The organism is Bacillus sp. 123MFChir2, from assembly GCF_000383235.1.
Classification (GTDB): domain Bacteria; phylum Bacillota; class Bacilli; order Bacillales; family Bacillaceae_G; genus Bacillus_A.
The window spans coordinates 1-230,686 of sequence record NZ_KB910924.1 but is presented as its reverse complement, the minus strand read 5'-3'; the positions used below and the strand labels follow the sequence as shown (position 1 = coordinate 230,686).

At 36.7% G+C, this 230,686-nt stretch carries 209 protein-coding genes, 7 pseudogenes, 1 riboswitch and 4 other annotated features; of the genes and pseudogenes, 198 read left to right on the top strand and 18 right to left on the bottom strand.

Features of this window, described 5'->3' with window-relative positions; genetic code table 11:
- Positions 1–166 precede the first annotated feature (166 nt).
- From rsmH to pyrE, 37 genes are all read left to right on the top strand, one after another.
- Entirely contained in the window at positions 167–1,099 is a 933-nt protein-coding gene (gene rsmH, locus H280_RS0101095; RefSeq protein ID WP_028411050.1) for a 16S rRNA (cytosine(1402)-N(4))-methyltransferase RsmH, read from the top strand.
- A gap of 15 nt (positions 1,100–1,114) precedes the next feature.
- Positions 1,115–1,471: a cell division protein FtsL gene (gene ftsL / locus H280_RS0101090; RefSeq protein WP_020059257.1), complete on the top strand. Its 357-nt coding sequence runs from the start codon at positions 1,115–1,117 to the stop codon at positions 1,469–1,471.
- A 21-nt stretch (positions 1,472–1,492) separates the two neighbouring features.
- The gene (locus tag H280_RS0101085; RefSeq protein ID WP_020059256.1) at positions 1,493–3,664 is read left to right on the top strand and encodes a PASTA domain-containing penicillin-binding protein; all 2,172 of its coding nucleotides are present in this window, start codon (positions 1,493–1,495) and stop codon (positions 3,662–3,664) included.
- A gap of 83 nt (positions 3,665–3,747) precedes the next feature.
- Positions 3,748–5,664, top strand: coding sequence for a stage V sporulation protein D (locus H280_RS0101080; protein WP_020059255.1), 1,917 nt, complete (start codon positions 3,748–3,750; stop codon positions 5,662–5,664).
- A gap of 365 nt (positions 5,665–6,029) precedes the next feature.
- The gene (locus H280_RS0101075) at positions 6,030–7,505 is read left to right on the top strand and encodes a UDP-N-acetylmuramoyl-L-alanyl-D-glutamate--2,6-diaminopimelate ligase (protein WP_020059254.1); all 1,476 of its coding nucleotides are present in this window, start codon (positions 6,030–6,032) and stop codon (positions 7,503–7,505) included.
- Positions 7,506–7,529: 24 nt separating this feature from the next.
- Complete coding sequence (gene mraY, locus H280_RS0101070) at positions 7,530–8,501, top strand: phospho-N-acetylmuramoyl-pentapeptide-transferase (protein WP_020059253.1); 972 nt, start codon at positions 7,530–7,532, stop codon at positions 8,499–8,501.
- Positions 8,502–9,854, top strand: a complete 1,353-nt coding sequence (gene murD, locus H280_RS0101065; protein WP_020059252.1) for a UDP-N-acetylmuramoyl-L-alanine--D-glutamate ligase — start codon at positions 8,502–8,504, stop codon at positions 9,852–9,854.
- A gap of 251 nt (positions 9,855–10,105) precedes the next feature.
- Positions 10,106–11,203 (top strand): stage V sporulation protein E, encoded by a 1,098-nt coding sequence (gene spoVE, locus H280_RS0101060; protein ID WP_020059251.1) that lies wholly within the window; start codon positions 10,106–10,108, stop codon positions 11,201–11,203.
- 168 nt (positions 11,204–11,371) lie between these two features.
- Entirely contained in the window at positions 11,372–12,475 is a 1,104-nt protein-coding gene (murG, locus tag H280_RS0101055) for an undecaprenyldiphospho-muramoylpentapeptide beta-N-acetylglucosaminyltransferase (protein ID WP_020059250.1), read from the top strand.
- A gap of 50 nt (positions 12,476–12,525) precedes the next feature.
- Positions 12,526–13,431 (top strand): UDP-N-acetylmuramate dehydrogenase, encoded by a 906-nt coding sequence (gene murB / locus H280_RS0101050; protein ID WP_020059249.1) that lies wholly within the window; start codon positions 12,526–12,528, stop codon positions 13,429–13,431.
- A gap of 96 nt (positions 13,432–13,527) precedes the next feature.
- On the top strand, positions 13,528–14,274 hold the full coding sequence (locus H280_RS0101045) for a cell division protein FtsQ/DivIB (protein WP_020059248.1): 747 nt from the start codon (positions 13,528–13,530) through the stop codon (positions 14,272–14,274).
- A 406-nt stretch (positions 14,275–14,680) separates the two neighbouring features.
- Positions 14,681–15,991: a cell division protein FtsA gene (ftsA, locus tag H280_RS0101040; RefSeq protein WP_020059247.1), complete on the top strand. Its 1,311-nt coding sequence runs from the start codon at positions 14,681–14,683 to the stop codon at positions 15,989–15,991.
- A 39-nt stretch (positions 15,992–16,030) separates the two neighbouring features.
- A complete protein-coding gene (gene ftsZ / locus H280_RS0101035; RefSeq protein ID WP_020059246.1) occupies positions 16,031–17,182 on the top strand; it encodes a cell division protein FtsZ in 1,152 nt (383 codons plus the stop codon).
- Positions 17,183–17,496: 314 nt separating this feature from the next.
- Positions 17,497–18,414 (top strand): sigma-E processing peptidase SpoIIGA, encoded by a 918-nt coding sequence (gene spoIIGA, locus H280_RS0101030; protein WP_020059245.1) that lies wholly within the window; start codon positions 17,497–17,499, stop codon positions 18,412–18,414.
- A 21-nt stretch (positions 18,415–18,435) separates the two neighbouring features.
- Positions 18,436–19,152: an RNA polymerase sporulation sigma factor SigE gene (sigE, locus tag H280_RS0101025; RefSeq protein ID WP_020059244.1), complete on the top strand. Its 717-nt coding sequence runs from the start codon at positions 18,436–18,438 to the stop codon at positions 19,150–19,152.
- A 325-nt stretch (positions 19,153–19,477) separates the two neighbouring features.
- Positions 19,478–20,257, top strand: coding sequence for an RNA polymerase sporulation sigma factor SigG (gene sigG / locus H280_RS0101020; RefSeq protein ID WP_020059243.1), 780 nt, complete (start codon positions 19,478–19,480; stop codon positions 20,255–20,257).
- A 755-nt stretch (positions 20,258–21,012) separates the two neighbouring features.
- On the top strand, positions 21,013–21,291 hold the full coding sequence (locus H280_RS0101010) for a YlmC/YmxH family sporulation protein (RefSeq protein WP_020059241.1): 279 nt from the start codon (positions 21,013–21,015) through the stop codon (positions 21,289–21,291).
- A 116-nt stretch (positions 21,292–21,407) separates the two neighbouring features.
- Entirely contained in the window at positions 21,408–22,226 is an 819-nt protein-coding gene (gene pgeF, locus H280_RS0101005; protein WP_020059240.1) for a peptidoglycan editing factor PgeF, read from the top strand.
- Positions 22,223–22,897 carry a YggS family pyridoxal phosphate-dependent enzyme gene (locus H280_RS0101000; protein WP_020059239.1) on the top strand — a complete coding sequence of 225 codons (675 nt, stop codon included), beginning with the start codon at positions 22,223–22,225 and terminating at the stop codon, positions 22,895–22,897. The genes pgeF and H280_RS0101000 overlap by 4 nt, the downstream gene beginning before the upstream one ends.
- Positions 22,898–22,916: 19 nt before the next feature.
- On the top strand, positions 22,917–23,378 hold the full coding sequence (locus H280_RS0100995) for a cell division protein SepF (protein WP_020059238.1): 462 nt from the start codon (positions 22,917–22,919) through the stop codon (positions 23,376–23,378).
- A gap of 6 nt (positions 23,379–23,384) precedes the next feature.
- Positions 23,385–23,651, top strand: coding sequence for a YggT family protein (locus tag H280_RS0100990; RefSeq protein WP_020059237.1), 267 nt, complete (start codon positions 23,385–23,387; stop codon positions 23,649–23,651).
- Positions 23,652–23,661: 10 nt separating this feature from the next.
- The gene (locus H280_RS0100985) at positions 23,662–24,435 is read left to right on the top strand and encodes a YlmH family RNA-binding protein (RefSeq protein WP_020059236.1); all 774 of its coding nucleotides are present in this window, start codon (positions 23,662–23,664) and stop codon (positions 24,433–24,435) included.
- 92 nt (positions 24,436–24,527) lie between these two features.
- Positions 24,528–25,034, top strand: a complete 507-nt coding sequence (divIVA, locus tag H280_RS0100980) for a septum site-determining protein DivIVA (protein ID WP_020059235.1) — start codon at positions 24,528–24,530, stop codon at positions 25,032–25,034.
- Between the two features lie 51 nt (positions 25,035–25,085).
- Positions 25,086–25,305: a binding site (T-box leader), on the top strand.
- 81 nt (positions 25,306–25,386) lie between these two features.
- Complete coding sequence (gene ileS / locus H280_RS0100975) at positions 25,387–28,152, top strand: isoleucine--tRNA ligase (RefSeq protein ID WP_020059234.1); 2,766 nt, start codon at positions 25,387–25,389, stop codon at positions 28,150–28,152.
- A gap of 130 nt (positions 28,153–28,282) precedes the next feature.
- On the top strand, positions 28,283–28,615 hold the full coding sequence (locus H280_RS0100970; RefSeq protein ID WP_020059233.1) for a hypothetical protein: 333 nt from the start codon (positions 28,283–28,285) through the stop codon (positions 28,613–28,615).
- Positions 28,616–28,989: 374 nt separating this feature from the next.
- A complete protein-coding gene (gene lspA / locus H280_RS0100960) occupies positions 28,990–29,448 on the top strand; it encodes a signal peptidase II (protein WP_020059231.1) in 459 nt (152 codons plus the stop codon).
- Between the two features lie 3 nt (positions 29,449–29,451).
- The gene (locus H280_RS0100955) at positions 29,452–30,360 is read left to right on the top strand and encodes an RluA family pseudouridine synthase (protein WP_020059230.1); all 909 of its coding nucleotides are present in this window, start codon (positions 29,452–29,454) and stop codon (positions 30,358–30,360) included.
- Between the two features lie 201 nt (positions 30,361–30,561).
- A complete protein-coding gene (pyrR, locus tag H280_RS0100950) occupies positions 30,562–31,104 on the top strand; it encodes a bifunctional pyrimidine operon transcriptional regulator/uracil phosphoribosyltransferase (RefSeq protein ID WP_020059229.1) in 543 nt (180 codons plus the stop codon).
- Positions 31,105–31,251: 147 nt separating this feature from the next.
- A complete protein-coding gene (locus H280_RS0100945) occupies positions 31,252–32,535 on the top strand; it encodes a solute carrier family 23 protein (RefSeq protein ID WP_020059228.1) in 1,284 nt (427 codons plus the stop codon).
- 144 nt (positions 32,536–32,679) lie between these two features.
- Positions 32,680–33,594, top strand: coding sequence for an aspartate carbamoyltransferase catalytic subunit (locus H280_RS0100940; RefSeq protein ID WP_020059227.1), 915 nt, complete (start codon positions 32,680–32,682; stop codon positions 33,592–33,594).
- Positions 33,578–34,864: a dihydroorotase gene (pyrC, locus tag H280_RS0100935; protein WP_020059226.1), complete on the top strand. Its 1,287-nt coding sequence runs from the start codon at positions 33,578–33,580 to the stop codon at positions 34,862–34,864. Before H280_RS0100940 ends, pyrC begins: the two co-directional genes overlap by 17 nt.
- Positions 34,861–35,958 carry a carbamoyl phosphate synthase small subunit gene (locus tag H280_RS0100930; protein WP_020059225.1) on the top strand — a complete coding sequence of 366 codons (1,098 nt, stop codon included), beginning with the start codon at positions 34,861–34,863 and terminating at the stop codon, positions 35,956–35,958. The genes pyrC and H280_RS0100930 overlap by 4 nt, the downstream gene beginning before the upstream one ends.
- Entirely contained in the window at positions 35,943–39,161 is a 3,219-nt protein-coding gene (carB, locus tag H280_RS0100925; RefSeq protein WP_020059224.1) for a carbamoyl-phosphate synthase large subunit, read from the top strand. Before H280_RS0100930 ends, carB begins: the two co-directional genes overlap by 16 nt.
- Complete coding sequence (gene pyrK, locus H280_RS0100920; RefSeq protein ID WP_020059223.1) at positions 39,158–39,937, top strand: dihydroorotate oxidase B electron transfer subunit; 780 nt, start codon at positions 39,158–39,160, stop codon at positions 39,935–39,937. The genes carB and pyrK overlap by 4 nt, the downstream gene beginning before the upstream one ends.
- On the top strand, positions 39,934–40,845 hold the full coding sequence (pyrD, locus tag H280_RS0100915) for a dihydroorotate oxidase B catalytic subunit (protein WP_020059222.1): 912 nt from the start codon (positions 39,934–39,936) through the stop codon (positions 40,843–40,845). Before pyrK ends, pyrD begins: the two co-directional genes overlap by 4 nt.
- Before the next feature lie 2 nt (positions 40,846–40,847).
- Positions 40,848–41,564: an orotidine-5'-phosphate decarboxylase gene (gene pyrF, locus H280_RS0100910; RefSeq protein WP_020059221.1), complete on the top strand. Its 717-nt coding sequence runs from the start codon at positions 40,848–40,850 to the stop codon at positions 41,562–41,564.
- Positions 41,561–42,193, top strand: a complete 633-nt coding sequence (pyrE, locus tag H280_RS0100905) for an orotate phosphoribosyltransferase (RefSeq protein WP_020059220.1) — start codon at positions 41,561–41,563, stop codon at positions 42,191–42,193. The genes pyrF and pyrE overlap by 4 nt, the downstream gene beginning before the upstream one ends.
- Before the next feature lie 311 nt (positions 42,194–42,504).
- On the opposite strand, the gene H280_RS0100900 is transcribed toward pyrE, so the two are convergent.
- From H280_RS0100900 to H280_RS0100885, 4 genes are all read right to left on the bottom strand, one after another.
- Positions 42,505–42,957: a hypothetical protein gene (locus H280_RS0100900; RefSeq protein WP_020059219.1), complete on the bottom strand. Its 453-nt coding sequence runs from the start codon at positions 42,955–42,957 to the stop codon at positions 42,505–42,507.
- Positions 42,958–43,017: 60 nt separating this feature from the next.
- Positions 43,018–43,698, bottom strand: coding sequence for an HAD family hydrolase (locus tag H280_RS0100895; protein ID WP_020059218.1), 681 nt, complete (start codon positions 43,696–43,698; stop codon positions 43,018–43,020).
- Positions 43,699–43,926: 228 nt separating this feature from the next.
- The gene (locus tag H280_RS0100890) at positions 43,927–44,181 is read right to left on the bottom strand and encodes a YbeF family protein (RefSeq protein WP_020059217.1); all 255 of its coding nucleotides are present in this window, start codon (positions 44,179–44,181) and stop codon (positions 43,927–43,929) included.
- A gap of 27 nt (positions 44,182–44,208) precedes the next feature.
- Positions 44,209–44,883, bottom strand: coding sequence for an MOSC domain-containing protein (locus H280_RS0100885; protein WP_020059216.1), 675 nt, complete (start codon positions 44,881–44,883; stop codon positions 44,209–44,211).
- A gap of 305 nt (positions 44,884–45,188) precedes the next feature.
- Here H280_RS0100885 and H280_RS0100880 point away from each other — a divergent pair, with 305 nt between their 5' ends.
- Positions 45,189–45,569: a YoqO family protein gene (locus tag H280_RS0100880; RefSeq protein ID WP_020059215.1), complete on the top strand. Its 381-nt coding sequence runs from the start codon at positions 45,189–45,191 to the stop codon at positions 45,567–45,569.
- Positions 45,570–45,620: 51 nt separating this feature from the next.
- Positions 45,621–45,845 (top strand) — a binding site (T-box leader).
- A gap of 48 nt (positions 45,846–45,893) precedes the next feature.
- Positions 45,894–46,118 (top strand) — a binding site (T-box leader).
- Positions 46,119–46,166: 48 nt separating this feature from the next.
- Positions 46,167–46,391, top strand: a binding site (T-box leader).
- Between the two features lie 305 nt (positions 46,392–46,696).
- Positions 46,697–48,043, top strand: a complete 1,347-nt coding sequence (locus H280_RS0100870) for an amino acid permease (RefSeq protein ID WP_020059213.1) — start codon at positions 46,697–46,699, stop codon at positions 48,041–48,043.
- A gap of 258 nt (positions 48,044–48,301) precedes the next feature.
- Here H280_RS0100870 and H280_RS0100865 read toward each other — a convergent pair whose 3' ends face one another.
- The 4 genes from H280_RS0100865 to H280_RS0100850 form a co-directional block, all read right to left on the bottom strand.
- Positions 48,302–48,832: a DinB family protein gene (locus H280_RS0100865; protein ID WP_020059212.1), complete on the bottom strand. Its 531-nt coding sequence runs from the start codon at positions 48,830–48,832 to the stop codon at positions 48,302–48,304.
- 98 nt (positions 48,833–48,930) lie between these two features.
- On the bottom strand, positions 48,931–49,341 hold the full coding sequence (locus tag H280_RS0100860) for a hypothetical protein (RefSeq protein WP_155894954.1): 411 nt from the start codon (positions 49,339–49,341) through the stop codon (positions 48,931–48,933).
- Between the two features lie 403 nt (positions 49,342–49,744).
- On the bottom strand, positions 49,745–50,812 hold the full coding sequence (locus H280_RS0100855; RefSeq protein ID WP_020059210.1) for a M24 family metallopeptidase: 1,068 nt from the start codon (positions 50,810–50,812) through the stop codon (positions 49,745–49,747).
- 363 nt (positions 50,813–51,175) lie between these two features.
- On the bottom strand, positions 51,176–52,885 hold the full coding sequence (locus tag H280_RS0100850; RefSeq protein WP_020059209.1) for an Rqc2 family fibronectin-binding protein: 1,710 nt from the start codon (positions 52,883–52,885) through the stop codon (positions 51,176–51,178).
- A gap of 100 nt (positions 52,886–52,985) precedes the next feature.
- Between H280_RS0100850 and H280_RS0100845 the strand changes: the two genes are divergently transcribed.
- The 17 genes from H280_RS0100845 (at position 52,986) to spoVM (ending at position 71,552) form a co-directional block, all read left to right on the top strand.
- Entirely contained in the window at positions 52,986–55,706 is a 2,721-nt protein-coding gene (locus tag H280_RS0100845; RefSeq protein ID WP_020059208.1) for a calcium-translocating P-type ATPase, SERCA-type, read from the top strand.
- 97 nt (positions 55,707–55,803) lie between these two features.
- The gene (locus tag H280_RS0100840; RefSeq protein ID WP_020059207.1) at positions 55,804–56,679 is read left to right on the top strand and encodes a YicC/YloC family endoribonuclease; all 876 of its coding nucleotides are present in this window, start codon (positions 55,804–55,806) and stop codon (positions 56,677–56,679) included.
- Between the two features lie 66 nt (positions 56,680–56,745).
- On the top strand, positions 56,746–57,009 hold the full coding sequence (gene remA, locus H280_RS0100835) for an extracellular matrix/biofilm regulator RemA (RefSeq protein WP_020059206.1): 264 nt from the start codon (positions 56,746–56,748) through the stop codon (positions 57,007–57,009).
- Positions 57,010–57,022: 13 nt separating this feature from the next.
- Positions 57,023–57,640 (top strand): guanylate kinase, encoded by a 618-nt coding sequence (gmk, locus tag H280_RS0100830; RefSeq protein WP_028411048.1) that lies wholly within the window; start codon positions 57,023–57,025, stop codon positions 57,638–57,640.
- A gap of 1 nt (position 57,641) precedes the next feature.
- Complete coding sequence (gene rpoZ, locus H280_RS0100825) at positions 57,642–57,854, top strand: DNA-directed RNA polymerase subunit omega (protein ID WP_020059204.1); 213 nt, start codon at positions 57,642–57,644, stop codon at positions 57,852–57,854.
- A 378-nt stretch (positions 57,855–58,232) separates the two neighbouring features.
- A complete protein-coding gene (gene coaBC / locus H280_RS0100820; RefSeq protein ID WP_020059203.1) occupies positions 58,233–59,438 on the top strand; it encodes a bifunctional phosphopantothenoylcysteine decarboxylase/phosphopantothenate--cysteine ligase CoaBC in 1,206 nt (401 codons plus the stop codon).
- Positions 59,435–61,840, top strand: a complete 2,406-nt coding sequence (gene priA / locus H280_RS0100815; protein ID WP_020059202.1) for a primosomal protein N' — start codon at positions 59,435–59,437, stop codon at positions 61,838–61,840. The genes coaBC and priA overlap by 4 nt, the downstream gene beginning before the upstream one ends.
- Positions 61,841–62,014: 174 nt before the next feature.
- Positions 62,015–62,491, top strand: a complete 477-nt coding sequence (def, locus tag H280_RS0100810; RefSeq protein WP_020059201.1) for a peptide deformylase — start codon at positions 62,015–62,017, stop codon at positions 62,489–62,491.
- 16 nt (positions 62,492–62,507) lie between these two features.
- Positions 62,508–63,452: a methionyl-tRNA formyltransferase gene (fmt, locus tag H280_RS0100805; protein ID WP_020059200.1), complete on the top strand. Its 945-nt coding sequence runs from the start codon at positions 62,508–62,510 to the stop codon at positions 63,450–63,452.
- A complete protein-coding gene (gene rsmB / locus H280_RS0100800; RefSeq protein ID WP_020059199.1) occupies positions 63,449–64,783 on the top strand; it encodes a 16S rRNA (cytosine(967)-C(5))-methyltransferase RsmB in 1,335 nt (444 codons plus the stop codon). Before fmt ends, rsmB begins: the two co-directional genes overlap by 4 nt.
- Positions 64,784–64,787: 4 nt before the next feature.
- Positions 64,788–65,876, top strand: coding sequence for a 23S rRNA (adenine(2503)-C(2))-methyltransferase RlmN (rlmN, locus tag H280_RS0100795; RefSeq protein ID WP_020059198.1), 1,089 nt, complete (start codon positions 64,788–64,790; stop codon positions 65,874–65,876).
- Between the two features lie 4 nt (positions 65,877–65,880).
- Positions 65,881–66,633, top strand: coding sequence for a Stp1/IreP family PP2C-type Ser/Thr phosphatase (locus H280_RS0100790; protein WP_028411047.1), 753 nt, complete (start codon positions 65,881–65,883; stop codon positions 66,631–66,633).
- Between the two features lie 8 nt (positions 66,634–66,641).
- On the top strand, positions 66,642–68,603 hold the full coding sequence (gene pknB, locus H280_RS0100785; RefSeq protein WP_020059196.1) for a Stk1 family PASTA domain-containing Ser/Thr kinase: 1,962 nt from the start codon (positions 66,642–66,644) through the stop codon (positions 68,601–68,603).
- A gap of 347 nt (positions 68,604–68,950) precedes the next feature.
- Entirely contained in the window at positions 68,951–69,832 is an 882-nt protein-coding gene (gene rsgA, locus H280_RS0100780; RefSeq protein WP_020059195.1) for a ribosome small subunit-dependent GTPase A, read from the top strand.
- Between the two features lie 2 nt (positions 69,833–69,834).
- The gene (gene rpe, locus H280_RS0100775; protein ID WP_020059194.1) at positions 69,835–70,479 is read left to right on the top strand and encodes a ribulose-phosphate 3-epimerase; all 645 of its coding nucleotides are present in this window, start codon (positions 69,835–69,837) and stop codon (positions 70,477–70,479) included.
- 284 nt (positions 70,480–70,763) lie between these two features.
- Positions 70,764–71,405: a thiamine diphosphokinase gene (locus H280_RS0100770; protein WP_020059193.1), complete on the top strand. Its 642-nt coding sequence runs from the start codon at positions 70,764–70,766 to the stop codon at positions 71,403–71,405.
- A 66-nt stretch (positions 71,406–71,471) separates the two neighbouring features.
- Positions 71,472–71,552 (top strand): stage V sporulation protein SpoVM, encoded by an 81-nt coding sequence (gene spoVM, locus H280_RS22915; RefSeq protein ID WP_020059192.1) that lies wholly within the window; start codon positions 71,472–71,474, stop codon positions 71,550–71,552.
- 71 nt (positions 71,553–71,623) lie between these two features.
- Here spoVM and rpmB read toward each other — a convergent pair whose 3' ends face one another.
- Complete coding sequence (rpmB, locus tag H280_RS0100760) at positions 71,624–71,812, bottom strand: 50S ribosomal protein L28 (protein WP_000124776.1); 189 nt, start codon at positions 71,810–71,812, stop codon at positions 71,624–71,626.
- A gap of 377 nt (positions 71,813–72,189) precedes the next feature.
- Between rpmB and H280_RS0100755 the strand changes: the two genes are divergently transcribed.
- The 56 genes and pseudogenes from H280_RS0100755 to dpaB all read left to right on the top strand — a co-directional run.
- Entirely contained in the window at positions 72,190–72,552 is a 363-nt protein-coding gene (locus H280_RS0100755; protein ID WP_000021111.1) for an Asp23/Gls24 family envelope stress response protein, read from the top strand.
- A 22-nt stretch (positions 72,553–72,574) separates the two neighbouring features.
- Positions 72,575–74,251, top strand: a complete 1,677-nt coding sequence (locus tag H280_RS0100750) for a DAK2 domain-containing protein (RefSeq protein WP_020059191.1) — start codon at positions 72,575–72,577, stop codon at positions 74,249–74,251.
- A gap of 496 nt (positions 74,252–74,747) precedes the next feature.
- On the top strand, positions 74,748–76,796 hold the full coding sequence (recG, locus tag H280_RS0100745; protein ID WP_020059190.1) for an ATP-dependent DNA helicase RecG: 2,049 nt from the start codon (positions 74,748–74,750) through the stop codon (positions 76,794–76,796).
- An 87-nt stretch (positions 76,797–76,883) separates the two neighbouring features.
- Positions 76,884–77,474 (top strand): transcription factor FapR, encoded by a 591-nt coding sequence (fapR, locus tag H280_RS0100740; RefSeq protein ID WP_028411046.1) that lies wholly within the window; start codon positions 76,884–76,886, stop codon positions 77,472–77,474.
- Complete coding sequence (plsX, locus tag H280_RS0100735; protein WP_020059188.1) at positions 77,471–78,463, top strand: phosphate acyltransferase PlsX; 993 nt, start codon at positions 77,471–77,473, stop codon at positions 78,461–78,463. Before fapR ends, plsX begins: the two co-directional genes overlap by 4 nt.
- A 15-nt stretch (positions 78,464–78,478) precedes the next feature.
- Positions 78,479–79,423, top strand: a complete 945-nt coding sequence (gene fabD, locus H280_RS0100730) for an ACP S-malonyltransferase (protein WP_020059187.1) — start codon at positions 78,479–78,481, stop codon at positions 79,421–79,423.
- Entirely contained in the window at positions 79,423–80,166 is a 744-nt protein-coding gene (gene fabG / locus H280_RS0100725; RefSeq protein ID WP_020059186.1) for a 3-oxoacyl-[acyl-carrier-protein] reductase, read from the top strand. Before fabD ends, fabG begins: the two co-directional genes overlap by 1 nt.
- 132 nt (positions 80,167–80,298) lie before the next feature.
- Complete coding sequence (gene acpP, locus H280_RS0100720; protein ID WP_020059185.1) at positions 80,299–80,532, top strand: acyl carrier protein; 234 nt, start codon at positions 80,299–80,301, stop codon at positions 80,530–80,532.
- Positions 80,533–80,592: 60 nt separating this feature from the next.
- A complete protein-coding gene (rnc, locus tag H280_RS0100715) occupies positions 80,593–81,330 on the top strand; it encodes a ribonuclease III (protein WP_020059184.1) in 738 nt (245 codons plus the stop codon).
- A 55-nt stretch (positions 81,331–81,385) separates the two neighbouring features.
- Complete coding sequence (smc, locus tag H280_RS0100710; protein ID WP_028411045.1) at positions 81,386–84,955, top strand: chromosome segregation protein SMC; 3,570 nt, start codon at positions 81,386–81,388, stop codon at positions 84,953–84,955.
- 15 nt (positions 84,956–84,970) lie between these two features.
- Complete coding sequence (gene ftsY, locus H280_RS0100705) at positions 84,971–85,960, top strand: signal recognition particle-docking protein FtsY (protein WP_020059182.1); 990 nt, start codon at positions 84,971–84,973, stop codon at positions 85,958–85,960.
- A gap of 439 nt (positions 85,961–86,399) precedes the next feature.
- Positions 86,400–86,732, top strand: coding sequence for a putative DNA-binding protein (locus H280_RS0100700; RefSeq protein ID WP_020059181.1), 333 nt, complete (start codon positions 86,400–86,402; stop codon positions 86,730–86,732).
- Positions 86,733–86,744: 12 nt separating this feature from the next.
- On the top strand, positions 86,745–88,094 hold the full coding sequence (gene ffh / locus H280_RS0100695; RefSeq protein ID WP_020059180.1) for a signal recognition particle protein: 1,350 nt from the start codon (positions 86,745–86,747) through the stop codon (positions 88,092–88,094).
- A gap of 101 nt (positions 88,095–88,195) precedes the next feature.
- The gene (gene rpsP, locus H280_RS0100690) at positions 88,196–88,468 is read left to right on the top strand and encodes a 30S ribosomal protein S16 (RefSeq protein ID WP_020059179.1); all 273 of its coding nucleotides are present in this window, start codon (positions 88,196–88,198) and stop codon (positions 88,466–88,468) included.
- 14 nt (positions 88,469–88,482) lie between these two features.
- Positions 88,483–88,710, top strand: coding sequence for a KH domain-containing protein (locus H280_RS0100685; RefSeq protein WP_028411044.1), 228 nt, complete (start codon positions 88,483–88,485; stop codon positions 88,708–88,710).
- Between the two features lie 120 nt (positions 88,711–88,830).
- Positions 88,831–89,346 carry a ribosome maturation factor RimM gene (rimM, locus tag H280_RS0100680; RefSeq protein WP_020059177.1) on the top strand — a complete coding sequence of 172 codons (516 nt, stop codon included), beginning with the start codon at positions 88,831–88,833 and terminating at the stop codon, positions 89,344–89,346.
- Positions 89,346–90,080 (top strand): tRNA (guanosine(37)-N1)-methyltransferase TrmD, encoded by a 735-nt coding sequence (gene trmD, locus H280_RS0100675; RefSeq protein ID WP_020059176.1) that lies wholly within the window; start codon positions 89,346–89,348, stop codon positions 90,078–90,080. The genes rimM and trmD overlap by 1 nt, the downstream gene beginning before the upstream one ends.
- Before the next feature lie 141 nt (positions 90,081–90,221).
- Entirely contained in the window at positions 90,222–90,566 is a 345-nt protein-coding gene (gene rplS / locus H280_RS0100670) for a 50S ribosomal protein L19 (protein ID WP_020059175.1), read from the top strand.
- Positions 90,567–90,665: 99 nt separating this feature from the next.
- Positions 90,666–91,217, top strand: a complete 552-nt coding sequence (gene lepB, locus H280_RS0100665; RefSeq protein ID WP_020059174.1) for a signal peptidase I — start codon at positions 90,666–90,668, stop codon at positions 91,215–91,217.
- 22 nt (positions 91,218–91,239) lie between these two features.
- Complete coding sequence (gene ylqF, locus H280_RS0100660) at positions 91,240–92,103, top strand: ribosome biogenesis GTPase YlqF (protein WP_020059173.1); 864 nt, start codon at positions 91,240–91,242, stop codon at positions 92,101–92,103.
- Positions 92,104–92,268: 165 nt separating this feature from the next.
- Positions 92,269–93,042 carry a ribonuclease HII gene (locus H280_RS0100655; RefSeq protein WP_020059172.1) on the top strand — a complete coding sequence of 258 codons (774 nt, stop codon included), beginning with the start codon at positions 92,269–92,271 and terminating at the stop codon, positions 93,040–93,042.
- Between the two features lie 196 nt (positions 93,043–93,238).
- Positions 93,239–94,399 (top strand): ADP-forming succinate--CoA ligase subunit beta, encoded by a 1,161-nt coding sequence (gene sucC / locus H280_RS0100650; RefSeq protein ID WP_020059171.1) that lies wholly within the window; start codon positions 93,239–93,241, stop codon positions 94,397–94,399.
- Positions 94,400–94,419: 20 nt separating this feature from the next.
- Complete coding sequence (sucD, locus tag H280_RS0100645; RefSeq protein ID WP_020059170.1) at positions 94,420–95,322, top strand: succinate--CoA ligase subunit alpha; 903 nt, start codon at positions 94,420–94,422, stop codon at positions 95,320–95,322.
- 89 nt (positions 95,323–95,411) lie between these two features.
- Positions 95,412–96,299, top strand: coding sequence for a DNA-processing protein DprA (dprA, locus tag H280_RS0100640; protein ID WP_020059169.1), 888 nt, complete (start codon positions 95,412–95,414; stop codon positions 96,297–96,299).
- A 381-nt stretch (positions 96,300–96,680) separates the two neighbouring features.
- A complete protein-coding gene (topA, locus tag H280_RS0100635; protein WP_020059168.1) occupies positions 96,681–98,759 on the top strand; it encodes a type I DNA topoisomerase in 2,079 nt (692 codons plus the stop codon).
- A gap of 51 nt (positions 98,760–98,810) precedes the next feature.
- Complete coding sequence (gene trmFO / locus H280_RS0100630) at positions 98,811–100,115, top strand: FADH(2)-oxidizing methylenetetrahydrofolate--tRNA-(uracil(54)-C(5))-methyltransferase TrmFO (RefSeq protein ID WP_020059167.1); 1,305 nt, start codon at positions 98,811–98,813, stop codon at positions 100,113–100,115.
- 65 nt (positions 100,116–100,180) lie between these two features.
- Complete coding sequence (xerC, locus tag H280_RS0100625; protein WP_020059166.1) at positions 100,181–101,086, top strand: tyrosine recombinase XerC; 906 nt, start codon at positions 100,181–100,183, stop codon at positions 101,084–101,086.
- Positions 101,087–101,530: 444 nt separating this feature from the next.
- A complete protein-coding gene (gene hslV, locus H280_RS0100620) occupies positions 101,531–102,073 on the top strand; it encodes an ATP-dependent protease subunit HslV (protein WP_020059165.1) in 543 nt (180 codons plus the stop codon).
- Between the two features lie 22 nt (positions 102,074–102,095).
- Positions 102,096–103,493 (top strand): HslU--HslV peptidase ATPase subunit, encoded by a 1,398-nt coding sequence (hslU, locus tag H280_RS0100615; RefSeq protein ID WP_020059164.1) that lies wholly within the window; start codon positions 102,096–102,098, stop codon positions 103,491–103,493.
- Positions 103,494–103,569: 76 nt separating this feature from the next.
- Positions 103,570–104,349 carry a GTP-sensing pleiotropic transcriptional regulator CodY gene (gene codY / locus H280_RS0100610; protein ID WP_020059163.1) on the top strand — a complete coding sequence of 260 codons (780 nt, stop codon included), beginning with the start codon at positions 103,570–103,572 and terminating at the stop codon, positions 104,347–104,349.
- A 558-nt stretch (positions 104,350–104,907) separates the two neighbouring features.
- Complete coding sequence (rpsB, locus tag H280_RS0100605; protein ID WP_020059162.1) at positions 104,908–105,609, top strand: 30S ribosomal protein S2; 702 nt, start codon at positions 104,908–104,910, stop codon at positions 105,607–105,609.
- An 80-nt stretch (positions 105,610–105,689) separates the two neighbouring features.
- The gene (gene tsf, locus H280_RS0100600) at positions 105,690–106,577 is read left to right on the top strand and encodes a translation elongation factor Ts (protein WP_020059161.1); all 888 of its coding nucleotides are present in this window, start codon (positions 105,690–105,692) and stop codon (positions 106,575–106,577) included.
- Between the two features lie 65 nt (positions 106,578–106,642).
- Positions 106,643–107,365 carry a UMP kinase gene (gene pyrH / locus H280_RS0100595; protein ID WP_020059160.1) on the top strand — a complete coding sequence of 241 codons (723 nt, stop codon included), beginning with the start codon at positions 106,643–106,645 and terminating at the stop codon, positions 107,363–107,365.
- A 1-nt stretch (position 107,366) separates the two neighbouring features.
- Positions 107,367–107,924 (top strand): ribosome recycling factor, encoded by a 558-nt coding sequence (frr, locus tag H280_RS0100590; protein ID WP_020059159.1) that lies wholly within the window; start codon positions 107,367–107,369, stop codon positions 107,922–107,924.
- Positions 107,925–108,009: 85 nt separating this feature from the next.
- The gene (locus H280_RS0100585; RefSeq protein ID WP_020059158.1) at positions 108,010–108,786 is read left to right on the top strand and encodes an isoprenyl transferase; all 777 of its coding nucleotides are present in this window, start codon (positions 108,010–108,012) and stop codon (positions 108,784–108,786) included.
- A 17-nt stretch (positions 108,787–108,803) separates the two neighbouring features.
- Positions 108,804–109,592, top strand: a complete 789-nt coding sequence (locus H280_RS0100580; RefSeq protein WP_020059157.1) for a phosphatidate cytidylyltransferase — start codon at positions 108,804–108,806, stop codon at positions 109,590–109,592.
- Positions 109,593–109,615: 23 nt separating this feature from the next.
- Positions 109,616–110,758: a 1-deoxy-D-xylulose-5-phosphate reductoisomerase gene (gene dxr / locus H280_RS0100575; protein ID WP_020059156.1), complete on the top strand. Its 1,143-nt coding sequence runs from the start codon at positions 109,616–109,618 to the stop codon at positions 110,756–110,758.
- 18 nt (positions 110,759–110,776) lie between these two features.
- Positions 110,777–112,033, top strand: coding sequence for an RIP metalloprotease RseP (gene rseP / locus H280_RS0100570; RefSeq protein WP_020059155.1), 1,257 nt, complete (start codon positions 110,777–110,779; stop codon positions 112,031–112,033).
- Positions 112,034–112,048: 15 nt separating this feature from the next.
- Positions 112,049–113,746, top strand: coding sequence for a proline--tRNA ligase (locus tag H280_RS0100565; protein ID WP_020059154.1), 1,698 nt, complete (start codon positions 112,049–112,051; stop codon positions 113,744–113,746).
- Positions 113,747–113,828: 82 nt separating this feature from the next.
- Complete coding sequence (locus H280_RS0100560; protein ID WP_020059153.1) at positions 113,829–118,130, top strand: PolC-type DNA polymerase III; 4,302 nt, start codon at positions 113,829–113,831, stop codon at positions 118,128–118,130.
- Positions 118,131–118,470: 340 nt separating this feature from the next.
- The gene (gene rimP, locus H280_RS0100555; protein WP_020059152.1) at positions 118,471–118,941 is read left to right on the top strand and encodes a ribosome maturation factor RimP; all 471 of its coding nucleotides are present in this window, start codon (positions 118,471–118,473) and stop codon (positions 118,939–118,941) included.
- 17 nt (positions 118,942–118,958) lie between these two features.
- Complete coding sequence (gene nusA / locus H280_RS0100550; RefSeq protein ID WP_020059151.1) at positions 118,959–120,059, top strand: transcription termination factor NusA; 1,101 nt, start codon at positions 118,959–118,961, stop codon at positions 120,057–120,059.
- Positions 120,060–120,070: 11 nt separating this feature from the next.
- Positions 120,071–120,343 carry an RNase P modulator RnpM gene (rnpM, locus tag H280_RS0100545; protein ID WP_020059150.1) on the top strand — a complete coding sequence of 91 codons (273 nt, stop codon included), beginning with the start codon at positions 120,071–120,073 and terminating at the stop codon, positions 120,341–120,343.
- Entirely contained in the window at positions 120,344–120,655 is a 312-nt protein-coding gene (locus H280_RS0100540) for a YlxQ family RNA-binding protein (protein ID WP_020059149.1), read from the top strand.
- A 4-nt stretch (positions 120,656–120,659) separates the two neighbouring features.
- Positions 120,660–122,726 (top strand): translation initiation factor IF-2, encoded by a 2,067-nt coding sequence (gene infB / locus H280_RS0100535; protein ID WP_020059148.1) that lies wholly within the window; start codon positions 120,660–120,662, stop codon positions 122,724–122,726.
- On the top strand, positions 122,723–123,004 hold the full coding sequence (locus tag H280_RS0100530; RefSeq protein ID WP_020059147.1) for a DUF503 domain-containing protein: 282 nt from the start codon (positions 122,723–122,725) through the stop codon (positions 123,002–123,004). The genes infB and H280_RS0100530 overlap by 4 nt, the downstream gene beginning before the upstream one ends.
- A 15-nt stretch (positions 123,005–123,019) precedes the next feature.
- Complete coding sequence (rbfA, locus tag H280_RS0100525; protein WP_020059146.1) at positions 123,020–123,376, top strand: 30S ribosome-binding factor RbfA; 357 nt, start codon at positions 123,020–123,022, stop codon at positions 123,374–123,376.
- Positions 123,377–123,453: 77 nt separating this feature from the next.
- Positions 123,454–124,377, top strand: a complete 924-nt coding sequence (gene truB, locus H280_RS0100520; RefSeq protein ID WP_020059145.1) for a tRNA pseudouridine(55) synthase TruB — start codon at positions 123,454–123,456, stop codon at positions 124,375–124,377.
- Between the two features lie 43 nt (positions 124,378–124,420).
- Positions 124,421–125,392: a bifunctional riboflavin kinase/FAD synthetase gene (gene ribF, locus H280_RS0100515; protein ID WP_020059144.1), complete on the top strand. Its 972-nt coding sequence runs from the start codon at positions 124,421–124,423 to the stop codon at positions 125,390–125,392.
- Positions 125,393–125,492: 100 nt separating this feature from the next.
- Positions 125,493–125,762 (top strand): 30S ribosomal protein S15, encoded by a 270-nt coding sequence (gene rpsO / locus H280_RS0100510; RefSeq protein ID WP_020059143.1) that lies wholly within the window; start codon positions 125,493–125,495, stop codon positions 125,760–125,762.
- A gap of 160 nt (positions 125,763–125,922) precedes the next feature.
- Positions 125,923–128,070 (top strand): polyribonucleotide nucleotidyltransferase, encoded by a 2,148-nt coding sequence (gene pnp, locus H280_RS0100505; protein ID WP_020059142.1) that lies wholly within the window; start codon positions 125,923–125,925, stop codon positions 128,068–128,070.
- Between the two features lie 257 nt (positions 128,071–128,327).
- Positions 128,328–129,221 (top strand): polysaccharide deacetylase family protein, encoded by an 894-nt coding sequence (locus H280_RS0100500; RefSeq protein WP_020059141.1) that lies wholly within the window; start codon positions 128,328–128,330, stop codon positions 129,219–129,221.
- Between the two features lie 88 nt (positions 129,222–129,309).
- The gene (locus H280_RS0100495) at positions 129,310–130,554 is read left to right on the top strand and encodes a M16 family metallopeptidase (protein ID WP_020059140.1); all 1,245 of its coding nucleotides are present in this window, start codon (positions 129,310–129,312) and stop codon (positions 130,552–130,554) included.
- 386 nt (positions 130,555–130,940) lie between these two features.
- Entirely contained in the window at positions 130,941–131,192 is a 252-nt protein-coding gene (locus H280_RS0100490) for a YlmC/YmxH family sporulation protein (RefSeq protein ID WP_020059139.1), read from the top strand.
- Positions 131,193–131,360: 168 nt separating this feature from the next.
- Entirely contained in the window at positions 131,361–132,263 is a 903-nt protein-coding gene (gene dpaA, locus H280_RS0100485) for a dipicolinic acid synthetase subunit A (protein ID WP_020059138.1), read from the top strand.
- Positions 132,260–132,685, top strand: a pseudogene (gene dpaB, locus H280_RS22910) (dipicolinate synthase subunit B); the annotation flags it as partial. The gene dpaA and the pseudogene dpaB, both read left to right, overlap by 4 nt.
- A gap of 32 nt (positions 132,686–132,717) precedes the next feature.
- On the opposite strand, the gene H280_RS0100475 reads toward dpaB, so the two are convergent.
- From H280_RS0100475 to H280_RS0100455, 5 genes are all read right to left on the bottom strand, one after another.
- Positions 132,718–134,265: a recombinase family protein gene (locus H280_RS0100475; RefSeq protein ID WP_020059136.1), complete on the bottom strand. Its 1,548-nt coding sequence runs from the start codon at positions 134,263–134,265 to the stop codon at positions 132,718–132,720.
- 109 nt (positions 134,266–134,374) lie between these two features.
- The gene (locus H280_RS0100470) at positions 134,375–135,946 is read right to left on the bottom strand and encodes a hypothetical protein (protein WP_020059135.1); all 1,572 of its coding nucleotides are present in this window, start codon (positions 135,944–135,946) and stop codon (positions 134,375–134,377) included.
- A 16-nt stretch (positions 135,947–135,962) separates the two neighbouring features.
- Positions 135,963–136,997, bottom strand: coding sequence for a nucleoid-associated protein (locus H280_RS0100465; protein WP_020059134.1), 1,035 nt, complete (start codon positions 136,995–136,997; stop codon positions 135,963–135,965).
- Positions 136,998–137,286: 289 nt separating this feature from the next.
- Positions 137,287–137,721, bottom strand: a complete 435-nt coding sequence (locus H280_RS0100460) for an ImmA/IrrE family metallo-endopeptidase (RefSeq protein WP_020059133.1) — start codon at positions 137,719–137,721, stop codon at positions 137,287–137,289.
- Positions 137,722–137,733: 12 nt separating this feature from the next.
- Complete coding sequence (locus H280_RS0100455) at positions 137,734–138,171, bottom strand: helix-turn-helix domain-containing protein (protein WP_020059132.1); 438 nt, start codon at positions 138,169–138,171, stop codon at positions 137,734–137,736.
- A 175-nt stretch (positions 138,172–138,346) separates the two neighbouring features.
- Between H280_RS0100455 and H280_RS0100450 the strand changes: the two genes are divergently transcribed.
- The 11 genes from H280_RS0100450 (at position 138,347) to H280_RS0100400 (ending at position 143,695) form a co-directional block, all read left to right on the top strand.
- Positions 138,347–138,538, top strand: a complete 192-nt coding sequence (locus H280_RS0100450) for a helix-turn-helix transcriptional regulator (RefSeq protein WP_020059131.1) — start codon at positions 138,347–138,349, stop codon at positions 138,536–138,538.
- A 36-nt stretch (positions 138,539–138,574) separates the two neighbouring features.
- Positions 138,575–138,823 carry a hypothetical protein gene (locus H280_RS0100445; protein ID WP_020059130.1) on the top strand — a complete coding sequence of 83 codons (249 nt, stop codon included), beginning with the start codon at positions 138,575–138,577 and terminating at the stop codon, positions 138,821–138,823.
- Between the two features lie 90 nt (positions 138,824–138,913).
- Complete coding sequence (locus H280_RS0100440; RefSeq protein ID WP_020059129.1) at positions 138,914–139,501, top strand: hypothetical protein; 588 nt, start codon at positions 138,914–138,916, stop codon at positions 139,499–139,501.
- A 14-nt stretch (positions 139,502–139,515) separates the two neighbouring features.
- A complete protein-coding gene (locus H280_RS0100435) occupies positions 139,516–139,797 on the top strand; it encodes a hypothetical protein (RefSeq protein WP_020059128.1) in 282 nt (93 codons plus the stop codon).
- Entirely contained in the window at positions 139,794–140,015 is a 222-nt protein-coding gene (locus H280_RS0100430) for a hypothetical protein (protein WP_020059127.1), read from the top strand. The genes H280_RS0100435 and H280_RS0100430 overlap by 4 nt, the downstream gene beginning before the upstream one ends.
- A gap of 185 nt (positions 140,016–140,200) precedes the next feature.
- Positions 140,201–140,485 (top strand): hypothetical protein, encoded by a 285-nt coding sequence (locus tag H280_RS0100425; protein ID WP_020059126.1) that lies wholly within the window; start codon positions 140,201–140,203, stop codon positions 140,483–140,485.
- Between the two features lie 101 nt (positions 140,486–140,586).
- Positions 140,587–140,763 carry a hypothetical protein gene (locus tag H280_RS25985; protein ID WP_020059125.1) on the top strand — a complete coding sequence of 59 codons (177 nt, stop codon included), beginning with the start codon at positions 140,587–140,589 and terminating at the stop codon, positions 140,761–140,763.
- Between the two features lies 1 nt (position 140,764).
- Positions 140,765–141,694: a DnaD domain-containing protein gene (locus H280_RS0100415; RefSeq protein WP_020059124.1), complete on the top strand. Its 930-nt coding sequence runs from the start codon at positions 140,765–140,767 to the stop codon at positions 141,692–141,694.
- Positions 141,691–143,022, top strand: a complete 1,332-nt coding sequence (gene dnaB, locus H280_RS0100410) for a replicative DNA helicase (RefSeq protein WP_020059123.1) — start codon at positions 141,691–141,693, stop codon at positions 143,020–143,022. The genes H280_RS0100415 and dnaB overlap by 4 nt, the downstream gene beginning before the upstream one ends.
- A 35-nt stretch (positions 143,023–143,057) precedes the next feature.
- Complete coding sequence (locus tag H280_RS0100405) at positions 143,058–143,420, top strand: hypothetical protein (RefSeq protein WP_028411043.1); 363 nt, start codon at positions 143,058–143,060, stop codon at positions 143,418–143,420.
- Positions 143,421–143,503: 83 nt separating this feature from the next.
- The gene (locus H280_RS0100400) at positions 143,504–143,695 is read left to right on the top strand and encodes a DUF3954 domain-containing protein (RefSeq protein ID WP_020059121.1); all 192 of its coding nucleotides are present in this window, start codon (positions 143,504–143,506) and stop codon (positions 143,693–143,695) included.
- Positions 143,696–144,558: 863 nt separating this feature from the next.
- On the opposite strand, the gene H280_RS0100395 is transcribed toward H280_RS0100400, so the two are convergent.
- Both H280_RS0100395 and H280_RS24545 read right to left on the bottom strand, forming a co-directional pair.
- On the bottom strand, positions 144,559–145,068 hold the full coding sequence (locus H280_RS0100395) for a hypothetical protein (RefSeq protein ID WP_020059120.1): 510 nt from the start codon (positions 145,066–145,068) through the stop codon (positions 144,559–144,561).
- A 518-nt stretch (positions 145,069–145,586) separates the two neighbouring features.
- The gene (locus tag H280_RS24545) at positions 145,587–145,742 is read right to left on the bottom strand and encodes a DUF4021 domain-containing protein (RefSeq protein ID WP_020059119.1); all 156 of its coding nucleotides are present in this window, start codon (positions 145,740–145,742) and stop codon (positions 145,587–145,589) included.
- A gap of 1,355 nt (positions 145,743–147,097) precedes the next feature.
- Here H280_RS24545 and H280_RS0100380 point away from each other — a divergent pair.
- The 63 genes and pseudogenes from H280_RS0100380 to mutL all read left to right on the top strand — a co-directional run bounded on the left by H280_RS0100380 (position 147,098) and on the right by mutL (position 215,594).
- Positions 147,098–147,292, top strand: coding sequence for a hypothetical protein (locus tag H280_RS0100380; RefSeq protein WP_020059117.1), 195 nt, complete (start codon positions 147,098–147,100; stop codon positions 147,290–147,292).
- Positions 147,289–147,453, top strand: a complete 165-nt coding sequence (locus H280_RS25980) for a DUF6877 family protein (protein WP_020059116.1) — start codon at positions 147,289–147,291, stop codon at positions 147,451–147,453. Before H280_RS0100380 ends, H280_RS25980 begins: the two co-directional genes overlap by 4 nt.
- 213 nt (positions 147,454–147,666) lie before the next feature.
- Positions 147,667–148,131 carry an ArpU family phage packaging/lysis transcriptional regulator gene (locus tag H280_RS0100370; protein WP_020059115.1) on the top strand — a complete coding sequence of 155 codons (465 nt, stop codon included), beginning with the start codon at positions 147,667–147,669 and terminating at the stop codon, positions 148,129–148,131.
- Positions 148,131–148,673 carry a site-specific integrase gene (locus H280_RS0100365; RefSeq protein WP_020059114.1) on the top strand — a complete coding sequence of 181 codons (543 nt, stop codon included), beginning with the start codon at positions 148,131–148,133 and terminating at the stop codon, positions 148,671–148,673. Before H280_RS0100370 ends, H280_RS0100365 begins: the two co-directional genes overlap by 1 nt.
- A 165-nt stretch (positions 148,674–148,838) precedes the next feature.
- On the top strand, positions 148,839–149,114 hold the full coding sequence (locus tag H280_RS0100360; protein WP_020059113.1) for a stage V sporulation protein S: 276 nt from the start codon (positions 148,839–148,841) through the stop codon (positions 149,112–149,114).
- Positions 149,115–149,336: 222 nt separating this feature from the next.
- Entirely contained in the window at positions 149,337–149,498 is a 162-nt protein-coding gene (locus tag H280_RS25560; RefSeq protein WP_020059112.1) for a hypothetical protein, read from the top strand.
- A gap of 651 nt (positions 149,499–150,149) precedes the next feature.
- A complete protein-coding gene (locus tag H280_RS0100350) occupies positions 150,150–150,485 on the top strand; it encodes an HNH endonuclease (protein ID WP_020059111.1) in 336 nt (111 codons plus the stop codon).
- Between the two features lie 125 nt (positions 150,486–150,610).
- On the top strand, positions 150,611–150,922 hold the full coding sequence (locus H280_RS0100345; RefSeq protein ID WP_020059110.1) for a P27 family phage terminase small subunit: 312 nt from the start codon (positions 150,611–150,613) through the stop codon (positions 150,920–150,922).
- Positions 150,919–152,586, top strand: coding sequence for a terminase TerL endonuclease subunit (locus H280_RS0100340; RefSeq protein WP_020059109.1), 1,668 nt, complete (start codon positions 150,919–150,921; stop codon positions 152,584–152,586). Before H280_RS0100345 ends, H280_RS0100340 begins: the two co-directional genes overlap by 4 nt.
- Before the next feature lie 10 nt (positions 152,587–152,596).
- Positions 152,597–153,760: a phage portal protein gene (locus tag H280_RS0100335; RefSeq protein WP_020059108.1), complete on the top strand. Its 1,164-nt coding sequence runs from the start codon at positions 152,597–152,599 to the stop codon at positions 153,758–153,760.
- Positions 153,744–154,538 (top strand): head maturation protease, ClpP-related, encoded by a 795-nt coding sequence (locus H280_RS0100330; RefSeq protein WP_020059107.1) that lies wholly within the window; start codon positions 153,744–153,746, stop codon positions 154,536–154,538. Before H280_RS0100335 ends, H280_RS0100330 begins: the two co-directional genes overlap by 17 nt.
- 3 nt (positions 154,539–154,541) lie before the next feature.
- On the top strand, positions 154,542–155,693 hold the full coding sequence (locus H280_RS0100325; RefSeq protein ID WP_020059106.1) for a phage major capsid protein: 1,152 nt from the start codon (positions 154,542–154,544) through the stop codon (positions 155,691–155,693).
- A 12-nt stretch (positions 155,694–155,705) separates the two neighbouring features.
- Positions 155,706–155,999 carry a hypothetical protein gene (locus tag H280_RS0100320; RefSeq protein WP_020059105.1) on the top strand — a complete coding sequence of 98 codons (294 nt, stop codon included), beginning with the start codon at positions 155,706–155,708 and terminating at the stop codon, positions 155,997–155,999.
- A 1-nt stretch (position 156,000) separates the two neighbouring features.
- Positions 156,001–156,354, top strand: a complete 354-nt coding sequence (locus H280_RS0100315; RefSeq protein WP_020059104.1) for a phage head closure protein — start codon at positions 156,001–156,003, stop codon at positions 156,352–156,354.
- Positions 156,355–156,360: 6 nt separating this feature from the next.
- Positions 156,361–156,723, top strand: a complete 363-nt coding sequence (locus H280_RS0100310) for a hypothetical protein (protein ID WP_020059103.1) — start codon at positions 156,361–156,363, stop codon at positions 156,721–156,723.
- Positions 156,720–157,037, top strand: a complete 318-nt coding sequence (locus H280_RS0100305) for a hypothetical protein (protein WP_020059102.1) — start codon at positions 156,720–156,722, stop codon at positions 157,035–157,037. The genes H280_RS0100310 and H280_RS0100305 overlap by 4 nt, the downstream gene beginning before the upstream one ends.
- Positions 157,038–157,631, top strand: coding sequence for a major tail protein (locus H280_RS0100300; RefSeq protein WP_020059101.1), 594 nt, complete (start codon positions 157,038–157,040; stop codon positions 157,629–157,631).
- Between the two features lie 5 nt (positions 157,632–157,636).
- Complete coding sequence (locus H280_RS0100295; protein ID WP_020059100.1) at positions 157,637–157,981, top strand: hypothetical protein; 345 nt, start codon at positions 157,637–157,639, stop codon at positions 157,979–157,981.
- Positions 157,982–158,243: 262 nt separating this feature from the next.
- Entirely contained in the window at positions 158,244–161,606 is a 3,363-nt protein-coding gene (locus tag H280_RS0100290; protein ID WP_020059099.1) for a hypothetical protein, read from the top strand.
- Positions 161,607–161,611: 5 nt separating this feature from the next.
- Positions 161,612–162,439, top strand: a complete 828-nt coding sequence (locus H280_RS0100285) for a phage tail domain-containing protein (protein ID WP_020059098.1) — start codon at positions 161,612–161,614, stop codon at positions 162,437–162,439.
- A gap of 17 nt (positions 162,440–162,456) precedes the next feature.
- Positions 162,457–162,624 (top strand): hypothetical protein, encoded by a 168-nt coding sequence (locus tag H280_RS25555; protein WP_020059097.1) that lies wholly within the window; start codon positions 162,457–162,459, stop codon positions 162,622–162,624.
- Positions 162,625–162,687: 63 nt separating this feature from the next.
- Entirely contained in the window at positions 162,688–164,655 is a 1,968-nt protein-coding gene (locus H280_RS0100275; protein ID WP_020059096.1) for a pyocin knob domain-containing protein, read from the top strand.
- Position 164,656: 1 nt separating this feature from the next.
- Positions 164,657–169,120 carry a phage tail protein gene (locus H280_RS24325; RefSeq protein WP_020059095.1) on the top strand — a complete coding sequence of 1,488 codons (4,464 nt, stop codon included), beginning with the start codon at positions 164,657–164,659 and terminating at the stop codon, positions 169,118–169,120.
- Between the two features lie 138 nt (positions 169,121–169,258).
- Positions 169,259–170,686, top strand: coding sequence for an outer membrane protein assembly factor BamB family protein (locus H280_RS0100265; RefSeq protein WP_020059094.1), 1,428 nt, complete (start codon positions 169,259–169,261; stop codon positions 170,684–170,686).
- A gap of 73 nt (positions 170,687–170,759) precedes the next feature.
- Positions 170,760–171,161 (top strand): phage holin family protein, encoded by a 402-nt coding sequence (locus H280_RS0100260; protein ID WP_034303079.1) that lies wholly within the window; start codon positions 170,760–170,762, stop codon positions 171,159–171,161.
- The gene (locus tag H280_RS0100255) at positions 171,161–172,180 is read left to right on the top strand and encodes a GH25 family lysozyme (RefSeq protein WP_020059092.1); all 1,020 of its coding nucleotides are present in this window, start codon (positions 171,161–171,163) and stop codon (positions 172,178–172,180) included. The genes H280_RS0100260 and H280_RS0100255 overlap by 1 nt, the downstream gene beginning before the upstream one ends.
- A 269-nt stretch (positions 172,181–172,449) precedes the next feature.
- A complete protein-coding gene (locus H280_RS25550) occupies positions 172,450–172,587 on the top strand; it encodes a DUF3956 family protein (protein ID WP_020059091.1) in 138 nt (45 codons plus the stop codon).
- A gap of 509 nt (positions 172,588–173,096) precedes the next feature.
- Positions 173,097–175,067, top strand: coding sequence for a M6 family metalloprotease domain-containing protein (locus H280_RS0100245; RefSeq protein WP_020059090.1), 1,971 nt, complete (start codon positions 173,097–173,099; stop codon positions 175,065–175,067).
- A 306-nt stretch (positions 175,068–175,373) separates the two neighbouring features.
- A pseudogene (locus H280_RS0100240) lies at positions 175,374–175,682 on the top strand (leukocidin family pore-forming toxin); the annotation flags it as partial.
- A 134-nt stretch (positions 175,683–175,816) separates the two neighbouring features.
- Positions 175,817–176,005: pseudogene (spoVFB, locus tag H280_RS0100235) on the top strand (dipicolinate synthase subunit B); the annotation flags it as partial.
- A 149-nt stretch (positions 176,006–176,154) separates the two neighbouring features.
- On the top strand, positions 176,155–177,201 hold the full coding sequence (asd, locus tag H280_RS0100230) for an aspartate-semialdehyde dehydrogenase (RefSeq protein WP_020059087.1): 1,047 nt from the start codon (positions 176,155–176,157) through the stop codon (positions 177,199–177,201).
- A 22-nt stretch (positions 177,202–177,223) separates the two neighbouring features.
- Positions 177,224–178,456 carry an aspartate kinase gene (gene dapG, locus H280_RS0100225; protein ID WP_020059086.1) on the top strand — a complete coding sequence of 411 codons (1,233 nt, stop codon included), beginning with the start codon at positions 177,224–177,226 and terminating at the stop codon, positions 178,454–178,456.
- 11 nt (positions 178,457–178,467) lie between these two features.
- Entirely contained in the window at positions 178,468–179,346 is an 879-nt protein-coding gene (gene dapA / locus H280_RS0100220) for a 4-hydroxy-tetrahydrodipicolinate synthase (protein WP_020059085.1), read from the top strand.
- Positions 179,347–179,794: 448 nt separating this feature from the next.
- Entirely contained in the window at positions 179,795–181,465 is a 1,671-nt protein-coding gene (locus H280_RS0100215) for a ribonuclease J (RefSeq protein WP_020059084.1), read from the top strand.
- A 119-nt stretch (positions 181,466–181,584) separates the two neighbouring features.
- A complete protein-coding gene (locus H280_RS0100210; RefSeq protein ID WP_442852810.1) occupies positions 181,585–182,316 on the top strand; it encodes a ClpP family protease in 732 nt (243 codons plus the stop codon).
- Positions 182,313–182,519, top strand: coding sequence for a YlzJ-like family protein (locus H280_RS0100205; protein WP_020059082.1), 207 nt, complete (start codon positions 182,313–182,315; stop codon positions 182,517–182,519). Before H280_RS0100210 ends, H280_RS0100205 begins: the two co-directional genes overlap by 4 nt.
- A 166-nt stretch (positions 182,520–182,685) precedes the next feature.
- Entirely contained in the window at positions 182,686–185,049 is a 2,364-nt protein-coding gene (locus H280_RS0100200) for a DNA translocase FtsK (protein ID WP_020059081.1), read from the top strand.
- A gap of 197 nt (positions 185,050–185,246) precedes the next feature.
- Positions 185,247–185,349, top strand: a riboswitch (purine riboswitch).
- A gap of 236 nt (positions 185,350–185,585) precedes the next feature.
- On the top strand, positions 185,586–186,311 hold the full coding sequence (locus H280_RS0100195) for a GntR family transcriptional regulator (protein WP_020059080.1): 726 nt from the start codon (positions 185,586–185,588) through the stop codon (positions 186,309–186,311).
- A gap of 89 nt (positions 186,312–186,400) precedes the next feature.
- Positions 186,401–187,483, top strand: a complete 1,083-nt coding sequence (locus H280_RS0100190) for a BMP family lipoprotein (RefSeq protein WP_020059079.1) — start codon at positions 186,401–186,403, stop codon at positions 187,481–187,483.
- A gap of 244 nt (positions 187,484–187,727) precedes the next feature.
- Positions 187,728–189,260, top strand: coding sequence for an ABC transporter ATP-binding protein (locus tag H280_RS0100185; RefSeq protein WP_020059078.1), 1,533 nt, complete (start codon positions 187,728–187,730; stop codon positions 189,258–189,260).
- The gene (locus tag H280_RS0100180) at positions 189,253–190,311 is read left to right on the top strand and encodes an ABC transporter permease (protein WP_020059077.1); all 1,059 of its coding nucleotides are present in this window, start codon (positions 189,253–189,255) and stop codon (positions 190,309–190,311) included. The genes H280_RS0100185 and H280_RS0100180 overlap by 8 nt, the downstream gene beginning before the upstream one ends.
- Complete coding sequence (locus H280_RS0100175; protein WP_020059076.1) at positions 190,312–191,271, top strand: ABC transporter permease; 960 nt, start codon at positions 190,312–190,314, stop codon at positions 191,269–191,271.
- A 131-nt stretch (positions 191,272–191,402) separates the two neighbouring features.
- Positions 191,403–192,677: an EF-P 5-aminopentanol modification-associated protein YfmF gene (yfmF, locus tag H280_RS0100170; protein WP_020059075.1), complete on the top strand. Its 1,275-nt coding sequence runs from the start codon at positions 191,403–191,405 to the stop codon at positions 192,675–192,677.
- 1 nt (position 192,678) lies between these two features.
- Entirely contained in the window at positions 192,679–193,965 is a 1,287-nt protein-coding gene (gene yfmH / locus H280_RS0100165; protein ID WP_020059074.1) for an EF-P 5-aminopentanol modification-associated protein YfmH, read from the top strand.
- A gap of 21 nt (positions 193,966–193,986) precedes the next feature.
- On the top strand, positions 193,987–194,700 hold the full coding sequence (gene ymfI, locus H280_RS0100160; protein ID WP_020059073.1) for an elongation factor P 5-aminopentanone reductase: 714 nt from the start codon (positions 193,987–193,989) through the stop codon (positions 194,698–194,700).
- 108 nt (positions 194,701–194,808) lie between these two features.
- Positions 194,809–195,057: a DUF3243 domain-containing protein gene (locus H280_RS0100155; protein WP_020059072.1), complete on the top strand. Its 249-nt coding sequence runs from the start codon at positions 194,809–194,811 to the stop codon at positions 195,055–195,057.
- Between the two features lie 151 nt (positions 195,058–195,208).
- Positions 195,209–195,994 carry a DUF3388 domain-containing protein gene (locus tag H280_RS0100150; protein ID WP_020059071.1) on the top strand — a complete coding sequence of 262 codons (786 nt, stop codon included), beginning with the start codon at positions 195,209–195,211 and terminating at the stop codon, positions 195,992–195,994.
- A gap of 21 nt (positions 195,995–196,015) precedes the next feature.
- The gene (locus H280_RS0100145) at positions 196,016–196,906 is read left to right on the top strand and encodes a helix-turn-helix domain-containing protein (RefSeq protein ID WP_020059070.1); all 891 of its coding nucleotides are present in this window, start codon (positions 196,016–196,018) and stop codon (positions 196,904–196,906) included.
- A 64-nt stretch (positions 196,907–196,970) separates the two neighbouring features.
- Entirely contained in the window at positions 196,971–197,549 is a 579-nt protein-coding gene (pgsA, locus tag H280_RS0100140; RefSeq protein ID WP_020059069.1) for a CDP-diacylglycerol--glycerol-3-phosphate 3-phosphatidyltransferase, read from the top strand.
- Positions 197,550–197,570: 21 nt separating this feature from the next.
- On the top strand, positions 197,571–198,809 hold the full coding sequence (locus H280_RS0100135; protein WP_020059068.1) for a competence/damage-inducible protein A: 1,239 nt from the start codon (positions 197,571–197,573) through the stop codon (positions 198,807–198,809).
- A 152-nt stretch (positions 198,810–198,961) separates the two neighbouring features.
- Positions 198,962–199,570 (top strand): annotated as a pseudogene (gene recA / locus H280_RS22900) (recombinase RecA); the annotation flags it as partial.
- Positions 199,571–199,898: 328 nt separating this feature from the next.
- Positions 199,899–200,324: pseudogene (locus H280_RS22895) on the top strand (recombinase RecA); the annotation flags it as partial.
- Positions 200,325–200,918: 594 nt separating this feature from the next.
- Positions 200,919–202,481, top strand: coding sequence for a ribonuclease Y (gene rny, locus H280_RS0100125; protein ID WP_020059067.1), 1,563 nt, complete (start codon positions 200,919–200,921; stop codon positions 202,479–202,481).
- A 183-nt stretch (positions 202,482–202,664) separates the two neighbouring features.
- Complete coding sequence (locus H280_RS0100120) at positions 202,665–203,459, top strand: TIGR00282 family metallophosphoesterase (RefSeq protein WP_020059066.1); 795 nt, start codon at positions 202,665–202,667, stop codon at positions 203,457–203,459.
- 148 nt (positions 203,460–203,607) lie between these two features.
- Complete coding sequence (gene spoVS, locus H280_RS0100115) at positions 203,608–203,868, top strand: stage V sporulation protein SpoVS (protein ID WP_020059065.1); 261 nt, start codon at positions 203,608–203,610, stop codon at positions 203,866–203,868.
- Positions 203,869–204,065: 197 nt separating this feature from the next.
- Positions 204,066–204,989: a dipeptidase gene (locus H280_RS0100110; protein WP_020059064.1), complete on the top strand. Its 924-nt coding sequence runs from the start codon at positions 204,066–204,068 to the stop codon at positions 204,987–204,989.
- Between the two features lie 247 nt (positions 204,990–205,236).
- The gene (locus tag H280_RS0100105; protein WP_020059063.1) at positions 205,237–206,994 is read left to right on the top strand and encodes a 2-oxoacid:acceptor oxidoreductase subunit alpha; all 1,758 of its coding nucleotides are present in this window, start codon (positions 205,237–205,239) and stop codon (positions 206,992–206,994) included.
- Positions 206,981–207,847, top strand: a complete 867-nt coding sequence (locus tag H280_RS0100100; RefSeq protein WP_020059062.1) for a 2-oxoacid:ferredoxin oxidoreductase subunit beta — start codon at positions 206,981–206,983, stop codon at positions 207,845–207,847. Before H280_RS0100105 ends, H280_RS0100100 begins: the two co-directional genes overlap by 14 nt.
- Positions 207,848–208,175: 328 nt before the next feature.
- Entirely contained in the window at positions 208,176–209,705 is a 1,530-nt protein-coding gene (gene miaB, locus H280_RS0100095) for a tRNA (N6-isopentenyl adenosine(37)-C2)-methylthiotransferase MiaB (RefSeq protein WP_020059061.1), read from the top strand.
- A gap of 3 nt (positions 209,706–209,708) precedes the next feature.
- Positions 209,709–210,134 (top strand): RicAFT regulatory complex protein RicA family protein, encoded by a 426-nt coding sequence (locus tag H280_RS0100090; protein ID WP_020059060.1) that lies wholly within the window; start codon positions 209,709–209,711, stop codon positions 210,132–210,134.
- Between the two features lie 197 nt (positions 210,135–210,331).
- Positions 210,332–210,874, top strand: coding sequence for an outer spore coat protein CotE (gene cotE / locus H280_RS0100085; protein WP_020059059.1), 543 nt, complete (start codon positions 210,332–210,334; stop codon positions 210,872–210,874).
- Between the two features lie 128 nt (positions 210,875–211,002).
- Complete coding sequence (gene mutS, locus H280_RS0100080) at positions 211,003–213,672, top strand: DNA mismatch repair protein MutS (protein WP_020059058.1); 2,670 nt, start codon at positions 211,003–211,005, stop codon at positions 213,670–213,672.
- 8 nt (positions 213,673–213,680) lie between these two features.
- Positions 213,681–215,594 (top strand): DNA mismatch repair endonuclease MutL, encoded by a 1,914-nt coding sequence (mutL, locus tag H280_RS0100075; protein ID WP_020059057.1) that lies wholly within the window; start codon positions 213,681–213,683, stop codon positions 215,592–215,594.
- Between the two features lie 332 nt (positions 215,595–215,926).
- Here mutL and H280_RS0100070 read toward each other — a convergent pair whose 3' ends face one another.
- Positions 215,927–216,607 (bottom strand): hypothetical protein, encoded by a 681-nt coding sequence (locus H280_RS0100070; protein WP_020059056.1) that lies wholly within the window; start codon positions 216,605–216,607, stop codon positions 215,927–215,929.
- Positions 216,608–217,206: 599 nt separating this feature from the next.
- Here H280_RS0100070 and H280_RS0100065 point away from each other — a divergent pair.
- The 5 genes and pseudogenes from H280_RS0100065 (at position 217,207) to H280_RS26875 (ending at position 221,476) form a co-directional block, all read left to right on the top strand.
- Entirely contained in the window at positions 217,207–217,878 is a 672-nt protein-coding gene (locus H280_RS0100065; protein ID WP_020059055.1) for an O-methyltransferase, read from the top strand.
- 293 nt (positions 217,879–218,171) lie between these two features.
- Positions 218,172–218,819 (top strand): TetR/AcrR family transcriptional regulator, encoded by a 648-nt coding sequence (locus H280_RS0100060; protein ID WP_020059054.1) that lies wholly within the window; start codon positions 218,172–218,174, stop codon positions 218,817–218,819.
- Between the two features lie 219 nt (positions 218,820–219,038).
- Positions 219,039–220,295, top strand: a complete 1,257-nt coding sequence (locus tag H280_RS0100055; RefSeq protein WP_020059053.1) for an MFS transporter — start codon at positions 219,039–219,041, stop codon at positions 220,293–220,295.
- Between the two features lie 251 nt (positions 220,296–220,546).
- A pseudogene (locus tag H280_RS26880) lies at positions 220,547–220,939 on the top strand (PAS domain-containing protein); the annotation flags it as partial.
- A gap of 93 nt (positions 220,940–221,032) precedes the next feature.
- Positions 221,033–221,476 (top strand): methyl-accepting chemotaxis protein, encoded by a 444-nt coding sequence (locus tag H280_RS26875; protein ID WP_442852809.1) that lies wholly within the window; start codon positions 221,033–221,035, stop codon positions 221,474–221,476.
- Positions 221,477–221,612: 136 nt separating this feature from the next.
- Here the strand turns inward: H280_RS26875 and H280_RS0100045 are convergent, their stop codons facing one another.
- Positions 221,613–222,956, bottom strand: coding sequence for an APC family permease (locus H280_RS0100045; RefSeq protein ID WP_020059051.1), 1,344 nt, complete (start codon positions 222,954–222,956; stop codon positions 221,613–221,615).
- Positions 222,957–223,416: 460 nt separating this feature from the next.
- On the opposite strand from H280_RS0100045, the gene ald reads away from it, so the two are divergent.
- From ald to H280_RS25975, 7 genes and pseudogenes are all read left to right on the top strand, one after another.
- The gene (gene ald / locus H280_RS0100040) at positions 223,417–224,526 is read left to right on the top strand and encodes an alanine dehydrogenase (RefSeq protein ID WP_020059050.1); all 1,110 of its coding nucleotides are present in this window, start codon (positions 223,417–223,419) and stop codon (positions 224,524–224,526) included.
- Between the two features lie 54 nt (positions 224,527–224,580).
- Positions 224,581–225,579, top strand: a complete 999-nt coding sequence (gene tdcB, locus H280_RS0100035) for a bifunctional threonine ammonia-lyase/L-serine ammonia-lyase TdcB (protein ID WP_020059049.1) — start codon at positions 224,581–224,583, stop codon at positions 225,577–225,579.
- Positions 225,580–225,884: 305 nt separating this feature from the next.
- On the top strand, positions 225,885–227,300 hold the full coding sequence (locus H280_RS0100030; RefSeq protein WP_028411040.1) for an amino acid permease: 1,416 nt from the start codon (positions 225,885–225,887) through the stop codon (positions 227,298–227,300).
- Positions 227,301–227,844: 544 nt separating this feature from the next.
- Positions 227,845–228,564 carry a YebC/PmpR family DNA-binding transcriptional regulator gene (locus H280_RS0100025; protein WP_020059047.1) on the top strand — a complete coding sequence of 240 codons (720 nt, stop codon included), beginning with the start codon at positions 227,845–227,847 and terminating at the stop codon, positions 228,562–228,564.
- 145 nt (positions 228,565–228,709) lie between these two features.
- Positions 228,710–229,942 carry a peptidase T gene (pepT, locus tag H280_RS0100020; protein ID WP_020059046.1) on the top strand — a complete coding sequence of 411 codons (1,233 nt, stop codon included), beginning with the start codon at positions 228,710–228,712 and terminating at the stop codon, positions 229,940–229,942.
- 495 nt (positions 229,943–230,437) lie between these two features.
- Positions 230,438–230,593, top strand: coding sequence for a MerR family DNA-binding transcriptional regulator (locus tag H280_RS24540; protein WP_020059044.1), 156 nt, complete (start codon positions 230,438–230,440; stop codon positions 230,591–230,593).
- Positions 230,594–230,596: 3 nt separating this feature from the next.
- A pseudogene (locus H280_RS25975) lies at positions 230,597–230,686 on the top strand (transposase); the annotation flags it as partial.

Genomic DNA, 230,686 nt, shown 5'->3' with positions numbered 1-230,686 from the left:
GTAAAACTATTATTTAGTAGGAAGCTGAATTCTTACTAATTACAAACCTCACCAATCGAACTCTTATGGGAATTTAATTCAATTCTTTATCGTTTGTGGAATTGACTTTTAAAGAGGAATAAACGGATGATTCAAGAGGATTATTTTGCAAAAAGTAGGTGCAACAATGTTTAAACATGTAACAGTGCTTTTAAAAGAAACAGTAGACGGTTTAGAAATTAAACCAAATGGTACATATGTAGATTGTACGTTAGGAGGTGGAGGACATAGTGCTTATTTACTATCTCAACTTTCTGAAGAAGGAAAACTAATTGCATTTGATCAAGATGAGGTTGCAATTCAAAATGCAAAAGAAAGATTCTCTTCTTATAACGGTCAATTTATAGCTGTAAAAAGTAACTTTCGCTATTTAAAGGAAAAGTTATTTGAATTAGGAATAACGGAAGTAGACGGTATTTTATTTGATTTAGGTGTTTCTTCCCCGCAATTAGATACGCCAGAACGTGGATTTAGTTATCACCACGATGCTCCGCTCGATATGCGTATGGATCAAGATGCCCCGCTAACAGCATATGACGTTGTAAATAGTTGGTCATATGAACAACTTGTAAGAATCTTTTTTCAATATGGTGAAGAAAAGTTTTCAAAGCAAATTGCAAGGAAAATTGAAGCATACCGCGAAAAACAACCAATTAAAACAACTGGAGAACTAGTGGAGTTAATTAAAGAAGGGATTCCAGCTCCGGCAAGGCGGACTGGAGGACATCCTGCGAAGCGAGTATTTCAGGCAATTCGTATTGCAGTTAATGATGAATTGAAAGTATTTGAGTACGCGTTAGAAGCGGCAATTGACATAACGAAAACAGGTGGCCGAATTAGTGTGATTACATTCCATTCATTGGAAGATCGGATTTGTAAAACGACATTTAAAAGATACAGTACAACACCACAGCTCCCACCAGGGTTGCCAATTATTCCTGATGAATACAAGCCGAAATTAAAACTGATTACAAGAAAGCCAATTTTGCCTTCTGATGAAGAGTTAGAAGAAAATAATCGAGCGCGTTCTTCGAAGCTGCGAATTGCTGGAAAATTATAAAAAGGAGAGAGAGGTATGACAAATTTAGCTGTTAAGTATAAAAAGCAACAAGTAGAAGTACAATCTCAAGCTCCGCAGCAAGTAGTACAGACAGCTGTAAAAACAAAAATTACAAGACTTGAAAAATTATTGTATGTTGCATTTATTGGTTTTTTACTATATGCATGTGTAGCTTTTATTGGTAATAAAGCTGCGTTATATGAAGCTGATGCTAAAGTAACAGAAATGGAAAGCAATCTCATAAAACAACAAAAAGAAAATAAGGAATTACAAGCGGAAACTGAAAAGCTAACACGTTATGATCGCATTGCAGAAATTGCCCAAAAACATGGACTTGAAATTAATGCGAATCATGTGAAAGGCTTAAATTAATAAAATAGGTGTGAAGAAAAGATGAATATACGTAAATTTCATACCAACAAAGGAGCAGGGTTCTTCATAAAAGTGTTTCTCCTGCTCTTTTTTCTGTTGTTAGCACGCTTTCTATATATTCAAGCAACAAAAACAGTACATGGAGTAGACTTAAAGCCACTTGCACAGCAAAAGCACAATAAAGAGGGTGTGCTTGAAGCAAATCGAGGAACGATTTACGATCAAAATGGTTACGTACTTGCCCAAGATGCAAACTCGTATAAGATGGTTGCTGCACTTAAAGGGCAAGAGCCTGTGAAAGACAAAGAAGATGCGGCAGAGAAAATATCGAAAGTACTTGAGGTTGATAAAAAAGAGATTTTACAGTATTTGAATAAAGATGCTGCACAAGTAGAGTTCGGATCAATTGGAAAAAACTTAACGAAAGAAAAGAAAGATCAAATTAAGAATCTGAAGATAGATGGAATATCTTTTGTTACAGAAAAAGCAAGAATATATCCGAATGGAGATTTTGCTTCTTATATACTTGGATTTGCAAAACCGAATGATGAAGGAATTGCAGAAGGAAAATATGGACTGGAACAAAGCTTAGATAAATATTTACGAGCTTCTAACGGAAGCGTGAAGTATACAGGAGATACGAAAGGTATCGCGTTAGAAGGTGAAAAACAGTCTGTAAAGCCTCCTAAAAACGGAGATAATGTATATTTAACAATCGATCAACGGATTCAAGGTTTTCTAGAAGATGCAATGGAAGAGGCAGAAAAACATTATGATCCGTCTATGTTAATTGGAGTCGTAGCAGACCCGAAAACAGGAAAGATTTTAGCGATGTCTAGCAGACAAAGTTTTGATCCGAATAAACGAGATATTCAATACTTTTTAAATGATCCGATTGCTAATGCTTATGAACCAGGTTCAACGATGAAAATCTTCACGTTAGCAGCTGCCATTAATGAGGGTGTATACAAAGGACAAGATTACTATCAATCTGGTAGATACAAAGTTGGGAATGAGGAAATTAAAGACCATAATGGCGGTGCAGGATGGGGTTCTATTACGTTTGATGAAGGAGTTGAGCGCTCATCGAACGTTGCTTTTGCTATTTTAGGAAATGAAAAGCTAGGACCTGATCGTTTCCGCCAATATATTCATAAGTTTGGTCTAGACGAAAAAACAGGTATTGATTTAGCTGGAGAAGGCGAAAATACAATTTTATTTGATAAGAAAATCCAACAAGTAACAACAGCATTTGGACAAGGCTCTACTGTAACTCCGATTCAGCTTGTACAAGCAGCTACTGCAATTGCTAATGAGGGGAAAATGATGAAACCCTATGTGATTGATCAGGTTGTAGATCCGATGGATGATAAAGTCGTCTTGAAACACCGTCCGGAGGAAGTAGGAAAGCCGGTTACAAAAGAGACTGCAACGCAAGTAAGACAACTGTTAGAACGAGTTGTAACATCGCCAAAAGGGACTGGAACGATGTATAAACTTGATGGTTATTCCGTTGGTGGTAAAACAGGAACAGCACAAATTCCAGATGGAAAAGGCGGATATATGACAGGGAAAAATAATTATATTTTCTCCTTCCTTGGTATGGCACCAATGGATGACCCGCAGCTTGTCGTATATTTAGCAATTAAACAGCCTAAATTGAAAGACACTGAAAATGGTGCACAGCCGTTATCAGAAATGTTTAAATCTGTAACGAAAAATAGTTTGGAGTATTTAAAAATTAAGCCGAACAAAATAAAAGATGTGAAAAAGCAAGTAAACCAGCAGCAAGCTACTGTTCCAAATATAACAGGTAAAACAATGGAAGAAGCAAAGGGAATATTGGAAAAGGCGAAGTTCCGACCTGTTGTTTTAGGAGAGGGGAAAATCGAGCAACAAGTGCCAAAAGCAAACGAAAAAACATTAACGGGTGATCGTGTATTCTTAGTAGGAAATCAACCGAAAATGCCGAATATTAGCGGTTGGTCACTTCGTGATGTGATGAATTTAGCAAAAATATTAAATCTTGATTTGAAGCTATCTGGTACAGGGTATGTAACAGAACAAAGTGTCGCTGAAGGCACGCCTTTACAAGAAAGAACACAGGTAGAAGTAAAACTTGACCCGCCTCTTGAACCGCAGCAAGAAGCAGAGCAGGAACCAAATAAGAAGGAAAAGAAAGAGGACACGTAAAATAGGAGAAGTGTACGTGTTCTAATGAAACAAGTACAAGCATATATTGGAACAAGCTAGGCGTAAAGGAGGCTTGTTCCAATATGCGTGTATCAAATGTAACAGTAAGAAAAAGACTTATTTTTGTACTGATTTTTGGTATACTTATTTTTACAATTATTGATATTCGTCTTGGATATGTGCAGTTTTTTCTTGGGAATATGTTAACAGATCGTGCGAAAGATTCATGGAGTCGTAATATTACATTTGAACCTGAACGGGGGAAAATTGTAGATCGTAATGGTGTGGAACTTGCAACAAATAAAAGTGCACCAACTGTCTTTGTGGTACCAAGGCAAATTGAAAAACCAGCAGAGACTGCAGAGAAATTAGCTGCAGTTTTAGGTGTGTCGAAAGAAGAGGTTTATCAACGCCTTACGAAAAAAGAGTCTATAGTCAGATTAGACAAAGGCGGACGGAAAATTTCTCATGATAAAGCGAAAGAAGTTAGAGCTTTAAGTTTAAAAGGTGTATATATTGCTGAAGATTCAATTCGATACTATCCGTTTGGTAAGTATTTATCACATGTTCTTGGGTTTGCTGGGAGTGATAATCAAGGGCTTATGGGACTAGAGTCGTTTTATGACAAAGAATTAAATGGTGACAAAGGATATGTCCGTTTTTTTGCCGATGCGAAAGGACAACGCATGCCGAATATTGGCGATGATTATAAAGAACCTGGTGACGGCTTGAATTTAAAGTTGACAATTGATTCGCGCATTCAGACAATTATGGAGAGAGAATTAAATATTGCAGAGTCTACGTATCATCCAGATGGAATCATCGCAATTGCTATGAATCCGAACAACGGTGAAATTTTAGGTATGTCCAGCCGTCCAAGTTTTGATCCGACAGATTTCAAGAGTGTCTCACCAGAAGTGTTTAACCGAAATCTTCCAGTCTGGAGTACATATGAACCAGGGTCCACATTTAAAATTATTACCCTTGCAGCTGCTTTAAATGAAAAATTAGTAGACTTGGAGAAAGATACGTTTTATGATGATGGAGCGGCAGAAGTTGGCGGCGCAAGGTTGCGTTGCTGGAAAGCGGGAGGGCATGGCAGCCAAACGTTTTTAGAGGTTGTTCAAAACTCTTGTAACCCAGGTTTTATAGAACTTGGAGACCGTTTAGGAAAAGAAAAGCTGTTTCAATATATCCGTGATTTTGGATTTGGACAAAAAACAGGTATTGATTTACAAGGAGAAGGTAGAGGAATATTATTTGATCTAAAAAAAGTAGGACCTGTTGAACAAGCGACTACAGCGTTTGGTCAAGGAGTCTCTGTTACCCCGATTCAACAAGTAGCAGCTGTAGCGGCTGCTGTAAATGGAGGCACGTTATATCAGCCTTATATTGCGAAAGAATTCTTGGACCCAACTACGAACAAAGTAATTAGTAAAAAAACGCCTGTTGCAAAAAAAGAAGTTATTTCCAAGGAAACGTCTGAAAAAGTACGTTATGCACTTGAGAATGTTGTTGCGAAAGGCTCAGGTAACAAAGCGTATATTGATGGATATCGTGTTGGAGGGAAAACTGGTACAGCACAAAAGGTTAAAGATGGAAAGTATTTGGATAACAACTATATCGTATCATTTATTGGGTTTGCACCAGCGGATGATCCGCAAATTGTTGTATATGTTGCTGTAGATAATCCGAAGGGAATTATACAATTTGGCGGAGTTGTTGCTGCGCCAATTGTTGGAAATATTCTTCGTGATGTCTTACCGGTTATGGGAGTAGAGCCTAGAAAAGAGCAAATTGAAAAGAAATTAACTTGGGATGAGACGCCTTTAGTAGAAGTCCCTAATATAGTAGGGATGGATCGAAAGGAATTACAAAGTCAACTTATTGACCTACAAATTGACGCCAGTGGTGATGGAAGTAAAGTGGTTGAACAGTCTCCAAAACCAGGTACGAAAGTAAAAGCAGGATCCAAGGTTCGAATATATTTTAATAAGTAAGTATGAAGGCATGTGTGTACGATATAATAACATTCAACTAACTATATAAATACAATTTGAAGGGCTGACATAAAAACCTTTTCCTTTTAGGGGGGCGAGAGCATCTGGCCGTGCATAGAGGCGGTCAGGGCCTTTTCTTGCCACATGCGAGGTTTTAAAACAAAAGGAGCAAGCAAGTGACGGTTATGTTTTATTCTGCACAGCAGTGGCCTATATGTTGAAAAATCAAGATGGCTTTTTATATAGTAGTGAGTTGTTGGATTCACATTGTCTGATGGATAAATATATGACGTTCTTAATTAATGGAGCGTTTTGAACGCATCCATTAATAAGAAGTAAATAAAGAGTAGAGAGGATTTAAAGAAATGAAGTTGCATACACTCGTATCAAGTTTGCATGATTTTCCGGTCATTCCAAAAGAAAATCCAGAAATTACATCTATTGAAGCAGATTCACGTAAAGTGACAACTGGGAGTTTATTTGTATGTATAAAAGGTTTTACGGTTGATAGTCATGAATTAGCTATGCAAGCAGCCGCGCAAGGTGCGGCTGCTATTGTTGCGGAAAGGCCTATTGATGTTGACGTTCCAGTTGTACTTGTTAAAGATACAGTACGTTCTTTAGCAATGTTAGCTGATTATTTTTATGGACAGCCAACGCAAAAGTTACACTTAATTGGAATTACAGGTACAAATGGAAAGACAACAACATCGCATATAATGGACGAAATTATGCGCGCACATGGACATAAAACAGGGCTAATTGGAACAATTAATATGAAAATAGGTGATGAAACGTATGAGGTGAAAAACACAACACCTGATGCATTAACATTACAAAAGACATTCGCTAAAATGGTCGAACAAAATATAAATAGCGCTGTTATGGAAGTATCTTCACATGCTTTGCATCTTGGAAGAGTGCATGGATGTGACTATGATGTAGCAGTGTTTACAAACTTAACACAAGATCATTTAGATTATCATAAAACGATGGAAGAGTATAAATACGCAAAAGGCTTGCTATTTGCTCAGCTTGGTAATAGTTATCATCATAATCGTGTAAAGTACGCTGTATTAAATAATGACGACGCTGCAGCAATAGACTATACGAAAAATACAGCAGCAACAGTGATTACGTATGGGATTGATACAAAAAGTGATATAATGGCGAAAAACATTGAGATGACAAGTGCAGGCACAGCGTTTACGCTTGTAACCCCAAGTGAAAATATCGATATCACGATGAAATTGATTGGGAAGTTTAATGTATATAATGTATTAGCTGCAACAGCTGCATGTCTTGTTTCTGGTGTAGCGCTGCAAACTATTATTGATGTTGTGAAAGAATTAAAAGGTGTACCTGGTCGCTTTGAAGTTGTTGATAGAGGGCAAGATTTTACTGTCATTGTTGATTATGCGCATACGCCAGACAGTTTAGAAAATGTATTGTTGACAACGAAACAATTTGCAAAAGGAAAAGTGTATTGCATTGTTGGTTGCGGCGGAGACCGAGATCGTACGAAACGACCAATTATGGCCAATGTTGCATCGAAATACGCAACGCATGCGATCTATACATCAGATAATCCGCGCAGCGAACAGCCACAAGCAATTCTTGATGATATGATTGAAGGTATAAAAGGAAATAATTATGAAGTAATTGTTGATCGAAAAGAAGCAATATTTCATGCTGTATCAGAGGCAAAAGCTGGAGACATTATTGTAATTGCGGGTAAAGGGCATGAGACATATCAAATTATTGGTGCAGAAGTACATCATTTTGACGATTGTGAAGTTGCTGGAGAGGCAATTGCACAACGTTTAAGCATGAAAGAATAACACCAAGAGAGGGGGGGACTGAATATGCTTGAACAAGGATTATTAATTACAGTTGGGGTGGCATTTTTAATTTCGGTTGCGTTGTCACCAATTTTTATTCCATTTTTACGTCGTTTAAAGTTTGGCCAGAGCATTCGTGATGAAGGGCCAAAATCACATCAAAAGAAATCGGGAACACCGACTATGGGCGGAATTGTTATTTTCATTTCAATTATGATTACGTCTATTATTATGATGTTTAAGTTTCAAAAAGGTGCCGAGATGTACTTATTGCTTCTTGTTACATTTGGTTATGGGGTAATCGGATTTTTAGATGATTACATTAAAGTTGTTAAAAAAAGAAATCTTGGTTTAACATCAAAACAAAAATTAGTAGGCCAATTTATTATTGCGGTAGCTTTCTTTATCATTGCAAAAGGCCAAGGATTTGACACGCATTTAATGATTCCAGGGACGGAAATTAAGTTTGACTTGCACTGGGCGTACTTTATTCTCGTGCTCTTTATGTTGATAGGAGCTTCAAACGCAGTGAACTTAACAGATGGTCTAGATGGATTATTAGCAGGAACAGCTGCCATCGCATTTGGTGCGTATAGTATTATTGCGTTTGCTCAGGAACATTATACAATTGCTATTTTTTGTATGGCAGTTGTAGGAGCTGTATTAGGATTTTTAGTATTTAATGCTCATCCTGCGAAAGTATTTATGGGGGATACAGGATCTTTAGCGCTTGGCGGTGCTTTAGCTGCTGTTTCTATTTTAACGAAAACAGAGTTATTATTAGTTATCATTGGTGGAATGTTTGTTATTGAGACACTCTCTGTTATTATTCAAGTTGTGTCGTTTAAAACGCGAGGAAAGCGTGTATTTAAAATGAGCCCGCTTCATCACCACTATGAATTATGTGGTTGGTCAGAATGGCGAGTGGTTGTAACATTCTGGTCAGTCGGACTTTTATTTGCAGTGTTAGGAATTTATATCGGAGTGTGGATGTAATTGAAAACGATAACTGACTATCAAAATAAAAATGTTCTTGTATTAGGTATGGCAAAAAGTGGGTTTGCTGCAGCTGTTTTATTAAAGAAACTTGGCGCAAATGTGATTGTAAATGATAGCAAGCCGCTAGCTGAGAATCCGTTAGCGACAGAATTGCAAAATCAAGGTGTGGAAGTTGTATGCGGCGGTCACCCCTTAGAACTATTAGAAAAAAATATTTCTGTCGTTGTAAAAAATCCAGGGATTCCGTATTCGAATCCGTTACTTGTAGCAGCTAAAGAAAAAAATATTCCGATTGTCACAGAAGTAGAATTAGCGTATCGCGTTTCGGAAGCTCCGTTTATTGGGATTACAGGATCAAACGGGAAAACAACGACAACAACATTAACATTTGAAATGTTAAAAGAAGGAGAAAAACACCCTGTTATTGCTGGAAATATTGGCACGGTAGCATGTGAAGTTGCGCAAAATGTAACGAAACAAGAAGTGGTTGTAACAGAACTTTCTTCTTTTCAATTAATGGGGATTGAAGCATTTCAACCGAAGATTGCGGTGTTGTTAAACTTATTTGAAGCACACTTAGATTATCATGGTACGAAGGAAGAATACGGTTTAGCAAAAGCGAATATCTTTAAAAATCAAGTTGAAACTGACTATAGCGTCATTAATGCTGACGATGAAGATGTAATGATGTTTTCTGAGAAAAGTAAAGGACAAAAGGTGTACTTTTCTACGACGAAAATAATTGAAGACGGTGCTTGTGTAAAAGACGGTGCTCTTTACTTCAAAGGTGAGAAAGTAATTGATATTCAAGATATCGTATTGCCGGGGAAACATAGTTTAGAAAATATACTAGCTGCTATGAGTACTGCGAAGCTCATGGGGGTTGCAAATGAAGCGATTATAGCGGTTTTAAAACGCTTTACAGGTGTAAAGCATCGTTTAGAATATGTAACGACGATTCAAAACCGTAAGTTTTATAATGATTCGAAAGCAACAAATATGCTAGCGACAGAAAAAGCATTATCTGCATTTACGAACCCAGTTATTTTATTAGCTGGTGGACTAGATCGTGGGAATGAATTTGATGATTTAATTCCATACTTTGAGCATGTGAAGGCGTTATTTACATTTGGACAAACTGCACCAAAGCTTGTCAAAGCTGCAGAAAAGGCTGGAATGAAAGTTATTAAATGTGTCGATAATGTGGAACAAGCGGTGCAAGAAGCATTTGCTTTGTCTGAAGAAGGAGATGTAATTCTCTTATCTCCTGCATGTGCAAGTTGGGATCAATTTAAAACATTTGAAGAAAGAGGAGACATGTTTATACAAGCTGTGCATAAGCTAGTATAAAGTGAAAGAATCATCAGTGGATTATTTCTACTGATGATTCTTTTATAGGTAGGATAATGTGAGATTTCTATAAGTGGGAGGTTTCAGCGTTCACTAATGGAAAGTTTACAGGCAGTTATTTCGCACATATCTTCTTTGATTTTGCACAATTTTGAGGTGGGAATCAAGCTGCTAGATGGATGAATAAATGAGGCTTCGGTTGTGAAAAAAGTATGGTCAATCAAAAGCTGCATTCAAAGAGGTGATACTCATTGCGGACAAAGAAGACTCCTGACTTTATTCTTATTATTGTAACATTGTTACTTTTAACAGTAGGAATGGTGATGGTGTACAGCGCTAGTGCTGTATGGGCTTCGTATAAAATGGGAGATTCATTCTTTTTTGCAAAGCGTCAACTGTTATTTGCTGGGCTTGGTGTCGTTGCTATGTTTTTCATCATGAGAATTGATTATTGGGTGTGGCGTACATATTCTAAATTGATTTTACTCATCTGTTTTGTTCTCCTTATTTTAGTTTTGATTCCTGGTATTGGGCTAGTGCGCGGCGGAGCTCGAAGTTGGATTGGGATAGGGGCATTTTCTATTCAGCCTTCTGAGTTTATGAAATTTGCGATGATTATTTTTTTAGCGAAATTTTTATCGGAAAAACAAAAAGTGATCACATCTTTTAAACAAGGTTTACTTCCTTCCCTTAGTTTTGTATTTGTAGCATTTGGTATGATTATGCTGCAACCGGATTTGGGAACAGGAACTGTAATGGTTGGAACTTGTGTTGTTATGATTTTTGTTTCGGGAGCACGGATTTTTCATTTTGCCATGTTAGGACTTATAGGAGTTGCGGGATTTGTAGGGTTAATTGCATCAGCACCGTATCGAATAAAACGGATTACATCTTATTTAGATCCATGGTCAGATCCACTTGGAAGTGGATTTCAAATTATTCAATCACTACTTGCAATCGGACCGGGAGGATTATTTGGCCTTGGTCTTGGCCAAAGTAGACAAAAATTTCTTTACTTACCGGAGCCGCAAACAGACTTTATTTTTGCGATTCTATCTGAAGAATTAGGTTTTATTGGTGGTTCGTTTGTGTTATTATTATTTAGTCTGTTGTTATGGCGCGGCATTCGTGTAGCGTTAGGGGCACCAGACTTATACGGTACTTTTTTAGCAGTCGGGATTGTGGCGATGATTGCGATTCAAGTAATGATTAACATCGGTGTTGTAACTGGATTAATGCCAGTAACAGGAATCACCTTACCATTTTTAAGCTATGGTGGGTCCAGCTTGACCCTTATGTTAATGGCGGTTGGAGTGTTACTAAATATAAGTCGTCATTCTCGCTACTAAACCCTGTTTTTATGACAGGGTTTTTCGTATGTAAAAATAGAAATTATGCGATTGATATATGAATAGCAAACAGTGAATTTTACTATGAGCAAGGTTAGCTCAACAAATTGTACTTTTATTGTCCCAAAGTAGTGGGATAATAGAAAAAAGGAAGCGGAGGAATAGGCAGTGCGAGTATTAGTCAGTGGTGGCGGAACGGGCGGGCACATTTATCCGGCTCTTGCGTTAATTCGAGAAATTAAAAAAATACATCCAGAAGCAAGATTTTTATATATTGGTACAGAAAATGGTTTAGAAAGTAAAATTGTTCGCAAAGCTGGTATTCCATTTCAATCTATTGTTATTAGTGGTTTTAAGCGGAAATTATCAATTGATAATGTGAAAACGGTGATGCGTTTTGTAAAGGGTGTACAGGATAGCAAACGATATATTCGTCGTTTTAATCCAGATGTTGTAATTGGAACAGGTGGTTATGTATGTGGTCCAGTTGTATACGCAGCAGCAAAACTTGGTATTCCAACAATAGTACATGAACAAAATAGTGTACCCGGTGTAACAAATAAATTTTTGAGTCGTTACGTGAATAAAGTAGCGGTGTGTTTTGAAGCCGCAGCAGAACATTTTCCGCAAAATAAAGTTGTGATGACAGGAAATCCTCGTGCTTCAGAAGTGATGAATCAAAATGGTATGAGAGGCAAGCGCTCTGTCGGTTTATCTCTTTCCAAAAAATCAGTGCTAATTTTTGGTGGAAGTAGAGGCGCTAGACCAATTAATGATGCATTTTTAGAAGCAATTGAACAATTTGGTAATAAAACTTATGACGTATTGTACGTTACAGGTGAAGTGCATTATGATAAAGTAATGGAATTAGTGAAACAAAAAGGGAATCCACACAATGTTATCATTAAGCCGTTTATTGATAACATGCCAGAAGTACTTACTGGTGTGGATCTTGTTGTTTCGCGTGCAGGTGCCACAACGCTAGCTGAATTGACAGCTTTAGGAAAACCAAGTATCTTAATTCCAAGTCCATATGTAACAAACAATCACCAAGAGAAAAATGCTCTTTCTGTCGTTGAGAAAGGAGCAGCGAAGATGCTTCTTGAGAAAGAGTTAACAGGTGAAACACTTCTTGGTGATATTGATGAAATTTTATTGAATATACAGAAATTACAAAGTATGAAACTAGCTGCAAAACAGTTAGGAGTTCCAGATGCAGCAAACAAGTTATTTGAAGTAATGAAAAAACTTGTAGAAAATAACGTAAGGTGAATGCCCTGCATACTACTGTAGTATGGAGATTTAATATGGGGGAGAGCATCATGAAACAATTAGCAAACGAACTTATGGAAGCACAAGTAGGAAAAATATTAGAAAATGAACCATTAGCTCGTTATACAACGATGAAAATAGGTGGTCCAGCAGATATTTTAGTAATTCCAAGTAGCGTGGAAGGTGTAGAAAAATCGTTAGAGCTTGTGCAAAAGCATGGAACAAAGTGGACTGCAATTGGTCGTGGGTCTAATCTGCTTATCTCAGATAACGGAATTGAAGGTGTTGTCATTCGATTAGGAGAAGGTTTGGATCATTTAGAAGTAACTGGAACAAATGTCCGTGTAGGCGGAGGATATCCTCTTATCAAGCTTTCAACTTTACTAAGCCGTCAAGGACTTGCAGGATTAGAGTTTGCTAGTGGAATCCCGGGAAGTGTAGGTGGATCCGTTTATATGAATGCAGGTGCTCATAAATCGGATATGTCTGAAATTTTGAAGAGAGCTCGTGTGTTATTTGAAGATGGAAAGATTGGATGGCTAACGAAAGAAGAACTAGAATTTTCTTATCGTACATCTGTATTACAAAAGAAGTGCCCTGGTATTGTACTAGAAGCAGAATTGCAGTTAAAAGAAGGAAATCGTGACGAAATTATTGGTATTATGCAAAAAAATAAAGATTATCGTCGTGATACACAACCCTGGAATCATCCTTGTGCAGGAAGTATTTTTAGAAATCCGCTACCAAACTATGCAGGTAATCTAGTTGAAAAGGCTGGACTACGTGGGTATCAAATTGGTGGTGCGAAAATTTCAGAAATGCATGGGAATTTTATTGTAAATATGGGGACAGCATCAGCTCAAGATGTTCTTGATTTAATCGCTTTTGTAAAGAAGACAATAAAAGAACAATTTGGGGTAGATATGCACACTGAAGTAGAAATCATTGGAAGATAACAGTTGTCTGTCCCGCTTATTATCATTTATGATATAATAAGAAGAAGAACGGCATGCATAACATGCCGTTCTTTATGTTACATAGGGGGAGCGTACATGAAGAATAGTAAAGTTATTAAGCTACAAGATCGTGTACCAAAGTTAAAAAATCAAAAGAAGAAAAAACAAGTAAATAATCGATTAATTTTATATGTATCGATTTTATTCTTATTGGTGCTTTTTTTAATTTATTTCCGATCTCCGCTTAGCAATATAAAGCAGATTACAGTTCATGGTAATCATTATATGACGGATGAACAAATCATGGAGCAGTTAGGAATTACATATAAAACAAGTTATTTTCGTGTAGTCGGGTATCAAGCGGAAGAGAAGTTAAAAAAGCAAAAGGAAATTAAAAATGTCCATGTGAAAAAACAATTTCCAAATAAAATTGTTATCGATATTGAGGAATATGTGACAACTGGCTACATTAATAAAGATGGGAAATTATACCCCCTTTTACAAAATGGAAAATCATTAGATGCTCTTCCAAATGGGAAGCTGCCAGTTGCTGCACCGATTTTTGTTCCTTTTGAAGAAAAGAAAATGAAAGAATTGATTGCTGAACTAGAAAAATTAACACCAGCTGTTCTTCGATCCATTTCAGAAATTCAATACAAACCAACAGATTTGTATGCAGATCATCTTACATTGTATATGAATGAGGGATACGAAGTAAGCACGGTGATTCAAGACTTTGCAAAACGAATGGAAGCTTATCCTCTTATTATTAAGAATTTACCGCCAGATAAAAAAGCAATTATTCATCTAGAGGTAGCTACTTATACTGAATATATCAATTAAATAATATAAAGAGTGGTAAAGTAGATACTTTAATTGTAAAATATGTTTTGTTAGGAAAAATGGGAATGTATTCTTGGGAATTATGTGATTTAATCATATTTTTTCCTATTTTCTTTTTTAATATAATCTTAGGTGCAAGTTTCACTTTTCTAGAAGTACATCTTAGTGTAGACTTATAATTGGCGGTAATCTTTGTAGTTAGAGAAGATTATTTTAAAATATAACAGCGATTTGCATATAATTGTTATAAAAGTGAATGAATGCCAAATAAAAATAAGAAAAATATAGTGTTAAAAAAGGGAAACTCATAAATACGTTGAATATTTTTCTTATAACATAGTAAAGCAACGATTGTTGTTCCATATATTGATTTTTATGGTATAAATAAAGAAGGAGGTGCCAGAGAATGAACAGCAATGAAATATATGTGAGTCTTGACATCGGTACATCCAATGTTAAAGTCATAATTGGCGAGATGGTCAATGACGCTTTAAACATTATTGGTGTTGGAAATGTAAAGTCAAATGGTTTGAAAAAGGGCTCCATTGTTGACATAGATGAGACTGTGCAATCGATTAAAAAGGCGATTGAACAAGCTGAACGCATGGTAGGAATACACATTGAACGAGTTGTTGTAGGTGTAAATGCAAATCAAGTACAGCTTCTTCCTTGTCATGGAGTAGTCGCTGTTTCAAATGAAGACCGTGAAATTGGAAACGAAGATGTGCTTCGGGTACTTGATGCAGCACAAGTTGTGTCAATTGCACCAGAGCGCGAATTTATTGATGTGGTACCTCGACAGTTTATCGTAGACGGTCTCGATGAAATTAATGATCCGCGCGGAATGATTGGTGTACGTTTAGAAATGGAAGGTACATTAATTACAGGCTCGAGAACATTGTTACATAATTTACTTCGATGTGTAGAAAAAGCGGGCCTTGAAATAATTGATATTTGCCTTCAGCCATTAGCAGCATCAGCAGTTGCTTTATCGAACGATGAAAAAAATCGAGGGGCTGCTCTTGTTGACATCGGTGGAGGTTCGACGACATTATCGATTTTTCAAGATGGAGAATTACAAACCACAAGTATATTACCGATTGGCGGAGATCATATTACAAAAGATATTGCCATCGGTTTGAAAACATCAACTGAAAATGCAGAACAAATTAAGCTAAAATATGGACATGCTTTTTATGATACAGCATCTGAGGAAGAGGTATTTACTGTTTCAATGATGGGTAGTGATCAAACAGAGCAATATTCTCAATTAGAGTTAGCTGATGTCATTGAAGCGCGTGTAGAGGAAATTCTTATGCTTGTACAAGATGAGGTACAAAAATTTGGCATTAAACAGTTACCAGCTGGTTATATACTTACTGGTGGTGTTGTTTCTATGTCTGGTATTCTTGATCTTGCAAATGACATTCTACATCAAAATGTTCGTATTGCAACGCCAGATTATATTGGTGTACGTGAACCACAATATACAATTGGCGTTGGACTTATTAAAAATGCATATCAAAAAGCTAAGTTGCGAGGAAAGGGTGTGCAGGAAAAGCAGGAAAACTTTGAATTACAGCATACACATGCACCAGTACCTGCTGCAGTGCAACAACCAGCAAAGCAAAAGCCTCGTACTACTAATAATAACGATAATAACAATGAACGAATGATGTCAAAAGTGAAGCGTGTATTCCGTTATTTATGGGATTAGATTTGAACGCGAAAAATGAGGTTCTAGGGGGATTTCGACATGTTAGAGTTTGATACTACACAAGATCAATTAGCAAATATAAAAGTTATTGGTGTTGGCGGCGGCGGAAACAATGCTGTCAATCGTATGATTGAAAATGGTGTGCAGGGCGTGGACTTTATCGCCGTAAACACAGATGCACAAGCACTAAATTTATCAAAAGCTGAAACAAGAATGCAAATTGGTGGTAAATTAACGCGCGGACTTGGTGCTGGAGCAAATCCAGAAGTAGGAAAAAAAGCTGCTGAAGAAAGTAAAGAACAAATTCAAGAAGCACTTCGCGGTGCGGATATGGTCTTTGTCACAGCTGGTATGGGCGGTGGAACTGGGACAGGAGCAGCTCCAGTTATTGCACAAATTGCAAAAGAGCTAGGTGCATTAACAGTTGGAGTTGTAACTCGCCCATTTACATTTGAAGGTCGCAAGCGTTCAACACAAGCTACATCTGGAATTGCTGCGTTTAAAGAAAATGTAGATACAATTATTGTTATCCCAAATGATCGTATTTTAGAAATAGTGGATAAAAATACACCAATGCTTGAAGCATTCCGTGAAGCGGATAATGTTTTACGTCAAGGTGTTCAAGGTATTTCTGACTTAATTGCAACGCCTGGTCTTATTAACTTAGACTTTGCAGACGTAAAAACAATCATGTCTAACAAAGGTTCTGCTTTAATGGGGATTGGTATCGGAACTGGTGAAAACCGTGCGACAGAAGCGGCAAAACGCGCGATATCTAGTCCATTGCTAGAAACATCTATTGATGGTGCACAAGGTGTTATTATGAACATTACAGGTGGCACAAATTTAAGTTTATATGAAGTACAAGAAGCAGCTGATATTGTAGCTTCAGCTTCAGATCCGGAAGTAAATATGATTTTCGGTTCAGTAATTAATGAAGGTTTAAAAGATGAAATTGTAGTAACAGTGATTGCAACAGGTTTCGATGATAGCATCTCAATGCAACCACCTAAGCCACTTGCTCGTCCTACAGCAACTTCTACTAAAAATGTACAGCAATCAGTACAACCGGTTAAACAACGTGAAGTAAAGCGTGAGGTTATGCGTGAAGAGCCAGTTGTGAATGATCGTCACACAGATGTAGATGATATCGATATCCCAGCATTTTTACGTAATCGTCGCAGACGCTAAGGGAGCGATTATAAAGTGAAATAATAAGCGGTGGGGACTTCCTCACTGCTTATTATTTAAAGTAATTAAGCTCGTCCGGTTATAGGTAGCGAGATGAACTTTCGTATATCATGGAACATAAAAAGGCAATCATCTATGCATAATAGATGATTGCTTTTTTAGTCTGTTACCTACTCAAAGAAAGCACTGTTTCTACATGACAAATTATTCCTCAAAGTTTCAAAATAACAAAAAATCCCTTCCGTAAATTGACACACTTTTCCAATGGATATGCATTATACTAGTCTCAACTTTATAAAAAAGAGGTGAACCGTTTGGTCGTTTACGCCGACATTATATGGTTATTAAATGTCTGCATTGATTTTCTTTTACTTTTATTAACGGCAATTGTTTTAAAACAGAAAGTGAAAAGATGGAGACTTGTGCTTGGCGCATGTATCGGTTCAACAATTGTTATTTTTGCATTCACGCCGTTAGCATCGTTGATGACACATCCTGTAATGAAATTAATATATTCATTTCTTATAGTTTACACTGCATTTGGCTTTATTCGTTTTCGAACATTTCTACAGAGCGTGTTAACCTTTTATTTTGTGACGTTTATGGTAGGAGGTGGCCTTGTTGGAACACACTTTTTTCTTCAAACAAATGACATGATGAACGAACTAATTTCGACAAAATCTATTTCGTATGGTGATCCTATAAGTTGGTTGTTTGTTATCATTGGGTTTCCTGTTATTTATTATTTTTCTAAAAAGAGAATTGAGGATGTAGAAGTGACAAAAATTCATTATGAACAAATTGTGAAAGTAGATATCAAAATTGATATAAATGATATTCAACTAGATGGATTGATTGATAGTGGAAATCAATTACATGACCCACTTACAAAAACACCAGTGATGATTATCAACGTTTCTTCTTTGGAACATGTGCTTCCACAATGGCTAATAGAACAAGTTCAAATGAAAACGACTATTCCTTATATACCAGATGAAGAATCACAGTGGGCAACTCGTTTGCGTTTAATTCCTTACCGAGCTGTAGGGGTTAATCAACAATTTTTATGGGCGTTTAAACCTGACTATGTGCAAATTGATCATGAAGGTACGAAGGTGGCTGTAAATAAAGTATTAATTGGTTTGAATGCCCAGCAGTTATCAGCGAATGGAGAGTATCAATGTATTCTACATCCAAAAATGTTATTGTCACAAAAAATAATAATTGCTTAATACAGAAACGGAGGGATTGGGTTGAAATTGAAATTTCGGTTAACGTATCTTTGGTATAAATTATTACTAAAACTTGGAATTAAGACCGATGAAATTTACTATATCGGTGGAAGTGAAGCATTGCCACCACCATTAACGAAAGAAGAAGAAGAAATATTGCTGCAAAAACTACCAAAAGGAGATGAAACAGCAAGGTCGCTTTTAATAGAGCGCAATTTACGTCTTGTTGTATACATTGCTAGAAAGTTTGAAAATACAGGAATTAATATCGAGGATCTTATTAGTATTGGAACTATTGGTTTAATTAAAGCGGTTAATACATTTAATCCAGAAAAAAAAATCAAACTCGCAACGTATGCATCAAGATGTATTGAGAATGAGATATTGATGCATTTGCGGAGAAATAATAAAAATCGTTCGGAAGTATCATTTGATGAGCCACTTAATATTGATTGGGATGGAAATGAACTATTGTTATCAGATGTTTTAGGGACAGATGAAGACATTATTACAAAGGACTTGGAAGCAACTGTTGACCGTCATTTACTTATGAAAGCATTGCATCAATTAAATGATCGAGAGAAGCAAATTATGGAACTTCGTTTTGGCTTAGATGGTGGAGAAGAGAAAACACAAAAGGATGTTGCTGATATGCTTGGGATTTCCCAGTCCTATATATCACGTTTAGAAAAGCGAATTATTAAAAGGCTGCGCAAAGAATTTAATAAAATGGTATGAGGCGAAGCCACCGGACATTCTAGCCACTGGAACTGGACAACAAAGAAAAGTGGAAGTGGCTCGTCCAGAATGTGAGGGGGATGGAGCTTCAGACGTAGAGGTGTTTTTTACCTCATAGGAAGAAGCGAAGCCACCGGACATTCTAGCCACTGGAACTGGACAATGCTTTCGCCGAATTTTGTGGTGGGAGTATTAATGCCCACGAATAGCGAGATAAATAATGTAAGTCTCATTTGAAAAAGTTTGATAAATGAATATATGCATAAAATTCCCTCCCAAGGAGATACTTTACACTGTACAGCAACTCCCGATAGGAGGGAACACTTTGACGAGAAACAAAGTAGAAATTTGCGGTGTTGATACATCTAAACTTCCAGTACTAAAAAACGAAGAAATGCGACGGTTATTTCGAGAAATGCAAAGCGGTGATATAAGCGCAAGAGAGAAACTAGTAAACGGAAACTTACGTCTTGTACTGAGCGTCATCCAAAGATTTAACAACAGAGGGGAGTTTGTTGATGATTTATTTCAAGTTGGCTGCATCGGACTTATGAAATCCATTGATAATTTTGATTTAGGCCAAAATGTTAAATTTTCAACATATGCTGTACCAATGATTATCGGAGAGATTCGAAGATATTTACGTGATAATAATCCAATACGAGTATCGCGTTCCTTGCGAGATATTGCGTATAAGGCGTTGCAAGTACGTGAAAAACTCATTGCTGAAAATTCAAAGGAACCAACAGCGATGGATATAGCAAAAGTACTTGATGTGACGCATGAAGAAATTGTGTTTGCACTTGATGCAATTCAAGACCCTGTTTCATTATTTGAGCCAATATACAACGATGGTGGGGACCCTATTTTTGTTATGGATCAGTTAAGCGATGATAAACAAAGGGACGAGCAATGGGTTGAAGAACTGGCATTAAAAGAAGGAATGAAGCGATTAAATGAACGAGAAAAGATGATTATTCGTAAACGTTTCTTTCAAGGGAAAACGCAAATGGAAGTGGCCGAGGAAATCGGGATTTCTCAGGCACAGGTGTCACGTCTTGAAAAATCAGCAATTAAACAAATGAATAAAACAATTCAAGGGTAAGGTCTCATCATTTATGATGAGACCTTTTATATATATAGATGCAAATTGAAAAACTAACATAAAACCCCTTTTCTTTTTCGGTGGGCGAGAGCAACTGGCCATGCATAGAGGCGGTCAGTTCCTTTTCCTACCACGTGTAAAGTTTAAAACAAAGATAGAAAGCCAGTAGCGGCCATGTTTTGTTCTGCATAGCAGCGACTTAGATGTTAAAAGAACAACATAAAACTCTTTTCTTTTTCGGTGGGCGAGAGCGTCCGGCCATGCGTAGAAGCGGTCAGTTCCTTTTTCTGCCGTATGCGAAGTTCAAACAAAGTGAGAAAGAATCTATTTTTGTGCATAGCAATGTACATGTTGAAAGATCAAAATGAGTTTATCACGCTATTCGTAGGCAGTAATACTTCCACTGATTAAAGTTTCGCTTTATATTGTTTTGAAGAATGATTTTGTTCATAGGAAGGATAGAGAGTTCATATGATAACTATAAAGAAAAATTTTTGTACGTAAAGAATATATGCTTACATGGTGAAGGTTTACTTTATCCCGCTAATTAAAGTTTCACTTTATCTCACTATTCACGGCAAGGTTGGTTCTATCACTTTAAGATTCAGAGAGAAGTGGAGAAGGTAGGTGTGTGATAACTGTTGGCGTGCTCTCGATTAGTGAGAGACAGATGATGGAAGTTTTACTATATTTGCACACTAAAGTCGAATTTGTGACGGGGGTTAGGTAAGTATGAGGTAAAGGAGAGGATGACAATGCTACGTATTTCAGAATTTCAAATGAAGGATGTTGTCAATGTATCCGATGGAAAAAGACTTGGAAACATTGGGGATATCGACATCGATATGAGAACAGGGAAGATTCAGGCAGTTATCATTACAAAGCAAGGAAAAATGTTAGGGTTATTCGGAAAAGAAGAGGAATTTGTAATTCCTTGGAAACAAATTGTGAAAATAGGGGAAGATGTTATTTTAGTTCGAGCGGATCACGTTCCTACTGTTACAGAAACAATACAAACACCGACAACTTCTTAAAGAATATTGCAAATTTCTCTTTTTTTTAATGTTGTCATTATGGAAAAATAAAAGTATGGTAAAATAGACAGGAAGTACCATACTTTTTATGTTATTTTATTATAAGGAGCCTTTTTATGAGAGAACCATTTACATATAAGGACGGTATGTTACATTTACATATGTGGGAAGAACTTGGAAATATTAAAGCTGGATTTACTACAAAAGAAGGTGGAGTGAGTACCGGCCCCTTTCATACAATGAATCTAGGGTTACACGTTCATGACAATGTAGAAGATGTTCATGAAAATCGGCGGCTTTTAGCAGAAAAGTTACACGTTTCATTAGATACTTGGGTTTGTTCGGAACAAATTCATGATCGTCATGTTGTAAAAGTGGGCAAGCGGGAGAAAGGAAAAGGTGTCTTTTCTTATGAAGATGGTATCCCTAATACAGATGGCATATACACGACAGATGCAGAGGTGTTGTTAACATCTTGTTATGCGGATTGTGTGCCAATCTATTTTTATGCGCCATCTTATAGAATGATTGGACTTGCACATGCTGGCTGGAAAGGAACTGTAAAAGGAATTGCGAGTGAGATGATCGACAAGTGGAAAGAGGAAGGTATACCGCTTGATGATATACATGTTGCTATTGGTCCGTCTATTGGCGCGTGTTGTTATGTTGTAGATGATCGCGTATTATCTGCTGCTAAACAAGTGCTTCATAGTTCTGTTCCATATGAAATGATTACTGAGGGACAATATGCAATAGATTTAAAGGAAATAAATCGTTTGCTATGTTTACAAGCTGGGATTAAAGAAGAAAATATTGCGATGTCATCTTTTTGTACAAGCTGTGAAACGCAATTATTCTTCTCACATCGCCGCGACCAGGGAAAGACGGGAAGAATGCTTAGCTTTATTGGTTTTAAGGAGGATGGAAAGCAGTGACAGTACAAGGGAATTTAGCATATGTCGGGCAAGAAGTTGAAAAAGCATGTCAGCGAGTGAATCGATCCTTAGACGAAATTACACTTGTTGCTGTTACAAAAACAGTAGGTATTGAAAAGACGGATGAAGTGTTACAATCTGGGCTTATACATCTTGGTGAAAATCGCAATGAAGGTTTTTTAAAGAAGTATGAGTATTTTGGAAGCAAAGCGACATGGCACTTTATCGGATCATTACAATCTAGAAAAGTAAAAGAGATCATAAATGAGATTGATTATTTACATTCACTTGATCGGCTTTCACTTGCAAAAGAAATTCAAAAACAAGCAACCAAATCCATTCGCTGCTTTGTTCAGGTAAAAACCTCAGCAGAAGAGTCTAAACAAGGGCTAGGCATAGATGAAACAATTGACTTTATTTACAACTTACAACAATTTGATAAAATTGAAGTTGTCGGATTGATGACAATGGCGCCTTTTACAGACGATGAAATGCAAATTCGTAGTTGTTTTCAAATGTTGCGTAAACTGCAAAAGCAAGTACAAGATTTAAACCTATCGCATGCTCCGTGCTTGGAGCTATCAATGGGGATGTCAAATGATTATACAATTGCAATTGAAGAGGGCGCTACATTTATTCGTTTGGGAACGATTTTAGTGGGAAAAGAATAGAAGGAAGGAGAGTTTTAATATGAGTTGGTCAAAAGTAAAGTATTTCTTTTTTGACACACCAGAAGAGCGAGAAGCACAATATGCTTACGAAAAGGAGCAAACTGAAATGAAAAAACAGCAGGAACCAGAGCAGGATATTCCTCTTGCAAAGGTACAACAGAAACAAAATGTAGTAAGCATTGAAACAGCAAAACAAGCTTCAAAAGTTGTTTTATTAGAGCCGCGTACGTATTCAGAGGCACAGGGGATTGCGGATCATTTGAAAGGTCGTCGTGCAGTTGTAATTAATTTACAACGTATGTCTACTGATCAAGCGCTGCGTATCGTTGACTTTCTAAGTGGAACTGTGTATGCAATCAGCGGGGATATTCAAAAGCTAGGACCAAAAACATTTATATGTACGCCGGATAATGTAGATATTGTTGGAGCGATTTCTGAATTGTTTGGTGAAGAGGAAGAGACAAATGCAAAAAGGTGGTAGTGCGCTATGACGATGATTTTATCAATTTTGCTCTATCTATTCAGGTTTTATTCATATGCGCTTATTATTTATATCCTTTTATCTTGGGTTCCGGGAGCAAGAGAGTCAACATTTGGTGATTTCCTTGCCCGTATTTGTGAGCCGTATTTAGAACCGTTTCGGAGATTTATTCCATCAATTGGGGTAATTGATATTTCTCCAATCGTGGCAATCCTTGTTCTAAATTTAGCAAGTTCAGGATTAGTACGTGTATTTGAATTTTTTTTGAGGTAAGACAATATAGATGAGTATTTATGAACATTTTAGGCCTGAAGAGACAGTTTTTGTTGATAAAGTATTAGAATGGAAGCATGCAGCGGAAGAATATCATCAAGTGAAACTTACTGATTTTCTTGACCCGCGTGAACAACAAATTATTTCGATGATTGTTGGACATCAAGGAGATGCAGCGTTTCAGTTATATGGAGCTGCTCCTGGTGCAGAAAGAAAACGAGCGTTAATTTATCCCAATTACTTGATACCGAATACAGAAGAATTTCAAATAGAAATATTAGAGATTGACTATCCTTCTAAATTTTACTCACTGGAGCATCGTCAAATATTAGGAGCATTTATGTCACTTGGTTTAAAGCGAGAGAAATGCGGAGATATTTGGCTTCAAAACGATTGTGCCCAAATTGTAGTTGCAAAAGAAGTTGTATCGTATATAGGAATGAATTTACAATCAATTGGAAAAACAAAAGTATCTTTATCACCTGTGTCCACTGATCTTGCAATACATATAGAAGATCAGTGGAATGAAAAGTCAGGGACAGTATCATCCCTGCGATTAGACGTATTGCTAGCAGAGATGTTTCATATATCTCGTCAAAAGGTTCAACCGTTCATTAAAAATGGTCTTGTGAAAGTAAATTGGAAAGTCGCGGAGCAATCTGCTTACGAATGCTTTCCAGGAGACGTATTTTCTGTGAGAGGTTATGGAAGAAGTAAATTACTCACTGTCGAGGGAAAAACAAAGCGCGATAAATGGAGAATTTTGTATGGAATCTTAAAATGATTTCTTTTTTTAGAAGGAAAGTCTCCTATTTTGTCGAAGAAAAGATATAATTAAAAAGGAAATTTTAGATAACCTACTTGGAGGTGGCGTTTGTGCCGTTAACACCGTTAGATATTCATAATAAAGAATTTAGTCGTGGCTTTCGTGGCTATGATGAGGATCAAGTAAATGAATTCCTTGATCAAGTCATCAAAGATTATGAGTTAGTAATTCGTGAGAAGAAGGCGTTAGAAGAAAAAGTCGCACAACTAGAAGGGAAATTAGAACATTTCTCTAATATTGAAGATGCATTGAATAAATCTATCGTTGTAGCGCAAGAAGCAGCAGAAGAAGTCAAACGTAATGCTCAAAAAGAAGCAAAATTAATTGTTCGTGAAGCAGAGAAAAATGCGGACCGTATTATTAATGAAGCGCTCGTAAAATCAAGAAAAGTGGCATTTGATATTGAAGAATTGAAAAAGCAAGCAAAAGTGTTCCGTACACGTTTCCGTATGCTATTAGAAGCACAGCTTGAAATGCTAAACAATGATGATTGGGACAAGTTAATTGAGTTGGAAGAAGAAGTAGATGAGCTTCTTAAGAAAGAAGAAACAGTGTAAACTTGACGTTTTTCGCGTTATTACATATAATTCTATACAACATAATTTTTTAGAAAAACGAAGATAGGGATAAGTACTTTTTTCATACCTTATATAGCGAACTGAGGATGGTGGAAGCTCAGGATAAGGAGAGAGTGGGAATATCACCCTGGAGTTCCTCGCTGAACAACAAAGTAAGCAGAGGCGTGTATTCGCGTTAAGAATATAAAGAGGATTACTATGTGTAGTAGTCTACTAGGGTGGTACCGCGGGAGACCTTCTCGTCCCTTTTGGGGGATGAGAAGGTCTCTTTTTTATTCCATTTATCTAGAAAAAATGTCATTCTTTTATATATTCAAGGAGGAATTTGAGCATGGAGTATAAAGATACATTATTAATGCCAAAAACAGAATTTCCAATGCGTGGAAATTTACCGAAACGTGAGCCTGTCATGCAAGAAACATGGGCTGAAATGAACATTTATGAAAAAGTGCAAGAACGTACAAAAGGACGTCCGCTATTTGTGCTTCATGATGGACCGCCATACGCGAACGGCGACATTCATATGGGACATGCGTTAAATAAAGTATTAAAAGACTTTATTGTTCGTTACAAATCAATGACAGGATACAGTGCACCATATGTACCAGGTTGGGATACACACGGATTACCAATTGAGCAAGCTTTAACAAATAAAGGTGTTAAGCGTAAAGAAATGACAGTTGCTGAATTCCGTAAACTTTGTGAAGAATATGCATATGAGCAAGTAAATCGTCAGCGCGAGCAATTTAAACGTTTAGGTGTACGTGGTGATTGGGATCATCCATACATCACATTAGAGCCAGCATATGAAGCACAGCAAATTAAAGTATTTGGTGAAATGGCGAAAAAAGGTTATATCTATAAAGGACAAAAACCTGTTTACTGGTCTCCAACAAGTGAATCTGCATTAGCGGAAGCGGAAATTGAATATAAAGATAAAAAATCTGCATCTATTTATGTAGCATTCCCTGTAAAAGATGGAAAGAATGTTTTAGAAGGCGACGAAAAATTCATTATTTGGACAACGACACCTTGGACGTTACCAGCTAACTTAGGTATTTCTGTTCATCCAGAACTTGAATACAGCATTGTGAAAGTAGCAGATGCGAAGTATATCATTGCTTCTGAATTATTTGAAACAGTTGCGAAAACATTAGATTGGGAAAATGCTGAAGTTGTAAAAACAGTAAAAGGTAGCGAACTGGAATATACAACAGCGAAGCATCCATTCTATGACCGTGATTCTCTTGTAATGCTTGGTGAGCATGTTACAACTGATGCTGGTACAGGGTGTGTACATACAGCACCTGGACACGGGGAAGATGACTTCCTAGTTGGAAAGCAATACGGTTTAGAAGTTCTTTGTCCAGTTGATGATAAAGGTGTATTAACAAGCGAAGCTCCTGGATTTGAAGGATTATTCTATGATAAAGCAAATAAGCCAATTACAGAAAAATTAGAAGAGGTTGGTGCGTTATTAAAATTAACATTTATTACGCATTCTTATCCGCATGACTGGAGAACGAAACAACCAATTATTTTCCGTGCAACTGCACAGTGGTTTGCATCTATTGAAGCGTTCCGCAAAGAATTATTACAAGCTGTAGAGGAAACAAAGTGGGTACCAGCTTGGGGCGAAACTCGTCTTCATAACATGGTTCGTGACCGCGGTGACTGGTGTATTTCTCGTCAACGTGCATGGGGTGTTCCGATTCCTGTATTCTATGCAGAAAATGGGGATCCAATTATTACAGATGAGACAATTAATCATGTAGCAGCGTTATTCCGTGAACATGGTTCAAATGTATGGTTTGAACGTGAAGCAAAAGATTTACTACCAGAAGGCTTTACACACCCATCTAGTCCAAATGGTGAATTCCGTAAAGAAACAGACATTATGGATGTATGGTTTGATTCTGGTTCTTCCCATCAAGCAGTGCTAGAAGAGCGTGATGATCTGCAGCGTCCAGCTGATTTGTATTTAGAGGGATCTGACCAATATCGTGGTTGGTTTAACTCTTCATTATCAACAGCGGTTGCGGTAACAGGTAAAGCGCCGTATAAGGGTGTTTTAAGTCACGGTTTCGTACTAGATGGTGAAGGTCGTAAGATGAGTAAGTCTATTGGAAACATTGTTGTACCAAAGAAAATTATGGACCAATTAGGCGGCGATATTTTACGATTATGGGTATCTTCAGTTGATTATCAATCTGATGTACGCATTTCTGATGATATTTTAAAACAAGTAGCAGAAGTATATCGTAAAATCCGTAATACATTCCGTTTCTTATTAGGAAACTTAGCTGACTTTAATCCAAGTAAAGATGTAGTAGCAAAAGCTGAACTACGCGAAGTAGATCGTTACATGCTAGTGAAATTAAATGACTTAATTGCAAAAGTAAAAGATGCTTATGAGACGTATGAATTCGCTGCTGTATATCATGCAATTCATAACTTCTGTACAATTGATTTAAGTTCATTCTATTTAGATTTTGCAAAAGATATTTTATATATCGAATCAGAAAATAATCATGACCGTCGTGCGATTCAAACGGTACTATATGATGTACTTGTTGCATTAACAAAACTTGTAACGCCAATTTTACCGCATACAGCAGATGAAGTATGGCCATATATCCCTGACGCTGTGGAAGAAAGTGTCCAATTAACTGATATGCCAGAAGTTGTAGAAGTAGAAGATGCTGAAGAGTTAAAAGGAAAATGGGATGCATTTATGACACTTCGCGATGATGTATTAAAAGCGTTAGAAGATGCGCGTAATGCAAAAGTAATTGGTAAATCATTAAATGCAAGTATCACACTTTATCCAACAGCAGAAATGAAAGAATTGTTACAATCCATTACAGAAGATGTAAAACAATTATTTATCGTTTCTGAGTACCATCTTGGTGGAACGATGGAAGAAGCACCAGCTGATGCACCGAAATATGAACATACAGCTGTTGTTGTAGCGCAAGCAACTGGCGAAACGTGTGAACGTTGCTGGGTTGTCTCTGAAACAGTAGGAAGCAATGCGGACCATCCAACATTATGTAAGCGTTGCGGAGAAGTTGTAACAGAACATTATGTAAAATAATGAAATGAAAAAAATCGGCTGTCTTATCTGCAGTCGATTTTTTTCTTCCTTGGAAGGAAAAATGTGTGTGCGGTAATCGTGTGCGTTTCGGATAAACTAACGATACATTCCAGCCGGGAGGGACGCACTTGTGACTGACACATACATGGAGATTCAAGTAGAACTACAATTAATGCAGCGAGAATTACAGGAGAGATTAGCGAAGGAAGAGTTGTATGCGTGTAATGTAGAATTTGGTCAGGAATTGTTAGGCACAGTTAAAACAGATGTGAAAAATAAATTATTATTGCATGATATGAGAGAAGATTTAAAGGATGTAGAACGAGCACTTTGGAAAATGGAAATTGGGATATATGGAATTTGTGAAGAAACCGGACAAAGAATGACATTTAGACAATTAAAGGGGATGCCAACAGCACGTACAATTTATGAGTGTTTTTATGAAAAAGTAAAAACAACTTAAAGATAACGTAACTACTCAGCCATACATTTCATCTAGAAGTTTGGTAAGGGGTATAATTCCAGTGAAAATATGCTTACCTATAATTGCTGCCATGAAGATAAAAATGGACCTACACCTCGCTGCCTTTCTTTGTTTTAAAACTTTGCGCGTGGCAGGAAAAGGTCTTGACTGCTACTATGCATAGCCAGTCCTTCTTGACCACTTAAAAAAATGCTTTTCTATCGGTTTTTCATAGAGTGACTGAGTAGTTACAAGACAACAATATTATATTACCTAATTCATTTTATTTTATGCTCCCATGCGATGCTTCATTGTGAAAACATAGCAGCTATGCTAAAATTTTGAGGTACACTGTCATTGTGGGGGAAACGAAAATGATATATTATTTAATAGCATTATTTGTGATTGCCATTGATCAAGTATCAAAATGGATTATCGTGAAGGAAATGGAATTAGGTGAGAGTATTCCAATTATTGATAATGTGCTGTATATAACGTCTCACCGCAATCGCGGAGCTGCATGGGGTATTTTAGAAAATAAAATGTGGTTCTTCTACATTATCACAGTCATCTTTGTTATTTTTATTCTGTTTTATATGAAGAAATACGCAAAGACAGACAAGCTTCTCGGCATTTCGCTTGGTCTTATTCTAGGCGGGGCAATTGGTAATTTTATTGATCGTGTCGTACGAAAAGAAGTTGTTGATTTTATTCATACGTATATTTTTTCATACAACTTCCCTGTATTTAACGTTGCAGATTCGGCATTATGTGTGGGTGTGGCGTTAATTATTATTCAAACATTACTAGAAGGAAAGAAAACAAAGGAGTAAATAATGAGCGAAGTAGTACAAGTAACAGTTACAGAAGAGAACAAAAGTGAACGGATTGATAAGTTTCTTGCAGGTGTTAACAATGAATGGTCTCGTTCACAAGTACAGCAATGGATTAAAGATAGTGTTGTAACAGTAAATGGAAAAGACATCAAAGGGAATTATAAAGTAAAAACAAATGATGAAATTACAGTTACCATCCCAGAGCCAGAATCATTAGATATTCTTCCAGAAGATATGAATTTAGAGATTCATTATGAGGATAGTGATGTGCTTGTTGTAAACAAGCCACGAGGTATGGTTGTACATCCTGCACCAGGGCATACGAGCGGTACATTAGTGAATGGCTTAATGCATCATTGTAAAGATTTATCAGGTATTAACGGTGTAATGCGCCCGGGGATTGTACATCGCATAGATAAAGATACATCTGGATTATTGATGGTAGCAAAAAATGATATGGCACATGAGGCGCTTGTCAACCAACTTGTAGAGAAAACAGTAACGAGACGTTATCAAGCAATTGTTCATGGGGTTATTCCGCATGATAAAGGAACGATTGATGCACCAATTGGTCGTGATAAACAAGACCGTCAAAGTATGACCGTTGATGAAAAAGGAAAACATGCTGTGACTCATTTCCGTGTATTAGAACGGTTTAATAACTTTACTCATGTAGAGTGTCAATTAGAAACCGGCCGTACACACCAAATTCGTGTGCATATGAAGTATATTGGGTATCCACTTGCAGGTGACCCAAAATATGGACCAAAGAAAACGTTTGATATAAATGGTCAAGCTTTACATGCAGGTATTTTAGGTTTCATCCACCCACGTACAGGTGAATATTTAGAGTTTGAAGCACCAGCTCCACAAATTTTTGCAGATCTTTTAAATGATTTACGAAAATAATATTGACAATCGTTATAAAAACTGACATAATAACAGCAGTTGAATAAGTCCTTTAACACAACCCCGTGAGGTTGAGAAGGTAGCGGTTTGAAATACATAGGGTATACGTATACCCTTTTTCAGAAAACCCTCTCGCACACGACGAGAGGGTTTTTTTATACCATTCCTCTCACGCAAGAAATAAGCCTGGAGGTGAAGAACATGAAAGAAAAAGCAGTGGTACTAGATGATCAAATGATTCGCCGTGCTTTAACACGCATTAGTCATGAAATTGTAGAACGCAATAAGGGTGTTGAAAATTGTGTTCTAGTTGGAATTAAAACACGCGGTATTTTCATCGCACAGCGCTTAGCAGAACGAATTGCTCAAATTGAAGGAAAAGAAATGGCTGTTGGTGAGTTAGATATTACGTTATATCGTGATGACTTGACTTTACAATCTAAAAACAAAGAACCACTTGTAAAAGGTTCAGACATTCCAGTTGATATTACAAATAAAAAAGTTATTCTTGTTGATGACGTATTGTATACAGGAAGAACAGTGCGAGCTGCTATGGATGCATTAATGGACATCGGTAGACCATCGCAAATTCAGCTAGCTGTTCTTGTAGATAGAGGTCACCGTGAACTGCCAATTCGCGCTGATTATGTAGGGAAAAACATTCCAACATCAAGCGAAGAACGTATTGAAGTAGACCTTCAAGAAACTGATAAACAAGATCGAGTAAGCATACACGAAAAATAAAGCCCTTTTAAATGTAGTCCTGTGAGGCTGCCAAAGGGTCTTGACTTTCATATGTCTAATTTGACATACGTAAGTATAGGACTCTTTGTGCATAGTCACAAAGAGTTTTTTTATTTCAAGTTTTTAACATTGGAGGAGGAGATAACAATGGAACAAAAGCCAGTGTTAGACATTCATGAAGTACCGAAACCAGGAAAATGGTTATTGTTAAGTATACAACATTTATTCGCAATGTTTGGGGCAACGGTGCTTGTGCCATTCTTAACAGGATTAAGTCCAGCAGTTGCTTTAATTTCGAGTGGATTAGGAACGCTAGCATTCTTACTTGTGACGAAAGGGCAAGTACCCGCTTACCTCGGATCATCGTTTGCGTTCATTGCGCCGATTATTACAGCAAAAGCAGCAGGTGGACCAGGAGCAGCAATGCTTGGCGGAATGATGGCAGGACTTGTCTACATGTTAATTGCACTGGGAATTAAAAAGTCTGGGTCAAATTGGATTATGAATCTCTTACCACCAATTGTAGTTGGTCCAGTTGTTATGGTAATTGGGCTTGGTCTTGCACATACAGCAGTAAATATGGCAATGAATAATGCAGATGGAAAATATAGTTTTACACACTTTTCAGTTGCACTCGTAACATTAGCAATTACAATTATATGCTCGATTTTTGGAAGAGGCTTCCTTAGCATCATACCAGTTTTAATTGGAATCATAGGTGGTTATATCTTTGCTTACTTCCAAGGCTTAGTTAACTTAAAACCAATAGTAGAAGCAAAATGGTTTGATGTACCGGACTTCATAGTACCATTTGTCACATATACGCCGGAGTTCTCGTGGAAAATCGTCCTAGTGATGGTACCAGTAGCAGTCGTAACGATTTCAGAACATATTGGACATCAAATTGTACTTGGAAATGTTGTAAATAGAGACTTGATTGAAAAGCCAGGATTACATCGCTCTATTATGGGAGACGGCATTGCAACATTTATCGCGTCCATAATTGGAGGGCCGCCAAATACAACGTATGGTGAAAATATAGGGGTACTTGCGATTACTAGAGCATACAGTGTGTACTTGTTCGTTGGATCTGCAATATTTGCAATTATCTTCGGATTTATTGGGAAAATCTCAGCACTGATCCATTCGATTCCAACACCGGTAATGGGCGGTGTATCAATCTTGCTCTTCGGTGTTATTGCATCAAGCGGTTTACGTATGTTAGTAGATGAGAAAATCGATTTCGGAGATAAACGTAATCTAATGATTGCATCAGTCATACTAGTTATCGGAATCGGCGGTGCAGTACTTCATATCGGTCAATCATTCCAAGTAGAAGGTATGGCTCTTGCAGCAATCGTGGGAGTATTGTTAAACCTAGTTTTACCTGAAATGAAAACGAAAAAACAATCAAAGCAAGTTGCTTCATAAAGACAGCCTTTTAATTCAGTCCTGTGAGACGGAAAAGGGTGTGTAGTTTGCTACACCCTAGTCTCACACGGCTAGGGTGTTTTTATGCAGTTAATCTTATATAAATTCATAAGTGTATCATAAAAATTAGAAAGAGGGATGACAATGAACCATTTGTTAACGATGAGTGAGTTATCGGAGCAGGAGATTTCAGAAATCCTAAAAGATGCAGAAGATTTCGCAAGCGGAAAGGGCATAAAAGCGACAGAGCAAACATTTGTTGCAAACTTATTCTTTGAGAATAGCACGAGAACACGTTTTAGCTTTGAAGTAGCAGAAAAGCGTTTAGGACTTGATGTTCTCGACTTTTCAGCAGAGTCTTCTAGCGTACAAAAAGGAGAAACTTTATACGATACGGTAAAAACACTTGAATCGATAGGAACAAGAGCTGTTGTCATCCGTCACGAGCAAGATCGATACTTCGATGAGCTTAGAGAACAAGTGAATATTCCAATCTTAAATGCAGGTGATGGATGTGGAAATCATCCAACACAATGTTTACTTGATCTACTAACGATAAAACAAGAATTTGGAACATTTGAAGGACTGAAAATAGCAATTGTTGGAGATATCAGTCATAGCCGAGTAGCACGTTCAAATGCAGAGGCGTTAACGAAATTAGGAGCAACCGTTTATTTTGCAAGTCCAGAAGAATGGAAAGATGAAACGAACACATTTGGAACATACAAAGCATTAGACGAACTAGTTCCAAAAGTGGATGTAATGATGCTACTACGCGTGCAGCATGAGCGTCATGATCATTATGAAACAGACATTATGAAAGAGTATCATGAAGAGCACGGTGTAACGATTGAACGTGAGAAACGCATGAAGCCAGGAAGCATTATTATGCACCCAGCACCTGTGAATCGTGATGTAGAAATTGCAAGTGAACTTGTCGAGTGTGAGCGTTCACGCATCTTTAAACAGATGGAAAACGGTGTTTATGTAAGAATGGCTGTACTAAAACGCGCATTACCAAATGTATTAGGAGGAATGAAACATGAATTATTTGTTTAAAAACGGTCGCTATGTAAATGCAGAGGGAAATATCGTCACAACAGACCTTCTCGTACAAGACGGTAAAATTGCGAAAGTAGCAGAAAGCATCACTGCTGAAAATGTAGAAGTAATTGATGTAAACGGAAAATTAATTGCACCTGGATTAGTAGATGTACACGTCCATCTTCGCGAACCAGGTGGTGAACATAAAGAAACGATCGAAACAGGTACACTTGCAGCAGCAAAAGGTGGATTTACAACAATTTGCGCAATGCCAAATACACGTCCAGTACCAGACAGCAGAGAACATATGGAAGACCTGCAAAAACGAATTAAAGAAAAAGCACATGTAAATGTACTCCCATATGGAGCGATTACAGTACGTCAAGCAGGTTCTGAAATGACAGACTTTGAAATGTTAAAAGAACTTGGGGCATTCGCGTTTACTGATGATGGAGTAGGCGTACAAGATGCAAGTATGATGCTGGCAGCAATGAAGCGTGCAGCAAAATTAAATATGGCAGTTGTTGCACACTGCGAAGAAAATACGCTTATTAATAAAGGATGTGTACATGAAGGGAAGTTTTCTGAGAAACATGGATTAAACGGTATCCCATCAGTATGTGAGTCCGTACATATTGCCCGGGACATATTACTTGCGGAAGCGGCGGATTGCCACTATCACGTATGTCACGTAAGTACAAAAGGATCTGTACGAGTGATTCGTGATGCAAAACGTGCTGGGATTAACGTAACAGCAGAAGTAACACCGCATCACTTAGTATTATGTGAAGATGATATCCCATCGGTTGATTCAAACTTTAAAATGAACCCACCGCTTCGAGGAAAAGAAGATCATGAGGCTTTAATTGAAGGGTTATTAGATGGAACAATTGACATAATTGCAACAGATCATGCACCGCATGCAGCAGAAGAAAAAGCACAAGGTATTGAAAGAGCGCCGTTCGGAATTACTGGTTTTGAAACAGCATTCCCACTACTATATACAAACCTTGTGAAAAAAGGAATTATCACATTAGAACAGTTAATTCAATTCTTAACAGAAAAACCAGCTGATACATTCGGTTTAGAAGCAGGTCGCCTGAAAGAAGGAAGAGCCGCTGATATTACAATTATCGATTTGGAACAAGAAGAAGAGATTGACCCAGCAACATTCTTATCAAAAGGAAAAAATACGCCATTTGCAGGCTGGAAGTGCCAAGGGTGGCCGGTTATGACATTAGTTGGCGGTAAGATCGCATGGCAAAAGGAGAGTGCATTAGTATGAAAAGACAGCTTATCTTAGAAGATGGAACAGTATTAATTGGAAAAGGTTTCGGAGGGGAAATCGAAAAGTCAGGTGAGGTTGTATTTACAACAGGAATGACAGGATATCAAGAAACATTATCTGATCCATCATATTGCGGTCAAATTGTAACATTTACGTATCCATTAATCGGAAACTATGGCATTAACCGTGACGATTTTGAATCAATTCATCCATCTGTAAATGGGTTAATTGTAAATGAAATTTGTGATCATCCATCTAACTTCCGTAATGAAATTTCGTTAGATGATTACTTAAAAGAAAGAAATATTCCCGGGCTAGCAGGAATTGATACAAGAAAATTAACACGAAAAATTCGTCAATATGGAACACTACGCGGACGTCTTTGTAACATGGATGCGGATGTAGAGTACATCGTTAGCCAATTAAAAGCGACAGTATTTACAGATCATGTAAAACGTGTATCAACAAAAGATCCATACCCAAGCCCAGGCCGTGGTCATCGTGTTGTACTTGTTGACTTTGGAATGAAACACGGTATTTTACGAGAATTAAATAAACGCGATTGTGATGTAATTGTTGTGCCTTACAATACAACAGCTGAAGAGATTTTACGCTTAAGCCCAGATGGAATTATGTTAAGTAATGGACCTGGGGATCCAAAAGATGTACCGGAAGCGATTGAAATGTTAAAAGAAATCATCGGAAAAGTACCTTTATTCGGGATTTGCCTTGGACATCAATTGTTCGCTCTAGCATCTGGTGCAAATACAAGTAAGTTGAAATTCGGTCATCGTGGTTTAAACCATCCAGTAAAACATCTTGCAACTGGAAAAGTAGCAATTACTTCTCAAAATCATGGTTACGCTGTAGAAGAAGCATCAGTTGAAAATACAGAGCTTGAAATTACACATGTAGCTTTAAATGATGGAACAGTAGAAGGTCTTCGTCATACGAAGTTCCCAGCATTTACAGTACAATACCATCCAGAAGCTTCAGCAGGACCAGAAGATGCAAATAATTTATTCGAAGATTTCTTAACAATGATTGAAAACTTCAAGAAAGAAGGGGAAGAGTTATGCCAAAACGCCTAGACATTAACACAATTTTAGTAATCGGGTCAGGACCAATTGTAATTGGGCAAGCAGCGGAGTTTGATTACTCTGGTACACAAGCTTGTCAATCTCTTAAAGAGGAAGGTTACAAAGTAATCCTTGTTAACTCTAACCCAGCAACAATTATGACGGATACTGCAACAGCAGATAAAGTATACATTGAGCCATTAACATTAGAATTCGTAAGCCGTATTATTCGTAAAGAACGTCCAGATGCTATCTTACCAACCTTAGGTGGTCAAACGGGCTTAAACATGGCGGTTGAACTTGCGAAATCAGGTGTGCTTGATGAGTGCGGAGTTGAAATTTTAGGAACGAAATTATCAGCAATTGAGCAAGCGGAAGATCGTGATTTATTCCGTACATTAATGCGAGACTTAAACGAACCAGTACCGCCAAGTGAAATTATTCATACGCTTGATGAAGCATATGAATTTGTAAAAGTAATTGATTATCCAGTAATTGTTCGCCCTGCATTTACGCTAGGTGGAACTGGCGGTGGTATTTGCCATAATGAAGAAGAGTTAATTGAAATTGTAACAAGTGGTCTAAAACATAGCCCAGTAACGCAATGCTTATTAGAAAAAAGTATTGCAGGCTTTAAAGAGATTGAATATGAAGTAATGCGTGATGCAAATGATAATGCGATTGTAGTATGTAACATGGAAAACATCGATCCAGTTGGTGTGCATACAGGGGATTCGATCGTTATTGCGCCGAGCCAAACATTAAGTGACCGTGAATATCAAATGTTACGTAATACTTCATTAAGAATTATTCGTGCACTTGGAATTGAAGGTGGATGTAACGTTCAGCTTGCACTTGATCCGCATAGTTTCCAATACTATGTAATCGAAGTAAACCCACGTGTAAGTCGTTCATCTGCATTAGCATCAAAAGCAACAGGATATCCAATTGCAAAGTTGGCAGCGAAAATTGCAGTCGGCTTAACACTTGATGAAATTGTAAACCCAGTTACCCAAAAAACATATGCATGTTTTGAACCAGCATTAGACTATGTTGTTTCTAAAATTCCACGCTGGCCATTTGATAAATTTGAATCAGCAAACAGAACGCTTGGCACACAAATGAAAGCAACTGGTGAAGTAATGTCTATCGGACGTAACCTAGAAGAATCATTACTAAAAGCAGTTCGTTCTCTAGAGCTTGGTATTTATCACTTAGAACTAGATTACTTAAAAGAACTTGATAAAGAAACGATGAAAAAACGTATTATAAAAGCAGATGATGAGCGCCTGTTTGTTGTAGCAGAAGCAATTCGTCAAGGTGTAACGAAAGAAGAAATTAACGAATGGTGTGAAATGGACTTCTTCTTCTTACAAAAAGTTGAGAACATCGTAAATATGGAACGTGTTGTAAAAGCGAATGTAGGAAATATGGAAGTATTACAATCCGCGAAAGAAATGGGCTTCAGTGATCATTATATCGCAGCAGCTTGGAATAAAACTGAGCGTGAAATTTACGATATGCGCAAAGAAAATAATATGACGCCAGTATTCAAAATGGTAGATACTTGTGCGGCAGAATTCGAATCTGCAACGCCTTACTACTACAGCACATATGGCGATGAAAATGAATCAATCGTGACAGAGCGTAAAAGTGTAGTCGTTCTTGGTTCTGGTCCAATCCGTATCGGTCAAGGTGTCGAGTTTGACTATGCAACAGTTCATTCTGTATGGGCAATTAAAGAAGCTGGGTATGAAGCAATTATTATAAATAATAACCCAGAAACAGTTTCAACAGACTTTAGTATTTCAGATAAATTATATTTTGAACCACTTACAATTGAAGATGTAATGCACATCATCGATTTAGAACAACCAGAAGGCGTAATCGTTCAATTTGGTGGGCAAACAGCAATTAACTTAGCGGCAAAATTACAAGAACGCGGCGTGAAAATTTTAGGTACATCGCTAGAAGATTTAGACCGTGCAGAAGATCGTGATAAGTTTGAAGTAGCTTTAACAGAGCTAGGTATTCCGCAACCAGTTGGAAAAACAGCAACGACTGTAGAACAAGCGGTAGCGATCGCTGAAGAAATTGGTTACCCAGTATTAGTAAGACCATCTTACGTACTAGGTGGACGTGCGATGGAAATCGTATATCGTCAAGAAGAACTACTGCACTACATGAAAAATGCGGTTAAAGTTCATGCGGATCATCCAGTATTAATCGACCGTTACATGGTTGGTAAAGAAATTGAAGTAGATGCAATTTCAGACGGTGAAAATGTATTCATTCCAGGTATTATGGAACATATTGAACGCGCCGGGGTTCACTCTGGTGACTCAATTGGAGTATACCCACCGCAAAGCTTATCTGCAAAATTGAAAGAACAAATTATCGAAAATACAATTGCACTTGGAAGAGGATTAAACATTGTTGGATTACTGAATATCCAGTTTGTCGTATTCAAAGACGAAGTGTATGTAATTGAAGTAAACCCACGTGCGAGCCGTACAGTACCATTCTTAAGTAAAATTACAGGTGTACCGATGGCGAATATCGCAACAAAAGTTATTTTAGGTCAAAATCTTGTAGAACAAGGGTATGAAACGGGATATCGCCCAGAAGAGAAAGAAGTGTATGTAAAAGCTCCAGTATTCTCTTTTGCGAAACTACGTTCTGTTGATACAACATTAGGACCTGAAATGAAATCAACAGGGGAAGTAATGGGTAAAGACTTAACGCTTGAAAAAGCATTATATAAAGGACTTGTTGCTGCTGGAATCAATATTCCAACGCACGGATCTGTAATCATCACAGTAGCAGATAAAGATAAAGAAGAAGCAATGGAAATCGCAAAGCGATTCCATGAAATTGGCTATAACTTATTAGCGACAGCAGGAACTGCGAAATCATTAACAGACCAAGGCGTTCCAGTTCAAGTTGTAAACAAAATTGATTCTGAAGACTACAATTTGCTTGATATTATTCGCCAAGGAAAAGCGCAATTTGTTATTAACACATTAACAAAAGGAAAACAACCAGCGCGTGATGGCTTCCGTATTCGTCGTGAGTCTGTAGAAAATGGTGTAGCATGTTTAACATCACTTGATACAACAAGAGCAATTTTACGAGTACTAGAGTCGATGACATTTTCAGCTCACGCTATGAAAGAATTTGCGGGAGCTGAGCGTCACGAGGTGGTACATGCATGATGCAAAAGCAAAATATGATCGTCGTTAACCAAACAGAAATCGCAAAAAATATTTATGAATTAGTGCTTCAAGGTGATTTAGTACAGCACATGAACGAGCCTGGGCAGTTTGTACACATTAAGGTAGCAGAGGGTATTACGCCCCTCTTGCGCCGCCCAATTAGTATTTGTAATGTAGATCAAGAGAAAAATGAATTTACAATGCTATACCGTGCGGAAGGACAAGGAACAAAAACATTAGCAAAGAGAAAACAAGGTGACCTTGTAGACGTATTAGGACCATTAGGTCATGGATTTCCAGTAGAAGAAGCAGAGGTAGGACAAACAGCTTTATTAGTTGGAGGCGGGATTGGTGTGCCACCACTTTATGAATTATCACAACGCTTTGTTGCAAAAGGGATACGTGTCATTCACATCTTAGGCTTTCAAACGAAAGATGTCGTCTTCTACGAAGATAAATTTGCAGAACTTGGTGACACGTATGTTGCAACAGTCGACGGTACACATGGTACAAAAGGATTTGTAACAGATGTGATTGATGCGTATGGAATTGATTTTGACATTTTATACTCATGTGGACCTTTAGCGATGCTACGTGCATTAGAGGGCCGTTATAAAGAGAAAAAAGCCTATATTTCCCTAGAAGAACGTATGGGCTGTGGAATTGGGGCGTGTTTTGCATGTGTATGCCACTTGCAAGAAGATCCAAGCGGACATTCTTACAAGAAGGTGTGTAGCGACGGGCCAGTATTTCCAATCGGGGAGGTTGTACTATGAACAGATTGCAAGTTGAATTACCAGGATTATCATTGAAAAATCCAATCATCCCGGCTTCTGGTTGCTTTGGATTTGGTCGTGAGTATGCACAATTTTACGATTTAAGTGTACTTGGATCAATCATGATTAAAGCAACAACAGAGCAACCTCGTTATGGAAATCCAACGCCTCGCGTTGCTGAAACACCAGGTGGAATGTTAAATGCAATTGGACTTCAAAATCCAGGTCTAGAAAAGGTAATGACTTCCGAATTACCTTTTCTAGAGCAATTCGATCTTCCTATTATTGCGAATGTTGCTGGGTCACAAGCTGAAGATTATGTAGCAGTTGCAAAGGAAATTTCGAAAGCACCAAATGTTCATGCGCTAGAATTAAATATTTCTTGTCCAAATGTGAAGACAGGTGGAATTGCTTTCGGTACAGTACCGGAAATTGCTGCTGATTTAACGAAGCGAGTAAAAGAGGTTTCTGAAGTGCCGGTATATGTGAAGTTGTCACCGAACGTGGCAAATATTGTAGAGATTGCGAAGGCAATTGAAAACGCAGGTGCAGACGGATTAACAATGATTAATACATTGCTTGGCATGCGTTTAGATTTAAAAACAGCAAAACCAATTTTAGCAAACCGTACAGGAGGATTATCTGGACCAGCGATTAAGCCAGTGGCAATTCGCATGGTGCACGAGGTGAGTCAAGCTGTTAACATTCCGATTATCGGAATGGGCGGTATTGAATCGGCGGAAGATGTAATTGAGTTCTTCTATGCGGGTGCAAGTGCAGTAGCAGTTGGAACAGCAAACTTCGTTGATCCATTTGTCTGTCCGACAATTATTGAAGAATTACCAGCGCTTTTAGATGAACTAGGATTTGAACACATTTCGGAATGCCGTGGAAGGAGCTGGAAGTAAATATGTCACAATCTTTAATTGTTGCACTGGATTTTCCAGGTAAGGCAGAGGTAGAACAGTTTTTAAGCCATTTTGAAGGGGAACAATTATTTGTCAAAGTTGGTATGGAACTGTTTTATAAAGAGGGACCTGCCATCATCACATATCTAAAAGAAAAAGGACATCAAATTTTTCTAGATTTGAAACTTCATGATATTCCGAATACAGTAAAAAGTGCAATGCGTAATTTAGCTAGTTTAGAAGTTGACATGGTAAACGTTCATGCTGCTGGGGGAAGCAGTATGATGAAATATGCGCTTGAGGGATTAGAGGAAGGTAAGAAAGAAGGAAAAGAGAGACCGATTTGTATTGCAGTTACACAACTAACAAGCACATCGGAAGAAGTAATGAAAAACGAGATCGGTATTGAGAAAACGTTAGAAGAAGCGGTTGCTCACTATGCGAAATTAACGAAAGAAAGCGGTTTGGACGGCGTTGTTTGTTCAACGCTTGAAGTACCAAAATTACGCGAAGTATGCGGAGACGCTTTTGTAACAGTAACACCGGGGATTCGTCTTGCAAGCGACGATGTAAATGACCAAGTGCGTGTAGCAACGCCAAAACGTGCACGTGAACTAGGCTCTAGTTATATTGTAGTAGGACGTAGCATTACAAAAGCAGAAAATCCGCGTGAGGCGTACAAAATTGTAAAAGAACAGTGGGAGGGTGTAACAGTATGAAAAAACAAATCGCATCTCATTTATTAGATATCGGAGCAGTATTCTTACAACCAAATGATCCATTTACATGGTCTTCTGGTATGAAATCACCAATTTATTGTGATAACCGTTTAACATTATCATACCCAGAAGTACGCGGGGCAATTGCAGCAGGATTAGAAGAATTAATTCAAACGCACTTCGGGGATGTAGAAGTTATTGCTGGTACAGCAACAGCAGGTATTGCACACGCTGCTTGGGTAAGCGATCGTATGAATTTACCAATGTGCTATGTCCGCAGCAAGGCAAAAGGTCATGGTAAAGGAAACCAAATCGAAGGTAAAGCAGAAAAAGGCCAAAAAGTTGTCGTAGTAGAAGATTTAATCTCAACTGGTGGCAGCGCAATCACTTGTGTAGAGGCACTTCGCGAAGCTGGTTGTGAAGTACTAGGAATCGTATCAATCTTCACATACGAACTGGAAGCAGGAAAAGAAAAATTAGCAGCAGCAAACGTAGAATCATATTCTTTAAGCGACTACAGTGCGCTTACTGAAGTAGCAGCAGAAAAAGGTATGATTGGCGAAGCAGAAACAAAGAAACTACAAGAATGGCGCAAAAATCCAGCTGACGAGGCTTGGGTTACAGCATAATGATATAAAAAAACACGACCGTGGGGGGAAACTCGGGCGTGTTTTTTTATAAATACAAATTAAAAATCCTTTTTTTAGGTGGGTGAGAGCGTCTGGCCATGCGTAGAAGCGGTCAGGGCCTTTTTTCTGCCACATGCGAAATTCAAACAAAGAGAGAAAGCGAGCGCAGAAGCTTTGTTTCTGCATAGCCGCAATTTATATGTCAAAAAGTTAAAATGTATTTATATATTCATGGACTAAAGTATCACCCTTTTTCTCAAAATTTAGAGCAAATAGAAAAAAAGTCCACTAATTATTATCTAACATTCTTATTATAAAAAATAAGGTAAGTAATAAAATATGCCAATGCCAATACTTACAGTTGATAAAATAATCGTTCCTAATACAAGAGGATTTAAAGAAAGGCGGAATACTGTAACTGATCCTAAATCTACACCACCGCTATAATATTTATCTGCAATTTTAGTATTATTTCTTTGAATCGTAACGAAATAGGGAATAAGCCAAATGCAACATAATAATAAAATACTTCCCATAACTAAACTTTCTAAGACAGATGCTTTGAACGAAATTGAAAAGCGCCATATCACAAGTAATTCGAATAAGATGGTCATGGCTGTTAAGATTATCTTTCTCCACTTTTCACTAAACTTTTTAAAAATAGTTGCATTAAGAAATTGCTCGGTTTTATCAAATGTAAATGCTAACAAGAAGAGGCAACAAACTAAAATGAGAGTGACTAGAATTTTTAATGATGAGAACATATATTTCCCTTTCCTTTTACGGTTTTATAATAGGTAGTCTAAATGTTTGTACAAGAAAATTTATGTAAGTATATGATTTAGCTCATATAAGTGTTGTATAGTAGGGACACTACATTGTTGTTTTTTATTACCTCGATCTAACCATATTCCGTGCATACCAGCATTTTTACTGCTAAGAGCATCTGTTTCTAATCTGTCTCCGATATAATAGCAATCTTGAACCCGGCACTTTGCTGTCTTACTAGCTGCTTGGAAGATAGCCATATTTGGTTTTGCCACCCCTACCCTACTAGAGGCGATGACTGGATGAAAATAATGTAGGATATGTAAACGACTTAGTTTTTCAATTTGTTGATTGTAATCTCCATTACTAATAATTCCTAATAGATAACCTTTTTGTTTTAAGCTCTTCAATACATCGATTACATCTGCATACACTGTCCAGTTTTCTTTATATGAGGATAAATATAGGTTAAATTTCTGATCAGCTTCTTCGTTCGTTAAATGAATACCGTACTGTTGAAAAAGGTCTTTCATTCGTAATCTTTTTTGCTCTTGAAACGATAACTCATTACATAAAAATAGATTGAAGTATCGTTCTGAGAGTCGATTCCATAGTTTACTAGCTTCGAATTCTTTGCCAGAAAAAACGGAATTATGTTTACGAAAGAAGTCAAGAATACCATTTTTTTCAGCAAGCTCATAATCAAGTAAAGTACCATCAATATCAAAGAAAATCATGAATAGTGCTCCTTTAGTAACATGTAATGATATATATAAATCCAAATTAAAAACCTGACATAAAACCTTTTTCTTTTTAGATGGACGAGAGCGTCTGGCCACTCGTAGAAGCGGTCAGTTCCTGTTTCTTCCACATGCGATATTCAAATAAAGAAGAAAGTAGCAAGTTACCTTTTGCTTTGCATGGCGGCAAATTGTGTGTTGGAAAGTCGATTTGGATTTATATAGTTATTGCTTTTTATCTACTTCTTTTTTTCCCTTTTCAAATAATAGTGTTATATAAGAAACAAGAAATGAAAAAATACTATACATTCCTACCCAAAAGAAAAATGTTCGATTAAATAAGGTTACTGCCAAAATAAGAAAAATCGCAAACGTAATAATAGGCATCACATAATACGTTTTTGTAATCCGTGTACCAATAACAGAAAGAATAAAGATAAGTAATGGACAAACAAATAATACGAATATAAATTCACTCATGCGTTGTCCTCTTTTCTTACAAGTTTGTTATTTTCCTGTTAAGCGTTTTTCTGTACTCGTTTCCTTTCCTTCTAAACGCTTCGTAAATGTATTACGCCAGCTTTCTGATAAAGAATCAACTGCTAATATGCGTTGTATACCTTCAATATTTTGTTTATCGCGGTGCATGATTTCATTTGCGAAGGCTATTGTGATGCGGTGTTTATTTTGTTCTATTAATTTTATTTCATCAGATGGGGAAACAGTTCCTTCTGTTAGTACTCTTACATAAAATCCAGTAAATCCCGTATTTTGAACGAGAAGCGGGAAGTCTTTTCGATCGTAACGATAAGATAGCTTATAGCAAGGTTGCCTTGGCTGCGTTACTTGGACAAGCGCTTCTCCTATTTTATATATATCACCAATGCATACATCTGATTCCAGTAATCCTGTAATTGTTAAATTTTCTCCAAATGCTCCGTATGAAAGTTGTTGTGCTAATTCTTGTTCCCAATATGGATAATGTTCAAAGGCATATACACAAACAGCTTTGTCCTTCCCACCATGGTGCTTTAAATCTGCTTGGCCATCACCTTCAAAGTTCAGTGTTGATAAATATAACGGTCTGTTAATACTTTCTTTAAAAAGACCTGTTTTAATTTCTTTTCCTTGGAACTGTAATTTTTGCGGTGTTCCGATATTGAGGGAAATGATGTGTGGCATAAATATTACTCCTTTCTGTCTTTATATATGGTTTATATTACCATATACAAAGACAGAATTACGAGATTTGTAAAATAATTCATTCATTTCAAAATATTATTTTATATTTATGAATGGGTTATAGTAGAAGGCAGAATTGGTATTTAGAAGTATAAATAACAGGTTTACTCTAATTGGTGGGGCGATATAAAGTAGGGGAAATAATTTCATTCACCGTAATGTAATAAGAACGACATACAGAAAATATAACGAGTAAATGTTATAATAAAGGTAATCCTGAATATGGAAATATGGAGGGGGATTTAATGGCGAAAAAAGTAGGTTTTTACGGTTTAATGGGTAGTCTAATTTTATCTATTATTTTAAATCATCGAATTGCAGGCAATTGGATAAACATTGTTTTTATTACTGGAATTATTTTTGCTTTGCTATACAGGTGGGACGATATTCGAAAATTAAGTAAAAAAAAGAAACTAATTTTTACGATTGAATTTATCATTCTAGTACCTACTGTAGCATTTCTATTAATAGAAGGTCAGAAAAAAATGGCCGATATGTCACTTTTTCAAGAGTGGTTATTTTTAGCGAAATTCATTTATATATTTGTAATTTTAATCGTTTCTGGAATGATTGTTTCCACAGTGAATAGAAAGTTGTTATTACATGACGATACATTTCATGTATAAAAAATATTGCTTTTTTACCTTATTTATTATAGGATAATCATTAAGTAAATAAGATAAGCAATGAATGGAATAAAGTAGTGTATGTTCTCCCTGTTAAAGAGAGCTGGCGGTTGGTGTAAGTCAGTATATAGAACAACATGAATTACGATCCAGGAGCATCTTCTTCGAGCGAATAGTAAGGGGAAGACGGTGAAGAGCCGTTATAGATAATGAAGAGATTGGCATATAAGGTTTGCCAATAATTAGGGTGGTACCGCGAATAAAATCGTCCCTACTGATTAATTTCAGTAGGGATTTTTTGTATTTTCATAACAACTAAATAATAGATAAGCGATGAATGGAATAGAGTAGTGTATGTTCTCCCTGTTAAAGAGAGCTGGCGGTTGGTGTAAGTCAGTACATAGAACAGCATGAATTACAGTCCAGGAGCATCTTCTTCGAGCGAATAGTAAGGGGAAGACGGTGAAGAGCCGTTATAGATAATGAAGAGATTGACATATAAACTTTGTCAATAATTAGGGTGGTACCGCGAATAAAATCGTCCCTACTGATTAATTTCAGTAGGGATTTTTTGCATTTTCATAACAATTAAATAATAGATAAGCGATGAATGGAATAGAGTAGTGTATGTTCTCCCTGTTAAAGAGAGCTGGCGGTTGGTGTAAGTCAGTACATAGAACAACATGAATTACAGTCCAGGAGCATCTTCTTCGAGCGAATAGTAAGGGGAAGACGGTGAAGAGCCGTTATAGATAATGAAGAGATTGGCATATAAAGTTTGTCAATAACTAGGGTGGTACCGCGAATAAAATCGTCCCTACTGATTAATTTCAGTAGGGTTTTTTTGTGTTTTCAAAACAACTAGTAACTACTCAGTCACTCTATGAAAAAAGGTAGAAAAGCATTTTTTTAAATGGGTGAGAGGGCTTGGTCGGGCATAGAAGCGGTCAGGGCTTATTTCTGCCACGTGCAAAGTTTTAAAACAAAGAAAGGCAGCAAGGTGTAGGTTCATTATTAAGTGAAAGTAGTGATGTAAAGGAGGTGAATAGCTATGGAAGATGGCTATTACTATGTAAAATCACTTGCAAAACAACTTGGAAAATTAAGAACAGAAAGAGGAGAACAGAATGAAGAAAGATGGTTTAAAGAAAGAGTTATTACCTAGACATGTGCAATTTTTAGCGTTAGCGGGAATGATTGGTACGGGTATTTTTAAAGGTAGTGGAGATACTTTAGGGATTGCCGGGCCTGGCGTAATTATTTCGTACTTACTTGGTGGATTATTAATGATGATTGTTATGGTGGCTTTAGCTGAAATGGCTGTTGTTTATCCAAATCAAAATGTTCAACATTTAGTTCATAAGGCTTTTGGATTTCACGTATCATTTGTAGTTGGATGGCTATACTGGATTAACTGGACGCTTGTTACAATTGTAGAAATATTAGCTGCAGGATCTTTTTTACAATTTTGGTTTCCAAATGTACCTCTTTGGTTACTAAGTGCTATTTGTGCACTATTAGTTGTGGGGATTAACAGCTTTCAAGTGAAATTTTATGGCGAAATGGAATTTTGGTTTGCTAGTATAAAAATTTTGGCACTTGTATTATTCATCCTTTTAGGAGGAGCAGTCTTATTTGGACTAACGAGTTTTGCTCCATCAACACCAACGGAACATTTACTTGGACATGGGGGATTCTTTCCAAATGGTATAAAAGGAGTATTTAGTGCTTGTTTTATTGTAATGTTTTCGTTCGGAGGATCTGAGTTAATAGGTGTCGCAATTTCTGAGACAAAAGACGTTGAAAAGGTGTTACCTAAAGTGATAAAGGGTGTTGTTTGGCGCGTTATCATATTTTATATCTTACCCATTACAATTATTGCGGGGTTAATACCTTGGAATGAAGTTGCAGGAAATGAAAGTCCATTTATACAAGTAATGAATGCCATTGGTATTCCAGGTGTTGCACACATTATGAATTTTGTTTTATTAACTGCAGTTCTTTCAGCTGCGAATTCAGGAGTTTTTGCTACTTCCAGAACAATGGTTGCGTTAGCTGAAAAAGGAGAAGCACCAAAAATATTGAAACAGACTGCGAAATCAGGTGCACCAATCATTGCAATTTCTTTGAATGGCTTATTACTATTGATAGGGGCAGGCCTAGCATTCTTTGCTCCAAATAGTATTATCGGAACAATGATGACAATTCCAGGGTTTACAATGTTATTGCTTTGGTTAAGTATTTGCTTTGCGCAACTTAAATTACGTCCTAACTATGCAACGATGCCTAATTTTAAAATGAAGTTATTTCCAACTACAACTATTATTGGAATTGTAGGATTGTGTATTATTTTCATAGGCTCAACGTTTAGTAATGGAATTTCAGTCGGAACAGTGGTTTGTTTTACAACTTTAGCAATTTTAATTGGTTTTGCTTTATTTAAAGGACGGAATAGAAAGAAGAAACACAATTAAAGCATATAAGCTAAATTTATGAGCGGAATAATGAAGTATATTATTAAATTTGATAGAGTAGGGACATTCATCTAATAATCATCAGAGCACGCTTTTATTGAATAAGCATGCTCTGTCATGTTTGAAGATAAAAAGTGTAGTCTGGGGCAAAAAAATATATAATTTCATTTACTGAAATAAGAGTTTAATAAAATGAATCAAAGTCATAACAAAAAGCTGTATTACTTCACGTATAAAGTAATACAGCTTTTTTACATATTATTTTACGGATTGAGCCTGTTGCATTTTTTTAATCATGCGAATTTGTCCACGGTGATTTAGTTCGTCTTCAAACACATGAAACCATTTGAAATAATTGTTTGCTGGCTTGCCCTCCCAAAATGGAGTTGTTTTAAATAACCATTCGTTTGGAAGTGATTGAAATGTAGCGATTGTTTTCTCGCGTACTTCTTGTAATGTGTTGATGTAGAAGTCTAGCGGTTGGTTTTTGATTTTCTCCCGTCCAAGATTACCGAGTTCAACACCTGGTAACCAGCGTTCTAGTTCTTCTTCTGTTGGCTCTCTGTCTTCAAAGGTATGAATTTGATAATAAAATTCGATAGCCGCCATGTGATACAGAAGCATACCGATTGAATTTGCATTTTCATCATTTAAGTAATCTAATTCTTCAATTGTTAAATCTTGAACTGCATGTAGTGTTGAGAAGCGTGCATAGTTCATCATCGAAACAAGTTTAGAAAAATCGTCGCTTAATCCGTCAATTTTATCAATTAAAAATAAATTCTCCATTGTAATCCCCCTGTTATGAAATGTAGACTTTTATTTCATTTCTCCAAATAGGAAGAGAATCCTTTTTTATGCATAGGAATAAAGCGGAAAATAATCTTTTAAATTTCAATTTTTGTGGAATCAACTTCCTTTGCCGCTTTTTTGTTGAGCAATAATATGTTCAACTTCTTTTCTAGCGAGGTCAGTAGATGAGAATCTAGTTTATTTTGTGAATAACGAGCTTCGTTATAAGACTGAATGATAAGCACTTCATTGATTGAAATTTCTAGTCTTTTTAAACGAAATAACCAATCTTCTAACGTTTCCCTACGCCTTCGAGAGTACGGATGTTTCAATTGTTTTTCCAATCGAAAAACGATATAACGAAATGGATTTTCAGGTGCCTTGCTTTTTTTATTTTTTGTTCCATTTGTGACTTTACTTGGCATAAATACAGCAGGGAGTATGTTCGTTTCCTTTACTTCTAATCCGTTTTTTCGTTTTACAATACGATAGACGACATAACTCATTAGAAATAAACCTGTTACTCCAATAAGTATATAGGGAAGTTGTGATACGCAGAAAAAGTAAATTTTTCTACTAAAGATATATTCCCTTTGAATAAAAGGATAAAGAAAACACATGAAAAAATAAGCGTATGAAAAATTGTAGTAGAAAATAGAACGTAAATGAATATGAATAAACTGAAAAGGATCACCAATGATACATTCTAAATTCTCAATTCTCAATTTGAAAGCAACCTCGTTTTGTAGTTTTTATTATTGCTATAACGATAGCATAAAAAATATTAATTTGGAATTGTATGAGAATAATGAAGGAGGGAGAAATAGGATTAAATAGCGGTTATATTCATCTAAATATAACCGCTATTTATAAGTAGTAGTTGAGGGATAAAAAACGAAAAACTTCTTTTTAGCCTATAACGATAAGTTCTCTATTCGCATGTGTAATCACTTCATGTCCAGTTTTTGTCACGACAATATCATCTTCAATTCTGCAACCGCCAAAGTTTGGGATATAAATACCTGGTTCTACAGTTACAACCATTCCTTCTTGCAGTGTGTCTGTACTGTCTTTTGATAATCGAAGAGGTTCATGAAGTTCTAATCCAAGTCCATGGCCTGTTGAATGACCGAAATATTCACCGTATCCATGTTCAGTAATGTAATTTCTTGTAATGTCATCGATTGTTTTTGCTGACTCACCTGGGCGAATTGCTGCAGTACCTCGTTTTAAAGCTTCAAGTATAATGTTGTATATTTTTACGAATTCCTCGGAACAACTGCCGATTGCAACAGTACGCGTTATATCAGAGCAATATCCGTTATAAAGTGCACCGAAGTCTAATGTAACAATGTCACCGTCTTCAATGATTTTACTTGTAGCTACTCCGTGCGGGAGAGAAGAGCGAGTGCCGGACGCAACGATAATGTCAAATGATGAAGAGGAAGCCCCTTGTTTTCGCATAAAAAATTCTAATTCATCTCTGACATCACGTTCAGATACGCCAGGTTTTAGGAACGTTATAATATGCTCAAAAGCATCATCCACGATGCGAGCGGCAATTTTAATCATTTCGATTTCGAAGTCTTCTTTTACAGTACGAATCGTCTCGATTATTTCATTTACATGAACAAGTTCGATATTTGTATATTTTTTTAACGCTGTGTATTGCTTTAGCGTCATATTATTTTCTTCTATACCTAGTTTTTTAATTTGTAACCTGTCTATTTGAGCCGCAATTTCTTTTTCCATGTTTCCTTTATGCATAATAATTTCCGCTTCGCGTACTTGCGATTTCGCTTGATCTGTATAACGGAAATCTGTAATAAATACGGCATTTGTAGGAGAGATTAAGACAACTCCAGCAGTGCTTGTAAATCCAGTAGCGTACCTGCGGTTTTCTTTTTTTGTAATAAGTAATCCGTCTATTCCAAATTGATGTAGCTGTTCTTGAATTTTTTTAATTCTTGAATTCATTTTAATTCCTCCCTTTCATCTCCTTATATAAAGCAAGAATAATGCCAACATTTTATCCAGCATGAATGGGGAGTAAAAATCTACTGTGAAAAGAGTTTTATTAAATCTCTGTCAAAAAATATAGACACACAAGATGAGTTTGTGTCTATATTTTTTGATAGAAAAGTAATTGTGTAAAAATGAATGAAATAACTATCTTTTTTGTAAGGGAATATAGAGAATCTTTAAAGTTTCATTAAAATTTTTCAACATGTAGTTCGCTTTCGCTCTTTGTTGTAACCCTTGTGTGTGACAGAAAAAGGTTTTCATGAAAAAGAAGTTGCCCTAAGTTACTACTTTTTTGGACAACTTCTTTTCGTATTTTTAAGCCTTTAATTTCATCACTGTGTCTGCATCCGGTGTTACATATACTGTTTGTTGATTATCATATGTCACAAACCCAAGTTTTGCTCCGCTTGGCTTTTTCACATGACGAATTTTCGTATAATCGACTGGAACTGAGCTCGATTCTTTTGCTTTACTAAAGTAGGCAGCGAGCTTTGCTGCTTCCACTAATGTTTCGTCACTTGGCTCTAATGAACGGATGACTACGTGGGATCCTGGAATGTCCTTCGTATGAAGCCAAATTTCATCCCGGCGTGCAAGTTTATTCGTTAAATAATCGTTTTGTTTGTTATTTTTCCCGACTAAAATCTCTGTTCCATCACTTGAAATGTATTTGTCTAATATAGGTTTAGATGGTTTTTTCTTTACGTTTTTCGCCTTGCGATTCCGCATATATCCTTCTTCGGCTAGTTCTTCGCGAATTTCCTCAATATCTTTAGAAGAAGCAGCTTCCATTTGTTGGAGTAAGCTGTCAAAGTAAATGATTTCTTCGTTTGTTTTTTCGATTTGTTCTTCCACGATTGCGATAGAATTCTTCGCTTTTTGATATTTTTGGAAATAACGCTGTGCATTTTCTGATGGTGTGCGCAGTGGATCTAAAGTAATCTTTACAGTGCCGCTATTTTCATCATAATAATTGATAACTTCAAGTTCTTTGTCGCCTTTTTTCATAGCGTACATATTAGCTGTAAGTAATTCACCAAACAGTTGATATTTATCTGCTTTGCCCGCGTCTTCTAACGTTTTTTGTAATTTAATTAACTTTTTTACATTTTTTGCTTTTTCATTTTGCATAAACCGTTCTAAATCATGGGCCTGTTGCTTTACACGGTCACGCTCCGCTTTTCCAAAGAAGAATCGATCTAGTAATTCACTTATAGATGAGAATGTTTTCTCTTCACCTTTTAAGTGTGCAAGTGGGAATAAATAAAAGAATTCTTTCCCATTTGCTACAATCATGGAAGGTGTATACTGATGTTGTAAGAGCGGTTTTTGTAATGTGAAAAATGCTTCAGATAATGTCTGTTCATTTACCATGCCAGCATTTGCAATTACTTCTTTTGCAAATAATGGGGAGATTCCTGTAAAAGCACCTACGAGTTGTTTATCCATATTTCCTGATAAAAAGTCGAGCGGCCTGATAAATTCTTCTTGCGTTTCAATTTGCATGGGATTGATTTTTTGTTGCGTTGGTGGTGCAACATATTCAGCCCCGGCATATACAGTGCGGTGACGGTTTACCGCTAAAGAAACGTGTTTTAAGCTATCCAAAATGATATTTGTTTTAGAGTCTACTAAAATGATATTGCTATGACGTCCCATAATTTCAATGATTAATGTTTTTAATGATTCATCACCAATTTCATTACGGCTGCGAATGGTAATTTGAATCATTCGTTCTAATTCATTTTGTTCAATTTGTTCAATGAATCCACCTTCTAAATGTTTGCGAAGAAGCATGCAAAACATTGGCGGTAATGCAGGGGAGTCATAGTTTTGTGTTGTTAGATGCATCCGTGCATATGTTGGGTGCGCGGAAAGAAGTAACTTTTGATTTTTTCCGTTTGCCCGAATATGTAATAAAATTTCATATTTTGACGGTTGATATATTTTTGAAATTCTTCCTGTTTGAAGAGAGTTTGAAATTTCATGTGTGATTGCTCTTGTAAATAATCCATCGAATGCCACGTTGAACACTCCTTTCTCACTAAAAGTTAATTATAGCATTTTTTCGGACGAGGCTGAATAAGCTTTCATTAGAGTATGTCTGCAATCAGGAGGTAGCGAGATGAATTGGTATGAACTGCGTGCACATGAAGTAGAAGAACGAACGAATACAAATGTAAAAACAGGATTGACGGAGCAAGAGGTGGAAATTCGGCTGAAAAAACTTGGCCCAAATGAATTGCAAGAAGCAAAGCGGCCTTCTGCACTTGTTGTGTTCTTGGCGCAATTTAAAGATTTTATGGTACTTGTTTTGTTTGGGGCAACGATTATTTCTGCTTTTTTAGGAGAATATGTGGATGCAATTGCGATTGTGGCAATTGTCATTATCAATGGAATTCTTGGCTTTTTTCAAGAGAGAAAAGCAGAAAAATCACTGGAAGCATTAAAAGAACTTGCCGCCCCGCAAGTAACTGTACTTCGAAATGGGAAGTGGCTGAAGATTCCTTCGAAAGGTCTTGTGCTTGGAGATATTATTAAATTTTCAAGCGGGGATCGTATCGGTGCGGATGTACGTCTCATTGAAGCTTCCAGTCTAAACATTGAAGAGTCAGCATTAACTGGAGAATCAGTGCCGGTCCAAAAGAGAATTGATGTTCTGCAAGGCGCGGATGTTTCAATTGGTGATCAAACAAATATGGCATTCATGGGAACAATGATTACGAGGGGATCCGGTATTGGAGTTGTTATTGGAACAGGAATGAATACAGCGATGGGACAAATTGCAAATATGCTGCAAAATGCACAGCAAAATGAAACGCCGTTGCAGAGAAGACTTGAACAGTTAGGCAAAATTTTAATTATTGTTGCATTAATTTTAACGGCACTCGTTGTATTAGTTGGTGTTTATCAAGGAAATGAAATGTACCATATGTTTTTAGCAGGTGTTTCGCTTGCCGTTGCAGCGATTCCTGAAGGATTGCCAGCCATTGTGACAGTAGCACTCTCACTTGGTGTGCAGCGGATGATTAAGAAAAAAGCAATTGTAAGAAAGTTGCCTGCGGTTGAAACTTTAGGATGCGCATCTGTCATTTGTTCAGACAAAACAGGGACAATGACGCAAAATAAAATGATGGTCACACATGTATGGGCGAGTGGTGAAACGTGGAATGTAACGGGGCAAGGCTATGAACCAAAAGGCGAATTTATGAAAGATGATAAGAAAATAAATCCGTCAGCGGTTCGTTCTTTATATCAGCTTCTCACATTTGGGTGCCTATGTAACAACGCAAATATCGTGAAAAAGAAAAAAACATATGTATTAGATGGTGATCCGACAGAAGGCGCACTCGTTGCGGCAGCGATGAAGGCTGGTATTTCAAGAGAAGGAATAAAGGATCAATTTGAAGTCATTCACGAATTTCCATTTGATTCAACGAGGAAAATGATGAGTGTAATTGTTCGTGATAAGGCAGGGAAAAAATTTGTAGTAACAAAGGGAGCACCTGATGTTTTATTACAAATGAGTCAAACTATTTTATGGGGAAATAAACAGCAGCCGTTAACGGAATTGTATCGAAATGAAGTACAAGCGGCGATTCATCATTTAGGAAGTCAAGCACTTCGTACAATGGCAATTGCATTTAAACCATTAAAAATAACAGATCATTTGCAAGGGGAACGAGAAGCAGAACAAGATTTAATGTTTATTGGATTGCAAGGAATGATTGATCCACCAAGACCGGAAGTGAAGCAAGCGGTGCAAGAATGTAAAGATGCAGGTATTAAAACAATTATGATTACAGGAGACCATAAAGTAACAGCGATGGCGATCGCTGAGCAGCTTGGGATTTTACCACATGGCGGTCGTGTTGTAGAGGGAATCGAACTTGCAAACATGTCGGTTGAAGAATTAGAAGGTATTGTTGATGAAACATATGTCTTTGCACGTGTTTCTCCAGAACATAAATTGAAAATTGTGAAGGCGCTGCAAAATAAAGATCATATTGTGGCAATGACCGGCGACGGTGTGAATGATGCGCCTGCTATAAAAGCGGCAGATATTGGTGTGGCGATGGGGGTTACTGGGACGGATGTTGCGAAAGAAGCATCATCTCTTGTGTTATTAGATGACAATTTTGCTACTATAAAAGCGGCAATTAAAGAAGGAAGAAACATTTACGAAAACATTCGTAAATTTATTCGTTATTTACTTGCGTCTAATGTTGGCGAAATTTTAGTTATGCTATTTGCAATGATATTAGCATTGCCATTGCCGCTCGTACCTATTCAAATCTTATGGGTAAATTTGGTGACGGATGGGTTGCCAGCGATGGCGCTCGGACTTGATGCGGCAGAAGGTGATGTGATGCGAAGAAAACCGCGTCATCCAAAAGAAGGGGTATTTGCGAGAGGACTTGCATGGAAGATTGTGAGCCGAGGCTTTTTAATCGGTGCGATGACACTCTTAGCATTTATCATTGCATACAATCAACATCCAAATGAATTAAAGTATGCGCAAACAGTTGCCTTTGCAACACTTGTATTAGCTCAGCTTATTCATGTGTTTGATTGCCGCAGTGAGCATTCTGTCTTTCACCGTAATCCATTTGGGAATATGTACTTAGTAGGAGCGGTCATTCTTTCGATTTTACTCATGCTAGTAGTGATCTATTATCCGCCGTTGCAACCGATTTTTAGTACGATGCCAATTCAAGCGAAAGATTGGCTCTTAATTGTTGGGCTTTCTTCTATTCCAACATTTTTATTAGTAGGATCTTTACTAACTGGGAAGTCAGAAAAGAAGAAAACAATTGTATATAAAAGAGGGGTAAACTTGAAATAGTAAATGACATAAAAGTATGCTATAATTTGAGAAGGTAGTAGAGTAGAGTCTCTATTACCTTTTTCATTGAGTAAGATCATGGCTTGGATGTGATAAAATGATTTCGAGTATGACAGGTTTTGGACGCGCAAAAGTAGAAAGTGATGCGTTTCAAATTACAGTAGAAATGAAGTCGGTCAACCATCGTTTTTTAGAGATGAATATTCGTCTTCCAAAGCAAATGATGGTGTTCGAGGATAAAATCCGCAAGTTAATTGCAGAACAATTAGGCCGCGGACGTATTGAAGTGTCGATTATTGTTGAAGGGGAAGGACTCGTTGAACGGAAATTACGCGTGGATTGGTCCCTTTTAGAGCAATACAAGCTCATTATGGAAGAAGCGAAGGGGAAATTTCAATTACAGGATTCGATTACATTACAGCAGCTTATTGCTATGCCGGAAGTGACAGCAATTGAGGAAGTTGAAAATGTAAATGAAGCGTTTGAACATAGTTTGTATGAAGCAGTTCGCCGCGCAGCTAGTATGTTGAAAACGATGCGTGATGGTGAAGGAGAACGACTGCATAAAGATTTGGAGCATCGTTTACAAGGCATTTACACGTGTGTGCGTTCCATTGTCCCATATGCGCCGTCAGTTATTCAAAAATATCGTGAACGCTTAGAAAACCGTTTGAAAGAATTACATAATCAAGAATTAGAAGAACAGCGATTACTTACAGAGATAGCGGTATTTGCAGACCGCTGTGATATTCATGAAGAATTAGTTCGTTTACAAAGTCATTTAGAACAATTTCAAGAGACGCTGCAAAGTAAAGAGCCAATTGGAAGGAAATTGGATTTCATCGTACAAGAAATGCATCGTGAAATTAATACAATTGGTTCAAAAGCAAATGACTTAACAATTTCAAAATATGTTGTTGAAATGAAAAATAATCTTGAAAAAATTCGTGAACAAGTACAAAATATTGAGTAGCTGTCAATTGTATACGAAGTTATACGAGAGGGAGAAATCGGATAGACTTACTAGGAGGCGCAAATTATGGCCATGCGGTTTTTAAATATTGGATATGGAAATATCGTATCTGCACATCGAATTATTTCCATTGTAAGTCCGGAATCAGCACCGATTAAAAGGTTAGTACAGGAAGCTCGCGAACAAAATGTGCTGCTTGATGCTACCTATGGTCGAAAAACTCGAGCGGTGATTGTTATGGATGATGGACATATTGTGTTAAGTCCAATACAACCGGAAACAATTGCACATCGGTTAAACAATAAAGAAGATTTAAGTGACGAAGGGTAGGTTTAACATATATATGAGAAGTAGAAGAGGGTTGCTCATTGTTCTTTCAGGGCCTTCTGGTGTTGGAAAAGGAACAGTTCGAAAGGAATTGTTCAGTCAAGAAGATACAAATTTACAGTATTCTATTTCTGTAACAACGCGTAAACCGCGTGAAGGAGAAGTAGACGGTGTTGATTATTTCTTTAAACCGAGAGAAGAGTTTGAAGAGATGATTGAAAATAATAAACTGCTTGAATGGGCGGAGTTTGTTGGAAACTATTACGGAACACCAATTGATTATGTAGAGCAAACATTGCAACAAGGGAAAGACGTTTTCTTAGAAATTGAAGTGCAAGGTGCAATTCAAGTAAAGAAAGCTTTTCCGGAAGGTGTATTTATCTTTTTAGCTCCTCCAAGTTTATCGGAACTAAAAAACCGAATTGTGGGCCGTGGCACAGAAACAGAAGAAGTAATTCAAAATCGTTTGACAGTAGCAAAAGAAGAAATCGAAATGATGGATGCTTATGACTACGTAGTAGAAAACGATGAAGTAGAACTTGCTTGCGAACGTATTAATGCAATTGTGATAGGTGAACATTGTCGCCGTGAGCGAGTAGCAAAATATTATAAAGAAATGACGGAGGAAATGTAATATGTTAAACCCATCTATTGATTCATTGTTACAAAAAATTGATTCTAAGTATACGCTAGTAACAGTAGCTGCAAAGCGCGCCCGTGAAATGCAAGAGCATAACGATTGTGGTGTTGAGCGACCAGTATCTCATAAATTTGTAGGCAAAGCATTAGAAGAAATTAATGCGCAAATATTAAACTACGAACCAAGTGAAGATAACAACCAAAAGTAAAGCTTTCTTTTCGACAAATAGAGGCATAGATACTATACTTTTCTATGTAACAGTAACAACCTATTTACAAGTAGGTTGTTATTTTTTTACGATATAGATAAATGAAAGAACAACATAAAAGCTTTCTTATTAGATGGGCGAGAGCATCTGGCCATGCATAGAAGCGGTCAGGGCCTTTTCCTACCACATGCGAGGTTTAAAACAAAGGGAGAAAGCAAGTGGCGGTCATGTTGTATTCTGCATAGCAGCGATCTATATGTCGAAAAATCAAAATGGATTCATGGAGTATATAAAATAACGACAGCTTGTACTTGTATGCTGTGATGATAAGTGACTTGAAGTTCCGATAGGAGTCATGAAAGAAAGAGGACGAGACTTATGTTAAAAGGGAAAAAAATACTTTTATGTGTTACAGGAGGCATTGCTGTATTTAAAGCAGCTGCACTAACAAGTAAGTTAACACAGGCAGGTGCGCTTGTAAAAGTAATAATGAGCGAGTCGGCAATGAAGTTTGTTACACCACTTACATTTCAGGCGCTTTCTCGCCATGATGTATACACAGATACATTTGATGAAAAAGATTCAGCAGTCATTGCTCATATTGATTTAGCAGACTGGGCTGATCTTGTACTTGTTGCACCGGCGACAGCAAACATCATTGGCAAATTCGCAAATGGTCTTGCAGATGATATGATTTCAACGACTCTTCTGGCAACAATAGCACCAGTGTGGATTGCACCTGCGATGAATGTTCATATGTATGAAAATCCAGTTGTCCAAAAAAATATGCAAACGCTAAAACAGTTAGGATATACATTTATAGAGCCTGGAGAAGGCTTTTTAGCTTGCGGATATGTTGCTAAAGGTCGGTTAGAAGAACCAGAAAACATTGTAGCAATGTTAGAAAAGCATTTTTCAGAAGAGAAGTGGCTGCTAGGAAAACAAATATTGGTGACGGCGGGACCGACACGTGAAAAAATTGATCCAGTTCGTTTTATGACGAATTTTTCTTCTGGAAAAATGGGATATGCACTTGCGGAAGTTGCGGCAAATCTTGGTGCAGAAGTCATTCTTATTTCTGGTCCAACGGCGCTAACACCGCCTGCGAATGTAACGACAATCCAAGTGGAATCAGCACAAGATATGTTAGAGGCAGTTTTATATCATTATTCTCGTATGGATGTTGTGATTAAAACAGCTGCCGTTGCAGATTATCGGCCGAAAATCGTTTATGATGAAAAAATGAAAAAGAAAAATGGCGATACAATCATCGAATTGGAACGTACGATAGATATTCTTAAAACATTAGGTGAGCGAAAAGAGCATCAATTACTCATTGGTTTTGCAGCAGAAACGACGAACGTTGAAGAGTATGCAACGAAAAAATTACGTAAAAAAAATGCTGACATGATTGTTGCGAATGATGTAAAAGCAGAAGGAGCAGGATTTGGTACGGACACAAATATTGTGACAATGTATAAACGAAATGGCGCCGTGGTTGAATTGCCGCTATTAACAAAGCTGGAAGTAGCGAGAGAAATTTTACTACATGTTGAAAAAATGTTGGAAGAGGATCCTGCATGAAATTTGCAAGTGTAATTGTCGATGTTCCAGCAAGGCAAACGGATAGGCCATTCGATTATATTATTCCTAAACGTTGGGAAGATCTTGTTCAAACGGGTATGCGAGTCGTTGTTCCATTTGGACCACGAAAATTACAAGGATTTGTCATTGGGATAAAAGATACAGTAGATGTAGATGTAAACAAGTTGAAAACATTGCATGAATTGTTAGATGTTACACCTGTATTAAATGAGGAATTGTTGCAGCTTGGGAGTTGGCTTACAAACGAAACGCTTTGTTTCACAATTTCAGCATTTCAAGTGATGTTGCCAACAGCAATTAAAGCGACATATAAAAAACAGCTACGTCTTCATAGACCGGAAGACATAGCGGCCAATGTGAAATTGCTCTTTCAAGGAAAAGAAAGCATCGACTGGAATGTACTTGATGAATGGCCGCAGTTGTATCGTGCGGTGCAAACAGAAATTGCAAAAGGGACTCTAGAAGTTGTTTACGAAGTAAAGGATAAAGGGCAAAAGAAAAAACAAAAAATGATTCAACCTGTTTTGCCTTATGAAGAATTAGAGGAAACGGCCTTTCATCTAAAGAGTAAAAAGCAGCAAGATGTATTGTATTATTTCATGGAACATTATCAGTCTGTACCGTTAAAAGTAGTAATGGAAGAATTGCAAATGACGGATGCCCCCATTAAATCTCTTGTGAAAAAAGGTTTGTTAGCTGAAAAATATGTGGAAGTATACCGGAATCCGTATGACGATGATGCTTTTGAACGCACAAAACCATTCCCGCTTACAGAAGAGCAACGACAGGTGATTGCACCGATCTTAACTTCTATTACAGAAGAGCAGCATGAGACGTTTTTACTGTACGGTGTCACAGGGAGCGGAAAAACAGAAGTTTATTTACAGTCAATTGAAGAAGTGCTCAGGAAAGGAAAAGAAGCGATTGTACTTGTACCTGAAATTTCGTTAACGCCGCAAATGGTAGATCGTTTTAAAGGGCGTTTTGGTTCGCAAGTTGCTGTTCTTCATAGTGCATTGTCTGTTGGGGAAAAATATGATGAATGGCGTAAAATCTTACGGAAAGAAGTCAAAGTAGTTGTAGGCGCGCGTTCAGCAATTTTTGCACCATTTGAGAATTTAGGAATTATTATTATTGATGAAGAACATGAATCGAGTTACAAACAAGAGGACAATCCACGCTACCATGCACGTTCTGTTGCAATTCGGCGGGGAGAATATCACAATTGTTCAGTTGTATTAGGAAGTGCTACACCTACATTAGAATCGTTTGCTCGTGCCCAAAAAGGTGTATATACACTTCTTACAATGACAAAACGGATGAATGAACGGGATTTGCCGGCAGTTGAGATTATTGATATGAGAGAAGAGCTTAGGGGTGGCAACCGTTCTATGTTTTCTCAGCTTCTTCATGAGAAGATAGCGGATCGATTAGAGAAAAAAGAACAAATGGTGCTTTTTTTAAACCGAAGAGGGCATTCGACATTTGTTATGTGCCGTGATTGCGGATATGTTGTACAATGCCCGCACTGTGATATTTCACTTACATATCACAGAATGAATAACCGCTTGAAATGTCATTATTGTAGTTATGAGGAAAATTTACCGAATGCTTGTCCTGCTTGTAATAGTACCTATATCCGCTTCTTTGGGACAGGGACACAAAAGGTTGAAGAAGAAATTACAAAATTGTTCCCAGAAGCACGTGTGATTCGAATGGATGTGGATACGACAAGTCGTAAAGGGATGCATGAAAAGCTCCTAAAGTCATTTGGGGCAGGAGAGGCAGATATTTTACTTGGAACGCAAATGATTGCGAAAGGTCTTGATTTTCCAAACGTGACGCTTGTAGGTGTATTGACAGCAGATACAATGCTGCATTTGCCGGATTTTCGGGCGAGTGAAAAAACATATCAGCTTTTAACACAAGTAAGCGGCCGAGCTGGACGTCACGAACTTCCAGGAGAAGTAGTTATTCAAACGTATACACCTGAGCACTATAGTATAGAATTAGCAAAACAACAGAAGTATGAGGTGTTTTTTGAACGTGAGATGTATATGAGGAAAATGCGGCAATATCCACCTTATTATTATGTCGCATTAGTTACAGTATCTCATCCAGAATTATTAAAAGCAGTGCAGGTAACAGAGAAAATTGTTGGTTTTTTACGACAACATTGTTCACAGAAAACGATGGTCTTAGGTCCGGTTGCTTCGGCAATTCCTCGTATAAAAGATAGATATCGCTACCAATGCATGATAAAATACAAACGGGAACCAAACTTAAAGTACGTGCTTAAAATGATAAATGAACATTATCAAGCAGAAATGCAAAAAGACTTGCAAATTTCGATTGATTTTAATCCAACTATGTTGATGTAGCAAAGCTGAATTTAGAGGCAAATGGATAAAATAAAGTGGAACCGTTACTAGTAGGAGGCAAAGATTCGCTGCCCGTACTCTTACTGCTGGCATGCGCCCGGTTAAGTGGGCTGCCTCCATCGATGGAAGCTTCACTTTATTTCAATTCGATCGTAAGTTGAAAAGGAGAGCAGTATGGCAACATTAGAAATTGTAAAACATCCAAATGAAGTATTAGAAACACCTTGTGAACGTGTTATAAATTTTGATAAAAAGTTAGTGAAGCTTTTAAAAGATATGCACGAAACAATGTTAATTGCAGATGGTGTTGGATTAGCAGCACCGCAAGTTGGTGTAAGTCTGCAAGTTGCTGTTGTGGACATTGATGATGATAACGGGAGAATTGAATTAATTAATCCTGTTATATTAGAACAACGTGGTGAACAAGTAGGTCCCGAAGGCTGCTTAAGTTTTCCGGGACTTTTTGGTGATGTAATCCGTGCTGAGTATATTAAAGTACGTGCTCAAAATCGCCGCGGGAAAGTGTTTTTATTAGAAGCAGATGGCTTTTTGGCCCGTGCAATTCAACATGAAATCGATCATCTACATGGTGTGTTATTTACATCTAAAGTAACGCGATATTATGAGGAAAATGAATTAGAAGAGATGTAAAAGGAGAGTTTTTCAAATGGTGAAAGTTGTATTTATGGGAACACCGGACTTTTCAGTGCCGGTGCTTCGTCGTCTTATTGAAGATGGATATGATGTGATTGGGGTTGTAACGCAGCCCGATCGTCCGGTAGGTAGAAAAAAGGTGTTAACCCCAACGCCTGTGAAAGTTGAAGCAGAAAAACATGGTATTCCGGTATTACAACCGTTAAAGATTCGTGAAAAAGAGGAATATGAAAAGGTGTTGGCATTAGAGCCGGATTTAATTGTGACAGCTGCATTTGGACAAATTGTACCAAATGAAATTTTAGAAGCGCCGAAATATGGATGTATTAATGTCCATGCTTCATTACTTCCAGAGCTTCGCGGCGGTGCACCTATTCATTACTCAATTATGCAAGGAAAAGAAAAAACAGGCATTACGATTATGTATATGGTTGAAAAATTAGATGCTGGTGATATTTTAACGCAAGTAGAAGTGGAAATTACCGAACGTGAAACAACCGGCTCATTATTTGATAAATTAAGCGTTGCGGGAGCTCAGTTATTATCTGAAACGGTGCCGCTTTTAATACAAGGGAAATTAGAACCAATTAAACAGAATGAGGAAGAAGCAACATTTGCTTATAATATTAAACGTGAGCAGGAAAAGATTGATTGGACGAAAACAGGAGAAGAAATCTACAATCATATTCGTGGTTTAAATCCATGGCCAGTAGCTTATACGACATTAGCAGGACAAGTTGTAAAAGTATGGTGGGGAGAAAAAGTTCCTGTAACAGATAGAGCCGAAGCTGGGGCAGTTGTTGCAATTGAAGAAGATGGTTTCGTTGTCGCAACAGGAAATGAAACAGCAATTAAAATCACGGAGTTGCAACCATCCGGTAAAAAACGCATGGACTGTTCACAATTTTTACGTGGAACAAAACCTGAAATAGGTACGAAGTTAGGAGAAGACGCATGAAACAAAATGTTCGTGAATTAGCTCTTGACGGTTTAGTACAAGTTGAAAAAAGCGGTGCATATAGCAACTTGCTTTTAAACAACCTGATTGAAAAGAGTAGCATTGATAAAAAAGATGTTGGCTTGTTAACTGAAATTGTATACGGAACAATCCAGCGACGTGATACACTTGATTATTATTTACAGCCGTTTTTACGAAAAAAGATTGAACTGTGGGTGAAAGTACTCCTTCGTCTCTCTTTATATCAAATGCTGTATTTAGATCGTGTTCCAGAGCATGCTGCCATTCATGAAGCAGTTGAAATTGCGAAGCGTCGTGGTCATAAAGGAATCGCTGGACTTGTGAATGGGGTACTTCGTTCGATTCAGCGTGAAGGAGTTCTATCGCTAGATGAGATTAAAAGTCCAGAAAAGCGCCTTGCTATTGCAACAAGCCATCCAGAATGGCTTGTAAAAGAGTGGATAGAAGCATACGGAATTGAAACAGCAAGACAAATGTGTGAAGTAAACTTACTCCCGCCAGTTCCAACAGCCAGGGTTAATGTAGCGAAAACGTCTGTAGAAGATGCGCTCAAAATGTTAGAAACAGAAGGGCTGCAAGCAAAGCATGGCGATTTATCGGAAGATGCGATTCAAATTGAAAAAGGGAATCTAGCTCATACAGAAGCATTTCAAGAAGGATTTCTATCTATTCAAGATGAAAGTTCTATGCTTGTGGCTCGCGCGCTTGATCCGAAAGCAGGAGATATTATTCTAGATAGCTGCGCCGCTCCTGGCGGGAAGACAACGCATATTGCAGAACGTTTGGGAGGAACGGGAAAAGTTATTTCTCTTGATTTACACCCACATAAAGTACGTTTAATTCAGCAGCAGGCAAAGCGTCTTCAACTAGAAAATGTCGAAGCAAAAGCACTTGATGCACGGAAAGTACAAGAGCATTTTGAACAAGAGAGCTTTGATAAAGTATTAGTAGATGCGCCGTGTTCTGGGTTTGGGGTACTTCGCCGTAAGCCAGATATTAAAATGGGAAAACAAAAAGAAGATAGTGAAAGACTTGCCAATATTCAACTGTCTATTTTAGAAAAGGTAGCTCCTTTGTTGAAAAAGGGAGGACGCCTTGTTTATAGTACGTGTACAATTGAGAAAGTAGAAAATGAACAAGTAATCGAGCAGTTTTTACAATTACATTCTGAATTTGAATGGGATACAACAATGAAAGACCGATTGCCAAAAGCTGTGCATCCATATGTAGGAAAAGGTGGAGTGCAAATTTTGCCGCATTACTTTGCAACGGATGGATTTTATATTGCTTGTTTAAGAAAGAAGGTGTAGCATCATGGAAACTACTGTAAAAAAACAAAAAAAAGAATTGGAAGAAAAAAAGCCATCTATTTATTCCTTGCAGCTTCATGATATGGAACAATGGTTAAAAGAACAAGGGGAACCGAAATTCCGTGCTGGTCAAATTTTTGATTGGCTATACAAAAAAAGGGTAACAACTTTTGAGGATATGTCCAACCTTTCTAAAGGATTGCGTGAAAAATTGTCGAATTCCTTTGATATTACAACTTTAAAAACATTAGTAAAACAAACATCTTCAGATGGAACGATTAAATTTTTATTTCAACTGCATGATGGTTATTCTATTGAAACAGTATTAATGCGCCATGAATACGGAAATTCAATTTGTGTGACAACACAAGTTGGGTGCCGAATTGGCTGTACGTTTTGCGCATCAACACTTGGCGGCTTAAAACGTAATTTAGAAGCTGGTGAGATTGTTGCGCAAGTTGTCGAAGTGCAACGTGAGTTAGACGCTACAGATGAGCGTGTTAGCTCTCTTGTTGTGATGGGAATCGGAGAACCATTTGATAATTATGATAGTTTAATGGCCTTTTTACGCATCGTGAATCATGAAAAAGGACTTCACATTGGAGCGCGTCATATGACGGTATCAACAAGTGGAATTATCCCGAAAATTTATAAGTTTGCTGAAGAAAATATACAAATTAACTTTGCGGTTTCTTTACATGCTCCAAATACAGAGCTTCGTTCAAAATTAATGCCAATTAACCGAGCGTACAAGCTGCCAGATTTAATGGAAGCTATTAAATACTACATTGAAAAAACAGGACGCCGCGTTACATTTGAATATGGCTTATTTGGCGGAGAAAACGACCAGGTCGAACATGCTGAAGAGTTAGCTCGGCTGTTAAAAGGTGTAAAGTGTCATGTTAACTTAATTCCAGTTAACTATGTACCAGAACGTGACTATGTGAGAACGCCGCGTGAACAAATTTTCTTGTTTGAAAAAACATTAAAAGATCGTGGTGTTAACGTAACAATTCGTCGCGAACAAGGTCATGATATTGATGCAGCCTGCGGTCAATTGCGTGCAAAGGAGCGCAAAGAAGAGACGAGGTGAGATGATGAAAACCGTGTTTCTATCAGATAAAGGGAAAGTTCGTCAACATAATGAAGATAGTGCAGGAGTATTTTGTAACTTAGATGGTGATATTTTAGCGGTTGTAGCAGATGGAATGGGGGGTCATCGAGCAGGCGATGTTGCTAGCTCGATGGCAATCCAATTGTTCCATGATTACTGGAAACAAACGTATAATATGAATACGCCTAAAAAAGCAGAACAATGGTTACATAATCATGCCCAAATTATTAATGAACGAGTATACAAATATTCTGGAGAACATTCAGAATGTAGTGGGATGGGAACAACAATCGTTGCTGCGATATGTACGGATAATTTTGTGACAATTGGTCATATTGGAGATAGTCGCTGTTATATGCTATCAGATGATTATATGTCACTTGTTACAGAAGATCATTCCCTTGTAAATGAACTCGTTCGGCATGGAGAAATTTCCAAAGAAGATGCTGAATATCATCCGAGAAAAAATGTTTTACTTAGAGCGCTTGGAACGGAAGAAACCGTTATATTAGACGTAAAAACCTTAGTGTTAGAAGAGGGAGATCAGTTGTTGCTCTGCTCAGATGGATTATCTAATAAAGTTGCAATGAATAATATGCAAGGAATTTTACAATCTGATGAGTCTTTGCAAACGAAAAGTCAACAACTTGTGCAGCTTGCAAATGATTTTGGAGGAGAAGACAATATTACTCTTGTCATTATTGATTATGCGGACTCGGCGAACGAAAGTAGGTGAATGACAACGTGATGATTGGAAGACGCCTAAATGATCGTTACAAGCTACTTAAAATGATTGGCGGCGGGGGAATGGCCAATGTATATTTGGCGCATGATGATATACTCGATCGTGATGTAGCTGTAAAAATGTTGCGGCTTGACTATTCAAATAATGAGGAATTTATTAAGCGTTTCCATCGAGAAGCACAGTCAGTTACAACGTTATCGCATCCCAATATTGTGAATATGTACGATGTTGGAGAAGAAGATGGAATCTATTATCTTGTTATGGAATATGTACCAGGTCAAACGTTAAAGCAATATATACAACAGCGAGGTCTTCTTCCTGTAGAAGAAGCGATTGCTATTATGGAACAATTAACTGCTGCGATGGCTCATGCACATCATTTTGAAATTGTCCACCGTGATATTAAGCCTCACAATATATTAGTTCGAAATGATGGTGTTGTGAAGGTTACAGATTTTGGAATCGCAACTGCGACAAGTGCAACCACTATAACACACACAAATTCTGTTCTTGGTTCTGTTCATTATTTATCTCCTGAACAGGCAAGAGGTGGTGTTGCGAATAAGCAATCAGACATTTATTCTCTTGGGATTGTAATGTTTGAACTATTAACTGGAAGACCGCCATTTTCTGGAGAATCTGCTGTTTCTATTGCACTGAAACATTTACAAAATGAAACACCATCTCCAAAAAGATGGAATCCTGATATTCCGCAAAGTGTAGAAAATATTATTTTAAAAGCAACAGCGAAAGATCCGTTTCATCGTTATCAGTCTGTAAATGCAATGAAACGTGATATTGAAACTGCTTTATATCCAGAGCGAATAAATGAACAACCTTTTCATATACCAGAAGATATGGAAGCGACAAAAGCGATTCCTATCATTCAGCAGGAACAGTTATTAAATACAAATACTGAAGAAACAATTGTTTTATCTGGAAAGTCGAAAGAAAAAAAACAGCAGGACGATTCAGAAAAAGAACAAAAAAAGAAAAAAAGTAATCGTTGGCTTAAAATTTTGTTGACGATCTTTCTATTTTTAGTTGTTTGTGGAATACTGGCAGTGACGGTTATTCCAGGTTTCTTCATTCCAAAGGAAGTCAAAGTGCCAGATGTGTCTGGTATGACATATGAAAAAGCAGTGAATACACTTAAAGGATTCGAATTGACGTCACCTCAAGTTATATATACAGATGAAGTAGAAGAAGGTAAGGTTATTAAAACAAGTCCAGCGGCAGGGCGAGTTGTACGAGAAAATACAAAAATTACAATTTTTCAATCTGGTGGAAAGCAAAAGAAAAAAATGCCTAATTTGATAGGGAAAGATTACGAGAAGATTAAAGATGAATTGACTCCATATAAAGGGGTTGTTCCTGATTATATTGAAAGTGAAAAGCCGCAAAATGAAATTGTGTTACAAAGTCCAGAAGCAGGACAACTTATTGTTGAAAAAGAGCAAGAGGTAAAGATATGGATTAGTAAAGGGCCAAAACAAATTCAACTCGTTGATTTTTCTGGTTGGGCAGAAAATAGCGTGAATAGCTATTTAAATGAAAAAAAACTTGTGCCGGAAATAAGACGAGAATATTCCAATACAGTGGATAAAGGGCTTGTTATTTCACAATCACCAAGGCCAGATACGAATTTAAAAGAAGGGGCAAAAGTAACGATTACGGTCTCTGAAGGACAGAAAGAAAAACCAACAAAAATCGTAAAAGTTGACAATATTCCAATTCAGTATCAAGGGCCAGCAACTGGAGAGAAAACACCACAAAAAATTGAAATATATAAAGAAGATATGCAAAATACTATGGATAAACCGTTTGAAACGAGAACGATAACAGAGTCAACGACAGTCTCTCTTGAGTTTATTATTCAAGAGGGAAAAAAGGGTCGTTACAAAATTGTTCGTGACGGAACGACCTTGATTGAAAAAGAAGTTTTGTATCCAACGCAATAAAGTGAAACGTCTATTATAAAAAATTAGTAACTACTCAGCCCCTCTATGAAAAAAAGGAAGAAAAGCACCTTTTTAAATGGGTGAGAGGGACTGGCCATGCATAGAAGCGGTCAGGGCCTTTTCCTGCCACGCGCAAAGCTTTAAAACAGAGAAAGGTAGCAAACTGTAGGTCCGTTTTTATCTTCATGGCAGCAATCTAGATGCTGAAATATGGGGGAAATCCCAAAATGTATGACTGAGTAGTTACAAAAATTATAAATGGTGAGTTGAACGAATCTCGTTCTAAAGTAGATTATGAAGGGCTATTGTTGTGTCTTTTAGAACAAGATAAATAAAGGAGAGAATGTATGCCAGAAGGAAAAATTATAAAAGCTTTAAGTGGGTTCTACTATGTGCAGCATGAAGAAGAGATTACACAGTGCCGAGGACGTGGCGTATTTCGTAAGCATAAAATTACACCGCTTGTTGGTGATCAAGTTGTATTTCAAGCTGATAATCCGAGTGAAGGGTATGTTCTAGAAATATTAGAACGAAAAAATGAGCTTGTGCGTCCGCCGATTGCGAATATTGATCAAGCACTTCTTGTGTTTTCGGCTGTTGAGCCAGAATTCAATCCATTATTATTAGATCGGTTTTTAGCTTTAATTGAATTTCATAGTATTAAACCGATTATATGTATTAGTAAGATGGATTTAGTAGATGTGAAAACACGTGAAACGATTGAAGCATATGCAAAGGATTACATGGAAATTGGATATGATGTTGTATTCACTTCAACGACTACATCAGAAAGTATAGAAGTGTTAAAGCCATTTTTAGAAGGATGTGTTTCCGTTGTAGCAGGTCAATCTGGTGTAGGTAAATCTTCGCTTTTAAATGTATTGCGTCCAGATTTGGCGCTAAAAACGAGTGGGATTTCAGCTCATTTAGGACGAGGTAAGCATACGACAAGACATGTAGAATTAATTGAAGTAGGGAGTGGACTTGTAGCGGATACACCTGGATTTAGTTCACTCGATTTCATCGATATAGAAGTAGAAGATCTCACATATTGTTTTCCAGAGTTGAAAGAACAGAGTCAATACTGTAAATTTAGAGGTTGTACACATCTTTCTGAACCGAAGTGTGCGGTGAAAGAAGCGGTAGAAAAAGGGAATATTACAAGCTATCGTTATGAGCACTATGTGCAATTTATTGAAGAAATTAGAGAGAGAAAGCCGAGGTATTAATTATGATTAAAATTGCACCATCGATTTTATCAGCAGATTTTTCAAGATTGGGAGAAGAAATTAAAGATGTGGAAAAGGGCGGAGCAGATTACATACATGTCGATGTAATGGACGGCCATTTTGTTCCAAACATTACAATTGGACCGTTAATTGTGGAAGCTATTCGCCCAATTACTTCTTTACCATTAGATGTTCATCTTATGATTGAAAATCCGGATCAGTATATTGAGGCTTTTGCGAAAGCAGGAGCGGACATTATTACGGTACATGTAGAAGCTTGCTCGCACTTACATCGTACGATTCAATTAATTAAATCACAAGGCATTAAAGCGGGTGTAGTTTTAAATCCACATACACCAGCTTCCGTGATTGAACACATATTAGAAGATATCGACATGGTGCTACTTATGACTGTAAACCCGGGGTTTGGCGGACAAAAATTTATTCATTCTGTATTGCCGAAAGTTAAACAAGTTGCCGATATGATTCGTGAACGTAATTTACAAGTAGAGATTGAAATTGATGGCGGCGTGAATACAGAAACAGCAAAACTATGTGTAGAAGCAGGAGCGAATGTTCTTGTTGCTGGATCTGCAGTATATAATGAAAAAGATCGCGGAGCAGCAATTGCTGCGATTCGCGGATAAGAATGTAGCGGTAGATGTATATACAAGTTAAAAAACGACAAAAAAACCTTTTCTTTTTAGGGGGACGAAAGCATCTGGCCGTACATAGAAGCGGTCAGGGCCTATTCCTGCCGCATGCGAGGTTTCAAACAAAGGGAGTAAGCAAGTTAGCGTCCATGTTTTATTCTGCATAGCAGTGGTTTATATGTCGGGAAATTTAAATGGATATATAGGAGTTTTGTTTAAAAAGAAAAGGTAATCTAGCTATTAGCAGATTGCCTTTTTTCTATAGGAGGAGAGAGAACGTGATTATTCATATTTTAGCTGGGGGTCCAGTAGAGTGCTGGGCAGATTTTTCCAAATATGAGAGTGAAAAGATTGTATGGGCAGCTGTTGATCGCGGAGTATACCATTTGTTACAGTTTGGAATTATGCCAGAAGTAGCGTTTGGTGATTATGATTCGGTTACAAAAGAGGAACTAGTATGGATGCAAAAGCAGAAACATGATTTGCATATTGTTCCTAAAGAAAAGGATCAAACTGATTTAGAGATTGCGATTAACTGGGCTTTAAAACAACAACCAGAACAAATTCGTATTTTTGGTGCAACAGGTGGAAGAATGGATCATAGTTTAGCAAACATTCAAATGTTAATAAAAGGTTTACAATCTAATACCAATATAAGCATTGTAGATTATAAAAATGAAATTTCAGTTAAGGAATCCGGTACATATACAATTAAAGAAAATTCATCATTTCCTTACATATCTTTTGTTCCAGTGACAGAAATAGTAACGGGAATTACACTTCGTGGCTTTAAATATCCACTTACTGATAAAACGATAAAATGGGGATCGACACTTTGTGTTAGTAATGAACTCGTTGTGGAAAAAGGTACTTTTTCATTTACTTCTGGCATATTAATGGTGATAAGAAGCACTGATTGAAGAAATACTTTTGCTCTTTGCATCATATAGTAAACAAGTGGAGTAATGGGGGGTAGGAGGGAAACCATGAGATTTTATACAATTAAGTTACCGAAATTTCTTGGTGGAATTGTTCGCGCGGTATTGAATACTTTTAAAAAAGGATAAAAAGCACCTATTATCGGTGCTTTTTTCATGAGCATAATAAAAAAAGAGCCAACAGGCTCTCTTTTTTATTATTAAACACGTTCGATTTTGCCAGATTTTAATGCTCTAGCAGAAACGTAAACACGTTGAACTTTACCGTCAATGCGTACGCGAACTTTTTGAAGGTTAGCGCCCCATTTACGTTTTGTAGCGTTCATTGCGTGAGAACGAGAGTTACCAGAACGAGCTTTTCTTCCAGTAATAGCACAAACACGAGCCATCTATATTTCCCTCCCTTAACTACCGTAACCTACGTAATTTTCAATGTTAGTCTTTTATGCGATGCTAAAAACACTACTATAATTTAACACAACTAAATAGAGAATGCAACAGTGTATAAAAAAGAAATCAAGAAAAATTACTTGACACTATATGTAAGAAATCAAAAGCTAAAATCAAGAAAAAGCACTTGACATATTGTAGTGGTATATGTTGTATAATAACAATGGACTATTTTGCTCACCATAAAAAAGTGCTGTTTTAATTATATAAATGTGAGAGCGAAAAGAAAGAACGATGGAATTTTCTTTAAAAAGATTATATTATAGTAAATAAAGTAGTCTAGCTCACTTTCACCATTTCAGAAGGGGGAAACGAGATGTCAATTGAAATTAAGACAAAGTACGGTCAAATTGATATTAGTACAGATGTAATTGCAACAATTGCTGGAGGCGCTGCAGTAGACTGTTACGGCATCGTCGGTATGGCTTCTAAAAACCAATTAAAAGATGGCTTGACAGAAATTTTACGAAAAGAGAACTTCACTAGAGGCGTTATTGTTCGTAAAGACGAAGATGAAGTACATATTGATATGTATATTATCGTGAGCTATGGTACAAAAATTTCAGAGGTAGCACATAACGTCCAAACGAAAGTGAAATATACACTTGATCAAACGGTAGGACTAGCAGTAGATTCTGTAAACATCTACGTACAAGGAGTTAAAGTAATAAACTTGTAATGTGCATTAAGGAGGAAGAACTGTGTCAATTCAAAAAATTGATGGAAAACGTTTGTCACAAATGATTATACAAGGAGCAAATAATTTAACAAACAATGTTCAACTTGTTGATGCTTTAAACGTTTTTCCAGTTCCAGATGGCGATACGGGTACAAATATGAACTTATCGATGACTTCAGGAGCGCGTGAGGTGAAAGGAAATCCTTCACAACATGCTGGTAAAGTCGGAGCAAGTTTAGCCAAAGGATTGTTAATGGGAGCGCGTGGTAACTCGGGTGTTATTTTATCTCAGTTGTTCCGTGGTTTTTCAAAATCTATTGAGCAAAAAGAAGAATTAACAACCATTGATTTTGCTGATGCATTAGAAGCGGGCGTAGAAACCGCATATAAAGCGGTTATGAAGCCGATTGAAGGAACAATTTTAACAGTTGCAAGGGAAACGAGTAAACATGCAGTCACAGTTGCGAAAAAACAGCGCGACTTTGTTTCATTTATGGAAGAAGTTGTGAATGAAGCAAATGCATCATTAAATCGTACACCTGATTTATTACCTGTATTAAAGCAAGTTGGTGTTGTAGATAGCGGTGGGAAAGGTCTTGTTGTCGTTTATGAAGGATTTTTAGCAGACTTAAAAGGTGAAACAATCGCCTCGAATGCACCAACACAATCATCTATGAACGAAATGGTACGTGCAGAACATCACCGCAGTGTACAAAGCCAATTGAGTACAGAGGATATTAAATACGGCTACTGCACAGAGTTTATGGTTAAGTTAGACGAAGAGAAAATGAAAGAACATAATTTCTCTGAGCAAAAATTCCGTGAAGAGATTAGTGTGTATGGAGATTCATTGCTTGTTGTATCTGATGATGAAATCGTAAAAGTTCATATTCACGCTGAGCATCCTGGAGATGCGATGAACTACGGACAACGTTATGGAAGTTTAATCAAAATTAAAGTAGAGAATATGCGTGAACAACATACTGCTTTATTAGATGAGCCTGCGGCAATGCATGTAGAAGTACAACACCCTGCAGAAAAACAGCCTTATGGAATTGTAACAGTGGCAATGGGTTCTGGTATTAAAAAATTGTTTGAAAGCATCGGTGCAACGCAAGTCATTGAAGGCGGTCAAACGATGAATCCAAGTACAGAAGATATTGTAAAAGCAATTGAAGAGGCGAATGCAGAAAAAGTTATTATATTACCAAACAATGGTAATATTGTAATGGCTGCAGAGCAAGCGGCTTCTGTAGTGAACCAAGAAGTAATTGTTGTTCGTTCAAAAACAGTTCCACAAGGTATGGCAGCAATGCTTGCGTTCAACCCAGCAGGAACTCTTGAAGAAAACGAAGTGCAAATGAACGAAGCGCTTGCTCATGTGAAAACAGGCCAAATCACGTATGCAGTTCGTGATACAGAAATTGATGGTGTCACAATTAATAAAGACGACTTCATGTGCATTGCAGATGGGAAAATTGTATCTACAGATGTAGAGAAAATTACAGCTGCGAAAAAACTGTTAGAAAATATGCTTGATGAAGATGCAGAAATTTTAACAATTTTACAGGGTGAAGATGCATCAGAAGCAGAAGTAGATGCATTAGTAACATTTGTAGAAGAAAAATTTGAAGATGTAGAAGTGGAAGTTCATAATGGAAATCAACCTTTATATTCTTTCATTTTTTCTGTAGAATAAAGTGAAACCTTTATTATGAAGTTTTATTTCTGTTTAAAATGTGATTACTCTATTATGAGATGAACAAATATAAATGATGAGAGGGCCTTGCTAGCAGATGCGGTGAGGCTCTCTTTCTTTTGGTGGTAAAGTTCTCTTTATCCCTAGCTTATGGTTCGTTAAAGCAATTTGGGGAGCTGCCTATGCATAAAAACGATCAAAGGGTTTTGACCATATGAAAGGTTTAAAACAAAAAGAGAAAGCGAGTACAGACTATTTTGTATTTTGCATAGTAGGACTTATTTGTTAAAAAATGAAAATGAATGTATGTAAGAATAGGGAAAGGTGAAATGACTACTCTGCTTTCTTGATGCTATGGTAGAATAGGAGAGATATTGATTGCGTATTCCACGTGAAAATAGAAATACGTAATCAATTGTTGATATATAACCTCCAAGTACAGAAGCTGTGTGTTATATATGAAATTAGGAATAAGATTTGACGGGGCGTGAAGATCTTGAATGAAGTGGTGCAAATTCCAATTACGGATGTGAAAGGGATTGGAGAAGAAACAGCTGTATTACTAAATGAGATGGGGATTTTTACGGTTTCTGATTTACTAGAGCATTTTCCATATCGTTATGAAGACTATGCGATGAAAGATTTGGCTGAAGTTAAACATGAAGAACGAGTAACTGTGGAAGGGAAAGTACATAGCGAACCTCTACTGCAATATTATGGAAAGAAGAAATCTCGTCTTACTGTACGTGTTCTCGTTGGGCGTTATTTAATTACAGCTGTTTGTTTTAACAGACCCTACTATAAACAGAAATTAAATATTGATGAAACGGTAACAATCTCTGGGAAATGGGATCAACATCGTCAAACGATTTCGGTATCTGAACTTCACTTTGGGCCGGTTGTTCGTAAACAAGAAGTAGAACCAGTATATTCAGTTAAAGGGAAATTGACGGTAAAACAAATGCGTCGCTTTATTGCAGGGGCGTTTAAAGAGTATGGTTCTTTTGTGACAGAAGTGTTACCAGAAGGGTTGTTATCGCGTTATAAGTTATTATCTCGTTATGAAGCACTATATGCCTTGCATTTTCCTAGTGGACAAGAAGATATGAAACAGGCGCGTCGCCGCTTCGTATATGAAGAGTTTTTCTTGTTCCAATTGAAGATGCAAGCGCTTCGCAAAATGGAGCGAGAAAGTTCGAAGGGAACAAAAAAAGATATATCTCTTAAACAATTAGAAGAGTTTATTGGAGCTCTTCCTTTTCCGTTAACGAATGCGCAGCAGTGTGTTGTTACAGAAATTATGAAAGATTTGCAGTCCCCGTATCGAATGAATCGTTTACTACAAGGTGATGTAGGTTCTGGGAAAACGGTAGTGGCTGCGATTGCTTTGTATGCTGCCAAATTAGCTGGATATCAAGGGGCATTAATGGTACCGACAGAAATTTTAGCAGAGCAGCACTATCAATCTTTAGTATCTATATTTTCTCATTTTAATATGAACATTGAATTATTAACAAGCTCTGTAAAGGGAGTGCGTCGCCGCGAGATACTAGCTAGACTAGAACAAGGAGAAATTGATATTCTCGTTGGAACGCATGCTTTAATTCAAAATGAAGTCATATTTCACAGGCTGGGGCTTGTAATTACGGATGAACAACATCGCTTCGGTGTAGCGCAGCGTCGTGTGTTAAGGGAAAAAGGTGAAAATCCCGATGTTTTATTTATGACAGCAACACCAATTCCTCGTACATTAGCAATTACTGCGTTTGGTGAAATGGATGTATCCATTATTGATGAGATGCCGGCAGGGCGCAAAGTCATTGAAACATACTGGGCGAAACATGATATGTTTGAACGTGTTCTTGGATTTGTAGAGAAAGAAGTAAAAAAAGGACGACAAGCGTATGTCATTTGTCCATTAATTGAAGAATCAGAGAAACTGGATGTGCAAAATGCAATTGATTTGCATAGTATGTTGACTCATCATTATCAAGGGAAATTTCAAGTTGGTCTGATGCATGGCCGTCTTTCTTCTCAGGAGAAAGATGAAGTAATGCATCAGTTTAGTGAAAATAAAGTACAAATTCTTATTTCGACAACGGTTGTAGAAGTTGGTGTGAACGTACCGAATGCAACAACGATGGTTATTTATGATGCAGAACGTTTTGGGTTATCGCAACTTCACCAACTTCGTGGTCGTGTGGGACGTGGAAGTGAACAATCTTATTGTATTTTAATTGCTGATCCGAAATCGGAAACAGGAAAAGAACGCATGCGTATTATGACAGAGACAAATGATGGATTTGTCTTATCGGAAAAAGATTTAGAATTGCGTGGTCCTGGAGATTTCTTTGGGAGTAAGCAAAGTGGTTTACCTGAATTTAAATTAGCTGATATGGTACACGATTATCGGGCGTTAGAAACAGCAAGGCAAGACGCTGCGCTACTTGTTGATTCGACTGCTTTTTGGCAAAGCGAACAGTATGAAATGCTGCGAAGGTATTTAGAGAAATCAGGTGTTTTTCAAGGAGAAAAGCTGGATTAAAGCGCGAGACGTAAAAAAATGTTGCATTCTGTATTTAATGCTTATATACTACTGTTAGTACCTAGTCATAAAAATGGATGGTGCGGAATGAAAAAGAGAAGAAAAAAAGAAAGACAAGAGTTGTTACAACAAACAATAGAAGTAAATCCGTTTATTACGGATGAAGAATTAGCTGAACAATTTCAAGTGAGTATACAAACAATTCGTCTCGATCGAATGGAACTTTCGATTCCAGAATTACGAGAACGAATAAAACATGTGGCAACGAAACAACATGAAGAAGATGTAAAATCTTTACCACTTGATGAAGTGGTAGGAGAAATTATTGATATAGAATTAGATAGACATGCAATTTCTATTTTTGAAGTGAAAGTAGAACATGTCTTTAAACGTAATCAAATTGCTCGCGGGCATCATTTATTTGCGCAAGCAAACTCATTAGCTGTTGCGGTTATTGATGAAGAATTAGCTTTAACTGCGAAGTCTACCATTCGATATATTCGTCCTGTAAAATTAGGAGAGCGTGTTGTTGCAAAAGCGCGTGTTGAAGATGTAGAGAATGATAAAGGACGGACGGTTGTCAAAGTGCAAAGTTTTGTTGGAGATGAACTTGTTTTTGCTGGCACTTTTGAAATGTATCGATCTAGTAACTATAGTGAGGAAGGGAACAACTTATGAGAATCGCAATAGATGCAATGGGTGGCGATCATGCGCCGAAATCTGTCGTGCTTGGAGCAATGAAAGCAATTAATGAATATTCAGATTTACATATTACTTTAGTTGGAAAAGAAGATGAAATTCGCAAATATTTAACAAGCGAAGAGCGGATTACAGTGCTGCACACAGATGAAGTAATTGAAGGGACAGATGAGCCTGTACGAGCGGTGCGTCGGAAAAAGCAAGCTTCTATGGTACTTGCTGCGCAGCAAGTAAAAGAAGGTGCAGCCGATGCTTGTATTTCAGCTGGGAATACAGGGGCTCTTATGGCAGCTGGATTATTTGTAGTAGGACGTATAGAAGGGATAGAGCGCCCTGCTCTTTCTCCGACGATGCCAACAGTAGATGGAAAAGGATTTGTTATGCTAGATGTTGGCGCAAATGTCGATGCGAAAGCAATTCATTTGTACCAATATGCTGTAATGGGATCTGTATATGCGGAGAAAGTAAGAGGGATTTCTAACCCTCGCGTAGGTCTTTTGAATGTTGGAACTGAGGACGGAAAAGGAAACGAGCTTTCTAAACAAGTCTTTGCAATGCTAAAAGATGCGCCGCTTAACTTTGTTGGAAATGTAGAATCACGAGATTTATTGCAAGGTGTAGCTGACGTGGTTGTTTGTGACGGATTTACAGGGAATATTGCTCTTAAAACGTTAGAGGGGACTGCAATATCTTTATTCTCAATGCTGAAAGAGCAATTAATGAGTTCATTTACAAGCAAACTAGCGGCAGCGGTATTAAAACCAAAATTAATGGTATTAAAAGATAAAATGGATTATTCAGAGTATGGAGGAGCAGCTTTATTTGGATTGAAAGCTCCTGTCATCAAAGCGCATGGTTCTTCAAATGATCAATCAATTTTTAGTGCGATTCGTCAAACACGGGAAATGGTAGCAAAGGAAGTTATTCCTACTATTCAGAGTGTAATGGAGGAAGAACCGCTTCAATAATGAGGAGGGTTTGCAATGGGAAAACTGGCATTTCTTTTTCCAGGACAAGGTTCACAAGCAGTTGGAATGGGAAGTCAATTAGCAGAAAGTTATGAAGAGGCTACAAAAGTATTTCGTCAAGCTGATGGAATTTTAAAGGATTCTCTTTCATCACTTATTTTTGAAGGGCCTCAAGAAGCATTGACGTTAACGACCAATGCACAACCAGCATTGGTAACGACGAGTATTGCAATTTTAAAGGTATTAGAGCAGTACGATATTACACCAGATTATGTTGCAGGACATAGTTTAGGTGAATATAGTGCGCTAGTAGCAGCGGGTGCTCTGTCATTTGAAAATGGTGTATATGCTGTTAGAAAACGCGGCGAATACATGGAAGAGGCTGTGCCAAATGGCGAAGGTGCCATGGCAGCTATTTTGGGAGCAGATCCTGAAATGTTAAAGCAGGTAACTGAGGAAGTGACAAATGAAGGTTATTCTGTTCAAATTGCGAATATGAATAGCAAAAAGCAAATCGTAATTTCTGGTACAAAGCAAGGTGTAGAATTGGCTTCAGAAAGAGCGAAAGAAAACGGTGCAAAGCGTGTAGTTCCACTACGTGTTAGCGGTCCGTTTCATTCATCACTTATGAAACCAGCGGCTGAGAAGTTTCGAAGCGTGTTAAATGAAATTAAGATTGAAGATGCAAAAATTCCGGTAGTTGCAAATGTAACAGCAGATTGTATTACGCGTAAAGAAGACATTCAAGAAAAATTAATTGAGCAACTCTATTCCCCTGTATTATGGTATCCATCCATTGAACGTATGGTAGAACTTGGTGTAGATACATTTATTGAAATTGGGCCTGGAAAAGTTTTAGCTGGTCTTATGAAATCAATCGCTCCGTCTGCGAAAGTATATGCGATATACGATGAGGAGACAATGAAAGATACCATTTCGAAACTGAGAGGAGAAGGCTAATGTTATTAAAAGACAAAGTTGCGTTAGTAACGGGAGCATCTCGCGGAATTGGCCGTGCAATTGCAATAGATTTGGCAAAACAAGGTGCAAAAGTAGTTGTAAACTACGCAGGAAACGAATTGAAAGCAAATGAAGTTGTTGATGAGATTAAAAATTTAGGTTCAGAAGCAATTGCAGTAAAAGCAAATGTTGCAAGTAGCGAAGAAGTAACTGACATGGTAAAACAGACTGTTGATACATTTGGTCAAATTGACATTCTTGTAAATAACGCAGGCATTACGAAAGATAATTTGTTAATGCGTATGAAAGAGGAAGAATGGGACGCGGTTATTAATACAAACTTAAAAGGTGTCTTTTTATGTACAAAGGCTGTATCTCGTTATATGATGCGTCAACGTCATGGACGCATTATTAATATCGCTTCCGTTGTCGGTGTTACTGGAAATCCAGGACAAGCAAACTACGTTGCAGCAAAAGCTGGTGTAATTGGATTAACAAAAACTTCAGCAAAAGAGCTAGCAAGTCGTAACATTACAGTAAATGCGATTGCTCCTGGATTTATCGTAACAGATATGACAGGTGTATTGGCGGAAGATGTAAAGAGCGAAATGCTAAAGTTAATTCCAATTGCAAAATTTGGAGAAGCTAAAGATATTTCAAATGCAGTTGCCTTTTTAGCATCGGATGCGAGTCGTTATATTACTGGACAAACACTTCATGTTGACGGCGGCATGGTGATGTAAGGGAAGAAACTATAGAAATAGGTTGATTTCATCTCGTTTTTCTGTACAATATTAAATATGATGTCTTGAGGAGAGCGGATGAATTAAAAACAGTAATTGTTTGTCTATACTTTTTAAAGGAGGTGAATGAATATGGCAGACGTTTTAGAACGTGTAACGAAAATCATCGTAGATCGTCTAGGAGTAGACGAAACAGAGGTAACACCAGCTGCGAACTTTAAAGAAGATTTAGGTGCTGATTCCTTAGATGTAGTAGAACTTGTAATGCAATTAGAAGATGAGTTTGAAATGGAAATTTCTGATGAGGAAGCAGAAAAGATTGCTACTGTTGGCGATGCTGTGACTTACATAGAGAGTCATCTATAATGCTTGATAAAGTCCCGTTTATATACGGGGCTTTCTCAGCATATATACCTGGAGGGACCTATGCCGTACAGAAAGTATAGAGATAAGAAGCATGAAACTAAATATCGAGAGGCTTTTAAAAAGTTTCAAGAGAAAATAGGTATTACATTTACAAATGAAAAGTTGTTGATTCAAGCATTTACGCATTCATCGTATGTGAATGAGCATCGAAAAAAGCCACATGAAGATAACGAGCGTCTTGAATTTCTTGGAGATGCGGTATTAGAACTGACAGTTTCGCAATACTTGTTTCAAAAATATCCGACAATGAGTGAGGGCGAATTAACAAAACTTCGCGCTGCTATTGTATGTGAACCTTCTCTCGTGCGCTTTGCAAATGAGTTATCATTTGGGAATCTTGTCCTTTTAGGAAAGGGAGAAGAAATGACAGGAGGGCGTGAACGTCCAGCGTTATTAGCGGATGTCTTTGAAGCATTTGTTGGCGCACTTTACCTCGACCAAGGTTTGGAAAAGGTATGGGGATTTTTAAAAACAGTTGTTTATCCAAAAATTAATGAAGGTGCTTTTTCTCATGTGATGGATTTTAAAAGTCAACTACAAGAGTTAATTCAGCGTGATGGTAGCGGGAATATAGAATATCAAATTTTGCAAGAAAAAGGACCGGCTCATAACCGAGAATTTGTATCGCGCGTTACACTAAATGGCGAATCATTAGGTCTTGGAAGTGGGAAGTCTAAGAAAGAGGCAGAACAGCATGCTGCCCAAGAAGCGTTAGAGAAATTAAAAGAGAACTTATAGCGAATCCCCCTTATATTTAGGGGGATTCCTTGTGCATAAAGGGGGGAGGCCTTTCGTGTTTTTAAAACGATTAGAAATAGTAGGATTTAAATCTTTCGCAGAACGTGTGTCGATTGACTTTGTACCAGGTGTAACGTCTGTAGTAGGGCCGAATGGAAGCGGGAAAAGTAATATTACAGATGCAATTCGTTGGGTGCTGGGTGAACAATCTGTAAAATCGCTGCGCGGTGCGAAAATGGAAGACATTATTTTTTCCGGCAGTGATACACGTAAAGCATTAAATATTGCAGAAGTCACATTAACATTAAATAATGAGGATCAACGTCTACCAATTGAATATAACGAAGTAAGTGTAACGAGACGAGTATATCGTTCTGGAGATAGTGATTTTCTTATTAATAAACAGTCTTGTCGTTTAAAAGATATTGTTGATTTATTCATGGATTCAGGTATGGGGCGTGAAGCGTTTTCTATTATTAGTCAGGGTAAAGTGGAAGAAATTTTAAGCAGCAAAGCAGAAGATCGTCGTAGTGTTTTTGAAGAAGCGGCTGGTGTGTTGAAATATAAAATTCGCAAGAAGAAAGCGGAAGGAAAATTAGCGGAGGCGCAAGAGAATTTAAATCGTGTAGAAGATATTATTTACGAGTTAAGTACGCAAATTGAACCTCTTGAAAGACAAGCTTCTATTGCAAAAGATTATCTTGAGAAAAAAGATGAACTAGAAAAAGTTGAAGCGGCATTAATTGTGTATGAAATTGAAGAATTACATGAAAAATGGGAAGCGCTTCGTGAGCAATTTAAACATAACAAAGATGAAGAAGTGAAGGTATCAACGCATCTTCAAAAAGATGAAGCGGATTTAGAAGAAATACGCGGAAATGTACAAGCTATTGATGAGTCTATTCAATCTTTACAAGAAGTTCTTCTTCTTTCTAGTAAAGAACTTGAAAAGTTAGAAGGGCAACGTGAACTGCTGAAAGAAAGAAAGAACAATGCAACCGCGCATTGCGCGCAGTTAGAAGCATCCATTCATGAGTTAACAGAAAAAGCTTCTGTATATGAAGGAAGTGCCATGCAAGGAACAGAAGAATTGCTGGAATTAGCAAGTCATGTGAAAGAGTTAGAACAGAAACTTCAAGATAGCGAACGAGTGTTGTCTACATATGAACAAAATTTAGATGAGAAAATTGAACATTTAAAAGGGGATTATATTGAACTTTTAAATCAACAGGCAAGCTATCGAAATGAACTTTCAATGTTAGAGGAACAATTTAAACAGCGAGATTTCAAAAATCAACGTCTTGACGAAGAAAATGAAAAATATGTACAAATGCGTATAGGCATTGCGCAGAAAAAATCAACTTTCATTGAAAAATATGAACATATAAAAGAACAAATTATAAATCTGTTGTCAAACATGCAGCAAACGGAAACTGCACTGGGGAAATGTAAAGATCAATATAGTGAAAATGAGACAAAGCTGTATCAGGCATATCAATATGTTCAGCAAGCTCGTTCTCGTAAAGAAATGCTTGAAGAAATGCAAGAAGATTATTCTGGATTTTACCAAGGTGTCCGTGAAGTGTTAAAAGCGCGTGATAGCCAGTTGCATGGTATTGAAGGTGCGGTTGCAGAGCTTCTTACTGTACCAAAAAAATATGAGGTAGCGATGGAAATCGCGCTTGGGGCAGCAATGCAACATGTGGTTGTACAAACAGAAGAACATGCACGCCGAGCTATTACATTCTTAAAGCAAAACCGCCATGGCCGTGCGACCTTTTTACCCCAAAGTGTTATAAAGGGCCGAGCGCTTAATACGGAGCAACTTCGCATGATAAGTCAGCATGCGTCATTTATAGGGATAGCTTCAGAGCTTGTACAGTACGATAATAAATATGAAAATGTAATTACAAATTTATTAGGTACAGTTATAGTTGCAAAGGATTTAAAAGGGGCAAATGAATTAGCGAAGCAAATGCAGTATCGTTATCGCATTGTTACATTAGAAGGGGATCTTGTGAATCCTGGTGGTTCAATGACAGGCGGTGCAGTGAAGCAAACGAATTCTTCTTTATTAGGACGTCAACGCGAATTGGAAGAGTGGAATGAAAAGTTGACAGATATGGAAGAAAAGACTGAGAAGCTAGAGAACTTTGTTAAAGCGTTAAAACAAGAAATACAAGAAAAAGAAGTGAAGTTGAAGGAACTAAGACAAAATATTGAAGAAAAGCGTGTAGACGAACAAAAATACAAAGAAGAAATGAATCAGTTAGAGCTGGAAGAACATCGTATTAACGAGCGTTTATCTATTTATGATTTAGAGCTAGAAGGATTTTTACAAGATCAAGCGAAGATACAAGGGCGAAAAACTGAGCTGGAAGAAACGCTTACTGAGCTGCAAAGAAAAATTTCGGAACTCGATATAACGATTGCAGAGTTAACACAACAAAAGAATGAGCAGCATTCTTCGAGGGAAAAAGTTCAGAAAGAGATTACCGATCTAAAAGTACAAGCAGCTGAAAAGCATCAACGATTATCAAACCAAAAAGAAACAGTAGAACGCCTGACAAGAGAACGAGATGAAACGAAAAAGAATCTTATAAAGACAAAAGAAGATTTAGCATTCTTAAAACAAGAAATGACATCGAATTCTAGCGGCGAAGAACAAATTACAAGTATGATTGAAAAGAAAACACACGATAGAAATCAAACTGTGGAATTAATTAGCTCACGCCGTGAACAACGTCTTGATTTACAAGGGCGGTTAGAACATCTAGAGTTAGAGGTAAAAGAAGCGAAACGTAGGCATAAATACTTGCTTGATGTATTAAAAGATCAAGAAGTGAAAATAAATCGTTTAGACGTGGAGTTAGAAAATCGCTTGCAACACTTAAGGGAAACGTATACCATTTCTTTTGAATCGGCGAAACAAAAGTATACGATGACAATGTCTAGCGAGGAAGCTCGTAAAAAAGTGAAATTAATTAAACTATCCATTGAAGAACTCGGTACAGTAAATATAGGTGCTATTGATGAATTTGAGCGCGTATCTGAGCGCCATACGTTTTTATTAGAGCAACGGGATGATTTGCAAGAGGCAAAATCAACACTGCATCAAGTAATTGACGAGATGGATGAAGAAATGAAAAAGCGTTTTTCTTATACATTCCAAGCGATTCGTACAGAATTCCAGCTAGTATTTAGTGAGTTATTTGGCGGTGGACGTGCAGACTTGGTTATGACAAACCCGAAAGATTTATTAAATACAGGGATTGATATTGTTGCGCAACCACCAGGGAAAAAGTTGCAAAATTTAGGTCTTCTTTCTGGAGGAGAACGAGCATTGACTGCTATTGCGTTGTTATTTGGTATTTTAAAAGTTCGTCCTGTACCGTTTTGTGTGCTAGATGAAGTTGAAGCTGCATTAGATGAGGCGAACGTTGCTCGATTTGCACAGTATTTGAAAAAATTTAGTAATGAAACGCAGTTTATTGTTATTACGCACCGAAAGGGTACGATGGAAGAATCTGATGTATTATATGGTGTAACGATGCAAGAGTCTGGTGTGTCCAAGCTTGTTTCCGTTCGTTTAGATGATGGGGAAGAGCTTGTTACGAGCAAATAGGAAGGATGGAAAAGAATGAGTTTTTTTAAAAAATTAAAAGAAAAAATTTCAAAGCAAACAGATACGGTAACAGAGAAGTTTAAACAAGGTTTAGAAAAAACAAGAAATTCCTTTGCAGAAAAAGTAAATGATTTAGTATATCGTTATCGGAAAGTTGACGAAGAGTTTTTCGAAGAGTTAGAGGAAATTTTAATTGGTGCGGATGTAGGTGTGTCCGTAGTAATGGAGTTAATTGACCAATTAAGAGATGAAGTGAAGCGTCGTAATATTCAAGACCCAAAAGAAGTACAAGCTGTTATCTCTGAAAAATTAGTTGAGATTTATAAAGGTAACGGTAATTTTAATAATGAATTAAATGTACAAGATAACGCATTGACAGTTATTTTATTTGTCGGAGTAAACGGAGTTGGAAAAACAACGACGATTGGAAAAATGGCACATAAATTTAAATCGGACGGCAAATCTGTATTATTGGCAGCTGGTGATACATTCCGTGCTGGGGCGATCGAGCAGCTAGAGGTGTGGGGAGAACGTGTTGGTGTAGAGGTAATTAAACAAGGATCAGGTTCTGACCCAGCGGCTGTTATGTACGATGCAATTCAGGCTGCAAAATCGCGAAAAGTGGATGTTTTGTTATGTGATACGGCAGGTCGTTTGCAAAATAAAGTCAACTTAATGAAAGAGTTAGAGAAAGTAAAACGTGTAATCGAACGGGAAGTTCCTGGAGCTCCTCATGAAGTATTACTTGTCATTGATGCAACAACAGGGCAAAATGGTTTAAGCCAAGCGAAGACATTCCGTGAGGCGACAAATGTAACGGGAATTGTCTTAACGAAATTGGACGGAACTGCCAAAGGTGGAATCGTATTGGCAATTCGTAATGAGATGGATGTACCGGTGAAATTTGTTGGTTTGGGAGAACAAATGGATGACTTGCAAGCATTTGACCCAGAACAATATGTATATGGATTATTTGGCGACTTTGTAGAAATAGAAGCACAATAAAGTGAAACTTCCAGCAGTGGGAAGGACTTTATCTCCCACTGCTGGTTAGTTGGACCAATCGGGCTTTTACGGACAGTTCTCTCCCGTTTATCTTCTTCGCTTTTCTCTGCAGCTTGAGGGGGGCTTACTGTCCGTTAATGCGGGATAAAGTGAATGTTCGATTCGTGCTAGTTTTTATCTATATAAATACAAATTAAAAACTAACACAAAAAGCCTATTCGTTTGAAGTGAGCGAGAGCATTTGCCTCATAGAAGCGATCAAGCCTCTTCCCTGCTACGTACAAGAGCTTAAAACATATGTAGAAAAAGAAGGAGCGGTGTTTCCCGCTTCTTTTTTTGAGTATAAATTAAGATGTTAAGAAAAAAACTTGACACACCTTTATTCTACATGTAAACTAATCGATGTAAAGGTAATTCACTTAACAAAGGGTGATTCAACATGCTCGAAAAAACAACGAGAATGAATTATTTGTTTGATTTTTATCAATCGTTGTTAACGCCAAAACAAAGAAGTTATATGTCACTTTACTATCTTGATGATTTATCGCTTGGTGAAATTGCAGAGGAATTTGAAGTAAGTCGCCAAGCAGTGTATGATAACATTAAACGGACAGAAGCGATGCTTGAAGAATATGAAGAAAAGTTATTGTTACTTCAAAAGTTTCAAGAAAGGCAGCAACTTGTTGCAAAGTTAAAGCAGCTAATCAGCGAAGAAGAGCATGTAGATGAACAAGTAAAACAAGTTGTTGAAGCTATCGAAAATTTAGATTAGGAGGGCGGCAATATGGCATTTGAAGGATTAGCCGACCGACTTCAACAGACAATGCAAAAAATTCGCGGCAAAGGGAAAGTATCCGAAGCCGACGTAAAAGAAATGATGAGAGAAGTTCGTCTTGCACTTTTAGAAGCCGACGTTAACTTTAAAGTAGTAAAAGATTTTGTAAAGCGTGTGTCTGAACGTGCTGTCGGACAAGATGTAATGAAAAGTTTAACGCCTGGACAGCAAGTTATTAAAGTAGTACAGGAAGAACTTACTGAGTTAATGGGCGGCCAGCAGAGCAAAATCGCTGTCTCTAACCGTCCGCCAACTGTTATTATGATGGTAGGTTTGCAAGGAGCGGGGAAAACGACTACAACAGGTAAGCTTGCGAATTTACTTCGTAAAAAGCATAATCGGAAACCGATGCTTGTTGCAGCTGATATTTATCGTCCAGCGGCAATTAAGCAGCTTGAAACACTCGGTAAACAATTGGATATGCCAGTTTTCTCTTTAGGAGACAAAGTAAGTCCTGTTGAAATCGCAAAACAAGCAATTGCAAAAGCAAAAGAAGAACACCATGATTATGTTCTTATTGATACAGCAGGTCGTCTGCATATTGATGAAGAACTTATGGATGAATTAGCACAAGTGAAAGAAGTAGCGAAACCGGATGAAATTTTCCTTGTTGTTGATGCAATGACAGGACAAGATGCGGTTAACGTTGCGCAAAGTTTCCATGAACAGCTTGGTTTGACAGGTGTGGTATTAACGAAATTAGATGGTGATACGCGCGGAGGTGCAGCGCTATCTATTAAAGCTGTTACAAACACACCGATTAAATTTGCTGGTATGGGTGAGAAATTAGATGCACTAGAGGCATTTCATCCAGAACGTATGGCATCGCGTATTTTAGGTATGGGTGATGTTCTGACGTTAATTGAAAAGGCGCAGGCGACAGTTGATGAAGAAAAAGCAAGAGAACTTGAGCAAAAAATGCGCACACTTTCCTTTACGTTGGATGATTTTCTTGAGCAACTAGGACAAGTGCGTCAATTAGGACCACTTGATGAGCTACTAAATATGCTTCCTGGTGCTGGGAAAATTAAAGGATTAAAAAATGTCCAAGTTGATGAAAAGCAAATCGGACACATTGAAGCGATTATTCGCTCAATGACAAAATTAGAGCGTGAACAACCGGAAATGATTAACGCTAGTCGTAAGAAACGTATTGCTAAAGGTAGTGGTACGACTGTACAAGAGATCAATCGTCTTTTGAAGCAATTTGAAGATATGAAAAAGATGATGAAAACGATGTCTGGTATGCAAAAAGGTAAGAAAAAAGGACTAGGTGGTTTGAAGTTTCCATTTATGTAAGGAAAAAAAGATGGCTCTGTTAAGAAATTTTACTTTACAAAGGGTCACTCTTTTTGCTAATATTATTATCTGTGTGAAATATATTCGGAGGTGCTTTATAAATGGCAGTTAAAATTCGTTTAAAACGTATGGGAGCTAAAAAATCTCCTTTCTATCGTGTAGTTGTTGCAGATTCTCGTTCTCCTCGTGACGGACGTTTCATTGAGGAAATCGGAACTTACAATCCAGTTGTTGTTCCAGCTGAAGTTAAAATCAACGAAGAAGCAGCATTAAAATGGTTAGGAAACGGTGCGAAACCATCTGATACAGTTCGTAACCTTTTCTCTAAGCAAGGTATCATGGAAAAATTCCACTTATCTAAACAAGGTAAGTAATTAAAGCAATGGCTATGTCAGGGTTAATCGAAACGATTATTAAACCCCTTGTGGATCATCCTGAAGATGTGAAGGTTACAAAGGAACTGTACAACGGAGAGATGAAGTATCGATTAACCGTACATCCTGAGGATGTGGGTAAAGTCATTGGGAAACAAGGGCGAGTTGCAAAGGCAATTCGAACGATCTTATATGCAGCGGGACATCATCAAAATGAAAAAGTCACGCTGGAAATTCAATAAGTACGAAAAGGGCGAGGATCTGTTCCTCACCCTTTTTTAACATTTTAAGATAAATCGCATCTCCGGCAAAGAGAATGGGGATGCTAACGACATATAACGAACAGGGGTGACGTGCTGTTTATGACGAAATGGTTTAATGTAGGGAAAATTGTAAATACTCACGGTGTTAGAGGAGAAGTGCGTGTCGTTTCGCGTACAGATTTTCCAGAAGAGCGTTATAAAGTAGGGAACACATTATACATATGGCAAGAGAAAAGTGCTGAGCCATTAGCTGTAAAGATTACTTCTCATCGCAGTCATAAGTCTTTTGATTTATTGACGTTTGAAGGCTATAACAATGTAAATGAAGTAGAAGTGTGGAAAGGTTCTTTATTAAAAGTCCCAGAGGACCAGCTTGGAGAATTGGCTGAAGGAGAGTATTATTATCACGAAATTATTGGTTGTACGGTTGTAACAGAAGACGGAGAGACAATTGGTACGATTAAAGAAGTTCTTTCTCCTGGGGCAAATGACGTTTGGGTCATTAAACAGCCAAAAGGCCAAGATATTTTAATCCCATATATTGAGGAAGTTGTCTTACAAGTAAACATCAATGAACAGCTTGTGATCATTCACGTGATGGAAGGATTACTGTAATGAAAATTGATATTTTAACATTGTTTCCAGAAATGTTTACTGGTGTATTTGGTTCTTCTATATTGAAAAAAGCACAAGAAAAAGAAGCGGTTCAGCTAAGAGTTGTTAATTTTCGTGATTATTCAACTAATAAGCATAATAGTGTGGATGATTACCCGTATGGCGGGGGAGCTGGGATGGTATTAACACCACAGCCTATTTTTGATGCTGTAGAAGAGTTAACGAAGGAAACGGAGCGTAAACCACGCGTTGTGTTAATGTGTCCGCAAGGAGAGCGTTTTACCCAAAGAAAAGCTGAAGAACTATCTGAAGAAGAACATATCATTTTTATTTGTGGCCATTATGAAGGGTATGATGAGCGTGTTCGTGAGTATCTTGTAACCGATGAAATTTCAATAGGTGATTATGTATTAACGGGTGGAGAATTGGCATCTATGGTTATTACAGATAGCGTTGTTCGCTTATTACCTGATGTTTTAGGAAATCGACAGTCACAAATAGAAGATTCATTTAGTACAGGCTTATTAGAACATCCACATTATACAAGACCAGCGGATTTTCGTGGAATGAAAGTACCGGATATACTTCTGTCTGGAAATCATAAATATATTGAAGAATGGCGTCATAAAGAATCATTGCGCCGTACCTTTATGCGTCGCAATGATTTATTAGAGGAACGTAGTTTATCTAAACAAGAGGAAAAATGGTTAGCTGAATTTAAAGAAGAGAAGTAAAAAATGCTATTGCAACAAACTGAACAATATGCTATTATAACACTTGTGCTACTTATAGAGGGTAGCCGTTAACAACGGTGTTCCGCTGCAATTTATGATATGACTTTGTATGAGCATCTGTTTGGAAGGAGAGAATTGAATATGCAACAATTAATCGCAGATATTACAAAAGGTCAATTAAAAACTGATTTACCTTCATTCCGTCCTGGTGATACTTTACGTGTACACGTAAAAGTAGTAGAGGGTACTCGTGAGAGAATTCAGATTTTTGAAGGCGTTGTAATTAAACGTCGTGGTGGCGGAATTAGCGAAACATTCACAGTTCGTAAGATTTCTTACGGTGTAGGTGTTGAACGTACATTCCCAGTTCACACGCCAAGAATCGCGAAAATCGAAGTACTTCGCCGTGGTAAAGTACGTCGTGCTAAGTTATACTACTTACGTAACCTTCGCGGTAAAAAAGCACGTATTAAAGAAATTCGATAAGACATGTATGGGAGCTTGTATTTGCAAGCTCCCTTTTTCCAATCTAGCTGTGTCTTTACTTACATACTAACAGCTTACATAATCGTGGAGGGGAATCGCATGACAAAACAAAAAAGTACGCTTTGGGAATGGACAAAAGCTATTTTGATTGCTGTTGTCTTAGCTTGGATTATTAGACAGTTTTTCTTTGCGCCAATTCTTGTAGATGGTGTATCTATGTCACCGACTCTTCATGATCGTGATCGTATGATTGTCAATAAAATAGGTTATCACATTGGAGAACCAAAACGCTTTGATATTATTGTGTTTCAAGCAACCGAAGATAAGGATTACATTAAACGTATCATTGGTTTGCCTGGTGATCAGATAGAATATCGAAATGACACACTCTATATTAACGGAAAACCGTATGAGGAGCCGTATTTAGATAAGCAGAAAAAGCAGCTTGCGGATGGTCCATTAACGTATGATTTTAAGCTTGAAGAAATTACAGGGAAGACAACAGTTCCAAGGGGAGAATTATTTGTATTAGGAGATAATCGCCGTTTTAGTAAGGATAGTCGTACAATTGGAACCATTTCAATAGACCAAGTAATTGGAAAAGCTAATATATTGTATTGGCCATTCAAAGATGCACGTATTGTAAAATGAATGTAGAAAAGAAGGTGGAAATATGGTAATTCAATGGTTTCCTGGTCATATGGCTAAAGCAAGGCGCCAAGTAACAGAGAAATTAAAATTAATCGATGTGGTAATTGAACTTGTTGATGCAAGATTGCCATTATCATCACGAAATCCAATGATTGATGAAATTATTACGCACAAGCCAAGACTTGTTGTTTTAAATAAAGCCGATATGGCAGATGATCGTGTAACAAAAGAATGGATTGCTTATTTTGGAGAACAAGGCCATAAAGCAATCTCTATCAATGCGCAGGCTGGACAAGGTATGAAAGAAATTACAGCAGCTTGTAAAGAACTTGTTAAAGAAAAATTTGATAAAATGATTGCAAAAGGTATTAAACCAAGAGCAATTCGTGCTTTAATTGTTGGTATTCCGAACGTTGGGAAATCGACATTAATTAATAAATTAGCGAAGAAAAATATTGCGAAAACGGGCGATCGTCCAGGTGTAACAACGGCGCAGCAATGGATTAAAGTAGGGAAAGAAATGGAACTATTAGATACGCCAGGTATTTTATGGCCAAAGTTTGAGGATGAAATGGTTGGACTTCGTCTTGCAACGACTGGAGCAATTAAAGATTCTATTTTAAATTTGCAAGATGTGGCTGTGTATGCCCTTCGCTTTATGGAGAAACAGTATCCAGAACGTTTGAAAGATCGTTATAAGTTAAATGAAATTCCAGAAGAGATTGTCGAACTATTTGATGCGATTGGAAAAAATAGAGGCTGTTTAATGGGCGGGGGACTTGTTGATTATGATAAAACATCAGAACTTGTTCTTCGTGAGCTTCGCGGTGGTAAACTTGGGAAAATGACATTTGAAACACCAGAAGAAATTACGGAAGAAGCATAGAGTGACGCTTCTATTTCGTTCACTTCATTTTATAAATTATACGGGTAGTTATTTTAGCCTAGCGTCTTGTATTTTTTCGAATGCAAAGATACGGCTCGCTAATATTAACTAGGGAGAAAAGGCACGCTATTGCGCGCCTTTTCTTACTTGTAGGAGGAATTACGTATGTCTAAAAAACAAACAATTCAAGAAATCGAAACTTTATTGCAAGAAATTGAACAGGAAGACGATGAACGTTTTCGCATGTTATTAGCAGACGAACGAAAAGGCGTGCAGAGACTTATTTTGAAATGGAAAAAACAGAAAGCGGATAAACAAAAAGAAAGACAAAAATTCATTGAGATGTCAACATATGAGAATGCGCTTCGTCAAAAGGGAATTGAATTTATTGCTGGTATTGATGAAGTCGGAAGAGGTCCGTTAGCAGGACCTGTTGTTGCGGCTGCTGTTGTACTCCCAGAAGATTTCTATATGCCTGGTTTGAATGATTCGAAAAAACTGAGTGAGGCGAAGCGTGAGCAATTTTATGAAGGAATTAAAGAGCAGGCGCTCGCAATTGGGATTGGAATTATCCCGTCTCACGTTATTGATGAGATAAATATTTATCAAGCAACGAAACAAGCGATGTTAGGGGCTGTAAGTAATTTATCGTGCAAACCAGAGCATTTGCTAATTGATGCAATGGAACTTGAGGCTTCTATCCCGCAAACGTCTATTATTAAGGGAGATGCGAAAAGTATTTCGATTTCAGCTGCATCTATCATTGCGAAAGTCACGAGAGATCGCATGATGAAAGAACTTGGGAAACAGTATCCACAGTATGGATTTGAGCAACATATGGGTTATGGAACGAAACAACATTTACAAGCGATTGAAGTTTATGGTGTGTTAGATGAGCACCGAAAAACGTTTGCTCCAATTAAAGATATGATTGAATAATAAGTTGTGAATTTGCAGCTTATTTTTTTATTTTTGTATATTAACATTATTATTTTTAAAAAAGAATAAAGCGATTTCAGTTTTCTGACACTTTATTGTAGACAGCATCGCAATCATTTTATACAATGTCAATGTAGTGTTTAAAAACATTAAAAAACTTTTCGAGTAAAACAGGAAGATAGGGGAGGATGGGACCATGAATATCCACGAGTATCAAGGTAAAGAAGTCCTTAGAAACTATGGGGTAAGCGTTCCGAACGGGAAGGTTGCCTTTACAGTAGAAGAAGCTGTAGAAGCAGCGAAAGAATTAGGAACAAGTGTATGTGTAGTAAAAGCACAAATTCATGCTGGCGGACGCGGCAAAGCTGGCGGTGTAAAAGTAGCAAAGAACTTAGAAGAAGTTCGTACATATGCAGAAGAAATTCTAGGGAAAACACTTGTAACCCATCAAACAGGTCCTGAAGGTAAGGAAGTAAAGCGCTTACTTATCGAAGAAGGATGCGACATTAAAAAAGAGTATTATGTTGGTCTTGTATTAGATCGTGCGACTTCTCAAGTTGTGTTAATGGCGTCTGAAGAAGGTGGAACAGAAATTGAGGAAGTAGCAGAGAGCACACCAGAAAAAATCTTTAAAGAATATATTGATCCTGCTGTAGGCCTACAAGGCTTCCAGGCGCGTCGTATTGCGTTTAATATCAATATTCCAAACGAGCTTGTTGGACAAGCTGTAAAGTTTATGATGGGCTTATACCGTGCGTTTATTGAAAAAGACTGTTCTATCGCAGAAATTAATCCACTTGTTACAACAGGTGATGGAAAAGTTATGGCGTTAGATGCAAAATTAAACTTCGATTCTAATGCTTTATATCGTCATAAAGATATTTTAGAACTTCGTGATCTTGATGAAGAAGATCCGAAAGAAGTTGAAGCTTCTAAATATGACCTGAACTATATTTCGCTAGATGGAAATATTGGTTGTATGGTAAATGGTGCAGGACTTGCAATGGCAACGATGGATATTATTAAACATTATAACGGTGACCCAGCTAACTTCTTAGATGTTGGTGGCGGTGCTACAGCTGAAAAAGTTACAGAAGCTTTCAAAATCATTCTTTCTGACAAAAATGTAAAAGGTATTTTTGTTAACATTTTTGGCGGCATTATGAAATGTGATGTAATTGCAGAAGGTGTTATCGAAGCAACAAAACAAGTAGGTCTTGAATTACCGCTTGTTGTTCGTTTAGAAGGTACAAATGTAGAGCTAGGAAAGAAAATTTTAAATGAATCTGGCTTAAATATTGTTGCAGCAGAATCTATGGCAGACGGTGCACAAAAAATTGTTTCACTAGTAGGCTAATAGAAAGCGGGGGAGAAAAAATGAGCGTATTAGTTAATAAAGATACAAAAGTTATTGTACAAGGTATTACAGGTTCTCAAGGTTTATTCCATACAAAACAAATGGTTGAATACGGTACGAAAATTGTCGGCGGTGTAACACCTGGTAAAGGTGGTACTGAAATCGAAGGTGTACCAGTATTTAACACAGTAGAAGACGCTGTAAAAGCGACAGGTGCAAATGCTTCTGTTGTATACGTTCCACCTGCTTTTGCTGCGGATGCAATTATGGAAGCTGTTGATGCAGAACTTGATTTAGTAGTATGTATCACAGAAGGTATCCCTGTATTAGATATGGTAAGTGTTAAGAAATATATGCATGGCAAAAAGACACGCCTTCTTGGGCCAAACTGCCCAGGTGTTATTACGCCAGATGAGTGTAAGATTGGTATTATGCCAGGATACATTCATAAAAAAGGTCATGTTGGGATCGTATCTCGTTCAGGTACGTTAACTTATGAAGCAGTTCATCAATTAACACAAGAAGGAATCGGCCAATCAACTGCAGTTGGTATTGGTGGTGACCCTGTAAATGGTACAAACTTCATCGATGCTTTAAAAGCATTTAATGAAGATGAAGAGACACATGCTGTTATTATGATTGGTGAAATTGGTGGAACGGCAGAAGAAGAAGCTGCTGAATGGGTAAAAGCGAACATGACGAAACCTGTTGTCGGCTTTATTGGTGGCCAAACAGCACCTCCAGGAAAACGTATGGGCCATGCTGGTGCGATTATTTCTGGTGGTAAAGGTACAGCTGCTGAAAAGATTAAAACAATGGAAGCGTGCGGTATTAAAGTTGCTGAAACACCAGCTGTTATGGGTGAAACTTTAATTTCTGTTTTAAAAGAAAAAGGCTTATTTGAAACTTGTAAAAATTATTAATCATTTAGAAAGACACCTTCTGTAAAAGTGGGTGTCTTTTATCCCTTTCTTAGTTAACATAATCTAAATTATGGGTAAGGAGAATGAATATGAAACGTGAAAGATTATTACATCTTCACTACTTCTTGGCAGATCAGTGGAAAGTACTGAGGCGCTTATTAGTTATTGATCCTCAGTTAACGGATATTTATTCCTTTCAAGCTCCTCAAATTGAAAAATTCCTTGGGTTATCCATACAAAAAGCCTATGCACTCGTTTCTTATCTTCAAAAAACATCGCCTTCTTTTTACACTCAACAATTACAAGATGAACACGTTTTTTACATGACGATATGGGATGATGATTATCCGAGTTTATTGCGAGAAATCCCAGATCCGCCATATGTTTTATATGGAAAGGGGAAGAAAGAATTATTGCAATGGTCCAAAAAAATAGCTGTTGTTGGAACACGAAATCCTTCTTTATACGGAAAAGGAAGCATACAATCTATTTTACAACCGCTTATGAATAATGACTGGCTAATCGTGAGTGGTCTTGCAAGTGGAATTGATACAATTGCGCATGAAATTGCAGTAGAGCAGTCTTTTGCGACAATTGCAGTATTAGGACATGGTCTACAATATATGTATCCAAAGAAAAATCAAGGTTTTTGTGAAAAATGGAAAAATAAAATTTTGCTTCTAACGGAGTACCCTCCGCATTATACACCGCAAAAATGGTATTTTCCGAGACGAAACCGTATTATAAGTGGGCTTTGTCAAGGGGTTCTCGTAGTAGAGGCGAAAGCGCGCAGCGGTTCTCTTATAACAGCAGATTGCGCCTTAGAACAAAATAGAGAAGTATTTGCTATGCCGGGACCTAATTATATTGAGAGTGCGGCTGGAACGAATCAGCTCATCCAACAAGGAGCAAAATTGGTTCAAAGTGCCGAAGATGTGATAGAAGAGCTTTCAAATTATAATATGAATCCATTTTAATTTTTCGACATATAGATTACTGCTATGCAGAAAAAAAGAGTATGTACTTGCTATCTACCTTGTGTTTTGAAGCACGCATGTGGCAAATAAAGGCCCTGACCGCTCCTATGCATGGCCAGATGCTCCCGCCCACCTAAAAAGAATGGGTTTTATATCTTTTTTAAATTGAATTTATACAGTATATTTCATGTTTTTTATTAAACAATTATTGACAAATAGTAGATAGTCACTGTATGTTATATTCATTGTTGATTGACAAAAATGAGATAAATCAATAATATTAGTCAATAATCCGTCCAAAAAGTTTTAGAAACTTTGAGGAAGGAGCTTTTGTGTGAATAAAGATGTAGACTTGAATCCACCTCTTAAGGAGGCACTAGCATGTCAGATTACCTTGTAATCGTGGAGTCGCCTTCTAAGGCGAAAACCATTGAAAAATATTTAGGAAAAAAATACAAAGTAGTCGCGTCAATGGGCCATGTTCGCGATTTACCTAAAAGCCAAACGGGGATAGATGTGAAAAATAACTTCACCCCGAAGTATATTACCATTCGTGGTAAAGGGCCTGTTTTAAAAGATTTGAAAACAGCGGCAAAAAAAGTGAAAAAAGTGTATCTTGCAGCCGATCCAGATCGCGAAGGAGAAGCGATTGCTTGGCATTTAGCAAATACGCTGAACGTAGATGTGGAGTCGGATTGCCGAGTTGTATTTAATGAAATTACCAAAGATGCTATTAAAGAATCTTTTAAACATCCTCGTGCAATTAATATGGATTTAGTGGATGCACAGCAAGCAAGACGTGTACTTGATAGACTTGTTGGTTATAATATTAGTCCTTTATTATGGAAGAAAGTAAAAAAAGGATTAAGTGCAGGTCGTGTGCAGTCTGTTGCAGTTCGCTTAATTATAGAACGCGAAAAAGAAATTCAAGCGTTTATACCAGAAGAATTCTGGACAATTAAAACTGAATTTGTAAAAGGGAAAGAGACGTTTGAAGCGGCCTTTTATGGAATAAACGGGGAAAAAGTTGAATTAACAAATGAACAACAAGTAAATGAAATCATTGAAAAAATGCGAGAAAATGCGTTTTCAGTTGAAAATGTAACGAAAAAAGAGCGTAAACGTAATTCGGCATTACCGTTTACGACATCTTCTCTGCAACAAGAAGCTGCAAGAAAGTTAAATATGCGAGCGAAGAAAACGATGATGCTTGCACAGCAGCTTTATGAAGGTATTGATATTGGAAAGCAAGGGACAGTTGGATTAATTACCTATATGAGAACGGATTCAACGAGAATTTCAGAAACGGCACAGCAAGAAGCACGTTCTTATATTGAAGAAGCATTTGGTGCAGACTACATAGGAGCACAAAAAAAGAAAGAATCGAAAAAAGCAAAAGCACAAGATGCGCATGAAGCGATTCGTCCGTCATCTGTTTTGCGTAAGCCTGATGAACTAAAAAGTTATTTGAGCCGTGACCAATATCGTTTATATAAACTGATTTGGGAGCGATTTGTTGCAAGTCAAATGGCATCAGCTATAATGGATACTGTTACAGCTACACTGATAAACAATTCTGTTCAATTTCGTGCACATGGATCTGTTGTGAAGTTCCCAGGATTTATGAAGGTGTACGTGGAATCGAAAGATGACGGGACAGAAGAGAAGGATAAAATGTTACCGCATCTAGATATAGGAGAAACGGTCTTTTCTAAAGATGTCGAACCAAAACAGCACTTCACACAGCCGCCACCGCGTTATACAGAGGCACGTTTAGTAAAAACGTTAGAGGAACTGGGAATTGGTAGACCGTCTACATATGTACCGACGCTAGAGACAATTCAAAAACGTGGGTATGTAGGATTAGACAATAAGCGATTTGTTCCGACTGAACTTGGCGGAATTGTAACCGAACTTATTTTAGAGTTTTTCCCTGAAATTATTAACATTGAGTTTACAGCTAATATGGAGAAAAATCTTGATGAAGTGGAAGAGGGAAACGCGAATTGGGTACAAATTGTCGATGATTTCTACCAAGAGTTTGAGCCGCGTTTGGAAAAAGCAGAGAAAGAAATGCGCGAAGTAGAAATTAAAGATGAACCTGCTGGGGAAGACTGTGAACTGTGCGGTCATCCAATGGTCTTCAAAATGGGTAAATTCGGAAAGTTCATGGCTTGTTCTAATTTTCCAGATTGCCGAAATACAAAACCGATTGTAAAAGAAATCGGTGTTACATGCCCAAAATGTAATGAAGGACAAATTATTGAACGACGAAGCAACAAAAAGAAACGTCTTTTTTACGGTTGTGGTACATATCCAGAGTGTGACTTTGTTTCTTGGGATAAACCGATTGGTCGAAAATGTCCAAAGTGCGAAGGTATGCTTGTTGAGAAGAAGTTGAAAAAAGGCGTTCAAGTACAGTGTATTTCTTGTGATTATGAAGAAGAACAACAAATGTGAGCCTACCAGCTCACATTTTTTTCGGGAAATGCAAAAAGAAAGGTGAGATACATGACAACACAAGTAGTAAACGTAATTGGTGCAGGTCTTGCGGGAAGTGAAGCGGCTTATCAAATTGCAAAGCGCGGGGTCCAAGTAAGATTATATGAAATGCGACCGGTAAAACAAACACCAGCTCATCATACGGATAAATTTGCTGAGCTTGTATGCAGTAACTCGCTTCGCGCAAATACATTAACGAACGCAGTTGGTGTAATTAAAGAAGAAATGCGTCGTATGGATTCTGTTATTATTCGTGCGGCAGACGAATGTTCTGTGCCAGCAGGTGGTGCGCTAGCTGTTGACCGTCATGAATTTGCGACTAAAGTAACGGAATATGTGAAAAATCATCCGAACGTGACGGTAATGAATGAAGAAATTACAGAAATCCCAGAAGGACCTACTGTTATTGCAACGGGCCCTCTTACTTCACCGAGTCTAGCATCGCAACTGAAAGAGCTAACAGGTGAGGATTATTTTTACTTCTATGATGCAGCAGCGCCAATTGTAGAAAAAGATAGCATTGATATGGAGAAAGTATATTTAAAATCCCGTTATGACAAAGGGGAAGCAGCATATTTAAACTGCCCGATGACAGAGGAAGAATTTAACCGTTTTTATGATGCGTTAATTGCTGCGGAAACAGTGCCGTTAAAAGAATTTGAGAAAGAAATTTTCTTTGAAGGGTGTATGCCAGTAGAAGTCATGGCAAGCCGCGGTAGACAAACTTTAGTCTTTGGGCCGATGAAGCCAGTCGGATTAGAGGACCCAAAAACAGGGAAAACACCGTATGCTGTTGTACAATTACGTCAAGATGATGCAGCAGGAACGTTATACAATATTGTCGGTTTCCAAACACACTTAAAGTGGGGACCGCAAAAAGAAGTGTTACAATTGATTCCTGGATTAGAAAATGCAGAAATCGTACGCTATGGTGTAATGCATCGTAATACATTTATTAATTCACCGAAATTACTTCGTCCAACGTACCAATATAAAAATCGTGATGATTTATTCTTTGCAGGACAAATGACTGGAGTAGAGGGATACGTAGAATCAGCTGCTTCGGGCTTATTAGCAGGTATAAATGCAGCTCGGCTTGTGAAAAGTGAAGAACCAGTTGTTTTACCAGCAGTAACAGCAATGGGAAGTATGGCGAATTACATTACAACGACGAATGTGAAAAATTTCCAACCGATGAATGCCAATTTTGGGCTATTTGCACCGCTAGAAAAGAAAATTAAAAAGAAGCAAGAGCGTAATGAAGCGTATGCAAATCGCGCATTAGAAACAATTCAAAATTTTGTAAATATTTAGTCAAGTTTCTTGCAAAGGCTACTAAATTGTGATACGATTTAGTAGCCTTTATTGAGGTGAAGAGAATGAATGAAGATGTGAATAAAATGTTACAATTATTCGTCGGATATTTACAAATTGAAAGAAATTATTCAAAATATACAATTGCAAGTTATCAAAACGATATAGAACATTTTGTACAATTTATGAAGCGAGAAGGTATTTTGACTTTTGAGGATGTTACGTATGCTGATGTTCGTTTATATTTAACAACTTTGCATAATGAAAAGTTAGCAAGGAAGTCTGTAGCGCGAAAAATCTCGAGTTTGCGGAGTCTGTATCGCTTCTTGATGCGTGAAGGATATCGGGGAGATAATCCATTTGCACTTGCCGCGCTCCCAAAAAAAGAATGGTCAATTCCGAAATTTTTGTACAATGAAGAATTAGAAAAGTTATTTGAAGTTTCGGATATTTCTAAACCACTAGGGCAACGAGATCAAGCTTTATTGGAACTTATGTATGCGACAGGTATTCGTGTGAGCGAATTCGTGCAGCTTCAGCTTACGGATATTGACTTTTCAACAGGTACAATTTTGGTGATGGGAAAAGGAAAGAAACAACGCTATGTTCCTTTCGGTAGTTATGCACAAGATGCTTTACTAACTTACATAGAAAATGGGAGAAAACAATTGGAAAAAAAATCGCAAGAACACTCTCAAATGGTGTTTTTAAATGCGAAAGGCACACGGCTAACTGATCGAGGGGTTCGATATATTTTAAATGAACTAATAAAAAAAACATCCCTTACAATGCATATAAGTCCGCATATGTTAAGACATACATTTGCAACCCATATGTTAAATGAAGGGGCGGATTTAAGGGCTATACAAGAATTATTAGGACATGAAAATTTATCGGCGACACAAATTTATACGCACGTCTCAAAAGAAAGATTACGCTCGGTTTACATGATGCACCATCCTCGCGCATAAATTGCTTTTAAAAGTTATAAAGTGAAACTACTATCGGTGGAGGGGATTCTTCTTCTTAATCACTAATAGTTAGCTTTCACCAATCGGGCTTTTACGGGCAGTTTATCTCCCACCTAACTTCTTAAGAAAAGCGGAAGCGGCTCGCTCAGAATCGCAGGACGCCCACGCCCAAGGCAGAGAGGCGCTTTTTGCCTCGTCCGAGGGGGCGAAACGACCGGAGATTCTAGCCGCTAGAGCTGGACAACAAAGAAAAGTGGAAGTGGCTCGTCCAGAATGTGAGGGGGATGGATCTTCTGACGAAGAGGTGTTTTTTACCTCGTAGGAAGAAGTGAAGTCACCGAACATTCTAGCCACTGGAACTGGACAATGTTTTCACCGAATTTTGAGGTGGGAGTATTACTGCCTACGAATAGCGGGATAAAAACAAATAAAGGAGTTTTTTCTATGGGAAACTTCCATGCTACAACAATATTTGCGATTCACCATAATGGAGAATGTGCAATGGCTGGTGACGGGCAAGTTACGCTTGGAAATGCTGTCGTTATGAAGCATACAGCTCGTAAAGTTCGAAAATTATTTCATGGCAAAGTGTTAGCTGGTTTTGCAGGTTCTGTGGCTGATGCTTTTACATTATTTGAGATGTTTGAAGGGAAGCTTGAAGAATACAATGGTAATTTACAGCGAGCTTCAGTAGAAATGGCAAAGCAGTGGCGGGGGGATAAGATGCTTCGCCAACTAGAGGCAATGTTAATTGTTATGGATAAAAATACGCTGTTGCTTGTTTCAGGAACGGGTGAAGTGATTGAACCTGATGATGGCATTTTAGCAATTGGTTCTGGTGGGCATTACGCACTTGCGGCAGGGCGCGCTTTAAAACAACATGCAGGTTCTCATTTCACAGCAAGAGAAATTGCAAAGGCGAGTTTAGAAATCGCTAGCAATATTTGCGTATATACAAATGAAAATATTATTGTAGAAGAACTGTAGAACTGTAAGGGAGGCATTTTAAATGCATTTACATTTTACTCCGCGACAAATTGTAGAAAAATTAGATCAATATATTATCGGTCAAAAAGATGCGAAAAAAGCAGTTGCAGTGGCACTTAGAAATCGTTATCGCCGCAGTAAATTGGCAGAAGGACTTCGCGATGAAATTGCACCAAAAAATATTTTAATGATTGGACCGACAGGGGTCGGAAAAACAGAAGTGGCGCGTCGTATTGCAAAGCTTGTTGGTGCTCCTTTTATTAAAGTAGAGGCAACAAAGTTTACAGAAGTAGGTTATGTTGGTCGTGATGTTGAATCTATGGTTCGTGATCTTGTAGAGACTTCCGTTCGAATTGTAAAAGAAGAAAAAATGATTCATGTTAAAGACAAAGCAGAAGAGCAAGCTAATCAACGAATTGTTGAAATTTTAGTGCCGCATAAACAAAAAGAATCAGGATTTAAAAATCCGTTAGAAATGTTGTTTGGTGGATATCAAAATCAAAACACCGCTCCAACAACGGAAAAACAGGATGAGAGAGAAGTAGAGCAAAAACGAAAAGAAGTAGAAAAACAGCTTGCTGCTGGTTTGCTCGAAGATGAATTGATTACGATTGAAGTGACAGAACAGCAATCATCTATGTTCGATATGCTCCAAGGTACAGGAATGGAACAGATGGGTATGAATTTTCAAGATGCACTTGGAAGTTTTATGCCGAAAAAAACAAAAAAACGTAAACTTTCTGTAAAAGAAGCAAGAAAAGTCTTGACAAATGAAGAAGCACAGCGCTTAATTGATATGGATGAAGTTACACAAGAAGCCGTTTATCGTGCTGAACAACTTGGGATTATTTTTATTGATGAGATTGACAAAATTGCTGGTAAACAATCGAATAGTGTTGATGTATCACGTGAAGGCGTGCAGCGAGACATCTTACCGATTGTGGAAGGATCGACTGTTGTGACAAAATATGGACCGATAAGAACGGATTATGTTTTATTCATTGCAGCGGGTGCTTTTCATATGTCAAAGCCGTCAGATTTAATTCCGGAACTGCAAGGAAGATTCCCGATTCGTGTAGAATTGACGAAATTGACAGCGGACGATTTCGTGAAAATTCTTGTAGAACCAGATAATGCTTTAGTAAAACAATATATAGCATTATTGGAAACTGAAGGTATAGAAATTGAATTTTCTGACGAAGCTATTCGTAAGATTGCCGAGATTGCCTATCAAGTCAATCAAGACACAGATAATATTGGAGCAAGAAGGCTTCATACCATTATGGAAAAACTTCTTGAAGATTTATCGTTTGAAGCATCTGAAATTACGTTAGAAAAGATAACGATAACACCTCAGTATGTAGAGGAAAAATTAGCGACGATTGCTAAAAATAAAGATGTGAGCCAGTTTATTTTGTAATAGTATCATCAGGTGACTCGCCCTAGTTTCCAAGTGATTAAAACTATGTGAATAATGTGTAGGAGGAAATTTAGAAATGGAATTATTAGCAAAAACAAGAAAATTAAATGCGTTATTACAGAGCGCAGCAGGAAAACCAGTAAACTTTAGAGAAATGGCTGACACGATGTGTGAAGTAATTGAAGCGAACGTGTTTATTGTAAGTCGTCGCGGAAAATTATTAGGATATGCAATTCACCAACAAATCGAAAACGAGCGCATGAAACAAATGCTTGCGGAGCGTCAGTTCCCAGAAGAATATACAAAGAACTTATTCAATGTAACTGAAACATCTCCAAACTTAGAAGTAAACAGTGAGTATACAGCGTTCCCTGTAGAAAACAGAGAATTATTTGGTCAAGGTTTAACAACTATTGTACCAATCGTTGGTGGTGGTGAGCGTCTAGGTACATTAGTATTAGCACGTCTTGGTCAAGAGTTTTTAGATGATGATTTAATTCTTGCTGAATATAGTTCTACTGTAGTAGGTATGGAAATTCTACGTGAAAAAGCGGAAGAAATTGAAGAAGAAGCACGTAGTAAAGCGGTTGTACAAATGGCAATTAGCTCATTATCATACAGTGAACTAGAAGCAATTGAACATATTTTTGAAGAGTTAAATGGAACAGAAGGTTTACTTGTTGCAAGTAAAATTGCTGATCGTGTAGGTATTACACGTTCTGTAATTGTAAACGCACTTCGTAAGTTAGAAAGTGCTGGTGTAATTGAGTCTCGTTCTTTAGGTATGAAAGGAACATACATCAAAGTATTAAATGACAAGTTTTTACATGAGCTTGCGAAACTAAAAACAAACTAATTTCAATAGACTAAAAGCTCTCCTGTGTAATGCAGAAGAGCTTTTTTTAGTAGGAGTAGCATATATAAATACAAGTTAAAAAATGGATATAAACCCCCTTTTTAGGGGAGGGAAGAGGAACTGGCCGTGCATAGAAGCGGTCAGGGCCTTTTTCTGCCGCATGCGCAGTGAAAACTAGAGAGTAAGCCAGTGCAGGTTCTTTTTTCATAGCAGTAATCTCTGTTTTGAAAAATCAAAAGGGATTCATACATAAATCCCTATTAAAAAATTGACATAAAACTATTCTTTTCAGTGGAATACTAGCGTAAAAAGAATGAAAAATGGGAATGTTATAAAGAGTGAGTAATGATTTCATAGCAAAAAAGAGCAATGAAAAAGAAAGTTTCACAATGTATGTATTTTCGACTTGATTGTGATATTTTGTTGTGATATAGTTGTCAGTGGTGTCAGTACAAAGTACACACGTTCATTGATTTAAGTGTTGGTGCTACGTTTGTAGTTTCGCTTAAAGATGAAGTGAACGGAGGATATCAAAAACCATTTAGGAGGAACTAAATTATGTCAGTAATTTCTATGAAGCAATTGCTTGAAGCTGGTGTTCACTTCGGACATCAAACTCGTCGTTGGAACCCAAAAATGAAACGTTACATTTTCACAGAGCGTAACGGTATCTACATCATCGACTTACAAAAAACTGTGAAAAAAGTTGAAGAAGCATTCAACGTAATGAGAGATATCGCTGCTAACGGCGGTAACGTATTATTCGTAGGTACAAAAAAACAAGCACAAGATGCTATTAAAGAAGAAGCAACTCGCGCTGGTATGTACTTCGTTAACCAACGTTGGTTAGGTGGTACGTTAACAAACTTCCAAACAATTCAAAAGCGTATTAAACGCCTTAAAGACATCGAAAAAATGCAAGAAGATGGCACTTTCGAAGTACTTCCTAAGAAAGAAGTTGTACAACTTAAGAAAGAATTAGAGCGTCTTGAAAAATTCTTAGGCGGCATTAAAGATATGAAAGGTCTTCCAGATGCATTATTCGTAGTAGACCCTCGTAAAGAGCGTATCGCTGTTGCTGAAGCACGCAAATTAAACATTCCAATCATCGGTATTGTTGATACAAACTGTGATCCAGATGAAATCGATCATGTAATCCCAGCAAACGATGATGCAATTCGTGCTGTAAAACTTCTTACATCTAAAATGGCAGACGCGATCCTTGAAGCAAAACAAGGTGAAGAAACTGTTACTGCGTAACAAATTTAGAAAGGTGATAAGGGGGTAGGCCTTTTATCACCTTTTTTAAGGTATATACATATTTTAGGAGGATGAAAAGCATGGCAATTACTGCACAAATGGTAAAAGAACTTCGTGAAAAAACTGGCGCAGGTATGATGGATTGCAAAAAAGCGCTAACAGAAACTAACGGTGACATGGAGAAAGCAATTGACTTCTTACGTGAGAAAGGTATTGCGAAAGCTGCGAAAAAAGCAGACCGCATTGCTGCTGAAGGTTTAACTTACATCGAAGCAAACGGTAACGACGCTTTAATCTTAGAATTAAACTCTGAAACTGATTTCGTTGCGAAAAACGAAGGTTTCCAAACATTAATTAAAGAATTAGCTGCTCACTTATTAACTAATAAACCTGCTAACATTGAAGAAGCTATGGCTCAAACAATTTCAAGCGGCAAAACAGTAGAAGAGCACATCAACGAAGCAATCGCTAAAATTGGTGAAAAACTTACACTTCGTCGTTTCGAAATCGTATCAAAAACTGATGCTGATGCATTCGGTGCTTACCTACACATGGGTGGACGCATTGGTGTATTAACAGTTCTTGAAGGTTCTACAGATGAAGCAGCTGCTAAAGATGTAGCAATGCACATTGCAGCAGTTAATCCTAAATACATCGACCGCGATGCTGTAACAGCTGAAGAAGTTGAGCATGAGCGTCAAGTATTAACACAACAAGCTTTAAATGAAGGGAAGCCAGAAAAAATCGTTGCGAAAATGGTTGAAGGTCGTCTTGGCAAATTCTTCGAAGAGATTTGCTTACTTGACCAAGCATTCGTTAAAAACCCTGATATGAAAGTTCGTCAGTTTGTTGAGTCTAAAGGCGGAACATTAAAAGGATTCGTTCGCTACGCTGTTGGTGAAGGTATCGAAAAACGTGAAGACAACTTTGCTGAAGAAGTAATGAACCAAGTAAAAGGTAACAACTAATAAAGATTGGGGGACACATTGTGTTCCCTTTTTTAAAATAAAGATGCAAGTACTGGAGGTTCATTATGGGTAAGCCAAAATATGATCGTGTTGTATTAAAGCTAAGCGGTGAAGCTTTAGCTGGAGATAAAGGGTTTGGAATTAACCCATCTGTTATTAAATCGGTTGCACAGCAAGTAAAAGAAGTTGCTGAGCTTGATGTAGAAGTTGCAGTCGTTGTTGGTGGCGGTAACATTTGGCGTGGGAAAATCGGGAGCGAGATGGGAATGGATCGTGCAACAGCAGACTATATGGGTATGTTAGCAACAGTGATGAATTCCTTAGCTCTTCAAGATAGCTTGGAAAATTTAGGAGTTCAAACTCGTGTGCAAACTTCTATTGAAATGCGCCAAGTGGCAGAACCTTATATTCGTCGTAAAGCAAATCGTCACTTAGAGAAGAAGCGTGTTGTAATTTTTGCAGCAGGTACAGGTAACCCTTACTTCTCTACTGATACAACAGCGGCATTACGCGCAGCTGAGATTGAGGCAGATGTTATTTTAATGGCGAAAAATAATGTAGATGGCGTATACAGTGCAGATCCAACTATTGATGAAACAGCAACAAAATATGAGTCACTTACATATTTAGATGTCTTAAAAGAAGGTTTAGGTGTAATGGATTCTACAGCTTCTTCTTTATGTATGGACAATGACATTCCACTAATTGTATTCTCAATTATGGAAGAAGGAAATATTAAGCGTGCCGTTCTCGGCGAAAATATCGGAACAATTGTAAGGGGGAAATAAAATGGCGCAACAAGTAATGAATAATGCAAAAGAAAAAATGGAGAAAGCAGTTGCAGCATATTCTCGTGAACTTTCAACAGTTCGTGCAGGTCGTGCGAGTGCTTCTGTGTTAGATAAAGTACAAGTAGATTACTACGGTGCACCAACGCCAGTTGTACAATTAGCAAATATCACAGTACCAGAAGCTCGTTTACTAGTTATTCAACCGTATGATAAGACATCTATCGGTGATATTGAGAAGGCGATTTTAAAAGCTGATTTAGGGTTAAATCCTTCTAATGATGGTACTGTTATTCGTATCGCATTCCCTGCGTTAACAGAAGAACGTCGTCGTGAACTTGTTAAAGTTGTGAAGAAATATTCTGAAGATGCAAAAGTAGCTGTTCGTAACGTACGCCGCGATGCAAATGATGATCTAAAAAAACTTGAGAAAAACGGCGACATTACAGAAGATGACTTAAGAGGATATACAGAAGATATTCAAAAAGAAACAGATAAGTATATCGTAAAAGTTGATGAAGTTACAAAAAACAAAGAAAAAGAAATTATGGAAGTGTAATCGCGAAACTTTCGCAAATATGACCCTCTTCTTAAGGGGGTCTTTTTACACTTTTAGGCATATGTCTGCTCGTTGGAGGGTTTGAATGATGTTTAGAAAACTTCCTTTTTTTAAAGGCAATAAGATTGCGTCGTTTGATCATCTCGTAGAAGAAGCAAAAAAAGGAGAAATTCCAGCACATATTGCAATCATTATGGATGGCAATGGAAGATGGGCGAAAAGAAGAGCGATGCCCCGTATTGCAGGTCATCATGAAGGGATGCAAGTCGTAAAGAAAATTACGAAGTTTGCCAGTAGGCTCGGTGTTAAAGTGTTGACTCTTTATGCCTTCTCTACAGAGAACTGGAAAAGACCAAAATTAGAAGTGGATTATTTAATGAAACTTCCTGAAGAGTTTCTAGGTACATTTTTACCAGAACTTGTTGAAGAAAATGTACAAGTACGTGTGATAGGACAAAAGGATCGCCTTCCAACTCATACGCGAAGAGCGATGGATAAAGCAATTGAAGATACAAAAGAAAACACGGGGTTAATTTTAAATTTTGCGTTAAACTATGGAAGTCGTGATGAAATTGTGTCTGCTGTACAAAATATGGTGAAGGATAGTGAGGAAGGAAAACTTCATTCTGAAGGCATAACAGAAGAAACAATTTCTTCGTATTTAATGACAAGAACATTGCCTGATCCTGATTTGCTGATCCGGACAAGCGGTGAGCTTCGTATAAGTAATTTTATGTTATGGCAAATTGCTTATACAGAGTTTTGTTTTACCGATGTATTTTGGCCAGATTTTACAGAGGAACATTTATTACAGTCTATTACTGACTTCCAAAATAGAGGTCGCAGATTTGGAGGCGTGTAGAAAGAGAGGGTTTGGTAGTGAAACAGAGAATAATTAATGGAGTGATTGCTGCCGCGCTATTCATCCCCATCGTATTTTACGGTGGCGTGCCTTTTACAATTTTAGTGTATGCATTAGCTTCTGTTGGGTTATATGAATTAATTCGAATGAACAAACTAACAATTATTTCTGTACCAACAATTTTAGCAGCATTATTGTTATGGGTTAGTTTAGTTCCAAGTAATGTAGCGGACGTATTTGAAACAATAGGTTTATCAAAAGGAGAAATTACATTTGTAATTGTCTTATTACTTTTATCATATACGGTCCTCTCTAAGAATACATTTACTTTTGACAATGCTGCATTTTTATTAATGGCAACAACATATGTCGCAATGGGTTTCTTTTATTTAAATGAAACACGTATTGCAGGAATTCAGTACGTATTTTATGCGCTGTTTGTAATTTGGGCAACGGATTCCGGCGCTTATTTTATCGGAAAAGCTATCGGGAAACGGAAGCTTTGGCCCGAGATTAGTCCAAATAAAACGATAGAAGGTTCTATCGGTGGCATTTTATGTGGAATTGTTGTTGCACTTGTGTATAATGCGTTTTTACCGGTCCATTCCAATATAGCTGTCCTTATTGCAGTTACAATTGCAATAGCGGTATTTGGCCAAATTGGAGACTTAGTAGAGTCAGCATTTAAACGTCATTACGGTGTGAAAGATTCAGGTACGATTTTGCCAGGGCATGGTGGTATTCTCGATCGCACGGATAGTTGGCTATTTGTATTACCGCTATTACATTTCTTACATTTCATTTAATGAATGGACGAGGAGTAGAAGTAATGAAAACCATTAGTTTATTAGGTGCAAGCGGCTCAATTGGAACGCAAACATTAGATGTATTGCGCACGCACCAAGACAAATTCCGTCTCGTTGCTTTTTCTGTTGGAAGAAATATTGAGTTTGCTCAGCAGATGATTCAAGAATTTTCTCCTGAAATTGTTTCTGTACAGCAGAAAGAAGAAGCTTTGAAATTACAGACGGTTTGTGGAAATACGAAAGTTGTATATGGAGATGAAGGGCTGCTTGCAGTTGCACTTCATCCAGATGCAGAAATAGTTGTAAACGCTGTTGTTGGGAGTGTCGGATTATTACCGACATTACGAGCAATTGAAGCGAAAAAAACGATTGCAATTGCAAATAAAGAAACATTAGTAACAGCAGGCCATTTAGTTATAGAAGCTGCAAAGAAACATAACGTACCTTTGCTTCCGGTAGATAGTGAACATTCTGCTATTTTTCAATGCTTGAATGGGGAAAATGAGAAGCGTATTTCTAGATTGATTTTAACGGCATCAGGTGGAAGTTTCCGAGATAAAACGAGGGATGAGCTTAAACATGTAACAGTGGAGGATGCACTCTGTCATCCAAACTGGTCTATGGGTTCGAAAATTACTATTGATTCTGCTACAATGATGAATAAGGGATTAGAGGTTATTGAAGCGCATTGGCTTTTTAATATTCCTTATGAGCAAATCGATGTTGTATTACATAAAGAGAGTATCATTCACTCTATGGTTGAGTTTGAAGATCGCAGTGTAATGGCGCAACTTGGTACACCTGATATGCGTGTTCCAATTCAATATGCACTTACTTACCCTGATCGTTTTTCACTTCCAAACGCTAAACAGCTGAATTTATGGGAGATTGGTACGTTACATTTTCAAACAATGGATATGGAACGTTTCCGCTGTCTTCAATTTGCATATGAAGCTGGAAAAATGGGAGGAAGTATGCCAACTGTGATGAATGCAGCTAATGAGGCTGCTGTAGAAGCTTTTCTGCAAAAGAAAATCAGTTTCTTAACAGTGGAAGAACTCATTGAAAAAGCAATGCACCATCACAATGTCATTGCGCGTCCAAGCTTAGAAGAAATTCAAGACATTGATGCTGCCACAAGACGGTTTGTGATGGAACAAATTTAGCAAAGGTGGTTATGAGAATTGAATACAGCGATTGCCTTTATTTTAATTTTCGGTGCACTTGTATTTTTCCATGAACTTGGACATTTGTACTTTGCCAAACGTGCTGGCATTTTGTGTCGTGAATTTGCCATCGGTTTTGGTCCAAAATTGTACTCGTTTGAAAAAAATGAAACAGTTTATACAATTCGTTTACTTCCGCTTGGTGGCTATGTACGAATGGCTGGAGAGGATCCAGAAACAGTTGAACTAAAACCTGGGACAAAAGTAGGTCTTGTTCTAAATGAAAAAGAAGAGGTTATAAAAATTGTTTTGGATAATCGTGAAAAATATCCAAATATTCGTATCGTTGAAGTAGAACAAGCTGACTTGGAACATAAGTTGACCATATCTGGCTATGAAGAGTATGAAGAAGAGTTACAAACATTTCGAGTGCATGAGAAAGCTCGCTGTGTTTCCGCAGGAGAAGAGACACAAATTGCGCCGTTTAACCGGCAGTTTGGTTCAAAAACACTAGGACAACGAGCGCTTGCCATTGTTGCTGGTCCTGCTATGAACTTTGTGCTTGCCTTTGTTATCTTTGTTATCATCGGTTTCGTACAGGGGATTCCAGTAGATAAACCAATGATTGGAAAAGTCGTATCTGGTAGTGTAGCAGAGAAAGTAGGCTTACACGAAGATGATATCATTACGTCGATTAATAAGAAGCCAACAAATAGTTGGAAAGATGTTACGAGTATCGTCCGTGGAAATCCAGGAAAAGAAATTACGATGGATGTAACACGTGATAGTAAAAAAGTAGTAATTCAAGTTACTCCAGCTGCTGAAAAAGAGGGCGACGTTACAGTTGGTAGACTCGGTGTACAATCACCTGTTGAGAAATCAGTCTTAGGTTCAATCAAATCGGGGTTTGAAGAAACATACAGATGGACAAAGCTCATATTTGTCTCACTTATTCAGCTCGTTACAGGACATTTTTCTATTAACGATTTATCTGGTCCAGTAGGGATTTATAATTTAACAGACCAAGTTGTAGAATATGGTACGATTCGTGTGATGAGCTTAGCAGCTGTTTTAAGTATAAATCTTGGTTTGTTTAATTTATTACCTGTTCCTGCACTTGATGGAGGGCGTCTGTTCTTCTTCTTAATTGAAGCGCTCCGCGGGAAGCCGATTGACCGTCAAAAAGAAGGAATGGTTCACTTTATTGGTTTTGCTTTATTAATGTTATTGATGTTAGTGGTAACATGGAATGATATACGGAAGTTTTTCTTATAAAAGAGGTGCTATAGAATGAAACAAAGTATGATATTTAGTCCTACACTGCGTGAAGTGCCAGCTGATGCAGAAATAAAAAGTCATCAGCTTCTATTACGCGCAGGATTTATGCGTCAAAACGCTTCAGGCATATATAGTTTTTTACCGCTTGGTCTGAAAGTGCTGCATAAAGTAGAACGTATTGTTCGTGAAGAAATGGAGAAAGCTGGTGCTGTAGAATTGTTAATGCCAGCTCTTCAAGCAGCTGAATTATGGCAAGAATCTGGACGCTGGTATTCATATGGTTCAGAATTAATGCGTATGAATGATCGTAATAATCGTGAATTTGCTTTAGGAGCAACGCATGAAGAGGTGATTACTGATCTTGTACGCGATGAAATTAAGTCATATAAGAAATTACCTTTAACACTTTATCAAATTCAAACAAAATTCCGTGATGAACAAAGACCTCGTTTTGGTTTGTTGCGCGGAAGAGAATTTTTAATGAAGGATGCATATTCTTTCCACGCAACGCAAGAGAGTTTAGACGAGGTATATAACCGTCTGTTTCAAGCGTACTCTAATATTTTCACACGTTGCGGTTTAAATTTCCGTGCTGTTATTGCTGATTCTGGAGCGATGGGCGGAAAAGATACACATGAATTTATGGTATTATCAGACGTAGGGGAAGACACAATCGCATATTCTGATACATCTGACTATGCTGCAAATATTGAGATGGCACCTGTTATTGCTTCTTATGAAAAGAGCGGTGAAGTAGAAAAAGCACTTGAAAAAGTAGCAACGCCAGATCAAAAAGCAATTGAAGAAGTATGTGCATTCTTAAATATTGAAGCAACAAATTGTATTAAATCTATGGTCTTTAAAATAGACGAGAAGTTTATCGTTGTACTCGTTCGCGGCGATCATGAAGTAAACGATGTGAAGTTGAAAAACTTATACGGTGCTTCTGTTGTTGAACTTGCAACGCATGAAGAAGTAAAAGAGCTGTTAAACTGTGAAGTCGGTTCTTTAGGTCCAATCGGCACAGCAGAAGTAGAAATCATTGCTGATCATGCAGTGCAGGCTATCGTAAATGGATGCTGCGGAGCAAATGAAGAAGGTTTCCATTATGTGAATGTAAATCCAGAACGTGACTTTAAAGTAAGCCAATATACTGATTTGCGTTTTATTCAAGAAGGAGACCTTTCTCCAGATGGTGAGGGAACAATTCGTTTTGCTCGCGGTATTGAGGTAGGACATGTCTTTAAACTAGGTACTCGCTACAGTGAATCTATGAATGCAACATTCCTGGATGAAAATGGTAAAACGCAGCCGATCATTATGGGTTGCTACGGAATTGGCGTATCTCGTACAGTTGCAGCTATTGCTGAGCAATTTAATGATGAAAATGGTTTGGTTTGGCCAAAAGCAGTTGCACCATTCCATGTACACGTGATTCCAGTAAATATGAAATCTGATGTACAGCGTGAAGTGGGTGGAAATATCTACAATTCATTACAAGAACAAGGATATGAAGTATTATTAGATGACCGTACAGAGCGTGCCGGTGTAAAATTTGCTGATGCAGATTTATTCGGTCTTCCGGTTCGAGTAACAGTTGGTAAAAAGGCTGATGAAGGTATTGTTGAAGTAAAAGTACGTGCAACAAATGAATCAGCAGAAGTGAAAGTCGAAGAACTTCACACATACATTGCAAATATTTTAAAATAAGAAGAGGTACCTCCAGGTGAGGTACCTTCTCTTTCTTTGTGGAACGTTTCAATTTATAATAGCAGATGGAAGGAGGTTGCTTATGTCATTAACAAACGAACAACAAGAGCGATTTCAAATTTTGCTTGAGCAGTTACAAATGCCTGAAGACCTTATCAATCAATATTTACAAGGTGGTGGCATTCAAAGGTTAGTTGTTGATAAAGCAAATAAGAGTTGGCATTTTGATTTACAAGTACCACGTATTTTACCAACAGAATTATATGAATTGCTTGAAACACAGCTTAAGCAGTCATTTTCTCATATTGCAAAAACATCATTTTCACTAGAAACAGAGAATAAGCAATTTACGGAAGAAGAGGTTAAGGCGTATTGGCCGCTCTGTACAGATCGAATTACTTTCTCACCTATGTTTGCGTATTTAAAAAAGCAACTTCCGCATGTAACCGGAGTGAAGTTGTTACTTGATGTGAATAATGATTTAGAATCTACTGCGCTAAAGAAAAATCTTGCTAAGCCAGTCGGAGACCAATATGAAGTTTTTGGATTTCCTCGTTTTCAGTTAGAAACAAATATAAAACAAAATGAAGAGGAAGTTCAAAAGTTTCGTGAACAAACACAGCAAGAGGATCGTCAGCGTGTTATACAAGCCATGGAAGAAATGGCCAAGAAACAAGCGGAAGAAAATGATGTTGTACACGAAGGGCCGATTGTACTCGGTTATCTCATTAAGCCTGATGAGGAGATTACACCACTACGTGAAATTCAAGATGAAGAAAGAAGAAAAACTGTTCAAGGTTATGTCTTCCATGTGGAAACAAAAGAACTTCGTAGCGGACGTACGTTATTGACATTAAAGATAACTGATTACACCGATTCCATTATGATTAAAATGTTTTCACGCGATAAAGAAGATATTCCACTCTTACAATCATTGAAAAAAGGAATGTGGGTGAAAGCACGCGGATCTGTTCAAAATGATACTTTTGTTCGGGATTTAGTCATGATTGCAAACGATATTAATGAAATAACAGGACCATCTCGTAAAGATAAAGCACCAGAAGGAGAAAAAAGGGTAGAGCTGCATATGCATACGCCGATGAGTCAAATGGATGCTGTAACTTCTGCATCTACACTTGTGAGTCAAGCAGCAAAATGGGGACATGAAGCGGTAGCTATAACAGATCATGCTGTTGCACAATCTTTTCCTGAAGCGTATTCTGCTGGAAAAAAAGCAGGAATTAAAGTGATTTTTGGTGTAGAAGCGAACCTTGTGAATGACGGTGTGCCAATTGCCTATAATGAGGAACATCGATTACTTGCAGACGAAACATATGTTGTATTTGACGTTGAGACAACAGGATTATCGGCTGTTTATGATACGGTTATTGAGCTTGCTGCTGTAAAAGTAAAGGGCGGAGAGATTATTGATCGTTTTGAATCCTTTGCCAATCCACATCAACCGCTATCAGCAACAATCATTGAATTAACTGGTATTACAGATGATATGCTAACGGATGCCCCGGAAGTAGAAGAGGTATTTAAAAAGTTTGAACAGTGGATGGGGGATCATACGCTTGTAGCTCATAATGCCAGCTTTGATATGGGATTTTTAAACGTTGGATTTAAGAAAAGTGGATTAGAAAAAACGAAAAACCCAGTTATCGATACGTTAGAGTTGGCGCGCTTCTTATTTCCAGAGATGAAAAACCATCGTTTAAATACGTTATGTAAAAAGCTTGATATTGAATTAACGCAACATCACCGCGCGATTTATGATACAGAAGCAACTGGATATTTGCTTGTGAAAATGCTAAAAAGTGTAATTGAAAAAGGTTTTGAATATCACGATCAGCTAAATGATAGTATGGGACAAGGAGATGCGTATAAACGTGGACGCCCAAGTCATGTGACACTGCTTGCAACGTCGGATGAAGGGCTGAAAAATTTATATAAACTTGTTTCTTACGCGCATCTTCAATATTTCTACCGCGTACCTCGTATCCCGCGTTCTTTATTAAAGAAATATCGCGAAGGTATATTAGTCGGTACAGCTTGCGATAAAGGTGAAGTATTTGAAGCGATGATGCAAAAGGCACCGGAAGAAGTAGAGGAAATTGCCCAGTTCTATGATTACATTGAGGTAATGCCTCCAGAAGTGTTACGGCATTTGGTAGAACTTGAGCTCGTTCGTGATGAAGGTCAATTAAAAACAATTATTTCTAACTTAGTAAAGTTAGGTGAAACGTTAGATAAGCCTGTTGTTGGAACTGGAAATGTTCATTATTTAAATCCAGAAGATGCAATGTATCGGAAAATTTTAGTGAGTTCGCAAGGCGGAGCGAATCCATTAAACCGTCATTCATTGCCGCCTGTGTATTTCCGAACAACAGATGAAATGTTAGAATGCTTCTCTTTCTTAGGTGAAGAGAAAGCAAAAGAAATTGTTGTAACAAATACACAAAAAGTCGCATCAATGATTGGGGACGTAAAGCCTGTAAAAGATGATCTTTACACGCCAAAAATTGAAGGTGCAGATGATGAAACGCGGGATATGAGTTACGTAATGGCGCGAAGTATTTACGGAGATGAACTTCCAGAAATTGTAGAAGCCCGCTTGGAAAAAGAATTGAAAAGTATTATTGGACATGGATTTGCTGTTATTTACTTGATTTCTCATAAGCTTGTAAAGAAATCGCTTATCGATGGCTATCTTGTTGGTTCGCGTGGTTCAGTTGGTTCATCATTTGTTGCGACAATGATGGAAATTACAGAGGTAAACCCATTGCCGCCGCATTATGTTTGCCCAAATTGTAAGCAATCGCAGTTCTTTAATGATGGATCGGTCGGTTCTGGATTTGATTTACCTGATAAAGATTGTCCAAATTGCGGAACTGCATATAAAAAAGATGGTCATGATATTCCGTTCGAAACGTTCCTTGGTTTTAAAGGAGATAAGGTTCCGGATATTGATTTGAACTTTTCAGGAGAATACCAGCCTCGTGCCCATAACTATACGAAAGTACTGTTCGGTGAAGATAATGTATATCGTGCTGGAACAATAGGTACTGTTGCCGAAAAGACCGCGTATGGTTATGTGAAAGGCTATGCTTCAGACCATAATTTAACGATACGAGGAGCAGAGGTAGATCGTCTTGTATCAGGGTGTACTGGTGTTAAGAGAACGACAGGGCAACATCCAGGTGGTATTATCGTAGTTCCAGATTACATGGATGTCTTTGATTTTACACCGATCCAATATCCAGCAGATTCTTTAGAGGCAGAATGGAGAACTACACATTTTGATTTCCATTCTATCCATGATAACTTATTAAAACTTGATATACTTGGACACGATGATCCGACAGTGATTCGTATGCTTCAAGATTTAAGTGGAGTTGATCCGAAGACGATTCCAACCGATGATCCAGAAGTAATGAAAATTTTCTCAGGTACAGAATCACTTGGCGTAACAGAGGAACAAATTAACTGTAAAACAGGTACACTTGGTATCCCGGAATTTGGTACAAAATTTGTTCGCCAAATGTTAGAGGAAACGAAGCCGACGACATTCTCAGAGCTTGTCCAAATTTCTGGACTATCTCACGGTACAGATGTATGGCTTGGAAATGCAAATGAACTTATTTATGATGGCACGTGTACACTGAGTGAAGTAATTGGTTGTCGTGATGACATTATGGTGTATTTAATATACCAAGGTTTAGAACCATCTTTAGCGTTTAAAATTATGGAATCTGTACGTAAAGGGAAAGGTGTACCTTCAGAGTGGGAAGAGGAAATGCGCAATAATAATGTGCCGGGATGGTATATTGAATCATGTAAAAAGATTAAGTATATGTTCCCAAAGGCCCATGCGGCAGCATATGTACTCATGGCTGTGCGCATTGCGTATTTCAAAGTGCATTTTGCGCTTTTATTCTATGCGGCATATTTCACAGTTCGTGCCGATGATTTTGATTTAGAGGCAATGGCTAAAGGTTCAGCATCTATCCGCGTTAAAATTGATGAAATTGCGCAAAAAGGATTAGATGCATCGCCGAAAGAGAAAAGCTTATTAACAGTATTGGAAATGACACTTGAAATGTGTGAACGTGGTTACTCATTCCAAAAGGTTGATTTATATCGCTCTAGTGCAACTGACTTTATTATTGATGGAAATACATTGATTCCACCGTTTAATGCAATACCGGGTCTTGGTACAAATGCGGCATTAAATATTGTAGCAGCACGTGAAAATGGCGAATTTTTATCGAAAGAGGATTTACAACAGCGCAGCAAGATTTCAAAAACAATTATTGAGTATTTAGATAGTCAAGGTTGTTTAGGAGAACTACCAGATCAAAATCAGTTATCACTGTTCTAATAGGTAGGAAAAGTCTTTGCAAAACCATGGTTGCTATGCTATACTAGATAGCGAGATAACCATGGCATGTATATTTTGTGAAAAAAAGAGTGGGGAAACCCACTCTTTCGTTTTACTATCTACGTTTTTGCGTCTGAAATTTACGTAGACGCTTCTGTCGTATATACATATTTTGTTACAAGTTTTACTTCTTAAATTTGGTAATACTAAGACAGATATTCCCTGCTTATTAGCAGGGGCTTTTGTTAGCTAACGAGAAAGAATATACAAACTGCATTGGTTAAAAGTACGCAGGATGAAGTCTTTCAACTGTTACATGGCGGCAGAAAGGAGGCTGTTTATGGATAAGAAAGTTACAGAAGTTGTTGAAGCACTTACGCAGCCAATTGTCGAAGAGCTTGGCCTTGAGCTTGTAGATGTAGAGTATGTGAAAGAAGGAAAAGATTGGTTTTTACGCGTATCCATTGACTCTGATACTGGAGTAGATATTGAGGACTGTGGTGCGGTAAGTGAGCGGTTAAGTGAAGCTTTAGATAAAGAGGATCCAATTCCTCATCTTTACTTTTTAGATGTATCCTCTCCAGGAGCGGAGCGTCCATTAAAGAAAGAAAAAGATTTCCACCAAGCAGTAGACAAACAAGTTTCAATTAAAACATACGAGCCAATCGATGGTGAGAAAATGTTTGAAGGAAAACTACTTGCATATGATGGAACAACAATTACATTACTATTAACAATTAAAACACGTAAAAAAGAAATCCAAATTCCAATGGATAAAGTTGCCAATGCGCGACTTGCAGTTACGTTTTAGTAAGAAGGGGGATCTACATGAGCACTGAGTTGTTAGATGCTTTGCTCGTATTAGAACAAGAAAAAGGTATTAGCAAGGATATTATTATTGATGCTATTGAAGCAGCTTTAATATCTGCCTATAAACGAAATTTCAACCAAGCACAAAATGTGCGCGTTAGCTTCAATCCTGAAGTTGGTACGATTCAAGTATTAGCGCGTAAGGATGTAGTGGAAAATGTATTTGATCCACGTCTTGAAATTTCTGTTGAAAAAGCAAGACAAATTAATCCAAACTACCAAGAGGGCGACGTATTAGAGATTGAAGTAACGCCAAAAGATTTCGGACGTATTGCAGCGCAAACAGCAAAACAAGTTGTAACGCAGCGTGTACGTGAGGCGGAACGTGGCGTGATTTACTCTGAATTCAGCGACCGCGAAGAAGACATTATGGTTGGTATTGTACAACGTCAAGATGCTCGCTTTATTTATGTAAGTTTAGGGAAAGTAGAAGCACTTTTACCGGTAAGTGAGCAAATGCCAAACGAACAGTACAAACCGCATGATCGCATTCGTGTTTTCATTACAAAAGTAGAGAAAACTACAAAAGGCCCGCAAATTTATGTGTCACGTACGCATCCAGGCCTTTTAAAGCGTCTGTTTGAAATTGAAGTTCCAGAAATTTATGATGGAACTGTAGAAATTCGTTCTGTAGCACGTGAAGCTGGAGACCGCTCTAAAATCTCTGTTTACTCTGAGAATGTAGATGTAGATCCAGTAGGTTCTTGTGTAGGACCGAAAGGACAACGTGTACAACGCATCGTAGATGAGCTAAAAGGTGAAAAAATTGATATTGTTCGCTGGTCAAATGATCCAGTTGAATATGTAGCAAATTCATTGAGTCCATCACAAGTTGTAAAAGTACTTGTAAACGAAGAAGACAAAGCAACTACTGTAATTGTTCCAGATCATCAACTTTCCTTAGCAATTGGTAAGCGTGGACAAAATGCGCGACTTGCAGCGAAATTAACAAACTGGAAAATTGATATTAAAAGCGAGTCTGATGCGAAACAACTAGGACTTTTAACAGAAGAGGATATGATGATCGCATTCGATTCTGCTGAAGATGAAATCGAATAGAGGTGATGAACGTGAGCAATCGAAAAGTTCCGTTACGAAAATGTGTGGTAACACAAGAAATGAAATCAAAACGCGAGCTCATTCGCATTGTTCGTTCCAAGGAGGGAGTCGTGTCGATTGATTTAACAGGTAAACAATCAGGACGCGGTGCATATTTGTCAAAAGATAAAGAATGCATTTCTCAGGCGAAAAAGAAGAATGTCTTGGAACATCACCTAAAAGCGAAAATTGATGACTCCCTTTATGAAGAGCTAATTGAGCTTGTTGAGAAGGAGTCGAAGTAAGTGTCCAATTGGAAATCGTTTTTAGGGCTGGCTAATCGGGCTCGAAAGATTATATCGGGTGAAGAGCTTGTTTTAAAAGAAGTTCGAGGCGGTAAAGCAAAGCTCGTATTGCTTTCAGAAGATGCGTCAGCAAATACAACAAAGCGCATTACGGACAAAACAACGTTCTACAACGTACCAATGAGGAAGGTCGAAAATCGACAAGAGTTAGGGCATGCGATTGGGAGAGAAGAACGAGTCGTTGTAGCGGTGTTAGATGACGGCTTTGCTAAGAAGCTGCTTAGCATGCTCGATACAACTTACCGGGGGTGAAGGTATGAGCAAAATTCGAGTGTATGAATATGCAAAAAAACACAATATCTCAAGTAAGGATATTATTACAAAACTAAAAGAAATGAATATTGAGGTATCGAATCATATGGCGATGTTAGATGATGAAGTAGTAAACAAGTTAGATAATCAGTATAATGATGGAGCAGAAAAACCTTCTGTTGCAGATGAGTTTGAAGTAGAAGAAAAAGTTGTTCGCAGCAAAAAGAACAGCAATAAGAATAAGAAAAAAGGCAAAGGAAGTCAAGACAAACGTCAAGAAAACTTTGCTGGAAGACAACAAACGCAAGTAGTTGAAACACCAGACAAAATCACGTTCTCTGGCACGCTTACAGTAGGTGAACTTGCGAAAAAATTAAGCAAAGAGCCATCTGAAATTATTAAAAAGCTCTTTATGCTTGGAATCATGGCAACAATTAACCAAGATTTAGAGAAAGATACAATTGAGTTAATTGCGAGTGATTACGGTATTGAAGTAGAAGAAGAAGTAATTGTAAGTGAAACAGAATTTGAAACGTTTATGGACGAGCAAGATGACGAAGAAAACTTAAAAGAGCGTCCAGCTGTCGTTACAATTATGGGACACGTTGACCATGGTAAAACAACATTACTTGACTCAATTCGTAATTCAAAAGTAACTGCTGGTGAAGCTGGCGGAATTACGCAGCATATTGGTGCATACCAAGTTGAAGTAAATGACAAGAAAATTACATTCTTAGATACACCAGGTCACGCGGCGTTTACAACAATGCGTGCACGCGGTGCACAAGTTACGGATATTACAATCCTTGTTGTAGCAGCTGATGACGGTGTTATGCCACAAACGGTTGAAGCGATTAACCATGCGAAAGCAGCTGGAGTACCAATTATTGTTGCTGTAAATAAAATGGATAAACCATCGGCAAATCCAGACCGTGTAATGCAAGAGCTAACTGAGTACGAATTAGTTCCAGAAGCTTGGGGCGGTGATACAATTTTCGTACCAATTGCTGCTATTAAAGGTGAAGGAATTGACAACTTGTTAGAAATGATTCTTCTTGTAAGTGAAGTAGAAGAATATAAGGCAAATCCAAATCGTTATGCAACTGGTACAGTAATTGAAGCGCAGCTTGATAAAGGTAAAGGAACAATTGCGACATTACTTGTACAAAACGGTACACTTCGAGTAGGAGATCCAATCGTTGTTGGTACATCATTCGGCCGTGTTCGTGCGATGGTAAATGATATTGGTCGTCGTGTAAAAGTTGCTGGTCCATCTACTCCTGTTGAGATTACAGGTTTAAATGAAGTACCACAAGCAGGAGATCGCTTTATGGCATTTGCTGATGAGAAGAAAGCGCGTCAAATCGGTGAATCACGTGCACAACAAGCATTGGTTGCACAGCGTGGTGAAAAATCTAAATTAAGCCTTGAAGATTTATTCCAACAAATTAAAGAAGGCGATGTAAAAGAAATTAACTTGATTGTGAAAGCAGACGTACAAGGTTCTGTGGAAGCAATGGCAGCATCACTTCGTAAAATTGATGTTGAAGGCGTAAAAGTGAAAATCATCCATACTGGCGTAGGTGCAATTACAGAATCTGATATTATTTTAGCTTCTGCATCTAATGCGATTGTAATAGGGTTTAACGTACGTCCTGATGTCAATGCGAAGCGTACAGCTGAATTAGAAAATGTTGATATTCGTTTGCACCGCATTATTTATAAAGTAATCGAAGAGATTGAAGCAGCAATGCAAGGTATGCTAGATCCTGAATTCGTTGAAAAAGTAATCGGTCAAGCAGAAGTTCGTCAAACGTTCAAAGTAACGAAAGTTGGAACAATTGCAGGCTGTTACGTAACTGATGGTAAAATTACACGTGATAGCGGCGTACGTATCATTCGTGATGGTGTAGTTATTTTCGAAGGCCAACTTGATACGTTAAAACGTTTCAAAGATGACGTAAAAGAAGTTGCACAAAACTATGAGTGTGGTATTACAATTGAAAGATATAATGATCTTAAAGAAGGGGACATCATTGAGGCGTACGTTATGGAAGAAGTGAAGCGATGATTATCGCTTCGCTCTCATTCGAATGTATGATTTATGATGTGCATTCTTTAAAAGAGAAACGAGCAATTTTACAGCGTGTGTTAACTCGTGTGAAACAGCGTTACAATGTATCTGTTTCAGAAGTTGGGCATCAAGATGTATGGCAACGTACAGAAATTGCAATTGTTTCCGTATCCTCAAATCGTGTTGTCTGCGAAAAAGAAATGAATCGTGTACTTGCGTACATTGATTCATTTCCTGAGATTGAGCGTACGATAACACAATTGGAATGGTATTGAATGAGGTGATTAGTTATGAAGCTACGTGCAAATCGCGTGGGCGAGCAAATGAAGAAAGAATTAGGCGAAATTATCAGTCGTAAAATTAAAGACCCACGTATCGGTTTTGTGACGGTAACAGATGTGCAAGTAAGTGGGGATTTACAGATTGCCAAAGTATATATTTCTGTTTTAGGAGACGAAGAACAGAAAGAAAATACATTAAAAGGTTTAGCGAAGGCAAAAGGCTTTATTCGTTCCGAAATTGGACAGCGTATTCGTCTTCGGAAAACGCCTGAAATCTCCTTTGAATTTGATGAATCGATTGGATATGGTCATCGAATTGATACACTTTTACATGAAATTAATAAAGAAGGTAAACGTGAAGAATAATGGATAGACATATGTCTATCCATTTTTTCAATCTAAATGAAGCTCGGCATTCAATAGTATAACGATGAGGTGAATATATGGAAGGTGTAGTATTATTACATAAACCAAAAGGAATGACATCACATGATTGTGTATTCAAATTAAGAAAAATATTAAGGGAAAAACGTATAGGGCATACAGGAACTTTAGATCCGGATGTGACAGGAGTATTACCAATTTGTGTAGGGCGTGCTACGAAAATTGCACAATTTTTAACGAGTGAAACAAAAACATACGAAGGTGAAGTTACAATAGGATTTTCGACAACTACAGAAGATGCTTCAGGTGAAGTTGTTAAAAAGAAAGATGTTAATCGTGTTATTACGCGTGAAGAAGTAGAATCTGTATTAGCTGGTTTAACAGGAACAATCGAACAAGTACCACCAATGTACTCAGCTGTAAAAGTGAATGGAAAGAAACTATATGAATATGCAAGAGCGGGAATAGAAGTAGAGCGTCCTGTTCGTACAATTACGATTCGTGAGTTTACTTTACTTGATAATCGTGAATTATTTGAAGGAGAGACAATTTCTTTCCGTTTCCGTGTGACCTGTAGTAAAGGAACATACGTAAGAACATTAGCTGTTATGATTGGGGAAAAGCTTGGGTTTCCAGCACATATGTCCGATCTTGTAAGAACAGCGTCGGGAGAGTTTAAATTAGAAAATTGCATATCATTTGAAGAAATTGAGCAAAACGTGCAAAATGGAACAGTGGAATCCATCTTCATTTCGATTGATGAAGCATTACGTAAGTTTCCAAAAATGGTTGTTAGTAGAGAACAAGCAGAAAAAGTGAAGAATGGCATGTTTTTACCAAATAATGAACAAGTAACAGCACCATTCATTACAGTTTTTGATGAAAATGAACGCTGCTTAGCGATTTATGAACATCATCCAAAGCATCAAGGTATGTTGAAACCGATGAAAGTACTTGTGAATAATCAAGAATTACAGCTATAATGAATAATTGGAAGGATTATTACAGAAAAAGGTGAATTCAAGCGTGAAACTCATTCATTTAACTCATCCACACGAACAAAATAAATCAGAATTACCATCTACTGTAATGGCATTAGGATTTTTTGATGGTATTCATTTAGGGCATCAACGTGTGATTCGAACAGCAAAAAAAATAGCGGATGAAAGAGGATATAAAAGTGCTGTCATAACATTTCATCCACATCCATCTGTTGTGTTAGGGAAAAAAGAAGCGCATGTAGAGTATATTACACCGTTATCTATTAAAGAAAAAGTAATTGCAGATTTAGGGATTGATATGTTATATGTGGTGAAATTCGATAAATCATTTGCTGGATTACTACCACAACAGTTTGTAGATGCATATATTATTGGGCTAAATGTAAAACATGTTGTAGCTGGTTTTGATTATTCATATGGACGTTTAGGAAAAGGGACGATGGAAACTTTGCCATTTCATGCAAGAGGGGAGTTTACACAAACTGTGATTGAAAAAGTAGAATTTCAAGAAGAAAAAGTAAGCTCCACATTATTACGAAAACATATTCGTAACGGAGAAATGGAACGAATCCCATCTGTTTTAGGTAGACCATATACGGTTGAAGGCATAGTTGTTCACGGAGATAAGCGAGGGCGCCAAATTGGCTTTCCAACAGCAAATGTGGCTTTAAATGATGAATATCTTTTGCCGCCTGTTGGTGTATATGCTGTTCGAATGAACGTGAATGGTGAGTGGCATGAAGGTGTATGTAATATCGGATATAAACCTACTTTTAAAGAAAATGAAAAGCAGCTTTCTATTGAAGTGCATCTTTTTGAATTTCAGCGCGATATATATGATGAGTCTGTTGTTGTGGAATGGCACATCCGCATTCGTGAAGAAAAAAAGTTTAACGGAATTGATGAGTTAGTTGCACAAATTGCAAAAGATAAGAGAACGGCGGAAGATTATTTTAGCCGTGCAAATAATATACTTGCTTTTTCTAATGAAAAGTAGTATTCTATCTTATGTACTTTACAATAACCATTGCTTGGCATTACGACTCACCGACGTTTGCTAGGTAATTGGGGATTTAATACTTAGGAGGTGAAATAGGATGGCTTTAACGCAAGAGCGTAAAAATGAAATCATAGCACAATTTAGAACTCATGAGACTGATACTGGTTCTCCAGAGGTTCAAGTTGCTGTCCTAACAGAGCAAATTAACACTCTAAATGAGCACTTACGTACTCACAAGAAAGATCATCATTCACGTCGCGGTCTTTTAAAGATGGTTGGTAAACGTCGTAACTTACTTACTTACCTTCGTAACAATGACATCACTCGCTACCGTGAACTAATCACAAAGCTTGGATTACGTCGATAGTCAAAAAAGCGGGAATATTCCCGCTTTTTTGTTAGGTAAAAATATATCTTCTACTCTTGATAGCTTACTGGATTTTCGGTAATACTAGAGGAAGAATATTGTGATATATTATCCATTTACATAGAAGAATTGAATACTTTAAATTGAGAGGGGTACTTAAATGAGTCACGAAAAGCAAGTCTTCTCGATAGATTGGGCTGGTCGTCAGCTAACGATTGAAACAAGTCAGCTTGCAAAACAAGCAAACGGAGCAGTATTAGTAAGATATGGCGACACAGCGGTTCTATCTACAGCAACTGCATCAAAAGAGGCAAAAAATGTAGATTTCTTCCCACTAACAGTAAACTATGAAGAACGTTTATATGCAGTAGGAAAAATTCCAGGCGGCTTTATTAAACGTGAAGGTCGTCCAAGTGAGAAAGCAATTTTAGCGAGCCGTTTAATTGATCGTCCAATTCGTCCTCTTTTTGCTGATGGTTTCCGTAATGAAGTACAAGTAGTCAGCATTGTAATGAGTGTGGATCAAGATTGTTCTTCAGAAATGGCAGCTATGCTTGGTTCTTCATTGGCGTTATCGATTTCAGATATTCCATTTGAAGGGCCGATTGCTGGTGCGACAGTTGGTCGTATTGACGGCGAATTTATTATTAATCCAACAGTTGAACAACAAGAGCAAAGTGATATTCACCTTGTTGTTGCTGGAACAAAAGATGCTATTAACATGGTAGAAGCAGGAGCAGACCAAGTGCCTGAAGAAACAATGTTAGAAGCAATTATGTTTGGTCATGAAGAAATTAAACGTCTAATTGCTTTCCAAGAAGAAATTGTACAAGCAGTTGGAAAGGAAAAAACGGAAGTTCAGTTATATGAAGTGAACGCTGAGCTTAATCAAGCTGTACGTGAAATGGCAGAGAAAGATATGCATGCAGCAATTCAAGTACACGAGAAACATGCACGTGAAGATGCGATTAATGCAGTGAAAAAGCGTATTATCCAGCATTATGAGGCGCAAGAAGCTGATGCTGAAACATTGGGACAAGTAAATGAAATTTTATATAAAATTGTAAAAGAAGAAGTACGTCGTCTTATTACAGTTGAAAAAATTCGCCCAGATGGACGTAAAGGTGATGAAATTCGTCCTCTAGCATCAGAAGTAGGAATTTTATCTCGTACGCATGGTTCTGGTTTGTTTACACGTGGACAAACACAAGCATTAAGTATTTGTACATTAGGAGCATTAGGCGATGTGCAAATTTTAGATGGTCTTGGTGTAGAAGAATCAAAACGCTTCATGCATCATTATAACTTCCCGTCCTTTAGTGTTGGTGAAACGAGACCAATGCGCGGACCAGGTCGTCGTGAAATCGGTCATGGTGCATTAGGTGAACGTGCCCTTGAGCCGGTTATTCCATCTGAAAAGGACTTCCCGTATACAGTACGTCTTGTATCAGAAGTATTAGAATCAAATGGTTCTACTTCTCAAGCAAGTATTTGTGGTAGTACTTTAGCGATGATGGATGCAGGTGTTCCGCTTAAAGCTCCAGTTGCTGGTATTGCAATGGGACTTGTGAAGTCTGGTGAACATTACACAATTTTAACAGATATCCAAGGTATGGAAGATCACTTAGGTGATATGGACTTTAAAGTGGCAGGTACAGCTAAAGGTGTAACGGCACTTCAAATGGATATTAAAATTGAAGGGTTATCACGTGAAATTTTAGAAGAAGCATTGCAACAAGCAAAAGTTGGGCGTATGCACATTTTAGATCATATGTTATCTGTTATTGCTGAGCCGCGTACGGAGTTATCTCGATATGCTCCTAAGATTGTGACAATGACAATTAATCCGGATAAGATTCGTGATGTTATTGGACCAAGTGGAAAGCAAATTAACAAGATTATTGAAGAAACAGGCGTAAAAATTGATATTGAACAAGATGGTACAGTCTTTATCTCATCTATTGATCAAGAAATGAATGAAAAAGCGAAGAAAATTATCGAAGATATCGTTCGTGAAGTTCAAGTAGGTGAAATTTACTTAGGAAAAGTAAAACGAATTGAAAAGTTTGGTGCTTTCGTTGAGTTATTCAGTGGTAAAGACGGTCTTGTTCATATTTCTGAATTAGCACTTGAACGTGTAGGGAAAGTAGAAGATGTTGTGAAAATCGGTGATGAGATTTCAGTAAAAGTTATCGAAATCGATAAACAAGGTCGTGTAAACTTATCTCGAAAAGTATTGCTTAAAGAAGAGCAAGAACAAGAAGCTGCAAAGCAAGAACAAGAAGCTGCAAAGCAAGAGCAGGAATAATAAAAAAGCTAAGGGATTTCCTTAGCTTTTTTATTATGTAAAAGACCTTGGGATATATCTCAAGGTTTTTTTGTATATAACAGAGTATAGTTTTAATGAGAACGTTTAAATTAACAATGATAAGAAAAGAAGCTGTTGATTACTTTTGTTTAAAGAGGTGTACATGAAAAGAATAGAAGAGATATCGGACTAACCATTCGTCGATGGGATGGAAGGTTCTTCACTAATGGAAGTTTTACTTTATTGGAGGGTGCTTTATGAAGATTCGCATTATTTTTTTTATATTATGGTTCTCCGCTATACATGTTTCACATATATCATATGCAAAAGACCGTTTGTATGAGGAAATTGAAGAAAAAGCAAAAGTATATGCGATTCCAGCGCAAGATGCATGTATTGATAAAGTGTGGAAAGCGACGCCAGGGTATAACGGGAGAGAAGTGGATATACGAGCTTCCTATAATAACATGAAGAAGCAGGAAAGGTTTGATGAGAAACAATTGGTATACCGAGAAGTATCGCCCAAAGTACATTTAGCAGACTTATCACCTGCCCCGATTTATAGAGGGAATCCAAGTAAAAAAATGGTTGCACTTACTATTAATGTTGCTTGGGGGAATGAATATCTTTCGCGGATGTTAGAGGTACTGCAAAAGCATAATGTTAAAGCAACTTTTTTTTTAGAGGGAAGATGGGTAAAAGAAAATTTACGGTTTGCAAAAATGATTGCAGATGCTGACCAGGAAGTGGGAAATCATTCGTATACGCATCCTGATATGAAAACGTTGTCGCTTTCTGCAATTCAAGAACAATTACAAAAAACGAATCAAGTCATTGAAGCGGCAACGAATCAAAGAGTGCGTTGGTTTGCACCTCCAAGTGGCAGTTTTCGTGACGATGTTGTTCATACGGCTGCAAGGTTACGAATGGGAACGATTATGTGGACAGTGGATACAATTGATTGGAAGCATCCAGAACCACACGTGTTACTCCAGAGAGTATTAAGTAAAGTACATTCCGGTGCCATTATTTTAATGCATCCAACTTCTTCTTCGGCGGAATCGCTTGATACATTGATTTCAAAGCTAAAAGAAAAAGGATATACTGTAGGGAACGTATCTGCTTTAGTAGATGAAAAGCGTATTGATTAAACACATTTGCATGACATTCGCCTTTAAACTTGTTATGATTATATAATAGAATTTTTTAACAGAGAAATTGTTAATAGGAGGAAGGCTTTTGATCAAAAAATATACATGTAAAAATGGAGTAAGAATCGTAATGGAACATATTCCAACAGTACGTTCTGTTGCAATTGGAGTATGGATTCATGCGGGATCACGAAATGAAAATGAAAAGAATAATGGGATTTCTCATTTTTTAGAACACATGTTTTTTAAAGGAACGAAAACACGTAGTGCTAGAGAAATTGCAGAATCCTTCGACAGCATTGGCGGGCAAGTTAATGCATTTACATCAAAGGAATATACATGTTATTACGCGAAAGTGTTAGATGAGCATGCAAAATACGCACTTGATATTTTAGCGGATATGTTCTTTAATTCAACATTTGTTGAAGAAGAATTGAAAAAAGAAAAAAACGTTGTGTTTGAAGAAATTAAAATGTATGAAGATACGCCAGATGATATTGTTCATGATATGTTAACGAAAGCGACGTATGAGACACATCCGCTGGCATATCCTATTTTAGGAACAGAGCAAACGCTTGAAACGTTTACAGGTGATACGCTTCGTGAATACATGAAAAATCATTATACGCCAGAAAATGTCGTTGTTTCAATTGCTGGTAACATTGATGAATCATTTGTTCAAATCGTTGAACAATACTTTGGAGATTATGAAGGAACAACAAACCGTGAACAAGTACATAGCCCTATTTTTCATCCAAATAAAGTAGCGCGTAAAAAAGAGACAGAACAAGCTCATTTATGTTTAGGATTTAAAGGATTACAGATGGGTGATGAAAGTATTTATAATCTGATTGTATTGAATAATATTCTAGGCGGCAGTATGAGTAGTCGTTTGTTCCAAGAAGTGCGCGAGCAACGTGGGTTAGCGTACTCTGTATTTTCTTATCATTCTTCTTATGAAGATACAGGGATGTTAACAATTTACGGAGGAACGGGCAGTCAGCAACTTGATATGTTGTACGAAACAATTCAACAAACACTTGATACATTAAAAAATACAGGTATTACAGAAAAAGAATTACTTAACAGTAAAGAGCAACTAAAAGGGAATCTGATGTTAAGTTTAGAAAGTACAAATAGTCGAATGAGCCGTAATGGTAAAAATGAATTACTTCTAAAAAAACACCGTTCTTTAGATGAAATTATCGAAAGTGTAAACAGTGTTACAAAAGCTGATGTAGATACATTGATTCGTAATATGTTCACAGATGAGTTTTCTGCGTCATTGATTAGTCCAAATGGAGAGCTTCCAAAAGGAATAAATCAAAAATAAGTATGTATAAAACACCGTTTCTTATTAAGAGAAACGGTGTTTTATTTGCATTTATCTCGCTTTAATGGGCAGTAATACTCCCACTAATGGAAGTGTCACTTTATATAGGTATTTTTTTGCGAAGTCTAGAATAGGTACTTAATATATAAATCCAACTTGAATTTCAAACACACAAGTCGCCGCCATGCCAAGCAAAAAATAATGGCTACTTTCTTTCTCTCTCTGTTTAAACTTCGCATGTGGCAGAAATAGGCCCTGACCGCTTCTATGCATGGCCAGACGCTCAGGGCCATCTAAAAAGAAAAGGGGTTTATGTCAGGTTTTTAATTTGGATTTATATATAAAAGAAATCTTCTAATAAAAATGTTATATATGGAGGGGATGGAATGCGATTAAGTGAACTAAGCGGAAAAGAAATTGTTGATTTACAACGTGCGGAACGAATGGGCGTACTAGGGCATGCCGATCTAGAGATTGATGAGAAAGATGGAAAGATTCAAGCGCTCATTATTCCAGTTGGAAAATGGGGAGGATTTAAAAGAGGGCAACAAGAAGTAAGGGTGGAGTGGAGTCGAATTAAAAAAGTAGGGCAAGATATGATCATTTTTGATCTTGTTAATTATTCAGATTTTAATTAAAAGATGACCATTGTGGTCGTCTTTTTTATTATGAAAATCTATAGATGTAAGTCATTCTTACTTTGTTGTTTTCAATCACCTTATACTCGTACATTACATATGATGTGGAGGAAAACGAAAAAGTAGGCACTTTTCTTATAATGAGAGAAAAAGAAGGTGAAGAAAAGAATGTTGACTGATATTCATATCGCTGTCATAGGAGGAGATGCAAGGCAACTTGAAGTCATTCGTAAGCTAGTTGAGCTTGATGCGAAACTCTCATTAGTAGGTTTTGATCAGTTGGATCATGGATTTACAGGATCAGCAAAAGAGAGTATGCAAAATCTCGATTTTACTTCTTTAGATGCCATTATTTTGCCGGTAGCTGGAACTGATGCAAACGGAAAGATCGATACAATTTTTTCTAATGCAACAGTTATGATTACAAAAGAACATATTGAAAACACACCAGCGCATTTTACGATATATTCAGGTATCAGTAACACTTACTTAGATACAATTGCTTCTTCAACGAATCGAAAACTTGTCAAATTGTTTGATCGTGATGATGTAGCGATTTATAACTCAATACCAACTGTTGAAGGGACTATTATGATGGTTATTCAACATACCGATTACACAATTCATGGATCTACGGTAATGGTATTAGGTTTTGGGAGAACTGGAATGAGTGTAGCAAGAGCATTTCAGTCACTAGGAGCGAAAGTGAAAGTAGGTGCTCGTCGTTCTGAACATATTGCGCGTATTACAGAAATGACATTTATGCCATTTCAAATGCGAGATATAGAGCGAGAGGTACACGATGTTGACATTGTTATTAATACAATCCCCCATCTTGTTGTAACGGCAAGCGCAATTTCGAAAATGCCTGCTCATACATTAATTATTGATTTAGCATCTAAACCGGGAGGGACAGACTTCCGCTATGCAGAAAAGCGAGGAATTAAGGCTTTGTTAGCGCCTGGACTTCCAGGGATTGTTGCACCAAAAACAGCAGGGCAAATTCTCGCAAATGTCCTTTCTAATTTATTAATGGCAGATGTAGATGTGAGAAAGGAGAATAAAAAATGAGTGTAAAAGGGAAACGAATTGGTTTTGGATTAACAGGCTCACATTGTACGTATGCAGAAGTCATGCCACACTTAGAAAAACTTGTTGCGGATGGAGCGGAAGTACGCCCTGTTGTATCATATACATTACAAACGACAAACACAAGATTTGGTGAAGGTGCAGAGTGGATTGAGAAGATAGAAGCTATTACTGGCCATAAAGTAATTGATTCTATTGTGAAGGCAGAACCGCTTGGTCCGAAAATTCCATTGGATTGTATGGTTATAGCACCATTAACAGGAAATACAATGAGTAAATTTGCGAATGCAATGACAGATTCACCCGTATTAATGGCCGCTAAAGCCACACTACGAAATGGTAAACCGGTTGTATTAGCAGTTTCAACGAACGATGCTCTTGGATTAAATGGTGTCAATCTAATTACACCAACAAGATGACGACAAAGAGCGAACCCTTATTTGTCGCCATCTTGAGGGAGCTTAGGATAAAGCACAAGTTCGAAATCATCGAGTCTTTGCCACTTTTCTTTCTTATAAACAGCCTTTTCTAAAACCGACTTTAGGAGGCTGTTTTTCTTTTTCGGATCATCTGTTTTGAAGTATAGATCAAGAACATGCTCTACTTGAGGGATGGTATCTTTCTTCACTTTTTCCTTTTTTATTTCCGTTTTAATTTCTTTCTTTAAGTTTTCCATCGTGGAAGTAATTTCATTGATGCGATCGGAAACAACATTTGAACGTTCTAAGAACATATCAACAGTATAAACGCCACGTTCTAATAAGTCGTGTAAATTATTTTTTTGTTTTTGGACATCCACTAATTCTTTTTCAAGCTTTCGTAAAGCAGCTTGATTTATTTGTATCACTTGTGTTTCTTTTGCGTTGCCACTGTTCTTATTTTCCTCGAAATCAGCTTTATAATTGATGTACCATTCTTTTAATGCCTCGAGCAAACGCTTCTCAATCAACTCTGTATAACTGGATTTATTTTCACAACCACGATGTTTACAATCCATTGTAGGCTTTCGATTCTTTGGATACCGTTGTACCATACTGTAGCCGCATTTACCGCATCTAATAATCCCAGCCAGTGGATTCGTTAATCCGTTTGTATTATAAGGAACATGATATCTGGTGTTTAGTTTCTCCTGTACTTTTTCAAACAAGCTTTCTGAGATGATAGGCTCATGTTTTCCATCAGCAATAATCCATTCTGATTTATCTTGCCTTGTATTACTACGTTTTACAGCATTAGGACTTTTTACCTCTTTTCTTTTTTGCCATGTGACTTTGCCAATATAAATATGATTTTTTAACATATCCAATATACTGTACGGGTTCCAATTGTTACCTAACTTGCTTTTGTAGCCAAGCTCATTTAATTTACGCATAATTGCATTTGCGCCCATATCCTCATTGGCATACCACTCAAATATCATTCTTACGACAGATGCTTCTTCTGAATTAATTGCTAACGTGCGTTCTCGCTTATTTAAACGATGGATATCATATCCGTAAGGTGCATGTGTACCAAGGTAATTACCAGCCTCTACACTTGCGACACGGCCGCGTTGCATACGACGTGTAATAATCTTTAATTCCTTACGTGCCATAAACGCCTCAAATTCGCTATATTCTTCGTCCCACTCATCATTAAGGTTATAAGTCTTCCTTGGTGTCATAATCTTCGTATTCGAGCGTTTAAACGTCTCTAAAATGATTCCTTGTTCTTTCATACCACCACGACCTAAACGGTCCATATCCATACAAAGAACAACATCATATTTGTTATCTTCAATTTCTTCGAGAAGTGCCAGCATTTCAGGACGTTTGACGAGGCTTTCTCCAGAAACGATTTCTTCGCGAACCGCTAAAACATCTAAGTTCATTTCCTTTGCGATTTTCAGCAGGGTAGTACGGTGCTTTGCTAGAGTTTCACCTTCGCCACGTGCTTCAGCTTCGAGATCGGCACGGGATTTACGTAGGTAGATTGCTGTTTTCATAAGGAATAACCTCCTTCTATTTATTATATGGAAAAACCTATGAAATAATATACCACTTACAAGAATGTTTGTTCTGTTTTTATTTAAAAGTAAAAGGCATTGCTGCCTTTCATTTTTGAAGTATTTTATTAATATCAAATAGGGGTAGTTGTTCCTGAAAAACAGGTTTAGAAGGAACTCTTTCAACATTTGTATCTTGTTGTTGAATAATTATTTTATCAACTTTCATTGTATTGTCTTTTTGTGAAGTTTTTTCTGGACTAGTATATAAAAAATAGAAACCAACACATGTTGCGCACATTAAGATTAGTACAAGTGCACACACAAGCCATTTGTACCACAATAATGCATTGTTTAATCGTATAAAAGCAGGTTCAATATATGTTTCTTTAATTTTATTAGTTTCTTCTATGGTTAGCACAGAGAATTGTTCAATATATCCATTAAAAGAGGCTAAAATATCCGCTTCTTTGTAAGAAAAGTTTTTATTATTTATAAAATAAGTTAGGATTATATAAATAATATGAAATAATAAAGCAAGAAGGAAAATAATCTTTTCTCCTTTAGAATATGCAAATACACCTGTTAAAGCGGCTGTGATTAGGCCTAAAAGGAGTAAATTAATACTTTGAACAACTTTATCTGTTTCACCCTTTGCTTCAATTGCAGCATTATAAGCTTCTTTTTCGACATCTTTGCGTTGATCGAAGAACTCTTTGATTTCCTTCTGTATATACGTTTTAAAGTGTGTAGTTATAGTATCGTATATTTTGGGTAATTGAAGGTCAACTTGATCTAAATTATCTTCATCATTTAAGTAAAGCGAAAAAATATTTCGTGCAATTTCAGCTTTATCTACAAATTTATCTTTGTCGTAAACAAATTCAAAAATATTGAACAAATCATTTGCATATTTTGTACAGAAAAATTCCTGATTTGTAAGTTCAACATTTTTATAGCCTTTGATTATAAATTTCTCTTTTGAAGACCAGTTGGCAATAAAGTGCATGGCAGATAAAAATAGATTATAATCTAAGGTTTGTTTTAATGAAGTGTTTTCAATATCGCTAAAATGAAAAACATAGGGGTTTGCAATGAAATCACAATGTTTTCTATTCATATACTTAAAATAAAGAGAAGAGCTTTCATCGAGTTTTTCTTTTATATCTAAGGGTATATCTTTATCAAATGTTGTGAAAAATTCTATATCTTTTAATGGGAGTAAATGGATAATTCCGTTTTCATATTCTTTATCGATAGGTAAGAATATGAATTTTTTATTGTCCAGTTGATTTAAAAATGCCATTAATTTAGTTTCATTAATAAATTTAGTAAACGAATTTAAATTCAAAAATACTAGGGTATCCTTATAATGTGCATATATACTATCAGATTTCGAAAAATTTAATTTAAGATTCACGATTTTATGAACGTCATAAGCCATCTTTGAAGTCATCATAGTAGGATTTAAGATACGATGATCATATGAAACACGAATTTTGATGTGTTCATCGATAGTATCGTGAGGCTCCCAATATGATTTAATGAAATGTTGGAAGTCTCCGAAAGTCCCAGTAAAAGAAACAACTATTAAATCTGAGTTTTCACTATATTCTTGTGTAGTTGATATTTTTTTTAGTTCGTTCATACAATTTTCGAAAAAAATTATTTTCTCTAACATTGTACATACATCCATTCTATCTAATTTTTTTCTCTAGAGCTAAACCATCTATAGTTATAATTGTTTTTAAGTTATCTTGATCCTGTTGTACCTTAATAATATCCCCTTGTAAGTCAACATCAAACTCAATTTTTACTTCTTTTCCAGGAGAAGTCAAGCAGACATACATGGCTTTTTCTCTTTCAGCGTTAAATTGAAACTTTACATCTTCATAGTCTTCGCGTAATGAAAGCTTGAACCCTTCTATAAAATCAGCTCTATTTTTTTCTTCTTGGATGTATGGGGTAATTAATCTTTCTAAATCATGATCTACGTCAATGGGTCTTCCACTTTTAAACATACGGTTTACGTCAAACTGAAAGTCTAATTGTTTATCGGGATCAGGAGTAATATTTAAAGCCTCTTCAGTAAGTTTATCAATAATTCGTTTGGTCATAATTTTGTCATTAAGTATTTCAGATGCTTGTAAGAAATTAATCATGAAATACTTAGAAACTTCTCCACCGGATTGTTGTCTATCTAGTACATGAAGGTGAACATTTTCTATGAAAATATTTGTCTGTAATTTTACAAACGCACATTTATGTAGTCGATCATCAGGGTTAGGAAGCATATTCTCCTGAACAGTTAAAGTATGAGTATCTTTATCAATTTGAATTCCGTTATTAGGATCCATTTTCATAATAGCCAAGTAATCATGATGTGTGTCGTTATAAATAATGAAAAATAGGGTACCACTACTTTTAGTACTGGTTGATTTCATTTTGCTGAAGAGGTCCTCAGCCATATCACGTGTTTCTTCAATAAAAACAGGAATATCAGTTAGTTTTTGTGCAATATTAGATACCTTTGTTTGTATATATGTGTCTTTATTGGCAAAAGTACATGCTTTGATTTGTCTTGCGTTCAAAGAGTTATTTATATGTTTGGTGAAAAAATCAAATACAGTAGTTGGAATCGAGGTCAAGTTAATTATATCGTCAAAGAATCCAGGCTTTGATTTGTCTAAATCTAAGTCATGTGCGATAAGTTGTTTAATTTGAATATTCATATTAGTTATCTCCTTATTAGTTTTTCTGATTATTAAATTGATTTTAGTTCATTTATTGATAGGATAAGGATGGTGATGATTCAATGTAATTTATTCTAAGGTGTCTATTGTATATTCATAGCATGATAAGAAGTGAGTAATGTTAGATTCCTCTTCCTTTGATGTGAAATATTTTGAAATATTATGTACAAGTGTATTTTTTAGGAAGTCTCAATGAAAATAAAAACACCTTCAACATGGTGCTAAATATTTTATTATTCTCCGTATACATAAAACTCCTCTTTCTTACTTAGCAAACATACGATTTTAACCGGGCGAATCCACCGGGAACCCCATGAATCTCTGCAACTTCTTGAATAGATAAACGAGTATCTTCATATGCAGAAACCATTTCATCAGTTAGTAATAACTCTACAGCGAATGTATTCGCTTCAATTTCTAAGCGATCCACCGAAAAGAATGTTTGGTTACGTAAGAAGGGGGTATTTGCTTTAGGATGAAGTACAGCATGACCTAATTCATGTGCACAAACAAATCGTTGAGTGGTTTCGTCAATTTGATTATTAATATGTATAAATTTAAAGCGCTTATAAGTGTTGTAAAAACCAAGGGTATTCCCTAGGTCAGCATACAACACAGTAATATTTTTTTGTCTGGCAATTTCAAATGGATCTATTGTTTCATATTTTTTTGTAATGTTTAGTACGTATTCTTTGATGTTCATAAATTACTCCACTTAATCTTTTTTATATTTGCTTGGAGTGAATTTTTGCTTTGCTAATTCTTTTGCCATTCGCATTGAGTTTTCAAGAGAAATACGGATCATTTCTTTTGTATGTTCATCGATCGGTTCTCCATCGAACATTAATGCTTCGTCACTATTGTTTAATTCTTCTAATGCTTTTTCTAAATTGCGTGCTATGTCACGTTCTTCGTTTTTAGATAAATCAGGTAGCTCATTAGAAGGTAATTCTTTTTTTACTGTTCTATCTAACAAATAGTCTGTTGATACTTCAAAAAAATCAGCAATTTTTTTAAGTGTCTCATAATCAGGTTCGCGAGTTCCTTGTTCATAATTAGCTAATTTTCCACGTGAAAACCCTAATCGATTGGCTAATTCATATTGACTTAGTTTTTGGTTCTTTCTAAGCTCAGCAATCTTTTTCCCAAGCATAAATTCTCCCTTCTTTCTGTATAAGGATAGAGTCATTAAAGTTAATTATAGAAACGTTTAGTTTCTATTTCCACAAAGGAAACGAAAAGTTTCTAAAAAATATTGACAGAAACGAATTGTTTCTATATATTTAAGTTGAAAGGAAACAAAATGTTTCCGATAAGGTGGTGAAGAAGTGAACAAAAAAAGAAACAAATTGATTCTGTATAGAAATGGTAAATCAAGAATTGAAATTGCAAAAAAATTAGATATAACTCCTCAAATGCTGGGAGCTATTGAAAGAGGTGATAGAACACCATCTCTAGAGTTAGCTAAAAAAATAGCTGATTTATATAAAAATACAATAGATAATCTTTTTTTTAACTAAAAAGGAAACGAAATGTGTCCTTAAGGAGGTGGAAAAATGTCAGAACTTCCAATGGCAGTACCAACAGATCAGCGGCATACACATATAAAAAGCACTTCAAGAGGTGACACCATGAGCCAACAAGAAGAATATGCAGCGACTTATGAATTTGGAAAAACAAAAGTCCATGTCGTGGCTCCTGAACCTAAATCGCAAAAGGATATTGATAAAACCCTTCAAGCATATTACAAGGCTGGTTGGGCCATCATCAAAGAAATGCAAGTGAAAGAAAATATTGAGGAATAACTCCTCTCTTTTTACATAAAAAATAGACAAGTTACGTACGTATTAAATTCATTGTAACCATTTGAAAACTAAATATGGAGACGAACAAATATGGGAACAAGCATATACTGCAATTCAGCAATAGGGGAATTGTTACAGAATGCTAGAGAATGTTGTGACAATGTCCATCTGAAAACTAAGAAAGGATTATCTAAGTACCTTGGCATTACACATGAACGATTAACTCGTATTGAATCTGGACTTTCTAAACCAGAATTTGAACTTGCGATGGATTGGTGCCATGCGACAGGGGCAAAGTTGAATCAACAAGCGATTAAACATATTTATGGTGTTGATCTACCGCCTACAGATCCACGTTTAACTCAAGATGTGAATTTACAATTGATGAACTACATTAAACAAGCTGAAGAGGGAATAGCGGCAGCCAAAGAAATTATGAGCTTGCAAGTTACAACAAGATCATGGCAGCTCGATGAAAAGAAGAAACACGAATACGCAGTTCATGCTAAGGAAATCTTCGATACAATCCAAGCTACTCAATGTGTAGTACAAGCGTTAGAACAAGTTCACTTTGGAATTATGGAACAAATACAAAGAAGCTGGTTGCAAAAGGCTATGGCAGAAAACGTTATTATTCAATCGGTGGATAGCTTAATGACTTTAACAAAAGTGCTGTAAAGGAGTGAAAGAAAATGACACTTAATAAGAACAGAGAACTAGCTATCTTAATGCAATTAAGCTTAATTGAGAATATGAAGCATGAAATTCAATTTTTACAAGAACAAATTGAAACCTACACAACTCAGAAAGACGAGATGATTAAAAAACAAGATAATTCAAGCCAAGTCAAGTATGGAATTTATTCTGGATATATCCACTGTGATCAACGAACAGTAAAGACTTTAGAAAAATATGTGGAAAAACTTCAACAAACTATTGAAATGATTCAAGGAGAGGAAGGTAAAACAGAATGACGGTAGATTATAAAAATCCTAGGTTAGATGATTACAAAAAATTAATTCGTTGTGAAGCGAAATTAAATGGAGAAATAAAGTTAGCTACAGTATTTGGGGATTTTAAAAAAGTTAGAGAATTAAAGCTTAATAAGAAGTTAATAGCAATTCGAATCCGAATTATTGAAGCTTCGTTTACTTTGAAGCATAAAAAGGCAAAAGAAAAAGCTACCGCCTAGACAACAGTAGCTCAAAATAAATTCAACAAAGTAATTATAACATTTTATTAATCATTTGGACAAGCCACTGTGCTTGTCGTTATGACCAGAAAGAATTGTTACCCCATCCCCTTTAAAAATGATTCTTCTTTCTGGTTGTAACGATGCGTACAGCATCAAATTCAAATAGAGAAGATGTGTGAATTATGACAACTAAATATGATCGTCTACATGATCTTGTTCTTCCAGGAGATTTTTCGTTTGCGAATAAGCTCCATGATTGTATGATTGCGAGCGTTCATAACATGTTTAATGCAAAATCAGCTGAAGAATCAAATCGCTGGGAAGAAGAACTGGATCGATGCATGAAAGAATTTAAAATGCTTCGTGATGCAAAAGAAGAACATGAGGTATATAAAAGTTATCGTGTGGTGATTAAGGGGCTCCAAGCGAATGGGGTTAATGCTTCTTTAGTGAAGCGAAAGAAATAAAAAAATCTATCACTCGGCAAAGTGATAGATAAATAGCTTTCAAAAATTAAGTTAGGGTAATTATACCAAATTAAACGCTGGATAACAATGGAGGGTGTTGCATGCTTTTAGACAAGAAAATACATAGAGTGATGCTGAATCCTACGATATTTCAGCGATCGACATCAAAGCAACATCTCATTCATTTAGTACAGCAGTATCTCGCAAAAGGATATAAGAATTATCGCTTATTACGTATAGAAGATGGATTTGCGATATGCAAACAGGAGGATGAATAATATGGCAGTTTATAGACAAGTACAAGTTTCATTTTGGCAGGATGCAAAGGTTATTGAGGAAATGACTCCAGAAGATAAGTTGTTTAATTTGTATCTTCTTACAAATCCACGCACTACACAAATTGGCGTATACCAAATTACGAAAAAGCAAATGGCTTTTGATTTAGGATATTCCATGGAAAGTATTAATTCACTCTTAGATCGTTTTGAAAAGCACCATAAATTAGTTAAGTATAATCCAGAAACACGAGAATTAGCGATTATCAACTGGGGAAAATACAACCTTAATAGAGGTGGTAAACCGATTGAGGATTGTATCCGTAAAGAATTAGATGGAGTGTCAGATGTTAGTCTGGTCGGTTTAGTTGCACAAAAAGTTAAAAACGATAAAATTCGTTCCATTTTCGAAGAATTTCTTGTTGCTAACGATACGTCCGACGATACGTCAACGACAGGTGGGCAAGAAGAAGAAAAAGAAAAAGAAAAAGAACAACAACAAGAAGAACGCGCGAGCGCGGAAGACGTTGTTGAAGTTAATCCAATTTCTTTTTACGAACAGAACTTCGGATTCATTACACCATTTATCGCAGATGGTATTCATGGTTGGATAGACGACCTAAATGCAGAGCTTGTTGTTAAAGCAATGGAAATCGCTTTAGAGAAAAATACTAGAAATATGTCTTACGTAAATACAATTTTACGAGATTGGCACCTTAAAGGTCTAAAGACAGTAGCTGATGTCGAGGTGGCTGATAAAGCATTTCGTGCTAAGAAAATAACACAGGTGAAACAACAACCAACTTACCAGCAAAAAGGTTTATCTGAATCAACTAAGCAAGTATTGCAACAACAAGAGTCTTGGCAACAAAATGCACCTACCGATGAAGAACTTGCAGCGCTTAACCAACAGAACGGATGGATGATGCGATGAGTAACGAAATCATTCGCAATACAGAAGCCGAACAAAGTGTTTTAGGTAGCATCCTTCTTGAAGGTGATTTAATTAAAGATTGTCAGTTAAAAGAAAAACAATTTTCACATCCAGCACATCAAATTGTTTTTAAGGCTATGAAGGAATTAGATGATGCTGAGAGCCCAATAGATCTTGTATCAGTAATTGCTAAATTTGATGAAATCTTTATCCAACAAATTGGCGGTGTAGAGTTTTTTGTTAATCTAACCGAGGTCGTTTCAACAACAAAGAATTTCTCTTATCACGAAGGTCTAGTTATCGAAGCTTGGAAGATGAGACACGCTCAAGAAGTAGTTGTCAATTTATATAACAATCTTAAAAATGACAAGGATATTAGTGCGATTAGCAACACAATTGATGAGTTGAATGCCATTGAGGAGACAGGATATGCAGGTGAATTTGATTTAAGAGGAACTCTTGTAGAGTTATATCAAAAAATGCAGATTGATGTTGGTGATTTAACAGGCATAAATACTGGTTACAACAACTTGAATAGCATGACTTCTGGATTGCAGGAAGGAGATTTAATCATTGTGGGTGGGCGTCCATCGATGGGGAAAACTGCATTTGTGTTAAACATCGCCTATAATGCAGCAAGTTCAGATGCAGCGACAGGAATATTTTCACTAGAGATGGGAGAAGAACAATTGCTTAAGCGCATGATCTCGAGCGCTGGAAACGTTGATGCGACAAAAATGAAGAACCCTAAAAAACTATGTAACATCAAGGACTGGGAAAAGATTAGTCAAGCGATGGGACTAATTAATAACTTGCCGCTAGAAATATATGATAAGCCAAATGTAACAATGCAAGAAATTTATGCAAAGACAAGAAAATTGAAACGTAAACATCCAAATAAAAAGGTGTTAATAGCAATCGATTATCTACAACTTATCGTAGGTGATCCAAAACATAAAGGAAACCGCATGCAAGAAATTGGTGAGATTAGCCGCAAGTTGAAATTGATGGCCAGAGAATTAAAAGTTTGTGTAATTGCATTATCACAGTTAAGTCGTGCTGTTGAAAATAGACAAGATAAGCGGCCGTTGTTATCTGATTTACGTGAGACTGGACAAATCGAGCAAGATGCGGATTTGATTGCATTCCTATACCGTGAAGATTATTACGATGCAGAAACAGCGAATAAAAATGTGACTGAAATTATTCTAGCTAAACAGAGAAACGGCCCTGTAGGCGTTGTAGAACTGGCTTTTATTAAAGAGTTTAGTAAGTTTATCAATCTTGAACGTAGATTTGATAATGAATCTAGGCAGGAGGCACAGTAATGTTGTGATGATGAGAAGGGAAAAGGATGGGACATATGCCAAAGCAGTTAACAATCTTTGATGTCGAACGAGTATCTGAATTTAATATTAAGAGAGCTAAAGTTCAATATTCAAGCTCTCAAGTGCGTTATGCAGATGTGATTGTTCAAGTTCCACGTAGAGCTAAGGGAACTGATGAGTTGAAACAAACAACTACATATGATGAAAAGTACGAACTGTTTGAGGATTATACAATTGGAATTTGGCGATATAAGCGGTCGGAAGATCAGCGCTTTGGTTGGGAGAAAGCTGAAGAATTATGTAAGCAAGCAAGGGATAATAAACAACCAATTCCAATACGGCTTTACTTGTCAGTGGAACAAACATTTATCCCAGAAGATGTTGTGCAGTATTTATGAGATTACACAAAATAAAAAAAGCCGAGATTGCTCTCGACATAATTATCCACAAAGTAATTATAGCATAAATGGGAGTGGTTTCGGTGGGAATTATTAAAGAAAATATTGCAGAAATGAAAGCTGAAATAGATTTAAAAGAAAATAAGATTTATGTAGTGAAAGATGGACAGATTCAGCAAATAGATCCCCCATCTAGCGGACATGGCGAGCATTCTTTAATATACAAGAACAATAAAGTAATTCGTATTGAAAAGCGGGAAACAGTGTTGATTTAATACGATTTGAAATTGTCGCCATAAGTGGCGAAGGTGTGGTTGTAATATAATTTAAAATTTCCCAATAAAAAGGCCCCATATATTGATGGGGCAGAAATTTGCAATGGTGACATGGATAAAATCACCTCATCTAACTTAACATGAAATATCGAAAAATAATATTGGTAAATGTATGTAAATAGGAAAAGAGCACTATTTTACAAGTGCCCTTTTTGGAGAAGGATGCTATGGGAAAACAATAAGGCGTGGAGAGTTATCCATTTGACCAACATTTAATATAATATATGTTTTTGTTTCTTAAATGTGTAAGTGAATTTCAAACTAAAGAGCAGCTAGCAAAAACTAACTGCTCTCTAAAAAGGGTTAAGAGAAAGAAAACTGAATTAAGCTGTTAAAATAGCTTATCTGTAGTATGTGCAGATGGTGAAATATTATACGAAAAAAAGCAGTCAGCAAAGGCTAACTGCTCATCCTCGAGGGGAGAGGACAGATAGATCAACAAATATGTAATACATGGAGTTGCCTGTTTGTAGCATATGCAAAATTTGAAATGTTATACATGAGAATCTCCATAATGAAATATACGCCGAGACGAAAACCCTTAAGAGCATAAAGAGGAGAAAGTAGATAAGAATATATTTGATTATCTCATTAATAGATAAAATGCCAAATAAGAAATTCGAACGAAAATACCATGTTGTATAAAGTCTTTATATAAAAAAGAGCACTTATTTAAGTGCTCCCCAAAGAATTCTTATGTTCTTGCTTCGTTTTAGGAGTAGCTAACAAAAAGGAATTGAATTTTGCTCACTGTTATATAAGATATAGAAATTTTACAGCTTCTTGTTTTGCTAGAACAAGTTTTAATGAAATTGTTGTTGAGTGTCGTTCATTTGCTGGTTGCCCATTTGCTGTCCTTGTTGGCCGTTCATTTGCTGGTTGCTCATTTGCTGTCCTTGTTGGCCGCTCATTTGCTGGTTGCCCATCTGCTGTCCTTGTTGGCCACCTACTTGTGATTGAGCCTGAGAAATAGCTTGATTTACTTGGCTTAGTGTTTGATTAGCCTGTAGATACTGTAATCCTTGATTTAGTGTTTGAATAGCTTGTTGAATAGTTTGCTGTAATTGTTGGTCAGCTTGTTGCATTTGTTGTTGAGATTGTTGACTAAATTGTTGAAGTTGTTGCATTAGTTGATTAGCCTGTTGTAATCCTTGCTGTGGTTGCTGCCCTTGTTGTTGCCCCTGAGATGCTTGAGATAAAGAATGTTGCAACTGTTGAATTTGATTTTTAAGGCTAGTTAATTCTTGTGAAACTTCCAAATCAGCAGCTTTACGTGCCACGGCTTCAACTTGTTTCTCTGTTCGTTTATCCATTTTAAAATCCTCCTTTTGTACTCACATATTAGTGAGGAACATTTTTATAATGTTGCAAACCTTTGTTTTTAATACAAAAAATAAATTTTAAATATAGAGAATAGGAAAATGAAAACTATAACTTTAATTGCAAACAGGACAAGCTAAATTGCTTGTCCTGTGAGGAGTAGAATAACTTAGTAAGATTTTCAAAGTGCTCAAATGACTCGTATTGGTAAACTGATTCATGAATAGTATGATTCAAATCAAAAAAAAATATACAAAAAAATAGCAGGCAAAGATTCCTTGCCTGCCTGTAGGCTCAATAGGTTTCTCATTAGATAAATGGTTTAGTCATTGAAAGAAGAGTAAGCCGCTAGTTCGAACGACATATAGGTAAAATGTGTATTCCCTCTAGAAAATATGTAAGAAATATTAAAGGTCATGTTTTCTTAATAAAAGAGCAGCTAGCAAAAGCTAACCGCTCACCGTTAGAGAATGGACTTAAGGGGGAGTATTTATGTGATATCTGATATGTATTAGATATTTTGTGAATTACTTTTTTTACGGTGATCTTTGTCCTCGATATCAGTTTCAGGCATTCCGTATAATCCGTTCATAGCCTGTTCATCTAAATCAAGACCAAGCACATTATTATTTGTCACATCATTTTTTTCTTTTTTAGAGTTATTCATATATATCACCTCCTATTTTTAGGATGTCTAAAAGTGATATAAACATTCAAGGTTTGTTTTATGATAAAAATTTCATTTTGTATAAAAGAAGCCCTGTTTATCACAGGGCCTCAAAAGGTATTTTGTCAAGTAACAACGTACTAGACTAAATTACAATAACATGAATTTTATAGAAATAATATTGGTAAATGTGTCCAATTGAAAATGAATAAAAGAGCAACCAGCAAAAGCTAGCTGCCCTTTTGAAAAGAGGATTCAAGTATAGCTATCGCCCAAGGGAAGGCTTATAAGTAGTATGTGCAAAATCTGAAATGCTATACAGGAAAAATAAATAAAGAGCACTATTTTACAAGTGCCCTTTTTTGCAGAAGAGTGCTATGGGTAAACCAGAAGGTGTGAAAATTTATTCACTTTATCAAGGTTTAATATAACATATGTTTTTCTTTTTTAAAGGTGTTGGGAAACTGAAAAAAACTTGTCCAATTTGAAAGTAAAAAGAGCACCCTATATAGGGTGTATTTGGAGTAAGAAAGTATAAGGTACATGACTTGATATAATATATTCTTGTTCTGTATAAAAGTGACAAATCAATCTTACTTAAAGAACAGCTAGTAAAAACTAACTGCTCCCTAAAAAGAGTTAAAAGAAAGAATACTGGACTAAGCTGCTAAAACAGCTTATCTGTAGTATGTGCAAATGGTGAAATATTATACGAAAAAAAGCAGTCAGCAAAAGCTAACTGCTTTTCAGAAGAGAGGATCCAAGAATGGCTATGGGGTAGCCTAACTGTAGTATGTACAGATGTTGAAATGTTATACGGAAAAGGGAAAAACGTTGAGATAGAAAAGAGCAGCTAGCATTCGCTAACTGCTTGCCCATGAAGGAACTAGAACGTTTATATCTCATCAAAAATAAAAGGAGTTTTACTACCAGTTTGTAGTATGTGCAAAATTTGAAATGTTATACAGGGAAAATAAATAAAGAGCACCGTTTTATAAGTGCTCTTTTAAGAAAGGTGCTATATAAAGGATACGAGTGACCCTCAATATAATATATGTTTTATGTTTGTAAAGTTGCAGGGAAACTGAAAAAACTTGTTCTAATTTAACTTAAAGAGCAGCTAGCAAAAACTAACTGCTCACCCTTGGAGAGGGAAACAGGCCTAGGATGCAAGAACATGAGATGGCCTAACTGTAGTATGTGCAAATGGTGAAATATTATACGAAAAAAGCAGTCAGCAAAAGCTAACTGCTCCTCCTCAAGGGAGAGAAGAATAGAACTACAAATGGAGTACAGCTATGAGTAGCCAGTTATAGTATACGCAGATTTAGAAATAATATGCGGAGGGATGAGGAATGAGGGAAATCGAAATATTTATTGCAGATATTTTCTTTCTGATTGGATTAACATGCACGATCATTTCTGCGCGACTCATGAAATATGAAGACTCGGCAGTTCGGATGAACAACATGCGTAATAGATGGTTAAAAACAAAAGCTTTTAGATTAGAAGAAGACAGTTGGCAAGGTTACAGGGAGGAAGAAGAATGACATACCTAGAGCAGATAAATAAGATTGCATCACAGTTACCATTGCCAGTATTGCAAGATATTAATCAACGTGTAGGTGATTGGCTGGCAACTGGTGGAAACGAAAACGATCCATATATATTGCAGCGGTTAAGGTTTGCAGAACGTTTTGTAACCAAATAATCCTTTGAAACAAAAGGAAATAGCATTATGACAGCTATTTAGTGTAAGTGGTATTCAACATTTGTTATTATGAATGGTATAATAATGAAAAATTAAATATTTAGTCCTACTGGAAGAACCAGCGGACATCAAACTATAAAGAGCATTAGCATTACTGCTCTGTAGTTTGGTGTCCGTTTTTTTGTTATCAAATAGACAAGGAGTGTTTTATATATGGAACAATTGACATTCTTACCGAAAATTGATCGTAAGGCTACACAAGATCGCATAGAAACAGTTCTTGAAAGTATTCGCATTTATAGACAATTCGGCATGATTAGAAATGAAATGAAAGTGACAGCTTCTTGTGAAGTTAGATATCACGGTCCAACAAACGTGGTGGGTAATCCAGCTGAAGATGTTGCTCTTGAAAATGTAGAATTAAGTAAGCGAGAAGAGAGACTACAACGCCTATCTTTTCAAGTGGATAAGGCATTAAGTCGTTTTAGCAAGAATCAACGAGACATAATTGTAAAACGTTACTTGGAAGATGAAGAAATCTTTGATTATATGGTTTATAACGAGATTGGAATGAGTGAACGGACATATAGACGAAATAAATCTAATGCTTTTTATAAACTTGCTTTTGCTCTTAGGTTAGAAGTTTACGAGCAAGAGGAACAGGTAGGTGGCGAGTAATGAACTTTGTTCAGCCTATCCGTGATCCAGAGAAAATACAGCAAATAAAAGAATATTTGAAAGAGAAGAGTGAACGTAATTATATCCTGTTTGTTGTGGGTGTTAACACTGGATTACGCATTAGTGATATTTTGAAGTTAAAGATTGGTGACTTAAAAGGAAGCCACATCTCAATGCGTGAAATGAAAACAGGTAAGCAGAAACGTATTCAAATTACTGCAGCATTAAGAAGAGAGTTGAAATGGTTCATTGAAGAGAGAGAAGATCATGAGTACTTAATTAAGAGCAGACAAGGTAGTAACAGGCCTATTGGTCGCAGCATGGCATATAAGATACTTAGTAGTACAGCAGCAGAGTTTGGCTTAGATGAGATTGGTACACATACATTACGTAAGACATTCGGATATCATATGTACATGCAGACAAAGAATATAGCGTTGCTTATGGAGATATTTAATCATTCATCAGAAAAAGTAACACTTAGATATATAGGGGTAAACCAAGATGCAATGGATAGAGCGATGACTAAGTTTAAGATTTAGTCATCGCTTTTTATTTATGTAGATGGGCAGGTACAACATAAAAAGTATCGAATAAATACATTCAATAGTATTGTTTGCTTTTGATATGAATATTAGTTAAAGATACGTTAATTACATTCCAGTCAGTAACCAAAAAAGCGATTAAATAATAGAGGAGCAACTTACATGGAAAATATATTAAAAGTATCATCAAAATCAAATCCCAATTCAGTTGCAGGCGCAATTGCAGGCGTATTAAGAGAAAGCGGTAATGCAGAAATTCAAGTGATTGGAGCTGGCGCTATAAATCAAGCGATTAAAGCCATTGCTATTGCAAGAGGATTTGTAGCTCCTAGTGGTATTGACTTGGTTCTTATTCCAGCGTTTCAAGAGGTTTCAATCGATAATCAAGAAAGAACAGCAATCAAACTAATTGTAGGTCCTAGAAAATATAGGTCTTAGAAGAGACCAACAATATAAGAATATTTGAAAAGGCCGATAGAAGTCGGTCTTTTTCTTTTTTTACTTATAGTTAACCATTTTTATTGTGTTGTGTAACTCAAAATAGAAAGTCTTATAAAGTTACTGATAGCAAGTGGTTCAGCATTTGGCTTAGTTACACAAAATATAAGATATGGATAACTCATTATTAATATTAAAACTTATATGAAAAGGGGATTAGGAATGGGTTTTTCAGATGAGGCATGGCGTGAACTAGAAATATTTATGGAGGTAATGGATGAGATAAAAGAGCGAAAAGAAAAAAAGAGAAGAAGGCAGCGAAAGTTGTTTATTAAAAAGAAGAGATCACAGCAGAAGAATTGGAAAAGGATAAATAAAAAATAAGTGGCAGAGTCGTGACCGTTTTTTGACCGCAAAAGTGCCGGTTGTTTTGGATTTATCGTGTTATATTTGTATTGTGAGAAGTGGCGGAAATAACACGACTTACAAGGTTACTTTTATAATTTAAACGGTCCTTTTGTATTATGGTTTTGAACTTGGTTTCCGACAGCTTCGATGGTGCAGATCGAATGAACATTGAAGTATTGAAGAGCTTTTGCTCTTCTCTCAGTTACTTGATGTCGTATCGTTCAACGTGCAGCAGTATAAATTGATATCAAGTGATTGAGAGAAGGATAAAACTTCACATACCGTACATTAATTATATAAAAAAATAGTAGAAGTTAGAGCATCCATTTGGTTGCTCTTTTCACATTTTGAGAAGGACGAGCATATACTGCTTGTACACCGTTTAACTTTTGTTAAAAGGAATCTCGTAATTCAAACTCTTACCCTTACCCAAAGAGGAGCGCTTGCGGAAACAAGTGCTCTTCTTTTATTTTGCATAAAAAAAGAACCTAAGGAAGCTAGGTTCTGAAAAAAGGTAAGAAAATGGTTTGGTAATAACTTGAATAGTTTAATAAATATCCGTATCTAGATAATACAATATAGTTGGAATATATTCAAGAGTTTATTGTGAGGTGGCTGTAGCAATCGATGAAAGAGTATAAAACAAAACAACAGAAGCGTAAGTTCTATGATAGTGGTGAATGGAAACGGTTAAGAGAACAAGTAAAGAAGCGAGACAACTATGAGTGTCAGGAATGTAAACGTAACGGTCGCGTTCAAACAGACACCAATGAGTACAGCGAGAGTGCGAAGCGTAAGAAGATACAACTCGTTGTCCATCATATTAAAGAGCTAGAACATCATCCAGAACTCGCATTAGAAATAGATAATCTTGAAACAGTCTGTGTGGATTGTCATAATAAAGAACATGGAAGAACGTTTGAAAAGAAACAGAATAAATGGGAACACGATGAAAAATGGTAGAAAAATAGTTTTAAATACACCCCCCGGTCAAAAGTTTTAGCTTTTTTGGGGAACTGGGGCACCGGAGGAGGGGGGTAACTGTCAGGTTTTTTTCGAATTTTACGCACGTAAGGGGGGGTGGGTAGATGGCTGTCAGTATTATAAAGTTGAAGGAACAGTTAATGAACAGTATTGATATCGAAGATTTAGTTGAGGTAGAAAAAGTAGAACGATACATTGATCTAGTTAAAGCGTTCAGAAAAATAAACAGAACTATTAATAAAGAAGGTGAGTCCGTAACGATTAAAAACGGATCTCAAGTTTTTGTTAAGGCCCACCCTCTTATAAGTGAGAGGAATAAAATTAACAGTTCTTTAATTGCTTTAGGAAGGGATATAAAGTTTGTTCCTAAAGCTGGTGTTCCTAATTCGGGATATAGTACAAGTGATTTAATATGATTAGGCAAAAGTACGTCGATGAATATATTGAACTTTATCGAAGTGGAAAAGTAAAGTTCAACAAAGAAAGAGAACTGTTAATAGAATATCTAGAAAAATATGTTTTAAACAGAGACAATTTGTATTTTGATGATGAAATGATTGAGAAATGTATCCGTTTTGGTGAAAAATGGTACTTTCCATTACAATCTTTCCAGAAATTCTTAATAGCATTCGTCTTTTTATTTTATAAGAAAAATGGGCGTGTGTTTTATCGTAAATTCTTGTGGATGCTAGGACGCGGTGGCGGGAAAAATGGTTTAATATCAGTTATTATTCATTTTTTAATTAGTGAAATGTACGGTATTCCAGAGTATAACATTTCAGTTGTTGCGAATAGTGAAGAACAAGCGAAAACAAGTCCTGACGAAGTTCATAAATGTGTTAAGCGAAATGAAATTTTACAAAGAGCATTTAAAACAACATTAACTCAAACTGTTTCAAAAGCTACCGGAAGCGTACTAAAGTTTAGAACATCAAACGGAGATACAAAAGATGGTTTGCGTGATGGTGCAGTTGTTTTTGATGAAATACATCAATATGAAAGCAATAAAGATGTTCGAGTCCACATTAGTGGTTTAGGGAAAAAGAAAAACCCACGAGAATTTTACATTGGTACAGATGGATATGTCCGTGATGGTTTCTTAGATAAGCAAAAAGAAAAAGCAATGAAGGTATTAAATGGTGAAGCCCGTCCGAATGCTATTTTTCCGTTCATTTGTAAATTGAATGATGAAAGTGAAGTAGATAATCCGGATAATTGGGAAATGGCAAATCCTATGTTGTCGCAGCCATTAAGTGAGTATGCTGAAGGATTGCTTGAAACGATTAAGGAAGAATACGAAGATTTAGAAGACGATCCAAGTAACCGAGAAGAGTTCATGACCAAGCGGATGAACTTACCAGTTACCAATTTAGAGCGTTCTGTTGCAAAGTGGTCAGAAATTCTTGCTACAAATCGTCCATTCCCTAATTTGTATGCTCAAGAATGTATTGGAGCATTAGACTTTGCAAGTATTCGAGATTTTGCAGCATGTGGTCTTTTATTCAGGCAAAATGGGGAATACATTTTTAAAACTCATTCCTTTGTTCGAAAGGAATTTGTTGATATCTATTATGGATATTCTAAAAAAGCAGGTGAGTTTAAAAAACAGAAATTTGCTCCAATAAAAGAATGGGAAGAACAAGGACTACTAACAGTTGTGGATGAACCGACTATTAATCCTCAACACATTGTTGATTGGTTTGTAGAAATGCGTGAACAATATGGCATTAAGAAAATTATAGCTGATAACTTCCGAATGGAAGCAATAAGACCTTTATTGGTAGCAGAAGGTTTTGAAATAGAAGTTATAAGGAATCCAAAAGCGATTCATAGTTTACTAGCACCTCGTATTGAAATGGCATTTGCAAATAACCAAATTATTTTCGATGATAACCCTTTAATGCGTTGGTACACGCAAAACGTATTGGTTGTTATCAAAGGTGATGGAAACAAAATATACGAGAAAAAAGAGCCAGTACGTAGAAAAACAGATGGATTCCAATGTTTTGTCCATGCTCTTTATCGAGCGGATGAGATACGAGAGGCAACCGACTTTATACTAAGCGATATTAAATTCTAATAAAGGGGGGGTGATAACCATTGGATGGTTAGGTTCAGTATTTAAAAGAAATAAAGAGCTAGAATTTATGGTCGATCTGGATTTGATTGCTGATACAGCAAACAGGGTTCATATGAAACGATTAGCAATCGATACATGCGTATCATTCTTAGGAAGGACGATTAGTCAGTCAGAATTCAGAGTAAGAAATGGTAAAGCATTTGAGAAGAATGAACTTTATTATCGATTAAACGTTAGACCGAACAAGAATATGACGGCAAGCACTTTCTGGGAAAGATTTATTCGTAAACTTATTTATGATAATGAATGCTTAGTTATACAAGCAGATGATGGTGATTTACTTATTGCCGATGGATTTCAACATAATGAGTATGCTGTGTTTGAAGATACTTTTACCGATGTAATAGTAAAGGATTATACGTTTAAGAGAAGTTTTAAGCAAAGCGAAGTTATTCATTTAAAGTATCGAAATGACAAATTATCTCCACTTATTGATGGTTTATTTGCAGATTACGGGGACTTATTTGGTAGGATACTAAACTCTCAAAAACGTAAAAATCAAGTTCGTGGCACAGTTGATATGGATATGATTGGTGCCAAGACAGAAGAACAAATAGCGAAATTACAAGAGTTTATAGACAACATGTATAAGGCGATCGGTACGAAAGATATAGCTATTGTTCCACAACAAAAAGGGATTGAGTACAAAGAAGTATATAATGGTTCTGCTAACGGTCCTAGTGTGGAAGAAATCAATAAAGTAACGAATGGCTTTTTAAATCAAGTAGCCATGGCTATTGGCATTCCAACAGCTTTATTATATGGAGAAATGGCTGACGTAGAGAAGCAAACGAAAAATTACATGCTTTTCACAGTAAAACCATTATTAAAAAAGCTATCTGATGAAGCGAATGTTAAATTCTTTGAAATGAGTGAATATCTTTCAGGACAAAAGATTGAGGTTAAGGCTGTTTCCTATCAAAGTATATTTGACCTTGCAACAAGTATTGACAAACTCATTTCTTCAAGTGCATTTACAGGAAATGAGATTAGATCAGAAGTAGATTATGAAGATTCGGATGATCCGAACTTAAATATCCATCATATTACGAAAAACTATACAAAACTAAATGAATCTGAAGGAGGTGAGAAAGAAAATGGCGGTGAAAATTGATGTTAAAGGACCTATCATTTCTAGTGATGAAGCTTGGATTTATGAATGGCTTGAAATGGATGCGACAAGTCCGGGAATGGTTGCAAAAGAACTTACTAATGCCAATGGCGAGGATTTAATTGTATCAATTAATAGTCCTGGCGGTTATGTACACGAAGGATCAGAGATTTATACAGCATTAAAAAATTATCCCGGTAATGTAGAAGTCCAAATTGTTGGTTTGGCTGCAAGCGCGGCTTCTGTTATCGCAATGGCTGGTGATAAGGTTCGTATTTCACCAACGGCACAAATCATGATTCATAACGCTTCTATGTGGAATGGTGGAGATCATCGTAACATGTCAAAGGCAGCCGAGATGTTAAAAACGACAGATCGAGCAATTGTAAATGCTTATGTCATTAAAAGTGGTAAATCAGAAGAGGAATTACTTAATATGATGGCTGAAGAAACATGGATGGGTCCACAACAAGCATTAGAAAACAGTTTTGTGGATGAAATTATGTTCATGGAGAATCCAGTTAAAATGACGGCTTCAAATACTGTATCCGCAATGATCCCACAGAAAGTAATTGATGGTTTCAGAAATGGAACACTAAGTAAAGGTAAAACCCAAGGGATTACAAAAGAAGATTTAAATGCATCTTTATCAGGATTGAAAAATGAAATCCTGAATGAGTTACAAACGAATACAAAAATAAATCCAAAAGAGCCTATTCAAGTGCCTGTTAATACAAAACAGAATTTGAGTGCGCTCTTTTTAAAATTAGGAGGAAAATAAAATATGGTTATTAAATTTAATAACTTTGAAGAAAAGAAACTAGCATTTGCAAAAGCGACACAAGAAGGTACACCAGAAGAACAAGCGGCAGCATTAAATTCCATGATTGAAGCACTTGCTACAGATGTGCGAGCGGATATTTTAAATCAAGTAAATGAATCTATGGTAGATCGTTCTATTATGCAGTCTCGTGGTGCTAATGTACTAACAAGTGAGGAAATGAAATTCTTTAATGCAGTTGTTGAAGAAGGTGGTTTTAAGTCCACTGAAACATTACCGAAAACAACTCAAGAACGAATTTTTGATGACTTAGTTCAAAGCCATCCGCTGTTAGAACATATCGGATTAGAAAATTTAGGAGCTGTGACAGAGTTTATTTATGGAGATCCAGAAGGCGCGGCAGTATGGGGACCATTATTTGGTGATATTAAAGGGCAACTAAATGCTACATTCCGAAAAGAGTCTATTGCTCAACTTAAATTAACAGCATTTATTCCATTAGCAAACGACATGCTTAAACTTGGCCCAGTATGGGTAGAACGTTATGTTCGCACGATGATTTCAGAAGCGATGGCAGTAGGTTTAGAACGTGGATTTGTAACTGGAACAGGTAAAGATGAGCCTATCGGACTGTTAAAAGATCCAAGTGGAAGTGTTGTTGGTGGAGTATATCCAGATAAAAAATCAGCAGGGACTTTAACTTTTGAACCAGGTCGTAAAACAATCAATGAACTGAAAGACGTTGTTAAGTTACTTGCTAAAAAGTTAAATGCGGATGGTTCAGATGCGGACAGACCAAAAAATATTGCTGGAAAAGTAGTTATGGTAACAAATCCATTTGATACGTTTGATATTCAAGCAAATGCAACAATTCAAAATGCGGCTGGTGTGTATGTAACAAGTTTACCTTTCAATCCAACTTCTACAGAGTCAGTATTTGTACCTCAGGGTAAAGTACTGTTTTTTGTTAAAGGAGAGTATATTGCAGCGATGGGTGGAACGGAGCCAATCAAAAAGTATGAAGAAACGTTAGCTTTAGAGGATGCAACGCTTTATATTGCTAAACAATATGCTACTGGTAAGCCGAAGGACAAATATACATCACAGGTTTACACATTAAAACTTGATTCTGCTCCAACGCCAGCTACTAAATAAGGAATGATGTGAATGGATACAGTAATTTCAGATGAAATATTACAGCAATTCAAAGATAGGATGCATTTAGGTGATGAGGAAGATGATAACCTAAAGCGCATCCTATCTACATCTAACAAGGCATTACTTAGGGTTTGTGGGGATTATGATTTAAATAATAACGAGGAGTTCAAGGAGTTAGTCTTTGAACGCTCTCGTTATGTTTATAATGATGCACTAGAGTATTTTGACAAGAATTTTTTAAGTCAGATTAATAGTCTTAGCATTGAAAAAGCGTTAGAAGAAATTAAAGTGGACGGTGAATGATATGCGTCCTTTTCAGTATAAACAGCCATTAAACACAGGGGATTTTAGAAATAAAATCATTATTGAACAGCCTGTAACAATAAAAGATGATCTTGACCAGGTTATTGAAATAGATTGGAAAGAAATTAAAAAAGCTTGGGCTATGATAAAAACATTAAAAGGATCAGAATATATTGCCGCTTCGGCTTCACAAGCAACGCTAATTTATCGGTTCATTATCCCCTACACTTTTGGAATTACAGAAGAAATGCGGATTAATTTAAAGGGGCGTATCTTCGATATTATTGAACCACCAATAAATGATAATGAAGAGAATAAAACATTAACCATCATAGCTATGGAAAAGGTTGGGTGAAGTATTATGGTTAGTGTTAGCGACTTAGCTAATGAAATCGCTAGACAAGTAGAGCTATATACAAGAGCAGTAGAAGAAAAGGTAGAACAGGCGGCTGATGATGTAACGAAAGAATCTGTAAATAATTTAAAAACAGCAGGTAGCTTTGACGATAAATCTGGTGATTACCGCAAGGGATGGACACGTAAGAAAGTAAATGGTATATGGGTTATTTATAATAAAAAATATCAACTTACACATTTACTTGAGCGTGGGCATGTAATTGCTGGTGGTACTGGCCGATCGCGGACATTTCCGCATATTGGACCAGAAGAACAGAAAGCCATCTCTGAATTCACAGATCGCGTTGAAAGGGCGATACGGAAATGACATTAGCAGAACTATTAAACATTTTGAAAGCTACAGGTTATCCTGTGGCTTATTCGCATTTCACAACAACACAAACGCCACCGTATATTTGTATCCTTGTGGACGGCTCATCTAACATGATGGCTGACAATAAGGTCTATCACGAAATAAATGATATCAATATTGAGCTTTACACAATTAAAAAAGATTTGGTTGCAGAAGCGAAGCTTAAAAACGTCTTAAATGAACACGAGATACCTTATGAATCTCCATTTGAGATATTTATTGAATCTGAGAAGTTATATCAAAAATTTTATGAAGTGAGGTTGATTTAAATGCCTGAAAATAAAGTAACGTTCGGTTTGAAAAACGTCCATTATGTACCATATGATGTGAAAGATTTTGTAGTTACGTTTGGAACACCAATTCGGCTACCTGGTGGAGTTGAGTTAACTTTTGATCCGCGCGGAGACTTAATTGAATTTTATGCAGACGACATGCTTTATTATGCTGCAAGTAATAACCAGGGGTATGACGGAACACTATCTATTGCGACTATTCCAGAACAATTTGCTATTGATGCGCTAGGTGAGCAATTAGATGTAGAAGATGGAGTATTAAATGAGTTAGCTGATGCAAAAGGAAAGTCGTTCGCGTTATTATTCGAATTTGATGGTGATGTGAACGCGACTAGACATGTTATGTATAATTGTTCAGCAAGTCGCCCAACACTTGCATCTAAAACAAAAACAAATTCCGCTGAACCTAACACAAATGAATTGAAGTTTGTCTCTAGTCCAATTGTTTTAGCGCCTGGCGGTAGACCGATGGTTAAAACAAAAACAACTTCTAAAACAACTCAAGCAATTTATGATAACTGGTACAAAAAAGTGTATGTAAAAACACCAGCAGCACCAAAAGGAGCGTAATGTAAATGGAAAAAACGATTGTAGTAGATGGTAAGCAAGTACGATTAAAAAGCACAGGTGGAACTCCTAAGCGATATAAAGCACAATTCGGAAAAGATTACTTTTCGGACCTAATGAAACTGTATCCATTAATAAAATCGGATGTTAATGATTTAGATAATATGGATTTCAGTTTATTGGATATGGATGTTTTCTATAACTTTACTTATGTATTGGCGAAAACAGCAGACCCAACAATCCCTGATCCGATTACTTGGCTTGATACATTTGATGAATTCCCTATTTATGAAATCATTCCAGAAATTCAAGATATGTTAATGGCATCTATGCAATCTAAAAAAAAGATGTAAATGACGAGCAAGGAACCGGCGATGGAGAAGGATTTACAACCGAGACTTTTCTTGCTTTATGTTATAAATGCAAGCTTACAAGCGCAGATTTAGAGGAAATGACAATTGGCATGTGCCTTGATTACATTAGTGAATATATCGACTTGCAGAATCCACAAAAAGAAACTGTGAGAAAAGCTACTCAAAAAGATTTCAATGCATTCTAAAAATGGCTGCCTATAATTGGTGGTCATTTTTATTTTTGTGAAAAGGTGGTGAATGTGTGGATAAATCAATAAAAGGGATTACGATACAACTTGGTGCAGATACAAGTAAATTAGGTAACGCACTAAAAGATGTTACAAAGGAATCTGTAGCTTTATCTCAAGAATTGAAACAAGTTGAGAGGGGACTGAAGTTTAATCCTGGTAACGCTGAATTGGTTGCACAGAAGCAACAAATATTAGCTGAGCAAGTGACCGTAACAACTGAAAAGCTAAATAAGCTAAAAGAAGCACAAACGCACATTAATCAAAAGTTTGCAGAAGGTAAGATATCACCAGAACAGTACAGGGCGTTTAACCGTGAAGTAATCGCGACTGAAAACCATCTGAAAAGCCTGCAAAACTCTATGCGAGAGATGGAAGCTGAAGAAGGCCGTATAGCTAGTTCCACAAGACAACTAGAAACACTATTCCAAGCCACAGGGACAAGTGTAGACAACTTTTCTAGTGCTTTAGGTGGTAGACTAGTCAACGCAATCAAAAGCGGTACAGCGTCGTCTAAACAACTTGACGAAGCTATTAATAAAATTGGTGTGGAAGCATTAGGAACAAGAACTGACTTGGAAAAAATGAAACAAATTCTTGCAACGATTGATGATGGTAATTCTGTAGAGAATGTAAGAAAAGAATTATCTAAGTTATCACAAGAAGCTGAACAAACAGGTAAGAAGTTCAAAGAACTTGATATCGGTTTAGAAAATATGTTAGGTGCAGGTATTACTGGTGCTGGAATAGATAAAGTTATTGAGACTGCACTAGATACATCCAAGTTAAAAACAAAAATCGATATATCATTTAATGTTCCCGAGGAATCTAAAAAATCAGTAGAAACAGCTATAAGAGGTATTGAAGCATATGGAGTTGATGGGGCAGAGGCACTTGAAGGTGTTCGTCGCCAATGGGCATTAAATAAAACGGCTTCTGATGAAGCAAACACATCTCTTGTGAAACAAGCAGCAACCATTTCTCAAACATATGAGGGTATTGATTTTACTGAGTTAATCCAGGAAACAAACGAGATTTCCAGTGAGTTAGGGATATCTCAAGAAGGCGCGATGGGTATGGCTGATGCGCTATTGAAAGTAGGCTTTCCGCCAGAGCAACTAGACATTATCGCCGAATATGGTGGTCAATTAACTCGTGCTGGGTTCAAAGCTGAAGAAGTACAAGCGATTATGGAAGCCGGGATTGAAACGGGTACATGGAATATTGATAACCTGTTAGACGGACTAAAGGAAGGACGGGTTAAATTAAATGAATTTGCACAAGGGGCAGATAAGGCGTTAAAAGAAGCGCTTGATGGCTCTGGGATTGCAACTGAACAAATAGAACAATGGGGAGCGGCTGTTGCTAAAGGTGGAAGCGAAGGTTCGCAAGCAATGGTAGAAGTGGCTAAAGCAATTGATGCGATAGAAGATCCTGTTAAAAAGAATCAAGTTGGAGTTAAAGTTCTAGCCACTATGTATGAAGATCAAGGACAAAACATAACTAACACTTTAATAGGTGCTTCAAAAAAAACAATAGATTTTAAGAAAAACCAAGATCAACTTAATGAATCAGTAAAAAAATTAGATGCTTCACCAGCCGTTAAATTTCAGAAAGCCATGGGGGATTTAAAAATTGCACTAGAACCAGTGTTAGAGGTTGTTGCAAATGTAATTGGTAAATTAGCCGGATGGATTTCGGAAAACCCTAAATTAGCAGCAACATTAGCAGCTATAGCAACCGTAATCGGTATTATATCTGGTGCAATATTAGCATTAGCACCTATATTCATAACGTTGTCTAGTATAGTTGGTGTGCTTGCTGGTGCATTTGGTGTTGCTACAGGTGTAATGTGGGGGATTGTACCGATTATTATTGCTGGGATAGTTGCCTTAATTGTTGCTATCGTTAAAAACTGGGATTCTATTAAGCAGAAAACAATTGATATATGGAATTCAATTATTGAATTTCTTTCTAACTTGTGGAATGGGATTGTGGATACAACTTCAGATATTTGGGAAAAAGTTGTTGAAGTGACGACAAGTGTTTGGGATGGAATCAAGGATTTCTTTGCTGAGCTTTGGGCCGGTATAGTAGAGCTATTTACAACTACTGTGAATGGTATTCGTGATTTCTTTGTCCAATCATGGACAACCGTATCAGAATTTTTTATGAGCATATGGAATGGTATTGTCGCATTCTTAACACCTATTCTTCAAGGTATAGCGGATTTCTTTTCAATGATTTGGAACGGAATTTCAACAGTTATACAAGCGATTTGGGGGTTCATCGCACAATACTTACAAGCAATTTGGACAGCTATTTTGTATTTTGCTACTCCAATATTTGAAAGTGTAAAACAATTTATTGTTGATACTTGGAATACAATCAGTTCAACAACGAGTTCTGTATGGCAAGCAATAACAGATTTCTTATCATCAGTTTGGAACGGACTCGTTAGTTTTGTTACACCAATCTTTGAATCTATAAAGAATTTCATCATATCCGCATGGAACACGATCAGTTCAACAACAAGTACAGTGTGGAATGCAATCGTTAGTTTCTTAACTGGATTATGGAATGGTATTGTTTCAGTTGCCACAACAATATTTAATGCTATAAGAAGTGCAATTGAATCTGTGTGGAACTGGATCAGTAGTACAAGTAGTAGCATATGGAATGGGATTAGTTCTGTGTTATCAAGTGTTTGGAACGGAATTAAATCGACAGCATCATCCATTTGGGAAGGCCTAAAAGAAACAATTATGGGTCCTGTCCGACGGGTTACTGATGCAGTTACTAGTGCATTTGATGGAATGAAGTCAGGTATTTTAGATGCATGGGACGGCATTAAGTCTGGTATTAAAGCAACAATAAATTTTATCATTAAAATGATTAATAAATTTATAGATGGATTTAATACGCCGGCCGATGCACTAAACAAAATACCTGGTGTTGATGCACCGAAAATTCCACATGTGCCAATGCTCGCTAAAGGTGGACATGTTCTTAGTGATGGTCAATTCATAGCTGGTGAAGCTGGGCCAGAGTTGTTTACTAAAAAGGGAAATAAGGTATCTGTAACACCATTATCATCAAGAGAGAAATCACTTGGTATCACGGGTACAATTAAAGAATTAGTTGCGAATATGAATCGTACGATGGCTGGTAATATAAAGTCACTGAGCGAAAACGCAATGCGTGTAACGAATGTTTCATATGAAGGAATGTCTGGTATGGATTCAACTCCCAAAGATGTAGTTGTACGGCTAACTGTAGATCAACCCGTAATTGTGGATGGCCGTACTGTACAGCGCTCTGTACGAAAAGAAGATTTAAGAATAGAAAAAATTGACTTTCTGAAAGGGAGGATATGATAAGTATGCCAGATACAATTCTTTTATTTAAAAATGGACAAACTTGTTCCCTTAAGAAAGACCACAATGTTGAAACGTTAGAGTTAACAGTAGATCCACCTAAAATAGAGTCAGATAAGATGAAAATGAAAGGGCAATTCGGTGTTCAATATTACAATAAAAGCTATACAGAACGAGGTTGTCAGCTCAGGGTCCTTGTAAACACGATGGACATAGAGGGTGTTTATGAAAAAAGAAACGAGTTGTACGCCCTATTTGGAAGATTAGATGATTTCTATATTATATATTCACGAGAACCAGGCATACGGAGACGGGTTGAGTATCAAAATATCAATATTAACCGTCCGCCTGGTTCTTTATTATTTGAGATTATCATTGAATTTTCAATGCCTGACGGATTTGGTGAAAGTATATTTACCTCTTTAGACGTTAAAGGGTGGGATACTAATAAATTTGCTTGGGGTATGAATTTGGAGTGGGACCATAAATATGATTACACATTCAAAGAAAAAATGTTCCATTTTAAAAACGTCGGAACGATGGAAATTAATCCGTCGCAACATGACATAACATGGCGTATTAAATGTGATCCACGTTATTTAAAGATTACTAACTTTACTACTAATGATTCGTTGACTATTTACAATCCTTCTGCCGTTTCACAGGGAATCATTGTTATTAAGGGTCTTCATATAGAAGATGAATATGGTCGCAATTTAGTACGGCATGCAGATGCAGGTGAAATACATCTTGCATCTGGTATAAACCAAATTAAAATCGAATCCTCCACATTCCATTGGTGTGAAGTGAATACAAGATTTTACTACTTGTAATTAAGGAGGAACACAAAATGTCTAAATCTATTAATGAAAAACATCAACCTGCATTGATAATCACACGATTACTTTATAAAGAGGGAATAATAACAAAAGAAGAGTTTGAAAAAGAATTAGAATTATTAGAAGAACAATTTAGTGATTGGGATAATCAAAAAAATAATGATATTTTCTTTGAATAATAGAATTCTCCCGTTCAATTGGGATTAATGAATACTTAGCTTTTATAGAAAGGAGAGAATGCTATGAGTTTATCAAGACAATATTATATAAATACCCTTATGTCTGCTGATGAACGCAAAGAATTGAACTTAGAAGTAGACAACATCTATTCGGAGCTTGTGAACAACAACAATTTTATTGTTAGGGTTCAACAAGCTCTTTTAAATTTAGCAGAAAAGGAAGCTCTTGATGTTGCCAAATTACAGTCTTTAATAGCAAGTGGAGACGCCAATGCTTTAAATGTAGTCAAAAAAATGATCTCGGATTTTCTAGCAGCAAAGCCGTCAAATTTTGATGAGGTAGTCGCGGCAAGGCTAGGAGAAAAGACATTATATGATTTGAATCAAAAAATAAAAACAAAGCTTGATAATACAGATAGTTTTCAACGTATTAAATTAACCGATGACAATGGAGACACCATTGCGCTTAAAGAAGAGACTGATCTTAATCAAGTAATTAAAACTGGATTTTATAGAGGTCGTAATCTTGAAAATTCTCCTAAGAAATTAGGTTTTTATTGGTACATTCAAGTTTATTCGCATAATGAAAGTAATTATGCTTGTATGCAGGTCGCGTATAGCTTGAATAGCACAGCGGAGAATAGTTTGTATGTCCGCAAAAAAGCTAACAATACTTGGACAGATTGGAAGCAGTTAGCTTTATTTGGTGCTTATGATGACATTAAACAAGAAGTGTTAAATGTAAAAGGCGTTCATCCTTCGTTAGATGCGGCAATCAAATCAATGATTCCGTATAACAGTGCAATTTCTTACGGAAACGATAACACGGCATTCCAAAAGTCATTAAATGAATCGGCAGGAAAAACATTAGATATTCCAGCGGGGACATATACAATTGGCGATTTAGAAATTCCGAGTAACATAACCGTTCGTGCTGATCCGAATGCGGTTTTCGTTTTAAAGGCAGGAAGTACAACATTCTTTACTAACAAAGATACAGTCAACATTGGCGGATATGATAAGACAAGGAGTATCACTTTTAAAGGTGGATTATTTGATCTTAAAAAACTAAAAGATGCAAAAGCATTTGTGTTATCACATTGTCAGGATGTTGTGATTGATACAAAAGTTATCAATGGCGGGGAGTCACAGGCATACGTTGCTTTAAATGCTGTGAAAGACTCAGAAATAGATATTGAAGCTATAGATTGCACTGCTACGACGTCGATAGGTGCAACGGTAGGTATTTATATATCCAATGATAAAAACACGCTCACAAACCAAAATACAAAGCCTTACGATTTAACGCCATGTGACAATGTTAAAGTTGCCCTTAAATTAAAAAATGTGAAAAAAGGTCTAGTAGAAATTGGTCCCGTTGATAAAGTGATTCATAAAAACATTACTTATAATGTTCAAGCCGCAAATGTGCTAGAAGAACTTGGATTGTTTAATAATATGTCTTACTTCAAGACAGAAAAAGTAATAGGAAATGACGTTGGACATGGTTTGATATTCCAAATTCTAAACGACACCTGTGAAGATTTTACGCTTGAAGGTATAAATATTAGAAATGGTAAAAATAAAGAAACCTCACGAGGAGTTTGGTTCAAGAGTAAAGAAGGTGACACTGCTCCTCAATATCAAAATGTGAGGATTTTAAACCCTGTTATTAAGACTATGAATGCTGGAATTGTAACTGATTATGGATACGGAGTAAGGATTACAAATCCAGACGTTACTTATTGTCAAGAAGATGGGATTTGGTGTTATTTCACATTGGACTGGAGCTGTATAGGTGGTGTCGCAAAATACAACAATCAACGCGGCTGGCCGCGCGCTGACATTCACATTGGTGAGGGCGGTAAAAAGACATTTAGAGCAATATTAGCAAACTGTCAAGCGAGAACAGTAATGCTTGTTGGTATTCAAGATAGTATTGTAACGAATGTAATTGTAAAAGGCGGCGGATTCACATATAACAAAAATGATTTCAATAACAAAATCGATTATTTAGAAGTAGGTTGGTAGTATGAAACGTGTTGAAAGACCTAAAATTGAACAACTGAGTACTGGAGATCAATTTCATCTGGTTGACATGAAACTTTTTGAGGTAATAGAGGGCAAGAATGAACCGTCCTCTATTCGCTTTGAAGTTCCAGACACAAAAATGAATAAAAAAGTATATGGATATGTGGAAGATAGGAATCTACTTATCTTTGAAGGTCAATACTACATTATTCTAGTGAATCATCTTGATGAATTAGGGTTCAAGGATTGTGATGCAATACAAGTTGGTGCCGAGTTATCTTTACAAACACAAGAAAATAAGGTCACTGGTTCCCTTTCAATAGAAGAAGGACTTGCCCACACATTTAAGGGAAGTAACTTCAAATATATCAATCGTTGTTCGAAGCATAATCAACTACAGTTTGAAAACTTCGGTGGCGAAAGTCGAATGAAAATGATTCGAAAGCTATTAGATCGATTCGATATTGAATGTATATTCGATAATATGACTGTTATTTTCGCTGATAGAATTGGTAAAACAACGGACAAGTTATATAAGTTTGGTTATAACGTGAATGCCATTAAGAAAACAACTGATGACAGTAATTGTTCCTTCTCTGTTTTACTGTTAGGTCATAAACCATCTAAAGAAGAGGGAGATGGCCCACAATTTACGTATTATTATGAATCACCTCTTAAATACAAGATGCCAGAACTCATTCGTTACAGACAAGCTGAAAACATTGAGGATGACAAAATCAAAAGTGTAGAAACAGCAAGGAAACGTTGTGAAGAGGCTGTAAATGACATTCCTGTAGTTTTTATCACTGTGGACCATAAAGAAGCAAGCTTCGATGATTCAAATGAACCAAAAGTCGGAGATAAAGCAATTCTACAACATCACAAGTACAACATGGATTTTGATGTACGTGTAGTAAAACGGACTCGTTATCCATTTGAACAGACACCAAACGTCTATGAGTTTAGTAATAAACGAGAAGAACTTGTGGATCGTACGGAAGAACAAAAGAAATGGGCCGCGGATATTCTTTCCGTTGTAAAAGAATTGGATAAAAAGCTATTAGAGGAATCCAATAACTATACAGACCGTATTAACGAAATGACAGACAAAAAGGTCGAAGAAGCCAAGAAAGAAAGCGAAGCAGCGAAGAAACTTGCTGAATTAGTGAAAGAAAATCAAAAGAACTTCCAAACTACAATCATTGAAAGTAATGCGGAACCAACTACTAATCTTGAACCTGGTAAAACGCTTTGGCTAGATACTTCAAAAGGTAGACCAGGCATTCTGAAAAAATGGAACGGTAAAACATGGGATGTAATCGTTCCAGATGTAGATGCAGTTAAAAAAGAAGCATTAGAACAAGTAAATAAACAGGTAGAAACAACGAGAACAGAGCTTAATGAAAAAGTAGCAACCGTTCAAAAAGAAGCTAATGGAAAATATAATGAAGTAAAAGAAACTGTTGATGGTGTTAATCGAACTATAAAAAATGTTCAAAATGAACAAGGTGACATTAGTAAAAAAATTACCCAAATGGAACAAACATCTGATGGATTCAAGCAATCTATTGAATCATTAAATAAAAAAAATGAAACCATCAGCAACAAAATAAACACAGTTGAACAAACTGTGGAAGGTACGAAAAAACTGATTTCTGATGTGCAGTCTGATACAAATTCACTAAAAAAGGCAACAACTGAAATTAAAGAGCAGGCAGGTCAAGTAAGTGAAAAATTAACAAGTGTCGAGAAGAAATTTGATGATATTAAAATTGGTGGTCAGAACTTTTATAAACAAAAAGCTTTCAGTGCAGCTGGTGGAACAAGTGTATCATACGATGATAATAATCAATGGTGGAATGTGACAATTCCGACGGGAAATAAAAGTTTATGGAAAGGCATCATGTACAATGCTAAGAACGCTATTTTGTACGCTGGAAGGACATATACAATCAGTTACGAAGTATATGCTGATGAAGTCGTTCCGTTAGCGGTTGATATCAATAACACAGGAGTTAAAACTAGTACAGGATCAAATGACAATGACGTTACAGCTAAACGTATAATGCGTACGCCTAACACTATTCCTGGTAAGTGGACTAAAGCTTCAGTTACCTTTACAATGCCAGATAATATCACTCAAGATTTTTATGACAATTCGGTTCTTGGTGTAGGTGGAGGGTGGATCCCTTCGAAAAACACAAACATTAAAATAAGAAACATGCAATTAGAAGAAGGCAATATAGCGACAGGGTATCGTACTCCGTCAGAGGATCAAATGTCTAATGAAGAGTTCACCAAGAAAACAACCGAGATCGTAAAGAGTGTGGAGGGCATAAAAGAAAACATAACAAAGGTTGAAAGTAATCAAAATAAGTTTGAGCAACGTGTTACTACTGTAGAGAAAAATGCAGAAGGTATTAAACAAAGTGTTAGCAGTATCCAGGAAACACAAACAGCGCAAGGAAAGCAAATAAAAGAAGCGAAATCTACACTGGAAGCACAAGCAGAAGCGATAAAAGCAAAGGTAACAATCACAGAAGTGGGTAACTATGTTAGCAGTATAGGAATGGATAACTTAATTAGAAATTCATTATTAAAAACAGATTCAAAGCATTGGTCCTTACATCCTAATGTTGTACGTGACACAAATGTTATGTATAACGGTTCTTACAGCATTAAAACAGACCAAATTGGGTTAACTGCTGATAATTGGCATGGTGGCATTAGTGGAAAAGTTAAAGCTGTAGCCGGTGAAGATTTTGTCATATCTGGTTGGTTTATGACTGATGATAAAAGCAAAATAGACAAGGGTGTAAGGATAGAAATAGAATTTTATAATGCTTCTGGAGCTAGAATCTCTAGTCCTGGTTTTGATATTCCTCTAGAAAATAACGTTTGGAAATTCGCATCAGGAACAGCAAAAGCACCAGCGGGTACAGCGCTTGTTGATGCTAGGTTCTATGTAGTAAGAAACGGTAAACTTTGGGCGTCTAAAATGATGTTACAGCGTGGAATGAAGCCATCTGAGTTTACAGAGAATGCAATGGACGTTGTCGGTAGAGATGAATTATTAGGACAGATTGCAGAAAAGGTAGCGACAGCTGATTACAATAAGAAAACAGAGCAAATCGATCGTGAGATTGCCGCTACAAAAGAAGGAATTAGCCTTTCAGCTAAAAAGACAGAAGTATACACACGAGTGGAAGCTGATGGTAAGTATGCCACAAGTGCTTATGTAAAAACGATGGAATCACGTATTGATGTTACTGAAAAAAGTATTCTTAGCACAGTTAGAGTCGGTAATCTCATCTCAAGTATTAACCAAACGGCAGAAAAGATTCAAATTGAAGCAAAGCGTATTAATCTAATTGGCGCGGTTACAGCGGAATCAATTGCTGGTAAATTGCTCGAAGGTATTACGATTAGAGCGAAAGACCCGAAGGATAGTAATAACTTTTCAGAGATGTCAAATGGTAAAGTTTTTACACAAGGAGTTCAAACTCCAGCTCAATGGAATCAGTGGTCAAAGAAAGTTGTTACAGGTTTAGAAAAGGGAAGTTTTTATAGTAAAGGTTATAAAGAAAACGGAACTGAAGCAAATTCTCTCAGTATTGCAGCATGGGGATTGAATCTTAACAATGGTAATGATAGCGCAACATATGGAGCTGGATCACTTATTATAAATGATAAAGGTCAAAATAAGTCTATCACCGCAAAATCTTATGATGAGGCTAGATGGTGGAGACCGTCATTACAACTTGATAACCCCGAAAGAGGTGAAGTTGCAGATATAACATCAGATGCAATTCATTTTTATAATGTTAATGGTCGCTATCAGAATGAATGGGTTACCGAGTCTAACGCATCACATTTAACTCTATATAAAACAATGCTTGATTGTAGCGACCATTGGAATGGAAAATTACAAATTAAATCCGGCAATGGATCAAGTCATAATGGTGTAGTGGCAACAGAATTTCAAACTACGTCTCAACGGAAACTAAAAACATATATAAAAGATTTACAGTTTAATGCTTTACAAGATGTTTTAGATTTACAAATTAAAGAATACTACTTCAAAAGCGATGTAGCTACTTTATATGAAATGCGGACAAAAAAAGAAACTGGACAAGTTCCGTACACATTGAAAGATATTCCAAAGCATTATGGTTTTATGGTTGATGATTGCCCATTACCATTTACTGATGAGCAACGTAACGGTGTCAATCTATATGGTTCGTTATCAGTCACGATAAAAGGTTTTCAACAATATGTAGAAAAAACAGACGATAGACTAAATCAAATAGAAAAGGTGATTAATAGTGAAAATAACAGCAAACACAGAAATGTACGCAAAAGTGGTGGAAGAACAGTTAAACGCAGCAACCCAAGAGAAAAATATTTATCTGGCTCGCGTAATCGAACTAGAAGCGGAAACCCAAAAGTTAAGAGAAGAAAATGAGAAGTTGAAACCAAAGTCTGCTAATAAGTAAGGCTTTTTTATTTTGATAATTATTTAAAATAATAAATTACAATATATAGTTAATATGTTATTATTTTAAATGTTATGTCTAACAAATTATTACATAGGAGGAAAACTATGAAAAAGAAATTTATGTTAATGTTGCTACTGTTTGCTTTGATGGTAGGATTAAACCCTCATGCAACAACGCAGGCGCAAACTACTAACACACAAGGTGAACAATTTGAACAAGGAAAATATGATTTACAAGCCGAGTTTCCTTTCGGATATAATTGGAATAAAAATTCACCTTATGTTGGAACAGATGTTACTAAAATAAAATGGGAGCATAAGGTTTACTGGGGAGAAGGAGCTTTCGGTAAAAACATGCAACCATTTAATAATCAACCAGCAATTGGACGGGATGGCACTGTCTATGCATCAAATAGCAATGGAAAGTTATATGCGTTTAATAAAGATGGATCTGTTAAATGGATTAAAGATGATGTTACAAATTGGGGCACTCCACCAGTTATAGCGGAAGATGGAACTATATATGTTGCTGGAAGTGGCTTAACGGCATTAAATCCAGATGGATCAATTAAATGGCAACATAAAACTCCTCATAAAATGCCTCTTGTTAACCAATATCTTATTATTGGTAATGATGGTACAATTTATTTACGTAATCTTAATAAATCTCAGTTAGAAGCTTATAATCCAGATGGATCAATGAAATGGGCTTCATCTGAATTTCGAGATGGTTTAAATAAAGCTAACTATATGGTACTTTCAAAAAACGGTACACTTTATATTTTAGATCGTAACTCTTTGTATGCCTACGATAAAAACGGAAAGCAACTATGGAAGAAAACTGTCGGAGGAGACGTTTACCATCCTCCAGGAACACTTTCTTTGGGTTTAAATGACGAAATACTTATTACTGATAGAAACAATTTATGCGTTTTTGATAAAGACGGAAATTTATTACACACTATCAATACTGGTGAGAAAGAAATAGTGTCTGAACCTGTAATTTCTACGGAAGATGGAACCATTTATATAATTAAAAGTGATTACCAAAGTGCTTACCTATTATATGCATATAATCCAGACTATACTTTAAAGTGGAAATATGAAACTAAGGGCATGAATCCGGGATTAACACTTGATAAAAATGGTGTAATATATTTTACAGCATCATCATCAAATTTGGGAGTGCATGCGTTAAATCCCGATGGAACATTAAAATGGAAACTTCCTATTGAAGAAGGTATGAGCTATTTGGATGTTAGAATTACGATTGGTAAAGATGGAACTTTATACACTACAGGAAAAGGGGTTAGAGAAGTTAAAGGTCAATATGGTGGAGAATCATATTATTCTCTAATGGCAATTGGCGATGACTATACAGACAACGCATGTACTAAAGAAAGTACTTATATGGAAGTACTGAAATCACTTCGAGCAAAAAGTAAGAAAGCAAAATTAACAGAAGATGAAAAGAAAGAAGCACGTGATATTTTAAAAGAATTATCCGACGATCTTGATAAGAAAGATAACTAAATTTGATTTTTTAAGAATTAAATAACTTGTAAAAGAGAGTGGCTATGGCTGCTCTTTTTATTTTGGAAGGAGAATGAAAGTGTTAATTAATATGGAGAATTTACAAATTGTACATGCCTATTTGTTCGGAGGCGTAAAGTTTCTTGATTTGCTAGGTATTCTAATGCTCGTTGATATTATAACAGGTATCACAAGAGCAATTAAGGAGAACCGATTACATAGCAGAAGCGCTCTTTTCGGTTATGCTCGTAAAATTGGAGTATTTGGGATTATTATTCTAGCAAACATTATAGATGTTATTTTGTCGCTTAATGGAGCTGTGGCATTTGCTACGGTTCTTTTTTATGTCGCAAATGAGGGGTTATCCATCATTGAGAACCTTACACAAATTGGCGTTAAAGTTCCTTCAGTGATTTCAAATAAATTACATGTAATTGAAAACGAAAAGGAAAAAGAAAAAGGAGAGAATGAATAATGACTAAACATATTATTGATATTTCAAAATGGAACGAAAATATTAACTGGGATGTAGCTGCTGAAAATATTGATTTGGCAATCTGTCGTGTGCAATATGGTTTAAATAAAGTAGACAAGCTATATAATGACCACGTAGAAAATCTAGAAGCGTATGGGATTCCTCATGCTGCTTATGCATATGGTTGCTATGTATCTGTAGAAGATGCAATTGTGGAAGCGAAAGACTTCATGGCTCGTGTTAGCCCTAATGCTAAATTTTTAGTGCTAGACGTTGAAGATGATACATTATCTAGCTGCGGTGGAACGAACCTGGCAGAAGCGTCACAAGCATTCATTGATACATGTAAAGCCGCAGGGTGGAAAGTAGGATACTATGTATCTCATCATATGTACAATTCCTATGGATTACAAAATGTACAAGCTGATTTCCTATGGATTCCTCGCTATGGAGCAAAACCTAAATATCCTTGCGATCTTTGGCAATACGCTGATAATGCGACAGGTGGATATGTAGAAGGTATTGGTAATTGTGATGTAAACAAACTTATTGGCGATAAGTCGCTAGAATGGTTTATAGGAAGTGAGTCTCAACTTGTTCTTCCACAAGAAGAAGCTTTAGGATACCTTACAACAACTGCTGATGTAGCGAATATTCGTAAAGAACCTAATGTAAATGCATCTATTATGCGTCAAGCAACAAAAGGGCAAGGGCATACGTATTATGAATGGTCTTATGATGGTTCTCATTTCTGGTATCGAGTAAACCCAGAAAACTGGATGCGTGATGATACAGCAAGTATCAATAAAGATGGTAAATCACAGGGTGTCGTGTGGGTAAATGCGACTGATGTTAACTTACGAAAAGGTGCATCGACTGGCGACCCTGTTATGAATAAAATTACAAAGCGATCTGCTTATGACGTTCATTATCGTTACAAAAATTGGATTTATGTAACGGGTGAGGGCGTTGAAGGTTGGATGTATTTCGATGAGTCATATGTAAATTGGCTTAGATAATGAAGGGAACTGACTTTTGTACTTTTATTTTTATGTGATGAGCCCCAACGCTATCAAACTAATAAAACAAAGTACCTTCTAAAGTGAAAAAAATACGCTATTCTTTCTATAAAATTATAGGGGAGGAGTTAATATTCTTAAGTTGATGGGTATATGATGCGATTCTAAGTAATTTAAACTAACTTTATTCATTATTAGGAGCTTGTCCATTTCGCTTTCTCTCTTTTTTTCATAGTTTATATAAAGTTTGATAGAAAGGGGGAACCGAAATGGTAATAACTTGTATTGCACAAGTTAACGATCAATTTTTCCTAGTTACCGAAGTTGATGGAGTTGAAATTAGAATTCGTATTTCAGCTCAATTGGCAGCGATTTTGAAGGTATTAGGTGTACCATCATGCGAATAGTAAGTGATAAGTGAGATTTCTTCATATCGAATGAAGCTGAAGGCGTTGAAGGTTGGATGCAGTTCGATGAGTCTTATGTGCATTAGCTTAGATAATGAATAGAGCTGACTCCTATGAGTTGGCTCTTTTTTTATGCATTTTTTTATTTTATAGGGGGGCGCCATATTAAAAAAGAAAATTTATGCGTTTAGAAACACTTTAATCGATTCCCTGTACGTTAAGGAATCAGTTATATATTTTACTTCTTTTTAAAGGATTTTTATCTTGTCATTAAGGTTTCTATAGAAGACAGATGAAGTGTTCAGCCAATTGCAATTACAAAACAAATTCCTTTATTCATTTATATTTCCAATAATCATATTTCTCAACTTATTTCCAAACTCCTTTCTTCCATAAAATGTCATCAAAGTTATGCTGTTGAATATTTTTAAAGGGGGGGAGGTGATCTTCATGAATCTATAGAGAAAATCATTCTCACATGATAACGATTTCTAAAAGGGGGAAGGTTTATGAAAAGAAGTTTTAAATTCCTGTTCACGTCCGTTTTTTCTTTGATTTGTGTTTTGTACTTTCAAACGAACGCTTTTGCTGCACCAGCACACGATGGAGTTGTCAAAATGGAGCAACCGTCGGGCGAATCGTTTCAAGCTACGGTGCATGGAGATGAATGGTTCCATTGGGCAAGCACAAAGGATGGTGACGTACTTTTACAAGATCAGAAGGGGTATTGGAATTACGCTGAACTTACATCAAACGAACTGAAATCGACGGGCAAAAAATATAAAATTGACAAGAAGCCTGCAAAAGCGGTAAATGAGAACAATTTGAACAAATGGATAGAGAAGTACAACCCTCAAGCAAAGAAAAAACAGGAGTTCAAGAATGAGCTACCAAAAGAATTTACGGGATCACCAGAAAATGTTGACGGAACTGTCACTCCAATTTCAGGACCTCAAAAATTACTTGTTGTGTTAATTGGGTTTACAGATGTTGATATCGCATATAACGACAATGATTGGAGTAACAGATTCTTTTCTGCAAATCAAAAGTCAGTAAAGAATTACTATAATGAAGTGAGTAATGGAAAAGCACAGATCACTCCGGTATCCGAAACATATGGTACGCAAAATGATGGGGTGGTTAAAGTGAAATTAGATTATGCTCATCCGGATACATCGGGAAAAGACATTAGAACGGTTATAACAGATGCACTGGCTAAAGCTGATCCTACGGTGAATTTTGCTAGTTTTGATACCAATAATGATCAAGTCATTAACTCTAAAGATGGCTTCTACATTGTAACTGTTCTTGCTGGCAATGAAGAGGCTAGTGGTGGTGCAGCGCCAAATGTTTGGGCACATCAGTGGTATGCTCCTAACACAAATCATGATGGTGTTACAGTATCAGGTATGTATACGACGCAGGGTGAAAAACAATATGGTCATATGGCAACGATCGGTATCCCTGCTCATGAATTGGGTCATTCCTTTGGCCTTCCAGATTTATATGGCGTTAATAATCGTGTGGGTGGTCTAAGTATAATGGCTAATGGAGCTTGGAATAGTCTTCAAGGAGAAGATTATGGAGCTACACCTGATCATATGGATGCCTGGTCAAAAGTAAAATTAGGATTTGTAACACCAACTGTAGTAAATACCACCAACAATTTCACTCTAAATACGACCTCAAATAACTATAATGTTTTAAAGATTCCTTTAAAGGATAATACGTATTTTTTAGTTGAGAATCGCCAAAAGGTTGGGTATGATGCAAGCTTGCCAACAAATTCTGGTGGCGTTGCAGTTTGGCATATTGATGAATCCATGAATAATATTGATAATGACCCTCATCCTTTCATTGATATAGAACAATCCGTCAGTGAATACCAAGACCCATTCTATTACACGAATCAAAATCACGCCGCTTCCTTTGGTCCAGACACCAATCCGAATAGTAATACCTACACTGGAGAAAAATCGGGAGTATCGATTACGACGACAAGCACAAGTGGTTCTGCCATGAATGTAGCGGTCACAACAAAAGAAGCTAATTGGATTCCGCAAACAAATTGGGCACTAAAATATGTAGACAGCTATAGTTCGTACGATTTGGGTACGTATGCCTTTGATGGAAACAAAAACACGTTTTGGCATACGAACTGGAGCCCCGTAGCTCCAATGCCGCACGAGATTCAAATTGATTTAGGTGCAACCTATAGCCTCTCCAAATTCAACTACTTGCCAAGACAAGACGGCCAAGTGAACGGAACGATTAAGGGCTATGAGTTCTACGTCAGTAGTGATGGAGTGAATTGGGGAACAGCTGTAGCCACAGGTACCTTTACAAGTGATACCACTTTGAAAGAAGTCAGCTTTGCAGCCAAGACAGGTCGCTATATTAAATTGCGTGCCTTAAGCGAGATAAACAATAATCCATGGACAAGTGCGGCTGAAATCAATGTATTTGGAGTGGCGCAATAATGTATTTGTGGGGGTAGTTATTGAAATCATAGAAGGAAGGAAAAAAATATATTTTTTTCTTTCCAAGTAGGTGTGAACTTGATAAGTCTTATGTGAATTGATTGAGATAACAAACAAAAAGCCCTGATGAAGAGTAGAGCATCAGGGCTTTTTGCTGTTTGACAAGATGACAGTTTCTTAATCAAACATTGGTTATGACATTACAAATACGAAAGTAGAAAATTGGCTACAACATTAATATAACATTATATTAAGATTATTGTAAGCGTTTTGTTAATAAAAGTAAAATAACTTAGATATGGTAACCGATTGTTTATGGTTACGACGTCAGGGCTCCGTTCTGCACTAGATAATATATTACCACAAGATAAACTACCAAGTTTAACAGCATATGGTTTTCAAACAGGTACAATGGCAATTATAACTGCAGATAAAGACGAGGAGTCAACTGATCTATCTGTGAAGCATAGTAGAGAGAAAGATGAATACCAGATGTTTAAACCAACAGGCTGGAAAGGATATAATGATAAAAACATTGGGCTTGATGAACATAAAAATACGTCTGTAGATAATTATACAATTGATTGGAAAAATAATGAAATCGTTCACAAGTAAAAGTGAATAATAAATAGAGATGTTAAACAAGCCCTCTCGTGTGAGAAGGGCTTGTTTCTTTTGTGTTTATTTTTTTACACTGTTTTCTATATAATAGAAGGAAATAAAAAAATATATTTTGTTACTACCAAGTTGGTGTAAACCTAATGCGCCTTATGGCAACAAAAAATATTTATTTTGTGCCATTTGGGCAAGATTCACCGCATAATAAGCCCAATTCTATGGTAGCGCGAATGGAATTATTACAAGATACAATTGTTGAATCGCTAGAAGGGAAACAACTCCAACCTGTAGTTGTAGAAAAATTCAAGTATATGAATTAACAATCAAAAAACAGACAATTTTTTTCATGAAACCATCATTCTTATCGCAGAATATGATAAAATTAATTCTATTAAGAATGAGAAGGAGTATTTTTTACTCCTTTTTATTCTAAGTATAGAAGGATTGGTACCTAGAAAGGGGCATAGTGATGGAAAAGAAAAAATCTTTTCATGTCGCTGTAGTTGGAGCAACCGGCGCAGTTGGTGAACAAATGTTAAATACTTTAGAGAAACGTAATTTTCCAATTGGAAAGTTATCGTTGCTTTCATCTAAACGTTCTGCAGGCAAAACGCTTTTATTTAAAGGAGAAGAAGTAACAGTACAAGAAGCTACTCCTGAAAGTTTTGAAGGAGTGGATATTGCACTCTTCAGTGCGGGTGGATCTGTATCAAAACAATTAGCACCAGAAGCAGCAAAACGCGGTGCAATCGTTGTCGATAATACGAGCGCGTTTCGCATGACAGAAAATGTTCCGCTTGTTGTACCAGAAGTAAACGAAAAAGATTTATTAGAGCATAATGGAATTATTGCAAATCCAAACTGTTCTACCATTCAAATGGTAGTTGCTCTTGAACCAGTTCGTCAAAACTTTGGTTTAAAACGAGTAATCGTTTCCACATATCAAGCTGTATCAGGAGCAGGAGCGGCTGCAATTGAAGAGCTACATGAACAATCACAAGCCATTTTAAACGGTGAAGAGGCAAAAGCAAATGTTTTACCAGTAAAAGGTGATGAAAAGCATTATCCAATTGCATTTAATGCGATTCCACAAATTGATAAGTTTGAAGATAATGGCTTTACATTTGAAGAAATGAAAATGATTAATGAAACAAAGAAAATTATGCATATGCCAGATCTTGAAGTAGCGGCAACATGTGTCCGCTTGCCGGTTGTATCAGGTCACTCTGAATCGGTGTATATTGAAGTGGAAAAAGAAGGTATAACAGTAGAAGAGCTGCGCACCCTGTTAGCGAATGCAGAAGGAGTTGTACTGCAAGATAATCCAGCAGAACAAGTATATCCAATGCCAGCAACTGCAGTGGGTAAAAACGAAGTATTCGTTGGTCGCATTCGTAAAGATTTAAACAATGATAAAGGATTCCATCTTTGGGTCGTATCTGATAACTTATTAAAAGGGGCTGCATGGAACTCTGTTCAAATTGCAGAACGATTAGTGAAATTACAATTAGTGTAAACGGCTAAAAGAAGGTGCAAAAATGAAAATTATTGTCCAAAAATTTGGTGGTACATCTGTACGTGATGAAAATGGTCGAAAACACGCCCTTCATCACATCAAAAAATCATTAAAAGAAGGCTATAAAATTGTAGTTGTTGTATCTGCGATGGGTCGCAAAGGTGAGCCATATGCGACTGATACATTACTAAGCCTTGTAAGTGAAAAACAATCGTTTATTTCAAAACGTGAACAAGATTTATTGTTGTCTTGTGGTGAGTTAATTTCGGCAATTGTGTTTTCGAATATGTTAAATGAAAATGAAATTAAAGCGGCAGCATTCAATGGTGCACAAGCTGGCTTTATTACAAATGATGATTTTACAAACGCTAAAATCATTGAAATGAACTGTGAACGTATACGTAAAGAATTAGAAGAAGTAGATGTAATTGTCGTAACGGGATTTCAAGGGCAAACGAAAGAAGGCGATACGACAACACTTGGACGCGGTGGAAGTGATACATCAGCATCGGCATTAGGTGTTGCGCTTCATGCCGAATATATTGATATCTTTACAGATGTAGAAGGTGTGATGACAGCTGATCCTCGTATTGTAAAAGATGCGCGTCACCTTGAAAATGTAACATATAATGAAATCTGTAATATGGCATATCAAGGCGCGAAAGTTGTTCACCCTCGTGCTGTTGAAATTGCGATGCATGCAAAAGTACCTCTGCGTGTGCGTTCTACGTATTCTGATAGCGAAGGTACTCTAATTGCAGCGTATGATGGTGCAACAAAAGGTCGTGATGTACAAGAGCGTCCTGTAACTGGTATTGCTCATGTTTCCGATGTAACACAAATTAAAGTGTTAGCAAAAGACGGGGCATATGATTTACAAACAGAAGTTTTCAAAGAAATGGCAAATGAGAAGATTAGCGTAGATTTGATCAATATTTCTCCTACCGGTGTAGCATACACAGTTAGTGATGATGTTGCAGATCGAGCAGTTGAAGTGCTTCATAAGCTTGGATATGATCCAATTGTAACGGAGCATTGTGCAAAAGTATCTATTGTTGGAGCTGGTATCGCAGGTGTTCCAGGTGTTACAGCGAAAATTGTCACATCATTAGCTGAAAATGGAGTTCAAATATTGCAATCAGCAGATAGCCATACAACAATATGGGTACTTGTGAAAGAAGAGAAACTTGTAGATGCTGTAAATGCACTTCATCGCGCATTTGAGCTTTCGAAAGAAAAGCAACTGGAATTATAAGGAGTGAGACCATGAGAGATTTTGGGACAATTGCAACTGCGATGGTCACACCGTTTGATAAAAATGGAAACATCGATTTTGCAAAGACAACAAAATTGGTAAATTATTTGATTGATAACGGGACAACATCAATCGTTGTAGGAGGAACGACAGGTGAATCTCCTACATTAACATCTGAAGAAAAAGTAGCGTTATATCATCATGTCGTATCTGTTGTTGATAAGAGGGTGCCTGTGATAGCTGGAACTGGTAGCAACAATACACATGCTTCTGTGGAGCTTACGAAAAAAGCTGAAGAAGTAGGCGTAGATGCGATTATGTTAGTTGCACCATATTATAATAAACCAAGTCAGGAAGGTATGTATCAGCACTTTAAAACAATTGCTGAAAGTACAAAACTCCCGATCATGCTATACAACGTTCCAGGTCGATCTATTGTACAGATTTCTGTTGATACAGTTGTTCGTTTATCGCAAATTCCAAACATTGTTGCAATTAAGGATGCGGGTGGCGACGTATTAACGATGACAGAAATCATTGAAAAAACAGATGATGATTTTGCTGTTTACAGTGGTGATGACGGATTAACATTGCCAGCTATGGCAATTGGAGCAAAAGGTATTGTATCTGTTGCTTCTCATATTATTGGTAATGAAATGCAAGACATGATTACAGCATTCCAAACTGGTGATATGAAAACAGCGCAAAAGCTTCATCAATTGTTAGTAAGAGTGACAAATGCATTATTTATGGCACCGAGTCCAACTCCAGTCAAGACGGCATTGCAAATCGTAGGATTAGACGTTGGTTCTGTTCGTTTACCTCTTCTACCATTAACTGAAGAAGAAAGAACGCAATTACTTGAAGTTATACAATCTATTCCTCGCTAATAGGAAAGTGGCTTAGTGATATTTGCTAAGCCACTTTTTGTATTTTATCCCGCTATTTTGAAGATATGATTGCCGTTTATAAAACATTTTTACTACCAGACGGTTTACTGTACTGTTACCTAGTTTATTGTCTTATACATATTCTTCTCTTTTCTTTCTTATAATTTAACTTGTGTTCTATTTCTTATATCAGTTATAATATGGCTAAGTAGCTTAGTACGGGTATGCTTAGCAATAATGGAAAAACTTTACGGGTTATCGGATTTTGTATGAATTTACATAAAACATTTGATTTATATAATGAAAGAGAGGTGGAACCTGGTTTAAAAACAAAAAACGTGATAAGATCTTCGTTTTAGATGTTGAAAAATGATGGTGGAGTTCCCCCTGGTTTCTCTACAATGTTAGCGGGATCAGTTTTTATACTATTTTTAAACCAGGCAACAACATGAAGAAGAAAGAGATAGATACTGTAAAAGTATTCGCTCTCGGCGGAGTGGGCGAAATTGGAAAGAATATGTACTGCGTGGAAATTGATTCTGAAATTTTTATTGTGGATGCAGGACTTATGTTTCCAGAAGAAGAGATGTTTGGAATAGATATTGTTATTCCTGATATCACATATTTAGTGGAAAATAAAGAGCGTGTAAAAGGACTATTTTTAACACACGGCCATGAAGACCATATTGGTGGTATTGTTTATGTGTTAAGAAAATTGGATATTCCAGTTTATGGGACGAAATTAACGAATGGTCTTGTGAAAGAAAAATTAGGAGAAGCAGGCATGTTAGGCCGTGTTGATTTAAGAACGATTGATTCTAATGCTACTGTAGAATTCGATACAACAACGGTTTCTTTCTTTAAAACAACACATAGTATTCCAGATGCTGTGGGTGTTTGTTTCCATACATCACAAGGTGCAGTTGTATATACTGGTGATTTTAAATTTGATCAAACACCTATCGGGAATAATGGTTCAGATATTGGGAAAATGGCTCAAATCGGCAATGAGGGTGTACTTTGTTTACTATCTGATAGTACAAATGCAGAGCGTCCTGGCTATACAGGATCTGAGAGAGAAGTCGGTATAGAGATCTCTAAAGTATTTTATAATTCAGAAGGCCGTATTATTGTAGCTTCATTTGCGTCTAATGTTCATCGTATTCAACAAGTTTTTGATGCGGCTTATGAAACTGGTCGTAAGGTAGCGGTTGTGGGACGAAGTATGGTAAAGGTAGTTGATATTGCATATAATCTAGGCTATTTAAATATTCCAGACGGTATGTTAATTTCACTGCAGGATGTTGATAATTATCCTGAGAAAAAGGTGGCAATTTTAACGACTGGAAGTCAAGGTGAGCCAATGGCTGCCCTTTCTAGAATGGCAAGACAAGCCCATAAACAAATTTCAATTCGTAAAGGTGATACAGTCATTATTGCAGCATCCCCAATTCCAGGGAATGAAACATCTGTCTCAAGAACAATTGATTTACTATTTAGAGCAGGTGCGGATGTCGTATATTATGGAGAAAAGAAAGTCCATGTTTCTGGGCATGGTAGTCAAGAAGAATTGAAGTTAATGTTGAATTTAATGAAACCGAAATATTTCGTGCCTGTACATGGTGAATTTCGAATGCAAAAAGCGCACGCCCGTTTAGCTCAAGATGTTGGAATTCATTCGGGTCGCATTTTTATCACTGAAAAAGGTGAAGTAATCTCCTTTACAGATGGTGTAGCGAAACCAGCAGGGAAGGTTCCAGCTGGAAATGTATTGATTGATGGATTAGGCGTTGGTGATGTTGGGAATATTGTGTTACGAGATCGAAAAATGTTATCGCAAGACGGTATCTTAGTCGTTGTTGTAACCCTTGGGAAAGATGAGAAAAAAATTATTTCTGGACCAGAAATAATTTCGCGAGGCTTTGTTTATGTTCGTGAATCTGAAGCGTTAATTGAAAAATCAACTGATATCGTACGTACAATTGTAGAACAATCTATTAAAGAATATTCTATTGAATGGTCAACGTTAAAACAAAATATTCGTGAATTACTTGGACAATTTTTATTTGAAAAAACGAAAAGAAAACCGATGATTTTACCAATTATCATGGAAGTATAAGAGAGAGCTGCCTATATAGGTAGCTTTTTCTTTTGTCCTCTGTCGAATGAAATTTATAACTTAACAAATAATAGTTATATACATGAGAAAGGGGATACGACATGATAGAGCGTGATGAAATGAAAAGTGAAGAAAAAGAGCCTGAGAAAAAAGAAGAGACGAAAGAAGCTTCTGTATTAGAGAAAATTCAGCAGCTTGGACAGACAAATGTCCCGCAATTAAATGAATCGCGTATTCATTGTTTAACGATTATAGGGCAAATTGAAGGGCATGTGCAGTTGCCACCACAAAATAAAACGACGAAATATGAACATGTTATTCCGCAAATTGTAGCGATTGAACAAAATCCTAAAATTGAAGGATTATTAATTTTGTTAAATACAGTTGGAGGGGATGTGGAAGCTGGGCTTGCGCTTTCTGAAATGATCGCTTCGCTTTCCAAACCGACTGTATCGATTGTACTTGGCGGAGGCCATTCCATTGGTGTGCCAATTGCGGTATCAACAGATTATTCATTCATTGCAGAAACAGCAACAATGACAATTCACCCTATTCGTCTTACAGGTCTTGTAATAGGTGTCCCACAAACATTTGAGTATTTAGATAAAATGCAAGAGCGTGTTATTCGTTTTGTAACAAAGCATTCTAAAGTAACAGAAGATCGTTTTAAGGAGTTAATGTTTGCAAAAGGGAATTTAACGCGAGATATTGGTACAAATGTTGTCGGTTTGGATGCGGTGAAATATGGTTTAATTGATGATGTTGGAGGGATTGGTCAAGCAATCAAAAAATTAAATGAATTAATTGATACAAAAGCATCAACTGAACAAGGCGGGGCGTTGTTACAATGATTTTATATACGATTATGCCAGAGCAACTCGTGTATCCGATGGATCAAAGAGAATTTGCGAAACAGAAAATTATTCACGTAGATGGTATTGATATGGTTGTGGAAATGGGAAATGAAAATAAATACTCTGTTGTACGTGTGTTAAGTACAAACCCTCAACATTTTTTACAATATGAACCGGGACAGAAAATATCCTTTTCTTAAAAGCAGGATTTTGTTTATGAACTATGGTATAATATAAAAAACAAGAGGGTGAAGCAGCCATGTGTGTAGGCTGCTTTCTTCAATTTATTCTGCAAAATTCTGTTTGAGTGGGACTATATTGATTCGGTGAAAGTTATATTTTTGAATGAGAATTTGAGGTGAAGAAATGGCAAAACAAAAGCAAAGAGGGACGAAAACAAAAGCAAGACGTACCATAAAGCCAACTTTGTACTACGAAATCGTCGGTTTGACTCTTTTTGCGCTCTCCATCATTACAATTATGCAACTAGGTGTTGTCGGAAAAGCATTCGTGCTATTTTTTCGCTTTTTCTTTGGAGAATGGTACATACTTGGAGTGCTTGGGGTTATTGCACTTTCTATAGCGTTTGTTATAAAACGAGAGTGGCCGAATTTATTAAACAAACGATTGGTTGGTCTATATTTAATCGTATTAGCGATATTGATGTTTAGTCACATTACATTAGTTAACCTTTTAACAAAAGACGGGGCAGTACAAAGTTCATCTGTTATTGTAACGACAAAAGATTTGTTCTTTCATGAAATGAAAAAAGGAGTCGACTCAGTACATTTAGGAGGGGGAATGTTTGGGGCTATTATGTTTGCGACATGCTATTTTTTATTTGATGAGGTTGGCGCGTACATAATTGGAATGATTCTTATTTTGCTTGGTGTATTATGTATTACAAATAAACATATAGGAGAAGTACTTGCGCCGCTTGGACATATACTTAGACGACAATTTCAAGTGATGCAAGGTGATTATAAAGATTGGCAAATGAAACGGGCTGCTGAAAAAACTGAGAAGAAAAAGACATCTCGCACGCGGAGTGAACGTCATGTGCAAGATGTGCCGGAGTTAGTAGAGCATATAGAACAAGTGGATGTAGCGCCGCCGATTATATCAAACTTTACTGAAAACTATGCAACGCCGGATCCAATAAGTGAAGAACCTCCTGAAGCAACTCAAGAGAATCCTTTGCCGATGCAAGAAGAACAGCCGCAGCGGAAAAAAGGTGAAAAAATTGTTGAATCGCTTTCCGGAGAGACGAAAGCACCGCCAATGCATTTTTCTGATGTTGAAAATAAAGACTATAAGCTACCGTCTTTAGAACTATTAAAGTTTCCGAACAATAAGCAAGTGACAAATGAGAATGAGACGATTTATGAAAATGCTCGTAAGTTGGAACGAACATTCCAAAGCTTCGGCGTGAAAGCGAAAGTAACAAAGGTTCATAGAGGGCCGGCTGTTACAAAATATGAAGTATATCCTGATATGGGAGTTAAAGTTAGTAAAATTGTTAGTTTAAGTGATGATTTAGCACTAGCTTTAGCGGCTAAAGATATTCGAATTGAAGCACCGATCCCGGGGAAATCAGCTGTTGGTATTGAAGTGCCGAATTCAGAAGTTGCAGTGGTTACGTTAAGAGAAGTATTGGATTCGAAAGCAAATAATCATCCGGAAGAAAAGTTATTAATTGGACTTGGGCGAGATATTACAGGTGAAGCTGTATTAGCACGTCTAAATAAAATGCCCCATTTACTCGTAGCAGGGGCAACTGGTAGCGGAAAGAGTGTGTGTATTAACGGGATTATTACAAGTATTTTAATGCGCGCTAAACCGCATGAAGTGAAACTTATGATGATTGACCCTAAGATGGTAGAATTAAATGTATACAATGGTGTTCCGCATTTATTAACGCCTGTTGTGACAGACCCGAAAAAAGCGTCACAGGCATTAAAAAAGGTTGTCAATGAAATGGAACGACGTTATGAATTGTTTGCGCATAGTGGAACACGGAATATTGAAGGATACAACGACTACGTTAAACAGCATAATGAACAATCTGAAGCGAAGCAACCAGAACTTCCGTATATTGTTGTTATCGTGGACGAGTTGGCCGATTTAATGATGGTTGCTTCTTCTGATGTTGAGGATGCGATTATGCGTTTGGCACAAATGGCACGTGCAGCTGGTGTTCATTTAATTATTGCGACGCAGCGTCCATCTGTAGATGTTATTACTGGTGTTATTAAAGCCAATATTCCATCGCGAATTGCATTTGCGGTTTCCTCTCAAACTGACTCAAGAACGATTCTTGATACAGGAGGAGCAGAGAAATTGTTAGGACGAGGTGATATGCTGTTTGTACCAATTGGTGCTTCTAAGCCAGTTCGTGTACAAGGTGCATTTCTATCAGATGATGAAGTAGAAAAAGTAGTAGAATACGTTATTGGGCAGCAAAAAGCACAATATCAAGAGGATATGATTCCGCAAGATGTACAAGAAACAGTGCAAGAGGTGGAAGATAATTTATATGACGAAGCCGTGCAGCTCGTTGTAGACATGCAAACTGCGTCAGTCTCTATGTTACAGCGCAGGTTTCGTATTGGATATACGCGTGCAGCCAGGTTGATTGATGCGATGGAAATGAACGGTGTTGTTGGTCCGTATGAAGGAAGTAAGCCTCGTGAAGTGCTGTTAAAAGATATTCAAGAGAAAAGTTCGTGATAAAGTGAAGTGACCAAATAGCGAGATAGAGAAACCGATTAGAAAGAATTCTAGCCGGTTTCTTTAATGGATAAAAATGATAACGCTTACCTTTTGTTGATTTTAATGAGAATACGAATGGTTGTATTTTTTTTGATTTCAACGTTCGATTTTTTCTTGGATTGTATTGACAGTAATCTTATCAAGTGGTACGATTACTTCGAAATCAAAATAAACCTCATATAATCTTGGTAATAAGGTCCATAAGTTTCTACCTAGCAACCATTAATTTGCTAGACTATGAGGAAAAAGTGTCAATACAAGGTGTACAGCAACTTTGTTCCTAACTTTTTCATCATATGAGAAATGTAAGGTGCAAAGTTTTTTTTATAAGTTAAAGAAAGAAAATTTCATTTAACGAAATTATTAGCACTTATTCGACAAATCTTAACTTTCTTGTTTTCATTTAGGGGAATTCATGATATATTAGTTATGGAAAAAATAGGAAAAGAAGTCTTACATCAGAGGTCGAATAAGTGAAGTGCGAGGGGAGTCTTATGTCAGTAAAGTCAGATAGTCGACATTTGTATTTACGAGTGATTGACCACATTAAAGAAAAGATTAAAAGCGGGGTATATAAAGAGAAGCAAAAGCTACCGTCCGAATTTGATCTAGCAAAAGAATTAGGTGTTAGTAGAGCGACCTTGCGAGAAGCACTTCGAATTTTAGAAGAAGAAAGCGTTATCATCCGTAGGCATGGTGTAGGAACGTTTGTAAATGCAAAGCCGTTGTTTTCTTCTGGAATTGAACAATTATCTAGTATTACAGATATGATTACTGGTGCAGGCAAAAAGCCAGGTACAGTATTTCTATCATCAGCAGTAGGGAGCTTAACGGAAGAAGAAAAAGAAAAATTTAATAGTGAAGATGGTTTTGAGACACTTATGATTGAACGCGTTCGTACAGCAGATGGGGAACCTGTTGTTTATTGCGTTGATAAGTTATCGAAAGAAGTTCTTCCTGATTTGTCAGAATACAAAGAGGAATCATTACTTACAGTCATACATAGAAATACACATAAACGCATTACATATGCTGTTGCTCATATTGAGCCGCTTGGCTATCACTCTAAAATATCACCAATTTTAGAATGCGGACCAGAAACCGCGTTACTTGTGTTAAAGCAAATGCACTATGATCAAAATGATGAACCAATTTTATATTCGATTAATTATTTTCGAGCAGACAAATTTAGCTTCCATGTATTAAGAAAATGTATGTAGATTGTGCTCATTTTAGGGGGGTGACAGCAAGAAAATAGGGACATGGGTGTAGAACTAACTAGATACATATTTTAGGAGGGGTTTTTAGTATGAAGAAAAAAGCGGGAATTTTATTGTCATTAACGTTAGCAGCAAGCACAATTTTAGGAGCTTGTGGAAACACTGATAAGTCAAGCGAGAAAAAAGAGGGAAAAGACAGCAAAAACTTTAAAGTTGGTATGGTTACAGACGTTGGTGGAGTAGATGATAAATCATTTAACCAATCTGCTTGGGAAGGGTTAAAAAAGTTTGGTAAAGAGAACAAACTAAAAGAAAATGAAGGATATCGCTATCTTGAATCTGCTAAGGATGCAGATTACATTCCAAACTTAGCGAAATTTGTAGACACTAACTATGATTTAACATTTGGAATCGGTTATAAAATGCAAGAGTCTATCCAAGAAACAGCAGTAAAAAATTCGAAAAAACAATTTGCAATTGTTGATGCAGTAGTTGATAAGCCAAATGTAACAAGTATTACATTTAAAGACCATGAAGGTTCTTTCCTTGTAGGTGCGGTTGCGGCAATGACAACAAAATCAAATAAAGTAGGATTTATTGGGGGGATTAAAAGTCCTCTAATTGAAAAATTTGAATCTGGTTTCAAGGCTGGTGCAAAATTTGTAAATCCGAATATTGAAGTTGTATCTCAATATGCAGAAGCATTTGATAAACCAGAAAAAGGTTCTGTATTAGCTTCAGCTATGTACGGTCAAGGTGTTGACGTAATTTATCATGCATCTGGTGCAACTGGTAACGGTGTATTTACAGAAGCGAAAAACCGTAAGAAAAAAGGTGAGAATGTTTGGGTAATCGGGGTTGACCGTGACCAAAACCAAGAAGGTATGCCAGAAAATGTAACACTAACTTCAATGGTAAAACGTGTTGACGTTGCAGTAGAAAAAGTTTCACAAAAAGCAAAAGACGGTAAACTTGAAGGCGGTAAAACAGAATCATTTGGTTTACAAGATGAAGGTGTTGGAATTGCAAAAACAACTGACAACGTGAAAAAAGTAAATCCAGAAATTTTAACAAAAGTAGAAGATTTGAAAAAGAAAATTGTAAGTGGTGAAATTAAAGTACCTTCTACTCCAAATGAGTACAAAACATTTGAAGCTTCTCTTAAAAAATAAGGGTAGATCAATAGCAAAGGTTAGTTCTAAGAACTAACCTTTGCATATATATAAATCCACTTTGAAAAACTGACATAAAACCTTCTGAGAGCATCTGGCCGCGCTTAGGTGCGGTCAGGGCCTTTTCATGCCATGTGCCATGTTTTAAAACAAAAGGAGCAGGTAAGTAGCGGGCATGTTGTGTTCATGTGTTAAAAAATTAAGTTGGATATATATAGAACTTTATCTTGTTAGGAGGATTAATATGGAATACGTAATTGAGATGAATAATATTACAAAAGTATTCCCAGGAATTGTGGCGAATGATGATATTACGCTGCAAGTGAAACAGGGAGAAATTCATGCTTTACTTGGAGAGAATGGTGCTGGGAAATCCACACTTATGAATGTTTTATTTGGGTTATATCAACCGGAACAAGGTGAAATTAAAATTAAAGGGAAACCTGTAAAAATTACCAACCCTAATGTAGCGAATGATCTTGGGATTGGCATGGTACATCAGCACTTTATGCTAGTACATAATTTTACAGTTACAGAAAATATTATTCTCGGAAATGAACCGAAAAAAAGCGGGAAAATTGCGATTGCCGAAGCTGCTAAAGAAATTAAAGCATTATCTGAGCAATACGGGTTGTCGGTAGATCCATATGCGAAAATAGAGGATATTTCTGTTGGAATGCAGCAGCGTGTGGAAATTTTAAAAACGCTCTACCGCGGAGCAGAGATTTTAATTTTTGACGAACCGACGGCTGTGTTAACGCCGCAGGAGATTCAAGAACTTATTCATATTATGAAAAAGCTAGTGCAAGAAGGGAAATCTATTATTCTTATCACACATAAGTTGAAAGAAATTATGGAAGTATGTGATCGTTGTACAATTATCCGTAAAGGAAAGGGAATTGGAACGGTAGACGTTGCAAGTACAGATGAAAACAAGCTTGCAGAATTGATGGTCGGACGTCAAGTGAATTTTAAAACAGAAAAGTCAGACGCCAAACCACGTGAAAATGTACTTGAAATTTCCAATCTTGTTGTGCACGATGCACGTCATTTACCTACTGTAAAAGGACTTGACTTAACTGTTCGTGCAGGAGAAATTGTTGGTATTGCAGGAATCGATGGAAATGGACAAAGTGAATTAATAGAAGCGATTACTGGTTTACGAAAAGTTGAGTCAGGCTCTATTACGTTAAGAGAGAAAGACGTAACAAATTGGCCAGTTAGACGGATTACAGAGGAAGGTGTTGGACACATTCCTGAAGATCGTCATAAGCACGGGCTTGTTCTTGATTTTTCTATCGGAGATAACATGGTACTGCAAACGTATTATAAAAATCCGAATTCTAAAAAAGGTATTTTAAATTTCACAAAGATTTATGATAAAGCAAAATCATTAATTGAGCAGTTCGATGTTCGTACACCGAGTGAGCATACACTAGCACGAGCATTATCTGGAGGAAATCAGCAAAAGGCAATTATTGCTCGTGAAGTAGATCGTGATCCGGATTTATTAATTGCCGCGCAGCCAACACGTGGTTTAGATGTTGGGGCCATTGAGTTTATTCATAAAAAGTTAATTGAACAGCGCGATAAAGGAAAGGCAGTTCTGTTGCTTTCGTTAGAGCTTGACGAAATTATAAATGTAAGCGACCGCGTCGCTGTCATTTATGAAGGGAAAATTGTTGATATTGTAAATCCAAAAGAAACAAACGAGCAACAGCTAGGTCTGTTAATGGCTGGGGGAAAGAAGAAAGAGAAGGTGAACACAAATGGCTAAAAAATTTTTAACGGAGCGAACAATTAACATTTTAGTACCTGTATTATCCGTTATTTTTGGTTTACTTGTTGGAGCCATTGTCATGATTACGAGTGGATACGATCCAATAGTCGGCTATGCCGCATTATGGGATGGTATGGTCGGAAATTCACGTGCAATAGGTGAAACACTCCGTACGATGATTCCACTTGTTCTTGCTGGTTTATCAGTAGCATTTGCCTTCCGTACAGGTTTGTTTAATATCGGGGTGGAAGGACAATTGCTAGTGGGATGGCTTGCTGCAGTTTGGTTCGGTTATGCTGTTTCTTTACCATCCTTCATCCATGTCCCATTATCGATATTAGTTGCAGCGCTTGCTGGTGGACTGTGGGGATTTGTTCCTGGATATTTAAAAGGAAAGTTTAAGGTAAATGAAGTTATTGTCACAATTATGATGAACTATATCGCGCTTTATGTAACGTATTACATCATCAGGAATTTTCTACATGAAGCAAATGAAAAATCGTATGATATAAAAGCGAGTGCGTCTTTAACTTCTTCTTGGTTATCCTCTTTAACAGATGGCTCTCGCCTGCACTGGGGAATCATTGTAGCGATTGTTGTAGCACTTATTATGTGGTTTATATTAGATCGTACAACATTAGGTTACGAGCTCAAATCAGTTGGGTTTAATCAGCACGCTTCTAAATATGCCGGAATGAAAGTGTCACGTAATGTTGTATTATCAATGACGATTGCTGGTGCATTTGCTGGAATTGGTGGTGCAATGGAGGGGCTTGGAACATTCCAAAGTATGACAGCGATGTCTTCTTTTACAGGAATAGGTTTTGATGGTATTGCCGTGGCTCTTCTTGGTGCAAATAATGCATTTGGTATTTTATTATCAGCGCTATTATTTGGCGGATTGAAAAGTGCCGCACCGCAAATGAACTTTGAAGCGAACGTTCCGTCTGAACTCATTAATGTTATTATTGCATGTATTATTTTCTTTGTAGCATGTAGCTATGTTTTAAGATGGGCACTTTCTCGTTTTAGCAAGGAGGGGAAATAAATGAGTTTCCTAGATATTTTAGCCGTTCTTGTTACAGGTACGTTATATACCTCGGCACCGCTTATTTTTACAGCACTTGGAGGCGTATTTAGTGAACGTTCTGGTGTTGTAAACATTGCATTAGAAGGGTTAATGTTGTTTGGTGCATTTGTTGGTGTTGTTACAACTTTATTAATGGGCGATACATGGGGAGCGATGACGCCGTGGATTGCGCTTGTTTTTGCAGCAATTGGCGGGGGATTATTTGCACTTCTTCATGCGGTTGCATCCATTACATTCCGCGCTGATCAAGTTGTCAGCGGAGTAGCAATTAACTTTTTAGCGTTAGGATTAACAGTGTTTGCGATTAAAAAGATTTTTGGAAAAGGTCAAACTGATTTTATCCAATATCGTATTGAAAAAATTGATATTCCTGGCCTTTCTGATATTCCTGTTATTGGAAAAATATTTTTCTCTGATGTACCATTAACTTCATATATTGCAATTATTTTAGCATTTGTAGTTTGGTACGTGATTTATAAAACACCATTTGGCTTACGATTACGTGCTGTTGGAGAACATCCAATGGCAGCTGATACAATGGGTATTAATGTTTATAAAATGCGCTATATTGCAGTTTGTTTATCAGGTATGTTTGCAGGTGTTGGTGGTGCTGTATTTTCAACATCTATCTCAAATAACTTTTCTGGGGCTACAATTACAGGACAAGGATTTTTAGCGTTAGCAGCAATGATTTTTGGGAAATGGCATCCAATTGGAGCTCTAGGTGCAGCATTATTTTTTGGATTTGCACAGTCACTTGGTGTTACAGGTGGTACAATTCCTATTTTAGATCAAATTCCAAGTATCTTTTTAACGATATTACCGTATGTATTAACAATTTTTGCACTTGTTGGTTTTGTTGGACGTTCCGAAGCTCCGAAAGCGCTTGGAACGCCATATGAAAAAGGAAAACGCTAAAAGCCAAAAAGCTCGCACATTAGTGCGAGTTTTTTTACATACAATAACGTTAATACATGAGAAAATTTGCATTTTCTTTTGTGAAAACTGTATATTGAAGAAGAAAATTCCTTTTTAGAGGAGGTTTACAAATGGATCTTATAAAACAAGAAACACATGAATTAGGTGGATTGCGTGTACATATGATTCCGACAGAAAAATATAAAACGAATACATTTGTGTTACGGTTAAAGTCACCGTTATGTGAAGAAACAGTAACAGAACGTGCTTTGCTTCCTTATGTATTACAAAGTGCTACAGAAACACACTCGTCTGTCATTCGAATTCGTCAATATTTAGAGGAGTTATATGGTTCGTCATTAGCTGTTGATGTAAGTAAAAAAGGTGAGGATCATGTTATTTCTATTTATATAGACATTGCCAATGAAACATATTTACAAGAAGCGCCGCCGCTCTTTGAAAAAGCGCTTGCTATGCTTGCTGATATTTTACTAAGACCAGCAACAGAAGGAAATGGTTTTTTACAAACAGTCGTAGAAAGTGAAAAACGTGCACTCGTGCAGCGGATTGAATCTACGTTTGACGATAAAATGCGCTATGCAAATGAACGACTCATCGAAGAAATGTGTAAAGTAGAACCGTACCGCTTAAGTGCAAACGGTCAAAAAGAGCGTGTTTCTAAGATTACAAACGAATCTTTGTATCAATATTATAAAAAAGTATTAGATGAAGATGAAATGGATTTATATATTATAGGTGATATTGAAGAAGGGGCTCTTGATCTTGTGAAACGGTACTTCTCTGTTTCTAAACGTGAACCGAAAGAAAGGAATGTACTGCTTCATAAGAAAAATGAAGAAGAACAAGAGGTTGTAGAAAAACAAGAACTAAAGCAAAGTAAATTAAACATTGGATACCGCACATATATTACGTATCGCGACGAAGACTATTTTGCTTTGCAATTATTTAATGGTTTGTTTGGTGGTTTTTCACATTCGAAATTATTTGTTAATGTACGTGAGAAAAACAGCTTGGCATATTATGCTGCCTCTCGTTATGAAAGTCATAAGGGACTTCTTTTTGTAATGTCTGGAATTGAAGGGAAAAATTACGAAAAAGCTGTTACGATTATTAAAGAACAAATGATAGCGATGCAAAATGGTGATTTTACTGATGAGGAAATCGTACAAACGAAAAGTGTAATTAAAAATCAAGTTTTAGAGACAATTGATACGCCGCGTGGTCTAGTAGAACTTCTGTATCATGGAGTAATTGCAAATTATGACCGCCCTGTAGAAGGATGGTTAACAGAGATTGAACGAGTAACGAAAGAGGAAATCGTTAAAGTAGCCAATAATATTCAGCTAGATACAATTTACTTCTTACATGGGACGGAGGGAGTTTAAGATGGAAAAAATCGTTTATGAACAATTAAAAGAAACGCTGTATTACGAAAAACTGTCCAATGGTTTAGAAGTATATATTCTCCCAAAACAAGATTTTAATAAAACGTATGCAACATTTACGACAAAGTATGGTTCTATCGATAATACGTTTGCGCCACTTGGGAAAAATGAGATGCTTCGTGTGCCGGATGGAATTGCACATTTTCTAGAGCATAAATTATTTGAAAAAGAGGATCACGATGCGTTTCAATTATTTAGTAAGCAAGGAGCTTCTTCAAACGCATTCACATCGTTTACAAGAACTGCATATTTATTTTCTTGCACATCAAACGTTGAAAAAAATTTAGAAACATTGTTAAATTTCGTGCAAGATCCATACTTTTCTGAACAAACGGTGGAGAAAGAGAAGGGGATTATTGGGCAAGAAATTCAAATGTATCAAGATAATGCCGATTGGCGTTTGTATTTTGGATTAATTGACAGTTTATATAGGAAACACCCTGTAAAGATTGATATTGCAGGAACAATTGATTCAATCAGTAAAATTACGAAAGATTTACTGTATGAGTGTTACCATACATTTTATCACCCAAGCAATATGTTGCTATTTGTTGTTGGTTCGATTGATCCAGAGAAAACGATGGATTTAGTGCGTCAAAATCAAGAGAAGAAAAATTATACTGCTCAATCTGAAATTGAACGATCTTTTGATGAAGAACCAGAACAAGTAAATGAGAAAAAAATGGTTATTACAATGCCGGTACAAACACCGAAATGCTTAGTTGGTGTGAAAACGCAGGACTTGAAGCGACAAGGAAAAGACTTGTTAAAACAAGAAATTGCTTTAACGCTTATGTTAGATTATTTATTTGGAAAAAGTTCTACCCATTATGAAACATTGTATAATGAAGGTTTAATTGACGATACGTTTTCGTACGATTATACAGAAGAAAGTAGTTTCGGTTTTGCGATGATTGGTGGAGATACAAAGCACCCAGATGAATTAGCAAAGCGAATAACGGATATTTTACTACAAACAAATTATGATGAGTTATGCGAAGAAACGTTAGAGCGTGTGAAAAAGAAGAAAATAGGTGGTTTTTTACGTTCACTAAATTCACCAGAATATATTGCAAATCAATTCACACGGTACGCATTTAACGGCTCTAGTCTGTTTGACGCATTATCTGTTTTGGAACGTTTATCAATTCAAGATTTACAAACTGTTGCGAAGAGCTTTCTAAAAGAAGAACGACTTAGTGTTTGCCAAGTACTTCCAAAGAAGTGATGGAGTAGAGAGAGGGAAAAGATGAAGAAGTTTGCATTAGTTACCGGGGGAAGTGGAGGAATCGGCTCTGCCGTTGTAAGACGCTTAGTAAAAGATGGCTACACGGTGTATGTTCATTATAACCAAGGTGAAAAGAGAGTTCAGCAATTAGAACAAGAACTGAAAGATATTATTCCCGTTCAGGCTAATTTATCAGAAATAGATGGTGCTTTGCAATTATGGTCGCAAATTCATCATCCAATTGAGACGATTGTATATGCAGCTGGGCAAAGTATTTTTGGATTAACGACAGATGTTACAGATGAACAATTAAATGAGATGGTGGAGCTGCAAGTGAAAAATGTATATAAACTTGTTTCATTTGCACTTCCCTCAATGGTTCGAAATCGAAGTGGGAATATTGTTGTTATTTCTTCCATTTGGGGACAAATAGGTGCTTCATGCGAAGTGCTGTATTCAATGGTGAAAGGAGCGCAAAATTCATACGTAAAAGCATTGGCGAAAGAGGTTGCATTAAGTGGTGTACGGGTGAATGCGATTGCTCCAGGTGCAATTGAAACAGAAATGATGCGCATATTTTCGAATGAAGAAAAGCAAGAGATTGCAGAAGAAATTCCGCTTGGCCGATTAGGGGTGGCAGAAGAAGTAGCCAATACAGTTGCATTTGTAGTTTCTTCTCAAGCATCTTATATAACAGGTCAAATCATTGGAGTGAATGGGGGTTGGCATTGTTAATCGTTTAAAGTAAGGAGTATTGTATTTTGCATTTTGTTCGTACATAAAAAAGAGCATAGTGGCAAATAGTAAATATGACTCCATTACTTAATAGTGAGGTGCTTAACGATGTCAGTATTAGATAACTTTGAACAATGGAAAGGCTTTTTAGGAGAGCGTTTAGACCAAGCGCAAGAAAAAGGCTTAGACGGCGGGGCAATTTCTGATATGGCTTATCGCATTGGGGATTATTTAGCAAATGAAGTAGAAGCGCGTAATGACCAAGAAAAATTATTGGCGGAGCTGTGGAAGGTTGCAGATGAACAAGAGCAACATATAATTGCGAATTTAATGGTAAAAATGGTCAAACATAAGTAGTGAAAAGAGAGGAAGTATCCTCTCTTTTTTTGTCGATTTTGAGAATCCTTCAATTAAATCGAGTTCTCGATTGTACATTTCACTTTCCTATTAGGGGGAAATCATATAATATAGTACGTAGGTGTAAAGTAAGCAAGGGGAGTGTCATCAAATGATTGAATGGTATTTTGAGTATGAAATACATAAAAACCGACCTGGCTTGCTTGGTGATGTTTCTTCGTTAATCGGTATGCTTGGTATTAATATTGTTACAATTAATGGGGTAGACAATGCTAGGCGCGGACTATTATTAATGTGTGAGAATCAAGAACAAATTTCTAGACTTGAATCAATTCTAAATACAATGGATAATATAACTGTAACGAAATATCGTCCACCGAAGCTTCGTGATCGATTGGCAGTTCGGCACGGAAGATATATACAGCGAGATGCGGATGATAAGAAAACATTTCGTTTTGTTCGTGATGAATTAGGTTTACTTGTCGATTTTATGGCGGAACTTATGAAAAAAGATGGCCATAAATTAATTGGAATTCGTGGAATGCCGCGCGTTGGAAAAACAGAATCCATCGTTGCTGCAAGTGTTTGTGCAAATAAACGTTGGCTTTTTGTATCGTCGACTCTTATTAAACAGACGGTACGCAGTCAATTAATTGAAGATGAATATAATGATGATAATATCTTTATTTTAGATGGAATTGTTTCAACGAAGCGCGCAAATGAACGACACTGGCAGCTTGTTCGCGAAATTATGAGATTGCCAGCAACAAAGGTTGTAGAGCATCCAGATGTATTTGTGAGTCAGTCAGAATATACTCTTGATGATTTTGATTACATTATTGAGTTGAGAAATGATTACGATGAAGAAATTCAATACAGTCTAGTAGATGAAATTGAACAAGGAAATCAAAATAATTTTTCTATGTTCGACTTTTAAAGAAATATTGAGGTGTTAGCATTGACAGAATTAGGACAAAAGCTGAAAGAAGCACGAGAATTGAAAGGTTTTTCCATCGATCAGCTGCAGGAAGTTACGAAAATTCAAAAACGCTATTTGATTAGTATTGAAGAAGGAAATTTAAGTATATTGCCTGGGGATTTTTACGCACGTGCCTTTATAAAGCAATATGCAGAAGCAGTTGGATTAAATGGAGAGGCCGTATTAGAAGAATATAGACACGAAATACCGCAGTCAGTTTCTCAGGATGTTCCGCAAATTTCCACAGGACAAAAAGCACAGGAAACTGTGCAAAGAGCAGCATCATCACCAATTGCAGACCATATGCCTAAAATTTTAATTACATTGCTTGTTATCGCTGTTGGTGTTGCAATTTGGTTTGTGTTTCAGTTTATTTTAGGTAAAAGTGACGATGGTCAAGTAAAAGAAGCGAAAAACGCACAAACAGAAGTGGAAAAAGCAGAAAATTCTCCTCTTGATCAAAAGAAAACAGAAAAGAAAGAAGAGAAAAAAGCAGAAGCACCTCAACAAGCTCAGCAGCAACAAAATACAGCTCAAGAAGAGATTAAAGTTGTTGAAAAAAATGGGAAAGAATCTACATTAGAGCTTCGTCATAATAAAGAATTTAAAGTAGAATTAACTGCAAAAGGTACAAGCTATGTAGATATTAAAAACGAAGATGGTAAAGAATTTTATACAGGTACTTTAAATAAGGATGAAAAACAACAACAAGATTTATCGTCAGAACGTGTTGTGCGCTTAAACATTGGTAATGCGCCAAAGGTTGAAATCAAAATTAACGGTAAAGTTGTTGAATTCCCACAAAATACAGAAGAAATGTATCATCAAATTTTGGTTATTAAAAACCTAGGAGAACAACCTGCACAATAACAGTCATCGTTCCGATGACTTTTTTCAATGCATAAACCGTTTTTGACATGATGGAGGAATAGCTGTGAATTTACCAAATAAAATTACTGTATCAAGAATTTGCTTAATTCCTATATTTTTAATTATTATGCTCGTCCCGTTTGATTGGGGAGTATATACAATTGGAGATGTAGAATTGCCAATTCAGCACTTAGTTGGAGCTCTTGTTTTTATTATTGCTTCTGCGACTGATTGGATTGATGGCCATTATGCAAGAAAACATAATCTTGTAACGAATCTAGGGAAATTTTTAGATCCTTTGGCGGATAAATTATTGGTATCTGCAGCATTAATTACGCTTGTAGATTTACATTATGTAGCAACTTGGATGGCGGTTGTTATTATTAGCCGAGAATTTGCTGTTACAGGATTGCGTCTTGTATTAGCTGGTACAGGAGAAGTATCTGCTGCGAAAATGCCTGGGAAAATTAAAATGTGGATGCAAGTTATCGCAATTTCTGCATACTTACTTCACGATGTTCCGTTTAATTTAATTCAAATTCCAATTGCAGATATTTCAATATGGATTGCACTTATCTTTACGATTATTTCAGGATGGGATTATTTCTGGAAAAATAGAGCGGTGTTTATTGATTCGAAATAACGGCTTACGGGGGAATGGGAGATGAATGCGGAGATTATCGCGGTTGGTACAGAGCTATTGCTTGGGCAAATTGTAAATACGAATGCCAAGTTTTTATCAGAAAAGCTAGCATCTATCGGAATTGATGTATATTATCACACTGTTGTAGGGGATAACAATAATCGTTTACGCCGGGCAATTGGAATTGCTCAAAAACGTGCAGATATATTGATTTTTACAGGTGGTTTAGGACCGACAAAAGATGATTTAACGAAAGAAACAATTGCGTCCTCCTTGCAGGAAGAGCTTGTATATGATGAAGTAGCACTCAATTCCATTGCTGATTATTATAAAAGAACAGGAAGAGAGTTTACCGAAAATAATAAAAAACAAGCTCTTGTTTTAAGGGGAGCGACTGTGTTTGCTAATGATCATGGTATGGCACCGGGTATGGGATTATGTAAGAATAACAAGGTGTATATTTTACTCCCAGGACCGCCTAAAGAAATGAATCCAATGTATATAAGTTACGTAGAGAATTGGCTTCTTCCTTTTACACATGGTGAGAATCTATATTCTCGTACTCTTCGATTTTTTGGTATTGGAGAATCGCAATTAGAAGCAAAGGTTCAAGATTTAATAGATGCTCAAACGAATCCGACCATTGCTCCGCTTGCTTCTGAAGGAGAAGTAACGCTTCGCCTAACAGCAAAGCACAATGATGCAAAAGAAGCTGAATCTTTAATAAATCATATAGAAGAATTGATTTTACAAAGAGTAGGACCGTTTTTTTACGGATACAATCAAGATCTTCTTCACAAAAAGGCAATTGCTTTGCTTAAACAAAAGTGTTTAACGATTGCATGTGCTGAAAGTTTAACGGGTGGCTTATTTGGTGATCGTATTACTGAAGTTGCCGGTGTATCTTCTCTGTTTAAAGGTGGCGTAATTTGTTATAGCAATGATGTAAAACAACATGTACTAGATGTGCCAGAAAAGACTTTACAAACAGATGGAGCTGTTAGTGAATCTTGTGCCCGTTATCTTGCTGAAAATGTAAAAAAACTAATGCAAACGAATATTGGAATTAGTTTTACTGGAGTAGCAGGGCCAGGGGCGTCTGAAGGAAAAGAGCCGGGGACAGTGTTTATTGGTTTAGCGATAGATGAACAGCCGACGATAGTTATTCCCCTTATATTAAGTGGAAGTCGCCAACAAATTCGTGAACGAACTGTTAAATATGGATTTTATCATCTGTATAAGAAGCTAGAAGAGATATAAATCTCTTCTAGCTTTTGCAATTTTATATAGAAAAATAGAGGATTTCCTCTACTGGAAAATAAAAAAACGAATAAACGTTCGATTTTTGTTGGCATAATGGGGAGAAAATATGTATAATAAGATTAGCATTTAAGTTAAGGAGGAATTTTTGAATGAGTGATCGTCAAGCGGCATTAGATATGGCGTTAAAACAAATAGAAAAGCAATTCGGTAAAGGCTCTATTATGAAACTAGGAGAGCAAGCGGAACGTAAGATTTCTACTGTACCAAGTGGTTCATTAGCACTTGATGTTGCCCTTGGAGTTGGTGGTTATCCGAGAGGTCGTATAATTGAAATTTATGGACCTGAAAGTTCAGGTAAAACAACAGTTTCTTTACATGCCATTGCAGAGGTACAGCGTCAAGGCGGACAAGCGGCATTTATTGATGCAGAGCATGCAATGGATCCTGTATATGCACAAAAACTAGGTGTTAACATTGATGAATTATTATTATCCCAACCAGATACAGGAGAACAAGGTCTGGAAATTGCTGAAGCATTAGTACGAAGTGGTGCAATTGATATTATTGTTATTGACTCGGTAGCAGCACTTGTTCCAAAAGCAGAGATTGAAGGGGAAATGGGTGACTCTCACGTTGGTTTACAAGCACGCTTAATGTCACAAGCTCTTCGTAAATTATCTGGTGCGATTAATAAATCAAAAACAATTGCAATTTTTATTAACCAGATTCGTGAAAAAGTTGGGGTTATGTTTGGAAATCAACTAATGGTTGCTTAATCTTTTTAGATTAAGGAGTTTACTATGGGTTTCCCTTGCTAGTGATAGCATGTTCAAAAAACCTTGTGAACCTTATTGCCTAAGGGTGTAGCTATATAGCTGCTAACGGTGAAGCCCTCCAATTAATAGGGTAATACCGTGCCAAGCTTCAGGATGTTATGAAGAAGGTGTAGAGACTACCGAAAAGGACTTTTAAAGTTAACTGAGTAGGGTACGGCAGAAGATAGGCTCCTGCTGGAAGTGCAAGGCTCTCTGTAAAGAGATGAAGAGATAGTCCGCGCTATAGAGATGGAAAATCTATATAATTATGCCAGAAACAACTCCAGGTGGACGTGCGTTGAAATTCTATTCAACTGTACGTTTAGAAGTACGTCGTGCTGAGCAGTTAAAGCAAGGTAACGATATTGTTGGTAATAAAACAAAAGTGAAAGTAGTAAAAAATAAAGTAGCGCCTCCTTTCCGCGTTGCAGAGGTTGATATTATGTACGGAGAAGGAATCTCAAGAGAAGGCGAAATTTTAGATATGGCTTCTGAACTTGATATCGTTCAAAAGAGCGGAGCTTGGTATTCTTATAATGAGGAACGCTTAGGACAAGGGCGTGAAAATGCGAAGCAATTCTTAAAAGAAAATCCAGAACTTACAGATGAAATAGCATTCTTTATTCGTGAGCATCATGGCATTGGTGAAGAGAGTGCATCTGGAAGCGGAGAAGATAAGACTCTTCTTGATGATTAAAAGACACGGTTTCGTGTCTTTTTCTTTTCTTTGCGACCTATAAATAATCTATTTTGAAATTGTATTAAAAACATAGAAAATAAGTGGAGAATACCTGCTAGCAATGTTTTTAATTGGTTTGTATTCGTTTTCTCCTTTTGTTTTGAACTTAGCGTGTGGTAGGAAAAGGCACTGACCGCTGCTATGCATGACCAGATGCTCTCGTCCATCTAAAAATAAAAAGGCTTACATGTCATTTTTTCAATTTGTATTAAAATAATAACCAGAGAAAGAGAAAGAAATTTCATGAATAGTCGTTTTACTTTATCGTAGGTAAAGAAAGTAAAGGTAGACAATGCTTGACAATGAAAATAGCGGTAGATACAATGATAATGTATATTTTTTCTTATATTATATACGACACACTCTTCTCAAGAAGAGAAGTAACATTCGGAGAGGACGTATACTTTCCGAAATAAGCATATGTCTAGTTTAATTGTGAATTGAAGAAAGTCCCTTGAAAAGGCGGGACGAAGGTCATCGCTGTACGTTGCAAATGCAAACAATGTACATCCATGCAGTCTTTTTTCATTCATAGCAAGAGGAGGTGAAATTATGAGTAATGAATTTTGGATACTCATCTCCATTTTGCTGGCCATCGTCAGTGCAGTTGTTGGGTTTTTTGTTCGAAAGTCCATTGCAGAAGCGAAGATTAACGGTGCGGCTAATGAAGCGAAGCGCATTGTAGAAGATGCAAATCGTCAAGCAGAAGCACTGAAAAAAGAAGCGCTATTAGAGGCAAAGGATGAAATTCATACACTTCGTACAGAAGCGGAATTAGAAATTCGTGACCGAAGAAGCGAGTTGCAAAAACAAGAAAATCGTTTAATGCAAAAAGAAGAGAACCTTGATCGAAAAGATGAATCGCTTGAGAAAAGTCAGCAATTATTAGAAAAGAAAGAGGAATCTCTTGTAGCGAGACAACAGCGGATTGAAGATTTGGAAAGCAAAGTGGGAGAGTTAGTACAAAAACAGCAAGATGAATTAGAGCGTATTTCTAACCTAACACGTGATCAAGCAAGAGCTATTATCTTAGAAAAAGTTGAAAATGAAATTTCGCATGAAATCGCTGTTATGGTAAAAGAAACTGAGGTACGTGCAAAAGAAGAAGCGGACAAGAAAGCGAAAGAGATCTTATCTTTAGCTATGCAAAGATGTGCTGCTGATCACGTTGCCGAAACAACAGTTTCAGTTGTAAATCTTCCAAATGACGAGATGAAGGGTCGCATTATCGGACGTGAAGGCCGTAATATTCGTACGTTAGAAACATTAACGGGTATTGATTTAATTATTGATGATACGCCAGAAGCGGTAATATTATCAGGTTTTGACCCGATTCGTCGTGAAACTGCTCGTATTGCTTTGGATAAACTTGTACAAGATGGGCGTATTCACCCAGCACGTATTGAAGAAATGGTTGAAAAATCAAGACGTGAAGTGGATGAGTATATTCGTGAAGTTGGAGAACAAACGACTTTTGAAGTAGGTGTACATGGATTACACCCAGACTTAATTAAGATTTTAGGTCGTTTGAAATTTAGAACAAGCTACGGTCAAAACGTCCTAAAACACTCTATGGAGGTTGCTTACTTAGCTGGGCTAATGGCAGCAGAACTTGGTGAGGACGAAAAACTGGCTCGTCGTGCTGGTTTATTGCATGATATCGGAAAGGCAATTGACCATGAAGTTGAAGGTAGCCACGTTGAAATTGGCGTCGAGCTTGCGACAAAATATAAAGAGCATCCAGTTGTTATCAATAGTATTGCATCTCATCATGGGGATACAGAACCGACTTCTATTATCGCAGTTCTTGTGGCTGCGGCAGATGCACTGTCAGCAGCAAGACCTGGAGCGCGAAGTGAGACGCTTGAAAATTATATTCGTCGTCTTGAAAAGCTTGAAGAGATTTCTGAGTCTTATGAAGGTGTTGAGAAATCCTATGCAATCCAAGCTGGACGTGAAGTTCGTATCTTAGTGAAACCAGATACAATTGATGACTTAGAGGCTCATCGTTTAGCACGTGATATTCGAAAACGTATTGAAAATGAACTGGATTATCCGGGACATATTAAAGTTACCGTTATTCGGGAAACTCGTGCAGTTGAATATGCAAAATAAAGTGGTGGTGTTGCACCACTTTATTTTTTTGTGCCGAGAATGGACACAATATAGAAAAGCTTGTAGAATCGAAAATGATTCACGAAATAGGATGATGTGAGAAAATTTGTATTTTTTATAAGTGAAGATTGTAGTTTATAAGGATAAACTGCAAAGAATGTATAGATGGAAAGGGTAAAAACAATGAGAATTTTATTTGTTGGGGATGTAGTAGGCTCGCCAGGAAGAAAGATGATTCAAGATTACGTGCCTGCGTTAAAGAAAAAGTATACACCTACAGTTACCATTATTAACGGAGAAAATGCTGCAGGTGGACGTGGCATTACAGAGAAAATTTATCGTAATTTTTTAGAGTGCGGTGCACAAGCAGTTACACTTGGAAACCATGCGTGGGATAACCGTGAAATTTTTGAATTTATTGATGATGCAAAGTATCTTGCAAGACCAGCAAATTTCCCAGAAGGAACGCCAGGAAAAGGACTTATTTTTGTAAATTGTAATGGTGTAGAAGTTGCGGTAATTAATTTACAAGGCCGTACATTCCTACCACCAATTGATTGTCCATTCCGAAAAGTGGACGAATTGATTAAGATCGCAAAAAAACGTACGAACATTATTTTTATTGATTTTCATGCGGAAACGACAAGTGAAAAGCAAGCGCTTGGATGGTATGTAGATGGACGTGCTACAGCAGTTGTTGGTACCCACACACATGTTCCAACAGCAGACAATCGAATTTTACCAGATGGAACAGCTTATATTACAGATGTTGGGATGACAGGTCCATATGATGGTATTTTAGGAATGGATCGCGAAGCGGTGCTGAAGAAATTTTTAACAAATCTTCCAGTACGATTTGAAGTAACGGATGGAAGAACGCAGTTGAGTGCCGTACTAATTGATGTAGATCCTAATACAGGAAAAGCTAAAAAAATTGCTCGTATTTTAATTAATGATGATCAACCGTTTTTTGAGTAAAACACGAAAAAGTTAGAAAAGAAAATATATTTTAATTTTTTAGAAAAATTACGTTTTTTAGCAGGAATATGAATCATTGCTCGTGAATATAAGTTAAAAGTGAATTCAATCGCTAATATTTTTTAAAGAAACGAGGAGGAAACGAGCAATGGAAATATTAAAAGTTAAAGCAACTTCGGTACCTAACTCTGTAGCTGGTGCACTTGCTGGAGTCATTCGTGAGCGTGGCTCAGCAGAAATGCAAGCAATTGGTGCAGGTGCATTGAATCAAGCCGTAAAGGCAGTAGCAATTGCGAGAGGATTTGTGGCGCCGAGTGGTGTGGATTTGATATGTATCCCAGCTTTCACAGATATTATGATTGATGGTGAAGAACGTACAGCGATTAAATTAATTGTAGAGCCTCGTTAAATTTGGTGACCTGTTTGCAATTGCAGACAGGTCATTTTTATCCTTCTATTTGTGGGCTGTAAGACAAGTCAACTGAAAATAGCGGATGATAAAGCTTACCACGAATGAAATGATTGCTCTCTGTAAGAAGATTGTTGTTTCCAGCCGTAATAATATAATCGCAAATAAGAATGTTTTGGAGGAAAGGATGAAGGGCGTTGAAAATTTTTGATGCGCATTGTGATGTATTGTGGCAGTTATGGATGAGAAAAGGAAAGCAGACTTTTCAAAATGATTCTTCTTTACATATTACATACGACCAGTTAAGAAAAAAAGGTGGTAGTATTCAATGTTTTGCGATTTATGTACCAGAAGAAGTTCCGTATGAACAACGATTTGCAGTTGCATTAGAGATGGCTAATATCTTTCACGAACAAATTTTGGCACTACCAAATATAAAATGGATTAGGACAAAAGAAGATATTCAACACTTGGGAACGGATGATATAGGAGCCCTTTTAACTTTAGAAGGATGCGATGCAATTGGAAGAGAATTGACGAAGCTACAAACGTTGTATGATCTTGGGGTTCGCTCTGTTGGACTTACTTGGAACTACGCGAATTTAGTTGCGGATGGAGCGTTAGAGTCTCGAGGTGGCAGCTTAACACTGTTTGGAGAAAAAGTAGTGGAAGATTTAAATCGTTACAAGCTATGGACAGACGTTTCCCATCTGTCAGAGAAAGGGTTTTGGGATGTAATGAAGCTTTCTAATTATCCAATTGCATCGCATTCAAATAGTTGTGAGTTATGTCCACATCCAAGAAATTTAACGAATGAACAAATTAGAGCATTAATTCAAAAAGATGGAATGATTGGGATAACATTCGTCCCAATGTTTTTAGCTGCAAACAAATCTGTTTGTACAGATGATATATTAAGGCACGTAGAGCATGTATGTATGCTTGGTGGTGAGAAGAATGTTGGATTCGGATCAGATTTTGATGGAATTACAGAAACAGTCGTACATGTGGAAAGGTATGAGCATTACGAATATGTCATAAATGAACTATTAAAGCGATATAAAGAAGAGCAAGTAAATAATTTCATATATCGTAATTTTATACACCATATTCCGTTTTAAAACATTGCTACAAAACGTTTATTGAAGAGTTAGAAAATTTAAAAAAATAACCAATGAAATTGTATCAAATTGTTGCATTTTTACGATTGTAGGGCTAGAATTGTAAACGAATTAAGATTATGCGAAACATACATTGAAATTAGAAGATGTATAATTTGTGTTCATTGTAGTTTCTTGTTTTAAAAAGTGCTAAACTAGTACTGTAAAAAAATACACTACAATGTATGCAGTTAAAGGGGTGTAGGAAATGATTAGTCAACTTTCATGGAAAGTTGGAGGCCAACAAGGTGAAGGAATTGAAAGTACAGGAGAAATCTTCTGTATTGCATTAAACCGACTAGGTTATTATTTATATGGTTATCGCCATTTCTCATCACGAATTAAAGGTGGTCATACAAACAATAAAATTCGCGTAAGTACAACAGAGGTGCGCGCGATATCAGATGATTTAGATATTTTAATTGCATTTGATCAAGAAACGATTGATTTTAACTTCCACGAACTACGTCCTGGTGGAATTGTTGTTGCTGATGCAAAATTCAATCCAAGCATTCCTGAGGGAACAGATGTAACATTATATGCAATTCCATTTACGGATATTGCTTCTGAGCTAGGTACATCTTTAATGAAAAACATGGTCGCGGTTGGCGCGTCTAGTGCGGTATTAGGGCTAGATGAAAAAGTGTATTTAGAAGTTGTAGATGAAATTTTCGGTCGTAAAGGAGAGCAAGTTGTTCAGAAGAACATGGAAGCAATTCAGCGCGGCTCTCAATATATGAAAGAATTGCTCGGCGAGAAAGTAAATATGATGCAACTTGAAAAAGCAGATGGGAAAAAACGTATGTTTATGATTGGGAACGATGCAATCGCATTTGGTGCAGTAGCTGGCGGTGCGCGTTTTATGTCTGCCTATCCAATTACACCCGCTTCTGAGATTATGGAATACTTAATTAAGAAGCTTCCAAAAGTAGGAGGAACGGTTATTCAAACTGAGGATGAAATTGCTGCTTGTACGATGGCAATTGGTGCAAACTATGCTGGTGTACGTACATTAACAGCTTCAGCTGGTCCTGGTTTATCTCTCATGATGGAAGCGATTGGACTAGCTGGGATTACAGAAACACCTCTTGTGATCATTGATACACAGCGTGGTGGGCCAAGTACGGGATTACCAACAAAACAAGAACAATCTGATTTAATGGCAATGATTTACGGAACGCATGGTGAAATTCCGAAAATCGTTATGGCACCAAGTACTGCTGAAGAGGCATTCTATGATATTGTCGAAGCATTTAACTTAGCTGAAGAATATCAAGTTCCAGTTATCTTTTTAACAGATTTACAACTTTCTTTAGGTAAACAAACAGTAGAACCGCTTCAATTAGAAAGAGTTGAAATTCGCCGTGGTAAACTGGATTTACATGCTGAGTTACCAGAGCGTGAAAATAAAGCATACTTCAAACGTTATGAGGTAACAGAAGATGGTATTTCCCCACGTGTTGTACCTGGTATGAAAAATGGTATTCACCATGTAACAGGTGTAGAGCACGATGAAACTGGAAAGCCATCTGAATCAGCACTGAACCGCAGTGCACAAATGGACAAACGTTTCCGTAAAATGGAGAATATTAAGTTTAATACCCCTGTATACAAAAATGCAAAATATGATGACGCTGATGTATTATTAGTAGGCTTTAACTCAACTCGTGGCGCAATTGAAGAAGCGATGGAACGTTTAGAGCAAGAAGGGCTAAAAGTAAATCATGCTCATGTTCGCCTAATTCATCCATTCCCAACAGCTGAAATGCTGCCGCTTGTGAAAGCTGCAAAACGTGTTGTCGTGGTAGAAAACAATGCAACTGGACAGCTTGCTAATATTATGAAGATGAATCTTGGCTATGGGGAGAAAATTTCTAGTTTGCTGAAATATGACGGAAACCCGTTCTTGCCAAAAGAAATTTACAACGAATGCAAAAAAGGGGTTGTTTTAAATGGCAACATTTAAGGACTTTCGTAATAGTGTAAAACCAAACTGGTGTCCAGGTTGCGGTGACTTCTCAGTACAAGCAGCAATTCAGCGTGCTGCTGCAAATGTAGGTTTAAATCCTGATGAATTAGCGGTTATTTCTGGTATCGGTTGCTCTGGTCGTATCTCTGGTTACATTAACTCTTACGGTGTTCATAGTATTCATGGACGTGCCCTCCCAATTGCGCAAGGTGTAAAAATGGCAAATCGTGATTTAACAGTTATCGCATCAGGTGGTGACGGTGACGGTTTTGCAATCGGTATGGGACATACGATTCATTCTATTCGTCGTAATATTGATATTACGTACATTGTTATGGATAACCAAATTTACGGTTTAACGAAAGGCCAAACTTCACCACGTAGTGAAGCGGGCTTTAAAACGAAAAGTACGCCGCAAGGATCAATTGAGCCAGCGCTATCTGTAATGGAAATGGCATTAACTGCTGGAGCAACGTTCGTAGCGCAAAGTTTCTCTAGTGACTTAAAAGAATTAACACAGCTAATTGAAGCTGGTATTCAACATAAAGGTTTCTCTCTTATCAACGTATATAGCCCATGTGTAACATATAACAAGGTAAACACATACGATTGGTTTAAAGAGAATTTAACAAGACTTAGCGAAGTAGAAGGATATGATCCATCTAATCGTATGCTTGCAATGCAAACATTAATGGAAAACAAAGGTTTAGTAACAGGTTTAATTTATCAAAACAAAGAACAACCTTCTTACCAAGAGCTTGTAAAAGGTTATAGTGAAAAACCATTAGTTCATGCTGATCTGCAAATGGACCAAAAAATGTTTGATGAGCTTGTAGCAGAGTTCATGTAATAGATGAAAGGCTATCGAAAATTCGGTAGCCTTTTCTGATACAAAATTATGATTAAGTCTTACATAACAAAATGTATTTTGTTTACTACGAAAATTCGGAATGATAAAATAACAAATAAGAGTCATATTATATGAGCTCCTCTTATCTCCTTTAGTATCAAGTGAAATCGTTCATGAATCCAAGCCATCTCTATTGTTTAATTTGACTGAACGCTTTATACTATAATAATGTGTATAGGAATGAAGCGATATGCTTTTTTATAAAAACAATTTAAACAACAACTAAAAGTTAAAACTTTGTATATGTAAGGCTGAAAGGAGATTATTCATGAACGAAGAGCAACGATTAGCAGGTCAACAAGCAACTTCAACTACTAAAAAAGCAGAAAAAGATTACAGTAAATATTTTGAAAGTGTATATCAACCACCTTCTTTAAAAGATGCGAAAAAACGTGGGAAAGAAGAAGTTAAAATTGAACGTGACTTTGGCTTACCAGAAGAGTTTCGTAATTTTGGTGCTGGAAGAAAATTTTATATCCGTACTTATGGATGTCAAATGAATGAACATGATACAGAAGTAATGGCTGGCATCTTTACGACTCTTGGATATGAGCCAACATTCTCTACAGAAGATGCAGATGTGATTCTACTAAATACATGTGCAATTCGTGAAAATGCTGAAAATAAAGTATTCGGGGAACTTGGTCATTTAAAATCTTTAAAACAAAGAAACCCTGATCTTTTAATTGGTGTATGTGGTTGTATGTCACAAGAGGAATCTGTCGTAAACAGAATTATGCAAAAACATCAGCATGTAGATATGGTATTTGGTACACATAATATCCACCGCCTTCCATACATTTTAAAAGATGCTATGTTTGCGAAAGCGACAGTTGTTGAAGTATGGTCAAAAGAAGGAGATGTCATTGAGAATCTTCCGAAAGTACGCCGCGGGGATATTAAAGCGTGGGTAAACATTATGTACGGATGTGACAAATTCTGCACGTACTGCATCGTACCGTATACACGTGGTAAAGAGCGTAGCCGCCATCCTGAAGACATTATTAAAGAAGTACGTCATTTAGCGGCAAATGGTTACAAAGAAATTACGCTACTTGGTCAAAACGTAAACGCATACGGAAAAGACTTCGAAGATATGAAATATGGTTTAGGAGATCTTATGGATGAACTTCGTAAGATTGACGTAGCACGTATTCGTTTTACAACAAGCCATCCGCGCGACTTTGATGATCATTTAATTGAGGTGCTTGGAAAAGGCGGTAATTTAGTTGAACATATTCACTTACCGGTGCAATCGGGAAGTACGGATATGTTGAAAATTATGGCACGTAAATACTCACGTGAGCATTATTTAGAACTTGTACGTAAAATTAAAGAAGCGATTCCAAATGCAGTACTAACGACAGATATTATCGTCGGTTTCCCAAATGAAACAGATGAACAATTTGAAGAAACGATGTCGTTATATCGCGAAGTAGGCTTTGATAGTGCCTATACATTTATTTATTCACCACGTGAAGGTACACCAGCTGCAAAAATGCAGGATAATGTACCGATGGAAGTGAAAAAAGAACGTTTGAAACGTTTAAATGCATTAGTAAATGAATTTTCTGCGAAGAAGAATAAAACGTATGAAGGGCAAATTGTTGAAGTGCTTGTTGATGGAGAAAGTAAAAATAATCCTGATGTACTTGCTGGTTATACACGTGCCAATAAACTTGTAAACTTCGTAGCTCCAAACTCTGTAATCGGTCAGCTTGTAAAAGTGAAAGTAACAAAAGCAAAAACTTGGTCTCTAAACGGGGAATTGGTTGAGGAGCCGATCGAGGTGAAATAATAGATGAAAATCTTTACAAAAGATGAAATTGTAGAGCAGGCGAAAGAATTAGCAAAAATGATTTCTGAAACAGAAGAAGTGGATTTCTTTAAACGTGCAGAAGCGCAAATTCATAAAAATGAAAATGTAAAACGTACGATTGATGAAATTAAAGTTTTGCAAAAACAAGCAGTAAATTTACAGCATTATGGGAAATGGGAAGCGTTAAAAAAGGTAGAAGCGGATATTGATGCGCTGCAAGATAAACTGGATGAAATTCCGGTTGTTCAACAGTTTAAATCTTCTCAAACATATGTAAATGATTTATTGCAGCTTGTCGCAAGTACAATTTCAAACACCGTCACAGATGAAATTTTAATTTCAACTGACGGCGATGTGTTAAAAGGAGAGACCGGTGCTGAAATAGCGAATAAGAAAGGCACCTGCTAAAAAAAGATGTCGAACTCGACATCTTTTTTTTGTTCTGAATAGATGAAAATCTAATTTGTGCGTTATTTTCAATTTATGAAAAATGGGAGTTTTTAGCTGTTAAATAACCGGTGCATAATTGCTTTTTCAAAAAGAATAACACATTCCGCATTTGCCCCGCATATAATGAATTGAATATACATTGAGGAGGGTTTCGTATGTCCGAATTTAGAGAGATAATTACGAAAGCAGTTGTGGGAAAAGGGCGTAAGTATATGAAAACAACTCACACTGTTGCGCCGAATCATACGCCAACAAGTATTCTAGGGTGCTGGGTTATTAACCATGCATACGAGGCAAAACGGAATGGAAAGTATGTAGAAATCGAAGGATACTATGACATTAACACATGGTACTCACATGACGAAAATACGAAAACTGAAGTTGTAACAGAGAGAGTGCATTACACTGATGATGTGAAAGTTGGCTACCGTGATACAAATTTTTCTGGTGAAGATATTGAAATTATTGCACGTGTTGTTCAACATCCAAATTGTTTAGAAGCTGTGATTTCACCGAACGGAAATAAAATGGTTGTTACAGTAGAACGAGAATTTGTCACAGAGGTAGTTGGAGAAACAAAAATTTGTGTAAGTGTAAATCCAGATGGATGTCAAGAAGATGATCAGGAATTTGAAGTGGATGATGATGAGTTTGAAGAACTTGATCCGAACTTTATTGTAGAAGCTGAAGAAGAGTAAGGTGAAGCTAGGGAGGTCCTCTTCCTAGCTTTTTGTATATGTTTCAGATGATGGATCAAAATCATTCGTGTATAATTGTGTTATAATATATTTTTAAAGTGAAAAAGAGAGATGTATGGAGGAGCAAAATGGCACAGTACACGCCGATGATGCAGCAATATTTAAAGATCAAGGCAGATTATCAAGATGCCTTTTTATTTTTTCGATTAGGTGATTTTTATGAAATGTTTTTTGAGGATGCTGTAAAAGCAGCACATGAACTTGAAATTACATTGACGAGTCGTGATGGGGGCGGAAGCGAACGGATTCCGATGTGTGGTGTACCATATCACGCTGCAAAAAACTACATTGAACAATTGATTGAAAAAGGATATAAAGTAGCAATTTGTGAACAAGTTGAAGATCCAAAAACAGCAAAAGGTGTGGTACGCCGTGAAGTTGTTCAATTAATTACACCAGGTACGATGATGGAAGGTCGTACGATAGATGAAAAGGAAAATAATTTCCTTGCAGCATTAGCGCAGTTTGAAGATGGTTCCTATGCATTAGCTTGTAATGACTTAACGACAGGTCAAAATACAGTAACGTTATTAACAGGAACACTTGAAGATGTATTACTAGAAGTATACGCAACGGGTGCGAAAGAAATTGTCGTATCTTCTACGTTCTCTAAGGAAGAATTGGATAAGCTGTTAGCGACATTAAAAATGACAGTTTCATATGAGGAAGAAGCAAAAATTCCAGAGAGCCTTACGCATCTCGTTCGAAATGTGACGCAAACAAAACTACTTGCAGCGGTTGGACGTTTATTTTACTATGTCTTACGAACGCAAAAACGTTCCCTAGACCACCTGCAACCTGTTGAAATTTACTATACAAATCAATTTATGAAGATTGATGTCCATTCTAAACGGAATCTAGAACTAACAGAAACCATTCGAACAAAAGAAAAAACAGGCTCGTTATTATGGCTGTTAGATAAAACGAAAACAGCAATGGGTGGCCGAATGTTAAAACAGTGGATGGAACGTCCGCTCATTCAACAAGAAAAAATTGAAGAACGTTTAGAGATGGTTGAAACGTTTGTTAATGATTATTTCTTCCGTGAAGATTTGAAAGAAAAACTAAAAGAAGTATACGACTTAGAGCGGTTAGCAGGAAAAGTTTCATATGGTAGTGTCAATGCGCGCGATTTACTGCAATTAAAGCGTTCCTTACTGCAAGTACCTGCTATTCTAGAAGCGGTTAGTCTGTTAGATAATGCTTATGCTACAACGTTAATTCAAGGCGCTGATCCATGTGAAAGCTTAACAGCGTTACTAGAGAGAAGTATTCAAGAAAACCCACCGCTTTCGATAAAAGATGGTGACATTATTAAAGATGGTTATAGTGAGAAATTAGATCAATATCGCTATGTAAGCAAAAACGGGAAAACGTGGATTGCAGAGCTTGAAAAACGTGAGCGCGATATAACGGGGATTAAATCATTAAAAATTGGTTATAATCGTATTTTTGGTTATTACATTGAAGTCACAAAAGCAAATCTATCTGCACTTCCAGAAGGACGTTATGAGCGGAAACAAACACTTGCAAATGCAGAACGCTTTATTACAGATGAACTAAAAGAAAAAGAGACATTAATTTTAGAAGCAGAAGAAAAAATCGTTCAGTTAGAATATGATTTATTCACAGTTCTTCGCGAAGAAGTGAAAGTATTTATTCCGAAATTGCAGCAATTAGCAAAAATTATTAGTGAACTAGATGTTCTGCAAAGCTTTGCAACTGTAAGTGAAGAAGAGCAATTTGTAAAACCAACATTAACAAATAAACGAGAAATTTTTATTAAAGATGGCCGTCATCCGGTCGTTGAAAAAGTGTTAAACGGAAAATTGTATGTTCCGAATGATTGCATCATGCCTGAAAATATGGATGTCTTTTTAATTACTGGTCCAAATATGTCGGGTAAAAGTACGTATATGCGTCAATTAGCACTGATTACCGTTATGTCGCAAATCGGTTGTTTTGTACCTGCGGCAGAGGCTGTACTCCCTGTGTTTGACCAAATCTTTACGAGAATTGGGGCAGCAGATGATTTAATATCAGGCCAAAGTACGTTTATGGTTGAGATGTTAGAAGCGAAAAATGCGATTGCGAATGCAACGGAAAGAAGTTTAATTTTATTTGATGAAATTGGCCGTGGTACGTCTACGTATGACGGTATGGCATTAGCGCAAGCAATTATTGAGCATATTCATGATCAAATTGGTGCAAAAACGTTATTCTCAACACATTATCATGAATTAACAGTTCTAGAAGAAAGCTTAGATCATTTAAAAAATGTACATGTTTCCGCAATTGAAGAAAACGGAAAAGTTGTTTTCTTGCATAAAATTCAAGATGGAGCAGCAGATAAGAGTTACGGTATTCACGTAGCTCAGCTGGCAGAACTACCAGATAGCTTAATTACTCGTGCGAAAGAAGTATTAGCGCAGCTTGAAGGACAAGAGGAAGTAATCATTCCGAAACGAACGGAAATGAAAGTTTCAGAAGAAATAGTGCAAGAACCTGTAGTCGTAAAAGAAGAACAAGGTGCATTGCCGCAAGAAGAAGTGGAAGAAGAATCACAGCTATCCTTCTTTGCAGCGGAACAACCAGTAAACGAAGAAGACAAACCTGTGCTTGATTCAAAAGAAACAGCAGTATTAACGCAAATTAAAAAAATCGATTTACTTGATATGACACCGTTAGAAGCGTTAAATGAACTGTACCGTTTACAGAAAAAGTTAAAGAAAGGATGAGTCAGTAGATGGGAAAAATTCGCAAACTCGATGATCAGCTTTCTAACTTAATTGCGGCTGGGGAAGTGGTGGAGCGACCTGCTTCGGTTGTAAAAGAGCTTGTCGAAAATTCCATCGATGCGAATAGTACATCTATTGAAATCCACTTAGAAGAAGCTGGATTATCGAAAATTCGCATCATTGATAATGGAGATGGCATTGCGGAAGAAGATTGTATCGTTGCCTTTGAAAGACATGCAACAAGTAAAATTAAAGATGAAAATGATTTGTTTCGTATTCGAACGCTTGGCTTTCGCGGCGAAGCATTACCGAGTATCGCATCTGTCAGTGAATTAGACTTAATCACAAGTACAGGGGATGCACCGGGAACACACCTTGTCATTAAAGGTGGGGGGATTTTAAAACAAGAAAAAACAGCGAGCCGTAAAGGGACAGATATTACGGTTCAAAATCTATTTTTTAATACACCAGCACGCTTAAAATATATGAAAACGGTTCATACAGAGCTTGGGAATATTACTGACATTGTATATCGCATTGCACTGTCGCATCCAGAAGTTTCTTTACGCTTGTTTCATAATGAGAAGAAATTACTTCATACATCAGGAAATGGTGATGTAAGACAAGTTCTTGCGGCAATTTACGGCATTCAAGTTGCGAAAAAATTAATTCCAATTGAAGCAGAATCGTTAGACTTTACGATCCGTGGGTATGTGACGTTGCCAGAAGTAACGCGTGCATCCCGTAACTATATGTCAACGATTGTAAATGGTCGTTACGTTCGGAATTTTGTCTTAATGAAGGCTGTGCAACAAGGTTATCATACGTTGTTGCCAATTGGACGTTATCCAATTGGTTTCTTATCTATTGAAATGGATCCGATGCTTGTTGATGTGAACGTTCATCCAGCAAAACTAGAGGTTCGTTTTAGTAAAGAACAGGAACTATTGCAGCTTATTGAAAAAGCATTACAAGCTGCATTTAAAAAGATTCAACTCATTCCTGATGCCGGCCCTGCACCGAAGAAAAAAGGAAAAGATGAAAGTGTTCAAGAACAGTTTCAGTTTGAGCACGCAAAATCGAAGGAGCTGCCAACGATCGTACTGCCAAGTGGAATGGATGAACAAGAAGAAAAACCGAAGTCACCACCACTGCTATGGAATCCACCAAAACAAGAATGGCAGCCGCCAGAGTCTCTTGTAAAAGAAGAAAACAATTGGCAACCATCTAAGCCAATTGTAGAAGAGCCGCTTTCGGGGGAAAATGATTGGGAAGTCCATGAGGAAGATTTTGAATTAGAAGAACTTAAAGAAGTACAAGAAATCGAAATGAACGGAAACGATTTACCACCGTTATATCCAATTGGACAAATGCATGGAACGTATATTTTCGCTCAAAATGATAAAGGGTTATATATGATTGACCAGCATGCAGCTCAGGAGCGCATTAACTATGAATATTACCGTGATAAAGTAGGACAAGTGGCACCTGAGGTACAAGAATTACTCGTTCCGTACCGAATTGATTTATCGCTTAATGAATTTTTGCGCATTGAGGAACAACTAGAAGAACTGAAAAAAGTAGGAATCTTTTTAGAGCAATTTGGCCACCAATCGTTCATTGTCCGTTCACATCCAACATGGTTCCCAAGAGGACAAGAGATGGAAATTATTGATGAAATGATGCAGCAAGTATTGAAGCTGAAAAAAGTCGATATTAAAAAACTGCGTGAAGAAGCAGCTATTATGATGAGCTGCAAAGCATCGATTAAGGCAAATCAATATTTAACGAATGATCAAATTTTTGCGTTGTTAGAAGAGCTGCGAACAACAACAAATCCATATACATGTCCGCATGGTAGACCTATACTTGTGCATCATTCGACTTATGAGCTTGAGAAGATGTTTAAGCGAGTGATGTAAATAAAATAGCGCTAAATCCTTGATAAATAAAGGGTTTAGCGCTATTTCTTATAAGATTGACCACGTAGAGGGCAAGTGAGTTGTTGAAATGCTTTTTCAAATCGATCTGATAATTCTTTTTGCATGCTAAATGTGAATATCTGTTCATTATATTACTATAAAGGCGTACCACCCACATTTTAACGAAAATATACGCTAAGTAAAATTCGGCATGATATTAGTCTAAGAAAATCACCTAATCTCAAAAACGTTGGTAGATTTATCTTTAAATAAAAATCATGCTATTGTTTTTCGGAAATCTTTTAGCGTATTAAAACATTAAAATGTACATGCTACATCTTTTTAAATTTCTGTTCAATCTTATCATGTACTGCTTCAATTTTTTCAGGCAACACAAATAAATATTCGATAAGGACTTCTAGTAATTCTGTTAATAAAACTACTGCTTCATCATCAATTTCATGTTTCAATTCAAGCATCCCATAAAAAGGACTTTCCGGATGGACGAGGTGGCCAACATCTTGAATCGGTTTAGTTAAATCGATATATTTTGGCAATTGCTCAAATTGCTGGGAAAGAGACTGTCCATTACCTTTCTCACCAAGAAAATGTTTGAGGACACTGTCAAGAACTTGTTTTGACAGTACTGCAGTAGCAGGATTATCTTTTGACTGACTGACATTCAAAGTAGAGCGATATGCTCTAACTAAGTCTATAGGGATATGTTTATTGCGTTCGAGCTGAGCCAAAGGATCTCTAAAATCCGAAGGACTATAGAGATACACTTCTACTTCTTTATCATTAAACATAATCACAAATTCTGATGGCTTTTGACATTCAAAACAAAGCCCTTCTGCAAATAAACCTCTTTTGGTAACTTGGTAAAAATTCGTTTTTAAGGTAAATTCACTTGATTTACCGCATTTAGGACACTGACTTTTGACATTTTTCGGCACCTTTAAATACCCATACTGGGTATAAGATAAAATGGCCCCTGGCAATATTTTTCTCATTTAAACCTCCTAAAAACTCAACCCTAATCTGTAACTTATATAAATATTTCTGATAACTATTCAGTCACCTCGTGAAGATATAAGGCGCTTTGAAAAAATCACCGAAAAATATGTTTATTTGTTTATCACAAGATATAGTGTATCGCACATGTTTGTGTTGTATGCAAAAAACAGACCGAATTTAAGCTTATGAAACTCCTAAATGAAAGGTATAGCCGAGTAGTTATCATTTCTTTTTAATTTATAATTGATAATATATTATCAATTATAAATTAAAAAAATATAATTACAATCTGTAATATTTGGAAATAACATTTTAAGTGGAAGGTCACCATACATACTTATCAAGCTAATATTTTGAGACATTCTTAAAACGAAAAAATTTTAAACCTTAGGATAAGAGCATGGGTAAAAAGGGGAAATTGATGGTTAAATTATAACCTTTTTTTCATTTTTGAACTAAGTATACTGAACATGGAGGTGATGTGTATACGTTATAAATAGAAAAAGCGATAGCATCTTCGAGATGAAAAGCTAGATAATAGAATTTAAATTTTGAAATTGTAGAGTCGGAAATACATATAAAGAGGGAGTAGTGTATGATGGAAGATTTACAAAAATGGATTGAAGTTGATGCATATTTTACAAATCAGTTATTACTTGCAGATGAAACTCTTGAGAATGTATTGGAAGAAAATTCTAAGGAAGGATTACCTGCAATAGATGTTGCTCCGAATCAAGCGAAGTTCCTTCATTTACTAGCTTTAATAAAAGGAGCGAAAAGAATATTAGAAATTGGAACTTTAGGAGGATATAGTACGATTTGGCTGGCACGGGCGTTACCAGAAGATGGGCGTTTAATAACTCTTGAATTAGATGGACATCATGCTGAGGTTGCAAAATCAAATATAGAAAGTGCAGGATTATCTGATTTAGTAGAAGTACGAATTGGACCTGCTCTTGAAACCTTGTCGAAGTTAAATGATGAAGGAGTTGATCCATTTGATTTCATTTTTATCGATGCGGATAAACAAAACAACTCGGAATATTTAAAGTGGGCACTCAAATTATCTCGAAAAGGTACCGTAATTATAGGAGACAATGTTGTTCGTAAAGGAGAAGTAGTAAACGCTTTTAGCGCTGATTCTAATGTTCAGGGAATTCGTCGCTTTTTTGACACTCTTGCATCGGAGTCACAACTATCGTCAACGGCAATACAGACTGTAGGAAGCAAAGGATACGATGGATTTGCGATAGGGGTAGTAATGTAATAAGAATTGTGGTTCAAAAGGAGGCATAAAAAATGCCTCTTTTTTAGGATGTTTTCTAGAGCATATAGCTGATTTTGAGAATAAAAAGGAAGGAAGTAGGACGTTAGTGTAGAAAAGGAATCTTTAGAGAATGAGATTTAGTGAAGCAGGATGGACAAAATAAATGGCAGCGTGGGCTTTTCTTATATGGAGTAAGAATTTATTTTAGTTATCTAACTATAGAGTAATTTTTTGAAATGTTTACATATAATTATACTAGACCGACAGTCGGTCTAGTGAGAAGGAGTTTATTCATGAGAATCGTAAAAGAACATGAAGAGCGTAGAAATGAAATTTTAGATACCGCAGAAAAATTGTTTGCTTCGAAAGGATATATGAAAACGACCGTAAACGATATTCTGCAGGAAATAGGTATCGCAAAAGGAACGCTTTATCATTATTTTAAATCAAAAGAGGAAGTAATGGATGCGATTATTATGCGGATTATAAATGCAGATGTTGCAGCAGCAAAAAAGATTACTTCAGATTCAAACATCCCAGTACTTGATAAATTATTTCATATTTTAATGGCGCAAGCACCAAAAGCTGGGGGAAACAAAGAAAAAATGATTGAGCAATTTCACCAACCAAGTAATGCGGAAATGCATCAGAGAAGTTTAGTTCAGTCTATTTTACATTTAACACCAGTGTTAACGGAGGTAATTGAGCAAGGAATCAATGAACGTGTTTTTGTAACGGATTATCCGCAAGAAACAATTGAATTTTTGCTTGCTTCGGCACAAGTAATATTTGATGAAGGATTGTTTCAGTGGAAGCCTCATGAAGCGATGCGGAGGGCAAAGGCGTTTATTAAGATGATGGAGACTACTCTTGGAGCTGAAAAAGGAAGTTTTGATTACATTTTAGCTATTTTGATGAGACAGGTTGAAAATGACGAATAAGATTAACGACATAAAAAAACTATTTTTCGAGGGGAGAGATGCGAGCATCTGGCCGCGTATAGAAACGGTCAGGGCCATTTCATTTCACATGCGAGGTTTAAGAGATTATGTTGTATTCACATAGCAGCGACTTATATGTTGGGAAATTTAAGGGTAGTATTTCATACAAAAATACAGACCGACAGTCGGTCTAATATCTTTATGGAAGGTGTGCATATTATGCAAAATAATAGCAATATAAAGCCTTTTCCTAAAGCCTTTCACTTAATGGTAATCGGACAGATTGTATCAATATTAGGTTCTTCTCTCCTTCGTTTTGCCTTATCTCTCTATGTGTTGGACATAACGGGCCGGGCAGATATATATGCAACTTTGTATGCCGTATCAAATGTGCCACTTTTGTTATCACCTGTTGGCGGGGCTATAGCTGACAGATTCAACCGCCGCAACTTAATGGTGATTTTTGATTTTGTAAGCAGTGCCATTGTATTTTGGTTTATTTTGTTTTTAGTAGCTGGTAATACTTCTGTGATATTTATCGGTGTTGTCATGGTTTTGCTAGCGATGATTAGCGCTATGTATTCACCAGTTGTTATGGCAAGTGTTCCTTTGTTAGTTGGGGAAAATAAACTGGAGCAGGCAAACGGTATTGTGAACGGTGTTCAAGCATTATCAAGCGTAGCAGCTCCTGTTTTAGGCGGAGTATTGTATGGTATTGTCGGGTTAAAAATGCTTGTTGTGATGAGTTGTATCGCCTTTTTATTAGCCGCAGTATTAGCAATTTTTATTAACATTCCGTTCGTTAAAAGGGAACAGGATGGACATATTATATCGACAATTGTAAAAGACTTAAAAGTTGGATTTATTTATGTAGTTAAGCAGCCTTTTATTTTGAAATGCATTATCCTTGCAGCTTTCCTCAACTTAATTCTCACACCGTTGTTTGTTGTTGGTGTTCCCATCATTTTACGGGTAGTCATGCAAAGTAGTGACACAATGTATGGTATTGGAATGGGACTCATAGAATTTGCTACAATTTTAGGGGCATTGTCCATCGGTTTCTTTTCAAAAAAGATGCAAATGAAAAAACTGTATCATTGGTTTCTCGTAATTTCCTTATTGATTGTATCGATGGCTTTATCAATCACGCCCTTTATGCTTGGGCTAGGATCCTATTCGTCATTCATACTCTTTATCTTATGTGCAATTCTTATTGCAATGGCGATGACTATAATCTCTATTTTTGTCATTACTGCTGTACAAAAGAAAACACCAAATGAAAATTTAGGGAAAGTTATGGCGATTATTATGGCGGTTGCACAATGCATGGCACCCATGGGTCAAGTTATATATGGTGTAATATTTGAAGTCTTTAGTATAAAAGTTTATATTCCTATACTGTTTATGAGTATGGTGATGATTACAATCGCATTTACAACAAAGAGGGTATTGAGAAATGAGAAGGAAACAGCTTGATATGGTTGGTGTGTTTCACTCACTAATACCTCTTAAAAGAATCAAAAATGTATAAAGAAAGAAGGGGGTCCTCCTTCTTTCTTTATTAAGGTATAGCTGAGTAGTTATGATAATTAGTTCACCTGAGTTACATTTTTAAGTTGATTTGCATGGGGGGATTATAGACAATATTACTTATTTTTGATATAACGATTATAGGGTTTTGTGTGTTTTAGAATGAAGGTTATGGGTAAAAGAAAGAGGATTATATTATGAATGAAATGAATGGTAGAGAGAAATTATCCATTGATGAAGTGTCAGATCGGTTAGTTTTGAAAGCAATGGAACAAAACATTGCAATTATCCGCTTTAATGTTGATCGCCGAGTTGCTTATGCTAACGAGCTTTTTGCAAGAACGATGGGGTACTTGCATACTGAAATGATTGGCAAATTGCACAAAGAATTTTGCTTCCCTGATTTTACTAACAGTCTTAGCTATGAAACGTTTTGGCGTGATTTATTAAATGGGAAAAGTTATCAAGATAAAATCGAACGCATGGACGCAGCAGGGAATCGAATTTGGTTAGAAGCTACATATATGCCTATTTTTAAGGATGATGGGAAAACAGTAATTGGAATTTCTAAAATTGCTACAAATATAACGAATAGACAAAACAGTATTTTACATACAGCTAATGAAGTCCAAGTTTTATCAGAAACGCTTTCTCAAAAATCTGAATTTGGAAAAGAGAGAAGTTTGTCTCTGCTTAGTAAGATTCAGCAAATTAATCATGAATCTGATGAAAACGTAACGAATTTGTCTCAACTTCATGAACAGGCAAATTCCATAGCAGGAATCGTTAAGACTATTCAAGACATTGCTGCACAAACAAATATGTTGGCTTTAAATGCAGCAATTGAGGCAGCACGGGCTGGAGAGTATGGAAGAGGTTTTAATGTTGTCGCAAAGGAAGTACGAAATCTTTCTGATAAGGTTTCACTTTCTATTAGTGAGGTGAAAAATACTGTTGAAGGTATTACATTAGAAATTAATCGAATGTCAAAACGCATTGAGGCTGTTTCGGAAAGTGTTAAAGAAGGAAAAATGCTAATTGACGAAACGGTTGATGAATTTGAATCCATTACTGAATTTGCAAGTTCTCTAGATCGACAGGCTAAGCAATTCGTAGAGATTTTATAACAGGTTTTGATCTGATAAGGAATTGAGCTGGGAATGTTGGTTAGACGGATTTAACAAGGATTGATAATAGAAAAAGGCGTGTATAAAATCCATCATCTATTTAGAATAAGGATTTTATACACGCCTAACTAAATGATTATTTATTAGGTTCTATATGTTTGCTTCGCATTGCATAGTAAATTGGAAGTCCTAAAGCTGTTAAGCCGATACCGCATAGTGCAAGCAGTGTTTGTGTGAAAAGAGTATTAATAACGATAAATGATCCACCTAAAATGGAAATTAATGGTATAATAGGATAAAGTGGTACTTTGTAAGGACGCACAAGATCTGGTTCTCTTTTACGTAAAATGAATACTGCTACGAAAGTCATTGTATAGAATATCCAGATAACAAACACTAACATATCGGTTAATGTGTTGAATCCACCGATAACCATCATGATAACTGAAACGCATAACATAAAGATTCCAGAATTATAAGGAACGTGGCCATTTTTAGATAATGTTGCAAACCATTTACTAAATGGTAGTTTATTTTCTAATGCCATTGCATAAGGGATACGCATTCCTGTCATAATGTATCCATTGATTGTTCCAAATACGGAAATTAAAATACCGATTGTAACTAATTTTCCTCCCATTGCTCCAAATAAAATTGTCGCTACTTGAGATGCAGGTGTATCAGTTCCTGCAAGTGCTGATGCAGACATAACCATAAGGAATGCAATGTTAATAAGTAAGTATACAACCATTACAGTAGATAACCCGATTACAATTGCTTTAGGTAAGTCTTTTTTAGGGTTTTTCATTTCTCCAGCGATATTTCCTACATGAATCCATCCATCATAAGCAAACATTGTTGCAAGTAAACCAGAGCCAAGTGCAGAAATAAATGATTTACCTGGTCCTGCTTCTACTGGAAACAGTTGAAGAGTTACGTCGCCTTTATGCAATAATCCAAAAATGATAAGTAATGCTAAAGGAACTAATTTACAAATAGTTGATGCCATTTGAATTCCGCCGGCTGCTTTCGCTCCTAAGGAGTTCATAAAAGTTACGAATGCTGCGGTAATAACAGCAACTCCAATAATCATCAATTTATGTTCATTCGCATTTAATCCAAATAAACTAACTGCTTGTGTTCCGAAAATAATTGCAAGTGCTGCAATATTGGCAGGGAAATAAATAACAGTTTGTGCCCACCCTAGTAGGAAAGCAGTTAAGTTTCCATAAGTACGCTTTAAATATGCCATCATTCCGCCTGTTTCAGGAATAGCTGCTGAAAGCTCAGCTGCAGTTAAACCTGAGCAAACAGTTAAGATTCCTCCAATTATCCATGCGAGTATTCCTAAACTTGCTGATCCAGTTACGCCGTATAGTGCAGTAGGTTTAAAAAATACACCCGCACCAATAACGGTACCAATAACTGTTGTTAATGCTGCAAAGAAGCCAATTTCTTTTTTAAGTTGTGCTTGTGACATAATAATCACTCCTGTTAGTAAAAATACATATAACATCTGATGAATTCATTTTTGCTTTAGCTTTCATAGTATATCCCTTCATTTTATTAAGTAGTGCGTTAATATTGAAAAAATTAAATTCATTTGTGAAAATGTTCACAAATGTGAATAAAAAATAAAATTGCATTTCATGTGAATTCATAAGAGATGTTATTCGAGACAAAGTCTATCATACTTAAAAAGCGGTTTCAATCCTTCTCTTTAAGAAAAAATTTATTTCAAAATAAAAAAAAACATTTTGTGAACTATTTCACAAAATGTTGACTCATTATTTTTCTAAGTGTATCTTGTAGGTGTGAACAGCGATTCAGACAAACGAGGAAATATAAGAACGTTTGATATATTCCATGAATTTATTTGGATCGTATAAAAATAATGTAATAGTGTATATTACATTTTAAAAGTAAAAGGATGTGGCAACATGAAAATTGGCGTAGTGAAAGAAATTAAAAAAGGTGAAGCACGTGTTGGGATGACACCAGAAAATGCTCGGAAATTAATTGAGGCTGGACATGAAGTCTTAGTAGAAAAAGATGCTGGTCTAGGATCAGGTTATACAAATGAAGAGTATACAAATGCAGGTGCTACTTTAGTTACTCAAGAACAAGCTTGGGATGTTGATATGCTAGTAAAAGTAAAAGAACCTTTACTAGAAGAATATAAATATTTTAAGAAGGATTTAATTGTTTGGGGATTTTTACATTTAGCAGCTTCAAAAGAGTGTGTGGAAGCGATGAGAAAAGCGGGAACAACAGCTATTGCTGGAGAAACAATAAGTGAAAATGGAGTTTTAACATTATTAAAACCGATGAGTGCAATTGCTGGGCGTCGTGCAGTGTTTATGGGAGCTTATTATTTAGAAAAACAACATGAAGGAGAAGGTATTTTATTATCAGGAATAGAAGGTATTCCAGCTGGTAATGTTGTAATTTTAGGCGGAGGTAACGCTGCAATTAATGCTTGTGATATGGCAGTTGGAATCGGTTGCCACGTAACGATTTTAGAGTTAAATCAAAAACAAATTGCTTATTTAAAAGAAAAATATGCAAATGATCAAGTTGAAGTTATCGAATCTACTACTGAAAACTTAGAAAAAACTATTAAAACGGCAGATTTATTTATTTCAACAATTTTAATTCCGGGTGCTAGACCACCAAAAATTGTGAAAGAGTACATGATTCAGTCTATGAAGCCGGGCAGTGTTGTTGTTGATATCTCAATCGATCAGGGTGGAACGATTGAAACAATTGATCACTATACAACACATAATGATCCTATATTTATTAAGCACGATGTCATTCATTATGCTGTACCAAATATGCCAGGGGCAACTCCACGTACTTCTACTATGGCATTAGCGAATGGAAATATCGATTACTTATTAGCAATTGCTAATGATGGTTTAGAAGAGACTCTTGAAAACAAACCTGCATTAGTACATGGTGTTAATATTTATAAAGGAACCATTACTTATGAAAATTTAGGAACAACGTTAGGGTTAGATTATAAACAATTGAAAGAAGTTTTATAATAATTTAGGAACAACGTTAGGGTTACAATATAAACAATCGAAAGAAGTGTTAATATGATTACGAAAACTTTGCCACTAAATATTGTTGATATTAAAAATGCCAAACAAATTCTTGATAGAAACGCTCGTAAAACACCGCTTGTTAAATCCTTTTATTTAACAAGTAAAACAGGCGGGGAAATCTATTTGAAATTAGAAAATATGCAATTAACAGGATCATTTAAATTTCGCGGGGCATTCAATAAGATTTCTACTTTAACAGATGAAGAAAAAGCTCGTGGAGTTATTGCTTGTTCTGCTGGTAACCATGCGCAAGGTGTTGCGTTATCCTCACATTTACTTGGAATTAAAAGTAAAATTGTGATGCCAACTTCTGCTCCAAAGGCGAAAGTTGAAGCAACAAGAGGATACGGTTCAGAAGTCATTTTATATGGTGATACGTTTGATGATGCAAAAGCAAAATGTGAAGAAATTATAAAAGAAACTGGAGAAACGTATTTACATCCGTATGATGATGTACAAGTTATGGCAGGTCAGGGAACAATTGGTCTCGACATTCTTGATGATATGTGGGACGTTGATACTGTAATTGTACCAATTGGCGGCGGCGGAATTATTGCTGGAATCGCAGTAGCACTTAAAACTTTTAATCCTTCTATTAATATAATTGGCGTTCAAGCTGATAATGTTCATGGAATGAAAGCTTCGTACGATAAAGGTGAGATTGTAGAGCATTATGAAGCACCAACTATTGCTGATGGTTGCGCAGTAAAAATTCCAGGGACTTTAACTTTTGAAATCGTAGAAGAATTAGTAGATGATATTGTAACTGTATCAGAAGATGAGTTAGAAGTAGCTATGAAGGATTTATTACAACGCGGAAAAGCTGTTGTAGAAGGCGCGGGAGCATTAGCGACAGCTGCACTTCTTGCTGGTAAAGTTGATTCCTATATAAAAGGAAAAAAAGTTGCAGCGATTATTTCTGGTGGAAACGTTGATTTAACTCGTATTTCTAGCGTATGTGAGCATTTCTTTGCGAATGAAGTAAAGTAATGATCTGAAATTTGTTAAATAAAAGGTGAAACTAAGAAATAGATTTATAGAACACGGGAAAAGCTAAGAGAGATCCTCTTAGCTTTTCTTAATATATAAATCCAATTTATTTGTTTTACATATAGATTGCTACTATGAAAAAAAGGAACCTGCACTTGTTTGCTCTTTTTGGTTTTCGCTACGCATGTGGCAGAAATAGGCCCTGACCGATTCTATGCATGGCCAGTTGCTCTCGCCCGCCGAAAAAGAAAAGGGTTTTTATGTTAGTTTTTCAATTTGCATCTATATATAAGGGGGTAAGTATAATAGTTAATTTATTTAAAAAGAAATCTGTTACCCAGTTGTTAAGAGAAAGTCAAAGTAAAACTTTAACAAAATCATTAGGCGCATTTGATCTAACAATGTTAGGTATTGGTGCGATAATTGGCACAGGAGTTCTTGTGCTCACTGGATTAGTTGCGGCAAGAGATGCTGGGCCTGCGGTAATTTTTTCATTTATGATTGCAGCAATTGTTTGTGGGTTTGCAGCTTTATGCTATGCTGAAATTGCTTCTACACTTCCTGTATCAGGCAGTGTATACACGTATTCATATGTAACAATTGGAGAGTTTGTAGCACACTTAATGGGATGGACGTTACTATCCGTATACGTCGTAACAACAGCAGCAGTAGCTGGTGGATGGACGGGGTATTTTCATAACTTAATAAGTGGATTTGGATTAGAAATACCAAAGGCGTTACTAACAATTCCATCACAGGGCGGTATTGTAAATTTGCCAGCGGTAATGATTACACTTGCACTAACATGGTTATTATCACGTGGGACGAAAGAAAGTAAACGTGTGAACAATGCAATGGTGTTAATTAAAATTAGTATTGTTGTATTATTTATTGCTGTTGGTGTGTTTTATGTAAAACCAGCAAACTGGATTCCATTTGCACCGTATGGCTTAAGTGGTGTTTTTGCAGGTGGAGCGTCTGTATTTTTTGCTTTTTTAGGATTTGATGCGCTTGCAACTTCAGCAGAAGAAGTGAAAAATCCGCAGCGCGATTTACCAATTGGTATTATTGCATCACTCGCTATTTGTACAATCATTTATATTGCAGTTTGTCTTGTTATGACAGGAATGGTTTCGTACAAAGAATTAAATGTACCGGAAGCGATGGCTTATGTATTAGAAGTTGTTGGACAGGATAAAGTGGCTGGTGTGATTGCAATCGGAGCGGTAATTGGTATTATGGCTGTAATTTTTGCATATATCTATGCGACAACACGCGTATTTTTCGCGATGAGTCGTGATGGTTTACTTCCAAAATCATTTGCGAAAATTAATAAAAAAACAGAAGCACCAGTATTTACAACATGGTTAACAGGAATCGGCAGTGCTTTAATTGCTGGATTTATCGATTTAAAAGAATTATCCAACTTAGCGAATATTGGGGCACTATTAACATTTGCGATGGTCGGTGTATCTGTAATTATTCTTCGTAAAACGCACCCGAAACTACAGCGTGGATTTCTGGTTCCGCTTGTGCCAGTTTTACCGATTATTTCAATTGTATGTTGTGTATTTCTAATGATTAATCTACCTTTCGCAACGTGGTTATATTTTGGAATTTGGTTAGCGATTGGGGCATTTGTATATTTTGCGTATTCAAAAAAGCATAGTCATATAAGTGAAGAGAATATTTCAAAAAATAGATTTGAAGAAATCAGTTAAAGAGAAGAATTATTCGTATAATTTATGTAATTTCGATATAGAATCGATAGTTTAAATATATTACTATTTTTAAAGAGCTGTTTAAGCTTTGCTGCATGAAGATATGTCATAATAATTTAAAAATTGAACTATCGCTCGAAACACCTTCAAAAAGTTTGATGGCGTTGGTAGTATACATCAATGTATAAATTCATTTTAATTTTACAGCATTTGAGTTGCTATTAGGGAGAAAAAAGTGCCTTGCACTCGTTTTCTATCTTTGTTTTAACCATTGCCCGTGGTAGAAAAAGGTCCTGACTGTTACTATGCATGGTCAGATGCTCTTGCTCAAAAGGGTTTACATTTATATAGATAAGAATCATTTGTCTTTCTTTGATTATTAAACTTGTAATAAGGTATAATATAGTGTAGTGAATAAATGTGACATCTTCAATTTGTCTTTTTTGTTAACAATGTGAAATATAATGAAAAAATGTTGAAGAAACAGCATATTTTATATTACTATTTTTATGTAGATTCAAAGTTGAAAGAGAGTGGAACAAGTATGGGACGTAAGTGGAACAATATTAAAGAAAAAAAAGCGTCAAAAGATGCAAATACGAGTCGTATTTATGCGAAGTTTGGACGTGAAATTTATGTAGCAGCAAAGCAAGGAGAACCAGATCCAGAATCTAACCAGACTTTAAAAGTTGTACTTGAGCGTGCAAAAACGTACAGCGTACCGAAAACAATTATTGACCGTGCGATTGAAAAAGCAAAAGGCGGTTCAGAAGAAACTTATGATGAACTTCGCTATGAAGGCTTTGGACCAAATGGATCAATGGTAATTGTAGATACATTAACTAATAACGTGAACCGTACAGCAGCAGATGTACGTGCTGCATTTAGCAAAAATGCTGGTAACATGGGAGTAAACGGATCGGTAGCGTATATGTTTGATGCAACGGCTGTTATTGGTCTTGAAGGTAAAACTGCAGATGAAGCACTTGAAATCTTAATGGAAGTAGATGTAGATGTGCGTGACATCTTGGAAGAAGAGGAAGCCGTTATCGTTTATGCGGAACCGGATCAATTCCATGCAGTGCAAGAAGCATTTAAAAATGCTGGTATAACTGAATTTACAGTTGCAGAACTAACAATGCTTGCACAAAATGAAGTAGAACTTTCAGAAGATGCACAAGTGAAGTTTGAAAAAATGATTGATGCATTAGAAGATTTAGAAGATGTTCAGCAAGTGTACCACAATGTTGATTTAGGTGAATAATATTAGAAAGGCAGGCCTTTGTTTTGGAACAAAGGCCTGCTTTTTTATTGTTCATTGAAATTTAAAAGATAAAGTCAAAAGAAATAAAAAAACGTGTAACAAAGGTTTATAATAAATAAAGATAGACAAAAAGGAGTGAAGTAGCATGAAATCAGAAATTATCGAACGTTTTACAAGATATGTGAAGGTGGATACACAATCTGATGCAGAAAGTCATACTGTTCCAACAACGCCTGGCCAAATCGAATTTGCAAAGCAATTAGTAGAAGAGTTGAAAGAGATTGGATTATCAGAAGTAACGATGGATGAGAATGGCTACGTCATGGCGACGCTTCCTGCAAATACAGACAAGCATGTTCCTGTAATTGGTTTTTTAGCTCATTTAGATACAGCTACAGATTTTACAGGGAAGAATGTTAAACCGCAAATTCATGAGAATTTTGATGGAAAGGCAATTACGTTAAATAAAGAGTTAGGTGTTGTATTAACTCCAAAATTATTTCCAGAGCTCCCGTCCTATCAAGGTCACACATTAATCACAACAGATGGAACAACACTCCTTGGTGCAGATGATAAAGCAGGCATTACAGAAATTATGACGGCAATGAACTATTTATTACATAACCCACAAATAAAACATGGGAAAATTAGAGTAGCATTCACACCCGATGAAGAAATCGGCCGCGGTCCAGCTCACTTTGATGTAGACGCTTTTGGAGCTTCATTTGCATATACAATGGATGGAGGGCCGCTAGGTGGATTAGAATATGAAAGCTTTAACGCTGCTGGTGCCAAGCTTATTTTCAAAGGGAATAGTACTCATCCAGGAACAGCAAAAAATAAAATGGTAAATGCGAGTAAGCTTGCAATGGAATTCCATAGACAACTACCAGTAGAAGAAGCACCAGAGTATACAGAGGGATATGAGGGATTTTATCACCTTATTTCAATGAATGGTGATGTTGAGCGAAGTCAGTCTATTTACATTATTCGTGATTTTGATCGCGAACATTTTAATACTAGAAAAGAGAACATAGCAACCATTACAAAACAGATGCAAGAGAAGTATGGTACTGAAAATATCATTCTTGAGATGAATGACCAGTATTATAATATGCTTGAAAAGATTGAACCGGTGAAAGAGATTGTTGATATTGCATATGAAGCAATGAAAAATCTTGATATAGAACCGAATATTCAACCAATTCGTGGAGGAACTGACGGTTCACAGTTATCATATATGGGATTACCAACACCAAATATTTTTACAGGCGGAGAAAACTACCACGGTAAATTTGAATATGTATCCGTAGATAATATGGAAAAAGCGGTTCAAGTTATTATTGAAATTGCACGATTATTTGAAGAGAAAGCGTAAAAGGTAAAAACCCCGAATAGCGATGTGTTATTCGGGGTTTTTACCTTTTATATAAATCAAACTTGACTTTCCAACCTAAACATTTTCTTGGTCCTTGACTTATGAGAAGTAGTGCCTGATTTAATTGTTCTTGTGAAATATCCTAATTTATAAAGTGCTTCTAGTTGTCCACGTTCAAACGTGGTAAAGTGAGAATAGCTCATACTCATCCTCCGTGTAAGTAAGTGGTGTGGTAACTTCTATTTTACACGAAGCGAGGATGGGCTTTTTGTTTTTTAGGTGTCGCACTTAATAATACAATTCGTCAAAAACTAAAAGCAGAAGCTATGGTTTGAAATTTATAGTGTGAAACGATACAATCCTTCTTAAGAAGTCAAAGACTTAAGGAGGTTTCGACAGTTTCAAAAAAATTATAAAAGGTAATAAAAGATAATAAAAACTATCACATACACCCCTCTTTTTGTTGTACTCTATAACAAAAAGGGAGTTGTTTTTATGGGAAGAATGATAAAAATTAAAGAAGCGGCGGAATTGTTAGGTGTAGACAAACAAACGGTACGTTCTTGGTCTAACAAAGGATTATTAGAAACAATCATCACTCCCAGTGGACATCGATTATATGATATAGATGCAATAACGAAAGGAGAGTAATAGATGAAAACAACACGTTCTTGTAAAATCAAAACCATCACAAGAGAACAAAGGAAACAACTTCTTGATTTGATTCGTACATTTGAAAGTGCT

Excerpts from the sequence above, each read along its gene's own strand:
- rsmH (WP_028411050.1), top strand. The coding sequence starts at position 167 with ATGTTTAAACATGTAACAGTGCTTTTAAAAGAAACAGTAGACGGTTTA.
- ftsL (WP_020059257.1), top strand. The coding sequence starts at position 1,115 with ATGACAAATTTAGCTGTTAAGTATAAAAAGCAACAAGTAGAAGTACAA.
- H280_RS0101085 (WP_020059256.1), top strand. The coding sequence starts at position 1,493 with ATGAATATACGTAAATTTCATACCAACAAAGGAGCAGGGTTCTTCATA.
- H280_RS0101080 (WP_020059255.1), top strand. The coding sequence starts at position 3,748 with ATGCGTGTATCAAATGTAACAGTAAGAAAAAGACTTATTTTTGTACTG.
- H280_RS0101075 (WP_020059254.1), top strand. The coding sequence starts at position 6,030 with ATGAAGTTGCATACACTCGTATCAAGTTTGCATGATTTTCCGGTCATT.
- mraY (WP_020059253.1), top strand. The coding sequence starts at position 7,530 with ATGCTTGAACAAGGATTATTAATTACAGTTGGGGTGGCATTTTTAATT.
- murB (WP_020059249.1), top strand. The coding sequence starts at position 12,526 with ATGAAACAATTAGCAAACGAACTTATGGAAGCACAAGTAGGAAAAATA.
- H280_RS0101045 (WP_020059248.1), top strand. The coding sequence starts at position 13,528 with ATGAAGAATAGTAAAGTTATTAAGCTACAAGATCGTGTACCAAAGTTA.
- ftsA (WP_020059247.1), top strand. The coding sequence starts at position 14,681 with ATGAACAGCAATGAAATATATGTGAGTCTTGACATCGGTACATCCAAT.
- ftsZ (WP_020059246.1), top strand. The coding sequence starts at position 16,031 with ATGTTAGAGTTTGATACTACACAAGATCAATTAGCAAATATAAAAGTT.
- H280_RS0101010 (WP_020059241.1), top strand. The coding sequence starts at position 21,013 with ATGCTACGTATTTCAGAATTTCAAATGAAGGATGTTGTCAATGTATCC.
- pgeF (WP_020059240.1), top strand. The coding sequence starts at position 21,408 with ATGAGAGAACCATTTACATATAAGGACGGTATGTTACATTTACATATG.
- H280_RS0100995 (WP_020059238.1), top strand. The coding sequence starts at position 22,917 with ATGAGTTGGTCAAAAGTAAAGTATTTCTTTTTTGACACACCAGAAGAG.
- H280_RS0100990 (WP_020059237.1), top strand. The coding sequence starts at position 23,385 with ATGACGATGATTTTATCAATTTTGCTCTATCTATTCAGGTTTTATTCA.
- H280_RS0100985 (WP_020059236.1), top strand. The coding sequence starts at position 23,662 with ATGAGTATTTATGAACATTTTAGGCCTGAAGAGACAGTTTTTGTTGAT.
- ileS (WP_020059234.1), top strand. The coding sequence starts at position 25,387 with ATGGAGTATAAAGATACATTATTAATGCCAAAAACAGAATTTCCAATG.
- lspA (WP_020059231.1), top strand. The coding sequence starts at position 28,990 with ATGATATATTATTTAATAGCATTATTTGTGATTGCCATTGATCAAGTA.
- H280_RS0100955 (WP_020059230.1), top strand. The coding sequence starts at position 29,452 with ATGAGCGAAGTAGTACAAGTAACAGTTACAGAAGAGAACAAAAGTGAA.
- pyrR (WP_020059229.1), top strand. The coding sequence starts at position 30,562 with ATGAAAGAAAAAGCAGTGGTACTAGATGATCAAATGATTCGCCGTGCT.
- H280_RS0100945 (WP_020059228.1), top strand. The coding sequence starts at position 31,252 with ATGGAACAAAAGCCAGTGTTAGACATTCATGAAGTACCGAAACCAGGA.
- H280_RS0100940 (WP_020059227.1), top strand. The coding sequence starts at position 32,680 with ATGAACCATTTGTTAACGATGAGTGAGTTATCGGAGCAGGAGATTTCA.
- pyrC (WP_020059226.1), top strand. The coding sequence starts at position 33,578 with ATGAATTATTTGTTTAAAAACGGTCGCTATGTAAATGCAGAGGGAAAT.
- H280_RS0100930 (WP_020059225.1), top strand. The coding sequence starts at position 34,861 with ATGAAAAGACAGCTTATCTTAGAAGATGGAACAGTATTAATTGGAAAA.
- carB (WP_020059224.1), top strand. The coding sequence starts at position 35,943 with ATGCCAAAACGCCTAGACATTAACACAATTTTAGTAATCGGGTCAGGA.
- pyrK (WP_020059223.1), top strand. The coding sequence starts at position 39,158 with ATGATGCAAAAGCAAAATATGATCGTCGTTAACCAAACAGAAATCGCA.
- pyrD (WP_020059222.1), top strand. The coding sequence starts at position 39,934 with ATGAACAGATTGCAAGTTGAATTACCAGGATTATCATTGAAAAATCCA.
- pyrF (WP_020059221.1), top strand. The coding sequence starts at position 40,848 with ATGTCACAATCTTTAATTGTTGCACTGGATTTTCCAGGTAAGGCAGAG.
- pyrE (WP_020059220.1), top strand. The coding sequence starts at position 41,561 with ATGAAAAAACAAATCGCATCTCATTTATTAGATATCGGAGCAGTATTC.
- H280_RS0100900 (WP_020059219.1), bottom strand. The coding sequence starts at position 42,957 with ATGTTCTCATCATTAAAAATTCTAGTCACTCTCATTTTAGTTTGTTGC.
- H280_RS0100895 (WP_020059218.1), bottom strand. The coding sequence starts at position 43,698 with ATGATTTTCTTTGATATTGATGGTACTTTACTTGATTATGAGCTTGCT.
- H280_RS0100890 (WP_020059217.1), bottom strand. The coding sequence starts at position 44,181 with ATGAGTGAATTTATATTCGTATTATTTGTTTGTCCATTACTTATCTTT.
- H280_RS0100885 (WP_020059216.1), bottom strand. The coding sequence starts at position 44,883 with ATGCCACACATCATTTCCCTCAATATCGGAACACCGCAAAAATTACAG.
- H280_RS0100880 (WP_020059215.1), top strand. The coding sequence starts at position 45,189 with ATGGCGAAAAAAGTAGGTTTTTACGGTTTAATGGGTAGTCTAATTTTA.
- H280_RS0100870 (WP_020059213.1), top strand. The coding sequence starts at position 46,697 with ATGAAGAAAGATGGTTTAAAGAAAGAGTTATTACCTAGACATGTGCAA.
- H280_RS0100865 (WP_020059212.1), bottom strand. The coding sequence starts at position 48,832 with ATGGAGAATTTATTTTTAATTGATAAAATTGACGGATTAAGCGACGAT.
- H280_RS0100860 (WP_155894954.1), bottom strand. The coding sequence starts at position 49,341 with ATGAGTTATGTCGTCTATCGTATTGTAAAACGAAAAAACGGATTAGAA.
- H280_RS0100855 (WP_020059210.1), bottom strand. The coding sequence starts at position 50,812 with ATGAATTCAAGAATTAAAAAAATTCAAGAACAGCTACATCAATTTGGA.
- H280_RS0100845 (WP_020059208.1), top strand. The coding sequence starts at position 52,986 with ATGAATTGGTATGAACTGCGTGCACATGAAGTAGAAGAACGAACGAAT.
- H280_RS0100840 (WP_020059207.1), top strand. The coding sequence starts at position 55,804 with ATGATTTCGAGTATGACAGGTTTTGGACGCGCAAAAGTAGAAAGTGAT.
- remA (WP_020059206.1), top strand. The coding sequence starts at position 56,746 with ATGGCCATGCGGTTTTTAAATATTGGATATGGAAATATCGTATCTGCA.
- gmk (WP_028411048.1), top strand. The coding sequence starts at position 57,023 with ATGAGAAGTAGAAGAGGGTTGCTCATTGTTCTTTCAGGGCCTTCTGGT.
- rpoZ (WP_020059204.1), top strand. The coding sequence starts at position 57,642 with ATGTTAAACCCATCTATTGATTCATTGTTACAAAAAATTGATTCTAAG.
- coaBC (WP_020059203.1), top strand. The coding sequence starts at position 58,233 with ATGTTAAAAGGGAAAAAAATACTTTTATGTGTTACAGGAGGCATTGCT.
- priA (WP_020059202.1), top strand. The coding sequence starts at position 59,435 with ATGAAATTTGCAAGTGTAATTGTCGATGTTCCAGCAAGGCAAACGGAT.
- def (WP_020059201.1), top strand. The coding sequence starts at position 62,015 with ATGGCAACATTAGAAATTGTAAAACATCCAAATGAAGTATTAGAAACA.
- fmt (WP_020059200.1), top strand. The coding sequence starts at position 62,508 with ATGGTGAAAGTTGTATTTATGGGAACACCGGACTTTTCAGTGCCGGTG.
- rsmB (WP_020059199.1), top strand. The coding sequence starts at position 63,449 with ATGAAACAAAATGTTCGTGAATTAGCTCTTGACGGTTTAGTACAAGTT.
- rlmN (WP_020059198.1), top strand. The coding sequence starts at position 64,788 with ATGGAAACTACTGTAAAAAAACAAAAAAAAGAATTGGAAGAAAAAAAG.
- H280_RS0100790 (WP_028411047.1), top strand. The coding sequence starts at position 65,881 with ATGAAAACCGTGTTTCTATCAGATAAAGGGAAAGTTCGTCAACATAAT.
- rsgA (WP_020059195.1), top strand. The coding sequence starts at position 68,951 with ATGCCAGAAGGAAAAATTATAAAAGCTTTAAGTGGGTTCTACTATGTG.
- rpe (WP_020059194.1), top strand. The coding sequence starts at position 69,835 with ATGATTAAAATTGCACCATCGATTTTATCAGCAGATTTTTCAAGATTG.
- spoVM (WP_020059192.1), top strand. The coding sequence starts at position 71,472 with ATGAGATTTTATACAATTAAGTTACCGAAATTTCTTGGTGGAATTGTT.
- rpmB (WP_000124776.1), bottom strand. The coding sequence starts at position 71,812 with ATGGCTCGTGTTTGTGCTATTACTGGAAGAAAAGCTCGTTCTGGTAAC.
- H280_RS0100755 (WP_000021111.1), top strand. The coding sequence starts at position 72,190 with ATGTCAATTGAAATTAAGACAAAGTACGGTCAAATTGATATTAGTACA.
- fapR (WP_028411046.1), top strand. The coding sequence starts at position 76,884 with ATGAAAAAGAGAAGAAAAAAAGAAAGACAAGAGTTGTTACAACAAACA.
- plsX (WP_020059188.1), top strand. The coding sequence starts at position 77,471 with ATGAGAATCGCAATAGATGCAATGGGTGGCGATCATGCGCCGAAATCT.
- fabD (WP_020059187.1), top strand. The coding sequence starts at position 78,479 with ATGGGAAAACTGGCATTTCTTTTTCCAGGACAAGGTTCACAAGCAGTT.
- fabG (WP_020059186.1), top strand. The coding sequence starts at position 79,423 with ATGTTATTAAAAGACAAAGTTGCGTTAGTAACGGGAGCATCTCGCGGA.
- acpP (WP_020059185.1), top strand. The coding sequence starts at position 80,299 with ATGGCAGACGTTTTAGAACGTGTAACGAAAATCATCGTAGATCGTCTA.
- rnc (WP_020059184.1), top strand. The coding sequence starts at position 80,593 with ATGCCGTACAGAAAGTATAGAGATAAGAAGCATGAAACTAAATATCGA.
- ftsY (WP_020059182.1), top strand. The coding sequence starts at position 84,971 with ATGAGTTTTTTTAAAAAATTAAAAGAAAAAATTTCAAAGCAAACAGAT.
- H280_RS0100700 (WP_020059181.1), top strand. The coding sequence starts at position 86,400 with ATGCTCGAAAAAACAACGAGAATGAATTATTTGTTTGATTTTTATCAA.
- ffh (WP_020059180.1), top strand. The coding sequence starts at position 86,745 with ATGGCATTTGAAGGATTAGCCGACCGACTTCAACAGACAATGCAAAAA.
- rpsP (WP_020059179.1), top strand. The coding sequence starts at position 88,196 with ATGGCAGTTAAAATTCGTTTAAAACGTATGGGAGCTAAAAAATCTCCT.
- H280_RS0100685 (WP_028411044.1), top strand. The coding sequence starts at position 88,483 with ATGTCAGGGTTAATCGAAACGATTATTAAACCCCTTGTGGATCATCCT.
- rimM (WP_020059177.1), top strand. The coding sequence starts at position 88,831 with ATGACGAAATGGTTTAATGTAGGGAAAATTGTAAATACTCACGGTGTT.
- trmD (WP_020059176.1), top strand. The coding sequence starts at position 89,346 with ATGAAAATTGATATTTTAACATTGTTTCCAGAAATGTTTACTGGTGTA.
- rplS (WP_020059175.1), top strand. The coding sequence starts at position 90,222 with ATGCAACAATTAATCGCAGATATTACAAAAGGTCAATTAAAAACTGAT.
- lepB (WP_020059174.1), top strand. The coding sequence starts at position 90,666 with ATGACAAAACAAAAAAGTACGCTTTGGGAATGGACAAAAGCTATTTTG.
- ylqF (WP_020059173.1), top strand. The coding sequence starts at position 91,240 with ATGGTAATTCAATGGTTTCCTGGTCATATGGCTAAAGCAAGGCGCCAA.
- H280_RS0100655 (WP_020059172.1), top strand. The coding sequence starts at position 92,269 with ATGTCTAAAAAACAAACAATTCAAGAAATCGAAACTTTATTGCAAGAA.
- sucC (WP_020059171.1), top strand. The coding sequence starts at position 93,239 with ATGAATATCCACGAGTATCAAGGTAAAGAAGTCCTTAGAAACTATGGG.
- sucD (WP_020059170.1), top strand. The coding sequence starts at position 94,420 with ATGAGCGTATTAGTTAATAAAGATACAAAAGTTATTGTACAAGGTATT.
- dprA (WP_020059169.1), top strand. The coding sequence starts at position 95,412 with ATGAAACGTGAAAGATTATTACATCTTCACTACTTCTTGGCAGATCAG.
- topA (WP_020059168.1), top strand. The coding sequence starts at position 96,681 with ATGTCAGATTACCTTGTAATCGTGGAGTCGCCTTCTAAGGCGAAAACC.
- trmFO (WP_020059167.1), top strand. The coding sequence starts at position 98,811 with ATGACAACACAAGTAGTAAACGTAATTGGTGCAGGTCTTGCGGGAAGT.
- xerC (WP_020059166.1), top strand. The coding sequence starts at position 100,181 with ATGAATGAAGATGTGAATAAAATGTTACAATTATTCGTCGGATATTTA.
- hslV (WP_020059165.1), top strand. The coding sequence starts at position 101,531 with ATGGGAAACTTCCATGCTACAACAATATTTGCGATTCACCATAATGGA.
- hslU (WP_020059164.1), top strand. The coding sequence starts at position 102,096 with ATGCATTTACATTTTACTCCGCGACAAATTGTAGAAAAATTAGATCAA.
- codY (WP_020059163.1), top strand. The coding sequence starts at position 103,570 with ATGGAATTATTAGCAAAAACAAGAAAATTAAATGCGTTATTACAGAGC.
- rpsB (WP_020059162.1), top strand. The coding sequence starts at position 104,908 with ATGTCAGTAATTTCTATGAAGCAATTGCTTGAAGCTGGTGTTCACTTC.
- tsf (WP_020059161.1), top strand. The coding sequence starts at position 105,690 with ATGGCAATTACTGCACAAATGGTAAAAGAACTTCGTGAAAAAACTGGC.
- pyrH (WP_020059160.1), top strand. The coding sequence starts at position 106,643 with ATGGGTAAGCCAAAATATGATCGTGTTGTATTAAAGCTAAGCGGTGAA.
- frr (WP_020059159.1), top strand. The coding sequence starts at position 107,367 with ATGGCGCAACAAGTAATGAATAATGCAAAAGAAAAAATGGAGAAAGCA.
- H280_RS0100585 (WP_020059158.1), top strand. The coding sequence starts at position 108,010 with ATGATGTTTAGAAAACTTCCTTTTTTTAAAGGCAATAAGATTGCGTCG.
- dxr (WP_020059156.1), top strand. The coding sequence starts at position 109,616 with ATGAAAACCATTAGTTTATTAGGTGCAAGCGGCTCAATTGGAACGCAA.
- H280_RS0100565 (WP_020059154.1), top strand. The coding sequence starts at position 112,049 with ATGAAACAAAGTATGATATTTAGTCCTACACTGCGTGAAGTGCCAGCT.
- H280_RS0100560 (WP_020059153.1), top strand. The coding sequence starts at position 113,829 with ATGTCATTAACAAACGAACAACAAGAGCGATTTCAAATTTTGCTTGAG.
- rimP (WP_020059152.1), top strand. The coding sequence starts at position 118,471 with ATGGATAAGAAAGTTACAGAAGTTGTTGAAGCACTTACGCAGCCAATT.
- nusA (WP_020059151.1), top strand. The coding sequence starts at position 118,959 with ATGAGCACTGAGTTGTTAGATGCTTTGCTCGTATTAGAACAAGAAAAA.
- infB (WP_020059148.1), top strand. The coding sequence starts at position 120,660 with ATGAGCAAAATTCGAGTGTATGAATATGCAAAAAAACACAATATCTCA.
- H280_RS0100530 (WP_020059147.1), top strand. The coding sequence starts at position 122,723 with ATGATTATCGCTTCGCTCTCATTCGAATGTATGATTTATGATGTGCAT.
- rbfA (WP_020059146.1), top strand. The coding sequence starts at position 123,020 with ATGAAGCTACGTGCAAATCGCGTGGGCGAGCAAATGAAGAAAGAATTA.
- truB (WP_020059145.1), top strand. The coding sequence starts at position 123,454 with ATGGAAGGTGTAGTATTATTACATAAACCAAAAGGAATGACATCACAT.
- rpsO (WP_020059143.1), top strand. The coding sequence starts at position 125,493 with ATGGCTTTAACGCAAGAGCGTAAAAATGAAATCATAGCACAATTTAGA.
- pnp (WP_020059142.1), top strand. The coding sequence starts at position 125,923 with ATGAGTCACGAAAAGCAAGTCTTCTCGATAGATTGGGCTGGTCGTCAG.
- H280_RS0100500 (WP_020059141.1), top strand. The coding sequence starts at position 128,328 with ATGAAGATTCGCATTATTTTTTTTATATTATGGTTCTCCGCTATACAT.
- H280_RS0100490 (WP_020059139.1), top strand. The coding sequence starts at position 130,941 with ATGCGATTAAGTGAACTAAGCGGAAAAGAAATTGTTGATTTACAACGT.
- dpaA (WP_020059138.1), top strand. The coding sequence starts at position 131,361 with ATGTTGACTGATATTCATATCGCTGTCATAGGAGGAGATGCAAGGCAA.
- H280_RS0100475 (WP_020059136.1), bottom strand. The coding sequence starts at position 134,265 with ATGAAAACAGCAATCTACCTACGTAAATCCCGTGCCGATCTCGAAGCT.
- H280_RS0100470 (WP_020059135.1), bottom strand. The coding sequence starts at position 135,946 with ATGTTAGAGAAAATAATTTTTTTCGAAAATTGTATGAACGAACTAAAA.
- H280_RS0100465 (WP_020059134.1), bottom strand. The coding sequence starts at position 136,997 with ATGAATATTCAAATTAAACAACTTATCGCACATGACTTAGATTTAGAC.
- H280_RS0100460 (WP_020059133.1), bottom strand. The coding sequence starts at position 137,721 with ATGAACATCAAAGAATACGTACTAAACATTACAAAAAAATATGAAACA.
- H280_RS0100455 (WP_020059132.1), bottom strand. The coding sequence starts at position 138,171 with ATGCTTGGGAAAAAGATTGCTGAGCTTAGAAAGAACCAAAAACTAAGT.
- H280_RS0100445 (WP_020059130.1), top strand. The coding sequence starts at position 138,575 with ATGTCAGAACTTCCAATGGCAGTACCAACAGATCAGCGGCATACACAT.
- H280_RS0100440 (WP_020059129.1), top strand. The coding sequence starts at position 138,914 with ATGGGAACAAGCATATACTGCAATTCAGCAATAGGGGAATTGTTACAG.
- H280_RS0100435 (WP_020059128.1), top strand. The coding sequence starts at position 139,516 with ATGACACTTAATAAGAACAGAGAACTAGCTATCTTAATGCAATTAAGC.
- H280_RS0100430 (WP_020059127.1), top strand. The coding sequence starts at position 139,794 with ATGACGGTAGATTATAAAAATCCTAGGTTAGATGATTACAAAAAATTA.
- H280_RS0100425 (WP_020059126.1), top strand. The coding sequence starts at position 140,201 with ATGACAACTAAATATGATCGTCTACATGATCTTGTTCTTCCAGGAGAT.
- H280_RS25985 (WP_020059125.1), top strand. The coding sequence starts at position 140,587 with ATGCTTTTAGACAAGAAAATACATAGAGTGATGCTGAATCCTACGATA.
- H280_RS0100415 (WP_020059124.1), top strand. The coding sequence starts at position 140,765 with ATGGCAGTTTATAGACAAGTACAAGTTTCATTTTGGCAGGATGCAAAG.
- dnaB (WP_020059123.1), top strand. The coding sequence starts at position 141,691 with ATGAGTAACGAAATCATTCGCAATACAGAAGCCGAACAAAGTGTTTTA.
- H280_RS0100405 (WP_028411043.1), top strand. The coding sequence starts at position 143,058 with ATGCCAAAGCAGTTAACAATCTTTGATGTCGAACGAGTATCTGAATTT.
- H280_RS0100395 (WP_020059120.1), bottom strand. The coding sequence starts at position 145,068 with ATGGATAAACGAACAGAGAAACAAGTTGAAGCCGTGGCACGTAAAGCT.
- H280_RS24545 (WP_020059119.1), bottom strand. The coding sequence starts at position 145,742 with ATGAATAACTCTAAAAAAGAAAAAAATGATGTGACAAATAATAATGTG.
- H280_RS0100380 (WP_020059117.1), top strand. The coding sequence starts at position 147,098 with ATGAGGGAAATCGAAATATTTATTGCAGATATTTTCTTTCTGATTGGA.
- H280_RS25980 (WP_020059116.1), top strand. The coding sequence starts at position 147,289 with ATGACATACCTAGAGCAGATAAATAAGATTGCATCACAGTTACCATTG.
- H280_RS0100370 (WP_020059115.1), top strand. The coding sequence starts at position 147,667 with ATGGAACAATTGACATTCTTACCGAAAATTGATCGTAAGGCTACACAA.
- H280_RS0100365 (WP_020059114.1), top strand. The coding sequence starts at position 148,131 with ATGAACTTTGTTCAGCCTATCCGTGATCCAGAGAAAATACAGCAAATA.
- H280_RS0100360 (WP_020059113.1), top strand. The coding sequence starts at position 148,839 with ATGGAAAATATATTAAAAGTATCATCAAAATCAAATCCCAATTCAGTT.
- H280_RS25560 (WP_020059112.1), top strand. The coding sequence starts at position 149,337 with ATGGGTTTTTCAGATGAGGCATGGCGTGAACTAGAAATATTTATGGAG.
- H280_RS0100350 (WP_020059111.1), top strand. The coding sequence starts at position 150,150 with ATGAAAGAGTATAAAACAAAACAACAGAAGCGTAAGTTCTATGATAGT.
- H280_RS0100345 (WP_020059110.1), top strand. The coding sequence starts at position 150,611 with ATGGCTGTCAGTATTATAAAGTTGAAGGAACAGTTAATGAACAGTATT.
- H280_RS0100340 (WP_020059109.1), top strand. The coding sequence starts at position 150,919 with ATGATTAGGCAAAAGTACGTCGATGAATATATTGAACTTTATCGAAGT.
- H280_RS0100330 (WP_020059107.1), top strand. The coding sequence starts at position 153,744 with ATGGCGGTGAAAATTGATGTTAAAGGACCTATCATTTCTAGTGATGAA.
- H280_RS0100325 (WP_020059106.1), top strand. The coding sequence starts at position 154,542 with ATGGTTATTAAATTTAATAACTTTGAAGAAAAGAAACTAGCATTTGCA.
- H280_RS0100320 (WP_020059105.1), top strand. The coding sequence starts at position 155,706 with ATGGATACAGTAATTTCAGATGAAATATTACAGCAATTCAAAGATAGG.
- H280_RS0100315 (WP_020059104.1), top strand. The coding sequence starts at position 156,001 with ATGCGTCCTTTTCAGTATAAACAGCCATTAAACACAGGGGATTTTAGA.
- H280_RS0100310 (WP_020059103.1), top strand. The coding sequence starts at position 156,361 with ATGGTTAGTGTTAGCGACTTAGCTAATGAAATCGCTAGACAAGTAGAG.
- H280_RS0100305 (WP_020059102.1), top strand. The coding sequence starts at position 156,720 with ATGACATTAGCAGAACTATTAAACATTTTGAAAGCTACAGGTTATCCT.
- H280_RS0100300 (WP_020059101.1), top strand. The coding sequence starts at position 157,038 with ATGCCTGAAAATAAAGTAACGTTCGGTTTGAAAAACGTCCATTATGTA.
- H280_RS0100295 (WP_020059100.1), top strand. The coding sequence starts at position 157,637 with ATGGAAAAAACGATTGTAGTAGATGGTAAGCAAGTACGATTAAAAAGC.
- H280_RS0100285 (WP_020059098.1), top strand. The coding sequence starts at position 161,612 with ATGCCAGATACAATTCTTTTATTTAAAAATGGACAAACTTGTTCCCTT.
- H280_RS25555 (WP_020059097.1), top strand. The coding sequence starts at position 162,457 with ATGTCTAAATCTATTAATGAAAAACATCAACCTGCATTGATAATCACA.
- H280_RS0100275 (WP_020059096.1), top strand. The coding sequence starts at position 162,688 with ATGAGTTTATCAAGACAATATTATATAAATACCCTTATGTCTGCTGAT.
- H280_RS24325 (WP_020059095.1), top strand. The coding sequence starts at position 164,657 with ATGAAACGTGTTGAAAGACCTAAAATTGAACAACTGAGTACTGGAGAT.
- H280_RS0100265 (WP_020059094.1), top strand. The coding sequence starts at position 169,259 with ATGAAAAAGAAATTTATGTTAATGTTGCTACTGTTTGCTTTGATGGTA.
- H280_RS0100260 (WP_034303079.1), top strand. The coding sequence starts at position 170,760 with ATGAAAGTGTTAATTAATATGGAGAATTTACAAATTGTACATGCCTAT.
- H280_RS0100255 (WP_020059092.1), top strand. The coding sequence starts at position 171,161 with ATGACTAAACATATTATTGATATTTCAAAATGGAACGAAAATATTAAC.
- H280_RS25550 (WP_020059091.1), top strand. The coding sequence starts at position 172,450 with ATGGTAATAACTTGTATTGCACAAGTTAACGATCAATTTTTCCTAGTT.
- H280_RS0100245 (WP_020059090.1), top strand. The coding sequence starts at position 173,097 with ATGAAAAGAAGTTTTAAATTCCTGTTCACGTCCGTTTTTTCTTTGATT.
- asd (WP_020059087.1), top strand. The coding sequence starts at position 176,155 with ATGGAAAAGAAAAAATCTTTTCATGTCGCTGTAGTTGGAGCAACCGGC.
- dapG (WP_020059086.1), top strand. The coding sequence starts at position 177,224 with ATGAAAATTATTGTCCAAAAATTTGGTGGTACATCTGTACGTGATGAA.
- dapA (WP_020059085.1), top strand. The coding sequence starts at position 178,468 with ATGAGAGATTTTGGGACAATTGCAACTGCGATGGTCACACCGTTTGAT.
- H280_RS0100215 (WP_020059084.1), top strand. The coding sequence starts at position 179,795 with ATGAAGAAGAAAGAGATAGATACTGTAAAAGTATTCGCTCTCGGCGGA.
- H280_RS0100210 (WP_442852810.1), top strand. The coding sequence starts at position 181,585 with ATGAAAAGTGAAGAAAAAGAGCCTGAGAAAAAAGAAGAGACGAAAGAA.
- H280_RS0100205 (WP_020059082.1), top strand. The coding sequence starts at position 182,313 with ATGATTTTATATACGATTATGCCAGAGCAACTCGTGTATCCGATGGAT.
- H280_RS0100200 (WP_020059081.1), top strand. The coding sequence starts at position 182,686 with ATGGCAAAACAAAAGCAAAGAGGGACGAAAACAAAAGCAAGACGTACC.
- H280_RS0100195 (WP_020059080.1), top strand. The coding sequence starts at position 185,586 with ATGTCAGTAAAGTCAGATAGTCGACATTTGTATTTACGAGTGATTGAC.
- H280_RS0100190 (WP_020059079.1), top strand. The coding sequence starts at position 186,401 with ATGAAGAAAAAAGCGGGAATTTTATTGTCATTAACGTTAGCAGCAAGC.
- H280_RS0100185 (WP_020059078.1), top strand. The coding sequence starts at position 187,728 with ATGGAATACGTAATTGAGATGAATAATATTACAAAAGTATTCCCAGGA.
- H280_RS0100180 (WP_020059077.1), top strand. The coding sequence starts at position 189,253 with ATGGCTAAAAAATTTTTAACGGAGCGAACAATTAACATTTTAGTACCT.
- H280_RS0100175 (WP_020059076.1), top strand. The coding sequence starts at position 190,312 with ATGAGTTTCCTAGATATTTTAGCCGTTCTTGTTACAGGTACGTTATAT.
- yfmF (WP_020059075.1), top strand. The coding sequence starts at position 191,403 with ATGGATCTTATAAAACAAGAAACACATGAATTAGGTGGATTGCGTGTA.
- yfmH (WP_020059074.1), top strand. The coding sequence starts at position 192,679 with ATGGAAAAAATCGTTTATGAACAATTAAAAGAAACGCTGTATTACGAA.
- ymfI (WP_020059073.1), top strand. The coding sequence starts at position 193,987 with ATGAAGAAGTTTGCATTAGTTACCGGGGGAAGTGGAGGAATCGGCTCT.
- H280_RS0100155 (WP_020059072.1), top strand. The coding sequence starts at position 194,809 with ATGTCAGTATTAGATAACTTTGAACAATGGAAAGGCTTTTTAGGAGAG.
- H280_RS0100150 (WP_020059071.1), top strand. The coding sequence starts at position 195,209 with ATGATTGAATGGTATTTTGAGTATGAAATACATAAAAACCGACCTGGC.
- H280_RS0100135 (WP_020059068.1), top strand. The coding sequence starts at position 197,571 with ATGAATGCGGAGATTATCGCGGTTGGTACAGAGCTATTGCTTGGGCAA.
- rny (WP_020059067.1), top strand. The coding sequence starts at position 200,919 with ATGAGTAATGAATTTTGGATACTCATCTCCATTTTGCTGGCCATCGTC.
- H280_RS0100120 (WP_020059066.1), top strand. The coding sequence starts at position 202,665 with ATGAGAATTTTATTTGTTGGGGATGTAGTAGGCTCGCCAGGAAGAAAG.
- spoVS (WP_020059065.1), top strand. The coding sequence starts at position 203,608 with ATGGAAATATTAAAAGTTAAAGCAACTTCGGTACCTAACTCTGTAGCT.
- H280_RS0100105 (WP_020059063.1), top strand. The coding sequence starts at position 205,237 with ATGATTAGTCAACTTTCATGGAAAGTTGGAGGCCAACAAGGTGAAGGA.
- H280_RS0100100 (WP_020059062.1), top strand. The coding sequence starts at position 206,981 with ATGGCAACATTTAAGGACTTTCGTAATAGTGTAAAACCAAACTGGTGT.
- miaB (WP_020059061.1), top strand. The coding sequence starts at position 208,176 with ATGAACGAAGAGCAACGATTAGCAGGTCAACAAGCAACTTCAACTACT.
- H280_RS0100090 (WP_020059060.1), top strand. The coding sequence starts at position 209,709 with ATGAAAATCTTTACAAAAGATGAAATTGTAGAGCAGGCGAAAGAATTA.
- cotE (WP_020059059.1), top strand. The coding sequence starts at position 210,332 with ATGTCCGAATTTAGAGAGATAATTACGAAAGCAGTTGTGGGAAAAGGG.
- mutS (WP_020059058.1), top strand. The coding sequence starts at position 211,003 with ATGGCACAGTACACGCCGATGATGCAGCAATATTTAAAGATCAAGGCA.
- mutL (WP_020059057.1), top strand. The coding sequence starts at position 213,681 with ATGGGAAAAATTCGCAAACTCGATGATCAGCTTTCTAACTTAATTGCG.
- H280_RS0100070 (WP_020059056.1), bottom strand. The coding sequence starts at position 216,607 with ATGAGAAAAATATTGCCAGGGGCCATTTTATCTTATACCCAGTATGGG.
- H280_RS0100065 (WP_020059055.1), top strand. The coding sequence starts at position 217,207 with ATGATGGAAGATTTACAAAAATGGATTGAAGTTGATGCATATTTTACA.
- H280_RS0100060 (WP_020059054.1), top strand. The coding sequence starts at position 218,172 with ATGAGAATCGTAAAAGAACATGAAGAGCGTAGAAATGAAATTTTAGAT.
- H280_RS0100055 (WP_020059053.1), top strand. The coding sequence starts at position 219,039 with ATGCAAAATAATAGCAATATAAAGCCTTTTCCTAAAGCCTTTCACTTA.
- H280_RS0100045 (WP_020059051.1), bottom strand. The coding sequence starts at position 222,956 with ATGTCACAAGCACAACTTAAAAAAGAAATTGGCTTCTTTGCAGCATTA.
- ald (WP_020059050.1), top strand. The coding sequence starts at position 223,417 with ATGAAAATTGGCGTAGTGAAAGAAATTAAAAAAGGTGAAGCACGTGTT.
- tdcB (WP_020059049.1), top strand. The coding sequence starts at position 224,581 with ATGATTACGAAAACTTTGCCACTAAATATTGTTGATATTAAAAATGCC.
- H280_RS0100025 (WP_020059047.1), top strand. The coding sequence starts at position 227,845 with ATGGGACGTAAGTGGAACAATATTAAAGAAAAAAAAGCGTCAAAAGAT.
- pepT (WP_020059046.1), top strand. The coding sequence starts at position 228,710 with ATGAAATCAGAAATTATCGAACGTTTTACAAGATATGTGAAGGTGGAT.
- H280_RS24540 (WP_020059044.1), top strand. The coding sequence starts at position 230,438 with ATGGGAAGAATGATAAAAATTAAAGAAGCGGCGGAATTGTTAGGTGTA.